The 227,470-nt window shown below is 60.5% G+C and carries 220 protein-coding genes, 2 tRNA genes and 1 pseudogene (2 of these 223 running past the window's edge); 96 read left to right on the forward strand and 127 right to left on the reverse strand.

Annotated elements, in window-relative coordinates; genetic code table 11:
• Positions 1-21 (forward strand) — tRNA-Met (locus CAK95_RS15390) (it extends 56 nt beyond the left edge of the window).
• 59 nt (positions 22-80) lie between these two features.
• On the opposite strand, the gene CAK95_RS15395 is transcribed toward CAK95_RS15390, so the two are convergent.
• Positions 81-335, reverse strand: a complete 255-nt coding sequence (locus CAK95_RS15395; protein WP_086088696.1) for a hypothetical protein — start codon at positions 333-335, stop codon at positions 81-83.
• Between the two features lie 546 nt (positions 336-881).
• Between CAK95_RS15395 and CAK95_RS15400 the strand changes: the two genes are divergently transcribed.
• Positions 882-1,559 carry an RNA polymerase sigma factor gene (locus CAK95_RS15400; RefSeq protein ID WP_086088697.1) on the forward strand — a complete coding sequence of 226 codons (678 nt, stop codon included), beginning with the start codon at positions 882-884 and terminating at the stop codon, positions 1,557-1,559.
• A 23-nt stretch (positions 1,560-1,582) separates the two neighbouring features.
• Here CAK95_RS15400 and CAK95_RS15405 read toward each other — a convergent pair whose 3' ends face one another.
• Positions 1,583-3,184: a DHA2 family efflux MFS transporter permease subunit gene (locus tag CAK95_RS15405; protein WP_086088698.1), complete on the reverse strand. Its 1,602-nt coding sequence runs from the start codon at positions 3,182-3,184 to the stop codon at positions 1,583-1,585.
• A 137-nt stretch (positions 3,185-3,321) separates the two neighbouring features.
• Between CAK95_RS15405 and CAK95_RS15410 the strand changes: the two genes are divergently transcribed.
• Positions 3,322-4,374, forward strand: coding sequence for a type III polyketide synthase (locus tag CAK95_RS15410; RefSeq protein WP_086088699.1), 1,053 nt, complete (start codon positions 3,322-3,324; stop codon positions 4,372-4,374).
• Positions 4,374-4,913, forward strand: coding sequence for an isoprenylcysteine carboxyl methyltransferase family protein (locus CAK95_RS15415; protein WP_086088700.1), 540 nt, complete (start codon positions 4,374-4,376; stop codon positions 4,911-4,913). The genes CAK95_RS15410 and CAK95_RS15415 overlap by 1 nt, the downstream gene beginning before the upstream one ends.
• Positions 4,914-4,949: 36 nt before the next feature.
• Here CAK95_RS15415 and CAK95_RS15420 read toward each other — a convergent pair whose 3' ends face one another.
• Positions 4,950-5,180 carry a hypothetical protein gene (locus CAK95_RS15420; RefSeq protein WP_086088701.1) on the reverse strand — a complete coding sequence of 77 codons (231 nt, stop codon included), beginning with the start codon at positions 5,178-5,180 and terminating at the stop codon, positions 4,950-4,952.
• A 611-nt stretch (positions 5,181-5,791) separates the two neighbouring features.
• Here CAK95_RS15420 and CAK95_RS29240 point away from each other — a divergent pair.
• The 4 genes from CAK95_RS29240 (at position 5,792) to CAK95_RS15440 (ending at position 10,581) form a co-directional block, all read left to right on the forward strand.
• On the forward strand, positions 5,792-6,016 hold the full coding sequence (locus tag CAK95_RS29240; RefSeq protein WP_120265446.1) for a hypothetical protein: 225 nt from the start codon (positions 5,792-5,794) through the stop codon (positions 6,014-6,016).
• 22 nt (positions 6,017-6,038) lie between these two features.
• Positions 6,039-7,340, forward strand: coding sequence for an HlyD family secretion protein (locus CAK95_RS15430; protein ID WP_086088703.1), 1,302 nt, complete (start codon positions 6,039-6,041; stop codon positions 7,338-7,340).
• Entirely contained in the window at positions 7,337-8,941 is a 1,605-nt protein-coding gene (locus CAK95_RS15435) for a DHA2 family efflux MFS transporter permease subunit (protein ID WP_086088704.1), read from the forward strand. Before CAK95_RS15430 ends, CAK95_RS15435 begins: the two co-directional genes overlap by 4 nt.
• A gap of 182 nt (positions 8,942-9,123) precedes the next feature.
• Positions 9,124-10,581 (forward strand): sensor histidine kinase, encoded by a 1,458-nt coding sequence (locus CAK95_RS15440; protein WP_086088705.1) that lies wholly within the window; start codon positions 9,124-9,126, stop codon positions 10,579-10,581.
• A 19-nt stretch (positions 10,582-10,600) separates the two neighbouring features.
• On the opposite strand, the gene CAK95_RS15445 is transcribed toward CAK95_RS15440, so the two are convergent.
• The 6 genes from CAK95_RS15445 to CAK95_RS29245 form a co-directional block, all read right to left on the reverse strand.
• A complete protein-coding gene (locus CAK95_RS15445; RefSeq protein ID WP_086088706.1) occupies positions 10,601-12,064 on the reverse strand; it encodes a YncE family protein in 1,464 nt (487 codons plus the stop codon).
• Positions 12,061-12,525: a DUF305 domain-containing protein gene (locus CAK95_RS15450; RefSeq protein WP_086091446.1), complete on the reverse strand. Its 465-nt coding sequence runs from the start codon at positions 12,523-12,525 to the stop codon at positions 12,061-12,063. Before CAK95_RS15450 ends, CAK95_RS15445 begins: the two co-directional genes overlap by 4 nt.
• 138 nt (positions 12,526-12,663) lie before the next feature.
• Entirely contained in the window at positions 12,664-13,890 is a 1,227-nt protein-coding gene (locus tag CAK95_RS15455; RefSeq protein ID WP_086088707.1) for an oxalate decarboxylase family bicupin, read from the reverse strand.
• Positions 13,891-13,912: 22 nt separating this feature from the next.
• Positions 13,913-14,368, reverse strand: a complete 456-nt coding sequence (locus CAK95_RS15460; RefSeq protein WP_147413725.1) for a hypothetical protein — start codon at positions 14,366-14,368, stop codon at positions 13,913-13,915.
• 326 nt (positions 14,369-14,694) lie between these two features.
• Entirely contained in the window at positions 14,695-15,102 is a 408-nt protein-coding gene (locus CAK95_RS15465; RefSeq protein ID WP_147413724.1) for a hypothetical protein, read from the reverse strand.
• Positions 15,103-15,258: 156 nt separating this feature from the next.
• On the reverse strand, positions 15,259-15,561 hold the full coding sequence (locus CAK95_RS29245; protein ID WP_147413723.1) for a hypothetical protein: 303 nt from the start codon (positions 15,559-15,561) through the stop codon (positions 15,259-15,261).
• Between the two features lie 273 nt (positions 15,562-15,834).
• On the opposite strand from CAK95_RS29245, the gene CAK95_RS15470 reads away from it, so the two are divergent.
• The 3 genes from CAK95_RS15470 to CAK95_RS15480 all read left to right on the forward strand — a co-directional run bounded on the left by CAK95_RS15470 (position 15,835) and on the right by CAK95_RS15480 (position 18,218).
• Entirely contained in the window at positions 15,835-16,491 is a 657-nt protein-coding gene (locus CAK95_RS15470) for a response regulator transcription factor (RefSeq protein ID WP_086088710.1), read from the forward strand.
• A 130-nt stretch (positions 16,492-16,621) separates the two neighbouring features.
• Entirely contained in the window at positions 16,622-16,990 is a 369-nt protein-coding gene (locus CAK95_RS15475) for a response regulator transcription factor (RefSeq protein ID WP_086088711.1), read from the forward strand.
• A 430-nt stretch (positions 16,991-17,420) separates the two neighbouring features.
• Positions 17,421-18,218: a helix-turn-helix transcriptional regulator gene (locus CAK95_RS15480; protein ID WP_157699637.1), complete on the forward strand. Its 798-nt coding sequence runs from the start codon at positions 17,421-17,423 to the stop codon at positions 18,216-18,218.
• On the opposite strand, the gene CAK95_RS15485 is transcribed toward CAK95_RS15480, so the two are convergent.
• The gene (locus CAK95_RS15485; RefSeq protein ID WP_147413722.1) at positions 18,184-18,924 is read right to left on the reverse strand and encodes a hypothetical protein; all 741 of its coding nucleotides are present in this window, start codon (positions 18,922-18,924) and stop codon (positions 18,184-18,186) included. The two genes, CAK95_RS15480 and CAK95_RS15485, sit on opposite strands and share 35 nt — an antisense overlap.
• A 131-nt stretch (positions 18,925-19,055) precedes the next feature.
• On the opposite strand from CAK95_RS15485, the gene CAK95_RS15490 reads away from it, so the two are divergent.
• The gene (locus CAK95_RS15490) at positions 19,056-20,234 is read left to right on the forward strand and encodes an efflux RND transporter periplasmic adaptor subunit (protein ID WP_245303419.1); all 1,179 of its coding nucleotides are present in this window, start codon (positions 19,056-19,058) and stop codon (positions 20,232-20,234) included.
• Positions 20,231-23,335 (forward strand): efflux RND transporter permease subunit, encoded by a 3,105-nt coding sequence (locus CAK95_RS15495; RefSeq protein ID WP_086088714.1) that lies wholly within the window; start codon positions 20,231-20,233, stop codon positions 23,333-23,335. The genes CAK95_RS15490 and CAK95_RS15495 overlap by 4 nt, the downstream gene beginning before the upstream one ends.
• 460 nt (positions 23,336-23,795) lie before the next feature.
• On the opposite strand, the gene CAK95_RS15500 is transcribed toward CAK95_RS15495, so the two are convergent.
• Both CAK95_RS15500 and CAK95_RS15505 read right to left on the reverse strand, forming a co-directional pair.
• Positions 23,796-24,593: an alpha/beta hydrolase gene (locus tag CAK95_RS15500; protein WP_086088715.1), complete on the reverse strand. Its 798-nt coding sequence runs from the start codon at positions 24,591-24,593 to the stop codon at positions 23,796-23,798.
• 412 nt (positions 24,594-25,005) lie between these two features.
• Complete coding sequence (locus CAK95_RS15505; RefSeq protein WP_086088716.1) at positions 25,006-25,377, reverse strand: hypothetical protein; 372 nt, start codon at positions 25,375-25,377, stop codon at positions 25,006-25,008.
• A 432-nt stretch (positions 25,378-25,809) separates the two neighbouring features.
• Between CAK95_RS15505 and CAK95_RS15510 the strand changes: the two genes are divergently transcribed.
• Entirely contained in the window at positions 25,810-26,097 is a 288-nt protein-coding gene (locus CAK95_RS15510) for a hypothetical protein (RefSeq protein WP_086088717.1), read from the forward strand.
• 389 nt (positions 26,098-26,486) lie between these two features.
• Here CAK95_RS15510 and CAK95_RS15515 read toward each other — a convergent pair whose 3' ends face one another.
• Positions 26,487-26,684 carry a hypothetical protein gene (locus CAK95_RS15515; protein WP_086088718.1) on the reverse strand — a complete coding sequence of 66 codons (198 nt, stop codon included), beginning with the start codon at positions 26,682-26,684 and terminating at the stop codon, positions 26,487-26,489.
• Positions 26,685-26,853: 169 nt separating this feature from the next.
• Between CAK95_RS15515 and CAK95_RS15520 the strand changes: the two genes are divergently transcribed.
• Positions 26,854-27,105, forward strand: coding sequence for a hypothetical protein (locus CAK95_RS15520; RefSeq protein ID WP_086088719.1), 252 nt, complete (start codon positions 26,854-26,856; stop codon positions 27,103-27,105).
• Between the two features lie 41 nt (positions 27,106-27,146).
• Positions 27,147-27,344: a hypothetical protein gene (locus tag CAK95_RS15525; protein WP_086088720.1), complete on the forward strand. Its 198-nt coding sequence runs from the start codon at positions 27,147-27,149 to the stop codon at positions 27,342-27,344.
• Between the two features lie 223 nt (positions 27,345-27,567).
• Here the strand turns inward: CAK95_RS15525 and CAK95_RS29250 are convergent, their stop codons facing one another.
• Together CAK95_RS29250 and CAK95_RS15530 are read right to left on the reverse strand one after the other, a co-directional pair.
• Complete coding sequence (locus CAK95_RS29250; RefSeq protein ID WP_157699638.1) at positions 27,568-27,735, reverse strand: hypothetical protein; 168 nt, start codon at positions 27,733-27,735, stop codon at positions 27,568-27,570.
• Positions 27,736-27,894: 159 nt separating this feature from the next.
• Positions 27,895-28,167: a hypothetical protein gene (locus CAK95_RS15530; RefSeq protein ID WP_086088721.1), complete on the reverse strand. Its 273-nt coding sequence runs from the start codon at positions 28,165-28,167 to the stop codon at positions 27,895-27,897.
• Positions 28,168-28,528: 361 nt separating this feature from the next.
• Between CAK95_RS15530 and CAK95_RS15535 the strand changes: the two genes are divergently transcribed.
• Entirely contained in the window at positions 28,529-29,440 is a 912-nt protein-coding gene (locus CAK95_RS15535) for a LysR family transcriptional regulator (protein WP_086088722.1), read from the forward strand.
• A 107-nt stretch (positions 29,441-29,547) separates the two neighbouring features.
• Here CAK95_RS15535 and cnbZ read toward each other — a convergent pair whose 3' ends face one another.
• The 11 genes from cnbZ to CAK95_RS15590 form a co-directional block, all read right to left on the reverse strand.
• A complete protein-coding gene (gene cnbZ, locus CAK95_RS15540) occupies positions 29,548-30,294 on the reverse strand; it encodes a 2-amino-5-chloromuconate deaminase CnbZ (RefSeq protein ID WP_086088723.1) in 747 nt (248 codons plus the stop codon).
• A 40-nt stretch (positions 30,295-30,334) separates the two neighbouring features.
• The gene (locus tag CAK95_RS15545; protein WP_086088724.1) at positions 30,335-31,813 is read right to left on the reverse strand and encodes an aldehyde dehydrogenase family protein; all 1,479 of its coding nucleotides are present in this window, start codon (positions 31,811-31,813) and stop codon (positions 30,335-30,337) included.
• A 21-nt stretch (positions 31,814-31,834) separates the two neighbouring features.
• A complete protein-coding gene (locus tag CAK95_RS15550; RefSeq protein ID WP_086088725.1) occupies positions 31,835-32,551 on the reverse strand; it encodes an ABC transporter ATP-binding protein in 717 nt (238 codons plus the stop codon).
• The gene (locus CAK95_RS15555; RefSeq protein ID WP_086088726.1) at positions 32,548-33,300 is read right to left on the reverse strand and encodes an ABC transporter ATP-binding protein; all 753 of its coding nucleotides are present in this window, start codon (positions 33,298-33,300) and stop codon (positions 32,548-32,550) included. The genes CAK95_RS15550 and CAK95_RS15555 overlap by 4 nt, the downstream gene beginning before the upstream one ends.
• Positions 33,297-34,241: a branched-chain amino acid ABC transporter permease gene (locus tag CAK95_RS15560; RefSeq protein WP_086088727.1), complete on the reverse strand. Its 945-nt coding sequence runs from the start codon at positions 34,239-34,241 to the stop codon at positions 33,297-33,299. Before CAK95_RS15560 ends, CAK95_RS15555 begins: the two co-directional genes overlap by 4 nt.
• The gene (locus CAK95_RS15565) at positions 34,241-35,113 is read right to left on the reverse strand and encodes a branched-chain amino acid ABC transporter permease (RefSeq protein WP_086088728.1); all 873 of its coding nucleotides are present in this window, start codon (positions 35,111-35,113) and stop codon (positions 34,241-34,243) included. The genes CAK95_RS15560 and CAK95_RS15565 overlap by 1 nt, the downstream gene beginning before the upstream one ends.
• A 10-nt stretch (positions 35,114-35,123) precedes the next feature.
• Entirely contained in the window at positions 35,124-36,323 is a 1,200-nt protein-coding gene (locus CAK95_RS15570; protein ID WP_086088729.1) for an amino acid ABC transporter substrate-binding protein, read from the reverse strand.
• Positions 36,324-36,768: 445 nt separating this feature from the next.
• Positions 36,769-37,755: a Bug family tripartite tricarboxylate transporter substrate binding protein gene (locus CAK95_RS15575; protein ID WP_086088730.1), complete on the reverse strand. Its 987-nt coding sequence runs from the start codon at positions 37,753-37,755 to the stop codon at positions 36,769-36,771.
• A gap of 37 nt (positions 37,756-37,792) precedes the next feature.
• Positions 37,793-38,527, reverse strand: coding sequence for an NAD(P)H-dependent oxidoreductase (locus tag CAK95_RS15580; protein WP_157699639.1), 735 nt, complete (start codon positions 38,525-38,527; stop codon positions 37,793-37,795).
• A 39-nt stretch (positions 38,528-38,566) separates the two neighbouring features.
• The gene (locus CAK95_RS15585; RefSeq protein ID WP_086088732.1) at positions 38,567-39,613 is read right to left on the reverse strand and encodes a beta/alpha barrel domain-containing protein; all 1,047 of its coding nucleotides are present in this window, start codon (positions 39,611-39,613) and stop codon (positions 38,567-38,569) included.
• Positions 39,610-40,461, reverse strand: coding sequence for an IclR family transcriptional regulator (locus tag CAK95_RS15590; RefSeq protein ID WP_086088733.1), 852 nt, complete (start codon positions 40,459-40,461; stop codon positions 39,610-39,612). The genes CAK95_RS15585 and CAK95_RS15590 overlap by 4 nt, the downstream gene beginning before the upstream one ends.
• Positions 40,462-40,647: 186 nt before the next feature.
• Here CAK95_RS15590 and CAK95_RS15595 point away from each other — a divergent pair, with 186 nt between their 5' ends.
• The 8 genes from CAK95_RS15595 to CAK95_RS15630 are packed head-to-tail and all read left to right on the forward strand — an operon-like array spanning position 40,648 to position 47,801.
• Positions 40,648-41,778, forward strand: a complete 1,131-nt coding sequence (locus CAK95_RS15595; RefSeq protein WP_086088734.1) for an ABC transporter substrate-binding protein — start codon at positions 40,648-40,650, stop codon at positions 41,776-41,778.
• Complete coding sequence (locus tag CAK95_RS15600; RefSeq protein WP_086091448.1) at positions 41,778-42,530, forward strand: ABC transporter ATP-binding protein; 753 nt, start codon at positions 41,778-41,780, stop codon at positions 42,528-42,530. Before CAK95_RS15595 ends, CAK95_RS15600 begins: the two co-directional genes overlap by 1 nt.
• A gap of 31 nt (positions 42,531-42,561) precedes the next feature.
• Positions 42,562-43,509: a branched-chain amino acid ABC transporter permease gene (locus CAK95_RS15605; RefSeq protein ID WP_157699640.1), complete on the forward strand. Its 948-nt coding sequence runs from the start codon at positions 42,562-42,564 to the stop codon at positions 43,507-43,509.
• The gene (locus CAK95_RS15610) at positions 43,506-44,279 is read left to right on the forward strand and encodes an ABC transporter ATP-binding protein (protein ID WP_086088736.1); all 774 of its coding nucleotides are present in this window, start codon (positions 43,506-43,508) and stop codon (positions 44,277-44,279) included. Before CAK95_RS15605 ends, CAK95_RS15610 begins: the two co-directional genes overlap by 4 nt.
• A complete protein-coding gene (locus CAK95_RS15615) occupies positions 44,272-45,150 on the forward strand; it encodes a branched-chain amino acid ABC transporter permease (RefSeq protein WP_086088737.1) in 879 nt (292 codons plus the stop codon). The genes CAK95_RS15610 and CAK95_RS15615 overlap by 8 nt, the downstream gene beginning before the upstream one ends.
• Positions 45,151-45,930, forward strand: coding sequence for an HpcH/HpaI aldolase family protein (locus tag CAK95_RS15620; protein WP_245303420.1), 780 nt, complete (start codon positions 45,151-45,153; stop codon positions 45,928-45,930).
• 13 nt (positions 45,931-45,943) lie between these two features.
• Positions 45,944-46,834, forward strand: coding sequence for a cupin domain-containing protein (locus CAK95_RS15625; protein WP_147413721.1), 891 nt, complete (start codon positions 45,944-45,946; stop codon positions 46,832-46,834).
• 49 nt (positions 46,835-46,883) lie between these two features.
• The gene (locus CAK95_RS15630; RefSeq protein WP_086088739.1) at positions 46,884-47,801 is read left to right on the forward strand and encodes a DUF6282 family protein; all 918 of its coding nucleotides are present in this window, start codon (positions 46,884-46,886) and stop codon (positions 47,799-47,801) included.
• Between the two features lie 28 nt (positions 47,802-47,829).
• Here CAK95_RS15630 and CAK95_RS15635 read toward each other — a convergent pair whose 3' ends face one another.
• Positions 47,830-49,071 carry a LysR family transcriptional regulator gene (locus CAK95_RS15635; RefSeq protein ID WP_086088740.1) on the reverse strand — a complete coding sequence of 414 codons (1,242 nt, stop codon included), beginning with the start codon at positions 49,069-49,071 and terminating at the stop codon, positions 47,830-47,832.
• Positions 49,072-49,232: 161 nt separating this feature from the next.
• On the opposite strand from CAK95_RS15635, the gene CAK95_RS15640 reads away from it, so the two are divergent.
• The 3 genes from CAK95_RS15640 (at position 49,233) to CAK95_RS15650 (ending at position 52,095) form a co-directional block, all read left to right on the forward strand.
• Positions 49,233-50,108, forward strand: coding sequence for an amidohydrolase family protein (locus tag CAK95_RS15640; protein WP_086088741.1), 876 nt, complete (start codon positions 49,233-49,235; stop codon positions 50,106-50,108).
• Positions 50,101-50,997 (forward strand): substrate-binding domain-containing protein, encoded by an 897-nt coding sequence (locus CAK95_RS15645; protein ID WP_086088742.1) that lies wholly within the window; start codon positions 50,101-50,103, stop codon positions 50,995-50,997. The genes CAK95_RS15640 and CAK95_RS15645 overlap by 8 nt, the downstream gene beginning before the upstream one ends.
• A gap of 87 nt (positions 50,998-51,084) precedes the next feature.
• The gene (locus tag CAK95_RS15650) at positions 51,085-52,095 is read left to right on the forward strand and encodes a Bug family tripartite tricarboxylate transporter substrate binding protein (RefSeq protein ID WP_086088743.1); all 1,011 of its coding nucleotides are present in this window, start codon (positions 51,085-51,087) and stop codon (positions 52,093-52,095) included.
• Positions 52,096-52,122: 27 nt separating this feature from the next.
• On the opposite strand, the gene CAK95_RS15655 is transcribed toward CAK95_RS15650, so the two are convergent.
• The 9 genes from CAK95_RS15655 to ygfZ all read right to left on the reverse strand — a co-directional run bounded on the left by CAK95_RS15655 (position 52,123) and on the right by ygfZ (position 61,318).
• Positions 52,123-52,599: a PaaI family thioesterase gene (locus tag CAK95_RS15655; protein WP_086088744.1), complete on the reverse strand. Its 477-nt coding sequence runs from the start codon at positions 52,597-52,599 to the stop codon at positions 52,123-52,125.
• Between the two features lie 10 nt (positions 52,600-52,609).
• On the reverse strand, positions 52,610-55,405 hold the full coding sequence (locus CAK95_RS15660) for a DUF2339 domain-containing protein (protein ID WP_086088745.1): 2,796 nt from the start codon (positions 55,403-55,405) through the stop codon (positions 52,610-52,612).
• A gap of 191 nt (positions 55,406-55,596) precedes the next feature.
• Positions 55,597-56,562 (reverse strand): NUDIX hydrolase, encoded by a 966-nt coding sequence (locus tag CAK95_RS15665; protein WP_086088746.1) that lies wholly within the window; start codon positions 56,560-56,562, stop codon positions 55,597-55,599.
• Positions 56,563-56,565: 3 nt separating this feature from the next.
• Entirely contained in the window at positions 56,566-57,072 is a 507-nt protein-coding gene (locus CAK95_RS15670) for a tyrosine phosphatase family protein (protein ID WP_086091450.1), read from the reverse strand.
• Between the two features lie 61 nt (positions 57,073-57,133).
• Positions 57,134-57,766 carry a YfbR-like 5'-deoxynucleotidase gene (locus tag CAK95_RS15675; protein WP_086088747.1) on the reverse strand — a complete coding sequence of 211 codons (633 nt, stop codon included), beginning with the start codon at positions 57,764-57,766 and terminating at the stop codon, positions 57,134-57,136.
• A gap of 501 nt (positions 57,767-58,267) precedes the next feature.
• Positions 58,268-59,077, reverse strand: coding sequence for a TIR domain-containing protein (locus CAK95_RS15680; protein WP_086088748.1), 810 nt, complete (start codon positions 59,075-59,077; stop codon positions 58,268-58,270).
• Complete coding sequence (locus CAK95_RS15685) at positions 59,074-59,316, reverse strand: hypothetical protein (protein ID WP_147413720.1); 243 nt, start codon at positions 59,314-59,316, stop codon at positions 59,074-59,076. The genes CAK95_RS15680 and CAK95_RS15685 overlap by 4 nt, the downstream gene beginning before the upstream one ends.
• A 494-nt stretch (positions 59,317-59,810) precedes the next feature.
• Positions 59,811-60,434 carry a DNA-3-methyladenine glycosylase I gene (locus tag CAK95_RS15695; protein ID WP_086088751.1) on the reverse strand — a complete coding sequence of 208 codons (624 nt, stop codon included), beginning with the start codon at positions 60,432-60,434 and terminating at the stop codon, positions 59,811-59,813.
• Entirely contained in the window at positions 60,431-61,318 is an 888-nt protein-coding gene (ygfZ, locus tag CAK95_RS15700; protein WP_086088752.1) for a CAF17-like 4Fe-4S cluster assembly/insertion protein YgfZ, read from the reverse strand. Before ygfZ ends, CAK95_RS15695 begins: the two co-directional genes overlap by 4 nt.
• Before the next feature lie 171 nt (positions 61,319-61,489).
• Between ygfZ and CAK95_RS15705 the strand changes: the two genes are divergently transcribed.
• On the forward strand, positions 61,490-62,824 hold the full coding sequence (locus tag CAK95_RS15705) for a dihydroorotase (protein WP_086088753.1): 1,335 nt from the start codon (positions 61,490-61,492) through the stop codon (positions 62,822-62,824).
• An 8-nt stretch (positions 62,825-62,832) separates the two neighbouring features.
• Here the strand turns inward: CAK95_RS15705 and CAK95_RS15710 are convergent, their stop codons facing one another.
• The 3 genes from CAK95_RS15710 to CAK95_RS15720 form a co-directional block, all read right to left on the reverse strand.
• A complete protein-coding gene (locus tag CAK95_RS15710) occupies positions 62,833-63,099 on the reverse strand; it encodes a hypothetical protein (RefSeq protein WP_086088754.1) in 267 nt (88 codons plus the stop codon).
• Between the two features lie 122 nt (positions 63,100-63,221).
• On the reverse strand, positions 63,222-63,596 hold the full coding sequence (locus CAK95_RS15715; protein WP_086088755.1) for a TIGR02301 family protein: 375 nt from the start codon (positions 63,594-63,596) through the stop codon (positions 63,222-63,224).
• A gap of 53 nt (positions 63,597-63,649) precedes the next feature.
• Positions 63,650-64,108, reverse strand: a complete 459-nt coding sequence (locus CAK95_RS15720) for an NUDIX hydrolase (protein ID WP_086088756.1) — start codon at positions 64,106-64,108, stop codon at positions 63,650-63,652.
• 147 nt (positions 64,109-64,255) lie between these two features.
• Here CAK95_RS15720 and CAK95_RS15725 point away from each other — a divergent pair, with 147 nt between their 5' ends.
• From CAK95_RS15725 to CAK95_RS15740, 4 genes are all read left to right on the forward strand, one after another.
• On the forward strand, positions 64,256-64,957 hold the full coding sequence (locus CAK95_RS15725) for an SOS response-associated peptidase (RefSeq protein WP_086088757.1): 702 nt from the start codon (positions 64,256-64,258) through the stop codon (positions 64,955-64,957).
• Positions 64,958-65,177: 220 nt separating this feature from the next.
• A complete protein-coding gene (locus CAK95_RS15730) occupies positions 65,178-66,155 on the forward strand; it encodes a VOC family protein (protein WP_086088758.1) in 978 nt (325 codons plus the stop codon).
• A 3-nt stretch (positions 66,156-66,158) separates the two neighbouring features.
• Positions 66,159-67,139, forward strand: a complete 981-nt coding sequence (locus CAK95_RS15735; protein ID WP_086088759.1) for a Bug family tripartite tricarboxylate transporter substrate binding protein — start codon at positions 66,159-66,161, stop codon at positions 67,137-67,139.
• 88 nt (positions 67,140-67,227) lie between these two features.
• Entirely contained in the window at positions 67,228-68,175 is a 948-nt protein-coding gene (locus CAK95_RS15740; RefSeq protein WP_086088760.1) for a Bug family tripartite tricarboxylate transporter substrate binding protein, read from the forward strand.
• A 106-nt stretch (positions 68,176-68,281) separates the two neighbouring features.
• Here the strand turns inward: CAK95_RS15740 and CAK95_RS15745 are convergent.
• Positions 68,282-68,358: transfer RNA gene (locus CAK95_RS15745), tRNA-Pro, on the reverse strand.
• 102 nt (positions 68,359-68,460) lie between these two features.
• Between CAK95_RS15745 and CAK95_RS15750 the strand changes: the two genes are divergently transcribed.
• From CAK95_RS15750 to CAK95_RS15760, 3 genes are all read left to right on the forward strand, one after another.
• Positions 68,461-69,462 (forward strand): L-threonylcarbamoyladenylate synthase, encoded by a 1,002-nt coding sequence (locus tag CAK95_RS15750; RefSeq protein ID WP_086088761.1) that lies wholly within the window; start codon positions 68,461-68,463, stop codon positions 69,460-69,462.
• A gap of 11 nt (positions 69,463-69,473) precedes the next feature.
• The gene (locus CAK95_RS15755; RefSeq protein ID WP_086088762.1) at positions 69,474-70,040 is read left to right on the forward strand and encodes a hypothetical protein; all 567 of its coding nucleotides are present in this window, start codon (positions 69,474-69,476) and stop codon (positions 70,038-70,040) included.
• Positions 70,041-70,340: 300 nt separating this feature from the next.
• On the forward strand, positions 70,341-71,747 hold the full coding sequence (locus tag CAK95_RS15760; protein ID WP_086088763.1) for an FAD-binding oxidoreductase: 1,407 nt from the start codon (positions 70,341-70,343) through the stop codon (positions 71,745-71,747).
• 11 nt (positions 71,748-71,758) lie between these two features.
• Here the strand turns inward: CAK95_RS15760 and CAK95_RS15765 are convergent, their stop codons facing one another.
• Positions 71,759-72,040 (reverse strand): DUF3551 domain-containing protein, encoded by a 282-nt coding sequence (locus tag CAK95_RS15765; RefSeq protein WP_086088764.1) that lies wholly within the window; start codon positions 72,038-72,040, stop codon positions 71,759-71,761.
• A 155-nt stretch (positions 72,041-72,195) separates the two neighbouring features.
• Between CAK95_RS15765 and CAK95_RS15770 the strand changes: the two genes are divergently transcribed.
• The 3 genes from CAK95_RS15770 (at position 72,196) to araD (ending at position 76,822) form a co-directional block, all read left to right on the forward strand.
• Positions 72,196-73,863: an FAD-dependent oxidoreductase gene (locus tag CAK95_RS15770; RefSeq protein ID WP_157699641.1), complete on the forward strand. Its 1,668-nt coding sequence runs from the start codon at positions 72,196-72,198 to the stop codon at positions 73,861-73,863.
• 277 nt (positions 73,864-74,140) lie between these two features.
• Positions 74,141-75,064 (forward strand): Bug family tripartite tricarboxylate transporter substrate binding protein, encoded by a 924-nt coding sequence (locus CAK95_RS15775; RefSeq protein ID WP_183044356.1) that lies wholly within the window; start codon positions 74,141-74,143, stop codon positions 75,062-75,064.
• Between the two features lie 30 nt (positions 75,065-75,094).
• On the forward strand, positions 75,095-76,822 hold the full coding sequence (araD, locus tag CAK95_RS15780; RefSeq protein WP_086088767.1) for an L-arabinonate dehydratase: 1,728 nt from the start codon (positions 75,095-75,097) through the stop codon (positions 76,820-76,822).
• A 13-nt stretch (positions 76,823-76,835) separates the two neighbouring features.
• On the opposite strand, the gene CAK95_RS15785 is transcribed toward araD, so the two are convergent.
• Positions 76,836-77,990 carry a DUF2336 domain-containing protein gene (locus CAK95_RS15785; protein WP_157699642.1) on the reverse strand — a complete coding sequence of 385 codons (1,155 nt, stop codon included), beginning with the start codon at positions 77,988-77,990 and terminating at the stop codon, positions 76,836-76,838.
• Between the two features lie 135 nt (positions 77,991-78,125).
• Here CAK95_RS15785 and CAK95_RS15790 point away from each other — a divergent pair, with 135 nt between their 5' ends.
• Positions 78,126-79,043, forward strand: coding sequence for an MBL fold metallo-hydrolase (locus CAK95_RS15790; RefSeq protein ID WP_086088769.1), 918 nt, complete (start codon positions 78,126-78,128; stop codon positions 79,041-79,043).
• On the opposite strand, the gene CAK95_RS15795 is transcribed toward CAK95_RS15790, so the two are convergent.
• The 5 genes from CAK95_RS15795 to solA form a co-directional block, all read right to left on the reverse strand.
• On the reverse strand, positions 79,022-79,894 hold the full coding sequence (locus CAK95_RS15795) for a DUF1499 domain-containing protein (protein ID WP_086088770.1): 873 nt from the start codon (positions 79,892-79,894) through the stop codon (positions 79,022-79,024). The genes CAK95_RS15790 and CAK95_RS15795 overlap by 22 nt on opposite strands.
• Positions 79,895-79,922: 28 nt before the next feature.
• Complete coding sequence (locus tag CAK95_RS15800; RefSeq protein ID WP_086088771.1) at positions 79,923-81,047, reverse strand: M48 family metallopeptidase; 1,125 nt, start codon at positions 81,045-81,047, stop codon at positions 79,923-79,925.
• Positions 81,044-82,312: a DUF898 family protein gene (locus tag CAK95_RS15805; RefSeq protein WP_086088772.1), complete on the reverse strand. Its 1,269-nt coding sequence runs from the start codon at positions 82,310-82,312 to the stop codon at positions 81,044-81,046. The genes CAK95_RS15800 and CAK95_RS15805 overlap by 4 nt, the downstream gene beginning before the upstream one ends.
• 3 nt (positions 82,313-82,315) lie before the next feature.
• Complete coding sequence (locus CAK95_RS15810) at positions 82,316-83,956, reverse strand: fatty-acid--CoA ligase (RefSeq protein ID WP_086088773.1); 1,641 nt, start codon at positions 83,954-83,956, stop codon at positions 82,316-82,318.
• A gap of 163 nt (positions 83,957-84,119) precedes the next feature.
• Complete coding sequence (gene solA, locus CAK95_RS15815; RefSeq protein WP_245303422.1) at positions 84,120-85,259, reverse strand: N-methyl-L-tryptophan oxidase; 1,140 nt, start codon at positions 85,257-85,259, stop codon at positions 84,120-84,122.
• A 517-nt stretch (positions 85,260-85,776) separates the two neighbouring features.
• Here solA and CAK95_RS15820 point away from each other — a divergent pair.
• Together CAK95_RS15820 and CAK95_RS15825 are read left to right on the forward strand one after the other, a co-directional pair.
• Positions 85,777-86,655 carry an extensin-like domain-containing protein gene (locus CAK95_RS15820; protein ID WP_157699643.1) on the forward strand — a complete coding sequence of 293 codons (879 nt, stop codon included), beginning with the start codon at positions 85,777-85,779 and terminating at the stop codon, positions 86,653-86,655.
• Between the two features lie 94 nt (positions 86,656-86,749).
• Positions 86,750-87,676, forward strand: a complete 927-nt coding sequence (locus tag CAK95_RS15825; protein ID WP_086088775.1) for a metallophosphoesterase — start codon at positions 86,750-86,752, stop codon at positions 87,674-87,676.
• An 80-nt stretch (positions 87,677-87,756) separates the two neighbouring features.
• Here CAK95_RS15825 and CAK95_RS15830 read toward each other — a convergent pair whose 3' ends face one another.
• Positions 87,757-88,440, reverse strand: coding sequence for a L,D-transpeptidase (locus tag CAK95_RS15830; protein ID WP_086088776.1), 684 nt, complete (start codon positions 88,438-88,440; stop codon positions 87,757-87,759).
• A 391-nt stretch (positions 88,441-88,831) separates the two neighbouring features.
• Between CAK95_RS15830 and CAK95_RS29255 the strand changes: the two genes are divergently transcribed.
• Both CAK95_RS29255 and CAK95_RS15835 read left to right on the forward strand, forming a co-directional pair.
• Positions 88,832-89,008 (forward strand): hypothetical protein, encoded by a 177-nt coding sequence (locus tag CAK95_RS29255; RefSeq protein ID WP_157699644.1) that lies wholly within the window; start codon positions 88,832-88,834, stop codon positions 89,006-89,008.
• 110 nt (positions 89,009-89,118) lie between these two features.
• Complete coding sequence (locus CAK95_RS15835; RefSeq protein WP_086088777.1) at positions 89,119-90,108, forward strand: magnesium transporter CorA family protein; 990 nt, start codon at positions 89,119-89,121, stop codon at positions 90,106-90,108.
• Here the strand turns inward: CAK95_RS15835 and CAK95_RS15840 are convergent.
• A complete protein-coding gene (locus tag CAK95_RS15840) occupies positions 90,105-90,911 on the reverse strand; it encodes an AraC family transcriptional regulator (protein ID WP_086088778.1) in 807 nt (268 codons plus the stop codon). The genes CAK95_RS15835 and CAK95_RS15840 overlap by 4 nt on opposite strands.
• 144 nt (positions 90,912-91,055) lie before the next feature.
• Here CAK95_RS15840 and CAK95_RS15845 point away from each other — a divergent pair, with 144 nt between their 5' ends.
• Positions 91,056-91,685 (forward strand): MSMEG_1061 family FMN-dependent PPOX-type flavoprotein, encoded by a 630-nt coding sequence (locus CAK95_RS15845; RefSeq protein ID WP_086088779.1) that lies wholly within the window; start codon positions 91,056-91,058, stop codon positions 91,683-91,685.
• A 5-nt stretch (positions 91,686-91,690) separates the two neighbouring features.
• Here CAK95_RS15845 and CAK95_RS15850 read toward each other — a convergent pair whose 3' ends face one another.
• Positions 91,691-92,446 carry an SDR family NAD(P)-dependent oxidoreductase gene (locus CAK95_RS15850; RefSeq protein WP_086088780.1) on the reverse strand — a complete coding sequence of 252 codons (756 nt, stop codon included), beginning with the start codon at positions 92,444-92,446 and terminating at the stop codon, positions 91,691-91,693.
• Positions 92,447-92,504: 58 nt separating this feature from the next.
• Positions 92,505-93,146, reverse strand: coding sequence for a pyridoxamine 5'-phosphate oxidase (gene pdxH / locus CAK95_RS15855; RefSeq protein WP_086088781.1), 642 nt, complete (start codon positions 93,144-93,146; stop codon positions 92,505-92,507).
• Between the two features lie 16 nt (positions 93,147-93,162).
• Here pdxH and CAK95_RS15860 point away from each other — a divergent pair, with 16 nt between their 5' ends.
• Positions 93,163-93,675 carry an RT0821/Lpp0805 family surface protein gene (locus CAK95_RS15860; protein WP_245303423.1) on the forward strand — a complete coding sequence of 171 codons (513 nt, stop codon included), beginning with the start codon at positions 93,163-93,165 and terminating at the stop codon, positions 93,673-93,675.
• A gap of 95 nt (positions 93,676-93,770) precedes the next feature.
• Positions 93,771-94,745 carry a DnaJ C-terminal domain-containing protein gene (locus CAK95_RS15865; protein WP_086088782.1) on the forward strand — a complete coding sequence of 325 codons (975 nt, stop codon included), beginning with the start codon at positions 93,771-93,773 and terminating at the stop codon, positions 94,743-94,745.
• 44 nt (positions 94,746-94,789) lie between these two features.
• Here CAK95_RS15865 and CAK95_RS15870 read toward each other — a convergent pair whose 3' ends face one another.
• Both CAK95_RS15870 and CAK95_RS15875 read right to left on the reverse strand, forming a co-directional pair.
• A complete protein-coding gene (locus CAK95_RS15870; protein ID WP_086088783.1) occupies positions 94,790-95,623 on the reverse strand; it encodes an anti-sigma factor family protein in 834 nt (277 codons plus the stop codon).
• Positions 95,624-95,639: 16 nt separating this feature from the next.
• Positions 95,640-96,131 (reverse strand): RNA polymerase sigma factor, encoded by a 492-nt coding sequence (locus CAK95_RS15875; RefSeq protein ID WP_086088784.1) that lies wholly within the window; start codon positions 96,129-96,131, stop codon positions 95,640-95,642.
• Between the two features lie 247 nt (positions 96,132-96,378).
• On the opposite strand from CAK95_RS15875, the gene fabI reads away from it, so the two are divergent.
• Positions 96,379-97,197, forward strand: a complete 819-nt coding sequence (gene fabI / locus CAK95_RS15880; RefSeq protein ID WP_086088785.1) for an enoyl-ACP reductase FabI — start codon at positions 96,379-96,381, stop codon at positions 97,195-97,197.
• Between the two features lie 74 nt (positions 97,198-97,271).
• On the opposite strand, the gene CAK95_RS29260 is transcribed toward fabI, so the two are convergent.
• Entirely contained in the window at positions 97,272-97,790 is a 519-nt protein-coding gene (locus tag CAK95_RS29260) for a hypothetical protein (protein WP_157699645.1), read from the reverse strand.
• Positions 97,791-98,098: 308 nt separating this feature from the next.
• Between CAK95_RS29260 and aroC the strand changes: the two genes are divergently transcribed.
• From aroC to CAK95_RS15900, 3 genes are all read left to right on the forward strand, one after another.
• Positions 98,099-99,223 carry a chorismate synthase gene (aroC, locus tag CAK95_RS15890; RefSeq protein ID WP_086088787.1) on the forward strand — a complete coding sequence of 375 codons (1,125 nt, stop codon included), beginning with the start codon at positions 98,099-98,101 and terminating at the stop codon, positions 99,221-99,223.
• A 41-nt stretch (positions 99,224-99,264) separates the two neighbouring features.
• Entirely contained in the window at positions 99,265-100,356 is a 1,092-nt protein-coding gene (gene ribB, locus CAK95_RS15895) for a 3,4-dihydroxy-2-butanone-4-phosphate synthase (protein ID WP_183044346.1), read from the forward strand.
• Between the two features lie 231 nt (positions 100,357-100,587).
• Complete coding sequence (locus CAK95_RS15900) at positions 100,588-101,424, forward strand: DUF1194 domain-containing protein (RefSeq protein ID WP_086088789.1); 837 nt, start codon at positions 100,588-100,590, stop codon at positions 101,422-101,424.
• A gap of 100 nt (positions 101,425-101,524) precedes the next feature.
• Here CAK95_RS15900 and CAK95_RS15905 read toward each other — a convergent pair whose 3' ends face one another.
• The gene (locus CAK95_RS15905; protein WP_086088790.1) at positions 101,525-102,757 is read right to left on the reverse strand and encodes a class I SAM-dependent RNA methyltransferase; all 1,233 of its coding nucleotides are present in this window, start codon (positions 102,755-102,757) and stop codon (positions 101,525-101,527) included.
• A gap of 43 nt (positions 102,758-102,800) precedes the next feature.
• Positions 102,801-104,213 (reverse strand): MATE family efflux transporter, encoded by a 1,413-nt coding sequence (locus CAK95_RS15910; RefSeq protein ID WP_183044355.1) that lies wholly within the window; start codon positions 104,211-104,213, stop codon positions 102,801-102,803.
• Positions 104,214-104,492: 279 nt separating this feature from the next.
• Between CAK95_RS15910 and CAK95_RS30210 the strand changes: the two genes are divergently transcribed.
• Together CAK95_RS30210 and CAK95_RS15920 are read left to right on the forward strand one after the other, a co-directional pair.
• Positions 104,493-106,247 (forward strand): ABC transporter ATP-binding protein/permease, encoded by a 1,755-nt coding sequence (locus CAK95_RS30210; RefSeq protein ID WP_086088792.1) that lies wholly within the window; start codon positions 104,493-104,495, stop codon positions 106,245-106,247.
• Between the two features lie 38 nt (positions 106,248-106,285).
• Positions 106,286-106,858 (forward strand): hypothetical protein, encoded by a 573-nt coding sequence (locus CAK95_RS15920; RefSeq protein ID WP_086088793.1) that lies wholly within the window; start codon positions 106,286-106,288, stop codon positions 106,856-106,858.
• A 126-nt stretch (positions 106,859-106,984) separates the two neighbouring features.
• Here the strand turns inward: CAK95_RS15920 and CAK95_RS15925 are convergent, their stop codons facing one another.
• The 5 genes from CAK95_RS15925 to CAK95_RS15945 all read right to left on the reverse strand — a co-directional run bounded on the left by CAK95_RS15925 (position 106,985) and on the right by CAK95_RS15945 (position 110,192).
• Positions 106,985-107,236 carry an exodeoxyribonuclease VII small subunit gene (locus tag CAK95_RS15925; protein WP_086088794.1) on the reverse strand — a complete coding sequence of 84 codons (252 nt, stop codon included), beginning with the start codon at positions 107,234-107,236 and terminating at the stop codon, positions 106,985-106,987.
• Between the two features lie 75 nt (positions 107,237-107,311).
• On the reverse strand, positions 107,312-108,241 hold the full coding sequence (locus CAK95_RS15930; protein WP_086088795.1) for a histone deacetylase family protein: 930 nt from the start codon (positions 108,239-108,241) through the stop codon (positions 107,312-107,314).
• Between the two features lie 34 nt (positions 108,242-108,275).
• Positions 108,276-109,178: an SDR family oxidoreductase gene (locus tag CAK95_RS15935; RefSeq protein ID WP_086088796.1), complete on the reverse strand. Its 903-nt coding sequence runs from the start codon at positions 109,176-109,178 to the stop codon at positions 108,276-108,278.
• A 74-nt stretch (positions 109,179-109,252) separates the two neighbouring features.
• Positions 109,253-109,675, reverse strand: coding sequence for a hypothetical protein (locus tag CAK95_RS15940; protein WP_086088797.1), 423 nt, complete (start codon positions 109,673-109,675; stop codon positions 109,253-109,255).
• 70 nt (positions 109,676-109,745) lie between these two features.
• Positions 109,746-110,192: an NUDIX domain-containing protein gene (locus tag CAK95_RS15945; protein WP_086088798.1), complete on the reverse strand. Its 447-nt coding sequence runs from the start codon at positions 110,190-110,192 to the stop codon at positions 109,746-109,748.
• Between the two features lie 109 nt (positions 110,193-110,301).
• Between CAK95_RS15945 and CAK95_RS15950 the strand changes: the two genes are divergently transcribed.
• On the forward strand, positions 110,302-111,189 hold the full coding sequence (locus CAK95_RS15950) for a metallophosphoesterase family protein (protein WP_086088799.1): 888 nt from the start codon (positions 110,302-110,304) through the stop codon (positions 111,187-111,189).
• A 21-nt stretch (positions 111,190-111,210) separates the two neighbouring features.
• Here the strand turns inward: CAK95_RS15950 and CAK95_RS15955 are convergent, their stop codons facing one another.
• Together CAK95_RS15955 and CAK95_RS15960 are read right to left on the reverse strand one after the other, a co-directional pair.
• Positions 111,211-111,699 carry a hypothetical protein gene (locus CAK95_RS15955; protein WP_245303425.1) on the reverse strand — a complete coding sequence of 163 codons (489 nt, stop codon included), beginning with the start codon at positions 111,697-111,699 and terminating at the stop codon, positions 111,211-111,213.
• A 126-nt stretch (positions 111,700-111,825) separates the two neighbouring features.
• Entirely contained in the window at positions 111,826-112,599 is a 774-nt protein-coding gene (locus CAK95_RS15960; protein WP_086088801.1) for a hydroxypyruvate isomerase family protein, read from the reverse strand.
• 330 nt (positions 112,600-112,929) lie between these two features.
• On the opposite strand from CAK95_RS15960, the gene CAK95_RS15965 reads away from it, so the two are divergent.
• Entirely contained in the window at positions 112,930-114,339 is a 1,410-nt protein-coding gene (locus CAK95_RS15965) for a hypothetical protein (protein ID WP_086088802.1), read from the forward strand.
• Positions 114,336-115,280 carry a methylenetetrahydrofolate reductase gene (locus CAK95_RS15970; RefSeq protein WP_086088803.1) on the forward strand — a complete coding sequence of 315 codons (945 nt, stop codon included), beginning with the start codon at positions 114,336-114,338 and terminating at the stop codon, positions 115,278-115,280. The genes CAK95_RS15965 and CAK95_RS15970 overlap by 4 nt, the downstream gene beginning before the upstream one ends.
• Positions 115,281-115,348: 68 nt before the next feature.
• Here CAK95_RS15970 and gtdA read toward each other — a convergent pair whose 3' ends face one another.
• A complete protein-coding gene (gtdA, locus tag CAK95_RS15975; protein ID WP_086088804.1) occupies positions 115,349-116,419 on the reverse strand; it encodes a gentisate 1,2-dioxygenase in 1,071 nt (356 codons plus the stop codon).
• 179 nt (positions 116,420-116,598) lie between these two features.
• Positions 116,599-117,363, reverse strand: a complete 765-nt coding sequence (locus CAK95_RS15980; RefSeq protein ID WP_086088805.1) for an SDR family NAD(P)-dependent oxidoreductase — start codon at positions 117,361-117,363, stop codon at positions 116,599-116,601.
• Positions 117,364-117,431: 68 nt separating this feature from the next.
• Here CAK95_RS15980 and CAK95_RS15985 point away from each other — a divergent pair, with 68 nt between their 5' ends.
• Together CAK95_RS15985 and CAK95_RS29265 are read left to right on the forward strand one after the other, a co-directional pair.
• Positions 117,432-118,034 carry a nuclear transport factor 2 family protein gene (locus CAK95_RS15985; RefSeq protein ID WP_086088806.1) on the forward strand — a complete coding sequence of 201 codons (603 nt, stop codon included), beginning with the start codon at positions 117,432-117,434 and terminating at the stop codon, positions 118,032-118,034.
• A 735-nt stretch (positions 118,035-118,769) separates the two neighbouring features.
• Complete coding sequence (locus tag CAK95_RS29265; protein WP_147413718.1) at positions 118,770-120,161, forward strand: hypothetical protein; 1,392 nt, start codon at positions 118,770-118,772, stop codon at positions 120,159-120,161.
• Between the two features lie 84 nt (positions 120,162-120,245).
• Here the strand turns inward: CAK95_RS29265 and CAK95_RS15995 are convergent, their stop codons facing one another.
• The 8 genes from CAK95_RS15995 to CAK95_RS16030 all read right to left on the reverse strand — a co-directional run bounded on the left by CAK95_RS15995 (position 120,246) and on the right by CAK95_RS16030 (position 129,333).
• On the reverse strand, positions 120,246-121,439 hold the full coding sequence (locus tag CAK95_RS15995) for a lytic murein transglycosylase (protein WP_183044345.1): 1,194 nt from the start codon (positions 121,437-121,439) through the stop codon (positions 120,246-120,248).
• A gap of 235 nt (positions 121,440-121,674) precedes the next feature.
• Positions 121,675-122,442, reverse strand: coding sequence for an ABC transporter ATP-binding protein (locus CAK95_RS16000; protein WP_086088809.1), 768 nt, complete (start codon positions 122,440-122,442; stop codon positions 121,675-121,677).
• Positions 122,435-123,241, reverse strand: coding sequence for an ABC transporter ATP-binding protein (locus CAK95_RS16005; RefSeq protein WP_157699646.1), 807 nt, complete (start codon positions 123,239-123,241; stop codon positions 122,435-122,437). Before CAK95_RS16005 ends, CAK95_RS16000 begins: the two co-directional genes overlap by 8 nt.
• On the reverse strand, positions 123,238-124,317 hold the full coding sequence (locus CAK95_RS16010; RefSeq protein WP_157699647.1) for a branched-chain amino acid ABC transporter permease: 1,080 nt from the start codon (positions 124,315-124,317) through the stop codon (positions 123,238-123,240). Before CAK95_RS16010 ends, CAK95_RS16005 begins: the two co-directional genes overlap by 4 nt.
• Positions 124,310-125,182 carry a branched-chain amino acid ABC transporter permease gene (locus tag CAK95_RS16015; RefSeq protein WP_086088812.1) on the reverse strand — a complete coding sequence of 291 codons (873 nt, stop codon included), beginning with the start codon at positions 125,180-125,182 and terminating at the stop codon, positions 124,310-124,312. The genes CAK95_RS16010 and CAK95_RS16015 overlap by 8 nt, the downstream gene beginning before the upstream one ends.
• 147 nt (positions 125,183-125,329) lie before the next feature.
• The gene (locus CAK95_RS16020; protein ID WP_086088813.1) at positions 125,330-126,493 is read right to left on the reverse strand and encodes an ABC transporter substrate-binding protein; all 1,164 of its coding nucleotides are present in this window, start codon (positions 126,491-126,493) and stop codon (positions 125,330-125,332) included.
• 72 nt (positions 126,494-126,565) lie between these two features.
• Positions 126,566-128,467, reverse strand: coding sequence for an AMP-dependent synthetase/ligase (locus CAK95_RS16025; protein WP_086088814.1), 1,902 nt, complete (start codon positions 128,465-128,467; stop codon positions 126,566-126,568).
• Positions 128,468-128,637: 170 nt separating this feature from the next.
• Positions 128,638-129,333 carry a TetR/AcrR family transcriptional regulator gene (locus CAK95_RS16030; protein WP_183044344.1) on the reverse strand — a complete coding sequence of 232 codons (696 nt, stop codon included), beginning with the start codon at positions 129,331-129,333 and terminating at the stop codon, positions 128,638-128,640.
• 78 nt (positions 129,334-129,411) lie between these two features.
• Between CAK95_RS16030 and CAK95_RS16035 the strand changes: the two genes are divergently transcribed.
• The 3 genes from CAK95_RS16035 to CAK95_RS16045 all read left to right on the forward strand — a co-directional run bounded on the left by CAK95_RS16035 (position 129,412) and on the right by CAK95_RS16045 (position 135,110).
• Positions 129,412-130,521, forward strand: coding sequence for a 5-methyltetrahydropteroyltriglutamate--homocysteine S-methyltransferase (locus CAK95_RS16035; RefSeq protein ID WP_086088816.1), 1,110 nt, complete (start codon positions 129,412-129,414; stop codon positions 130,519-130,521).
• A gap of 231 nt (positions 130,522-130,752) precedes the next feature.
• Positions 130,753-131,979, forward strand: coding sequence for an efflux RND transporter periplasmic adaptor subunit (locus CAK95_RS16040; protein WP_086088817.1), 1,227 nt, complete (start codon positions 130,753-130,755; stop codon positions 131,977-131,979).
• Positions 131,976-135,110, forward strand: a complete 3,135-nt coding sequence (locus CAK95_RS16045; protein WP_086088818.1) for an efflux RND transporter permease subunit — start codon at positions 131,976-131,978, stop codon at positions 135,108-135,110. The genes CAK95_RS16040 and CAK95_RS16045 overlap by 4 nt, the downstream gene beginning before the upstream one ends.
• 145 nt (positions 135,111-135,255) lie before the next feature.
• Here the strand turns inward: CAK95_RS16045 and CAK95_RS16050 are convergent, their stop codons facing one another.
• A complete protein-coding gene (locus CAK95_RS16050) occupies positions 135,256-136,134 on the reverse strand; it encodes a dioxygenase family protein (protein WP_086088819.1) in 879 nt (292 codons plus the stop codon).
• A gap of 197 nt (positions 136,135-136,331) precedes the next feature.
• On the opposite strand from CAK95_RS16050, the gene pqqA reads away from it, so the two are divergent.
• From pqqA to CAK95_RS16085, 6 genes and pseudogenes are all read left to right on the forward strand, one after another.
• On the forward strand, positions 136,332-136,409 hold the full coding sequence (gene pqqA / locus CAK95_RS30500) for a pyrroloquinoline quinone precursor peptide PqqA (protein WP_120265452.1): 78 nt from the start codon (positions 136,332-136,334) through the stop codon (positions 136,407-136,409).
• Between the two features lie 42 nt (positions 136,410-136,451).
• Positions 136,452-137,345 carry a pyrroloquinoline quinone biosynthesis protein PqqB gene (gene pqqB, locus CAK95_RS16060; RefSeq protein WP_086091453.1) on the forward strand — a complete coding sequence of 298 codons (894 nt, stop codon included), beginning with the start codon at positions 136,452-136,454 and terminating at the stop codon, positions 137,343-137,345.
• Positions 137,346-137,350: 5 nt separating this feature from the next.
• A pseudogene (pqqC, locus tag CAK95_RS16065) lies at positions 137,351-138,369 on the forward strand (pyrroloquinoline-quinone synthase PqqC).
• A 209-nt stretch (positions 138,370-138,578) separates the two neighbouring features.
• The gene (pqqE, locus tag CAK95_RS16075; RefSeq protein WP_086088822.1) at positions 138,579-139,685 is read left to right on the forward strand and encodes a pyrroloquinoline quinone biosynthesis protein PqqE; all 1,107 of its coding nucleotides are present in this window, start codon (positions 138,579-138,581) and stop codon (positions 139,683-139,685) included.
• 99 nt (positions 139,686-139,784) lie between these two features.
• Positions 139,785-141,062: a PQQ-dependent sugar dehydrogenase gene (locus tag CAK95_RS16080; protein ID WP_183044343.1), complete on the forward strand. Its 1,278-nt coding sequence runs from the start codon at positions 139,785-139,787 to the stop codon at positions 141,060-141,062.
• Positions 141,063-141,209: 147 nt separating this feature from the next.
• Positions 141,210-141,803 (forward strand): c-type cytochrome, encoded by a 594-nt coding sequence (locus CAK95_RS16085; RefSeq protein ID WP_086088823.1) that lies wholly within the window; start codon positions 141,210-141,212, stop codon positions 141,801-141,803.
• Positions 141,804-141,995: 192 nt separating this feature from the next.
• On the opposite strand, the gene CAK95_RS16090 is transcribed toward CAK95_RS16085, so the two are convergent.
• The 4 genes from CAK95_RS16090 to CAK95_RS16105 form a co-directional block, all read right to left on the reverse strand.
• Complete coding sequence (locus CAK95_RS16090; RefSeq protein ID WP_086088824.1) at positions 141,996-143,519, reverse strand: tripartite tricarboxylate transporter permease; 1,524 nt, start codon at positions 143,517-143,519, stop codon at positions 141,996-141,998.
• 3 nt (positions 143,520-143,522) lie between these two features.
• Positions 143,523-143,969 carry a tripartite tricarboxylate transporter TctB family protein gene (locus CAK95_RS16095; protein WP_157699648.1) on the reverse strand — a complete coding sequence of 149 codons (447 nt, stop codon included), beginning with the start codon at positions 143,967-143,969 and terminating at the stop codon, positions 143,523-143,525.
• Between the two features lie 153 nt (positions 143,970-144,122).
• Positions 144,123-145,109, reverse strand: a complete 987-nt coding sequence (locus CAK95_RS16100; RefSeq protein ID WP_157699649.1) for a Bug family tripartite tricarboxylate transporter substrate binding protein — start codon at positions 145,107-145,109, stop codon at positions 144,123-144,125.
• A gap of 119 nt (positions 145,110-145,228) precedes the next feature.
• Positions 145,229-146,002: a cyclase family protein gene (locus tag CAK95_RS16105; RefSeq protein WP_086088827.1), complete on the reverse strand. Its 774-nt coding sequence runs from the start codon at positions 146,000-146,002 to the stop codon at positions 145,229-145,231.
• 119 nt (positions 146,003-146,121) lie between these two features.
• Between CAK95_RS16105 and CAK95_RS16110 the strand changes: the two genes are divergently transcribed.
• On the forward strand, positions 146,122-146,511 hold the full coding sequence (locus tag CAK95_RS16110; protein WP_198343726.1) for a DUF1330 domain-containing protein: 390 nt from the start codon (positions 146,122-146,124) through the stop codon (positions 146,509-146,511).
• Between the two features lie 96 nt (positions 146,512-146,607).
• On the opposite strand, the gene CAK95_RS16115 is transcribed toward CAK95_RS16110, so the two are convergent.
• The 7 genes from CAK95_RS16115 to CAK95_RS16145 form a co-directional block, all read right to left on the reverse strand.
• Entirely contained in the window at positions 146,608-147,339 is a 732-nt protein-coding gene (locus tag CAK95_RS16115) for an ABC transporter ATP-binding protein (RefSeq protein WP_086088828.1), read from the reverse strand.
• Positions 147,329-148,066: an ABC transporter ATP-binding protein gene (locus CAK95_RS16120; RefSeq protein ID WP_086088829.1), complete on the reverse strand. Its 738-nt coding sequence runs from the start codon at positions 148,064-148,066 to the stop codon at positions 147,329-147,331. The genes CAK95_RS16115 and CAK95_RS16120 overlap by 11 nt, the downstream gene beginning before the upstream one ends.
• Positions 148,063-149,106, reverse strand: coding sequence for a branched-chain amino acid ABC transporter permease (locus CAK95_RS16125; protein WP_086088830.1), 1,044 nt, complete (start codon positions 149,104-149,106; stop codon positions 148,063-148,065). The genes CAK95_RS16120 and CAK95_RS16125 overlap by 4 nt, the downstream gene beginning before the upstream one ends.
• Entirely contained in the window at positions 149,106-149,981 is an 876-nt protein-coding gene (locus CAK95_RS16130) for a branched-chain amino acid ABC transporter permease (protein WP_086088831.1), read from the reverse strand. The genes CAK95_RS16125 and CAK95_RS16130 overlap by 1 nt, the downstream gene beginning before the upstream one ends.
• 265 nt (positions 149,982-150,246) lie before the next feature.
• On the reverse strand, positions 150,247-151,497 hold the full coding sequence (locus tag CAK95_RS16135) for an amino acid ABC transporter substrate-binding protein (protein WP_198343727.1): 1,251 nt from the start codon (positions 151,495-151,497) through the stop codon (positions 150,247-150,249).
• A 38-nt stretch (positions 151,498-151,535) separates the two neighbouring features.
• On the reverse strand, positions 151,536-152,342 hold the full coding sequence (locus tag CAK95_RS16140; protein WP_086088832.1) for an alpha/beta fold hydrolase: 807 nt from the start codon (positions 152,340-152,342) through the stop codon (positions 151,536-151,538).
• Positions 152,343-152,374: 32 nt separating this feature from the next.
• Positions 152,375-152,938, reverse strand: a complete 564-nt coding sequence (locus tag CAK95_RS16145; RefSeq protein WP_086091458.1) for a cupin domain-containing protein — start codon at positions 152,936-152,938, stop codon at positions 152,375-152,377.
• 187 nt (positions 152,939-153,125) lie between these two features.
• Here CAK95_RS16145 and CAK95_RS16150 point away from each other — a divergent pair, with 187 nt between their 5' ends.
• Complete coding sequence (locus CAK95_RS16150) at positions 153,126-153,899, forward strand: TetR/AcrR family transcriptional regulator (RefSeq protein ID WP_086088833.1); 774 nt, start codon at positions 153,126-153,128, stop codon at positions 153,897-153,899.
• Between the two features lie 14 nt (positions 153,900-153,913).
• Here CAK95_RS16150 and CAK95_RS16155 read toward each other — a convergent pair whose 3' ends face one another.
• Positions 153,914-154,360 (reverse strand): cupin domain-containing protein, encoded by a 447-nt coding sequence (locus CAK95_RS16155; protein WP_245303426.1) that lies wholly within the window; start codon positions 154,358-154,360, stop codon positions 153,914-153,916.
• Positions 154,361-154,416: 56 nt separating this feature from the next.
• On the opposite strand from CAK95_RS16155, the gene CAK95_RS16160 reads away from it, so the two are divergent.
• Together CAK95_RS16160 and CAK95_RS16165 are read left to right on the forward strand one after the other, a co-directional pair.
• Complete coding sequence (locus tag CAK95_RS16160; RefSeq protein ID WP_086088834.1) at positions 154,417-155,652, forward strand: FAD binding domain-containing protein; 1,236 nt, start codon at positions 154,417-154,419, stop codon at positions 155,650-155,652.
• Positions 155,653-155,830: 178 nt separating this feature from the next.
• Positions 155,831-157,099 carry a TadE/TadG family type IV pilus assembly protein gene (locus CAK95_RS16165; RefSeq protein WP_086088835.1) on the forward strand — a complete coding sequence of 423 codons (1,269 nt, stop codon included), beginning with the start codon at positions 155,831-155,833 and terminating at the stop codon, positions 157,097-157,099.
• Positions 157,100-157,196: 97 nt separating this feature from the next.
• Here CAK95_RS16165 and CAK95_RS16170 read toward each other — a convergent pair whose 3' ends face one another.
• Positions 157,197-158,135: an NAD(P)-dependent oxidoreductase gene (locus tag CAK95_RS16170; RefSeq protein WP_086088836.1), complete on the reverse strand. Its 939-nt coding sequence runs from the start codon at positions 158,133-158,135 to the stop codon at positions 157,197-157,199.
• Positions 158,136-158,247: 112 nt separating this feature from the next.
• Between CAK95_RS16170 and CAK95_RS16175 the strand changes: the two genes are divergently transcribed.
• Positions 158,248-159,231 carry a 2-hydroxyacid dehydrogenase gene (locus tag CAK95_RS16175; RefSeq protein WP_086088837.1) on the forward strand — a complete coding sequence of 328 codons (984 nt, stop codon included), beginning with the start codon at positions 158,248-158,250 and terminating at the stop codon, positions 159,229-159,231.
• A gap of 9 nt (positions 159,232-159,240) precedes the next feature.
• Here the strand turns inward: CAK95_RS16175 and CAK95_RS16180 are convergent, their stop codons facing one another.
• The 5 genes from CAK95_RS16180 to CAK95_RS16200 form a co-directional block, all read right to left on the reverse strand.
• Complete coding sequence (locus CAK95_RS16180) at positions 159,241-159,828, reverse strand: carboxymuconolactone decarboxylase family protein (RefSeq protein ID WP_086088838.1); 588 nt, start codon at positions 159,826-159,828, stop codon at positions 159,241-159,243.
• 66 nt (positions 159,829-159,894) lie between these two features.
• On the reverse strand, positions 159,895-160,665 hold the full coding sequence (locus CAK95_RS16185) for an SDR family NAD(P)-dependent oxidoreductase (protein ID WP_086088839.1): 771 nt from the start codon (positions 160,663-160,665) through the stop codon (positions 159,895-159,897).
• A complete protein-coding gene (gene hisD / locus CAK95_RS16190) occupies positions 160,666-161,973 on the reverse strand; it encodes a histidinol dehydrogenase (protein WP_086088840.1) in 1,308 nt (435 codons plus the stop codon).
• 37 nt (positions 161,974-162,010) lie between these two features.
• A complete protein-coding gene (locus tag CAK95_RS16195) occupies positions 162,011-162,385 on the reverse strand; it encodes an HIT family protein (protein ID WP_086088841.1) in 375 nt (124 codons plus the stop codon).
• 10 nt (positions 162,386-162,395) lie between these two features.
• Complete coding sequence (locus CAK95_RS16200) at positions 162,396-163,349, reverse strand: cyclase family protein (RefSeq protein ID WP_183044342.1); 954 nt, start codon at positions 163,347-163,349, stop codon at positions 162,396-162,398.
• 205 nt (positions 163,350-163,554) lie between these two features.
• On the opposite strand from CAK95_RS16200, the gene CAK95_RS16205 reads away from it, so the two are divergent.
• Both CAK95_RS16205 and CAK95_RS16210 read left to right on the forward strand, forming a co-directional pair.
• Positions 163,555-164,181, forward strand: coding sequence for a cysteine hydrolase family protein (locus CAK95_RS16205; RefSeq protein WP_086088842.1), 627 nt, complete (start codon positions 163,555-163,557; stop codon positions 164,179-164,181).
• A 285-nt stretch (positions 164,182-164,466) separates the two neighbouring features.
• Complete coding sequence (locus tag CAK95_RS16210) at positions 164,467-164,901, forward strand: hypothetical protein (protein ID WP_086088843.1); 435 nt, start codon at positions 164,467-164,469, stop codon at positions 164,899-164,901.
• Between the two features lie 14 nt (positions 164,902-164,915).
• Here the strand turns inward: CAK95_RS16210 and CAK95_RS16215 are convergent, their stop codons facing one another.
• The 6 genes from CAK95_RS16215 to CAK95_RS16240 all read right to left on the reverse strand — a co-directional run bounded on the left by CAK95_RS16215 (position 164,916) and on the right by CAK95_RS16240 (position 172,229).
• The gene (locus tag CAK95_RS16215) at positions 164,916-167,312 is read right to left on the reverse strand and encodes a xanthine dehydrogenase family protein molybdopterin-binding subunit (RefSeq protein ID WP_086088844.1); all 2,397 of its coding nucleotides are present in this window, start codon (positions 167,310-167,312) and stop codon (positions 164,916-164,918) included.
• 175 nt (positions 167,313-167,487) lie between these two features.
• Complete coding sequence (locus CAK95_RS16220; protein ID WP_086088845.1) at positions 167,488-167,985, reverse strand: (2Fe-2S)-binding protein; 498 nt, start codon at positions 167,983-167,985, stop codon at positions 167,488-167,490.
• On the reverse strand, positions 167,982-168,830 hold the full coding sequence (locus CAK95_RS16225) for an FAD binding domain-containing protein (RefSeq protein ID WP_086088846.1): 849 nt from the start codon (positions 168,828-168,830) through the stop codon (positions 167,982-167,984). Before CAK95_RS16225 ends, CAK95_RS16220 begins: the two co-directional genes overlap by 4 nt.
• A gap of 64 nt (positions 168,831-168,894) precedes the next feature.
• Positions 168,895-169,959, reverse strand: coding sequence for an ROK family protein (locus CAK95_RS16230; RefSeq protein ID WP_086088847.1), 1,065 nt, complete (start codon positions 169,957-169,959; stop codon positions 168,895-168,897).
• Positions 169,960-170,136: 177 nt separating this feature from the next.
• Positions 170,137-171,042, reverse strand: coding sequence for an NAD(P)-dependent oxidoreductase (locus CAK95_RS16235; RefSeq protein WP_086088848.1), 906 nt, complete (start codon positions 171,040-171,042; stop codon positions 170,137-170,139).
• Complete coding sequence (locus CAK95_RS16240) at positions 171,039-172,229, reverse strand: MFS transporter (RefSeq protein ID WP_086088849.1); 1,191 nt, start codon at positions 172,227-172,229, stop codon at positions 171,039-171,041. The genes CAK95_RS16235 and CAK95_RS16240 overlap by 4 nt, the downstream gene beginning before the upstream one ends.
• A gap of 55 nt (positions 172,230-172,284) precedes the next feature.
• On the opposite strand from CAK95_RS16240, the gene CAK95_RS16245 reads away from it, so the two are divergent.
• Entirely contained in the window at positions 172,285-173,082 is a 798-nt protein-coding gene (locus CAK95_RS16245) for an alpha/beta hydrolase (RefSeq protein WP_086088850.1), read from the forward strand.
• Between the two features lie 126 nt (positions 173,083-173,208).
• On the opposite strand, the gene CAK95_RS16250 is transcribed toward CAK95_RS16245, so the two are convergent.
• Complete coding sequence (locus tag CAK95_RS16250; protein WP_086088851.1) at positions 173,209-173,649, reverse strand: thiol-disulfide oxidoreductase DCC family protein; 441 nt, start codon at positions 173,647-173,649, stop codon at positions 173,209-173,211.
• Between the two features lie 139 nt (positions 173,650-173,788).
• Between CAK95_RS16250 and CAK95_RS16255 the strand changes: the two genes are divergently transcribed.
• Together CAK95_RS16255 and CAK95_RS16260 are read left to right on the forward strand one after the other, a co-directional pair.
• Positions 173,789-175,435 (forward strand): FAD-dependent oxidoreductase, encoded by a 1,647-nt coding sequence (locus CAK95_RS16255; protein ID WP_086088852.1) that lies wholly within the window; start codon positions 173,789-173,791, stop codon positions 175,433-175,435.
• Between the two features lie 62 nt (positions 175,436-175,497).
• On the forward strand, positions 175,498-175,806 hold the full coding sequence (locus CAK95_RS16260; protein ID WP_086088853.1) for a UBP-type zinc finger domain-containing protein: 309 nt from the start codon (positions 175,498-175,500) through the stop codon (positions 175,804-175,806).
• Between the two features lie 56 nt (positions 175,807-175,862).
• Here CAK95_RS16260 and CAK95_RS16265 read toward each other — a convergent pair whose 3' ends face one another.
• The 3 genes from CAK95_RS16265 to CAK95_RS16275 form a co-directional block, all read right to left on the reverse strand.
• Positions 175,863-177,383 (reverse strand): sensor domain-containing diguanylate cyclase, encoded by a 1,521-nt coding sequence (locus CAK95_RS16265; protein ID WP_086088854.1) that lies wholly within the window; start codon positions 177,381-177,383, stop codon positions 175,863-175,865.
• Positions 177,384-177,544: 161 nt separating this feature from the next.
• Complete coding sequence (locus CAK95_RS16270) at positions 177,545-178,276, reverse strand: SDR family oxidoreductase (RefSeq protein ID WP_086088855.1); 732 nt, start codon at positions 178,274-178,276, stop codon at positions 177,545-177,547.
• Positions 178,277-178,303: 27 nt separating this feature from the next.
• Positions 178,304-178,792 carry a carboxymuconolactone decarboxylase family protein gene (locus CAK95_RS16275; protein WP_245303427.1) on the reverse strand — a complete coding sequence of 163 codons (489 nt, stop codon included), beginning with the start codon at positions 178,790-178,792 and terminating at the stop codon, positions 178,304-178,306.
• A 170-nt stretch (positions 178,793-178,962) separates the two neighbouring features.
• On the opposite strand from CAK95_RS16275, the gene CAK95_RS16280 reads away from it, so the two are divergent.
• On the forward strand, positions 178,963-179,904 hold the full coding sequence (locus tag CAK95_RS16280; RefSeq protein WP_245303428.1) for an AraC family transcriptional regulator: 942 nt from the start codon (positions 178,963-178,965) through the stop codon (positions 179,902-179,904).
• Between the two features lie 118 nt (positions 179,905-180,022).
• On the opposite strand, the gene CAK95_RS16285 is transcribed toward CAK95_RS16280, so the two are convergent.
• Positions 180,023-180,907 carry an NAD(P)-dependent oxidoreductase gene (locus CAK95_RS16285; RefSeq protein WP_086088856.1) on the reverse strand — a complete coding sequence of 295 codons (885 nt, stop codon included), beginning with the start codon at positions 180,905-180,907 and terminating at the stop codon, positions 180,023-180,025.
• 128 nt (positions 180,908-181,035) lie between these two features.
• Between CAK95_RS16285 and CAK95_RS16290 the strand changes: the two genes are divergently transcribed.
• From CAK95_RS16290 to CAK95_RS16305, 4 genes are all read left to right on the forward strand, one after another.
• On the forward strand, positions 181,036-181,404 hold the full coding sequence (locus CAK95_RS16290) for a winged helix-turn-helix transcriptional regulator (RefSeq protein WP_086088857.1): 369 nt from the start codon (positions 181,036-181,038) through the stop codon (positions 181,402-181,404).
• Positions 181,405-181,474: 70 nt separating this feature from the next.
• A complete protein-coding gene (locus CAK95_RS16295; RefSeq protein ID WP_086088858.1) occupies positions 181,475-182,221 on the forward strand; it encodes an acetyltransferase domain-containing protein in 747 nt (248 codons plus the stop codon).
• 43 nt (positions 182,222-182,264) lie between these two features.
• A complete protein-coding gene (gene uvrB, locus CAK95_RS16300; RefSeq protein WP_086088859.1) occupies positions 182,265-185,189 on the forward strand; it encodes an excinuclease ABC subunit UvrB in 2,925 nt (974 codons plus the stop codon).
• Positions 185,190-185,393: 204 nt separating this feature from the next.
• On the forward strand, positions 185,394-185,933 hold the full coding sequence (locus tag CAK95_RS16305; RefSeq protein WP_086088860.1) for a hypothetical protein: 540 nt from the start codon (positions 185,394-185,396) through the stop codon (positions 185,931-185,933).
• A 63-nt stretch (positions 185,934-185,996) separates the two neighbouring features.
• On the opposite strand, the gene CAK95_RS16310 is transcribed toward CAK95_RS16305, so the two are convergent.
• From CAK95_RS16310 to CAK95_RS16335, 6 genes are all read right to left on the reverse strand, one after another.
• On the reverse strand, positions 185,997-186,287 hold the full coding sequence (locus tag CAK95_RS16310) for a hypothetical protein (RefSeq protein WP_086088861.1): 291 nt from the start codon (positions 186,285-186,287) through the stop codon (positions 185,997-185,999).
• A 166-nt stretch (positions 186,288-186,453) separates the two neighbouring features.
• Positions 186,454-187,200, reverse strand: a complete 747-nt coding sequence (locus CAK95_RS16315) for an ABC transporter substrate-binding protein (RefSeq protein WP_245303429.1) — start codon at positions 187,198-187,200, stop codon at positions 186,454-186,456.
• Positions 187,201-187,293: 93 nt separating this feature from the next.
• The gene (locus tag CAK95_RS16320) at positions 187,294-188,298 is read right to left on the reverse strand and encodes a CorA family divalent cation transporter (protein ID WP_086088862.1); all 1,005 of its coding nucleotides are present in this window, start codon (positions 188,296-188,298) and stop codon (positions 187,294-187,296) included.
• Between the two features lie 93 nt (positions 188,299-188,391).
• Positions 188,392-188,643, reverse strand: a complete 252-nt coding sequence (locus CAK95_RS16325; RefSeq protein WP_086088863.1) for a hypothetical protein — start codon at positions 188,641-188,643, stop codon at positions 188,392-188,394.
• Positions 188,644-188,930: 287 nt separating this feature from the next.
• Positions 188,931-189,743 (reverse strand): alpha/beta fold hydrolase, encoded by an 813-nt coding sequence (locus tag CAK95_RS16330; RefSeq protein ID WP_157699650.1) that lies wholly within the window; start codon positions 189,741-189,743, stop codon positions 188,931-188,933.
• Between the two features lie 131 nt (positions 189,744-189,874).
• A complete protein-coding gene (locus CAK95_RS16335; RefSeq protein WP_086088865.1) occupies positions 189,875-191,722 on the reverse strand; it encodes an ABC transporter ATP-binding protein in 1,848 nt (615 codons plus the stop codon).
• A gap of 219 nt (positions 191,723-191,941) precedes the next feature.
• Between CAK95_RS16335 and CAK95_RS16340 the strand changes: the two genes are divergently transcribed.
• Together CAK95_RS16340 and CAK95_RS16345 are read left to right on the forward strand one after the other, a co-directional pair.
• On the forward strand, positions 191,942-192,730 hold the full coding sequence (locus CAK95_RS16340; RefSeq protein ID WP_086091464.1) for an SDR family oxidoreductase: 789 nt from the start codon (positions 191,942-191,944) through the stop codon (positions 192,728-192,730).
• A gap of 121 nt (positions 192,731-192,851) precedes the next feature.
• Positions 192,852-193,658: an alpha/beta fold hydrolase gene (locus CAK95_RS16345; RefSeq protein WP_086088866.1), complete on the forward strand. Its 807-nt coding sequence runs from the start codon at positions 192,852-192,854 to the stop codon at positions 193,656-193,658.
• 4 nt (positions 193,659-193,662) lie between these two features.
• Here the strand turns inward: CAK95_RS16345 and CAK95_RS16350 are convergent, their stop codons facing one another.
• The 5 genes from CAK95_RS16350 to CAK95_RS16370 form a co-directional block, all read right to left on the reverse strand.
• Positions 193,663-194,637: a Bug family tripartite tricarboxylate transporter substrate binding protein gene (locus CAK95_RS16350; protein ID WP_245303430.1), complete on the reverse strand. Its 975-nt coding sequence runs from the start codon at positions 194,635-194,637 to the stop codon at positions 193,663-193,665.
• A gap of 43 nt (positions 194,638-194,680) precedes the next feature.
• Positions 194,681-195,202, reverse strand: coding sequence for a GlcG/HbpS family heme-binding protein (locus CAK95_RS16355; protein ID WP_086088868.1), 522 nt, complete (start codon positions 195,200-195,202; stop codon positions 194,681-194,683).
• Positions 195,203-195,215: 13 nt separating this feature from the next.
• Complete coding sequence (locus CAK95_RS16360) at positions 195,216-196,193, reverse strand: Bug family tripartite tricarboxylate transporter substrate binding protein (RefSeq protein WP_086088869.1); 978 nt, start codon at positions 196,191-196,193, stop codon at positions 195,216-195,218.
• Between the two features lie 190 nt (positions 196,194-196,383).
• Complete coding sequence (locus CAK95_RS16365; RefSeq protein WP_086088870.1) at positions 196,384-196,977, reverse strand: L,D-transpeptidase; 594 nt, start codon at positions 196,975-196,977, stop codon at positions 196,384-196,386.
• A gap of 193 nt (positions 196,978-197,170) precedes the next feature.
• Complete coding sequence (locus CAK95_RS16370; RefSeq protein WP_086088871.1) at positions 197,171-197,968, reverse strand: hypothetical protein; 798 nt, start codon at positions 197,966-197,968, stop codon at positions 197,171-197,173.
• A gap of 186 nt (positions 197,969-198,154) precedes the next feature.
• Here CAK95_RS16370 and CAK95_RS16375 point away from each other — a divergent pair, with 186 nt between their 5' ends.
• Positions 198,155-198,505: a DMT family protein gene (locus CAK95_RS16375; protein WP_086088872.1), complete on the forward strand. Its 351-nt coding sequence runs from the start codon at positions 198,155-198,157 to the stop codon at positions 198,503-198,505.
• A 19-nt stretch (positions 198,506-198,524) separates the two neighbouring features.
• Here the strand turns inward: CAK95_RS16375 and CAK95_RS16380 are convergent, their stop codons facing one another.
• From CAK95_RS16380 to CAK95_RS16390, 3 genes are all read right to left on the reverse strand, one after another.
• Positions 198,525-199,652 carry a PQQ-dependent sugar dehydrogenase gene (locus tag CAK95_RS16380; RefSeq protein ID WP_086088873.1) on the reverse strand — a complete coding sequence of 376 codons (1,128 nt, stop codon included), beginning with the start codon at positions 199,650-199,652 and terminating at the stop codon, positions 198,525-198,527.
• A gap of 125 nt (positions 199,653-199,777) precedes the next feature.
• On the reverse strand, positions 199,778-199,999 hold the full coding sequence (locus tag CAK95_RS16385) for a hypothetical protein (RefSeq protein ID WP_086088874.1): 222 nt from the start codon (positions 199,997-199,999) through the stop codon (positions 199,778-199,780).
• A gap of 148 nt (positions 200,000-200,147) precedes the next feature.
• Positions 200,148-200,783: a glutathione S-transferase family protein gene (locus CAK95_RS16390; protein ID WP_086091465.1), complete on the reverse strand. Its 636-nt coding sequence runs from the start codon at positions 200,781-200,783 to the stop codon at positions 200,148-200,150.
• Positions 200,784-201,092: 309 nt separating this feature from the next.
• Between CAK95_RS16390 and CAK95_RS16395 the strand changes: the two genes are divergently transcribed.
• Complete coding sequence (locus CAK95_RS16395; RefSeq protein WP_086088875.1) at positions 201,093-202,298, forward strand: pyridoxal phosphate-dependent aminotransferase; 1,206 nt, start codon at positions 201,093-201,095, stop codon at positions 202,296-202,298.
• Between the two features lie 159 nt (positions 202,299-202,457).
• Positions 202,458-202,925, forward strand: a complete 468-nt coding sequence (locus tag CAK95_RS16400; RefSeq protein WP_086088876.1) for a DUF992 domain-containing protein — start codon at positions 202,458-202,460, stop codon at positions 202,923-202,925.
• A 133-nt stretch (positions 202,926-203,058) separates the two neighbouring features.
• On the opposite strand, the gene CAK95_RS16405 is transcribed toward CAK95_RS16400, so the two are convergent.
• The gene (locus tag CAK95_RS16405; protein ID WP_086088877.1) at positions 203,059-204,588 is read right to left on the reverse strand and encodes a bifunctional metallophosphatase/5'-nucleotidase; all 1,530 of its coding nucleotides are present in this window, start codon (positions 204,586-204,588) and stop codon (positions 203,059-203,061) included.
• A 46-nt stretch (positions 204,589-204,634) separates the two neighbouring features.
• Between CAK95_RS16405 and hemH the strand changes: the two genes are divergently transcribed.
• Entirely contained in the window at positions 204,635-205,693 is a 1,059-nt protein-coding gene (gene hemH, locus CAK95_RS16410) for a ferrochelatase (RefSeq protein ID WP_086088878.1), read from the forward strand.
• Positions 205,694-205,813: 120 nt separating this feature from the next.
• Positions 205,814-207,427, forward strand: coding sequence for an outer membrane beta-barrel protein (locus CAK95_RS16415; protein ID WP_147413716.1), 1,614 nt, complete (start codon positions 205,814-205,816; stop codon positions 207,425-207,427).
• 85 nt (positions 207,428-207,512) lie between these two features.
• Here the strand turns inward: CAK95_RS16415 and galU are convergent, their stop codons facing one another.
• Complete coding sequence (gene galU, locus CAK95_RS16420) at positions 207,513-208,388, reverse strand: UTP--glucose-1-phosphate uridylyltransferase GalU (RefSeq protein ID WP_086091466.1); 876 nt, start codon at positions 208,386-208,388, stop codon at positions 207,513-207,515.
• A gap of 192 nt (positions 208,389-208,580) precedes the next feature.
• Between galU and CAK95_RS16425 the strand changes: the two genes are divergently transcribed.
• Positions 208,581-209,948, forward strand: a complete 1,368-nt coding sequence (locus tag CAK95_RS16425) for a lytic murein transglycosylase (RefSeq protein ID WP_086088880.1) — start codon at positions 208,581-208,583, stop codon at positions 209,946-209,948.
• Between the two features lie 152 nt (positions 209,949-210,100).
• Positions 210,101-211,594: an SGNH/GDSL hydrolase family protein gene (locus CAK95_RS16430; protein WP_483434310.1), complete on the forward strand. Its 1,494-nt coding sequence runs from the start codon at positions 210,101-210,103 to the stop codon at positions 211,592-211,594.
• A gap of 12 nt (positions 211,595-211,606) precedes the next feature.
• On the opposite strand, the gene CAK95_RS16435 is transcribed toward CAK95_RS16430, so the two are convergent.
• Together CAK95_RS16435 and gltB are read right to left on the reverse strand one after the other, a co-directional pair.
• Positions 211,607-213,025: a glutamate synthase subunit beta gene (locus tag CAK95_RS16435; protein WP_086088882.1), complete on the reverse strand. Its 1,419-nt coding sequence runs from the start codon at positions 213,023-213,025 to the stop codon at positions 211,607-211,609.
• 5 nt (positions 213,026-213,030) lie between these two features.
• Complete coding sequence (gene gltB, locus CAK95_RS16440) at positions 213,031-217,749, reverse strand: glutamate synthase large subunit (protein WP_086088883.1); 4,719 nt, start codon at positions 217,747-217,749, stop codon at positions 213,031-213,033.
• 534 nt (positions 217,750-218,283) lie between these two features.
• Between gltB and CAK95_RS16445 the strand changes: the two genes are divergently transcribed.
• A complete protein-coding gene (locus CAK95_RS16445; RefSeq protein ID WP_086088884.1) occupies positions 218,284-219,339 on the forward strand; it encodes a threonine aldolase family protein in 1,056 nt (351 codons plus the stop codon).
• A gap of 3 nt (positions 219,340-219,342) precedes the next feature.
• Here the strand turns inward: CAK95_RS16445 and CAK95_RS16450 are convergent, their stop codons facing one another.
• Positions 219,343-219,741 carry a winged helix-turn-helix transcriptional regulator gene (locus tag CAK95_RS16450; protein WP_086088885.1) on the reverse strand — a complete coding sequence of 133 codons (399 nt, stop codon included), beginning with the start codon at positions 219,739-219,741 and terminating at the stop codon, positions 219,343-219,345.
• 137 nt (positions 219,742-219,878) lie between these two features.
• Between CAK95_RS16450 and CAK95_RS16455 the strand changes: the two genes are divergently transcribed.
• Together CAK95_RS16455 and CAK95_RS16460 are read left to right on the forward strand one after the other, a co-directional pair.
• Complete coding sequence (locus tag CAK95_RS16455) at positions 219,879-220,487, forward strand: NAD(P)-dependent oxidoreductase (RefSeq protein WP_086088886.1); 609 nt, start codon at positions 219,879-219,881, stop codon at positions 220,485-220,487.
• Positions 220,488-220,672: 185 nt separating this feature from the next.
• Complete coding sequence (locus tag CAK95_RS16460; RefSeq protein ID WP_086088887.1) at positions 220,673-221,617, forward strand: prolipoprotein diacylglyceryl transferase; 945 nt, start codon at positions 220,673-220,675, stop codon at positions 221,615-221,617.
• Between the two features lie 266 nt (positions 221,618-221,883).
• On the opposite strand, the gene CAK95_RS16465 is transcribed toward CAK95_RS16460, so the two are convergent.
• Positions 221,884-222,165, reverse strand: coding sequence for a hypothetical protein (locus tag CAK95_RS16465; protein ID WP_086088888.1), 282 nt, complete (start codon positions 222,163-222,165; stop codon positions 221,884-221,886).
• 636 nt (positions 222,166-222,801) lie between these two features.
• Positions 222,802-223,263, reverse strand: coding sequence for an Hsp20 family protein (locus tag CAK95_RS16470; protein WP_086088889.1), 462 nt, complete (start codon positions 223,261-223,263; stop codon positions 222,802-222,804).
• Positions 223,264-223,598: 335 nt separating this feature from the next.
• Here CAK95_RS16470 and CAK95_RS16475 point away from each other — a divergent pair, with 335 nt between their 5' ends.
• Positions 223,599-224,546 carry an alpha/beta hydrolase gene (locus CAK95_RS16475; protein ID WP_086091467.1) on the forward strand — a complete coding sequence of 316 codons (948 nt, stop codon included), beginning with the start codon at positions 223,599-223,601 and terminating at the stop codon, positions 224,544-224,546.
• Between the two features lies 1 nt (position 224,547).
• On the opposite strand, the gene CAK95_RS16480 is transcribed toward CAK95_RS16475, so the two are convergent.
• The 3 genes from CAK95_RS16480 to hisN all read right to left on the reverse strand — a co-directional run bounded on the left by CAK95_RS16480 (position 224,548) and on the right by hisN (position 227,173).
• Positions 224,548-225,273, reverse strand: a complete 726-nt coding sequence (locus CAK95_RS16480; RefSeq protein WP_086088890.1) for an alpha/beta fold hydrolase — start codon at positions 225,271-225,273, stop codon at positions 224,548-224,550.
• A 79-nt stretch (positions 225,274-225,352) separates the two neighbouring features.
• Positions 225,353-226,300, reverse strand: coding sequence for a helix-turn-helix domain-containing protein (locus tag CAK95_RS16485; protein WP_086088891.1), 948 nt, complete (start codon positions 226,298-226,300; stop codon positions 225,353-225,355).
• A gap of 90 nt (positions 226,301-226,390) precedes the next feature.
• Positions 226,391-227,173 (reverse strand): histidinol-phosphatase, encoded by a 783-nt coding sequence (gene hisN / locus CAK95_RS16490; RefSeq protein WP_086088892.1) that lies wholly within the window; start codon positions 227,171-227,173, stop codon positions 226,391-226,393.
• Positions 227,174-227,313: 140 nt separating this feature from the next.
• Here hisN and CAK95_RS16495 point away from each other — a divergent pair, with 140 nt between their 5' ends.
• Positions 227,314-227,470, forward strand: partial view of an MFS transporter gene (locus CAK95_RS16495; protein WP_157699651.1) — the 5' portion only. Its footprint extends 1,103 nt past the window's final position; 157 of the gene's 1,260 nt are visible here — the first part of the coding sequence; its start codon is at positions 227,314-227,316; its stop codon lies off the right edge, out of view.

Below are 227,470 nucleotides of genomic sequence, written 5' to 3' on the forward strand. Positions count from 1 at the left end.
CGAGTCCCTCCCTCGCTACCACCATTCCCCCGACAACTCATCAACTGTTCCCGATCAGTTTGGCAAGCCGTCCCCGGATTTCAGCCTAACCCCTTCTGACCGGCCACCGCACGAACCGTCACGCTACCTGATAGGCGACGGACGGCGGTGATCAGCCTCTCATTTTTCCCGTCCGTGTCGTCAGCCAGCACCGCCTTGAGGTCGGCTAGGTCGCGGCGGTACTGCTCACAGAAGCTGGATGTACCGAAAACTGTGGGTGTCGCGATATCCAGTGCAGCCGTCTTGGCGGCTACTTCGTCGCGTTCGGTCTGAAGCCTCTTGATTGGCTCCGCCATGGCGACGCGATCAAAGGTTCCTTTCAGTGCCAGTTCTGCTGCCCGCTCCAGCTCCCGCTGATTTCGCTGCTGGGACGTTCGAATCGGATGCGTTCTCACTGCCTGCGGAAGCGATTAGGCGCTGCCTCGCAGCGTTGTAGGCGCGAATAGAGTGATTGATCCAATCCGGCTCCGCCAGCGTCCCATTGATCGTGAATGCGTTCCAGCGCAGGCCCGCGGCGGCGTGATACCGCATTTATTTATACAAGCGTGCGCGCGTCCTGTCGTGCTCCTGTACCGATGTCATCGCTTTTTCTGGCCGTGTGAAATCGATGTCGTCACCCACGAGGCTATAAGCAGCGCGTGTGCAGCGATCGATGAACATTGCTGCGACCCGGCCACTTTTGCGCATAAGCCACTGCCGCCGCTCGATGGACTATTGATGCTGCGATTTGCAGCATCCAGATGGCACTCAAGTGACCGAAAGTAATGCCGGCGCGGAGACCGCCGAAATGCCGCGAAGCGCCGGCTATTTTTCACTCCTACGAGATAGACATCATTCGCCCCATGCAAGCCAGCGCACCAAGCCTCGCAACAGCTGCAGCAGATACTCGATGCATTCTGACGCCTGCATTGTCACCGAGCGTTTCGCGAACTTCCAACCGTCGCCGCGACCGTGCCGTCGATCCAGGTAGCATTTCCGCCGGTGAGCGCGAGGTCAGGGCTGGACTTAGCACCTGTCTTACGCGGCTTTGGCGTTATGGTGTTCTGCTCTCGCGTCGGCGCGATGTCGCTGACGATCTCGTACAGGCGACCTTTGTCCGCGCACTCGAACGCGCCAACCAGTTCCAGGCGGGCACACAGCTCGATCGCTGGCTGTTCGCGATCCTGCATTCGATCTGGCTCAATGAGGTCCGCTCGCGCCGGGTGCGGACAGGACAAGGTCAGGTGGACGCCGACCGTGTTCTGATGGTCGATGGCGGCCGCCAGACGGAAGCGCATGTCTTGGCCAACCAGATCCTGTTGCTTGCGGACAGATTGCCATTGGCGCAGAAAACGGCGCTGTGGCTTGCGTATGTCGAGGGGTTGTCATACGGCGAGATCGCCGAGGTAACGCAAGTGCCAATCGGCACGGTGATGAGTCGCCTTGCTGCAGCCCGCGCAAGAATTACCGATAGCACGGTTTTGGATCCCGCTCGGGACGGTGTGCCAAGCCTGTATTTTACTCCCTTGCAGCGCGCATGACGATCGTCTGTATCCGGCCATCCTCATGCCTTCTCGTGCGACATGTGCCGCCGTGCGGGGATGCTGGGCGCTTCTTCTGACATCGCTGTCGCGCTGCGAATGAAAGGCAAGACTGCGAGTGTAACGATGGAAACCGTGGCGATCGATGCCCAAGCGAGGTTGGATGTTTCCACAAAGGCTGCCTTATCGATCAGGGGGGCCACAAGCGCTCGCACGGATGGGTCACCGAGTGCAGCTGGACCGGCGGTCATCATGGAAGGCGGAATGCCGATTGCAATTGCTGTTGCCACGTCCCCAGTCTGTAGATGCGCTAGAATCGCATTGCCGTGCGCCGGTGCGAGGCCATAGATAATCGTATCAATCAGGGCGAGTCCAATAGCTCCACCAAGATTGCGCATCAGATTGAAGAGTGCGCTGGCATCAGGCACCCGCTCAGCCGGGAGATGCCCAAGTGCCAATCGCGTTGGCGGCAGCAGGCAGAACATGATTGCAATTCCACGGAATACCTGCGGCCAGAACATCCCTTGAAAATCTGTGTTGATCGTCTGATGGGCACTTAGGCCGAGTCCGACGGCCAGGAGCGTGAAGCCAAAGGCCGTCAATAGTCGAGCGTCGAACCTGCGCTCCAGCGCGACCGCGACAGGCGCCGTCACAAGCTGCGCAATGCCCGTAACCAGCATGATTTCGCCTATGGCCAGCGCACTATGTCCGCGCACATAGGCGAGGAAGAGCGGCATGAGATAGACCGAACCATAAAGTCCAATGCCAAGAATGAAACTCAACACCGATCCTATCGCAAAGTTACGATCGGACAGCAGCGTCAAATCGATCAGCCGCCGCTCTGCGGAAAGAGTTCGCCGCACGAGGATCATCCCGGCCAAAGCGGTCCAGGTCAAAAGCGTGATGATGAGTGGCGAAACCCAGCCATCGTGCGGTGCCTGCTTGAGTGCGATTTCGAGCGTCGCAAGACCGGTGGCAAGAAGGATGAGCGACGACGAATCGAACTGTTTCAGGAGGCGCCAGTCTGCTGGCTCGCGTGGAAGCCATGCGAGCCCAAGAATCGCTGCAATCAACCCCGGTCCGACATTGATCATGAACAACCAGTGCCAGGAATAAGTCTCAGTGATCCAGCCGCCGGCGATAGGCCCGACTGTCGGGGCAAGGACGGCGAGCGCGCCGGCTATCGTCGTCGCGGTGCCCTGCAGCCGAACAGGAAAGAGCAGAAAGACAGATGCGAAAACGGCGGGAATGAGCGTGCCGCCGGAAAAGCCTTGAAGGACTCGCCAGATGATCAACTCGGTGAAGCCAGTGCTCGCTGCGCATCCAAGAGAGGCGAGCGAGAATGCTAGTATGGCTCCACTGAACAACCAGCGCATGCCGAGCAGGCGCGTGAGAAAGCCGGTCAGTGGAATGGCCACGACCTCGGCGATCAGATAGCCGGTCTGCACCCAGCTCATATCGTCGGGCGCAATGCCTACCGCTTTCTGGATCGTCGGCAGCGACGTCGCAACGATCTGCACATCGAGGATCGCCATGAACATGCCGAAGCACATGATGCCAAAGCCAGCAAATACGTGCGGGCTTGCGGTGACTTCGGCTGATGGCAGAGCAGATCGTTTGATCATGACAGTTTCGCAATGTTTCGCTGTATTGCGCGGTTAACACGCCGGGAATGCATTTATTCATCCGAAGAGCGATCGAATAAATTCAGACATGGCGTGTTTTCGGGTGCCCGTTCAACAAACGAACCAGGAGCACGACCGTGTCTGTTACGATCAAACTTTCCGGCGTCGCCGTCGCTGTGCCGGAGCATGTCATTCGGCAGTCTGATGCTGCAGCGGTGGCAACCCATCTCTTCTCCGAAAAATTGCGAGGCTTTCGGCGGCTTGCGCCTATTTTTGAGAACGCCGGTATCCGAACGCGATATTCAGTGCGGCCACTGTCGTGGTTCTACGAACCGCATGGCTGGGCGGATCGTATGGAGGCTTATATCGATGGAGCGAGCCGGCTGTTCGTCAGGGTTGCAACACGCGCGATTCAACAATCGGGATTGACGGCGAAGGAGATCGACAGCGTTGTTGTGGTGTCCACGACAGGCTTCGCTGCGCCCAGCATTGAGGCTTTGGTTTCAAGCGAGATGGGATTTCGGCCAGATATTGAACGTGTTCCGATTTTCGGGCTTGGCTGTGCAGCCGGTGTCTCTGGCCTGTCGGTCGCGTCGCGGCTGGCTACAGCGCGGCCTGGCACAAAGGTCCTTTTTGTGGCGATCGAGCTTTGCTCTCTTGCGTTTCGCCTCGATGAACCCACGCCGGTGAATGTCGTCGCCTCCGCGTTGTTTGGTGACGGCGCCGCAGCCTGTATCCTGAGTGCTGACGGCGACGGCGTTGCGACTGTAGAATCGACGGGCGAACATCTTTTTGCCGATACTCTCGACATCATGGGATGGCGGGTCGATGACCCTGGACTTGGCATCGTGTTGGCCCAATCGCTGCCGCCTTTTGTCACCTCGCGTATCCGGCCGGCACTCGCCGGAATACTTGCGCGTCATATGCTGCAACTGGGCGATATTGATCGCTTTGTCTGCCATCCCGGCGGAGCCAAAGTGCTCGATGCCTTGGAAAGCGCTTTATCGATAGGGCAGGGCGCCTTGAACGATGAACGCGAAATTCTCGCGGATTATGGCAACATGTCCTCCCCCACGGTGTTGTTTGTCCTCGATCGGGCTATCCGGACCGGCCTGCCGGAGCGTTCGGCGATGGTGGCGATGGGACCCGGCTTTTCGACAAGCTGCGTGACATTGAGGAGGGCAGCGTGATGGTCTGGATTTCGGTTGCGCTTCTCGGCGCGGTTACGCTGCAGCGGCTTGCGGAGCTCATCTATTCAAGACGAAATACAGCACGGCTTCTGGCGCAAGGTGCATATGAGGTCGCGCCGGAACATTATCCCTTTATGGTCCTGCTGCATGCCGCCTGGCTTTCCGGCTTGTGGTTGCTCGCTCCGGCGCGGCCAATCAACTTGTTCTGGTTCGCACTCTTCGCCATAGCGCAGGTGATGCGGGTATGGGTGCTGACCACGTTGAAAACGCGCTGGACGACGAGAATTATCGTTTTGCCGGGAGCGCCACTTGTAGGCAAGGGTCCCTACCGCTTTTTGCGCCATCCGAATTATGCAGTCGTTGTCGTAGAGATCGCTGCGCTTCCGCTCGCATTCGGTTTGCCGCTCTATGCCTTTGTTTTCTCTGTCTTGAATGCAATCATTCTGTTCGTTCGCATCAGGGCAGAGAATGCCGCGCTTGGGATCAATGCGAGGACATCTAGGCCGGCAGGGGATCCGAACGAGGTTGCGACTTTGTAACCCGGTGCAGCAATTATCTCATTTGAGGCGCAAGAATCAGTGAATGATAATGTTCGGTACGCCACGATCAAAGGGTGCTGACGGCTCTTCATGCCGCGGGTGATGGTCCTCAAGATTGTTGATCGTCTCGACGATCGATGCTTTCAAGACGGGCGTCGGAGCCGCTTCATTCGAGTTGCCCGACATGAAAAGCGCGTGGGTTTGTGCGCCGATCAATATCAAAGCCAGCATCAGCATACTGGTCATGATCGCGTAATTCTGTTTCATCGCGTGCCTTCGATAGTGCTTGGTGGAAAGATCTCCCCCAATTGAAAGATGCCGGCGAGCATGTCTTGTCGGCATCCGTGTTTAACGCTGGGCACCCAAGTCGGTTACCAGGCTCCTTCGTCCAACGCTTCGCGCGTTGTCGGATCACGATACGTTGAATCAAAACTCGACGTATGGACGTGTCGCTCATACGAGGCACGATGGTGATAATGATGCCGCGGTGCTGCCTGGGCTTGTGATGAGGCGGCGAGTAGTACGAATGCTAAAGCCGCAAATGGGCTAATTCTAACGATGGACATGATCGATCTCCTTTGATTTTGAGGAATGCGGCCCTTCTGAACGGAAGCCATGCGACCCGTAGATGGATTAATCAAAGCATTTTCTCTTTAAGTTTATTGCCGTCGATTGCACGCTCTTGCTTGAAGATAAGGCGTCATCGCCTTCCTGATTTGCTGCCTCCCGCGCAGGGGCAGGCACCGCTGAGCGTCGGCTTTTTTCACCAGCAACAACACGCAAAACACGGCAAGGCAGGGCAAGCCCGGCGCCGTGGAACGCGTATTTACGTGACCATGGGCGACGACGCCCAAGGCACACATACAAGGAGATCGAACATGACTATCAGGAAACAGATCGCCGTAGTTGCGATGCTGGGTGCGATTTCGGCCGCAGCAATGACGACGCAGGCATCGGCGCAGGTCAGCGCCACACGCGCTCATGCCATTATGGTGTGTAACCAGCGCGCGCATGCCGCTTATCCAGTCGACGTTGAGGGTGGACATCACGGCCGTAGCGAAGTCTATGCGGCCTGCATGACAGAAGCTGGCCAGTTGCCGTAAGACGTTGGAAGGGGCGGCTGAGATGGACTCCGATACCAGGCAGCCATCCGAGCTGCTGAAGGAAAATGTAGTCGCCTTGAAGGGAGCCGCGGGCTCTCCGGTTCAATCGCAATCGCCGGTCAGCGACCGGCGATTGCGATCTGATGATGTCTCTCCTGAACCTCCTAGGGTGATCGGTGAAGAGGCGAAACGGCTCCAGGCGAACGAGGTCGGCAAGCATTTTGAACAGCGTGTCAGACCGGCAGCGAGCCAAAAGCGCGGCAGCTTCCTTCGCCGTCAGCTGGGCTTATCTGCAGTTGGCCTTCTTGCTGCGCTGCTTCTTGGAGGGGCAGGGTACATCTACTGGGATTATGCCGACCACTTCGAAACGACCGATGATGCCTTTGTCGAAGCGCGCAATTTCTCAATCGCGCCGAAAGTGGCGGGCTACATCACCCAAATTGCCGTTACCGACAATCAGCATGTAAAGACAGGTGATTTGATCGCGCGTATCGATGACCGCGATTTTCGCGTTGCGCTTGAGCAGGCGGAAGCACAGGTGGCGGCTGCTGCGGCCAACATTCAGAACATTGATGCACAAACAGCCATACAGCAGGCACAGATCACCGCGAGTCAGGCGCAGGTCGAACAAGCGCAGGCGGCGCTGACTTTCGCCGGGCAGGAGGCCACGCGTTTCCATGACCTGGCTGTCAGTCAGGCTGGCACAGTCCAGATGGAGCAGCAGACAGCTTCAACACTTCGTCAGGACCAGGCGGCTCTCCGAAACGCACAAGCTGCTCTTGTGGTCGCCCAGCGCCAGATAGAATCACTGAAGGCGCAGCGCAGCGCCGCAGAGGCCTCCCTTGCACAAGCAAAAGCGCAGCGTGATCAAGCGAAACTAAATCTCTCTTACACCACCATCACCGCGGCACAGGCCGGGCGCATTGTCAATCTCTCCGGCGCCGTCGGCCAATATGCGCAAGCTGGCACGAGCTTCAGCATGTTTGTGCCGGACGAACTTTGGGTTATTGCCAATTACAAAGAAACGCAGCTCGACGAGATGCGCCCCGGTCAGCATGTGACCATGCGCATCGATGCCTACCCAAATCGCGTGATCGAAGGTCATGTCGACAGCGTGCAGCCCGGGTCCGGCACGGCCTTCTCGTTGCTCCCCGTGCAGAATGCGACCGGAAATTTCGTCAAGATCGTGCAGCGCGTGCCGGTCAAGCTCGCCATGGACAATCCGCCGGCCGATGTCGCGCTCGGTCCGGGCATGTCAGTTGTGCCATCCGTCCGCGTGAATACTGCACCATCGCTCTTTGAGCGGCTGAGGGAGCGTCTATGAGCGCCGCTTCAGCCACCGTGGACGGCTTCGGTCCGTCGGGAAACGCGAGCCGCGCCGTTAACCCCTGGCTTATCGTGGTCGTGGTGTCCATGGCCGCCTTCATGGAAGTGCTGGACACGACCATCGCCAACGTCGCATTGCCCTATATCGGAGGCGGACTGGCGATCAGCACCGACGACGCCTCCTGGGTGATTACGACCTATCTGGTCGCCAATGCGATCATCCTGACGGCAAGCAGCTTTCTTGCCAAGAGACTTGGCCGCAAACGATTCTATATGATCTGCGTGGTACTTTTCACCGTAAGTTCGGTGCTCTGCGGCTTGGCCTGGAACCTTGAGTCGCTTCTTTTCTTCCGTATCCTGCAAGGCTTGGGCGGCGGCGGCATGGTGCCAGTCTCGCAGTCGATCCTCGCCGATACGTTTCCGCCAGAGAAGCGTGGTCAGGCCTTTGCTGCGTTCGGAGTCGCAGTGGTCGTCGCCCCGGTTGTCGGTCCGACCCTCGGCGGCTTCCTCGCTGACAATGCTGGATGGGAATGGTGTTTTCTGGTCAACGGCCCCATCGGGATCCTGTCGGTTGTGCTCGTTTGGCTTGTACTTCCGAAGCCGAAGCTGGCGGAACGCGAGAGACTGGAGCAAGAGGGCATACGCTTTGATGTGATCGGATTCCTGCTCGTTGCAACATTTCTCGGATCTCTCGAAGTCATTCTCGATCGGGGTCAGGAGGACGACTGGTTCGGATCAAACTTTATCATCGCCTTCACGGTCATCTGCATACTGGCATTCGTTTTGATGATTCCCTGGGGGCTTACTCGTAAGAGTCCTCTCGTCGATTTCCGAATGCTGGCAACCCGCCAGTTTGGATCCTGCTTTATTGTCATGCTGATGGCCGGCGCGATTCTGCTTGCGACCACGCAGTTTCTGCCGCTGCTGGTGCAGCAGAGCTTCGGTTACACGGCGACCTGGGCCGGTCTCGTGCTGTCGCCCGGCGGAGTGGTCACCATGATCATGATGTTCGCCAATGGTCGCCTGCTGACCTTCGTCCAGCCGAAATATTTGATAGCGACCGGTGCGCTCATCGTCGCGGCTTCCATGTACGGTTTGACGAATATTTATGCCGACATCGACTTTTCCTATTTTGCCTGGTCCCGCATTTATATCGGCATAGGCTTGCCGCTGATCTTCGTCCCGGTCCTGACGGCTTCATATGCCGGCGTTCCGCCGGACATGACCGATCAGGCTTCGGCTCTCATGAATGCAGCCCGCAATATTGGCGGCTCGATCGGCGTGTCGCTGGGCATGAATGTGCTGGCGTTTCGTGGGCAGTTTCATCAGAGCCGGCTCGTCGAAAGCGTGTATCCCTCAAATCCGGCGTATCAGGACACACTTCAGAAAGTGACTGATTATTTCGTCAATCAGGGCAGCTCGGTATTGCAAGCCCAGCAACAGGCTATTGCGTGGATCGGCCAACAGGTGCAAATTCAGGTTGCATTTCTGGCCTATGTTGACGTTTTTTGGACCCTGATGTTACTTGCGCTGGCTGCTGTGCCGCTTGCGCTTATCCTGCGAAACATCAAGTTGGGCGCTCCGGCCGCCGCGGAATAATGACCATTTTGTAGGGTTAGGTACTGGGCAGCGCCCTGTTGCAGCCGTGCTTCTTTTCGTTAAGTCTCTGGCGGTTCCATAAACCTATGCACTGACAGCGGGTACTCCGACCACTGCCGCAATTGAGGGTGCTGTCCGCTGGCAAGACTTTTGGGGGCTCCAAATTAGAAGAGGGCATTTTGATGGCAAATTCATTCTCCGTGCCCGCAAAGGCGTCACCCATACTTGGGATCGCGACTCTCTTGTTTGCGGTCGCCATATTCATTGTCGACACATTCACGCCTTTCGATATGGCGATTGCCGTTCTCTACGTCGTTGTCGTGTTGATGGCGGCCAATTTATTCGACCGGACCGGCCTTCTGCTTGTCGCTTTTGCATGCATGGCGTTGACCATAACGAGCTATTTTCTGTCGCATAGCCTGCATGTCGATACCGCACTTGTTCGATTCCTCGTGAGTCTGACAGCCATCATCATCACGTCCATTCTGGTTCTTGCCAATCAGACGGCGACGAAGACTCTGCGTGAGAAAGCCGAACTTCTGGATCTGACTCACGACAGCGTACTGGTTCGCCATATGAGTGATGACATTATCACCTACTGGAATCGCGGCGCGGAAGAGCTTTACGGCTGGCCAAGCGAGGAAGCCATCGGCAAGCCGTCGCATGAGTTGTTGCGGACAGTTTTCCCGGAGCCGATCGAGACGATCAATGCCGAAATCGTCCGCTCAGGACGATGGGAAGGGGACCTCGTTCACCGCAAGCGGGATGGCTCGCAGGTGACGGTGTCAAGCCGATGGTCGTTGTTACGCAATGAACGCGGGCAGCCGATGTCAGTTCTGGAGACAAATACCGATATTACCGAGCGGATGCAGGCCGAGGAGGCCATGAATCAGGTGCAGGCCCAGCTTGCGCATGTCACGCGTGTAGCAACTCTCGGAGAGCTGACGGCTTCGATTGCACATGAAGTCAATCAGCCGCTCGCCGCCGTCGTCACGAATGGCGAAGCCTCCCTGCGTTGGATTAACCGTGACGTTCCTGACATGGAAGAGGCGCGAAGCGCCATAGCGCGCATGATCAGCGAGGCGAAGCGTGCGAGCGAGGTGATCGCAAAAACCCGTGCGATGTCGCGAAAGACAAAGCCGGAGAAGGTCGGGGTCGACATCAAGGACCTTGTCGACGAAATTGCGCTCCTGATCCAGCGCGAGCTGATCAATCATCGGGTCTTGCTGCGATTGGATATTCCTCAGTCTGTTCCCGCTGTGGCGGGAGACCGGATTCAATTACAGCAGGTGATCATGAATCTGCTGATGAACGGAGTTCAGGCCATGACGACCGTCACCGGGCGCGAACGAGAGCTGGTCGTCGGCGCGCATAACCATGAAGCCGACCAGGTTCTCGTCAGTGTCAGAGATACGGGCGTGGGATTTACGCCGGACGACGAGACGCGGTTGTTTCAGGCGTTTTATACGACCAAGAACGAAGGAATGGGTATGGGGCTTTCGATCAGCCGCACGATCATCGAGGCGCATGGAGGTCGGATATGGGCTTCCCGCAACCCCGATGCCGGTGTGACATTTCAGTTCATGCTGCCGGCGATGCCGAGCAGCGAAGTAGCGGCCCCAGCCGCGAAGGCGGGCTGAGAGAAGGCCTGCGACGACTTCAGTTCAGTATTTGGCGCTGCACGATCCTTCCGGGCTGAGCCGGCGTGCCCTCCGCAATGACGAGATAGCGCCGTTCAGCCCTCGCATCGTTCTGGACGATCTGGCGGATCGGACCGGTTGTATTGACGATAGCCGAACCGGCCGGATTGGTCGTGAATGCGGAGAGCAACTCAAGCGTGCCCGTGCCGTCCGGATGGCTCGACAGGGCGAGCACATGGGGCTTCTTCGGCTCGAGACCGGTGACCGAAGCCTGCAAGATCTGGATCAGCCCCTGATCGAACAGCGAAATGCTTGTTGGCGGTGTCCCGCCCGCCTTGGTCTCATTGATGGACGCAAGGGTGAGATGCGCCGCCTGTCCGGCGACACCAAGCGGCTCAAGGCCTGCCGTGCCGTCGCCTGCGGGTACCGCGTCAGGCACGTAGTTTACGGCCTGCGGAGCCTGCCCGATCGGGATGGTGGCGATCACCTTGTTGCTCAAAGTGTCGATCGCAGCGAGCGCGTCGGCATTCTCAAGTCCGACGTAGACGCGAGAGCCATCGCCCGAGGGCCAGACGCCATGCGGCAGCTTGCCGACCGCAATGGTCGCGACCTGGGAAAAATCGTCAATGCGGAACACCTTCACCTCGTTGAGGCCGCCGATTGTGACATAGGCGAAGGTGCCGTTGGCGTTATGCGCAAAGTTGACGTGGTTGGTAATCGGGCCGGTGTCGATCGTCTTGAGGAGATTAAACGGTGGCTGCGCATTGAAGACCTGAGTCTTGCCGACGTCTTTCAAAGTGAACCACACCTGCTTTCCGTCCGGCGTCGCCGCGATATTCGGGCAGAATGGACTTTCTTGCGCCACACGACCAACGATTTGATGATCGGCGACCGAGATCACCAGCGTCTCGGGCGTGAATGACGAGCAGACATAGCCGTACTTGCCGTCCGGCGAGAAGATTTGCATGCCAGGGCCGTTCGGCACCTTGATCCGCGTTTTTTCTTCATAGGTTTTACCATCAAGCACGGCGACATAATCTTCACCGCGCACTGTCACCCACACTTCCTTGCCGTCCGGGGTGAAGAAAGCCTCGTGCGGCGAGCGGCCGACATAGGTCGTGTGCTTTACCAGATTGGTAGTGGTGTCGATAAAGGTGACCGAGTTCGAGCCAATTGAAACCACGGCGATGGTCCTGTGGTCGGGCGAAAAGCCCATGCCGTGGACGAGCACCTGTCCCTTGTAGAGCGGACTGAAATTGCCAGGCTGCGGATCACCGAGGCGGATCACGCCGACAAGCCGGTTGGTGGCTGGATCGGTCACGGACACGGTGTTGGAGAATTGCTCGGCGGCATAAACCCGATCGCGGCTGCTCAGCGCAATGTCGGGAGCGGATGCAGCAAATGGCGCCTGTCCCGCGAAGACGGGAGCAGAGCAGGCGAGGATGGTGCTTGCCAGCAGACTGACGACGATATGGCTCTTCATTGTTGTGGTTCCTGTTTCATCGGCGTCGCAGGCGGTGTCGACATAGAGCTGTGCGACAGGGCGGGGTGATCATGGTTGGGCGCTCCGGCTTGCGCCGGGTTCATGACTGTCGGTATTTCTGGTTGTGTCGGTGCCGGAGCAGAGGGCGGCAGCGGCTGACCCATCGCCAGACGCATCGCGGCGATCTCCTGCTGCTGTTCGACGATGATTTCCTGCGCGATGCGGCGGATTTGCTCGTTCTTGCCGTATCGCAGTACGGCGAGTGCCATGTCGATGGCGCCCTGATGATGAGGGATCATCATCGCGACAAAATCAGCATCGACATCGCCGGTCGGCTTCACGTCCATGTCCGTCATCATTTTGTTCATTGCTGCTGTGTTCTCCGCCAGGAAGGGGGCCTCTTGCGGGAAGGCATTCGCGTCAGCGTGGTGATGGGTTTGATTGATTTGCTGCGCCGCCATGGCAGAAAGATCATGCGGCCAGGCGGCGGGCGTCGTCGCAGTGAAAATCACGGCAGCGAGAAAGGCACCGCCAAAACCATGTTTTGCACGCATGCACGTGTGCTCCTCTATGCTAGTCGTTCGCCTAATGAGGTTGGCTTAAGCTGGCACGACCGGCGCGACCTTCTTGCGCAAGGCATTCATGACTTGGGGATCCAGCTTGAGATGCGCCTGGACCAATTCCGGTGGCGTCAATGCCATCCAGGTGTCGAGAGACAGATCGGCGTAATAGCTGCTCTTGAAGATCTCGAGAAAGCGCAGCGGCGTGTTGCCGGTGTTCTCGATGTAATGTCCCATTGCGAACGGCACATAGCCGACATCGCCCGCGCGGAAATCGAACGTCCTCGCCTGACCGGATGCCGCGAACACGCCCATGCGGGCCTGGCCTTCGATGTAATATTGCCATTCGTTGGTGTTTGGATGCCAATGGAGCTCACGCATTCCGCCCGGCTGGACCTCCACCAGGGCGGAGGCGATTGTCTTTGCGACAGGGAAGACGCTGGAATCGGTGATCCAGACCGAACCGCTCTTGGTCGTGATCGGTGTCTGCGCCATGATGCGATGGCTGAAGATCTGCGGTGACGCCGTCGCACCGGCGACCGTGTCCGAGCTTAACGGTCCCGGGACTGGCGCCGGAAACATATATCGCTCGCTAGGATCTGGTGTGTGGCCAAACAGCGAAGCCGGCACGCCGAAATTCTTGCCCAGGACCTCATTCGGTGTGTGCTTGAACCAGTCGGTGATGAGGAACGTATTGTCCTCGTCGAAATCGCCGTCATCGAAGACGAGGAGAAATTCGCAGCCGTCGGGGTTCAATCCCTGAATGGAGTGAGGAACGCCGGCCGGAAAATACCAAAGGTCGCCGACACCCACGTCATTGACGAAGCTGCGGCCCTGCGGATCGACGGCGGTGATCCGTGCTGAGCCATACAGCATATACGCCCATTCGGCGGCCTTGTGCCAATGCAGCTCACGGACGCCGCCGGCATTGAGGCGCATATCCACGCCGGCAATGTCTTTTGACACGCCTAATTCGCGCGAGGTGATCTGGCGCGTCCAGCCACCGGGCTCAAGCCGCATGTGCGCATCTGCGAATGAGAAGCGCAAATTCGGCAGCGTTCCGTGATCCGTCGAAGGAGGAACCAGAATGTCGGGATTCTGGCTGTCACGCACAACATCGCGTGGGCCAGGATCGGTGCCTCCAACGCCGGGACGTCGGGGTTGTGGGCCTGTATTGCCAGATTGTGCGTCCGCTGCCGAAGCGGCCATCAGTAAACCTCCGGCCGCAGTTGTTGTCAGCATGTGGCGACGAGAAATCTTTTCCATCGAGGTCCTCCGAAATTTCTGGTTACGGCGTAACGGTGCCGCCTGGTCTGGTGGTTGGATCAGTGGTGGCGCTTGCGATGCTGAATGTGCCGATCCACAAATTGCGCACGTTGGCGTCGCGGGCCGCATCGGGCCAAATCAAAAGCTGATTGCTATCCTGAGCGACGCGGTAACGGTGGCCGGTCAGATCGGGTTCCGTAGGATGAATGCAATCTTGCAGCGGTGTTCCCAGCTCCGGCGGCATATGCCGAAAATGGGACATTGCGTTTCCGCTGCGATAGTCATTGGAAAAATCTTGCGCGGCTGCGGGGATCGGATTCGAGAGCTGTGCGCTCAGAACGATCAATTTTGCGACGAGTTTTGTTCTATATCGCCCTTTGCTTAGTAGGATATTCCTGACACGCCGCTTTACGGTGCCAAGCTTGGGCTCTTTCTGAATCTTTGTGCCGGTGGCGTTGAACAAGTGAGGAATTGGCATGACGAAGGCCCAGCCGCTTGAAGCGTTGTGTGGTTAATGGCCCTTTCAAAGTAGATGTCGGCAAGAAAGAAGACATGGCGAAGATTGCCGCCATTGACGATGTGTTGCTTATTTAATGACAGCGATGGCGCCGCAGCGAGGCGCGCGGTTGTCAGAACCGAGATCACTCAAAAGCCATCACATGATGAGAGCCATGCGAGGAATGATTGATCATAAATTTCGGTCGGGACATACAAACATACAAACAACAGCCCGCTCCACATCAGGGTGATAAGGAGCGGGCTGATCTGAAATGTCGTGCGGCAATCCAGGAGGATGGCCCATCGTCAGACTTCGATTTCATCGACCTTGAACAGGGAATAGTAGACCGCCGGTTTGGTCGCCTCGAGCCCGGATTCGGTGACGACGCCGAAAACGACGATCTTCGCGATCCGATAGGTCAAACCTTTACTCCTGGCCGTCGCCAAATCCGGTCCTCGCATATAAGCCGTGGTGGCGACGACACAGGCCGTCGGATTCGCTGCTTCCTGGTTGACTTCATTGATGGCGGTCTGCGCATCGCCATCATAGTGCGTGACGAACATTTCGACCTGAGATTCGGTGTCGCACACAAGATTGGTGCCGACCTCGATATCTTCTTCCGAGACCTGCGCTTGTGCCGTTTGGCTCAGCGGTAGAAATAATGGAAGAGCAATCATTGCGGCTCGCATTGCAGCTTTCATGGCAACCTCCAATGTGCAACTCGCCACGCCGAGAGCACAGAAATGTTGTCTCTCTGTCTGCTATATCGAGCCATGGGCCTGCGTGGATGGTGGCTGCGACGTCGCGCAATGTAGCGGCGCTACGAAAAGGGGCTTTTTGGCTCTTGCCGTGGCAGGTCGGTTCTTGCGCTAATGGGGGTTGACGCCCGACAGGAAGGGTTCTGTCGGAAACGGCAAATCCGCGTCATTCACCGCAAGGCCGGGAAAGAAGCCGTGGCGAGAGCGGCCTAAGTTTGGGGTGACGTAAAACAGACCAAAGGACGAAGACACATTGCTGTCTGTACCCACATCGGCCGGTTGAATGCGCGCGTCCTCCCCGCCTGCTTTCCCGTCGATGATTAGCGAGATCCGGACCCCAAGGCTTTCGCTCGGGTGCAGACATTGGGCCGGCGGTGCAGTGCCGCCGGCCCATTTCTTGCGTGCCGTCTCCAATGCTCAGTTACCCAATTGTCACGCCGAAACCAAAGAACATTGTTATTTCAACAAATGCGGACTGACGCCGGAATCGAATTAGGAGCGGCCTCAAGGCATAAGCAGCGAAGATGTGGCATATTCAGATCGATAGACATGATTACGGGGGATCAAAGGTTCGGGTTTCTGCCTCGGACCAGATCGCCTTGAAAGATTGTGCGGGATTTGGAGGGTGCCGAATATGTCCTGTATAAATGTTCTTCAATTTCTAGATCTGTACGGGGAGAGCGGAGTGTGAGCCAGGCGAAACCGGTATCGGCAAGCGGACGCAAGGACGAGCCAACCGTCATTATCGTTGACGACGAGCAGTCGGTTCGCGATGCGCTTTCAAGTCTCTTTCGGTCCGTGGGACTGCGATGTGAGCTTTTTTCATCCACAGCGGAGTTGTTGGAAAAAAAGCTTCCAGACGTTCCGAGTTGCCTGGTGCTCGATGTCCGGCTGCCCGGCGTGAGCGGTCTCGATTTCCAGAACGAGCTTTCCAAGGCTAATATCCGGATCCCGATCATCTTTATCTCGGGGCACGGCGATATTCCGATGACGGTCAAGGCCATGAAAGCGGGCGCCGTCGACTTTCTCACCAAACCATTCCGCGATCAGGACATGCTGGATGCCGTGGCAACGGCGCTCGACCGGGATCGGAAGAGACGCGAAAATGAATTGGCGGTCGGGGATTTACAGCGCCGGTTTGAGTCATTGACGCCGCGCGAACGCGAGGTCATGTCGCTTGTTACCGCGGGCCTGATGAACAAGCAGGTCGCCGCCGAGTTGGGCGTTAGTGAAATCACCGTTAAGATTCACCGTGGCCACGCGATGAGAAAAATGGATGCACGATCGCTTGCCGATCTTGTGCGAAAAGCGGAACTATTGGGTGTGCGGCGCACAAAATCATAGCACCTGTAAACGTATGTATGATTTTCTTCACATTCTCAGCGTGACACCTTTCCTTCTGTATGGTTGCCGTTGCTTCCGCTAATCCCCATTCAAGGGCATGTGAAGGACAGGTTACTTGCAGAAGGTTCCAGTGATTGCAATCGTTGACGACGACGAGTCGGTTCGCATAGCCACACGAAGCCTCGTGAGGTCGCTCGGTTTGACCGCTCACACATTTGCGTCGGCTGAGGAGTTTTTACAGTCGCAGCACGTGAATGAGTGCTCCTGCGTAATTACCGATGTCCAGATGCCGGGGCTGAGTGGCGTCGATCTGCAAAGCCGGCTGGCAGCCGAGGGACGAGACACGCCGGTCATTTTGATGACGGCGTTCGCCGACCAGGCGGTTGAGGCGCGAGCGATGAAAGCTGGCGCCGTTTGTTTCCTGAGAAAGCCATTCGAAGGCCAGACGCTGGTGAAATGTCTCGAAGAGGCATTGAGCCCGAGCAAGCCAGCGCAGTAGTCGCTGCGTTGGCCATGATTAAGGCAAATCGCGGCCCAGTCGCGCCGGGATTGAATGCTTATTCGCACACTTCCCCCCTATACGTCGGTATAACCCCATCAAACCAAGTCGGCATCCCGCGACACCCTAGGTAGAATGGAGCGATCGCCCCTTCGTTCTCTACCTTCACGTTCGAAGTTGAAATCCCTGCCGGGACCAACCGCTCAAACGTCAAAGGTGGAAGCCAATGCAGACGCATTCGTTAGTTTCGAATAATACCTCCCGTTTCAATCACACCGTATTTCGCGGTTCAAATGAAGCGGAACTCTCTTCGGACTTCAGAACGCGTCGTCTCGATCAAAAGATCGATTACAAGATCAGGGCAACATCGCCGGGCGTTCAGGTTTCGCCGTCTAACGTCGTCAAGCGCCAAGCCATCGCCTGGGATGGAATGGCTGCCGAGATCGTTCAGGCGACGCAGAATGAAAAACTTGAGCTCCGCTTCCGCTCGTCATTCCATCTGCTAGCTGTCTACGAACAAGGGGCACGCACCGAAGGTGACACTTTCGTTGAAGGATTGCCCCGGTCAGCGCTGCGGGACTTCAAGCGCAAACTGACCTTCGTTCCCGCCGGCCACGAGTTTCGCGAATGCCATGACCCGCGCATCCTGACGCGCGTGGCTTTCTTTTATTTCGACCCCAAGGCGATGCCTCTGCTTGCAGATGCAGAGGTGACGCCTCTGGCTCCCAAGCTGTTTTTTGAGAACACGGCTTTGCGAGAGACAGCTCTCAAGCTCATGACGCTGATCGAAAGTGGATCGCAGGACAATCTGCCCTATGTCGAAGCGCTCGGTGCCGTTCTGGCGCATGAGCTCGTTCGCCTCGATCAGGGGGTGTCTCTCAAGGAAGCGCCGGTTCGCGGTGGGCTTGCCGCTTGGCAGCAGCGAGTCGTCACGACCTATATCGAAGAGCACCTCTCCGAAACCATTCCGCTCGCCAAGCTCGCCGAACTGGTTCGTTTGAGTCCCTATTACTTCTGCCGGGCGTTCAAGCAGTCATTCGGTTTGCCCCCACACAAATATCATAACAGCCGCCGCATCGAGCACGCCAAGATGCTGCTGGCAAAATCGTCACCGTCCGTGACGGAGATCGGGCTTACGATCGGCTTCAGCGAGACGAGTTCGTTCACGGCGGCCTTCCGCAAGGCGACCGGCCTCACGCCGACCGCCTATCATCGATCGCTCTCGTAATGGCAGCCGCATCGGCAACGAACGGAGCGGCTGTCATGAATCGCTGGTTGTTGATGGGTGTCATGGGGCTTGTGCTGCCATGTGGTCCCGCCCTCGCACAGATCAGCCCAATTGGCGCTCCGACGCCTCCATTGCTGGGCACCACGTCCCCGCTTGGGATCGGGCCGGCTGCGCCTGTGCCGGCGACAGGCATTCCGCTCGGCGCGACGGAGCTGACAAACCTTGGTGTCAGCCCGACCGCGTCCGGTGTGCCGTCGACGGGGCCTTCGACCAGCAGCGTGTCGATATGTTCCGGTTTCGGGAGTTCGATTCCGCAAGCCTCGCTCGGTTCGTCGATCGCCGTGTCGGGCATGCCCGGTTTGCAAATGATGCCGACGATGTCCGGAATGCAGGGATCAATCGTGCCAACGGTGCCCACGACCTTTGATGGTGGCGGCACACTAGGAAATGCATCGGGCACCTGCGCGCCGGGCGCCAGCGCTGACTTTGCACGCCCGGCGGCATCGGCCTCGTCACCCACCGGAATAGCAGCAGCGACCCGAGTTGGACCGGTCGGAATTCCAATGGGGTCGACCGAACTGGGTGCTGGCGGTCTGAGTCCGCCGCCGGTCGATCCGACGCAGAATCTCTCGGCTCCGGTCACAACCATCATCCCGCCAATCGTCGGCGCCGGACCGTCAATAACGAGCACAGGACCGTCCGTCATGGGCATGGGATCACCGACGATGAACATGGGACAGCCAAGCGCGAGGACGAGACCGTCAGTGAGCACGAGTACCAGTTGTCAGTCCGATACGACCAGTGGCTGCTGAGTTCATCGAGTGAGGGAGAGCGACAATGCGTCGTCGGACTGCGGTACTCATTGTTCTGGCAATGGCTGCCGCGATTGGCGGCGGGGCCTCGATATTCCTACGCTGGGTTGATCCCGAGACGGCTCAAGCGATCGCGCTGCCGGCGCCGAAGGTTCCGGTGGTCGCTGAAAAAATCAGCAAGAGCAATGTGCCGATCTATCTGCGCGGCGTGGGTACGGTCATCGCGTATAACACCGTCGTTGTCCGCAGCCAGATTCAGGGTCAGATCACGCGGATCGCCTTTACCGAGGGACAGCCAGTCAGGGCCGGCGATCTGCTCGCGCAGATCGACCCGCGCCCCTACCAGGCGCAGCTTGATCAGACGATTGCCACGCGCAACCGTGACCAGGCGCAGTTGACCAACGCGCAGGCCAATCTCGGCCGCTATACCGAGCTGGGAAATAAAGGATTTGCGACCCCGCAGTTGCTCGACACGCAAAAGGCGCAGGTCGCTCAGCTGGAAAGCGCCATCAAGGCGGACGAGGCGCTCATCGAAGCGTCGCAGATTCAGCTCGAATATACGCGACTGACATCGCCGATCAGCGGCATCACCGGCATTCGTCAGATCGATGTCGGCAACATCATCCATCCGACCGATCCGAACGGCCTCGTCGTCGTGACACAGATCGAGCCGATCTCGGTGATCTTCACGTTGCCCGAAGGGGATCTGCCGAAAATTCAGGAGCAGATGGCAAAGGGACACCTGAAGGTTCTTGCCTATAGTCAGGACGACAAGATCAAGCTCGATGAGGGCACGCTGGCGCTGGTCGACAATGAAATCCTGCAGACGACAGGCACGATCAGACTGCGGGCGAACTTCCCAAATCGCGGCCATCGTTTGTGGCCGGGCGAGCTCGTCAATGCCCATTTGCTTCTGGAAACCAGGTCGGGCGGCGTGACGGTTGCGTCATCCGCCGTCCAGCAGGGGCCCAATGGTCCTTATGTCTATGTCGTCGGTCAGGACGGAACGGTGCAGATGCGCTCTGTGACCGTCGAACAGAGCAACGACGGCCGTGATCTGATCGATTCAGGACTCCAGGCTGAAGAAACGGTGGTGGTCGACGGCCAGTATCGGCTGCAGCCTGGTTCGGCCGTGCAGCTTCTTGAGGGCACGGCAGCCCGCGCGGATGAACTTGAAAGCTCAGTGCAGCGAGCTATTCCGTGAACATCTCCGCGCCGTTCATCTCTCGGCCCATCGCGACATCTCTGTTGATGGTCGGTCTGCTCTTATGCGGGCTTGCAGCCTATCGGCTGCTGCCGGTCAGCGCGCTGCCCAATGTCAATTACCCGACGATCCAGGTGTCAGCCCAGCTTCCGGGTGCCGACCCGCAGACCATGGCTTCGTCGGTTGCGACGCCGCTCGAGCAGCAATTCAGCCAGATCCCCGGCGTCACGCAATTGACTTCAGCGAGTGCGCTCGGCATTTCGCAGATCACGGTTCAATTCGAATTGAGCCGCAATGTCGATACCGCGGCTGAGGACGTCCTCGCGGCGATCAACGCCGCCAGTCCCAATCTCCCGCAGAATATTCCGTATCCGCCGACGATCCGGAAAGTGAATCCGGCCGATACGCCAATCCTGGTGTTCGGACTGACCTCCGATTCGCTTCCTCTGACGACCGTCGATGCCTACGCAGAAAATATCCTTCTGCCGAAGATTTCCCAGCTTCCGGGCGTCGGTCTCGTCGGTATCGGTGGACAGCAAAAGCCGGCGATCCGCGTTCAGGTCGACCCTCAGGCGCTCGCCAATCGCGGCGTCGGCCTCGAAGATGTCCGCAATGTTCTGAGCCAGGCCAATGTGGACCTCCCGAAAGGCACGCTCAACAGCCCGCACCAGACCTTCACGCTCAACACCAACGATCAATTGCTGAAGCCGCAGGCTTATGAAGATCTGATCGTCGCCTATCGCAATGGCTCGCCCGTGCGCATCCGCGATATCGGCCGGGCAATTGAAGCGCCTGAAAATAACCTGGTCGCCGGCTGGTACAACAATCAGCGTGCCATCATCCTGGCGATCCAGCGCGAACCGAACGCCAACGTGATCGAGACGGTCGATCGCATCAAGTCCTTGTTGCCGCAATTGCAAGCGTCGCTGCCTCCGGCCATCAAGATCAATCTGATATCCGACCGCACGGAGACCATTCGCGCCTCTGTTTCGGATGTGCAGTTCACCTTGATGCTCACGGTCGCCCTGGTGGTGATGGTGATCTTTCTCTTTCTACGCAATTTCTGGGCGACCGTGATTCCGGCCGTCACCGTGCCGTTGTCGCTGATTGGCGTGTTCGCGGTGCTTTATCTTTTCGGTTTCAGCCTCGACAATTTGTCGCTCATGGCGCTGTCGATATCCGTCGGCTTCGTCGTCGATGACGCTGTGGTGGTGATCGAGAATATCGTCCGCCACCTCGAGGAGGGCCTCAGCCCGATGGAGGCTGCTCTGAGAGGCTCGAAGGAGATCGGCTTTACGATCGTTTCGATTACGCTGTCGCTGATTGCGGTCTTCATTCCGCTGTTCCTGATGGGCGGCTATGTCGGCAAGCTGTTCCAGGAATTTGCGGTGACCGTGAGTGTGTCGCTGATCCTCTCACTTCTGATTTCGCTGACGCTCACGCCGATGCTCTGCGCGCGCCTGCTCAAGACCGAAGCAGGAAGGCAGCATGGACGGCTTTATCGTCTGTCAGAGCGCGGCTTCGATATCCTTCTTGGTGCATATGAGCGAAGCCTCAAAGTCGCTTTGCGCCATCGCTTTATCACGCTGATGGTGATGCTGGGCACGATCGGTGTCACGGGCTATCTTTTTGTCGTCATTCCCAAGGGCTTCTTCCCGCAACAGGATACGGGCCTGATCGTCGGCATTGCGGAAGCGGCGCAGGACATCTCCTATGATGCGATGACCGACCGCATGCGCGCGGTAATCAATACGGTGCTCAAAGACCCGGCGGTTTCGACGGTGGGGGCGAATGTCGGCGCTGGCGGCCAGACCGTGACGCTAAATCAGGGCCGCATGTTCATTGCACTGAAGCCGCAACGTGACCTGAGTGCCGACCAGGTGATCCGCCGGCTGCAGACTTCGCTCGCGGCTATTCCAGGTATCACGCTCTACATGCAGGCGGCGCAGGACATCACCATCGGTGCGCGCTTGTCCAAAACTCAGTATCAGTTCACCCTGAGCGATGCCGATTCGAATGAGCTCGACCGCTGGTCGGCCTATTTTCTCGAGAAGCTGAAACAGATCCCTGAGATCACGGATGTCGCGACCGACCAGGAAAATTCCGGGCCGCGTCTCAACGCGACGGTAAAGCGCGATATTGCCTCGACCTTCGGCATCCTCCCGTCGACGATCGATAACACGCTCGACGACGCTTTCGGCCAACGTATCGTCTCCACCATATTCACGTCGCTCAATCAGTATCACGTCGTGCTCGAAGTCAATCCGCGATTTCAGACCGGTCCGGAGGCGCTACGGGGCATCTACGTGAATTCGTCAACCGGACAGCAGGTGCCGTTGAGCACGCTGGTCGATGCTTCGATCACGACGGCGCCCATTGTAATCAATCATCAGGGCCTGTTCCCTTCCGCCACCATCTCGTTCAACCTGAAGCCCGGCGCAGCGTTAGGGGACGCCGTTACCGCGATCAACAAGGTGGAGCGGGAAAGCGGCAAGCCCATATCGCTCGCCACCAGCTTCCAGGGTAATGCCAACGGCTTTCTGGATGCGCTCGCCGGCGCGCCGCTGCTCATCCTGGCGGCGCTCGTCACGATCTACATCATTCTCGGTGTGCTTTATGAAAGCGTCGTGCATCCCGTCACCATCCTGTCGACGCTGCCGTCCGCTGGCATCGGTGCGTTGATCTTGCTGATGCTTGTGGGGATGGATTTCAGCGTCATCGCCCTGATCGGCGTGATCTTGCTAATTGGCATCGTAAAAAAGAATGGCATCATGCTGGTCGATTTCGCGCTCGAAGCGGAGCGGAACGAAGGCTTGACGTCGGAAGAGTCGATCTATCGCGCGTGCGTGCTGCGCTTCCGGCCGATCCTGATGACCACGATGGCGGCGCTTCTCGGCGGTGTGCCGCTGATGCTGGGTGTAGGGGCAGGATCGGAGCTGCGGCAACCGCTCGGCTATACGATCGTTGGCGGCCTTATCGTGAGCCAGATGCTCACGCTGTACACGACTCCTGTCGTCTACCTCTATCTCGACCGGATCCAGACGTGGCTGAACAGGAGGCCGCAACGGGCGCAGGACGCGCCGCAGGAAGGCGCCGAATAGGAATAAACATCAGCGCCGATTACTGCTGCGATGTCTAGAATGCAGACGCCCTTCGCACAAATCCGCTGCGCTGCGCTCTATTGCCTGCGTCGAGGGTGGTTAGTTATCGACACAATTCAGGAGGCGGCGCATGCCACCTTTATCGATCCTTGAACTCGTCCGGGTCATGGAGGCGGTTGATGCGCATGGCCCGCTTAACAATGCGCGCGACGTTGCCGCCCTTGCCGTGCGCCTCGGGTGTAATTGCGTGTGGGTGGCCGAACATCACACAATATGCGTGGCATTGTCAGTGCCGCAACCACGGTTGTACTGGTTCGCATTGCCGAGGGTAGGAAGAGATAAAGGGTAGGAAGAGATAATCGCGCGGTCATGAGGCCGGATGGCACCTGCCTTAAGTCTCTCAGCAACATAAAGCACCAGCCTCGGGCGTGAGGCTGGTGCGGGATGCAACGCAACGAACTTATTTTTTGGCTTTACCGATGGCATCTTGCTGAAGATGCCGAGCCGCGTCGGCAATTACCGCCGCCACCTCACGCGGATGCGATTCATACACGGAATGGCTCGCGCCCTTGATCTCCGTTGTGTGGCTCTTGGCGCGGGCATAATACCAGCGTTCGAGATCGGGATTGATGATCTGATCGCCGCCAGCCACAATTCCCCAGCTTGGTTTCGTCTTCCAGGCGGCGACAGTCAAAGGCGTCGTGAACACACTGGCTGCGGCCAGCACCTGCGAGCGCGCAACGAATTCCGACCGTTCATGCGGAAGATCGGGCGCGAACAGTTTCGGAAAATCCGCCGGATTGAGATAGGTATATCCATCCGGCGTCTTCTGAATCGCACCGGCTGTCTTGGCGAGAACGCTCGGCGTCTTTTTACCGAGCGAGCCTTCGTCCTCTCCGACATCAGGCGCATGCGCTGCGACATAGACAAGCCCGACAACATTGGGATGTACACCGGCCTCGGTAATGAGTGAGCCGCCATAGCTGTGCCCGACGAGAAGCGTTGGCCCCTTTTGCATGTCGAGCACGCGCTTGACCGCCGCAACATCGTCGGCAAACGAGGTTTCCGGCTCCTGTGCCATGGTGACGTTGAACCCTTGGCGCTTGAGAATGTCGTAAACCGGCTTCCAGCCAGAGGCATCCACCCAGGCGCCGTGAACCAGAACGATATTCTTTACCGGCTCGGCTTTGGCCGGGACGGCTGCGGATACGAGCGAGAGCGTGGCCATTGCGGCCAGGCAGGTTTTCCAGACTGTCATTGGCGTGGCTCCTCTGATATTGCGGTGTAAATTCTGCGGGGTTCACCGATGCGTGCACGGACCGGCATCGGGACGAACTGCCTTCTTTGTTGCGGCTGCAGCGTGAATATAAAGGCGATCAATGCGTTAAGCTGTGATCGCACGACGTCTGTGATCATTTTCGTCAGCATGGCACTCACCTCAAGCTTTGACTTAGGTTGATTGCTGACGCGCAGATTAAGGATGGCATGCGGGGGCCACTACTTTACTTAGGACTCGGATTGTCATCCGATGGCTTAGGCAGGCACATCCTTAAGTATGCGTCTGGCTCAAATATTCGCCCGAACCTCACAAGCCGACGCAATCGCCGGACACCTGCGCCCTGACAACACGCCGATGTCTTTTTGCAACGCCCTAACGCGGCTTTGTCTGCCTAGTTAGCCTCTCGAATGACCGAGCGCGCCGATTCAAGCGCTTCGAGACAACTGCGCTGATCTCCGCGGGCTCTGGCATCACGTGCATTCTGGAGCGCCGCCACAGCCTTCGGCGCACCTTGCCAACTCCCTGTTTCGGCTTCTGCGCGGGCCACGGTTTCCGGCGTCGGCTGCCTGCGCATGGTCGCGAAATCGCTCTGTTTCGCCGTCGGTCCGGCCGCCGCGCGGCGTGCGAGGACGGCGTCCAGTTGCGCCTGAACGCGATCGATACCCGTGCTGCAGTCATCTGCAGCGGCCGGATCAGCCAAGCTCACCAGAAATATGACGGGCACCGAATAGACCAGCGCCTTGCTCATCAAATTCAATGTCATGACTCGTCTCCTCGACGTTTGAGACAATCCAAACAACCACCTGCCAATGGACCGATTGCCGCTCAAGCATTGCTGCGAATGTCATGAAACGCGGATCTGCTGCTCCAAAGGCGTGAAGCGAATGTTTGGCGCGCCGGGCGCGAAATCCATAACCCAGAGTGATGGGCGTCCTATACGGATATTTTAGATTCCGGCCTCTGATCATCCCTTAATGCAACCGATCAAAGGCATGACTTTCTGTAAATAGCGTCCCATCAGATTTCATCGGCTTATTCCAGCGCGCCCATGCTCGTACCGCCAAGGCTTAAGGCCGCTATACGATCCGATAGGGTACCCGCCCGCACGTATAGCTAACCCATAAAAGGGCGCTGCGTTACTTCTGGCGCATCGCTAACGGCACATCGTCGTTAGACACACGCAGAGGAGATGACTATGTTGAAATCACTGCAGACCCTTGCTGTTGTTGCTCTCGTTGCCACCACTACAACCGCTGCTTTCGCCGACGGCCGTGGCGGCCTGGAGGACGGCTTCCATGGCAACACCGCCTATGAAGCCACCCTTCCGAACTTCCCCGACACCGCTCGCGGCGCTTTCGCATCGGCGCATAAGGTTGTGAACAGCCGCGCCGTGTATGCGCCGAACGGCACTTATCTCGGCTCGGATCCGGATGCGAATGTTCGCCTGGAGCTGCGTCGCGACGAATGCCGCTGGGGCTGCTGATCTGCCCATGATCTCGGTTGCAAGGGTCTCGGGGGCTATGACCCCCGAGAGCTTTGTGCCGGCTTCCCGGTCCGTCGAGGCGAAAGGGAAATTTTCTCCAGCTCCTGACACCATTCCACTAGGCTGGCCGCGCAAATTCCGGTGAGCAGTGAAGCGCCGCTGCGCTCGACTCGCCTGACGACGATCATCTCGCGGCGGACTTCAGTCGAAGCCATTAGCGCCATAGCTTTGATGGAATCAAAGCCATGGCTCTAGCTTTTCTATTTTGACGCGTTTTCTTCACGCGAACTGGCCGTTGCCGGACGAAGCCGGCTATGGCCGGCGAAGGCCGGTACCCACTTCGCCCGAAAACGCTGTTAAAAAGAAGCTTGGCACTGAGGCCCACGTTGTCAGGAATCGGCCTCGCAGCTTTGGCTGGATTTCTCCAGGCGCGCGACCAGACGCGACCGGTCCCAGACTTCGATGGGCTTCTCGTTCAAAATTGCCTTCGTCTGGGCGATGGCGGCTCGATCATCTTCCGCTGTAATGACGGTCGGAGGCAAAACGTGTCCATCATTGCCAATGGGATAGGCGCGATAATCTCGCATGAGATTTCTCCTTCGCCACTTTGTAGCACGGCAAGGATCGTCTTGAAAGTTGTTAAGTTGTTGAAAACAAAAAGCTATTTTACTCATTGCGCTGCTAAGTCGCAAACGTGGGAACCAGTGGGCGATGAGTATGTTGAGTGAAATGAGTAAGCTTTTTCAGGAGGATTAGATGGCTCCTCTCACGCGCGGTGAGCGGCTGCAGATCATGCTGTCGCCAGAAGAATTGGCATTGGTCGATGACTTCCGGTTCGAGCACCGCATGCCCAGCCGGGCGGCCGCAGTTCGCGAGCTGCTTCAGATCGGTCTTGTGGCCGCGGGAGGCGCAGCCCATGGGACCGGCGTAAAATCAGCCAATTTCGGACTGTTCGGCCGGGGTGTTCACAGCCACGATGGCAAAAGCGAAAAAAGTGGAGAGGAATAAATCGGACCAGTTTGTTGAGACTGCTGTGAGAGGGCGTGACAATGAGCAAGGTAGACACACTTGCCACTCTCGACCGCCGTATCGCGGTCGCTCGGGCAAACCTCAACCTGTTGATCGAGCAAGCGGCGGCAGCGACGGGATCGACCAATGAGGAGCGATTGGCCGATCGCATTGCTCAGGAGACTGAGGCCATCGAGCGCTTGGAGAAAGAGCGCGAGGCGTTCGAAAAAAGCTCCTGAATTTCCGACGGGTGATTGCGCCGGCAAGGATGGCACTTGACGATGGCAAAGAGCTCACGCCTGACGCGGCAACAGTGGGATCGAGCCGGTAACAGCCGCGATCTCAATCGGGCCGATCCTATCGGGACAATTTCGCTGTTCTCGCAGCGGCGATTAGGGCGACCGTCTCACATTTCCCGCGATGGCGCGGCTGAATTCCCGGCGGGCCGCCCATTGCGCCCGTTTATCTCAAAAGGGCGAGAGCCTCTTTCAATTGATGTAATTGCCGCTCGGCATCGGGGCAGGCGTGGCCTGCTGCCTTTAGCTTATCGATGGTTTGCTGTTGCCGCGCGATCTCGCTGAGCAGCCTCGCAAGTGACCGTTCTTCGTCGGTTTTCGCTGGAATTGCCATAACCACTCTCCGTACGTTGCAGACGGGAGCGCAGTTCGTCTCTCAGTCGCAGGGCCCAATGGGCCGGTGACCGCTGATATTAACAGTGTGTTGAGGCCTCCCGCGATCACGACAGCGGCATCAGGCTCGTCGGTTTGGCTGCTGCCTTTGTCTTTTGAATCACGAGGCCTTTCGACGCGAATACGGAGAGCGATTGGTCGGGCGAAGCGAGATGCCTTCACGTTGTGCCTTGCTGCGAATAGCGCCTTCCGGCCGCTGAAGCTTGAGACTGATGACGCCGGTCGGGGTGTTTTGCTTTGCGAGCGCTTTCAATTCCTTCACTTCGTTCCGCTCCCAAGCTTCGCCGGAGCGTGTGCGATATTTCGGGTTCGCTTTTCGGGCCCCTTTCCGGCCGATGGGCGAGCCCGGCCGCTGCCAACTTTTCTTCGCCATTGGTTTCTCCCGGAATTGGAATGGGTGTGCTGATTTAAATAATTTGCCAGGCGTAAGTTCCAAGCTCATCCGGGCACATGTCCAGGTGGCGAGGTAAACTCGCTCACCGATATCGCCGCAGCTTTGAGAGGCAGCGTGTGGTGCTGAGCACCAAGCCTTGCGCGACAGCAGCTTCGGCGAGGCGGCCGGCCTTTCTCGACAGGAAAATCGAAGTCATCGTGAATGTAAGCACAACGGGCGCATTTGTGCCCACGGCCCGGCTCCCCTTGCACTCTGCGCGATGAGGTGCTGAATAACCGGCGAGGGTCGAAGGACGCGTCGCCCATTTTGAAAAAATACGCGACTTTGTGCACGGGGTTTCATGGACTTCACTCAACTGCGCTATTTTCATGAGGTCGCGCGCGCGGGCACCATCCGAAAGGCTTCGGAGCGATTGAATGTCGCGGCATCCGCGCTCAGCCGTCAGATCCAGCAGCTTGAACATCAGGTCGGAATGGCCCTGTTCGATCGGAACAGCCAGGGCATGCGGCTGACGCCCGCAGGCGAGATTTATGCGCGGCACGCCAAGCTCGTCATGCTGGACGAAGAGCGGGCCCGGAACGAACTGGCCGAACTGAAAGGGCTGAAGCGCGGCATCGTGCGGGTGGTGTCCGCAGAAGGCGTGGTCAGCGACTATCTGATGCAAACGATCGCTGCTTTCCGGGCCAGCTCTCCCGGCGTGAGTTTCCAGCTCGGCGTGATCGGGACCGACGACATTATCAAGGCGGTGAAAAACGGCGATGCCGACATCGGTCTTGCGTTCAATGGCCGCCTGGAGGCGGAAATCGAATTTCGCCTGCAGATCTTCGATCGTCTCTGTGTGGTCTGCGCGCCATCGCATCCCCTCGCAAAAAAGAAATCGATCAATCTTCGCGAGGTGCTGGGCTATCCGCTTGCCATTCCGGTCACTGGTTTCGGCATTCGCACGTTGATCGACGAGGCGTGCCGGATTTCCAGGCTTCGACTGAATGCCGCGCTGATGACGAACTGCATCGATGCCTTGCGGGCCTTTGCATTCAACGGCATTGGCGTGTCGGTGATCACCCAGCTTTCCGTGCGCCGGGAATTGGCCAGCGGTCAGCTGATCGCCGTGCCGCTGACAAATCCGACACTGCGCCATTCGTCCATTGACGTTATGGTGCTTGGCGCGCGCCGCCAGCCGCAGGCCGTGGAGGCTTTCCTCAAACAGCTTCGCGACGAGGCGGTCGCGCGGAAGACACAGATCCTCGTGTAAGAGCGTTTTCGAGCGAAGTGGATACCGGTTCGCGTGAAGAAAACGCGTCAACACAAGAAGCTAGAACTCCGGCTTTGATTTTATCAAAGCCGGAAACGCTCTGGCGTTCAGACCGTCCGCTCGATGGCGACGCCGCGGCAATCCATCTCGTATTCCAGTTCGCGGACCGGCGGCCGGTTGAAATGCCATGTCAGGCCGGCGCGCATGGCGCCGCGCTTTGCGATCTCGTCGGCAACGAACGGGTGAATGTCATGCACTGTGTAGAGCTGCACGCCCGTCGTCTGTCCCCATCCGAAACCGAGCGCGCCCATGCGCCGCTCCATTTCGCCGAGGACCCATTGCGCTTTCTGGCGCAGTCCGGATGGGCTGACATCGCCGCGGGCAATAAGGTGATCGGCGTAATTGCCAAGTCCCTCCGGCGCTTCGCCGCTGCCGGCGACAACGAAACTTGGGGCGGCATTCGCATCCTCAACCGTATAGGAGAACGCGTAGAAGCTGGGCTCTGCAGGCGGCGAGACTTCGGGACAGACATTGCTGCGCGCGACCGGATTGTTGTCGCCAAAGATCCCCCAGTCCTTCAGCGTGCCGACATAGATCTTGTTGAAGGCTGTGAAGCCTTCCTCCGTAAACGGCGCGGGCGAGCGCAGTTCGCACGCGGCGAATGACGAAAGCGGACGCCCGGCATCTTTGATGATCTGTTCGATCCGGCGGAAGCCTTCCTGCAGGGGAACGGGATTGGCAAACCGAACGCGCTCGAGCCGGTAACCGGGCTCGGCGGCAACGCCCGCCGAATACTGGAAGACGCCCTTGATATAGCGATAGCCGCCAGGCGCGAAAGAAATGACGTCAGCCATTTTTATCTCCGAAAGTGTTCTTGAAGAGTGCTGTTGTTGATCAGGCGTAGTTGATGACGAGATGCTTGATGTCCGTCATCTCTTCCATGGCGTAGACCGTGCCTTCGCGGCCCAGTCCCGATTGTTTCCAGCCGCCGAATGGCATGTTGTCGAGCCGGTAGATCGGCACATCGTTCACCATCAGTCCGCCGACATCCCAGTCCTCGATTGCAGAGAATGCGCGGGTGATGTCGCGTGTGAACAGGCCGCCCTGCAGGCCGTATTTGCTGTCATTCGCCCGGGTGACGGCTTGTTCGAATGTGTCGAACGGATTGACCGTGACGACGGGTCCGAAGATCTCTTCGTCTTCGACCTTCATGCCCGGCTTCGTATCGGCGAGCACTGTGGGCTGAATGACTGCGCGCTCGCGCGTGCCGCCGACCAGCACCTTCGCTCCCGCCGCCTCCGCTTCGCGGATCCAGCTTTCGATGCGGATGGCCGAGCCTTCGTCGATCACCGGACCGACGTCGATGCCTTCCTGCATCGGATTGCCGACCTTGCAGGCACGGACCTTCTCGAGCAGTTTGGCGACGAACGGCTCGTGCACTGCGCGCTCGACCAGAATGCGCTGCACGCCGATGCAATATTGTCCGCCATAGACAACGCCACCGCGGACACAACGCGCCGCCGCATAATCGAGATCGGCATCGGCGCAGACAATGACGGCGCCGTTGCCGCCAAGTTCAAGCGCAACCTTCTTGTGGCCGGCGAGCGCCTTGATATGCCAGCCGACCTTTGCCGAACCGGTGAAGGTCACCATCGCAAAGCGGTCGTCCTTGACCATCTTTTCCGCGAGAGGAACCGGACAATGCACGATCTGCAGGGCATCATCGGGCAAGCCGGCCTCGGCAAGGATTTCGCCCAGCAGAAGCGAGGTGAGGGGCGTTTGCGGTGCCGGCTTCAATACGACCGAATTGCCGACCGCAAGCGCGGGAGCAACCTTGTGCAGCACGAGATTGAGCGGAAAATTGAAAGGTGCGATCGCCAGGATCGGCCCGATCGGAAAACGCCGCGCAATGCCGACGCGCCTTCGGACCGAGGCCAGTGCGTCGAGGTCCGCCTTGGCGAGATCGAGAGGCGCCCCCGATGCCGTCGTGGTCTGGTATTCATAGACACCGGCATCCATGTCGAGCGGCACTTCGTGGCCGCCGAAGCGGCGTGCCTCCGCTGCGGCGTTCGTCAGATTGAACAGCGAGCGCGCCACTTCTCCGCGCGCATCATAGAGCGGCTTGCCGGCTTCGGCAGCGATCGTGCGCACGGCTTCGTCGCGGCGCTTGCGGAGGATCTCGGCCGCGCGAACCAGAATGTCGGCGCGGGCAAAGCGTGGCAGACGGCGCATGATCGCAAAGCCGCGCTGGGCTGCGACGATTGCCTTTTCGACGGCGGCTTCATCGGCCACCGGCATCTCGCCGACCGGCGAGCCGTCGTAGGGCGAACGAATGGTTTCAAAGGCAGCAGCGCGCCTTTCTTGCACGTTCATTTTTGCGTCCAGCTTTGGGGTTTAGATTTCGCCGAGATAGGCGTTGCGAATGGCAGGATCGGCGGCAACCTCTTGACTTGTGCCAGCTCTGGTCACCCGGCCGCGATCGACGATGACGACCTGGTCGGCAAGATCGAAAGCGACCGCAACATCCTGTTCGACGACCAACAGACCAAGACCGTTGCCGGCAAGCTGCTTCAGCGCGGCGATCAGAACGTCCACCATCACCGGCGCGAGACCAAGCGAGAGTTCGTCGATCATCATGACGCGCGGCTTGGCCATCATGCCGCGGCCGATGGCGCACATCTGCTGTTCGCCGCCGGACATCGAGATGGCGTCCTGGCGGCGCCGCTCGTGAAGCTTGGGGAACAGGCTGTAGACCGCCTCGAGATCGCGGGAAATTTCTGCTTTCGGGGCCTGTCTGGAAAACGCGCCGATCAGCAGATTGTCCTCCACGGTCATGCCCGCGAACAGGCGGCGTCCTTCCGGCACATGTGCGATGCCAGCTGTGACGAAGCCGTCCGGCTCGAGACCATGGAGCCGTGTCCCGCCCAGTTGAATCTCGCCTTTCGTCGGCCGGATCAGGCCGGACAAAGTGCGCAGCAATGTTGTCTTGCCGGCGCCGTTCGAGCCGATGACCGCGGTAATGCCGGGAATGGGAACGTCGAAGGAGACGTCGTAGAGAACGCGCACGTCGCCATATCCTGCGGAGAGATTCTGAATCGACAGATGCGTCATGACGGCCTCGTCTCCAGCATCGCCGCGCCGCGCGTGCCGAGATAGGCCTGGATCACGGCCGGGTCGCGGGCCACATCGTCGGTCGGGCCGTCGGCAAGCAGCGCGCCCTGATGCAGCACCACCAACCGGCGGCAGAGGCCGCGCACGACTTTCATCAGATGCTCGATGATGACAATCGTGACGCCCTCCGCGGCAATCGCACGGATCATGGTCAGGACGCCGTCGATTTCGGCGGAGTTCAGCCCGGCATTGACTTCGTCGAGGAACAGCAGCTTCGGTTTTGCGGCCAGCGCCTTGGCAAGTTCAAGCCGTTTGCGCTGGGCGAGCGTGATATGCGGCGGCAGCCGATGCGCAAGTTCACCAATGCCGAGCCGCTCCAGCGCCGCTGCGGCAACTTGCCTTGCGGCAGCCATGTCGGCAGCGCCGCCGGCAAACAACGCGACAGCCGCGACATTGTCCAGCGCGGTCAGTTGCATGAAGGGTTGCACCACCTGAAAGGTGCGGACGAGACCAAGACGCGCGAGATGATAGGGGGCCTTGCCGGTCACATCGTGTCCGGCAAAGACAATGCGGCCGGCGGTCGGCTGGAGATGACCGGTGACGAGATTGACGAGGGTGGTCTTGCCTGCGCCATTCGATCCGATCAGGCCGACAATCTCACCCTCATTCAATGAGAAGGAGACTTTGTCGACGGCCGTCAATCCGCCGAACCGGCGTGTCAGGCCTTGCAGTTCCAGCAAAGCGGTCATGACACCTTTCCTTTTCTGAGAGAAGGCAGCACACCGCCCGGCATGACGAGCACAAGGATGGCGATCAGAATGCCGAGTGCGCCCGTGCCGAATGTCAGCAAATTACGCCACATCAATTCTTCGAAGACGAGATAGATCACCGATCCGACCACAGGACCGAACACCGTGCCGACACCGCCGATGAGCGCTGCAATGATCGGTCGCACCGACCACATGATGTCGTAGACGTCGGAAGGATCGATGTAACCGATCCATCCCGCATAAGCCGCGCCGGCGACGCCGCAGATGGCGGACGAAATCGTGAAGGCGATGGTCTTGAGCCGTGGCGCATCGATGCCCGCGCTGACAGCCGCGGTTTCGTTCATGCGGATGCAGGACAACCCGAAACCGAGCCAACCTTTCGCGATCACCAATGACAGCGCGACCGAAAACGCCGCAAGCATCACCATGATTTCCAGCGAGATGCGTGCGATCGCGAGCGGGTCTCCGCCGGCACCGGGTAGATTGATGCCCATGCCACCGCCCGTCACATCGGCCCAGCCGGTGGTGATTTCCCGCAGAATGGAGACGAGCATCAGGCTGGCGATCGCGAAGTAATGTCCCTTCAGGCGCAGGATTGCGAAACCGAACGGCGCCGAGAGGAGGGCGGCGCAGAGTGCAGCCATGGCGTAGCCCGCAAAGACGGACCAGCCGAATTGCTGCATGACCGCCGATGCGTAGGCACCCAGACCGAAAAAAGCAGCAGTCGCGAATGACGGATAGCCCGTGAAGCCGCCGACCTGATTCCAGGCGGACGCAAGTGTGATCAGGAGCGCAAGCGATGTGGCCAGCCGCAGCAGATAGGTTTCGTTGGAGAGAACCAGCGGCAGGCCAAAGGCGATGACTGCGCCGATAACCATGATGATGAGCGGCAAAAACCAGCGAGACAGAGCGGATTGCATCAATCGTACCCCGCCCGGCCGAGCAGTCCCTGCGGACGCCACAGCAACATCAGAATGAGCAGAACGGATGCGACGGTGACGCCGTATTCGGCACCGACCAGCATCGACCCGAGGCTCTCGACAACACCCAGAACAAGACCGCCGATAATGGCTCCGTTCACGCTGCCAAGACCACCCAGCACACAGGCGACAAACGCCACGCCGAGATAACTGCCGCTATTGAGCGGCGAGATCGGAAACACCGCTGCGATAAGACAGCCGGCAACACCCGCAAGCGCCAGACCGAGGCCGAAGGTGAGGGCATAGATATGTTCGACCTTCACCCCCATCAGCCGCGCCGTCTCCTGATCCATGCGGACGGCAACAATGGCGCGGCCCAGCCGCGACCGCGTGAGATAAAGGTGCACCGCGAATGTCGCGGCAATGCCGAGCACGGCTGCGATCAGCCGGTCTGCGGAAATCGCAACCGAACCGACAATCAGCGGCGGCAGGCCGGTAATCGACCCGATCTTGCGGTAGTCTGCGGTGAAGGCCGCGAGCATGGCGTTGTTGAGGATCAGGTCGAGTGCAAAGGTCAGCACCAATGTGATCAGCACCGGTGCCGCGATCACCCGTTGCACAATGAAGCGCTGGACGACCCAGCCCAGCAGTCCGATCGCCGGTCCGACGAGCAGGGCGGCCAGGAACGGATTGATGCCGAGCTGCCAGCCGAAGAACGCGGCATAGGCTCCCAGCACCACGGCCGAGCCGTGCAGCATGTTGACGACATTGAGCACGCCCCAGACGAGAGAAAATCCGGCGGCGATCGCAGCATAGAGGCCACCGAGCAAAAGCCCGTTGACCACGACCTGCGCGAGGATCGCAGCATTCATGGTGTTTGCTTTAGCTGATGCCGAGCTTCAGATCGCCTTGCTTGACTTCGTCAGGCAGCAGCACGACGGTTTTGCCGCCCTGGATCTGAAAGACCGGTGGCGTCAGGCTGTCGATCTGGCCGCTCGGCCCGAAATGCACCGGCCCCCAGAATGTTTTGACATTCATCGCCGCGAGCGCGTCGCGTACCGCCGGGCCGTCGGTCGTGCCGGTCTTCTTCAAGGCCAGTTGAAGAATGGCGCCGATCGCCGAAGCTGATGCTTCGGCATAGTCCGGGACATCGCCGTTATAGGCGGCCTTGAAGGTCTCCACGTATTTCTGCGTCGAGCCAAACATGTCCTCGCCTTCGTAGCGGACCGAAGGATGCCACCACGATGCGCTTGATACATTCTCGGCCGCGCCCTTGAGCGCCTGGATATATTCTTCATAGGCGGGCCCTGCGATCATCGTCAGGACCTGCGACTTGAGGCCGAGTTCGCGCATCTGCGTGCGGACCTGGATCAGATCGTTGATGTAACCGCCGACAAAAATCCAGTCGGGTGCCGCCGCGCGCATCTGTGTCAGCGGCGCTGCGAAATCGAGCGCACCGATCGCGAATTTTTCGTCGAAGACGAGATCCAGCTTGTGCCGCTTGACGCCTTCGCGGAGCGCGGTTGCCAGCGACAGCGGCAAAAGGTCGTTGCGCGAGAAGATTGCGACCTTCTTCACCGCCGGTGCCTTGGCCACAACAAGAGCTGCGAGCGGATCGGTCAGCGTTTCATTCGGCGTGAAGGTGCCGAACAGATACTTGAAGCCCTGATCGTAGACTTCGCGGGAGGAGGCGGTCGCCGCCAGCATGGGGATTTTGTATCGCTCGGCAATGGCGCTGCCAGCTTTCGCCGCGCCCGAACCGAACGGGGCGAACAGGAATTGGGCTTTCTCCTGGTTCACCAGGAATTCGCAGGCCTGAACGCCCCTCGGGGTTGCCGATTGATAATCGGAATAGATGATCCGGACCGGGAGCTTCTTGTTGCCGACTTCGACGCCACCGCGTTTCATGACTTCGGCGGCCCAGAGATCATAACCTCGCTTCTGCTTCCGGCCCTCCGGCGCCAGGGGCCCGGTCAGCGGCAACGGCGCTCCAATGCGGATTTCGTCAGCGCTCTGTGCGGTGGCAAAGCTGGATGCCGCAACGGTGGCAACTGACCCAGCAAGGAATGACCGTCGATCCATATCGTGACCCTCTCTGACTTCCCCGAACCGGTGCGACGACCGGAACATAATGACGGGATCAAGTGTGACAGGGGAGGCCGTGCTGCCAAAGCAGAATTCCGGCTATAAGGTGTTGCCGATTTGAGAACGCCCTCACGAGATTGTCGCGCCCGCCCATATTCTCACCACCGGCGCTTCAAATCGGCTCGCGCAGCCGAGGGGCCGAGCGGTCAGAAATATCGCTGATTTGCGGGCCAAGATCGCATTTGGGAGCCGCAAGCATATCCCAAGATGAATTCACAGATGCTGGGCGGAATGGAGGCGTGCTGCGGAGAACGGCATGTTGTCCTGCCATCTGCATCATTTTAGCGCGCGTCTTGGGCCGCGTCTTTTCGTCTTGATCGAAACCATTGGCCCGCCGGCCGCCGACACTTGAGTGGTGTGGCGGCCGGGAACGCTCCAAACGTCAGAACTGGATGTTGGCCTGCTTGATGATCGGGCTCCATTTCTTGATCTCGGCAGCAGTGAAGGCCTTGAGATCGTCGGGGGTGCCGCCTGCGATTTCGACGCCGAGAGTATCCAATGCGGTCTTCGCCTTCTCCGACGCGAGATATTGATTGGTCGCGGTGTTGAGTTTGGCGATGATCTCGGGAGCCGTTCCTTTCGGCGCCAGCAAGGCATACCAGACGCTGGCTTCAAAGCCGGGCAGGCCCGATTCCGATGCCGTCGGCACATTCGGAAGCTTGGACCAGCGCTTGTTGCCGGCGATCGCCAGCGCCTTGATCTTTCCTTCCTGCACATTGGTGACGTAAGCCGCCATCGAGTCCATGCCGATATCGATATGCTTGCCGATCAGATCGGTAATGATCGGCGGGCTGCCGCGATATTGCGTATGGCCGAACTTGATGCCGGTCGTGCTTTGGAGGAGTTCGCCGGTGATGTGCCCCAGTGTGCCATTGCCCGGATAACCGGCCGTCAGCTTGCTCGGATTGGCCTTGCCATATTCGATCAGCTCTTTCAGCGTCGAGAACGGCGCATCCGGGCGGGCGACAATGATGATCGCGGATTTGCCGACCAGCGCCACCGGAACGAAATCGCGCTGCGGATCGAACGGCATATCCTTGTACATCAGCTTGTTGGTGGCGGCGGGGCCGGTCGTCGCGAATAGCAGCGTGTACCCATCGGCCGGCGCTTTCGCTACAGCCGCGCCGCCGATATTGCCGCCGGCGCCGCCGCGATTATCGATCACGACCGGCTGGCCGAGCGCGGTGGCCAGATGCTCGACCAGGCCGCGCGCAACGACGTCGGATGTCGTGCCGGCCGTGAATGGCACGACCAGAGTGACAGCGCGGTTTGGCCACGCCGATTGCGCGATCGTCGGCGATACGGCGAAAATGGAGATGGCGGTTGCAACAATGGCTGTCGCAACACGTGGCAAGGTGAAATGGATCATGGATGGCGTCTCCCGGCTTTTGTAAGATCGTTAACGTTCAGCGTTTGGCCGCCCAGGCGGCTCCTTCGAGTGGCGTGCGATTGTTTGCGGCATCTTCGGCGAGTGTGTGCAGGCGCTGTTGCCATGCAGGGTCGTTGACGGCGTTCAGCAGGCGGCCCTGCCAGGCCACGAGATACCTTTTGCGTGTCTCGTCATCGACGCGCGGCGCGGCATAAGCGACGAACGGCTCCAGAACCTCGAGCCCGAGATATTCAAGCATGCAGCGCTTGACCGGATGAAGAACGCGTTCGATGTCGCCATAGGCATCGCCGTCGCTAAAGCGTTCGCGCGTTCCGCCGCTGGACAGGCCGAGCAACGCGCGGCGACCCAGATAAAACCCCTTGTCGAAGCGCCGTCCGTCGGCATAGGCGACGCCATAAGCGCACACGCGATCGAACCAGCCTTTCACGATGGCCGGCATCCCGCCCCACCAGATTGGGAAGATCATCGCGATGAAGTCGGCGCGCTGCAGGCGTTCCTGTTCGCGAATGAGATCGGCACTAAAGCCAGCCGTCTTGCTCGCGTGCAATTGTTCGGATTGATAATGGAAACGATCGGCATCGGCGACGGATGTGAAATCATGCCGTCCGGCAACAGGATTGAAGTCTTCGCCGTAAAGGTCCGACACTTCGACAGTGTGACCTGCGGCTTCCAACGTCTTCACGGCCGTGTCTTTCAGCGCCGCCGTAAAGGATGTCGGCTCGGGATGAGCGTAGATGATGAGACTATTCATTGAACGCATGAACCTCGAAAAATAAATGCCTGCGATCCATCAGGCTGGCGTGTATCTTCTCCAGTTGTCTGTCCGTAACGGCATCTGCGGAAAGGCTTTGCGCTGATCGGCGGCGCGGCCAATCAGGCTGGCGGCCGTGACATCCTTGCGCTGCAGGTAAGCTGAGAACTCGGCCAGGGCATCTGACAGCAAGCCGAAGCCGCGCAGCATGATGGGCGACGACATTTCGACAGCCGACGCGCCGGCCAGCATCATCCGTGCGATATCGAGTCCGGATTGCGCGCCATTGGTTGCAATCAGCGGCTTGTCGGGACCAAGCTTGGCACGGGACAGCGCCAGCCATTGACAGGTGAGGGGCAGATTCCAGTAGCCGCCGACGCCGAGCGTGGTACCGAGCATCGGCTCGAATGTTTCAATGTCGGGAATAAGGCCGAGTGAGCGGCCCGCCATGACGACCGCTTCGCCACCTTCCTCGAAAGCGGCAGCGGCGAGATCGGGCACGCGTTCGCTTTGGCCGGTGATTTTCACCCAGAGCGGAATGGCAATCGCAGCACGGACGGCCGAGACAATGGTCGTGATCCGTGCCGGGTCGAGCTCGGTTGAAACGGCGCCTTTCGCCTGGCTGGCATAGGGCGTGCCGATATTGAGTTCGAGCACACGGATGCCGGCCTGTTCGATTTGTCTTGCCATCGCGACGGTGTTGTCGAGATTAGCGAGGATCACACTGGCAACCGCATAGGACTCGTAAGTGCGAGCCTCGCGATCCAGCGTCGCGGTTTGTTCGAGCCACGCATCGAAGGATTGCGGTGTCAGGCCGGAGCGGCAGGCGACATAGGCATGCGCGGGCGCATCAAGCCGCCAGGGGATTGGCTCCCACCGCTCATTCAGCACCATGTATTCGGCGCGCTGCAATTGGTCGCGCGCAGCCTCCGATTCATTGACCGATTTGACGACGACCGCACCAGCGCCCGCCTTCAAGGCGCGCCGCACGCCATCGGCTTCGATCATGTGCTCGGCGGAACCGGCGATCAGCGGATTTTTCAGCGCTACGCGGCCGATCGTTGTGTTCAGTGTTTCCGATGTCATCCCGCAATCCGCTTCTTCGCTGTGCGTGGTGCCGGACGCGCCCGGCTCTCGGCGGGCTCGGGTGCGAGTTCCGAACTGCCGCCATAGCCAAGCTGCCGCGAAATCTCATGCGCGCATGATTTCAGGTTTTTCAAAAGTGAAGCGGACGGGTTCGCCGGAAGAAACTGGATCGAACCGACCAGCGCCACGCTCGCGACACAAGCCCCTGCGGCATCGAAGATGGGAGCGGCGAGCGCGTTGATGCCAAGCATGGCCTCTTCGGGTGCCGAGCAATAGCCACGCCGAACGACACGCGCGAGATCTTCCTCGATGGCCGCAATGTCGGTCGTTGTGTGAGGCGTGAGACGCGGACGTGGTCCCGAGAGCAAGCGCTGCTGCACAGGACGCGGTGCAAAGGCGAGCATGACCTTTCCCTGCGCCGATGCGTGATAATGCAATTCGCTGCCGGGCCGCACACCGATTTCGATCGCTGCTGACGTTCCGGCAATGGTCAGCATGACGAGCGCGCCACGCGGTGTCATGGACGACAAAACAACGCTGTGGCCGCATCGGTCACGAAGCTCGCGCATCGGACCTTCGGCAAGCCGGGCAAGATCCGCTTCGGGTGCAAGACGGGCAAGCAGGCGGCCCTTCGCGCCGATCGCATAACGCGATGTCGCTTGGTTCTGCGTCAGATAGCCACGTTCCACCAAAGTCAACAGATGACGGTGAACCGATCCCTTCGTCAGTTTCAGACGCTCCGCAATTTGCGTGACGCCCATTTCTTCGGCGGAAAACGCAACCGCTTCCAGCACATCGAGTGCGATGCGCACGGAACGAACGCCACTTTCATCTGCTGACCGAGCCATTCGAAGCCAGTTTCATCCTGTTTGTGAAACGAAACAGCACAACCAGACACCCTGATTTTTCGCACTGCAACAGAGCTTTTCGTGTCTTCGGCTAGAGCAATATTGACCTGCGCGTCTCTTCGCAATAAAAAAATAGAAACGCTGTTTCACGCTCGCGAACAGCAGAAAAATAGACAGGGAGGGGTCATGAAGCAAATTTCAGCCATCGCCATCGCTGCATGTGTTGCAGCGAGTGTTGTCCCTGCCGCTGCGCAGGAGACGTACAAGATCGGCTCATCGCTCGGGTTGACGGGCTATGCCGCAGCGATCGACCGCGCGTGGCGCGATGGTCTCGAAGTCGCAGTCGATCACGTGAACAAGAATGGCGGCATCATGGGCCGCAAGATCCAGCTCTTTGTCGAGGACAACAAATCCGAGCCGCAGGAGGCGGTGACGGTCTATCGAAAGATGATCAGCTCGGACAAGGTCGAGAGCTTCATCAGTGGCTGCGTGTCGGCGGGGACATTTGCAGCGGCGCCGTTTGTGGTGCGCGCGCAGGTGCCGATGGTGTTGTGCTCGATCCTGCCGCCGCAGGCGGAGCAGGCGAAATGGGCCTACAGCTTCCTTGCGCCGCCGCGGTTCGAAGTGGAAACGCGCTATCAATACCTCAAGGACAAAACGCAGATCCGCAAGATCGGCATCCTGCACGATCCCAGCCCCTATGCCACGTTGCAGAAAAACATTGCCGTCAAGATCGCCGGAGACTTTGGCATCGAGGTGCCGGTCGTTGAGCAATACAGGCCTGACGATGCCGACTACAGCGCGCAGATCAGCAAGATGGTGGCCGCCGGCGCGAAAGCCATCCTCAAGATCGGCCAGGGCGGCTCGACACTGACGACAGCGAGGAACATCAAGCAGCTTGGGCAGGACATCCTGTTGCTCGGCAGCGTCGACGATTTTGCGGTGCTGAAGCCCGCCGGCGAGACGCTTGGCGAGCAGTTCATGTTCGTCGCTGCGCCGTCGCAAGTCTATGACGTGTTGCCGGCCGGTCCTCTGAAAGAAGAGATTGGGCGCTTCCTGCCGCTGTGGCGCGCCAAGCATGGCGACCGCGACGCGTTCTGGGCCGGCAAAGCCTGGGATGCGCTGATGGTCGTCAAGGCCGCGGCCGAGAAAGGCAAGAGTCTCGAAGGACCGAAGATGCGCGACGCGATCGAGACCATCACTGGTTTCCAGGGCACCGGAGGCATCTACAACTTCTCGCCGACCGTGCATCAGGGCATCACCGAAAACCCGTTCTTCCTGGCCTCCATCGTCGGTGGAAAGCTCCAGGTGAAATGATGGCGCAGGCCACGGTGCAAGCCCGGACGGTGACCGGAGCGCAGCCGAAGATCCTCGACGTGGAGAACCTGTCTGCGCGCTACGGGCAGGTGGTCGCGCTCCACGGCGTGAGCATCAACATTCGTGCAGGCGAGCTGGTGGCTGTGCTCGGTCCCAATGGTGCCGGCAAATCGACGCTGCTGCGTTCGGTGATGGGACTGACGACATCGACAGGATCGGTGCGCTTTGACGATCAATCGTTGCCGCGCCGCGGCACATCGAGGATCGCGCGTGCCGGCGTCGTGCTGGTGCCGGAAGGACGCGGCATCTTCGCGCCGATGAGCGTCGCCGAGAACCTGCAGCTTGGCGCTTACATGATCGGCGGACGCGGAACGGAGTTCGAGCGCAGGCGGGACCGCGTGCTGACGCTATTTCCGCGCCTGAGGGAACGCCTCAATCAGACTTCAGGGTCGCTGTCGGGTGGCGAGCAACAGATGCTGGCTGTCGGTCGCGCGATGATGGCTGAACCACGCCTGCTTCTGCTCGACGAACCGTCGCTTGGTCTTGCACCGAAGGTGACGGCGGAAATCCTGGAGACACTCGGACAGCTCAATCGCAGCGGCCTGCCGATCCTTCTCGTGGAGCAGAAGGCGCCGCTCGCGCTCAAACTCGCCAATCGCGCCTATGTCATGTCGAACGGCCGCATCTCGGCGGAAGTCGACCCTCGTGAGATCAACTCCCATGCCGACCTCGCGCAATTCTACTTCAACTAGTTTGGGCCGCATCCTCTCCTGGGTGCCGGCTGTGCTTGCCGTCGCGCTTGTTGGCTACGCCATTGTCGCTGGCGGTTACATCGTGACGGTGGCAGGCTTTGCGCTGATCTATGCGGTGTTTGTCACCGGCCTCAATATCTTCATGGGTTATGCGGGACAGGCGTCTTTCGGTCAGAACGCATTCGCTGCGATTGGTGGCTATACCTCGGCGGTGCTGACCGCGACCTATGGCTGGGCGCCGGTGCCGGCGATGCTGGCCGGTATTGCCGGTGCCATCGTTTGCGCCGTGGTGATCGGCTATCCGACATTGCGGCTGAAAGGTCATTACCTGGCGATGGCGACGCTGGCCATCGGGCTGATCGTTTATGAGACGACGGTGCATTGGCAGGCGGTCACGCAAGGCTATATGGGCATTTCCGGCATTCCGCCGCTCGGCATCGGCGATTTCGAAATCGTTTCCGATCGCGCGCAGCTCATCTTCCTGAGCATCGTTGTCGCGATCAGCATGGGCAGCGCCTGGCTCATCCGCAATTCGCGCTTTGGCCGTGCGCTGGTCGCTCTCTCCGGCAGTGAGGATGCGGCGCGCGCACTCGGAATCGACGTTGCGCGTTACAAGCTCGCGGCCTTCATCGTGTCGGCCACCTATGCATCGATCGCCGGCTCGCTGTTCGTGCATATTGTCGGCTTTGTTAGCCCGGAAGTTTTCGGCATGAATATGGTGATCCTTGGCTTCACCATGCTTTATGTCGGCGGCATCGGCACCGTGATCGGCCCGCTGGTTGGCGCGATCGTCATCAATCTGTTGCCGGAAACGTTCCGCGTGCTGAAGGACTATCAGGATCTCGTCTACGGCGTCGCTTTGATCCTCCTTTTGATCTACGCGCCCGGCGGCCTCGCGGCATTGACCCGTCCCTTCAAACGCAAGCAAACGGCGCCCGTGCCCGCCGTGAGGCTGGCCAGTGAGGGAGCGAAATCATGAACCGGCTGAGCGTCAAAGGACTCACGAAGCGATTCGGCGGTCTTATCGCCAACGATGCCGTGAGCTTCGATGTGCCGGCCGAAGGTGTCTTCGCGATCATCGGCCCGAATGGTGCAGGCAAGACGACGCTGTTCAACATGATTTCCGGCTTTCATGAGCCGACCGAAGGCCGCGTGATGTTCGAAGGCGAGGACATCACGGCCATGCCGCCTGAACTCATTGCCGCTCGTGGTCTCGTTCGCACATTTCAGCTCGCGCAGCTCTTCCAGGATCTCACCGTCCTCGAGAATGTGAAGGTCGGGCGGCATGTGCGCACGCGTGCAGGCCTCTTTGCCGCTTTGCTGCGTCCGGCCTGGGCACGACAGGAAGAGACGAATACCGATCGCGTCGCGCGCGAACTGATCGATTTCGTCGGCCTCGGATCGCAGGCCGAGGTGCGGGCATCAGCGTTACCCTACGGCCAGCAGCGCCTTCTGGAGATCGCGCGCGCCCTGGCGGCCGAACCGACATTGCTGCTGCTGGATGAGCCGGCCGCGGGTCTCAATCACGACGAGACATCGCGGCTCTCCGAGATCATCCGCCGGGTCTCGGCCCGTGGCACGACCGTGCTGTTGATCGAGCACGATATGCAGCTTGTGATGAAAACGGCGGACTGGATCGTCGTGCTCAATTTCGGCCGCAAGATCGCCGAAGGCACACCGGACGAGGTGCAGCGCAACCCCGGTGTGATCGAGGCCTATCTCGGCGGCGCGGAGATGCTGCATGACTGACTTCGCCTATTTCGGACAGACGATCGTTAACGGGCTCAGCGTCGGCTGTATCTACGGGCTGATCGGCATCGGCTTCTGCGTGATCTACAATGCCAGCGGCATCGTCAATTTTGCGCAAGGCGCGTTTGTGATGCTGGGCGGCATGCTGACCTATCTGTTTTTCAGTGTGTGGCATGTGCCGCTCTTCCTCGCAGCGCTGGCCGCGATTGCCGTGGTCGCTGTCACCGGCATCGTTATCGAACGCCTCGTCGTACGGCCCTTGTGGGATCGCAAGGCGACGATGTTCGTCATGATCCTTGCGACACTCGCCGTCCAGATCGTGATCGATCGCTCCACATTGCTGATTGCCGGAGACCAGCCGAAAAGCCTGCCGGTCTTTACCGATCTGCCGCCATTGCGATTTGGCGGCATTACGATCGGCTTTCAGACGCTGTGGATCATTGGCGGGTCGCTGATCCTGATTGCGGCACTGGCGTTCTTCTTCAGCAAGACATTGGTCGGCCGGGCCATGCGCGCCTGCTCGATCAATCGCGAAGCGGCGGCGCTGCAAGGCATTCCTGTCTCGCACATGCTGGCTGCATCCTTCGCACTGAGCGCTGCCCTCGGCGCCATTGCCGGCATCCTGGTCACGCCGACGCAGTTCACGGCCTACAATGTCGGCACTCCCTTTGCGATCAGCGGCTTTATTGCGGCCATTGTTGGCGGTTTCGGTCGGCCATTTGGCGCATTTCTCGGTGGGTTGGCTCTTGGCGTGGCGCAGGCGCTTGCTGTGTACAGCCTCGGGTCCGGCCTCAAGAACGTTGCGGCGCTTTCGGTGCTGCTGATCTTCCTGTTCCTGCGTCCCAATGGAATTCTCGGAGCGGCCAAGTAAATGACGAATATGCGTTACGACCCGACCACCTTCCGCGCGCGGCTTGGCCGCGGCGATATTCTCGCCGGCACCTTCATCAAGACGCCGGGCGGACATGCGGTGGAGATCATGGGCGACCTTGGCCTCGACTTCGTGGTGATCGACGAGGAGCACGCGCCATTCGACCGGCAGGCGATTGATCAGGCGCTGGTTGCGGCACGCGCAGGGCAGATCGCCGCTCTTGTGCGCGTTGCTTCGGCGGCACCGTCCAATCTTCTGTCGGTACTAGATAGTGGCGCAACCGGCGTTCTCGTTCCCCATGTCGCGTCGGTCGAAAAGGCACGCGATGTCGTCACGAGCTGCCGCTATGTGAACGGCAAGCGCGGTTTCTCCAACTCGCCGCGTGCGGGGCGCTATGGCGGCTTGTCGCTTGGCGAACACGTCAAGCTCGGCGATGCGATCACGACCATCGTCGCCCAGATCGAGGATCCCGAAGCGATCGAACATGCCGAGGCGATCGGCCGGCTTGACGGCATCGATGCGTTGTTCATCGGTCGCGGCGATCTTGCCGTGGCAATGGGAGAGAACTCACCGGACGCGCCATCAGTTCGCAAGGCGGCGGAGCAGGTCTGCGCAGCCGGCAAGGCGGCGGGGAAGCCGGTGATGGTCTTCGTCGGCAACGCTGCGGACGCACAGGCGATGCGTTCGATCGGCGCGACCGCCTTCATCTATTCGTCCGATCAGGGCCTGATGCGTCAGGCGGCGGCACGGGCGAAATCTGAAATCACCGCATTAACATAAAGTGGGTGCAAAGATGCGTGGTAAGAATGGAGAGATCGCGACGGGTGTGGCGATGCGCAAGGCAACGCATGCCCGGCATTATGCGCAGGATCCGCAGATCACCGATTCGGACGGGAGCAGACATTGGATCACACGTGCGGCGAATTTTCTGACCGTCGTGTCGGATGCGAAGAAGGGGGCTGTACTGGAACGGCATGGCCATCCCGACGAGTACATGCTGTTGCTGCCGCCCGGTACAGGCGCGACGATCGAAGCAAAAGGGGAAACGATCGACGCCAAGGGCGACAGCCTGACGATCCTGCCGCCTGGCGACAGCCGCATTGTCGTGACGTCGCCTGGCACGGTGGCGCGCATCTTTTCCAGCAAGGCGGCCGACCTTGCCGCCAAGGCGGTGAACGCCGCAACCTATGCCGATGGCGCACCGGAAGTGACACCGATCGTGCCATGGCCCGATCCGGTTGGCGGCTACAAGATCCGCCATTACGATCTCACCGGCATTGCAAGCCCCGATCCAAGCCCGCTGAAGATGCGGCTATTCCGATCGACTAATCTGATGGTCAATGTGTTCGAGCGCTGGACCAAGCGGCGTGACGAAAGCAAGCTGAGCCCGCATTCGCACGAGGATTTCGAGCAGATTTCGCTCGGCTTGCAGGGCGGGTTTGAACATCACCTGCGCTATCCATGGGGCTCGAACAAGGGTAGTTGGCAGGCGGACGAGCACGAACGTTATGACCAGAGCCCGTCGGTTCTCGTGATCCCGCCGCGCGTGATCCATACATCGCAGGATGTCGGGGAAGGCACGACCTGGCTGATTGACGTGTTCGGGCCGCCGCGCATGGATTTCTCGTCGCGGCCCGGCTTTGTGCTCAATGCCGCCGACTATCCGATGCCGGCCCAAAGCTGAAGTCTCAAGGCTGAAGCATCTTTTTTTGCTAGTAGTAAGGACGTGATTCGTGGCGCAGACCGCAGCAGACCAGACCATAGAAAAGCGGATCGACGCGTTGCTTGTCGGCGCCATCGATCCGCATGTGCATAGCGGTCCGTCGATCGCCCCGCGCGGCATCGATCATCTCGAATTGCTCCGCGAAACATCGGCGGCAGGATTTGCAGCAATTGTCACCAAGGATCATGACTATAGCGGTGTCATGACCGCGGCGCTGATCGCCAAACATTATCCCGAGCTGAAGACAAAAATCTTTTCCAGCATCGTGCTCAACAATGTGGTTGGCGGCTTCAATCCTTATGCCGTCGAACATACGGCGGCGATGGGCGGCAAGATCGTCTGGTTTCCAACGCTGGCGGCAGAAAACCATCTGCGTTGGGAAAAAACGTCGAACTGGGTTCACCCGGCATCAACGCAGAAGATGCGCCCCGCGACCGGCATTCCGGTTCTCAATCCGGACAAGACGGTCCGTGATGACGTGAAAGAAGTGATCGACGTCATTGCCAAGAACGACATGGTGCTGGCCAGCGGCCACCTGCATATCAGCGAGACTTGGCTGGTATTCGAAGAGGCTCAGCGCCGCGGCGTGAAACGGATCGTGCTGACGCATCCGGAAGACATTGTCGACGCATCGATGAATGACGTGTCCGGTATTGCCAAGATGGGTGCCTATGTCGAGCACTCGTTGTGCATGTTCATCGAAGGCTCCAAATTCAAGACCTGCGAAAGCGCGGATTTGCGCAAGCATATCGATGCCGCCGGTGTCGATCAGACGATTTTGTGCTCGGATCTTGGCCAGACCGGCACGATTGGCCCAATCGAGGGCATTCGCCGCGGCATCAGGCTATGCATGGATCTTGGCTACAGCGACGACCAGATCAGAAAAATGATATCGTCGAACACGGCCAGAATGCTGGGATTGTCGTAGGGACCCCTCGTTGCTGTTCCGCATCACTTTACTGCGGACGGCTTTTTTGCACCGCGGATTGTTTTCTCATGACAGTCAGAAAGTCCGACTGAAAGCTGGTCGGCAGCCAGTCCAGTCGCGTCGTGAGACCGACAATCCTTGGCGCATGCGGGACGCGAAGATTCAGCGCGGCAAGATCGGAGCGATCGTCGATGTCGATATATTCGCGCGGCAGCAGGCCGAGATGGTCGCTGACCATGAGATCGGCGATAAGCGCGCCAAGCGAATTCGTCTCGATCTGAACGCGCGGTGAGAGACGCCATTCGGCAATGATGGTGTCAAGCACAGCGCGCCGCGGCAATGCGGCGGTCGGGAAGACCCAATTGTATTTACGAAGATCGGAGGTTTTCGGGCTTGGAATTTGCGCGATCGGATGGTCTCGCCGGCAGACGATGCGGTAGGGATCATCGAACAGGTTTTCCTCGCAAAGATCATCGAATGGCGGCGGCGCACGAAGTGCGCCAAAAATCAGATCGCTGGCGCCGCTGCGAAGGCTGACCACCAGTTCGTCATAGCTGCCTTCCTGAATGACGAGCCGGGACTTGGGATGAACTCGCAGAAGTTCCTCTGCAACAATGGCAAGCAACCGCTTTGGCGCAAGCGGCAGCACGCCGATCGTCGTCTTAACCTGCGCTGAGCCTTGATGCGCCGCGAGTTCTTCGAACCCGACCGCAATTTCGACCACACTCAGGGCGAACCGCCGTGCGAGCTCCGATCCGGCCGGTGACAGGCCGATGCCGTCAAGCGTTCGGCGGTAGAGAGGCGTTTTCACCAGCCTTTCAAGATCGCGGGCCGGCCGATGCAGCGTTGGCTCGGCGACATCGAGGGCTTTTGCGGCACCGCGGAAGCTTCGGCTTTTCCAGATTGCGATCAGGCTGCGGATATGGACGTCGCTGATCTTGCGGCTCAGCCGGGTGACGGCATCGCTCTGGGCATCGGCGCCGATGGTTGCGGCGAGCGCCGCGCTCAGTTGCTGAAAGAAGCGCTGCGTCCGCCGCGCGAAGATGAGACCGTCCTGCGTTAGGAAGCTGCCGCCGGGGCGGCGTTCTAGCAGCGGCGTTCCGACCTCATCTTCAAGCGAGCGTATCGCCCGGGTCACGGCCGGCTGCGTGACATGAAGAAAATGCGCCGCCGTGCTCATGGCCCCGGACCTGGCTACATGATCGAACGCACGCAGGCGGGCGAGGCGCGGCAGAGCGGGTTGATCCGACGGATAAGGGTTCGAACGCATAGGACCGACTTAGCAAATAATTATGGCCCACGCAGCGGTTGGAATGCCCCCTCCGCCGCAAAAAATGTTTGATGTTTTGGCAGCCCCGACCTGGGCCGGTCGCCAGGATTTCGACAGTTGCGACTTCGGCCTCGGAACGTGATGGCCAGGAGAGGGAAGCCGTGAGCGACGTCATCGACATCCATACGCACGTCATTTCTTCGGATTCGGAGCGATATCCGTTCGCGCCGCTTGGTGGCAAGCAGTCCGACTGGTCGCGCGCGCGCCCGACCAGTGCCGCGGCGCTGCTCGCGGCGATGGATGAAGCGGGGGTGGCAAAGTCCGCCGTCGTGCAGGCGTCGACCGCTTACGGTTTCGACAATTCCTATCTCGCCGATTGCGTCGCCGCCCATCCCGAGCGCTTTACCGGTGTCTTTTGCATCGACATGTTCGCTCCCGATGCCGGTGCGGAGTTCAAGCGATGGACGCAGGCGGGCCTGACAGGCATGCGTCTGTTCACCACGGGCAGCACCAGCCCGGGCCAGGCCGACTGGCTGGCCGATGAACGGACTTTCCCCGTATGGGAGCTGGCGGAAGCGGCCAGCCTGCCGGTCTGTCTGCAGATGCGCCCCGAAGGCGTTCCGGACTTGCTCAAACTGCTGGCGCGCTTTCGAAAGGTGCCGATCGTCCTCGATCACATGGCGCGTCCGGCCTTGTCTGACGGTCCGCCATATCGGGCTGCACAATGGCTCTTCGATCTCGCGGCTCATCCCAATGTCTTTCTCAAACTGACCAGCCGCACGATCGAGCAGGCCGGCACGGGCTCCTCGACCCCCGAAGCTTTCTTCCCAAAGCTGGTGGCGACATTCGGGGCCGATCGGATTGCCTGGGGGTCCAATTTTCCGGCTCATGCCGGTCCGATGTCGCATCTCCTGGAGGACGCGCAGAAATCGCTTTCGTCTCTCAGCGAAGCCGATCGCGCTCATATTTTTTCGGGCACGGCGCGCCGTCTTTATCCCGCTCTGGTGAGCCGGCGCATGGAGAAAGCCGATGCTTGATCAGAAGCTGACGCTGACCGCGGCGATCGGATCCCGCGCCTGGCGCAAGACCCTGGAAACTGCGCAAGCCGAGGCGGAGACATTTCAACTTTCATTTGCCGACGTATCGCCCATTCACCGCGCTTTTGCTCCGATGGCGCGCGAGCAAAAATTCGATGTGAGCGAGATGGCCATCGTCACGGCGTTGCAGGCGATTGCCTATGGCAAGCCGTTGCTGATCCTGCCCGTCACACTGGCAGCGCGATTCCAACACGGCTGTCTCATCGCCCGCAAGTCAGATGCCCCATTGAGGCCGGAGAATCTTCGCGGACGGCGTATCGGTGTGCGCGCTTACACGCAGACGACCGGGGTATGGCTTCGCGGCATTCTTCAAAACGATTATGGTGTGGCGCCCGACTCGATCCGCTGGGTGACGCAGGAGGGCGCGCATCTTGCTGAATATCGCGATCCGTCATGGGTCGAGAGGGCGCCATCCGGCCGCACCCTTGCGGAGCTTTTGCGGTCTGGCGACATCGATGCTGCGATTTTCGGGAATGATTTGCCGGACGACCCTGATTTCGCACCGGTGATCGCAGCCCCGCGCGAGGCTGCGCGCGCCTGGTACGACAAGCACGATGTGGTCCCGATCAATCACATGATGGTGGTGCGCAAGGATGTCGCCGCAGCACATCCGGCGGCCATGCGCGATCTTTGGCAGACGATTCATCGCGCGAAGCCTGTCGCGGCGGAGCGCCCCGATATGGCGGCGATCGGCATCGCTGCAAACCGCCGTTCTCTGGCGATGATCCTGCACTATTGCGAGCAGCAGACCCTTCTGCCATGCGCGATGATGGTGGATGACATATTCGACGAGACGACCGCCATGCTCGGTGAAACGCTGGCGGACTGAGGCGACCAAAATGACAGAAGCAAGCGCGCAACGATCAAACGTCGCTCGTGCGCCGCTTGCCGATCAAATAACGAGAGGGAGGAAACAATGTTGCGGTTGCATATTGGTATGACGAGTCATGTCCGGCGCGGCGTTTATCTTGCGGTTGGCGCGCTCGCCGCATTCTTCACGGCATTGTCGCTGGATGTCACGCAGGCTGCGTCCTATCCCACCCGTCCTGTCCGTATCATCGTGCCCTATGGCGCCGGCGGCATTGCCGATGTGACGATGCGGATGGTCGCGGAAAAGCTCTCAGACAAACTGGGCCAGCCGTTCATCATTGAAAATCGTCCCGGGGCGGCCGGCATCATCGGCATCAAGGCTGTCGTCGGCTCGGCGCCTGACGGATATACATTGGCCATGATCGGCGGAGGCCTCACCGCTGCCAAGTCGCTGTTCAAATCGCTGCCCTACGATCTCGAACGCGATCTCATTCCGATTTCGACAACGGCGTTTTACGGACTTGTCGTTGCCACCAAGGCAGGATCGCCATTCACATCCATTAAAGACGTGATCGGTGCCGCGAAAGCCAAGCCTGGAACGTTGAATTTCGGGACGATCAATCCCGGCAGCAACCAGCATCTCTCCGGAGAGCTATTCAAGTCGATGGCCGGAATTTCCGTGGCGGCGATCCCCTTCAAGACGACCCCGGAACTGGTGACGGCGATGATCCGTGGAGATATCGACATTCTCTTCGAGTATCAGGCTGGGTTGCAGGGCAGCCTCAACGATCGTCAGATTGTCGCCATCGCAACCACAGGACGCGAACGTTCGCCAGCGCTGCCGGATGTTCCCACAGTCTCTGAAATTGGCCTGGCAGACTATGAGGTCACGAGCTGGAATGCTCTTGCGGCGCCGGCGGGTACGCCGGCAGAGATCGTTGCGATCCTCAATAAAGCGGTCAACGATGTTCTGAGCTTGCCAGACGTGAAAGCGGCGGCTGTCAGCTTTGGCATGGAGGCGCGCGGCAGCTCGGTTGAGGACCTGCGTGAGCGGATTGCGCGTGAAGTCGCCAAGTGGGGGAAGGTGGTCGAGGCCGCCGGCATTGAGAAGAAATAACTCCGCGCCGGTCTGCGCGGTAGCCGGTTATTTCTTCGCCGGGAAAATCATGCAGGTCGTTGAGGCGTGCGCATAAAGCCTGCCGCTTGCATCCTTGATGTCGCCTTCGGACGTGCCGAGGGTGCGACCGCGATGGATGAGGCGGCCTTCCGCGCGGACAGGGCCGGTGTCCTTGGTCAATGGCCGCACGAGGTTCACCTTGATCTCCAGTGTCGTGTAAGTCTCGCCTTTCAACAGCGTCGAATGCACGGCGCAGGCGAGTGCGGAATCCAGCAGCGTCATGGCGAAGCCGCCATGCACTGTCCCGATTGGATTGTAGTGGCGCATCTGCGGCGTGCCTGAGAAGACGACGCGGCCGTGCTCGGCTTCGCTGAGCGTGAAGCCGAGCGTCTGCGTGATCGGCGGTGCTGGAAACCTGCCGTCGATCAGCCCGCGCAGGAAACTGAGGCCGTCATGTTGCAGCAGCGTTTCGACAGGCACGACGCCATACACGATTTCATTCATGGCTATGGTCTCACGCTGGCCTTGTTTCGTCTGCCCGCTGCGGCGTGAACAACAGCCGCTGATACAGCCAGCCGATCCCCATCAGCACGAGGCCGAGGCAGATGAAGGAGAGGGCGCGGTACACGCCCTGCACGCCGGCGAGGTCATAGAGGAAGACCTTGCCGATGGTGAGGATCACGACCGCCGCCGAGGCAAAGCGCGCCGGCTGCGATTTCAAGGCGATGCCGGCGAGCAGCAGCAAGACGCCGAAGGCGAGCCACACCGCCGAATAGGTATATTGCTCGGCGTCGGTGGTCGGCTGGCCGATCAGCACCGGCCCGTGGAAGATCGTGCGCACTTCCAGCGAGAGATAGACCAGCGCCAGCACGATCGCCGTCACGGCGGCGATGCGATAGACGAGGGCAGGCCGCGTGTCGCGAATCTGGCGTGCGAGGATTGCCATCAGGATGGCCGGGATGCCGTAGCCGAGCAGGATGGTGTTGAACACCATGCCGCCGACCGGCTCGCCGGTGAACATCGGGTTCGTGTAAACGCCGAAGCTGATCAGGATGCCGATAAAGGACAGCGTGCCGATGATGCGCGCGCCGATATCATGCACGATGCTGTGCGTACGTGCCCGCACATGTTCGAGCCCGATGGTCATGGCAAGGCCGGTCGAAATCTGCAATCCGGTTTCGCCGAGGCCCGCCGACGGATGATAAATATCGCCGTCATTCATCAGGTGACGGATTTCCAGCATTGCCGTCAGCGCCGTGAAGGTGATGGCTGCGGCATCGACGCTGCGCGAGGCATAATCGTCGCCGCGCTTGCGCAGGATGATGCCGGCGATCCAGAACGACAGTGCCGGAACGCCATAGCCCCAGAGCAGCCAGTTGAAGATCGGCGTTGTGCCGACATCGTTGCCGACGATGCGCGGATCGATGGCGATGCGCGCCATCACCAGGATCGTCAGCACGATGCAGAGCTGTCGCAGCATCGGCAGCGGCCGCTTGTCGGCAATGTACGCAATGCCCGGCACCATCAGCGCGAGCGCCACCGTGAGCCAGCCGCGTTCCAGCGCGAAGGTCAGGGCCAGTGCCAGCGAGGCGACGGCACCGCAGGCAAAGATCGCCGCGGCCGCAGCACTGCCGGGTGCGAAGCTGCGGCGGCTCAAGGTCTCGGTGGCGATACCGAACAACGCCGCGAGCAGCAGCGCCAGTGCGGCAAACGGGATCGAGCGCTCGAACAGGGTGACGCCGTAATTCAGCGCCACCAGCGTGACGATCGGCGTCAGCACGCCGGTCGCCGCCCAGATGATCGCCGCATAGGGATGCACGACGCGCCCCTGCGCCAGATATCCGGCGGCGCCGAACATTGCGGCGATGGCCGCGCCGAAGAGAAGATGCAGCCGCATCCCGTCGAGCCGCGGCACCGCAGGCAATCCTGACAGCACGCCGCCCGGTTGATGCAATACGATGAAATAATCCGACGTCGACCAATGTCCGATGATGAGCAAGGCCAGCAATGCGGCGGCAGCGATCGCGGGCGTTGCCGCCTCGCTGCGCCAGGCGACCGCGATCGTCGCCGCGCACAGCGCCAGCAGCGTCATGACCGCGATGGAGTCATGCTTGTTAGCGAGCACGAGCAGGAACGTGCCGAACAGATATCCGGCCAGTACGCCGCACGAGACGAGATCGAAGCGTCCGCGCTCGGCCGGCGGTCCATAAAGGAAACCGGCGACGATGAAAGCGGATGCGAGCGCGAAACCGACAAGGGCATGGAAGGCATGCGCGGTGATCGCATTCGCATCGAACAATCCGGCCAGCATCCAGAACAGCGCGAAGGAGGCCGCGGTGATCGCCAGCCAGCGCCACAGCCGCATGCGCGCCAGCGCATAGGCTGCGGCGGTGACGACCGCGAGATAGATATACAGCGCCCAGTAATTTGGCTGCGTGCCGCCGACCAGGGCCGGCGTCACATAGGCGCCGATCAGGCCAAGGCCGGCGAGAGCCGGGCCGTGCACCAGTGCTGCTGCGAGCGTCGCCAATGCAACGAGCCCGAGCAGCACGAACGCGGCGGCCGGCGACAGAAATTCATACAGCGCATAAGCCGCATAGATATCGGCGTAAGCGACGGTGGTGCCCGCCGCGGTGAGAATGCTCGGGATATGCGCGGTCTTGACCTGCGCGATGCCGCTCGTGATTTCGCGGCGGCGGGCGAGTTCGCCAAGGCCGACGAGTACGAGCGCCAGCAAAGCGCCGAACAAGACGCGCAGGCCCGGCCCGAACAATCCGGCCTCGATCGAATAGCGCACGAGGAAAATGCCGCCGAGCGCCAGCGCCAGGCCGCCGATCCACACCACCCATTGCGTGCCGAAGCGGCGTTCGAAATCGGCATAGTCGCGCGGCTTGTCCGCGGGCGGTTCTTCACCGCCGCCGGTGGCAACGGGCTCCGGCTCCGGCATGACGGGCGGCTCTGGCGTCGCCGGAATTTCAGGCGCGGGCTCGTCCGCGGTGGGCGGTGACGCCGCGATATCGTCCTGCTGTTGCCGCGCGAAGGCGGCCTGCATCGTGTCGGGTTCGGGAGCGGGCGGCGTTATATCAACGGCCGGTGCAGGTGCGGCCGGTTCAGGATCGAGAACATTCGCCGCTGCTCCGGCGGCCTCCGTCGCAGCCTCTGGCGGCGTCGGAAGGCCCGCGCTGCGCACAAACTCGGCCAGCCTGTCGTCCAGCGACCGTAATGTGACGTCGAGTTCGCGCAGACGCCCGCGCAGGCCATGCACCATCAACAGCAGCGCGATCAGCGCAACGAGAACAAGGAATTCCATGGAAAAGGGATCCTGAAGGAGAACGAAATACAGACTAGTCGTTATTGGTGAAGCCGAAACCAGCTCAACACACCGCTCGTCCCCGCGAAGGCGGGGGACCCAGAATGACTATGCTGGATTCCCGCCGGAGTTTACACTCGGGCTGCGCGAAGCGTAGACCCGGGTGCGGGAATGAGCGGCATCAATGCCTTTTACCGCCGCACGCCCAGCCGCAGGCCCGGTGCATGCCGCTCCTGCATCACTTCCCGCCGGAAGCGGAAAAGCGCTGCGGGGCGTCCGCCGGTTGTGGTGGACATCTCGCCGGTCGGCTCCACCAGCTCGGTGCTTTCCACCAGCCTGCGGAAATTCTGTTTGTGCAAATGCCGTCCTGAAATCGCCTCCACGGTGTGCTGCAATTCAGTTAGTGTGAATTCGGCCGGCATCAGTTCAAACACCACCGGGCGATATTTCAATTTGCCGCGCAGCCGCGCGATCGCGGTGGCGAGGATACGGCGGTGGTCGAACCGCATCGACAGGCCAAGATGCCCGCGCACGGCGGCCACGCGCCCGTCGCGCTGCGCTTCCTCGATCAGCCCGGCTTCATAAAGCAGCTCGTAGCGTTCGAGGACCTTCTCTTCGTCCCAGTTTGTGTGTTTGTCCGAAGCCGCGTCACCGCCGCCAAAACACAGCCGCAGCCGTTCGTTGCGCCCGGCCGCCCCGCGCGCCCATTTCGTCAAGGACGGCAGGATCGCGTCATCGATGATCGGTGGGCGTCCCTCGCGCCAGTCCTCCCACGGGAAGAAGTGATACCAGGGCCGGAAGCGCGCGCCCGCCGCCTGCAGGCCCGAGACATTCTCCGGCACGCGCGTCAGCGCCAGATAGCCGACCGATACGACATGCGGATCGGTATCGCCGATACGCGCATGCCGGCCGCGATCGCCGAAGGTATAAAGCTGCTCGACATAGACGACGTCGAGCGCGGTCTGCGCCGCCACCCATTCGCGCAGACCGATCTCGAAGGTGCGATGCGACAGCGGATCGAATGCGCCGGAGGGCAAACCGGCCGGCCCGTCTTTCCTGCCGCTTTCGCCGGCGACCAGGACCTGCGGTTCTTCATTGGTGACGGCGACGATCGCCGTGGTCAGTCCGATCTCGATGGGCGTCAGACCAACCGGCATCGCTCACTCGAGTTCGAGGCGGAACGGATGCCCTTCATACGACGCAAGGCCCGGGCCAATGGCGCGCACGGCATCGACCATGCGGCCCTTCCGGCCAAGGATGACGTCGGCCAGCGCCACCAGCCGGCTGTTGGGCTGGGCGGTCGGCGAGAACGAGCGAATCGCGCGGGCGATCGTCAGTTCGTCGCGCTTCGGATTGAGCGCACAGGCGGTAATGAAGGCGCCCGCCGTCGAGCGGCTGATGCCGGCATAGCAATGCACGACGATCGGCGCGGCGCGATCCCACGCGGTCACGAAATCGATCAGCTTTTTCACATGCGCTTCGTTCGGCGGCACATAGCCGTCCATCACGGCGGTAATGTCGTCCATGTCGAGCAGCAGGTGATTGGCTTCGACGATCGAAGCCGGCCGCCGCACCATCGCGACGTCCTTCATCAGGGTAACGACGTGTTTTGCACCGGTTTCGGTTACCGTGTCATGCAGGCGGGCGAGGGAGCAGACGTGAATCATCATCAATTATGCCGTATCGAATCCGCCCGAGTCTTAGCACGCGCCTTCGGACGGAAAAGTGTCAGCCGCAGAGCTTCGCAAAACGCTCCAGAAACCGCGCTTCCGCCGTCTCGGCGGGCCATGGTGTGAGATAGTCACGCTCCACCGACGGGGAAAGTCTCGGCGGGTTGCCGAAAAAACGCCGCGCTTCCGCCTCGCTGAAGCCGGCAAGCCGCGTGGCCTCGAGGTATGCTGCAGCGCGGTCGGCCTGCTTGATCAGCTTTTCCTGCGCCGCGGCCAGTTTCGGCGGCAGGCCGAACCGGACATGGATGGCCGCGAGCAGCCGCAATTCGACCGCCTTGTAGGAATCGCCGATCACCGCCTTGAACGGCGTGATCATGTCGCCGACCACATATTCGGGCGCGTCGTGCAGCATGATCGCCAGCCGCAGCTTGTCGTCGATCGGCCCCTGCTGCCGCGCAATGGTATCGACCAGCAAGGTGTGCTGCGCGACCGAGAAGATATGCGCGCCGATGGTCTGGCCGTTCCAGCGCGGCACGCGCGCAATGCCGTGCGCAATATCCTCGATCTCGACATCGAGCGGCGAGGGGTCGAGCAGATCCAGCCTGCGCCCGGACAGCATGCGCTGCCAGGCGCGGGTCGCTTTCGTGCGGGCAGGAGCTTTGACGATTTTTTTGCTCGCGGATTTGGTCATTGGTCTCCGCGCTTTCTTCTCCCACGAGCGAAGCGAATGGTGAGGCGGGGGGTGATGGTGGGCATATGCTGGCGAGTCGGGATTTGGTCAATGCAACGTAGCGCAACAGATTGCGCCTGCACCAGCCGCAAGCAACAGGATGTATCCGTAGAGCCGGACCGATCGGGTTTCGCGAAAGAAGAATGGCCGCTTGGTCGGGGGGAAACCAAGCGGCCGATCCAAACCTGAAATTGGGGGAAGGGGCCGGTTTGGACGTGAGGTTAAAACCTGCCGAATACCATCGTTCCCGATAAAGCGGCCGCCCAAGCATGAAACTTCAGCGGCCTTGCCACGCTATCCAAATGTGTCTCTAGGCGCTGTTCCGGCCGGGAGCTTCACGCGCGCGCAGCTCTTTGATGCTTCAGCTTTCCGAGCGTTTCCCTTGCGAGGGACCTGTCGTCATCTCCGCCAATGTCGTGTGATAGGTGGGCGCAGCGAGCGGAGACCGGTTAATCTGGAACACTAGCGATTGAAGTCGCCTTCAGTCAGCCAAGAGGTACCAGACAGATCGACTTTAAATCCTAGTTTCTTTAGCCGCTGGCCAAGCTCCTTGCGACTGGTCGCGGAGTTAGACAATCGGAGCATGTGCATTCCCGCAATGTCACTTATGGGTCGAGTATCGCCGACCTGAACGAGCAGCGTTTTTTTAGGGTGGCCGCCGAGAGCCAAGCCGGATTCAAAAATCACGTTCGGTCGAGCTTGGCCTTCAAGCTTCGCGGAGTCGCCTTTAGCTCTGTACTTTGTTTTGAGGCGCGCTTCCTCGTCCGGTGAAAACATCACAACGACGCCTTGAACCAGCCTCATCGCATTGTTTATAACTTTACGAACGTCGGGATTGGCTCCCTTCGCCTTTGCAATCGCCTGGCTCCACTCCAACGGGTTTAGGCCCATTGCGCGAAGAAGCGCAAACATCGCTTCATTAAGCTTGCTGTCTCGGCCATGAACGACGAAAAGGCTGTTGTTTTTTGCAGGCTTAACTTTCAGAGTCGGCAAAACTTTAGAAACAGGCGGGGCCGCACTAATCGCATTGTCTTCCGGCTCGGTCGAGATGGCAGAAACTGCGTGACCTCGCATCTCAGCACGGTCTTCCGCAGTGGCGTAGCGCGTAATGGCGATACCTAGCTTACGGGCTAACATCATCGAAGCCGCTCGCCGGGAGATGAGTTGATCGTTGGCGATTTGCGCGATCAGGCGATTAACGTGACGATCAGAAACATTTCCGAGCTTTTTCTTGATCGCTGTACGTAACGGCTGAGGTATCGCGTTGCTCATCCGCGCTTACTCTTCTTTCTCTTTGGTTTGTTATTGCGGAAGCGGATGCCTCGAACGGTGCTTTCGGTAATACCAAGCATTTGCGCCACGTCACTGTCGTCAAACCCAGCCCCGGAAAGGACCAGCGCGGCTTCGTTAGTTTCGGTCTCTTTCGTGACATGAACCGCGAGAAGACGTGCGATCAACATCAACGCGTCGGGCTTCTCAACTTGTGCGACGCTTTTTCTTTTTTTTGCCACTCGAGCTCCTCTTGCGGATCTTCATAACCCTAACCGATTGAGCCGTGCTGCCTGCCGCCGCTGCTGCATCATCTTGTGATAGGCCTAAACCCATCAGAAACTTCACTTTTGCGAGGACACCAGACATCCTATCTGGATCGGCTTGCTCCGCCTGTTTAAGGCACAAGTAGGCAAGCGATTTTCCAATAACTGAAAGCCAAACATCGTTCGCTTCTTCTGGCACGTAAGCCTCTCCGCGAATCATCCCACAAAGGTATTATCGCGATTCGCAATGGGGTCGTTCAACTCAAAGATGATTCGGGGTGCTTATCCACGAGCCAATTTCAAAGTGTTCGTCGTAAAACACGGTTCGCTTGCGGTGCAGTGCGGTCATTGCGAGGCTCACATCGCCTTCCGCAGCGCTTGGTTCTCGGCTGCGCGCAGAAATGCACGTTATTGCAAGCGTTTCTTTGTTGCTTCATCCATGTCTTCAAACGCGGGAGTCTGTAGCGGAGTTAGAGTGCCTTATCTCGCTTATCGGCTTGCCACTTGCTAGCCAACTCCGCATGCCGATAACACGTCACCAGATGATCGTTCACCATCCCCACCGCCTGCATGAACGCATAGACGATGGTCGGGCCGACGAACTTGAATCCGCGGCTGGCAAGATCTTTCGATATCGCGCGTGAGAGCGGCGTTTCGGCCGGGACCGACTTGATCGTCTTGAAGGTGTTGACCTTCGGCCGGCCGTCCATGTGGCTCCACAACAGATCGGAAAAGCCGTCCGACTTTTCCATGATGTCGAGCCAGGAGCGCGCCGATAAAATCGTGCCTTCGATCTTCAGCCGGTTGCGGACGATGCCCGCATCCTGCATCAGCTTTTCGACCTTGCGCGGCGTGTAACGCGCGATCTTTTCCGGCTGGAAATCGTCGAAGGCTTTGCGGAAATTGTCGCGCTTGCGCAGGATCGTGATCCACGACAGGCCGGCCTGGAAGCCGTCGAGGATCAGCTTTTCGAACAGCGCGCGGTCGTCATATTCCGGCACGCCCCATTCGGTGTCATGATAGCTGACATAGAGCGGGTCTTCCTTCGGCCACGGGCAGCGATGCAGGCCGTCGACATGCGCAATCGCTTTCATCCGGCGGTCTTCACTCTGGCAGCTGCGAGAAAATCGGCCACGGCGCTGTCGCGCAATGTCAGTGTGATGCCGCCGGCACTGAGCGGCGTGCCGGCATCGATCGCTTCCGCGACGCGGTCGACGCGCAGCATGGCAAGCCCCTGCTTGCCGGCGGATGAGCCCATGGTGCCGACGGTCTTGTCGCCGGCCATCACCGCAATGCCGTCCTGAGCCGGATGTTCGTCGAACGCAACGGCAACGACGCGGTTGCGCGCGGTGCCGCGATGCTCGACCCGCGACACCACTTCCTGACCGACATAGCAGCCCTTCTTGAAGTCGACGCCATTCAGCTTGTCGAGATCGGCATCGTGCGGAAACGTATCGCCATAGATGAAATCGACGCCGCCGCGCGGCACGCCCAGCGCAATGCGATGCGCGTCATAGTCCGATGCATCGACCAGCGTCGCGCCGAGGTCGGCGACGGCTTCCGATGCGAGATCCGTCGGCACGATGGCGCGGAGGCCAAGCGCGGCGAGACGCGGGTCATGATAGACGAGGCCGTAGTCGGTCGATCCGTCGCCGTCCCATGCCGCGAGAACAGAGAGGGTGTCGATGCTCTGGATCGTCACCTTGGCGCGCAGCTTGTAGAAATTGAGCTTCTGCGCCAGCTCGTCGGCCAGGGCTTTGGGGCAATCGATGAAGAAGCCACCGCCTTCGTTGGCGCCGGCTTCGATCACGAAGAAGTCGGCGATGATCTTGCCTTGCGGCGTCAACAGCGCGGCGTAGCGCGCATCGCCTGGCGCCAGCGTCTCAATATCGCCGGTCACAAGGTTGTGGAGAAACCCGCGCGCGGGTTCGCCCGTGACACGCAACACGCTGCGATCTGTGAGCAAAGCGGCTTTCATGGTGCTCTGAAACGGTTCCAAATATGATGTTCGCAGCGAACAGCCCTGCAAACGACGTTGTAAACGGCTCTTGCCAGAATTCCCGGTGAAACGTAAGGCGCTGACAGCACGGCCTCAAGGGCCGCAGACCGGGCATGACTTCGCGGCGGTAATTCCAGGATTTGGACGATCATGGCACAGACCTTCGACACGATTTTCAAGGGCGGCATCGTCGTCAATCAGGATGGCGAGGGTGCGCGCGATATCGGCGTCAGGGATGGGCGTATCGCCGGGATCGGCGATCTGTCGAAAGCCTCCGCCGGCGAGACGGTCGATTGCCGGGGCCTGCATGTGTTGCCGGGCGTGATCGATACGCAGGTGCATTTCCGCGAGCCGGGCGGCACCCACAAGGAAGATCTCGAATCGGGCTCGCGCAGTGCGGTGATGGGCGGCGTCACGGCGGTGTTCGAAATGCCCAATACCGATCCACTGACCATCACGCCCGAGGCTCTGGCCGACAAGGTGAAGCGCGGGCATCATCGCATGCATTGCGACTATGCCTTCTTCATCGGCGGCACCTACGACAACTACAAGCACCTGCCGGAATGGGAGCGCCTGCCGGGCTGCGCCGGGGTGAAGGTGTTCATGGGCTCGTCCACCGGATCGCTGCTGGTCGAGAACGAGGAGGGGCTGCGCAACATCCTGAAAGTGATCCGCCGCCGTGCCTCATTCCATGCTGAGGACGAGGCGCGGCTGAACGAGCGCAAGAGTCTGCGGGTCGAGGGCGACCCGACGACGCACCCCATTTGGCGCGATCCGGTCGCGGCGATGATCGCGACCGAGCGGCTGGTCCGTACAGCGCGGGAAACAGGGGCGAGGGTGCATGTTCTCCACGTCTCTACCGCCGAGGAAATGGACTTCTTGGAGCATTACAAGGACGTCGCCTCGGTCGAGGTGACGCCGCACCATCTCACCATGGCGGCGCCGGAATGCTACCAAGTGCTTGGAACCAAAGCACAAATGAACCCGCCGGTGCGCGATGCGCAGCATCGGGCCGGGATCTGGCGGGGCCTGCAGCAGGGGGTGGTCGATATCCTCGGCTCCGATCATGCGCCGCATACTCTGGAAGAAAAATCAAAGGCTTATCCGGCAACGCCGTCGGGCATGACCGGCGTCCAGACGCTGGTGCCGCTGATGCTGGACCACGTCAATGCCGGCCGTTTATCCCTCGCCCGATTCGTTGATTTATCCAGCGCCGGCCCGGCCCGGTTATTCAACATTGCCCGCAAGGGCCGCATTGCCGTGGGGTATGATGCCGACCTGACGGTGGTCGATCTGAAGCGACGGGAAACCATCACCGATCAATGGGTTGCCTCGAAGGCGGGCTGGACGCCCTATGACGGCATGACGGTGATTGGCTGGCCGGTCGGCACAGTTGTCCGCGGTCGCCGGGTGATGTGGGAGAACGAACTTATCACCCCGTCGCAGGGTGAGCGTGTGCGCTTTCTGGAAACGCTGTCGGCCTGATCGCGCCGTTACTGGCGCGACAGATCCAGGGAAAATTCGCCGTTGCGGATGCGGTCGGAGAGCCCTTCCGCGAACACCGCGGCGGCATCCTCGCCATAGGTCGAGACGAATTCGATCAGCGCCGCGAACAGGCAGGCCTGCGCCATGCAGTCGCCATCGATGCCGTCAAGACGCGCTTCCGCCCAGGCCTCGTGCACGTAGCCGAGCGCGACCTTTTTCTGCTCGTGATCCGCAATCGGCTCACGGGCCGAGTTCATGCGCGACAGACTGTTCATGCTGAATTATTTCCCGCGCGTTTCCGCGCCCCAGGCGAGAAGAGCCCCGACGTTAGCATGGGAGGCGGCGCAGCAAACCCCCGTCTTTAGGAAAGGTTAATGCGGGCCAAGAGAAGCCACTACTAATTAGTATAGCGGGCGGTAATTTCGCGGGAGATCTTGGCGCCTTCGTCGAGATAGCGGCGGATGGCGATATCGGCAGCGTCCGTGCAGGTCCGGTAGGACTGCTGAAAACCGCTATAGCCGCGATTGAAGCTGGCCATCAGCTTGGTCTTACGCTCGGGCGCCGGGGCCTCGGCCTCGATCAGCGCCCGCATCTCATTTCGCCATTTCTGGCCGTCCTTCGCGCCGCAGAGCCCCCGAAGATAGTGCAGGGCGCCCAGGATCTCGGAGAGCCGCTGCAATTCAGCCTCGAACGCCGCCCCGCTATCGATCGCGCGGGCCGGCACGGCGAGGGTGGTCGCCATCAGCAGGATCAGGAGGAAGCGGCGCATCATAGTGGCCAAGGTATGCGCCGGTCATTTGGCGTCCGCAAGGCCTGGATTGTCGATCAGCGGTGCAAGGCTGACGCGGGCTCAAACTGTTCCATCGCCTTGTCAATGATCTCCCGCAGACCGTCCGTGGTCTTCAGCCCGTCCAGTTCATGTGGAAACCGCCATTCCGCTTCCGCAATCTCCGTCGGGTCGGGAGTGGGTTCGCCGGCGATCCAGCGCGCGGCAAAGCAGAGGATGACGAAATGCCGCTTCACCCGGCCATCGGCAGCACGGGCGATCATTTCGCGGTAGCCAGCAGGCTCGAGCGGCTCGACCGTCATGCCGATCTCTTCACGCACCTCGCGGACGACCGCCTCGCGGACAGTCTCGCCCGTTTCGACCACGCCGCCTGGAAGGGTGTAGACGCCGGTGGCGACGCCCCCTCCACGCCGCACGATCATCACCTTACCGTCACGAATGATTGCGGCGCTGACCGCAAGAAAAGGTCGCGTTGGATAAGTGCGGTCTTCTGACATGTCGCCGTCCCAATTTGCGCTAGAGCATGATGCCGAAAAGTGCGAAGCGGTTTTCGGACGACATCATGCTCTAAAATATTAGAATCGATCACGTTTATGATTTTGGATCGCTTCGATCCAAAATCATCGTGATCTATGAGGTAACGCATGTGTGGACGCTACTTCATTGTCATGACTCCCGCCACGATGCGGAAGCACTTCGGCTATCCTGAAATGCCGAACTTCCCGCCGCGCTACAATGTGGCGCCGACGCAACCGATTCCACTGGTGCGGATGTGGGAGGGACAGCGGCAATTCGTGCTGATGCGCTGGGGCCTGCTGCCGTCCTGGGTGAAAGACCCGAAGACATTCACGCTGTTGATCAACGCGCGCGGCGATACCGTCAATGAAAAGCCGGCTTTCAAAAATGCCATGAAGTATCGCCGGTGTCTGATACCGGCCGACGGGTTTTATGAGTGGAAACGCGATGGGGCGACCAAGCGACCCTATCTGATCCGCATGAAGGGTGGCGCGCCGTTCGTCTTTGCCGGCCTGTGGGAAACCTGGGTTGGACCGAACGGGGAGGAGCTTGATACGGCGGCGATGATCACCACGGATGCCAATGCCGTGCTGGCACCGATCCACCATCGTATGCCGGTGATCCTGCCGCCGGACAAATTCGAGATGTGGCTCGACTGCGCGAATGTCAGTCCAGCGGCCGCGGCCGCCCTGCTGGTGCCTGCGCCTGCTGCCGCGATGGAAGCATTCGAGATATCGCCGGCGGTCAATCGTGTTGCCAATGACGGGCCCGAAATTCAGCAGCCATACACGGCGCCGCAGAGCGCCGTACTGACATTGCCTTTCGGCTAATCTTCTACAACGCCGCGATGAAGGGCATTGCATCGTGCCCACGGTGAATTGCGAATGCGCTCGATGAGGCGCGTATTCATAGGCTTATCGACTTAATCAATAACGACTTACAATTTGTTCTATCCAAGCTCTCCCTCTTACAGTGAGCGCAAGAGAGCATATTGGTAGCAATTTCTCCCGTTGTCCTAAACGCTGCCCTGCGTAGTTCATATTGATGTGAATGAGCGGTCAGTATGATTCGGACGACGAACCGGAGATCCAGCAGCCATATGCTGCGGCGCAGAGTGTCGAACTGGCATCGCTGAAGCTTTCATCATTTTGGGTGCCAATGACGAGTCCCGACATCGATAATATCAATCACGTTGGTATGGCGGTTCGTGATCTGAATGACACTGTCCGCCGTTTCGAGGCCATGGGCTTCCAGCTCACGCCCTATTCGCCGCATTCCGCGGCGTGGAAGCCGGGCGAAAGCGTCAAGCCGCTGGGTTCCGGCAACCGTTGCATCATGTTCGCCAACGATTATCTCGAAATCCTGGCGAGCGAAGATCCGAGACAGCCGGCCGCGCGCATCGCCAATTTCCTGAAACGGCATCAGGGTGCGCATATCATCTGCTTCAACACCGAAAACCCTCAGTCAGTCGATCAGCGTTTGCATCAAGCCGGTATGGCGACGTCGGGCGTGATCCCGCTTCAGCGCGAGATCGACACGCCGGACGGTGTGCAGACAGCGAAATTCGAGCGCGTGCAATTTGCACCGGAGCATTCGCCTGAGGGTTACATCCAGGCCGCGCGCCATCTCACGCCGCAATACATCTATCAGCCGCGCTATATCACGCATCCCAATGGATGCACGCAATTGTCGCACACGTTCATCGTGACAGATGCGCTCGATGATTTCGCCCGGAAGTATGAGCTTTACACGGGGCTGACGACGAACCGGCAGGACCATGCCTGCGTCTTCCGCTTTGCCTTGGGCACGCAATTGATCATCATCGATGCCAAGCATGCGTCTGAATGGTTGCCGGGCACGCTGTTTCCACCACTTCCTGCCATCGCCGGAGTGGCGTTCCGCTGTCCTAATCTTGCGGAGCAGCGAGTACGGCTGGCGGACAACGGGTTTGCCTTTGCCGAAGCGCAAGGCCGTCTTGTCGTTCCGGCGGAGCAGGCAAGTGGTGTGGCCGTTCTATTCGAGGAATAAGCGATGAAAAGCCTGAAACATGTGATTGCTGCGTTGATGCTCGCCACCGCGATACTCATGCCCGCGATCGCATCAGCGCAAAACTTTCCTGACCGACTGGTGCGGATTGTCGTTCCCTATCCTGCCGGCGGTGGTGTCGATGGCTTGGCGCGTGCGCTCGGCGAAGGTTTGTCCCAAATCTGGAAGCAACCGGTCATCGTCGAAAACAAGCCCGGCGCCAGCACGATGATCGGCGGTGAAACGGTCGCGCGTGCGCCGGCGGATGGCTACACGCTGCTGCTGACGAGTGATTCGTCGATCACCAGCAATCCGTTCCTGTTTCCCAAGGCGAATTTCGATCCGGTAAAGGATCTGGCGCCGATCACGCAACTGATCGAGCTCAATCAGATCGTTGTCGTGCATCCATCGGTTCCGGCTAATACGATGGCCGAACTCGTTGCACTCTCCAAGCAGAAGAAGGGCGCCCTGAATTACGGCTCCTATGGCACCGGCAGTCAGCCGCATTTGCTGTTTGAAATGCTGCGCGCACAGGCCGGCGCCGACATCATGCAGATCCCCTATCGCGGCATCGCACCAGCAATCACCGCCACCATCGCCAATGACGTACAGATGACACTCGGTGGTTGGTCGGTGACCGCAGGGCACATTCAGGCCGGCAAGCTCAAGCCGATCGCAATCAGCCGCAAGGAACGGCTGAAGGAACTGCCCAGTATACCAACTCTTAAAGAAGCCGGATTTGCGGATGTTGATCCACAGTCCTGGTTTGGATTATTCGCTCCGGCAAATACACCAAAGGCGATTATCGACAAGATTCAGAAGGATGTGACGACGGTCTTTTCAGATAAGGCCTTCCTTGACCGGAGCATTCATGCGCTGGCGTTCGGTGCGGTTGTGTCGACGCCGGAGGAATTCGCAAAATTCATCGCGCAAGACTTTGCTTACAAAGGCCGACTGATCTCGGTAACGGGAATTAAAGCTGAATAAGAGTTCGCCCTCCGGACGGGCAACGTAACGCATTGACAGTGGTATTGGATGGGCGATAGCGGAGGGAGCCTAAAGAGAGGAAAAGCCCATGCGTCGTCTGTTTTTGGCCCTTGGCCTACTCACATGTTCGCTTGTTTCGGCCCATGCCCAGACTTGGCCGCAGCGCAACGTCACTTTCATCCTGCCGCTCGGCGCCGGTAGCGGCGTCGACATCACCTCGCGCCTGATCGCCGACAAGCTGTCCGCGAAATGGGGCAAGCCGGTCGTCATCGAAAATCGTCCGGGTGGAGACGCAATCGTTGCAATCAACGCTTTCGTGGGTGCCGCCGACGATCACACGCTCTTGATGGCGCCGACCTCGACCTTCACCGCGCATCCGCTCTTGCACGCCAAGCTGCCCTATCAGCAGGACGACTTGGTTCCGATTGCGCGTGCCACCAATACGCTGATTGCGATCGGCGTGCCGGCATCCCTCAATGTCAACACCTTGGCCGACTTCGTGAAGCTGGCGAAAGAGAAGCCGGGCAGCCTTAACTATGCCGGCACCACCGGCGCGGTCGATTTCGTCTTCTCGGGTTTCCTGAAGGATGCCGGTATCGACGTGACCAAGGTCCCGTACAAGGATGGCGTGCAGGCATTGAACGATCTCGCCGAGGGCCGCATCCAGATCTACGGCGCGGCTTACGCCATCATGCGGCCGCAGATCGAAGCCGGAAAGGTGAAGGTGCTCGCGCTCATGAACAAGGAGCGTGCGCCGGCATTGCCGAATGTTCCGACGGCGGCCGAGGCCGGATACCCGTCGCTGACACTGGATGGCCTGGTCGGCCTGTTCGGACCGCGCAAAATGTCGCCGGAGCTGCGCGATCGGATCTCGGCCGATGTGGTCGAAGCCGCGGGTGACCCCTCCATCGCGTCGAAGCTGACAGCAACCGGTCAGGTGGTTCGTCCGGGCAAGGCCGCCGAGTTTGCGGCTGAAATCGATGACCAGCGCAAACGGGTCAACGCCGCCGCCAAAGCGATCGGCGCAACGAAATAAAAAATTGCGGGCCCTAGCCCCAAAAGCAAAGCCGGCGCGGATCACCCGTGCCGGCTTTTTGCGTTATCGAGGCACAATGAGGCTCGAAGGGAGCTCACAGAAAGAATGGTCGGAGTGATAGGATTCGAACCTACGACCCCCTCGTCCCGAACGAGGTGCGCTACCAGGCTGCGCTACACTCCGACTTGAAGGCAGGCTTATAACGGCGGGTTCTTCCAGCCGCAAGCGAGCCGCCGACTGAATTTTCCACTGGCTCGGGCGCAAAAAAGGATATGAAAGCGCCCCATGACCATATTGCTTGATACTCGGGTCTTGCAGGCCGGCCCCGAGGCGCAGCGCGCGGCCGCTGACTGCCTTGCGCAGGGCGGCCTCGTGGCCTTTCCCACGGAGACTGTGTATGGCCTCGGCGCCGATGCGACGAATGGCGAGGCTGTGGCCCGCCTGTACGCCGCCAAGGGCCGGCCCTCGTTCAATCCCCTGATCGCTCATGTGGCGGATATCGAGGCCGCCCGCGCCCTCGCGGCCTTCACGGGCGATGCCGAGCGGCTGGCCAAGGCGTTCTGGCCGGGGCCTCTGACTTTGGTTCTCCGCCGATTGCCGAATTGTCCAGTCTCGGAACTGGCGACCTCAGGGCTCGATACCATCGCCCTGCGAGTCCCCGACCACCCGGTGGCCAACGGCATTCTCCGTGCCTTTGGTAAGCCGGTTGTGGCGCCGTCCGCCAACCGGTCCGGCCATGTTTCACCGACCTCGGCGGGGCATGTGGCCAGCGATCTCGACCGCCGGGTCGACCTGATTATCGACGGCGGGCCGACCAGCGTGGGTGTTGAATCCACTATCGTTGCCTGTCTGGACCGGCTGGTTCTGATGCGGCCAGGCGGGGTGCCGCGCGAGGCCATCGAGACCGTCCTTGGCCATCCCGTCGCAATCGAAGATCATGGCGGCGATAGCGAAGCCCCGTTGGCCCCCGGCATGCTGACATCGCATTATGCGCCTCAAGCGAGATTGCGACTCAACGCAAATGACGTAGCTTCCGACGAAGCCCTGCTTGCCTTTGGTCCTTTATTCAAAGGGGCCCGGGATGCAAGAATGATCCGGAATTTGTCGTCGCAAGGCGATCTGGTCGAAGCGGCGGCCAATCTGTTTGCCGATCTGCGTGCGCTTGATGCATCTGGTGCGAGCAGGATTGCCGTTATGCCGGTACCGGAGACCGGGCTGGGCGAAGCTATCAACGATCGTTTGCGGCGCGCTGCTGCGCCGCGCCCTCTGTCAGGGGACGCAAAGTGAATATTATGGGAATGCTCGCCAAATTTGTTGCGTCTTTCATTGGCGTGGTTGCGATCGGCGGTCTTGTTTCGACCGCAGTGAATGCCGAAGTGCAGAAGCACACGCAAATCTGTAACGGCAAGCTTTGTCCGTCATTCACGCTTGTGCTCACGCCGCCTCTGGATTGGGATGTGGACAAGGCCGCAAGTGAAGAGAACCGGGTGCAGATGCTGATCCCGCGCGGCCTGAATTTCCATGATGCCCGTGCGGTCATCTACATCCGGGTGTCGGCGAAGGAGAAGGACCAGCAGTTATCCGACTTCATTCGTGTGAGCCAGGAACGGTGGCGTCAATCCGTCGCAGATTCCAAGATTTCGAAATTGCCACCCGTCGAGCGTGGTAACGGCAAGGCGGCGTTCGAACCTTTCCGCTATGAAAACCCGAGCCGCCCACAACAGCCGTTTGAACTCGTCGCGTTCGGCACCGATACCGATAAAGATGGCAATGACTTCATTCTTACGGTCGTCATGTCGGGCAAGGATCAGAAGGCGATCGAGCAGGCGCAGGATTCCTATCTGGAATTGCTTCGCCGTCACTAGTGGAGCGGATTTGACATTCGCTACCCGCCCAGCCGCGGGCTCGTCAGCAAATGTCAAATCCAAAGCTCCACTAGAATCCAATATTGCTAGTGGTCCTTTGATTCTAACATTCGCAAAGAGCCTGCCGAGAAGAGATGCGAATGTTAGAATCGGACCACTAGATCACGATGATTTTGGATCGAGCGGATCCAAAATCATAAACGTGATCGATTCTCATAAGTTAGAGCATGATGTCATCCGAAAACCGCTTCGCACTTTTCGGCATCACGCTCGAATCCGGGCTGAAGAGTTGGTGACAGCATGACATTACCGGCAGATATGATCGAGCGCTTCAAGGCGATCGTTGGCGAAAAATATGCGCTGACCGATCCGGATGTGCAGGCCGCTTACCTCCACGAGATGCGGGACCGCTGGATCGGCCATACGCAGCTGGTGTTGCGACCCGAATCGGTGGATGAGGTTGCGGCGATCCTGAAACTGGCCAACGAAACGCGGACTGCCATCGTGCCGCAGGGCGGCAACACCGGCCTGGTCGGTGGACAAATCCCGCATCACGGCGAGATTGTGCTGTCGCTGAACCGGATGACAAACATTCGCGAGATCGATCCGGTGTCGAATACGATTACGGTCGAAGCCGGCGTCACCTTGCAGCGGACGCGTGAAGCCGCCGCCGAAGCCGACCGGCTCTATCCGCAACTGCTACCGTCGGAGGGATCCTGTACCATCGGAGGCAATCTTTCGACCAATGCCGGTGGGGTTGCCGCGATCGCACATGGGATTGCGCGCTCGCATGTGCTCGGCCTGGAGGTCGTGCTGGCCGACGGCCGCGTGCTCAATAATCTCAACAAGCTGAAGAAAGACAATACCGGCTACGACCTGAAGAACCTGTTCATCGGTGCCGAAGGGACGCTCGGCATCATCACCGCTGCGGTGCTGCGCCTCGTGCCGCAGCCGCGTGCGGTGGAGGTCGCATTTCTTGGCGTTCCCTCGGCGCAGGCTGCGGTCGATTTGCTTGGCATCGCACAGGGGCGCGCCGGCAGCGATGTGACCAGTTTCGAGTTGCTCACGCGGTTTGGAATGGAATGCGTCCTGCAGCATGTTGCGGGCACGCGTGACCCTCTCGACGCGTCGCACCCCTGGTACGTTCTCATGGAAATCTCATCGCAGATGAGTGCCGGCCTGCGCGATGTCGTCGAAGATATCTTTGAAACCGGTGTGGAGCGCGGTCTGGTTGAGGACGGCGCCATTGCCGAGACGCTGGAGCAGAGCAAGGCCTTCTGGCGCATCCGCGAAGAGGTCGGTGAAGTTCAAAAGAAGCTCGGTGGCTCGATCAAGCATGACGTGTCGGTGCCGGTCGCGGCGATCCCCGCCTTCATCGAAGAGGCGAACGCCGCTGTGATCGCGGCAGTCCCCGGCGCGCGGCCGTTTCCCTTCGGACATGTCGGTGACGGCAATATTCATTACAATGTCTCGCAGCCCGAGGGAGCCGACAAGGCGGCCTTCATGGCGCAGGAAGACACAGTGCAGGACGCGGTGTTCGGTATCGTGCTGAAACACGGCGGTTCGATTTCCGCCGAGCATGGCATCGGCATTGCCAAGCGCGACCGGCTGCCGAAAGTGAAGGATCCTGTCGCGATCGAATTGATGCGGACGCTCAAGGCAGCACTCGATCCGAACGGGATTCTCAATCCAGGGAAAGTGCTTTAGGCGCTTGATACCTAATTCCCCGGCGGCGGAGGAACGTCGTCGAGGCTGGGGGACGATGGTTTCGTGTCGGGCTGGGCCTCGATCCATCGCTGGATGGGCCCCGGACGAGGCGCGACGTCACCCGTATCGTCGATGATGCAGTCGCCGCCGACGCCCGAAACCGTCTGCTCGCAATCGCGCAAGGACGGGATGCCGCAGGTCTGGGTATCGTCATAAAACCGGGCGCAATATTTTTGCGCATTCGCGGCCTGTGAAAAGGCCAGCAGAGCGGACAGGAAAATCAGAGCGCGCAATGTGACCGCCAATTCATGAATGCAACCCAACGGTGCGCGAAAGCTTTAAACCAGCGACGAAAATAGTCTAGCTATCAATGCCAAAAATAGGCAATGCTTCGTGAAAAGACGTCCAAGAAACGTCAGAGCAAATGCCCCAAGCAAGTACCGCGTTCATGACAATGTCGGATACCAAGAAAACGCCCGTCGCTATTGTCGGCGGTGGTCCTGTCGGCCTCGCGCTGGCGCTTTTCCTCGATCGTTACGACGTGCCGTCGGTTGTGTTCAACACCGATACGGAAACGCGCTGGCATCCCAAGGGCTCGACGCAAAATGCGCGCACGATGGAGCATTACCGGCGGCTCGGTATCGCATCGGAGCTGCGGCTGCTCGGATTGCCTGCGGATTATCCCGGCGATGTCGCCTATTTCACACGCTTCAACAGCTACGAGCTGGCGCGACTGAAAATGCCGTCGGCCGCGCAAAAGGCGCACATGGTCGCGACAGCGGGCAAGCTCGATCAATATCCCGAGCCGCTGCTGCGCGCCAACCAGATGTATGTCGAAGCGTTCCTACTCGATTACGTCCGCGGGCGCCCCAACATCACGTTGCGTTTCGGCTGGGAAGTAAAATCCTACATGCAGCACAAAGATGGCGTGTCGCTGCTGGCCGAAAGCATCGCCGACGGCCGCAGCGAAAGCTGGCGCGCGCAATATCTTGTTGGCTGCGATGGCGGTCGCTCATTCGTGCGCCGTCAGCTCGGCATCCGCTATGAGGGCGAGGACACGCTGCAGCAGGCTTATTTCGGCGGGCGGATGTTTGCGAGCCATATCCGCGCGCCCACATTCTATCGCGACATCTTGGGCAATCGCCGGGCGTTCCAGCACTGGGCGGTTAACCCGCAGTCGCGCACCACGATGATTGCGCTCGACGGTCAAGAAGAATTTCTGTTCTGGATGCGTCCAAACGATTCCTCCGTTGCGCCTGATGGCGACGCGGTACAGCACGCCATGACACTCAGTTGCGGCGCGGATGTTCCGGTCGAGGTCATCGGGACGCAGCCATGGACGGCGGGTATCGCACTGGTCGCGGAAACGTTCGCCGATAATCGGGTTCTGCTTGCGGGCGATGCCGCGCATCTGTTCACGCCGACAGGCGGTTTCGGCATGAATACCGGCATCGATGACGCCGCGAACCTGTCGTGGAAATTGGCGGCGATGGTGCAGGGATGGGGCGGCCCCAACCTGCTGGAAAGCTATGAAGCCGAACGCCTGCCGATTGCGGTCCGCAACACCGGTGCTGCACGCGAGCTTGCCAAAAACATCGGCGATGTCAGCGTTTCTCCCGATATGGAAGATGATTCCGAAGCGGGCGCCAAGGCGCGTCGCGAAATCGGGGCCTATCTATCGACCTTCGGCGAGGAGTTCAGCTCGATCGGCGTCCAGCTCGGCGCACGCTATGACGGATCCATCATTATCGAGGGCGACGCGCCGCCACCGGCCGATGACTTTGCGCATTACACGCCCTCGGCTGTGCCGGGCGGGCGAGCGCCGCATGCCTGGCTTGGCTTAGGTCGCGGTGAAGGAGATTCGCTTTTCGACAAGCTCGGCCTTGGTTTCACATTGTTGCGGCTCGGAACGAATGCCCCGGATCCGACGGCTTTCGCCAATGCAGCACAGTCTCTCGGTGTTCCGCTGACAACGCTCGACATCCCGGATAATGACATCCGCGATCTTTACGAACGCGACCTCGTCCTGATCCGCCCTGATCAGCATGTTGCGTGGCGCGGCAACACGGCGGACGACGCCGATGCGGTGATGAAGACTGTGGTCGGGAACGACTAGAATTCCCTTCAGCCCAGAATGCGGCCGACGCAGAGGCTCAGGGCACTTTTTGCAACTGGCACCTTGTGCAACAGACAGCTTGTGCAACGCGAGGTCGCAGCATAACATTTTGCTCAATCAGAAAGATGTTCCGCCAGGAAATCTCCCTGCGGAAACATCTCAATAAGCTGTAACGCCCGCCGACACGCATCCGCGGGCATCTAGGGAAGGGCTCACGGAAATGTCTTTGCAGCTTCGGGTCTGCCGTCGCATTGCATTTGTTGCGATCGGTTTTCTGATGTTCTCCACGATACAGTCTTACGCCGCTGATTATCCCAACCGTAATCCACGCATTATTGTCCCCTATCCGCCGGGCGGGGCGACCGACATCGTGGCGCGACTGTTCGGTGACTGGTTGTCGAAGCGGCTCGGCCAGCAATTCATCATCGAAAACCGTCCGGGCGGCGGCAACAATATCGGCACCGAAGCGGCGCTCAAATCGCCGCCCGACGGCTATACTTTCGTGCTCACCAATCCGGCCAATACGGTCAATGCATCGCTCTACAAGAAACTGAATTTCAATTTTATTCGCGACACCGATCCGGTCGTCGGCTTCATCCGCGTACCGAATGTGATGGAGGTGCATCCGTCGGTTCCGGCAAAGACGGTCGCCGAATTCATTGCTTACGTGAAAGCCAATCCAGGCAAGGTCAACATGGCCTCATCCGGCAACGGCACATCGATCCATTTGTCGGGCATGTTGTTCATGTCGATGACCGGTGCGCAGATGACACATGTGCCATATCGCGGTTCCGCGCCGGCCCTGACCGATCTGCTCGCGGGCCAGGTGCATGTCATGTTCGACAATCTTCCGCCGTCGATGCAGCACATCAAGGCGGGCACGCTGCGTCCCCTCGGCGTGACGACCGCAACGCGCTCAGCCGAATTGCCCGACCTGCCGACAGTCGCCGAAACCGTGCCGGGCTATGAAGCAAGTGCGTTCTTCGGGTTGAGCGTGCCAAAGGGAACGCCACGCGATATCATCGAGCTGATCAACAAAGAAGTGAATCTCGCGCTCAAGGATCCCGATATCCAGGCGAAGCTGAAAACACTGGGCGGTATTCCGATCCCCGGCGCGCCCGAAGATTTCGGAAAAATCGTAGCGTCCGAGACCAGCAAATGGGAAAAGGTGGTTCGGGACGCAAACCTCTCTGTTGAATGACCTTGGCAATGATATCCATTTCGGGCGCGCATGACCGATCGTAAGCGACCCGAGCAGCTTCGCAGCCACCGGTGGCTCGGCGTCAACGACCTGCGCTCGTTTGGGCACAGGTCGCGCCTGCGTCAATTCGGCTATGACAAGCCGGATTGGGATGGCAAGCCGGTCATCGGCATCATCAATACGTGGAGCGATCTCAACGCCTGTCACGCGCATCTGCGCTCGCGCGCAGAAGACGTAAAACGCGGCGTGTGGCAGGCGGGCGGTTTCCCGGTCGAATTGCCGGCGATGTCGCTGTCCGAGCCCTTCATCAAGCCGACGACGATGCTCTATCGCAATTTCCTGGCGATGGAGACGGAGGAATTGCTGCGCTCGCACCCGATCGACGGCGCCGTGCTGCTCGGTGGTTGCGACAAGACAACGCCAGCCTTGATCATGGGTGCGATCTCGATGGGCATTCCCGCCATCTACGTTCCGGCGGGGCCGATGCTGCGCGGCAACTGGGCGGGGCGTAGGCTCGGTTCGGGCTCGGACGTCTGGAAATACTGGGACGAGAAGCGCGCCGGCAATATCTCGGACGCTGATTGGAACGAGATGGAAGGCGGCATCGCGCGTTCGTTCGGCACTTGCATGGTGATGGGCACGGCCGCAACGATGATGGCGATTGCGGAAGCGATGGGGCTTTCCCTGCCGGGAGCCTCATCGATCCCCGCCGCTGACTCCAGCCATCCGCGCATGTGTTCGAATGCCGGCCGGCGCATCGTTGATATGGTGTGGGACGACCTGACGCCGGACAAAATTCTGAGCGCGGCCGCATTCGACAACGCCATTCGCGTTCATATGGCGCTCGGTGGTTCGACCAATGCGATCGTGCATGTGATTGCGATGGCGCGGCGGGCCGGAATCACGCTCGACATGGATCGTTTCGACGAGATTTCCCGTCAAGTGCCGGTGATCGCCAATATCACGCCGTCAGGCAATTACCTGATGGAGGATTTCTATTACGCCGGCGGTATTCGCGCGTTGATGACGGAATTGCGTGATCTGCTCGACCTGTCCTGCATGACCGTGACCGGCAAGACCGTCGGTGAAAATATTTCCGGCAGCAAGGTGCATCTGCCGGATGTGATCCACTCGCTGGCCGATCCGATCTATGCCGGCGGTGCGACCGCAGTGTTGAAGGGCAATCTCGCGCCACGCGGCTGCGTGATGAAGCCATCTGCCGCGGAGCAGCGGCTGTGCCAGCATCGCGGCAAGGTCATCGCCTTCGACGATTACAATCACATGGCACGGGAGATTGAGCGAGACGACCTCGATGTCACGCCCGATCATATCCTTGTGCTGAAGAATGCCGGGCCGCAAGGCGGGCCGGGTATGCCGGAATGGGGCATGTTGCCGATCCCGAAGAAACTGGTGAAAGCCGGCGTGCGCGACATGCTGCGCATTTCTGACGCGCGCATGAGCGGCACGAGCTACGGCGCCTGCATCCTGCACGTCGCGCCGGAAAGCTTCATTGGCGGACCGCTGGCCTTTGTGCAGACCGGTGACGAGATCGAGGTGGACGTCGCCAACCGGCGCATCCACCTGCATGTCAGCGATGAGGAGTTAGCGCGCCGCCGTGCGGCCTGGACGCCGCCAAAGCCGCATTACCAGCGCGGCTATGGCGCGATGTTCGCGCAGCATATCGGACAGGCCGACGACGGCTGCGATTTCGATTTCCTGCAGGCCGGCGCAGCGACGCCGGAGCCGGAAATCCACTGACGCCTGGAAACGATTATAGCGTCGCGTGGATCGCCTCGGCGTACCACGCCAGCGCAAGTTTTGACGGTGCATTCGAATTGTCGTCGACGCCGAGGCGCAGGCGATAGAATTCCAGTGCGCTCCGCGCCGTCTTCACCTTCAGCCGCTCAAAATGAATCAACGTTTCGTCGAGGTCCATCGCCGACATGCAGCGGCCGGCCGATTTCATCAGCAGCATCGAGCGGACCGTCGCGCGGCAGCATTGTGCGGCCTTGCCGAGGATCAGGATCAGATCGGGAGATTTGTCGAGCAGGGCTCGCTCTACGAGTTCGATCGGGAAGTCCCCGAGTGCTGCGAAGGCAATGGCGACACGCTCGAAATCCTGCGCGTTGGCGAAGGCGTGAAGATCGGCCTCGCTGAACTGGCCGGTGCGGCGAAGCCGCTTGATGCGCGCGCGCGCCTTGGCATGGTCGCGCGAGGAATTTCGCACATCGACACTGATGTCGGCAGCGATCCCCGAAACGGTCTCTCTGACAGCATCCGCGAGCGTCGGATTGGAGGCAATCAGTTTCGCCCGTACTTTTGCGGAGGCTGTTTCCAGAAGCTTCAGGAAAAAGTCGCGTGGAATATCGCGGCGGGCACCGATATAGCGGGCCAGCCCTTCGTCGTTGGCGGCTTTGCCGACCAGTTTGCCGAACCCTTTGTGGGAGATGCGCGCACCGGCATTCTTCACCACCAGCCGCACAACGCGATCGTTGCCGCGCTCGATGAGCGCGTCGGTAACTGGCTCGCTCAGGCTCTGGCGCTGGGTGATGGCCTCGATATGGCCTTGGCTCTTGGTATTGACATTGTCGATGAGATCTTTGTCGGTGAGCTGGGACGAATTGGTCAGCACTGGCCCGGCAACGGCAACGGAATCGTCGAAAGCCAGCGAGCGCAGGACTTTCGGCGGAGAGTCGGTGCAGCGGGCGAGACGGCGCGACAATTGTGCGCGCGCATTCACTTCGATGGTGGCGATCAGGGCCGACAAGACGTCGTCGAACAGGTCGATCACGCCTTGTGAATGATGACCCGTCCCGGCAATGAAAAGGTCAGTAATCCGCGTTAGGGCGTTCAGGCGTTTATCCGGGGTACCCGCGGCAATCGCGGATTCCAGTTCCTCAATCAGAGAAGCGCTATCCTGCATCATCGTTGTGTCTACTTGCATTTGCTCGAAAAACGCGGCAACCCGCTGTCATTTAAGTTCAATAAGCGAAATAATTGAATGCTTTTGGCTTCAAATGTTTCGTGTGTGATTAAAATCTGAACGGATCTGGAAAGTTCAATGAACGACGACATTCCCTTCGACAAAAGCTTCGATCTTGAGCCGGGAGTCCTGAAGGATATTGCCCCGAAAGTGCGTGCCTTGTGCGCCGGCAATGCCGGGCCATTCACGTTCAAGGGAACGGTCAGCTACATCGTCGGGCGCGGAAATGTCGCGATTATCGATCCGGGTCCGGACGATCCGGTTCACATCGGCGCGCTGCTGAAGGCCGTACGCGACGAGACCGTCACCCACATCATCCTCACGCATACGCATCGCGACCATTCCCCTGCCGCAGCCGCAATCCGGGCGGCAACCGGCGCCAAAACCTATGGCGAAGGACCACATCGCGCGTCACGGCCGCTGCATATCGGCGAGATCAACCCGCTCGATGCGGCCGGCGATACGGACTTCCACCCCGACCACAAGTTGGCGGATGGGGAAATCATCGAGGGCGAGGGCTGGACACTGGAGGCGGTCACCACGCCCGGCCATTGTGCCAACCACATGGCTTATGCGCTGAAGGAAACCAATGCGTTGTTTTCCGGCGATCACGTCATGGGCTGGTCGACGTCCATTGTCGCGCCGCCGGACGGTGCGATGAGCGACTATATGGCTTCGCTCTATAAACTCGCCAAGCGGAGCGAAGAAGTCTACTTTCCCGGGCATGGCAACATGATCCGCGAAGCGCCGCGCTTTGTGCAAAGCTACATCCGCCACCGTCTGGGACGGGAGGAATCGATCCTGCATCGGCTTGGAAAGGGTGCGACGGATATCCCGACGCTGGTGCGCGCAATCTATATCGGCATCGATCCGCGATTGATCGGAGCTGCGGGACTATCCGTACTGGCGCATCTTGAGGATCTTGTTGCGCGCGGTGTGGTGCAGACAGAAGGCGTGCCGTCGATCGCCGGTGTCTACCGTTTGGCAGGCGTCTGAGCCTGTTGTCCCTTGGTGGCCTTGGTCGGGAGCGGTGCTTTCTTCGGTATTGGCCGGCGCCGCTCTTCACGCTCCAGCGCCACGTTGATATTCTCTTCGAGATTATCGAGGAACGTGCTGATCCGCGAGGCATTGCTGCCGATGTCATGGAAGCCGTAGCGAGACGATGAACGCACATCGACGCGTGCTTCCTCGTCATTGCCGCGGATACGGATGACCACGTCATCGCGGAAGCCCATGATCGGCGTGCGGGCCACCGCCTCGATTCGGCCCTCACGCTGATTGGGCCGGGGCTCACGCGAATCGATCACCAGCCAGCGCCGCTTGTTCACCAGCGCGAGGGCGTGGTCATAGGCGATTTTCGGCGACACGCTCAGTTCGAGCGGTACGATGTCCGGATAGGCCTCCCGCTGCTGCTCGGCGGCATAGAGGCCGGCATATTGCACAGGATTGGTGGTGCGTGAGCGCAGCCGCCGGATGGCGTCAAACGCAGGCGGGTCCAGCACATCGGTGGTGATATCGGCGATGGCCGGCAGCTTATAGGCCTTGTAGCCAAGGTAGACGGGGTAGGCGAGCAAAGCGCCGCCGATCAGGATGGCGAGCACCGCATAGCCGAGCCCGCGCAGGCCCTGGCGCCAGATCGTCACGAACGACATCAGCGCCAGCAGCATGCCAACCGCCGCGACGGCGAGGGCGCCGCCAAAGGTCACAAGACCGGGAACGACTTCGATGATTCCGGACCGGACGATGATGATCGCCAGCAGCGCCGCCACGATCGCGAACAGCGCGAACCGGCGCGACCAGATCGCGAGCTTCGAATAGGGTTCATCCGGGAGGCGGCGGCGAGCCATCGTCTTGTCCTGCGGGTTCTTGTGAGTGTCAGCGATAACCCGCGCAGATGCGTTTCAAGGCCGCCCATTCGGCCGCGTCAAGTAATGTTGCGCCACCTTTTTGCGGCGGCGCCATGGCGTTGATCCGCGCTACGCGGTCCTGTGTGGCCGGGTGATCGAGGAAAATCGAGCCTTTTCCGTTTGTTCCGGCGATCCGGGCGAGAAATCCACCGAGCGCGCGGGCATCGGCACCGAGGGACAGCATGGTCTTGACCGCATAATCGTCGGCGGCGGCCTCCTTGTCCCGGGAATAGGCCGATTTGAGCAGCGATTCGGCTGCGATGACCACGGCGCCACCCCCGACAAAGTCTCCCAGCAGCATGCCGAAGATCAGCGACAGGCCGGTCGTCTGCAGAATGGCGCGGGTACCGTCCCGATGTGCCACATGGCCGAGCTCGTGGGCGATGACGCCGGCCACCTCGTCGACATTGCGGGCCTGGTCGATCAGTCCCCGGAACACATAGATATGGCCGCCGGGCAGGGCGATGGCATTGGCCTCGTCCCGGCGGATCACGGCTGCCTGTAGGGGGATCCTGATGCCGGCGGCGGTCCGCAGCCGGTCCATCAGCTTTTCAAAAGCGGCTTCTCCGGCTTTTTCGACACTGGCGCCCCCACATTCGAAGGGCCGGCCCTCCGGGCCCTTGTCGAGCATCGCCCGGACCTGGGTGTCGGCAGCAGCTCCGAGCCGCCGTTCGATCCCCTGGGGAACAATCGGAGCAAGCCGGTCGGCAATCGCCGGAACGCCATAGGCGCCAACGAGGAGCAGCGAAATCGCGGCAAGAAAGCTCCATGCAATCACTTGCCGCCGCTGGGCGCGGGCGTTGGCGCCGGTGCGGTCGATATCCGGACAGGCGAGATCGATTTGGTGGGCGACATCCTGATCGGTGACTTCGAGACGCGCGAGGCTCGATGTGCCGCGCAAACCGATGCGGAAGATATGCTCCGGTGCGGACATGTGTTTCATCCGCGGATAGGACCATTCGTCGACGACTGCGCCATCGGCGCTGCGGATGATGACCGCTTCGGCCGCAAGCGCGATCGTCACATGGTGACGGGCTGACGTGACACCATCGTAATAGACGGCTGGGCAGGAGCGTGGTGCGGTGCCGGTCATATGCCGCCCAAATTCAAAATATCGGCGATGCCTTCGCCGAGCGGTGAACTCGCTTCACCCGCTGCCTGAACATGTGCCAGCCTTTCCGTGTTCGATAGTTCTGTCGATTCCGCCGCGAGCCGCCAGACCGATAACGATACGACGGCTTGATACAGCGTCGACAGGCCAAGAGCGGTTACGACGTAGATGCCGACCATCATCAAGACAGAGATAATTTCGGCTATCTCTGACGATGCCGTGTGGGCGCTCAACCCGATCAGGAACAATGCAACGAAAATGCCGACGACGAGAAGTAGCGCAAAGAGCAGCACGTAGCCGACGAAGCGAAGATAGGCGAAATACACGTCGCGCGTCCGCAAATGCGATACGGCCACGATCTCGCCGAAGCGCATGCCAGACACCCACCAGCGTGTCACGATCGCATGAAAGACAGGCAGCAACAGCAGCGCCAGGATAAAACTCGCAACGATGGCGATAATGCCGAAGCCGACAGCATCCACGAATCCCGGGCTTGCGCGTTCCATGCGCCCCAGCACATCGCCGCCGCCGCGCATCGCGCCCGTGGCCGCGACCCAATCGACGAGCGCGAACGACGACAATGCGGCAAGGACCGGCGCCATGACGAGCAGCCATAGCAGGAAGCCGCGAGCAAAGAGGCGCCAGCCCGAACCTTCGAATCGCCCTTGCAGATCGCCGTAATAGGTGTTGCGCATCTTGAAGCGCTCGAGTGCCGCGCGATTGAATGGATAGGCGAGGCCGAAGGTCATGATCGTCAGCGACCACCACCAGATCGCGCAGACGGCATAGCGGATGGCCGAGCCGGTCTGATGCAGCCGCAGACCACGAAACACGGTGCGGGTGAGACGATAGCGGCGGGCGAGATAGATACCGTATTGGCTGAGAAAAACGAGCAGCAGCACTGCGAATCCGCTGAGCAGATTTCCAATAAGGCCAAGATCGAGCACGGTGATCAGGAAGACCGTATAAATCGGCAAAAGCAGCGCGATCGCGACCAGAAAGCCCTGCAGCAATTCGATCGCCGTGCCTGAATATTCCAGTGGCTCGCCGTCGATCGCGGTATGCGCCCACAGGAAGCGGCGGATATCGGTGGCGAGCCAGAAACGGTACAGCCCGAGGGTGACCATGAGCAGAAAGGCGCCGCGGACCAGAATGCGCCAATAATCCTTATCGGCGCCGATAAAGCGGATCGGCCGCGATGGCGCGCCGCTGACCATGCCGGCAACGGCCGCCTCTGTCACCGACATGTTTCACTCCGCAGCGGTCGTTTCCGGCAAGATGTAGTCCTTGAAGCGTTCACGCAATGCCGTTTTCTGAATTTTTCCGGTGGCGGTGTGAGGGATTTCATCGACAAAGGCAACGTCGTCGGGCAGCCACCACTTGGCGACCTTGCCGCGCATGAAATTCAGGATTTCGGTCTTGCCGGCTGTCTCGCCTTTTTTCAGCACGACGATCAGGAGCGGCCGCTCGTCCCATTTTGGGTGACGAAGGCCGATGACAGCCGCTTCCGAAACCTTGGGATGGCCGACTGCAAGATTTTCCAGATCGATCGAGGAAATCCACTCGCCGCCGGACTTGATGATGTCTTTCGAGCGGTCGGTGATCTGCATATAGCCATTCCGGTCGATGGTCGCGACATCGCCGGTATCGAAGAAGCCTTCGTCGTCGAGAATGTCCTCATCATCCGCCTTGAAATACGAGCGGGCCACCGCCGGGCCGCGGACCTTCAGCCGGCCGAATGTCTTTCCGTCCCAGGGCTGCTTGCGTCCAAGATCGTCGGTAATCTTCATCTCGACGCCGAACGGTGAATGACCCTGCTTGATCTTGATATCGAGCAAGGCGTCGCCGCCCAGATCCGCATATTCAGGCTTGATCGTGCAGAGCGAGCCGAGCGGCGACATTTCAGTCATGCCCCAGGCGTGAATGACTTCAACGTCATAATTCTTCTCGAATTTCTCCGTCATTGCGCGCGGGCAGGCGGAACCACCAATGATCACGCGCTTCAGATATGGCAGTTTGGCGTTGGTTGCTTCGAGATGCTGCAACAGCATCAGCCAGATCGTGGGCACCGCCGCCGTGAAGGTGACGCGATAATCATCAAGCATCTGGTAGATCGATGCGCCATCCATCTTGTGCCCCGGCATGATCAGCGTGGCGCCATTCATCGGTGCAGTCAGTGCGATGCCCCAGCAATTGGCGTGAAACATCGGCACCACCGGCATTACCACGTCGCGCGAACTGATTCCCATCGCATCGCCGGCGGTCGCGATCATCGAGTGCAAAACATTCGAGCGGTGAGAATAAAGAACGCCTTTGGGGTGGCCGGTGGTGCCGGAGGTGTAGCACATGCCGGCCGCGGTATTTTCATCGAACGTCTTCCATGCGAAATCGCCATCGGATTCTGCAATCCAGGCTTCATAGGAGACGGCATTCTTCAATGACGTTTCGGGCATGTGCGCCGGGTCGGTCAGAACGATATAGCGTTCGACTGTCGGCAATCGAGCGGCGAGCTTTTCAAGCAGCGGCACAAACGTCAGGTCCGTCATGACCACACGGTCTTCGGCGTGATTGATGATCCAGACAATCTGATCGGGAAACAGGCGCGGATTGATCGTGTGATAGACCGCGCCGATGCCCATGATTCCGTACCAGGCTTCGAAATGGCGCCATGTATTCCAGGCCAAGGTTGCGACGCGGTCGCCGAGTTGCGCACCGTCGCGTTCAAGCCGCTGCGAGACCTTGAGTGCACGGTGTCGCGCTTCGCTGTAGGTCGTTTTGTGGATCGGGCCCTCGATCGAACGCGAAATAATGAGGCGCTCGGCATGCATCGTCGCGGCATGATCGAGGATGCGGTGGCAGAGCAGGGGCCAGTCTTGCATCAGACCGCGCATGGAGATCTCCCTAGACATTTTGTTTTTGTCCTTGGAGAGAGACTAGAGCTTTTCCGGCGTTGATGGAATCAAAGCCGGGGCTCTAGCTTATTGTTTTGACGCGTTTTCTTCACGCGAACTGGTATCCACTTCGCTCGAAAACGCTCTAAAGGCGCGGAAGCGGCTAGGTAAAGCGGCCGATGCGAAACCTGCTGAGATCGAACGAAGTCTTTCCCCTCAGCGCCAGTTCCGCCAGCGCCTGGCCGATGGCCGGCGCGAACTTGAAGCCATGTCCGGAACAGGGCGACGCAACGATGATGCGCTCCTGGCCCGGGGCGCGGTCGATCACGAAATCTTCGTCAGGCGCCATGGTGTAGAGGCAGGTCCTTGCCGACACGATTGGACCGGCGCTTGCCGGCAGGAAGCGATGGATCGGTTTCATGATGGACGCTTCATCGGCAGGCGAGACGGTGCGATCATAGCTGTCCGGGTCAACAATTTCTCCGGCATGATGATGCTTGGCGATTTTCAATCCGTCTTCGGCATGCAGCGGAAATCCGTAATGAATGCCGTCTTCGCTTTCGATCATGAAGACTGGGAACCAGCCGACCCTGAACAGATCGGGTTGCGCCGGCTTGACCCAGAGCAGCACCTGCCGGGTCGCCTGAAGCGGCAAGTTGAGACCCGGCAGCAGCGACTTTGTCCACGCGCCGGCGCTGACGATCACAGAGCCCGCTTCGAATGTGCCGCGCTCCGTTGTGACCCGGACGTTGGTGCTGAACTGTTCAATGGCAACGACACGCTCACCCGTATGAATTTCCGCCCCGGCTGCAGCGGCAAGTCTCAGATGCGCGCGGATGCCGGCTTCGGCCTGGACGAAACCGCCGTCCGGCTGAAGAACGGCAACGAAATCCTCTGGAATGCGAAAGGCCGGATAGAGCTTCATCAATTCGCGCGCAGTTAGGATTTCATGCGGAAGCTCATGCTCACGCGAGGCGGCCAATGTTCCTTTGATCAATTCCGAATCCGGGTTGCCGATTTCAGCGATGCCGGTGACAGTCATCAGGCTTTGGCCAGATTGCTGCTCGAGCTCGCGCCACATCGCCGCGGCACGACGGACAAGCGGCACATAGGACGGATGTTCGAAATAGCCGTGACGGATGATCCGTGTCCGGCCATGTGACGATCCGCGCTCATGCCCAGGTTCGAAACGCTCAAGGCCGAGGACGCGGATATTTTGCCGGGCCAAGTTTTGTCGGGTCAGGTGGTAAAGCGCCGCGCTTCCCATCGCGCCGAGGCCAACCACGATTACGTCATGGGTCACGTTCTGAATTTTCCATATGTCTATTGCGACAAACGCTAGCATGAGGGCAGCGGCGAGATCAGCCGCAGGGCTATGGCGGTTGTGGATTGTAGTGCGACCGTTCCCGCGAGCAGTGCAGATCAGTTTATGCAATCTGCATCCGGGGCAGACAGAGGCGCAGAACAGCCGCGATGCATTTTGCCGTACTTGCGGGCCTTCAAACGCTCGCAGTGCCCGCTCCGGCTCGAACAACCGGACTTCTAGGAGCATGAACACGGCGCCAAGACGGGCCCCGGCCGCCCCGAAAAAGCCCACTCCGCGATGACTCTTGCCGTTAATAGGAATATTTTCACGTGAAACATCGCCGCCGCTCTTCTCGGGTGGGCGCGCATATTCCTCTGCCGGTGCTCTGTGGCTCGCTTTCAGGAATGGATGGGAACTTTAAGGGAGAGATGAGGCCGCAGCCGTTTCGCTCCAACAATTGCCAATGCCGCGGCCTTCCAGCACAAATATAATTCCGATGGGGGCAATAACGCGCGTGCGACGTCTGTTCTTTCAACACCTGTTTGTCCAACACCTGTTTGTCGTTGTGACGGTTCTGACATGCGCGGCGGCTCCCGCGTTCGCGCGAGAGAAAGCCCTGCCGAAATCCAAGCCTGCAGCAGCGCCGCCGACTGCGCCCGCGCAACTGTCACCGGCCGCTGCCGCGTCGGCGACAGAACGCAAACACGGTCCCGTCGTCCCGATGGAAGAATTCGCGGCGGAGTCTGATCCGAGCACGACGTCCAGGGTAGCGGACAGCAAACCGGAAGAGCCTTCGGCCTGCTATACGCGCATCGCCGATCGTATCGCGGTGATCCAGTCACTGGCGGAACTGGCCGGGCCGGGGGATTGTGGCGCGACCGATGTGGTGAAGCTCGAAGCCGTCATCATGCCGGACAAGTCCAGGGTGACGCTCACGCCGCCTGCGACGCTTCGCTGCACGATGGCGGAAGTGGTGGCAACCTGGGTCCGAGAAGACCTGACGGCTTCTGTCGCGGCGCTCGGTTCGGCCATTCGCAATCTCGACAATTATGCGTCCTACGATTGCCGCGGCCGGAACCGCATTGCTGGCGCCAAAATCAGCGAGCATGGCATGGCCAATGCGATCGATGTCCGCGGTATTCACCTCGCCAACGGGAAATTCGCCGGGTTCACGGATCGCAATTTCGCCTTTGATTTCCGCGAGACCGTCCGCAAGCAGACCTGTGCCCGTTTTACGACGGTTCTTGGCCCAGGCTCCGATGGCCATCATGAAACCCATATTCACGTCGATCTGGCAGAGCGGCGCGGCGGTTACCGGCTGTGCCAGTGGAATGTGTTGGCTGCGGTTGACGAGGTTCCACTGCCGCGTCCGCGGCCCCAGGAAGCCCCGTGAAAATGCTTGGTAAGCATAGAGTTTTTGCGCGATGTCCCGGACTTTTGATGATCGTGTGAACCGTCCCTTCATCGCGATGGTGTAAACGCCCCCCATGAAGCCCGTCCGTCCTGCCGACCTATTGCCGGCCGAGGAGCCGCCTGCGCGCACCGGTATCAGCCGGCGGTCGCTGCTGCTGGGCGGCGTCGGACTTGTCACTGTGTCAGGATCTGCGGTTGCGGGCTATTCAGGCGCCGAGGCGGCGATGATGCTGGGGGTGACCCGTTATCGGCTCACCCCCCGTGGCTGGCCCGCCGGCTTGAAACTCAGTGTGACTGTCATTGCCGATATCCATGCCGGCGGACCGAATATGGGCGCTGCGCGCATCAACGAAATCGTCGAGGTCGCCAACAATCTGAATTCGGACATTGTCCTGTTGCTTGGCGATTACATCGCGACACACCGGTTCGTGACGGAGGTGGTGCCTGCCGCTGTGTGGTCGGCGGAGCTGGCGCGGCTCAAGGCACCGCTTGGTGTGCACGCGATCCTCGGCAATCACGACTGGTGGTTTCACCTGTCGCAGATCCGGCAGGCCCTGGCGCAAGCCAAGATCCCTGTCATGGAAAACACCGCCGTCCTGCTGGGCGAAGGGCAGTCACGCTTCTGGCTGGCCGGGCTGGGCGATCAGATCGCGCATTACATTTCGCCGGGTCGATTCAGGGGCGTCGACGATCTGCCAAAAACCATGGCGCAAATCAAAACCGACGATCCGGTTCTGTTGATGGTCCACGAGCCGGATATCTTCGTGGATGTACCTGATCGTGTGTCGCTGACGCTGGCCGGACACACGCATGGCGGCCAGGTCCGTGTGCCGTTCATCTGGCCGCGCTTTGTCCCGTCCATGTATGGCGCCCGTTTCGCCTACGGGCATATCTCGGAAGGTGGCCGCGACATGATCGTCTCAGGCGGCCTTGGCACTAGCGGTCTACCGATCCGGCTCGGCGTGCCGCCGGAAATCGTGCGCGTCGATCTGGGTGGGTAGATCGGCTTTCGTCGCCAGTTAGCGCCCAAATAAAAACGGCGCCAAAAAATGGCGCCGTTTGCCAAACTTGGAACTCGACTTTACTGGATCGAAAAGCGATCCGGCATGCCGAAGGCCACCTGAGGATTGGTCGGGGAATCGCCCTGTTTCGGCGCCAGCACCACAACCACCGTGTTTTCCTTCACCCGCCCATAGAGGTCGATAACATCCTCGTTGGTCATGCGGATGCAGCCGGACGACACCGAGGCGCCGATATATTCAGGCTGGTTGGTGCCATGGATCCGGTACAACGTGTCCTTGCCGCCTGTGTAAAGGTAGAGCGCGCGTGCGCCGAGCGGGTTATGCGGGCCGGGGCCGACGACGTTCGGGATACTTGGCCCAAGCCGTTCCTTGATCGCTGCGGTCGGCACCCAGGTCGGCCATTCGGCCTTGCGGCCGACCTTGGCGATGCCCGAGAAGGCAAGCGCCTCTTCACCAACGGTAATGCCGTAACGGATCGCCTTACCTTCCGGGAGCACGTAGTAAAGGAAGCGGGAGTCGCTATCGACCACGATCGAACCCGGAGATTCCTTGCGATGATAGGTGACGATGTGCCGCCGATACGGCTCCGGAATCGTCGCCTTGGCGTAAGGCACTTTGGACAGCAGTTCGCGATCGCGCGGCTTGAAGTTCGCCTCTGAGGCAGGTTCCAGCGTCGCCGTCGAGAGCGTGCCGACGCAGCCCGAAACGCTAAGCCCGACCAAGAGAAGCGCTAACAGGCGCATCGCCTAAATTCCCTATTTTTGCGCCGCACCGGGCGAAGATTCTTAAGGACCATATCCGAAAGAATTGCGAATCATCCAGCGGGTAAGCCCGTCCTCGCGATTGGTCCTGTGAAGGTGTTGCCTGAAAGCCGCAACTCTTCCGAGTGCCAAAGACCGTGATGCCGATTGGGCTTGTGCGAATAATCTCACCAACCCGTTAAACGACGGTTTACCGTATCCGGTGGAGACGTACCGGCAAAGCGCAATGAACGTCCGCGCGCGCCCGATCACTAAAGTTTGTGGCGGATGCCATCAAGTCTCACGATTGAAGCCCAATTCCGCCTCACTGGAACCCAATCTCGGAGTCACATTCCACGCGTGGGATGAAATGCCGTCCAATAAGGAGGATACGATGAATACCGCCAAGGCTTCTGGCCAGTCGCCTGAAAGCCGGCAAACCGAGGCCAGCCTCGACCGCCGATACGGCCGAATTGCAATTTCAGCCGTCGTCGCAACGTTACCTTATCGCAATCGCAGCGAAGCGAAAAAACAGGCCTATGTGCCGGTAGAGGCTCGCGAGACTGATTGAGCCGCGCCCCGCAGCGCTGTGTGCGGGGGCTAATAATGACTTGAAGTCAGCACGGTACCTCGCCATGACTTCCGCCGCGCTGCGGTCGCTCCGCAGACGGCGGAGGCAGCATGCTGACTGTTTACGTTCTGCGAGGCACGGCTCTCGAGCCACGGATTCTGGAAGGCGAGAAGGGCCTGCCTGCAGGGCTGCCAGAGGCAGCCATCTGGCTCGATCTCCTCAACCCGACCCTTGAAGAAGACCGCTTGGTGGAAAAACTGGTTGGGGCTGCAATCCCGACCCGCGAGGAAATGCAGGAAATCGAGATTTCCAGCCGTCTCTATATCGAGAATGGTGCGCGCTACATGACTGCGACGTTGATGTCGCAATCGGATACGCCGTCTCCCGTCACCACGCCGGTTTCGTTTATTCTGGCAGGGCAGCGCCTGGTCACGGTGCGCTATGACGAGCCACGCCCATTCGCGATGACGCGCCATAAGCTTGGCCGCGCCTGTCCGTCCAATGTCACCGGGCAGACGGTGCTGATGGATTTGCTGGATGCCGTCATCGATCGCAACGCCGATATTCTTGAGCGCATCGGCATGGAGGTCGATCAGGTCTCGCAGAAGGTGTTCGAGACGCGCCGCAGCCGCGGTGGTTCGTCCCGCGTTTATCAGGGCATTTTGTACACGATCGGCCGAAAGGGCGATCTCACATCCAAAGTTCGTGAGAGCCTCGTCTCGATCGGCCGTCTGGTGCTGTTTCTCGCCCAAGAGGGAGAGGACATGCGCTGGTCGAAGGAAATGCGCGCGCAACTCAAGACGATGCAGCGAGATACCCAGTCGCTGTCGGACCATACGACTTATCTGACCAACAGCATCACCTTCTTGCTTGACGCTATGCTGGGTCTCGTCAGCATTGAACAGAACAATATCATCAAGCTGTTTTCGGTTGTCGCAGTCGTGATGATGCCGCCGACTCTTGTGGCCTCGATCTACGGCATGAACTTCGAGTTCATGCCGGAGCTGAAATGGGCGGCCGGCTATCCGCTCGCGCTGATCGCGATGGTTATATCGTCCGTGGTGCCTTATCTCTATTTCAAGTGGAAGAAGTGGCTTTAAAAGAGCTGCTTGTTTCCTACCCTCGTTGCATTCCGCACATACTCGCCTGGTGTCACGCCAAATGTTCGTCGGAACAGCGCGATGAACGCGCTGATGCTGTCATAGCCAAGATCGAGCGCGACGCTCGTCACCGGCGTGTTTTCCGTCAGCATCTCGAGCGATCGCAACAAGCGCGCGCGTTGACGCCATGCGGTGAAGGTGAAGCCGGTCTCCGATACGAAACGGCGGCTGAGGGTTCGCGTGGCGACACCCGCCCATGATGCCCACGCGTGGAGATCGCGATCGTCTTCTGGGTGTTCGGCTAAGGCGTTTGCAATTCGTAATAAACGCGGATCGCGCGGCATCGGCAGACCCAAGCTCTCCGCGGGAAGCGTCCGGATCTCGTTGAGGATGACCTGTGCGAGAGGCAGACGTATGTCGTCCAGCGGCTGGCCTTTCCACTGCGCCATGCGCAATACCGCTTCTCGCAGCAGGCCGGATGTTCGCATGGTCACAGGCCGATCGGGCAGGTCCCGGCAAATCGACGGCCGGATATAGACACACCAGCCGTCAAAGGGACCGTGCGACCGGCCCGAATGGACCTGATGCGGCGGGATCCAGACAGCGTGCACGGCTGGCACAACCCACTGCCCTGTCTCGGTGCCAAGCGTGAGCAGGCCGCGCCACGCGCCGGCCAATTGCCCGTAAGCATGGCTGTGGCTTTCGGCGACCAGAGAGTCGGGCTCGCCATGTGCCACCGCGATCAGCAGGGGCCGTTCTTCTTCTGTATCTGCATCAAACGGGCTTTCGGGCGGACCAGCCATGGCATCTTCGCGTTATCGAATGGCATTGTTAGCTTAGCAGCGCCAATAGATCCCCGCTACGTGTGACACCGCCGTATCGCCCTGCTGACGCTTGGTCGTTGTCGAAATCAGGCCCGACGCTCCGGGCCGTTGTGGAGTCCCATCATGAGCCAAGCTCAGCCAGATATCCTTTCCGATCCCGCCGAACTGGATCGGCTCTATGCACCGCCGTCCCCGATGATCCAGAAAGCGGTGACGCGGGAACTTTTGGATTTTCACCGGGCCTATTTGCGTGTTGCGTCGTTCTTCTGCTTGGCGACTGGCAGCGACCGCGGACTGGATGCAACGCCGCGCGGCGGCCAGGCGGGCTTTGTGCGTGTACTCGACGAACGAACCGTGGCTTTTGCCGACTGGCCCGGAAATAACCGCATCGAGTCGCTCCGCAACCTGCTCAAGGACGACCACGCCGGTTTGTTGTTCCTGTTTCCGGGGCTGGACGTCTTTCTGCGCATCAATGGTCGTGCGCATATATCCACCACGCCCGGTCTCCTTGCCGATCTGGCGGAAGGGCAGCGCCAGCCCAAATGCGCAATCGTCGTCGTGGTGGAGGAGGTGCTGTTTCATTGCGGCAAGGCCATCAACCGCGCCAAGCTTTGGGATCCGGCGAGCCGGATCGACCGAAAGACGTTGCCTAGTGTCGGAACGATGTTGGCCGCGCTCGCGGAGCTGAAGGATGTATCGCCGGACGCGCTGGACGCGCATTACGACCATTCAGTCAAGACTGAGCTCTATTGATCTAATCAGACGTGCTGGCCGCCGTTGATGTGAATCTCGGCACCATGCACGTATGACGACGTCTCCGTGCACAGCACGTAAATGATCTTCGCGACTTCGTCCGGGGTACCAAGGCGGTGCATCGGGATCTGCTGTTCGACAATCTTTTCCGTTCCCGGCGACAGGATCGCCGTGTCAATTTCTCCCGGTGCGATGGCATTCACCCGAATGCCGAGCGGGCCGAAATCGGCAGCCATTTCCCGCGTGAGCGATGCCAGGGCGGCCTTGGAAGTTGCGTAAGCCGCGCCGGCGAAAGGATGCACACGCGAGCCGGCAATCGAGGTCACATTCACCACCGAGCCATGCCCGACTTTCAACTGATCAATCAGGCCGCGCGCCAGCATGATCGGTGCGAAGAAATTCACCTGAAAGACATGCTGCCAGACCTTGATATCGGTGCCGATTGCGCTCAGCCGCTTGCCGCCCTCGGCCTTCGGCGAAATCGCGGCGTTGTTCACCAGCGCATTCAGTTGCCCGTCGGGCAGCCGCCGTTTGATCTCTTCAATTGCTTCGGCGGTATTTTCAGGGCTGCTGAGGTCGACCTGGATGTGATCTTCGGGACCTGCTTCCCACGGACAGTTTTCTGGAAACGGATGACGCGAGCAGGTGATCACCCGCCAGCCCGCGGCCGAAAAGCGTTTCACCGTCGCATGCCCAATGCCACGGCTGGCGCCGGTCAGTAGCAGCGTGCGGCGTGGGCCGTTATCGGACGACGGGGGCATTCGTTGATCCTGCTGGGGCACTCAAAAGCGTCTGCAAATTAGCTCAAGGCAAATAAGCTCACGGATAGAGGCGCGTCTTTGTCCACGTTTTATTGTCTCCGGATTGCGCGAAGACAATGCGATCGTGCAGCCGGAACGGGCGATCGTGCCAAAACTCGAGTGATATAGGAACGACGCGAAACCCGGACCAGAAAGGCGGTCTTGGAATTGTTCCAAGCGGATAGCGCGCAGTGACTTGCGCAACGGCTTTTTCGAATGCGAGCCGGCTTTCAAGCGGCGCCGATTGCTTGCTGGCCCAGGCACCGATCTGCGCAAGGCGTGGGCGCGTCGCGAAGTAGGCGTCGGCCTCTGCGTCGGTCACAGGCTCGACATGGCCGCGGATGCGAACCTGACGGCGGAGTGATTTCCAGTGGAAAAGAAGGGCGGCCTCCGGCCGTTCCTTCAGTTCGCGTGCCTTGGCGCTGTCCAGGTTTGTGTAAAACACGAAGCCCTGGCTATCGAAGCCCTTGAGCAGCACCATGCGCACGTCCGGAAATCCGTCGGAGCCCGCGGTCGCGATCGCCATGGCATTGGGATCATTGGGTTCGGATTGCGTTGCTTCTTTCAGCCATGCCGCGAACAGCGCCAAAGGCTCAGAGCTTTCTGTGAAATCACCGTTCCTTAACGGTTCTGACTGTTGAATGGCTGGTGTATCTGTCATGTGTCTGGGGAGCCGAGTGACCGGCCTGTTCTCGCGTTTTACCGTCGGGCAGATCGTATATAGGCGAATGCGCCCGGCGCGCCTATGCCGGCCGCTGGCATGCGCGGGCGCGATGATGATCGCCAGCCTAGCGGCCGGTTGCAGCACCAGTTACCAGCTCGGATCGATGTTCGGAAAGGACGAGGATAAACCTGTCCAGACGGGCTCGGTCCCGGTTGTGGCGCGCGCTGACGAGCAGGCGCCGCATATGCCGCCGGCCTCCGATCTGGCCTATGCGAAGATGGCTGCGGCGGAAATCCTCAGCCGAGGAGCCAAGGATTCGAGCCAGCCCTGGGAAAATCCGCAATCGGGGGCGAGGGGCACGGTGACACCCTTGGCCGCTTCCTATCGAATGGAAGGTGCTTTGTGCCGCGATTTCCTCGCAAGCTATGTGGCCGAGGGGGAGGAATCCTGGATGCAGGGGGAGGCCTGCCGGGGTGGTAAGGGGAAATGGGAGATACGCCGTCTCAAACCATGGCGGCGAACGTGAGCGCCTCGACGTTGCGAAAGCCGGATTACAATCCCAAATAACCGGGACTGACAAGTCGGCCGGGAGCCGGCCTCTGTTTTCAAGGAGTTTATTGAATGCGCGACCCCTACGACGTTCTGGGGGTGCCGCGGGGGGCTGCGGCTGGCCAGATCAAGTCAGCCTTTCGAAAGCTTGCCAAGAAGCACCATCCCGACGCCAACAAGGATGACCCGAAAGCCTCTGCGCGTTTCGCTGAGGCCAATGCCGCCTATGAAATTCTCGGCGACGAGAAGAAGCGCAAGCAGTTCGACGCTGGTGAGATCGATGCCGAGGGTAAGCCGCGCTTTACTGGCTTTGAAGGCGTGCATCCCGGCGGTTTCGGTGGCGGCTCTGCTGGTCCCGACATGCATTTCGAAACATTCTCCTGGGGACCGCAAGGCGGCCAGCAGCGCAGCGCCCGTGGTGGCTTTGGCGGCATTGACGAAATTCTTAAGGAGATGATGGGGGGCCGCGCACGTGGCCGCGCCGGCGGTACGCCGTTCGAACCAGAGGAGTTTGCACCGGCGCCGGGTCAGGATGTGACCGCCTCCGTCACCATCTCGCTGTCCGACCTTGCGCATGGCGGTTCGCGCCGCGTCTATCTGCCGACCGGCAAGGAAGTGGATGTCAAAATTCCGGTTGGTCTTTCCGACGGACAACAGATCCGGCTCAAGGGCCAAGGCTTCGTCGGTGCCGGCGGCATGCCAGGCGATGCGATCATCACCGTGAATATCGCCAAACATCCGTATTTCGAGCGTGACGGTTCAAATGTGCGTCTTGAACTGCCGATTACGCTTTACGAAGCGGTGCTTGGCGGCAAGGTGCGCGTGCCGACACTCGATGGTGCCGTGGAGCTGGCGATTCCGGCCAACACCAATAGCGGCCGGACGTTCCGTCTCAAAGGCAAAGGCCTGCCGGACAAAACCGGCAAGGGCGATCTGTTTGCGACCGTGCGGATCGTGTTGCCTGACCAGAGCGATGGTGAGCTTGAAGAGCTGATGCGCAAGTGGCGGGACGAGAAGCCCTACGATCCGCGCAAGAATCTTGGCTAAGTTAGTCGCTGGCGGCGCCTGCTGGTCCTTGTCAGCTCTGTCGCTTACGTGCCGCGCCGGCTGATCACAGGCTCAGTGGATGAGCGGTTGGCCGGCGGCGGCGGAGCCCGGTTTTCGAGCTGCTCGAATGCAGCCCTCGCAAATTCCTTGAGTCGCATCTTGTTGGCCGGGCCACTGACGACATAGCCGTAATCGCCGACCACCCAGCGGATCGCGGCGACATTATCCGATTGATAATAACGAAATGACATTTGCTGGGCCGGCAGCTTGGTGCAATAGAAGGTAATCCGGTCTCCGTTGCCGTTCTCGTACATGAACAGGGCGGCCGGGCCGTTTTCTCCGGGCAGCAGACGGCCGCCAAGCAGCTTCATGTCGAAGGCCGAAAAGTCCGGGAGGCGCAGCGATGTGCCAAGACGGCGCGACAGCCATGGCGTCAGATGCGATTCGGTTGCGCCGACCTCCACGGGATGGCGGATTTCGCCGATATATAATTTGTGTGCGGCCAAGGCGTATTGCGCGATCTGATCGGTCGGATCGCCAGGCGCCGCGGTGACCTCGGTCGTGTCGCGGGCCATCCAGCCGGCGACACCGCCGATCAGAAACGCAGCAGCGGCAATGGCCGCCGCGATAGCGCGCCAGTTGCGGCCCGAGCGCAGCAACGACTCGATTTTCAAATGCGACGGCACGGCTTCATGCGCGGTGCTGCCGAAGCGCGTCCGGATCGCATCGGCCTGTACTTTCCAGGCGGCCACGCGCGCCGCGTCATCGGGATGCGATGCAAGCCATGCTTCGACTGCGGCATTGCGGTCGGCTGGCAATTCACCGTCAACGAAGGCGTGCAGTTCGTCTTCCGTCACGGGTGATTCACGATCGGTCATCGGTCACCTCTTACTTTCATTTCACGCGGCGCAGCACCGGGCGCTCGCCGTCGAGATAGGCTTTAATTTGCGCGCGCGCCCGTGCCAGCCGCGACATCACCGTGCCGATCGGTACCCCCTGAACCTCGGCGACTTCGCGATAGGACAGTCCCTCCAGCACCACCAGCAGCAGTGCCTGCTTTTGATCGTCAACCAGAAGATCGAGCGCCCGCTCGATGTCGCGGCCGCCGGCTTCGGGACCGGCAGAATCCGGTGCGTCATTATCTTCCAGCGTTGAGGTCGAGGGCCGGCGTGCCAGCGAACGCAGGCGATTGCGATTGAGATTGGTTAGGATGGTGAACAGCCATGACCGGATCTCCCCGCCGTGGAACAGATGTTCCGAGCGCAAGGCGCGGACCAGTGTGTCCTGCACGAGATCGTCCGCCAGTTCACCGTCACGCGTCAGCGCCCGCGCATAGCGCCGCAACGCTGGAACGTTGGTCTCCACATCCTGCCGAAAGCTGCTCATCAATCGGGTCCCTGGAAATCTGTATCTCGAACCACTATCCGGCATAGTGGATGTTCGGCCGCTGGGCAAAAACAGCTGTCGGCAGTTGTGGTGTCCATGCCCGGACTAACACCCGGGGCATATTCACTATTCCGAAATTGATAGCCGGAGCGATCGCCCACAGGCCGCCTGCGGGCCTGTTCTTGATGGTCCCGATACCCTGTGCCACAAGATGACCGCTCAAAAGCGCCTCAAAAAAGGAACATCAATGCCGGACGCACCTGGCCTCATGCGCGGAAAACGCGGGCTGATCATGGGGGTCGCGAATAACCGTTCGATCGCCTGGGGTATCGCCAAGGCCTGCCACAATCATGGGGCGGACCTGGCCTTCACCTACCAGGGCGACGCGCTGAAAAAGCGGGTCGAGCCGCTGGCCGAGGAGGTCGACGGCATCGTGGTCGGCCATTGCGACGTGTCCGAACCGGCCACCATCGATGCGGCGTTTCAGGCGGTGGAAGCAGCCTGGGGTTCGCTCGATTTTGTGGTGCACGCCATCGCCTTCTCCGACAAGGATCAACTCGACGGGCGTTATATCGATACGACCGAAGACAACTTCGTGAAGACGATGTTGATCTCCTGCTATTCGTTCACCGCGATCGCTCAGCGGGCCGAGAAGCTGATGACGAATGGCGGATCGATGCTGACGCTGACCTATTACGGCGCCGAGAAATGGATGCCACATTACAATGTCATGGGTCTGGCGAAGGCTGCGCTCGAATCCTCGGTGCGTTATCTCGCCGCCGATCTCGGTCAAAAGAACATCCGCGTGAATGCGATCTCCGCCGGCCCGATCAAGACGCTGGCTGCGTCGGGGATCGGCGATTTCCGGTATATCCTGAAATGGAACGAATATAATACACCGCTGCGCCGCAATGTTTCGCTCGATGAGGTCGGCGATTCCGCCGCCTATTTCCTGTCGGATCTTTCGCGCGGCGTGACCGGAGAGATCCATCATGTCGATGCCGGTTACCATGTTGTCGGCATCAAGCATCCTGATGCGCCGGATTTGACCGTCGGCGAACCCTGATCGGATTTTGACAGCTCTAAAAAAACGGCCGGACCTTGAGGTCCGGCCGTTTTCGCGCCAGGCGCTTAATTCAATTAGGCGGCGATCCGGTATTCAATCACGTTTTCGGCCTTCTTCTTGGCCTTCTTCTTGGCTTTTTTCTTCGCAGCCGAGACGTCGGTGGCGACGGTCAGCTCAGCCTTCTTGGCCTTCTTCTTGGCTTTCTTCTTGGCAGCCGAGACGTCGGTAGCGACGGTCAGCTCAGCCTTCTTGGCCTTCTTCTTGGCTTTCTTCTTGGCAGCCGAGACGTCGGTAGCGACGGTCAGCTCAGCCTTCTTGGCCTTCTTCTTGGCTTTCTTCTTGGCAGCCGAGACGTCGGTGGCGACGGTCAGCTCAGCCTTCTTGGCCTTCTTCTTGGCTTTCTTCTTGGCAGCCGAGACGTCGGTGGCGACGGTCAGTTCAGCCTTCTTGGCCTTCTTCTTCGCTTTCTTCTTGGCGGCCGAGAAATCGGCGCTCTTCGCAACGCCTGGGGTTGCCTGAGCCGCGAGCACCGGCGACATCGTGGTCGTGCCGATGAAGCCGATCGCGGCAAGGACGGCGATCAATTTACGCATGGGGTTTGTCCTCGTGAGTGGGTCGATAATTCCTGGCGAAAGTGTTCGGGTGCGATTGAGGTCCCGGAACGGGTCTTTCCCAGCCAATTCATTTGCAGATTTCATTTCCTCCGGCAAATGAAAAAATCAAAAAAACCCTTATTTTTCAAAAGCTTAACGAGCGTTCAGGTTCTCATTAATTCGCGTTCAGCCCCATGAATGCGCATTCAGAGCAGACAAGAAAAATGCTGCACAGCAGTAATGAAATCGCCCGATTTGACCCTGCGGTTCACGCGGGCTACCAAGCCGCCTTACCCGAAAAAAGCATCATGTCGTTCAACACCTTCGGCCATCTGTTCCGCGTGACCTCGTTTGGCGAAAGCCACGGGCCCGCGCTTGGCTGTGTCGTCGACGGGTGCCCGCCGCGCATTCCACTCACGGCTGCAGAGATCCAGAACGATCTTGATAAACGCCGTCCTGGTCAGTCGCGATACACGACTCAGCGCCAGGAGCCGGATGCGGTCCGCATTCTGTCTGGTGTGTTTACTGATGAAGCGACCGGTCAGGACATGACGACCGGTACGCCGATCGCGCTGCTCATCGAAAATGTCGACCAGCGCTCGAAGGATTATTCCGATATCAAGGACAAGTATCGTCCTGGACATGCCGGTTACACCTACGACGTCAAGTACGGCTTCTACGATTATCGCGGTGGCGGTCGTGCCTCGGCGCGCGAGACCGCGGCGCGTGTGGCGGCCGGTGCCATCGCGCGCAAGATCGTGCCGGGCGTGACAGTGCGCGGAGCGTTGGTGCGGATGGGACCGCATGCGGTCGACCGCTCGCGTTGGGACTGGGATGAGGTCTCGCGCAATCCTTTCTTCTGTCCTGACGCCAAGATGGCGGAAATCTGGGCCGATTATCTCGATGGCGTCCGCAAGGCCGGCTCTTCGATCGGAGCGGTTGTCGAGATCGTGGCTGACGGTGTCCCGCCGGGCCTTGGCGCACCGGTCTATGGCAAACTCGATGCCGAGTTGGCGGCGGGCCTCATGAGCATCAATGCGGTGAAAGGCGTCGAAATCGGCGACGGCTTTGCGGCCGCGGATCTGTCCGGTGCGGACAATGCTGACGAGATGCGCATGGGCAACGATGGCAAGCCGCTGTTTCTGTCGAACCATGCGGGCGGCATCCTGGGTGGCATCTCGACCGGTCAACCGGTGGTTGCGCGATTCGCCGTGAAGCCGACGTCCTCGATCCTGCAGCCCCGGAAGACGGTCGATCGCTACGGCCGCGACGCCGAGATCGTGACCAAAGGCCGCCACGACCCATGCGTAGGCATCAGAGGGGTCCCCGTCGGCGAGGCGATGGTGGCATGTGTCATCGCCGATCATTATCTCCGTCATCGCGGGCAGGTGGGTGAAGGGCCGTCATGGCCATTTCCCATGACCGACCGGTGATTGCCGAACCCACCAACTGCCGAACGCGGAACAGGACTTCAATGCTTGACACTCAGAACCGCATCGATCAGGCGATTGCCGCCTTTGCTCGTGGCGAACTCGTTGTCGTCACCGACGACGACGACCGTGAGAATGAGGGCGATCTCTTCGTCGCCGCGTCGCTTTGCACGCCGGAGAAGATGGGCTTCATCATCCGGCACACGTCAGGCATCGTCTGTGCGCCGTTGTCGATTGAAGAAGCAAAGCGTCTGCACCTAGACCCGATGGTATCGCGCAACGACGCGCCGCTCGGCACGGCCTTTACCGTCACCGTCGATGTGAAGCACGGCTTGACCACGGGTATCTCGGCCGAAGAACGCACCAACACCGTCCGCGCGCTGGCCAACGGCAATAGCGGCGCTGCCGATTTTGTGCGGCCCGGCCACGTATTTCCGCTGGTTGCTAAGGAAGGCGGCGTACTGATGCGCTCCGGCCATACCGAGGCCTGCGTCGATCTCTGCAAGCTGGCACACCTGCCGCCGGTCGGGGTGCTCGCTGAATTGATGAATGACGATGGCAGCGTCATGCGCGGCCGCCAGGTTGCTGAATTCGCCGAAAAGCATGGCCTGAAGCGCGTCTCGATTGCCGATCTGATTGCCTATCGGCAGGTGCGCGAAAAACTGGTCGAGCGCGTCGGCGAATTCCCGGTGGCATCGCCGATTGGCACGTTACAAGGCTACGCCTATGTCACACCGTTCGACCCTCAGCATCACATGGCCTTTGTGTATGGCCGGATTGGCGATGGCGAAGGCGTGCCGACGCGCTTGCACCGGGCGGACATCATTGGCGATGTGTTCGGTGGCGCGAAGACGATCAATGCCGTCCTGTCGCGTTTCAAGGACGAGGGCCGGGGCGTTATCGTCTATCTGCGTGACGGCACCGCCGGCGTGCCGGTGACGGCCATTCCGCGTGACGGCGAAACCGATTCTGAGGCCGCCCGCATCCGGCAATGGCGCGAAATCGGGCTGGGTGCGCAGATCCTGAAGGATCTCGGCATTTCCTCGATCCGGCTGATTACCTCCAAGAAGCTCACCTATGTGGGCCTGGGTGGCTTCGGTATCGAGATTGTGTCCACCGAGTCAGTGGACGGCTGATCTCCCCAGAGCATGATGCCGAAAAGTGCGAAGCGGTTTTCGGACGACATCATGCTCTAACGTATTAGAATCGACCACGTTTTATGTTTTTGGATCGCTTCGATCCAAAAACATCGTGATCTAGTGCGCCGTTTCCGAAGTTATGGCAGCATAATTGCTAGCATCATAGTTGCTTAAGCCTGTTTCGATCTTTTAGTCCGCCCGACAGGGAAACAGGACGGAGGCATTCGGATGTTCAGGCGTTGGTCTGTGCTGGCGGCTGTGTTGCTGTTCGCCGGCTTGGTCTTCACAGCGTGGCATCTGGATGCCGCGCCGGCACGGCGCGACCTGTCCGAGAGCAGGCAAACATCCGTCGATATCGAGTTGATACTGGCGGTCGATATCTCCTACTCGATGGACCCGGATGAACTGGCGCTGCAGCGAGAAGGGTATTCTCGGGCGCTGACCTCTGCTGAATTCCTGAATGCTCTTAAGCAAGGCATCCACGGCAAGATTGCCATCACTTATTTTGAATGGGCCGGTGTACAGGACCAGAAGGTGGTTGTGCCGTGGCGCCTGATCGACGGGCCGGAAAGTGCCGGTTCGGTCGCCAATGAGATTTCCCAGGCTCCGTTGCGCCGTGCGGCGCGCACCTCGATTTCCGGTGCGCTGTTGTTCGGCATGAAGCTGTTCGAATCGAGCGGCCAGCGCGGCATCCGCCGCGTAATCGATATCTCCGGCGACGGCGCCAATAACAGCGGACCTCTGGTTGTGGTCGCGCGCGATGAGGTGCTGTCCCATGGCATCACCATCAACGGACTTCCGGTGATGCTGAAACGGCCGAGTTATTCGACCATGGATATCGAACAACTCGACGAATATTACGAGGATTGCGTGATCGGCGGTCCTGCCGCTTTTGTGGTGCCGGTCAAGGATCGCGAGAAATTCGTCGAAGCCATCCGTACCAAGCTGGTGCTCGAAATCGCAAGCCTTTCGCCAGACGCGAAAGTGACGAAGGCTTCAGCGGCCAATCCGCGTGTGCCCTGCACGATCGGCGAGCGCATCTGGCAGGAGCGCTGGGGGAATTAGCTGAACTCGCTCACGCTTCAATCGGCCTCATCCTGAGGACTTTCGAGACGCGCAGCGCTGCTGCGCTCCTCAGGATGAGGGCGGGGTTAGTGCGGAGAAACTATCGCGTAAATTGCCCAACAATCTCGACATGCGCCGTGTATTTGAACTGATCGACAGGCGTGACGCTACGGAGCGTATAGCCGCCTTCGATCAGGATCGCCGCATCGCGCGCGAAGGTCGCGGCGTTGCAGGACACGGCGATGACATTGCGTACCTTGCTGCGCGCAATCTCGCGGGCTTGCGCTTCCGCGCCTTGCCGTGGCGGATCGAACACGATCGCGTCGAATCCGGATAATTCCTGAAACGTCATCGGCCGGCGAAACAGATCGCGTTTCGATGCAGCAACGGGCTTGAGGCCCGGTGTCGCTTGCGCGGCTTTCGCCAGCGCATCCACGGCGTTCTGGTCGCTATCCATCGCCGTGACGCGACCGCGTTCGGCAAGACGTAGGGCGAAAGGGCCGATCCCGCAAAACAGATCGAGTGTGTTTTTTGCCGAGCCTGAGTATTGCAGAACAAGCTCGGCCAGCACGTGTTCGCCACGCTCGGTCGACTGCAGGAACGATCCCGGTGGCAATGTAACGCGCGCCTTCCCGACCTGCAGGAGCGGTGGGGCATTCAGAGCAATGAGTTCGCCATGCCGCGTGAGGCGAGCGATGCCGCCGGTTGCCGCAATCGACGTCAGGGCAGTCACACGCTTGCTATCGATCGGTCCGGAGCCGCGGATATCGATATCGAGGCCATTGATCGTTGCCGTGACATGGATGTCGAGCGGCTTTGCCAAAAGGCTGAGCGCTTCGGCGATTTTCCATGCGATTTCAATGGTGCCTTTCATCGATGGTGCGAGCACCGGACAGCGATCGATCGGTACGATCAGATGCGCGCGGGGGGCGGAGAATCCGACTTCGACAATGTCCTTGGTGCCACGCCGCGCATGCAACACGGCTCTGCGGCGGCCATCGCCATGCGCATCGATGAGTTGTCCGACCGTCGTTTCGAGACCCGCTTGTTCCAGCGCGGAGACGACGAGACCGCGTTTCCAGACCCGGTAAGCGGGTTCGCTCCAATGCTGGATCGCGCAGCCGCCGCAAACGCCAAAATGCGGACAGAACGGTTCGATGCGATCCGGCGATGCTTCGACGATTCGCAAGAGGTGTGAGCGGTCCGGGTGGAAACGCTCGGCATCGATGGTTTCGCCTGGCAGTGTGTAGGGCACGAAGACCGGACCGTCAGGCGTGCGCGCTACGCCGTCGCCGCGATGCCCAACCTCGATGATATGCAGCCGTTCGACCATGACTATGTCATGCCCGGCTTTCGTGCCGGACCGCAAGCTTCCGTCACAAAGCCGCGGGTATATCCGGCAGATATCTCCGCTTTGTCAGGATGTGGAAGCGGATGACAAGTAGTACGGCATAGATGAGGACCGACAGCGACAGGCCGATCCAGACACCGAACGCGCCAAAGCCAAGCGTGAAGCCGAGGCCATAGCAGGCGGTGAAACCGATCAGCCAAAAGCAGATCGCCGAGAACAGCAGTGGCACTCGTGTGTCGTTCAGGCCGCGCAGTGCGCCTGCGGCGACAGTCTGGACGCCGTCGGCGATGAAGAAGCTCGCGCCAACCACAAGCAACGTCGCTGCGAGCGCCGCCGTCGGTGCGTTTTCTTGCGTGATCGTTCCGAGGAACAGGATGGGCAGGAATTCGCGCGTTACGATCACGATCAGCGTCATGGTTGTCATGAAGGCAATCCCAAGCCCGATCGCAGTGAAACCGGCGCTGCGCGTGCCGGGGCTGTCACGCCGTCCGACCGCATGACCGACCCGCACGGTCGCGGCCATGGAGATGCCGAACGGCACCATGAACATGATCGATGCGATGGTCAGTGCGATCTGATGCGCGGCGAGTGCGGTGGTGCCGATCCAGCCCATGAGCACGCCGGCGGCGGCAAACACGCCATATTCAAGTGCAAAGGTGCCGGCGATCGGTGCGCCGATAATCACCAGCCGCCGGAACAGCGGCCAGTCCGGCCGCCAGAAGCGTCCGAGCACACGGAATTTTCTGAATGGCCGCTGGGCGTAGCAGACCCAGATCGCAGCGGCGCACATGCCGATATTGACAGTGGTGGTCGCTAGGCCGGCGCCGAGCAGGTCCAGTTTGGGCATGCCGAAATGACCATAGATCAGCGTGTAGGCTAAAAGCGCATTGGCCGGAATGGCGGCCAGCGTGATCCACAGGCCGGGCTCCGGCCGGTTCACGGCACCCATGAAGCCGCGCAGGGCGATGAACCACCAGGCCGGGATCAGGCTCCAGGCAAGTCCGTAGAGATACCGTGCGGCCAATGTGGCGGCCTGTTCGGTCTGTCCGAGCGCCAGCAGAATATCGTGGCCGAAAAGCTGGACCGCGCTGAGCGGGATGCCGAGCATCGTTGCGGCCCATAAACCCACACGCAGCGCACGGCGCACCATGCGCGGATTGCGTGCCCCGAAGGCTTGGGCCGCAAGGGGAGCGACGGCAGACACGAGCCCCATGCCGAGCACGAACGCGCCGAACAGAACCATGTGTGCGAGCGCCGAGGCCGCCACGACGTGATCGCCGAGCCGGCCGAGCAGGGCCAGATCGGTGGTCATCATCGCGATCTGGCCAAGCTGGGTCAGCGCGATCGGCAGGGCCAGCCGGATCGTCTCGGTCAGTTCGACGCGCCAGTGCGGCGCTGCGGCCGGGGACGGAACCCCAGCAGTCAGGGTCGTGTGCATAGTCATTGGTTTGTTCGTTCAGAGCGGCTGCGGCATCGACGGCTTGACGCCACGGCCGACGAGGGCAAGCAAGCCCTGCCGGACGCTTGTGAAGCGCACGTGACGGTCCGTTTAGCGTCAAAAAGTGTTGGAAATCAGCCCTGTTCCATTCTTTGGGGTGATGGATGGGCCAGCGTCGGCGTGATCGAATCGGCTGGCTGCGCTGTGCATGATACAAGTTTAGCATCATACACGTTGGACGCCCGGTCCGCATTGCGGACGCCTCGAAAAGGATCGCCGATGGACCGTATCGTCCTCGCTCTGCGCACCTTCCTGCGGCTGGCTCTGCCTTACTTCCGCTCAGAGGAGAGATGGACCGCGCGGGGCTTGCTGGCCGCCGTGATCGGGGCGGAACTGGCGCTGGTTTATGTGGCGGTCTCGGTGATCAACTGGAATGCCCGGTTCTTCAATGCGCTGGAGGGGCGCGATTGGGACGCCTTCCATGCCGAGCTGATCGTGTTCGGCTTCATCATCGTCGGTGCTATCCTTTCAGGTGCGGCGCAATATTTTTTCGGGCAAACGTTGCAGATCCGCTGGCGGCGCTGGCTGACGGCCAATTACGTCTCGCAGTGGATGGCGCAGGGGCGGCATTACCGCGTGCGGGTCGTCGCACCGAATGTCGACAATATCCATCTGCGCATCGCCAATGACGTGTATCTCTTCATCCAGCGCACGCACGAACTGACGACGGGGCTGCTTGGCAGCATCGTGGCGCTGTTTTCGTTCGCCTATATCCTTTGGGGCCTGTCGGCGACGACACCGATACCCGGCTTTGCCGATCTCAAAATTCCGGGTTGGCTGATCTGGGCAGCGCTGACCTATGCCGGTATCGGCACATTGATCGCCCACATGATCGGCTGGCGGCTGATCCCGCTGAATTTCAATCAGCAGCGTTACGAATCCGATTTTCGTTTCGCGATCGTGCGTGCCGCCGATCACTCCGAGCCGATTGCGCTGATGAAGGGCGAGCCTGTCGAGCGCGAAGAGCTGAGGCATCGATTTTCAAATCTTGTCGGCAACTGGACGCGCCTGGTCGCGACGCAGACACGGCTTGTCGGGTTCATCGGGGGCTACGCGCAAGCTTCGACGGTCGTGCCAATTCTGATTGTCAGTCCGGCCTACCTGACTGGTGCGATCCCGCTCGGGTCGCTGATGCAGGCGGCGCTGGCTTTTCCGAAGGTCGAAGGCGCATTCGCCTTCTGCATCAGCTCCTATGGCAAGATCGCCGAATGGAAAGCGATGGTCGATCGTCTCTGGCAATTCGAGGAGGCGATGCGTGCGGTCGACGCCAGTCGCGCCCACACGACCGGTGCCATCGCCGTAGCGCGCCAACCGCAGGAGAGTGTCGATGTATCCGGCATTTCTATCCGCTTGCCGGATGGTTCGGTGATCGCCGGCCTGCCGTCGTTGTCGCTGCGACCGGGTGACCGTGTGATGATCACGGGACCATCTGGTTCCGGCAAATCGACGCTGTTCCGCGCGCTGACCGGATTGTGGCCTGCCGGGTCTGGCCGTGTGGTCTTTCCTGTCGACGGCGATGTGCTGGTCATGCCGCAGCGTCCCTATTTCCCGCTCGGCACGCTCAGGACCGCGATTACCTATCCGCAACCGGATGAAGAACTCACCGATGACGGCATCGTCACGGCACTGGAAGATGTCGGCCTGCCGCATCTGGCATCGCGGCTCGACGAGGAGGCGGACTGGAGTGTCCTCCTCTCAGGGGGTGAGCAGCAGCGAGTCGGTATCGCCCGCGCCCTGCTGCGAAAGCCCAATGTGCTGCTGTTCGACGAGCCGGTGGCCACGCTGGGCGACGCATCGGGCCGCGATCTCTATAAGATGCTGCTGGATCGCCTGCCGGATGCGGTGGTGATGACGATCGACCGGCGCGAGGTGCTGCGCGAATTCCACCACAAGGTGGTCGAACTCGAGGTGGAGGGTACCGGTTTGCCGCATTCGCGCCCCGATATACGCCCCTTGGCAATCCAGCCGGCATAAACTAGCCATTGAAGAGGAACGTCGTGAGGAAAAATACCATGCTTCAGATGAACTACTGGACCGACAAATGGGATTTGCACGAGGATGTCTGTCCTTGCGACGTGCACGTTAATGAGTGGATCAAGGACCAGGGCCTGAAGAACAAGGATATTTTTCACTTCGGCACCGGCACGCATCATGTCGTCGGCATTGAGCAGGCGCGCAACGGCACCAACAACGCCGTGATGGGGATCACGGCCTCGATCGAGGAATACGATGCCTATATCAAACTGGTCTCGACCGATTCAGCGATCGCCAAAAGCTACATCGCCTATTTCGGCGATATCTATCTGACCAATCCGCGGCTGCTGCCGAGCTTTGACATCGTCACGATGGTGCATCTGTGCGAATTCTTCTTCCCGAACACGGCGAGCCCTGAATATGGCGGCATGACCGATCGCGGCGTGCTGGACCTGTTCACCGACAAGACACGCTCCGGCGGTTATCTGTTGTTCTACACGAACTCGATGGGCAAGGAGCGGACCGCCGAAATCCTTCCCGTGTGGGAAAAGGAAAAGCCGGTCGAGCGTGTTGCCGATTTCAAGACGCTGATTGTGTATCGGAAGAAGTAAGCTTTCCGAAGAAAGAGCTTTCGCTCTCATCCGCTCGTCTCCGCGCAGGCGGGGACCCAAGGCATTGCGCTGGATTCCCGCTTTCGCGGGAATGAGCGGGGAGAGGTTCGTGAGTTCCTTACAATCTCACTTTACATCCAGCGGTGCGGTGCCTTTGGCCTTGCCGCCGGCATCGGTGGTAATCTTCTCCACTCGCATCTCGGCCGCCTTCAGCAATTCCTCGCAGCGCTGCTTCAGCGCTTCGCCACGCTCATAGATCTCGACCGATTCCGCGAGCGGCACCTTGCCTTCCTCGAGCCGCTTGATGATCGATTCCAGTTCCTCGATCGCGCGCTCGAAGGGGAGTGTGTTGACGTCAGCGTGGTTTTTCTCGGTCATGTCTATCCTGAATGCGAGATCGGTCGTGAGTACGAATCTGCCAGCAATATAGTGATTTCCGGCGTCGAGTCAGGCCTAGCCCCGCATCAGTGCCGTGACGTGCGCGGCGACGGAGCCGGCCAGGCCCTGCAGGTCATAGCCGCCTTCCAGCACAGACACCACGCGGCCGCCGGATTTCTTGTCCGCGAGGTCCATCAGTTTCCTGGTCGCCCAGGCGAAATCGTCCTCGGTGAAATTCAGGCTGCCCAGAGGATCGCGGATATGCGCGTCAAAGCCGGCCGAGACAAGGATAAGATCGGGACCAAAGGCCTCCAGTCGTGGTAAGATTGTGGTCTCCATCGCCTCGCGGAATTGTTCGCCACCGTCGCCCGCGCGCAGCGGCGCATTGACGATATTGTCGTGATCGCCGCGTTCCGATTTGGCCCCGGTGCCGGGGTAAAGCGGCATCTGATGGGTGGAGCAGTACATCACGGCTGGATCGCTCCAGAAAATCTCCTGCGTTCCATTGCCGTGATGCACGTCGAAATCGACAATGCCGACGCGCGCAAGGCCATGTTTCTTCAGCGCATGCCGTGCCGCGACGGCGACGCTGTTAAAGATGCAGAAGCCCATTGGCCGAACGGTCTCGGCATGATGGCCCGGCGGCCGTGTGGCAACGAAAGCATTGTCTGCCTTCTTCGCGATCACCTCATCGACCGCCATCACCGCACCGCCGGCGGCCCGTAACGCTGCTTCCAAGGTGCCGGGTGACATCGACGTATCGCCGTCGAGCCCGATCATGCCTTCGCGCGGCGACGCCTCGCGGATCGCTTCGACGTAGTCTCGTGGATGTGCCAACGCGACCGTCTCGATATCCGCCATCGGCGCCTGCTCGCGGATGAGACCGGCAAACTTCTCAGCCTCCAGCGCACTTTCGATCGCGCGCAGGCGATCGGGCCGCTCCGGATGGCCGGGGGGAGTCAGATGATTGAGGCAGGCAGAATGAGAGAGAAGGAGAGTTGCCATTGAATGAAAGTATCCGGGAGCGATTGGGCGATATCTATGATCTCGTGCGCGCGGCCGGAAGCTCCCGGATATCGCGATACCCGTCAATTACAACGCCAGGTGGCGGCGGCGGTTCATCCGGCGTGAAGAAAACCGGCGCAAGCGGCTGGGTCGGATCGACACGATAAGGCTCGAAATCGCGGACGCCTTCCCCGTAAAGGAAGCTGTCATCGATCAGGAAATGACCGGTAAAGCCCGCCGCCCTCTTGTTGAAGATCGCATAGGCTGCATCGGCCATGATGTCAGGCTTGCGTGACATGCGCATGATCGCATCGCCACCAAGCAAGTTCTGGATTGCGCTGGTGGCAATCGTCGCGCGTGGCCAGAGCGCGTTGACGGCGATACCCTTGCTGCGCAATTCGCCGGCAAGGCCGAGGACCACCATGCTCATGCCGAATTTCGCCATCGAGTAAGCGGTGTGCGGCGCGAACCACTTCTCCTTCATTTCGAGCGGCGGCGAGTTCATCAGGATGTGCGGGTTCTCCGCCTTTTCCAAATAGGGAATGGCATATTTCGAGACCATGAAGGTGCCGCGCGCATTGACGCCGTTCATCAGATCGAAGCGGCGCATGTCGGTATTGGCAACGGGCGTCACCTGAACCGCGCTGGCATTGTTGACCACGATATCAATGCCACCGAATGTCTCCACGGTGCGGGCGAGGCCGGATTTGACCTGTTCCTCGTCACGGATGTCGACCACCAGAGGCAGTGCGCGGCCACCGGCCTCTTCCACCTCCTTCGCGGCGGTGTGAATGGTGCCCGGGAGCTTTGGATGTGGCGTATCGGTCTTGGCGGCAATGGCGATATTGGCGCCGTCACGGGCGGCGCGCAAAGCGATCGCAAGTCCGATCCCGCGCGATGCGCCGGTGATGAAAAGTGTCTTGCCATTCAGCGACATAGCCTCTCTCCCATAAGAGGTGATGGGACATGGGCAGGGGGCTCAAGTCAATGCAAGATCGGCAACTCAGTTTGTCACGTTGTAACGAATGTACCTCCGATGGCCTTCTGCAAGGCCTTGAGGAAATTCCGCTTTGAGCGCTGGAATGCCGGACCCCATTGATAGCCTTTGCCGACAATGGCGACATGAACCGAAGATTTGTCCGGACCATCGGGCATCACTACGATCTGGAAGAGACTGCCATAGTTGAAAAACGAAAATCCCTCCTGAAGCACGATCCTTTTGTTGGCGTCGTCGCGGACCCCCAGCGTGTATTCCGAATTCCTGGCCAGAGCGCACACGGCATTGAGGACATCATTCGGATCGCCATTGGCGATCATCGCCACGCGGTTGCGTGGCGCGACGGCGTCAAAGCTTATCGGTTTTCGGCGAACGAAATAGAGGAGCAGCAGGGCGGCAATGGCGAGCCCGATCGTCGCTGAAATCCAATACTGCATGTCCTTGGTCCTTCGCGGCCAACGGCTGGCCGGAGAGGTCGATACCGTATGATGCCCCGGATTTTCTTAATCACCACTTTTCGCGGCGGGTGGTTCCGTCCAGCACTTCGGCAATCCTTACGCGCGTCGCAGGCGTCGTGTCATCCGGCAATCGATCGCGGGCGAAAAAGCCGTGTGCCACGATCTCGGCGTTGGGTTTGGGCAGCGACGATTGCGTGAATTGGCGGATGACGTACAGCGCCACATGGTCGCGGTTGGAATCCCTTGGATTGAAATACATCGAAAAGAAAGTCGGCTCGGTGCCGATCTCGATATTGCCTTCCTCCATCATTTCGCGGCGGAGTGCATCCAGCATCGTCTCGCCGGGCTCGACGCCCCCACCGGGCAGATGCCAGCCCGGCACGTAGGAATGCCTGATCAGGAAGATCCGGCCCTCCGGGTCGATCGCCATGCCGCGAACGCCGAGCGTCAGCCCCCGCGAGAAGCGCCAGTACAGATGGAAGAGACGGTTGATCATTGCGTCATTTACTGGCTTCTTAAATGGGTGATGGGGCGGCGCCCTTCTTTGACCATTGCCTTATAGTCTCTAATCGATTCACCCTGCGAAAGCGTCAACATACGGTCCCATGTTTCTTCTTGGCCACATCTCCGACCCGCATCTCGGCCCCATGCCCAGTGCCAAAATCCGCGAACTCGCGGGCAAACGCGTGCTGGGCTATATGAACTGGCACCGGCGCCGAAAGACCTTTCATCGCGGCGAGGTGCTCTCGCGCATCGTTTCGGACCTCAAGGCGCATCACCCGAGTCACATCGCTGTCACAGGAGACATCCTCAATCTGGCATTGCCGGGCGAATTCGCCCCCTCACGCGTATGGCTCGATACGGTCGGTCCGGCACATGACGTCACCTTCGTTCCTGGCAACCACGATGCCTATGTGCGCAAGGCCGCGCGCGAGTGGCATTCGCACTGGGGCGACTTCATGAAGGGCGACACCACGGGGCCGGATCAGTTTCCGTTCGTGCGACGGCGCGGCGATGTGGCTCTGATTGGTCTATCGAGCGCTGTGGCGACTGCGCCGTTCATGGCGACCGGCAAGATCGGTGCGCCGCAGCTTCATGCGCTGCCGGATATTCTCGACAAGCTGGCTGCCGCCGGTCTCTTCCGCGTGATACTGATCCATCATCCGCCGATCACCAAGCCGCAGCACCGTTTCAAGCGGCTGATCGATGCCGCGAAATTCCGGGAGGTGCTGCAAAAACATGGCACCGAACTTGTGCTGCACGGTCATGACCACATCAATTCGGTGGTCTATCTGGAGGGACCGTCGGCGAAAATTCCTGCTGTCGGCGTGCCGTCGGCATCGGCTTTCGGGGGCGAGGGTGATCTTGCAGCCTACAATCTCTACACCATCGCCAAGCAGGGGAATGCCTGGAGCTGCAAGGCGCTCACCCGCGGCTTCCATCAGGGCAGCGATCTCATTGAGGAGATGGGGCGGCGCGAGTTGATGATTTGACAGCGTAGGAAGACGACGGGACTAACCGCCGTTTTGTAACAGCGCGACAATGATCAGCGCCGCGATGCCCCCAACAAAGCCGAGCAGGAACGCGGCGATGGCCCGCCAGAACCAGCCGCCTCGCCGCGGCTTGCGGGGTGGCTGAGACGCATCCTCGGACAGCGCCCGTTCACGCTCGATCAGACGGCCGGCGATGTAACGGGTAATCGCCTTCGCCGTCGGCGGAATATCGCTGGATTCGAACAGGATTTTGCGGCCATAGCGGGTGTCCTGCACGAAGCGATAGGTGCGCTTATCGCGCCCCATGAGCACATAGCTGATCACGTCGATCCAAAGCCGGGGCACATCGCCACGGCTGACTCCGCGATCGAAAATCTCGACATTGGACGGGATTTCTTCAAAGACGGGATTCAGCGCGTCATTGAGCAATTCAAGGCGTACCGCCTCGGCGTCACGCATCTCGACGACGATGCCGGTGCGTTCGGCCGCCTCGATGCGGACCTCTCGCAATGCCTCTTTCAAAGGCTGCGAACTTGCGTTTTCGCTCGCTTCCGCGGAGGCGGCGTGTGATTTGCTTTTTCGTCCCCACATGAGGAAAATTTTAGCAATCGGCGGCAGGGAAGGAAAGCTCAGAAATTAGCGGGTTTTCGCAGCTTTGAGCCATTCCAGGCCATCCTCGGTGCGGCCTCGCGGGAAATATTCGCCCGCCACCCAGCCGCGATATCCGAGGGCGTCGAGCGCCTTGTAGATTTCCCGATAACAAACCTCGCCTTCGTCCGGCTCATGTCGCGAGGGCACCGCGGCGATCTGCACATGGCCGATCAGCGGCAAGTGCTTTTCGAAGCGTCGGATCAGATCGCCGCCCATGATCTGCGCGTGATAGAAATCGAACTGGATCCTGATATTCGGCTTGCCGATCTTTGCGATGATGTCGGCGGCGTGTTCGCAGCGATTGAGAAAGTATCCGGGCCGGTCGATATTGTTAATCGGTTCGATTAGCAGCGTGATATTTTTCTCCGCTGCGAGATCGGCCACGCGTGTCAGATTAGCAATGAACGTACGCTCAGCGGCAGGCCGCTGGTCGACGGGCACGATGCCGGCGAGACAATGGATCGCCGAGCCGCCGACAGCGACAATGTAATCCAGCGCTTGTTTGAAGAGCGTGTCGAACTCGCGTTCGCGGTTCGGCACCGCAGCCATCCCGAACTGGCCGTTGCCGCCACGTTCGGTGTTGATGCCAAGCATCGTCAGCTTGTGTTGCTCAATTTGCGCCCGCAAGGCACTGGCCGGCGTGTCGTAAGGGAACTGCCCTTCGACGGCAGCGAAGCCACCCGCAGCCGCCGCAGTTGGCCTTTCGATGAGCGGCCGTTCTGAAAACAAGTAGGCGATGTTGGCAGCGAAACGGGGCATGCGGCCTCGCGATTCGGGGGATGGAACAGTGCTTCCTAACCGATGTGAGCAACGCTTGGAACGCGGTTCCATCCCTGCCGCGGCGGAGTGGGCAGAAACCGGCCGTTCCAGTGGTTGCTCGTCCTCCCCGCCGTCGCAGGGCACAATTTGTTTGAGTCAAAACTAATTTTATACAGCAATATCAAATGGATATTGATTATGGGCAATTGCCCACTACATCACCCAAATATGGAGTGGGCAATTTTATGGTTGACCGGACGTAATGCGAAGGGTTCGATCCGCCGCAAAACAACAATGTCTATGTCGAGGAAATGATCGAGGGCCCCTGCGATGAATGCGCATGAATTGCTGCAGGAAATCTCTGACTATTGCCGCCAGGCCGGCCTTGCCGAATCCACATTCGGGCGGCGCGCGGTCAATGACGGCAAACTGACGAGCAGGCTGCGTAATGGCGGCCGCATTACGACCGAGACGCTCGATCGTATCCGCACCTTCATGACCATTCACAACGGAAGAGAGAATGCGCGTCCCATGATCATTGAGCGCAGCGGCCGCCCAGCGACTGTCCCGTCCACGTCTGTGGAAATGCCGCCCGCCAATGCCAATACGACCGATGATGGCAAGCGCGAATTCCGCTTCTTCGACAACCGGCAGAAATATCTGCTGTTCGTGAATACGTGCAGCGAGAAGTGGGTCGTCGCCAACAAGGTGGCGCAGGAACTCACCAACATTCATCCGAAACCGCCGGCCGTGCGCTTGTTCGACGCTGGTCTTGGTGATGGCACGGTGCTGACACGCGTGATGCGGGCGATGCACCACCGCTATCCGAACATGCCATTCTATATTTCTGGCAAGGAAATCAGCCTCGAGGATATCCGGCTGACGCTGGAGAAGATGCCGGACCGCCTTTACGAGCATCCGTCAACGGTGCTCGTCCTCACCAATATGTATTACGCCGAAGCACCGTGGCTGACGGTGAAGTCCACCGCCGCGGCCAACAGCCTGGTCTGGAACGAGGTCGCGCTGACCGGCAATACCTCGCACGACTTCGAAGAGCAGATCACCAATCTGCAGGGCTTTCTGGACGAAAACTGGAAGGCCGGCGTCAGCGCCAAGACCGGCAATCCGATCTATGAACGGCCCGTTGTGCTCGTGATCTACAGGCAGGACCACAAATTTCTGCTCGATCCGATCATCCCCAAGCGTGGCGCAGCGAAAGCCGATTTCGATCTTGTCATTGCCTCACAGCCCTACCGCGCCCGCGCGTCGGCCGAATTCAAGGCGCAGAAGGTGATTGCGCCACTCGCCCGGGCGCTTGGACCGGGTGGCCGGCTGATTGCGATCCATTCTTACGGCAACGATCCTGCATCGGAGATCGTCCAGCAGGTCTGGCCAGGTGACAATCCGTTCCAGACGGACCGTCATGCGATCCTGCGCGAAGTGAAGAAGGCGCTCGGTCCTGCTGCGCGCGATCTCAATTTCAACACCTACGCGGATAATCGCGCGATCTTCAAATACGACATGCATACGCTGCCGAGCGAAGTCACCGGCTCGATCGGCACTTCAACGGTGCTCGCGGCCTGGAATGCCGCGATTTACGTCTCGCAGGTGGAAGATGAGCGCCTCAACGAGGCTGTGAAAGATAGCCGTTATCTCGATGCCACGAGAGAAGTGCTGCGCAGGCACAACGGTCTTTGGTTCAACGACGAATCCTACGTCATCTCCCGCAGACGCGAATGAACATTCCAGTGGTCAATCTTTTCAAGACCAAAACCGCTGCGGACAGTGAAGTATCCGCGACCATTGGTCATATTACCGGCTTTCTGTCGGGTTTCTCGGTTGAGGCGACGCGGCCGAAGCCGGGCGATGTCGAGGCCGTCGCACAGAATGCGCCCGGGGGCACGCATCTTTATCTCAGTGCGATCCCGACGCGGCCATCGACCGAACTGGTCGAACAGGCGGTGTTGACGCGCAAGGCCGGCATCGAGCCGGTACCGCATATCGCTGTTCGCAATTATGCAAGTAAGGACGAGTTGTCGTCGTTGCTGCAGCGTCTGTCGGAAGAAGCCGGTGTGCGCCGCATATTGGTGATTTCCGGTGACCGTCCTGACTCGGCTGGTGCATTCACCGCATCGATCGAAGTGATCGAAAGCGGCGTGTTGCAAAAATACGGAATCGAGGAGATCGGCATTGCCGGTCATCCGGACGGTCACCCGGTGGTGGCCGACGGTGTCATGCAGCGGGCGCTGCTCGCCAAGATCGAGGCCGCGGAGCAGGGCGGTCTGAAGGCTGATATCGTCACGCAATTTGGCTTCGACGCGATGGCGATGATCCGCTGGGTGAAGAAGCTGCGCGATCTCGGTGTCGAGGCGCCGGTGCGGATCGGCATGGCCGGTCCGACCAATCTGACGACGCTCCTCAAATACGCACAGCGCTGCGGTGTGAAAGCGTCAGTCGGCGGCGTCGCCAAGCATGCCGGCCTTGTGAAGCATCTGTTTGGCGTCAGTGCGCCGGATGGCATTGTGCGTGCGCTGGCTGATGCGAATGCGACTGGATCGCTCGGTCCGGTGTCAGCGCATTTCTTCTCGTTCGGGGGCATTGGTGCAACGACGCGATGGGCGTCACATGCGCAGAAGGGCCGGATGACGCTGGACAGCGAAGGCTTCACCGTCGAAGCCTGAGGCTGACAAGCGAAAGCCGTCAACGATGTCATCGTTGACGGCTTTCCGACCTCAAACCTGACGCGCGATCAATTCACTTCGCGCCAGATGTTCAGCGATTCCTGCATCGGCCGATCGGAGATCGAGAACAGCACGCTCTGTTCGTCGGCCTTGTGCGAATATTGCTTCCAGGACGGGATCACGAACACATCGCGCGGTCCCCATTCGAACACTTCGCCGTCGATCGTCGTCTGGCCCTTGCCTTCGAGGCACGCGAAGATGGTGCCGTCGGTCGAGCGATAGGGCTGGCCCTTGAAGCCCTTCGGCAAGAGCGACAGATGCGCGCCCATGGTCGGGGTCGACCAGCCGCCGTTGAATGGATTGGCGTAGCGCAGACGGAAGCCATGATACTTGTTGATTTCGTCGGTCTTGGCCATGCGATCGAGGATCGGCCGCACCCGCTCATAGGCATAGTTGATGATCGGCGAGGTCTTCTCGGTGTTGGTGCCGTCCGGCAGCACACCCGAGCCGTAGCGCCACAATGAATCGTTGTCGGTGAATTTGGTGTTCTGCACCGTGTCGTCGAGATGCTCGGCAAAGGCCGTCTCGAAGAAATTGATGGTCGGCACGTCGAGCACATCGAGCCAGATCATCGGCTTCTTGGATTCATTGCCGTGGTCGTGTGCGGTCCAGCTCGGGGTCAGAACGAAGTCGCCGTATTTCATGACGGTCTTTTCACCGTCGACCTGCGTATAGGCGCCTTCGCCGTCGAGGATCAGGCGGATCGCGCCGGCGGTGTGGCGATGCGCGCCGGCGATCTCGCCCGGCAGGATGAGCTGCAAGCCGGCATAGAGCGAAGTGGTGATGCGCGACTGGCCGCGCAAAGCCGGGTTCTCAAGCACCAGCACGCGGCGCTCGGCTTCCTCGGCGGTGAGCAGGCCGCCGGCCTCTTCCACCATCGGCTTCACCTGATCGAAATGCCAGATGGCGGGCGCGGCGATCGACTTCGGGCTCTTGGCGACAAGGTCCTTCAGCACCTCCCACAGCGGCGCCATGTCACGCTGCGAAATCTTTTCGTAGAAGGCGGCGCGCTTGGGGTCCTTGCTGCCCTCGTAGACTTTCGCGGTCTTGTCGCTTTTGACGGCGGTCGCGGTGGCCATGAATTCCTCCTGCCGAATTCTTGAAGATCGTTGCGCTGACACTAATCGCAGAAAGGCCGCCATAACAGGGTTCTGCGGCATATCTGCCTTTCGTCAACAGAGATACGGAGCTTCCGCCGCGCCAGCAAGGCGGCGGGGTGTTTTTCTCACATTGTGCGAAAATAGGTATCGGGTAAAAATCAGGTATTCACTGACCCTCCATCCACCGCGATGGTTTGGCCGGTCACGAAATCGCTGTCGGCCGAGGACAGGAAGATCAGCGCGCCGAGCAAATCCGGCGGCAATTGCTCGCGCTTGAAGGCTCTGGAGGCCACCACACGGGCTTTCAGCGCCTCGTCATGCGAGCCGGAGGCGACCAGCGTCTCGCTCATGACAAGGCCCGGCGCCAGCGTATTGACGCAGATCTTGTGCTCGCCGAGTTCGCGCGACAGCGTGCGGGTGAAGGTCGCGATCGCGCCCTTGGATGCGGTATAATGCAGCATCCCCGGCAGGCCCTTGTACACCGTGCCGGAGCCGATATTGATGATCTTGCCGTAGTTCCGGGCGATCATGTGCGGTGCAACATGCTTGGCCAAAAGGAACGAGCCGCGGACATTCACCGCGAACACCTTGTCCCACAGATCGACATCGATGTCCTGAACCTTGGTGGGCTGCAGCGGCGCGAACAAAGCGGCGTTATTCACCAGAATGTCGATCTTGCCGAAGCGCTCGATGGCCTTCGCCACGAGGTTTTTCACCTGGCTTTCGTCGCTGACATCGCAGGGCACGCTGAGGGCGGAATTGGCGCCGTATGTCGCGGCGATCTCCTCGGCCGCTTCCGCGCCGCCCGAAATATCGGCGATCACCACACCGGCGCCTTCCGCCGCCAGGGCCTCCGAATAATGCCGGCCGATTCCTTTTGCCCCACCCGTAACAATCGCTGTCCGCCCTGCCAGTCTTGCCATGTTGTTTCCAGTCTCTAAAAGGACGGCCGGATATATGCACGGACCGCAAAAGGAAGAAAGCGCAGCCCATGAATGCCAGTGAAACACAAGACCGTCTTGCCATCCGCGATCTGATCGAGGACTGGGCCGTGCTGCGCGATGCGCGGCTGTGGGACCGCTTCCGCAAGGTCTGGCACGACGACGGCGTGATGCAGGCGACCTGGTTTCAGGGCACGGCCGACGAATTCATCAAGGTGAGCGAGGAGGGTTATGCCAAGGGCGTGCGCATCCTGCATTTCCTCGGCGGCATGAATATCGAACTCGAAGGCCCACGCGCGATCGCGCAGACCAAGATGACGATCTCGCAGCGCGGGCCGTTCGACGGCGTCATTGCCGATGTGGTGTGCACCGGCCGCTTCTACGATTTTCTGGAAAAGCGCGACGGCAAATGGGGCCTCGTGCTGCGCCAGCCGATCTATGAGAAGGACAGAGTCGATCCTGTCGATCCGTCGAAGACGATCTCGCTCGATCAGGACATTCTGATGATGTATCCGGAGGGCTATCGTCATCTCGCCTATCTGCAGCACAAGATCGGCTACAAGGTGAAGAAGGATATGCCCGGCCTCGATGGCCCCGAGGTCGAAGCGCTCTATGCGCGCGGCAAGGCGTGGCTTGAGGGGAAGGGGCTGTAAGCTCAGCTTTCTTTCACCCTCCCCTGGAGGGGGAGGGTCGTTGTAAGCGAAGCGAGCAGCGGGGTGGGGTGAGTTGTTCGAAGACATTCACTCACCCCGTCTTGCATCTCAAATTCACCCCACCCCGTCACGCATCTCACATGCGTTCGATGCGTGCCGACCCTCCCCCTCCAGGGGAGGGTAAAAACAGACACGCGAAAGCCGCCCTATTGTTTAGCCGGCGCGGGCGCGCCCGTCGTCCAGACCGCCGCAACTTGCCCTTGAAACCCAAGGGCGCGCGGAACGCCGGGCTCTCAGCCTGCCCGCGGCCCCATGCGCAAGTGTGGTAAGCGCATGAGATTGGTCGCACCACGAACCGCCGAAAAGCTTCGGCGTTCCGCGCGCGGTGTTTGAGGCTTGCTCTGCGACAACCCCGGAGGACAGACACCGTGGACCGGACGACACCGGGCGGCTCTTCTTGTTATCCTCCGCTGGTGACCCACGGCCGGTGAGCCGGATCATCGCAGCTTGGGCCTCCGCTGAAGAACGCTACGTCCAGCGCTCCTCAACGGCCACCGCATCCCGCCCCACGTCTCACGACGCTGATCAGACGCCCCTTGGATGGGACGGGATATAGGAAAAAAATCATATAATGGGGAGGATGTCAAGCGATAAGTTCAATTCCGGACGATTGAACCTTACACTTCAGCCAGCTCACACTGTTGATTCCCGAACCCACTAAACAAAGCTGTTCCCATGAAAATTCTTAAATACACGTTTGAAGTGGAAATTAATGATGAAATATTTCGAGATCTTGTGAAACCTCTTGTTGAGAGACTTGAAGCGACAGCAGTATCTCTTTTTTTAAGCGAAAACCTGTCGACAAAACTTGCCACTCCGTTTGTCTATCGACCAACAGTGCCTTCAAGCGGTTTGTGGAGTCTTTACGGTAAAACCGCAACAGCGGCGGAAGTTATCTGCAATGAGGATAACATTCTAATTTTGCAAAACTCTCGGGCGGGCGGCCGAGTGAGAGGATTGTTTGGAGGTCTGGAACCCGAGAAGTCTTCTTTTGAGGCTACAGCGATTAGTAGGACGTTGATTGATGCTAATCACGTCCTCTCACTTGTTTCTGATGCTGTCTATAGTTCGCTTTCAAAAGCGCCACCAAGTGATGAGATTGTGAACCCTGATTCGTTTTTCTTTATAAAAGAAAGTTGCAAAACGCATGCAGCCTATCTTCGGCGACTGAAGGATACTTCGGAATACAAGATGCCGAGTTATGATGATGAGGATTTGAAACTCTCAAAGCTTCTGTGCAAGAAAGAAGTTCAAGAATTCATATTTAGAATTGTGCAGTCGCGGACATTGACCGAGGCTAATTTTACACAGGAAGTTTCTGCAATTGATCCGGCCGAATCTCTAAGCAATTTTCTTCTTGCTAGCGGATTTGTAATTCGAGAGGCTTTTGTTGAATGTCGGCAGAATAGCCAGCGTATCGCGCGTTTCAATAGTGATGACGTCACTTTAGATTCTTTGATGATAAAGTGCGCGACCTGCGGTCGTTATTATCGTGATGAGCGAATATACTCCGCATTTGTTGCAAGCGAAAAATTGAAAAACCTTATTACCTCAAGTCGCTGGATGAACGTGCTTGTAACAGATAGCCTTATTCAATCAGGTATTCCAAGAGAATTTATCTATTGGAATTTTTCTTTTGGAGCAGACGAGATCGATATTGTAGCGTTTATTGATACGCTTCCTTGGGTATTTGAGTTGAAAGATCGTGAATTCAGTGTAACCGACGCACATCATTTCAATTACCGTAGATCCGTAATTGAACCATCCCAAGCATTTATTGTTACTTCAAGAAGCGTGTCGCCAGATGCAAAGCGGGTATTTGAAGAGATAAGTGGGCGTGGCGACGTTGGTACGATATTGGGTTCTAGCCCCACTTTGCCCTACCCCAATCTGATCGAGGGGCTACAAGATTTAGGAGGCGTTCTTGAAAAGATGGTAGATAGCCATTTTCAGACCAAAGTCGGCGCCGAGATCAAAAGTGCACTAGGCGGAATCGATAGAATAATTTCCAATGTTGTCTTGGCTTCTGTCGCTTCCGAACAAAAGCAACGAAGCGTAGGTGAGTGAGGCGGGTCAGAAGATTGGAGAGGCGGAGTTTTAGTCCTTATCCCGGTCGTGTGCTTTCGTCATGAATCACACAAAATGACAGACCTACCTCCCCACCAGCCTCCCCATAAACTCCATCCCCGGATGCCCGTCGGGCACCATGCCGAACTTGATCTGCATGTCGCGGATGTTGTCGCGCAGGTCGAAGTCCATCATGCCCTGAAAGTCGTTGACCTTGTAGCCGAGGTCGGCGAGGCGGCGCTGAATGCGCATGCGATCCTCACGCGTGAGCTGGCGATCGTCCTGCGGCCAGCGGCCTGCGAAGGCCGGCGCGCCGCGAAAGCGATCGGCGAGGTGCAGCACCGCGAGCGCATACACGTCCGAGATATTGTAGGTCTTGATGACGTTGAAATTGTCGGTGACGAGGAAGGCCGGGCCGCGCGCGCCGCTCGGGAAGAACAGGATCGCTTCCTTGCCGCCATTCGCATCGCGCCGGTCCGTCAGTTTGCCGCCGTCGGCGCGGCGCACGCCAAGCGCCGCCCATTCGCGAAAGCTTGCTCTGCTCCGGCGCATATCGAAATTCTCCGGCAGCGTCACCTCGTAGCCCCAGGGCAGGCCGGGCTTCCAGCCATGTTCGCGCAAGTAATTGGCGATCGAGGCGAGCACATCGGGCACGCTGGTCCATAAGTCGCGCTTGCCGTCGCCGGTGAAATCCACCGCCCAGCGCATGAAGCTCGAGGGAATGAATTGCGGCTGCCCCATCGCGCCGGCCCATGAGCCGATCATGCGGTCGGGCGGAATGTGTCCCTGCTGCAGCACGAGCAGGGCGGTGAGCAATTCGTTTTTCGCGAAGTCGCCCTTGTAGCCGAGGAAGGCGAGCGTTGCGAGCGAGCGGATCACGCCCTTGCCGCCGGTGTTGGCGCCAAAGCCCGTTTCGATGCCCCAGATCGCCACGAGTATTTCGCCGGGAACCCCAAACGTGTGTTCGATGGAATCGATGAGGCCGCGCCATTCGCCCAGGCGCCGGATGCCGCCATTGATACGCGCCGGCGACACCATGCCGTTCAGATAATCGCCGACCGCGCGGCCATATTCCGGCTGGCGGCGCGACAGCGCGGCGACTTCGGCATCGTATTGCACATCGCCGAGCGCGCGGTCGAAGGTCGCGCGCGTGATGCCGCGCTGCTGCGCTTCGGGCCAGAGGGACTGGATGAAGGCGTTGAAGGAGCGGGCTTCAGCTGCGGGGGCTTGGGCGAAGAGAGGCGTGATTGAAATCAGCTGTGTCGCGATGATGGACATTGCGACCATCAATGTACGAAGCGCTTTTCTTATCCCTCCCACGCGTAGCGGGGGAGGGTGGCCGCAGGCGCGAAGCGAGTGCGGTCGGGTGGTGGGAGTTTGTGTGCTGAATAGACCCCACCCCGGTGCCACGCAGCCAAGTTTACGCTGGCTGCGTAAACTTGCCAGCGACGGCACCGACCCTCCCCTTTCAGGGGAGGGATAAGAAGCGTGTGCCGCGGAGCGACGGGCAGCCTCAATGCTGCTTGCTTGTCCCGAGATACGCGGCAATGACACGCTCATCCTTCAGCACCACATCCGCCGGTCCGCTCGCCAGCGTGCGCCCGTAATCGAGCACGTGGATCCGGTCGGCGAGGTCCGCGACCATCTGCATATCATGCTCGATCCAGATCATGCCAATACCGAGCTGGTGCTTGATGCGCAGGATGAAACGGGCGAGGTCCTCGCGCTCCTCGCGGTTGAGGCCGGCCGAGGGCTCGTCGAGCAGGAGGAGCGCGGGCTCGAGCGCCAGCGCCCGCGCAAAGCCGATGATCTTCTGGGTGCCGAAGGGCAGGCCGCCAACCGGCGTGTGGCGGTAGCGCTCCAGCTCGACGAATTCGATGATCTTCTCCACCGCTTCGCGCTGGCGGATTTCCTCACGCCGCACGCCCGGCAGAAACAGCATCTCGGCCAGCGGATTGCCCTTGATGCGCGGATGGCGGCCGGTGAGCAGATTGTCGATCACGCTCATCTGCGGGAAGAGTTCGCCGTGCTGGAAGGTGCGGGCGATGCCGAGGGCGGCGATGTCATGCGGCTTGCGCCCGGCGATGTCCTCGCCGCGAAAGCGGATGGCGCCGCCGCCGGGATAGATGCCGCTGATGCAGTTGAACACGCTCGTCTTGCCGGCGCCATTGGGCCCAATGAGCGCAAGAAGTTCGCCGCGCTCGACCTTCAGCGAGACGCCATCCAGGACCACGAGACCGCCGAAGCGCAAGGTCAGCTTGTCGATTTCGAGTTCAGCCATACCATCTCCGGCTGCGGCGATATTGCTTCACGTTGCGATAATTCCGGCGCTCGGCGCCGCCGGATTGTCCGAGATAGAATTCCTGGATGTCGCCATGCTCTTTCAGCTTGGCGCTCGCGCCATCCAGCACGACGCGGCCATTCTCCAGCACATAGCCATAGTCAGCGATCTCCAGCGCCACCGCCGCGCTCTGCTCGACGATGACGATGGTGATGCCGAGGTCGCCCCGGATCTGCACGAGGCGCTGCATCAGGTCTTCGACGATCACCGGCGCCAGGCCGAGCGAGAGTTCGTCGACCAGCAGCAGTTGCGGCTTGCACATCAACGCGCTGGCCAGCGCCAGCATCTGCCGCTCGCCGCCGGAGAGAAGGCCGCCGATGCGCGCGCGCAGATCGCCAAGGCGCGGGAAGAAGGAATAGACCTGCTCCTCGCGCGCTTTGCGATCGGCCTTGCTCATCGCCGGCGCGAACGGCGCCGAGAGATTGTCGGCGACGGTGAGATTGGGAAACACCTTCTCGCGTTCAGGCACCAGCACGATGCCGAGCCGCGTGACTTCGTTCGGCGGCCGGTTCTCGATGTGCTGGCCCTTGAAGACGATGTGGCCTTCGGTGACGCGCGCATTGTCGATGCCAAGAAAGCCGGACAGCGCGCGCAGCGTGGTCGATTTGCCGGCGCCGTTGGTGCCGAGGATGGCGACGATCTGGCCGCTCTCGATGGTCAGCGAGATGCCCTGAATGGCGGTGATGGCGTGGTGATACACCACTTCCAGCTTTTCGGCGGTGAGCAAGGTCTCGCTCATTTGCGCGCTCCCGCCATCGGCCGGTGCTTGAACGGCCATAACAGGAAATAGCTCTGGATGCGGTGCCAGATGCCGACCAGGCCGAGCGGCTCGTAGACGAGGAACAGGATCATCACGAAGCCGAAGGCGGCGTAGTTCACCGCGAAGAGCTGGCCGGCATAAGCCTGCGCGTTCGGCAAGGCCAGGATGATCGCCTCGATCGCATAAGGAAAGATGGTGACGAAGATCGCGCCGAGAATGGCGCCGAGCAGCGAGCCCATGCCGCCGATGATCACCATCGCCACATATTGGATGGTGAGGAACAGCGAGAAGGCCTCGACCGACACGAAGCTGCGGTAATAGGCGAACAACGCGCCGGCGACTGCGGCGATGGCCGAGGAGATGACGAAGGCAAGGAGTTTGTAGGCGGCGACATTGATGCCGAGCGCTTCGGCCACCGTTTCGTGCGCCTTGATGGCGCGAAAGGCGCGGCCGGTGCGGGTGCGCAGGAGATTGATGCAGAGAAGGAGCGTCAGCGCCGCGAAGGCGAGCAGGATATAGTACCAGACCTTGCCGCCATAGAGCGTGTAGCCGAACACTTCCGGCGCATCGATGGAAATGCCGGTGGAATAGCCGCGCTTGGTTTCGTATTCGCCGCCGAGATAGACGACGACGAAATGCAAGGCGAGGGTCGAGACAGCGAGATAAAGCCCGCGCAGCCGCAGCGACGGCAGGCCGAAGATGACGCCGAGCAATGCGCCGACGATTGCGGCGGCGGGCAGCGTCAGCCAGATCGGCGTGTTGAATTCCTTGAACAGGATGCCGGCGGTGAAGGCGCCGGCGCAGAGCAGGCCCGCATGGCCGAGCGAGATCAAGCCCGCATAGCCTGTGAGCAGCATCAGCGATAGCGCGCCGATGGAGGCCAAAAAAACTTGCGTCACGAGATCGAGATAGAAATTCGAGGCGATGAACGGAAAGCCGATCAGCGCGATGATGAACACCACGGCGCTGATGCGCTGCAGCCTGGTCTGGGTGAGGGCGATATCCTGCCCGTAGCTGGTGCGGAAATAACCCGAGGCGTAAGGCTGGCTAGACACGGTCGAGCTCCTCGCGCGTGCCGAACAGGCCCCAGGGGCGAACGGCCAGCATCGCAATCAACACGATGAAGGGAATGACGTCGGAGAGGAGCGGATCGATATACTGGATCGACAGCACCTCGCAGGCGCCGATGATCAGCGCGCCGACGATCGCGCCGACAAGCGAGTCGAGCCCGCCGACGAGCGCGGCCGGAAAGGCTTTCAAGCCGATGATCGCCATCGACGAGGTGAGACCGGAATCGAGCGAGATCAGCATGCCGGCGAGCGCGCCGGTGAGTGTCGAAAGGCCCCAGGCCAGCGCGTAGATCGCATTCAGGTTGATGCCGCGCTGCGCGGCGAGCAGCGGATTTTGTCCGGCCGCGCGCATGCGCACGCCCCAGGCCCCGAAGCGCAGGAACGTGAACAATGCCGCATAGACGAAAGCGGTGGTGCCGACGAGGATCGCCGCGAACAGCGAAATGCGCGCGCCGCCGGGCAGCGCCAGTGCCGGATTGGAAAAGCCGAGCGCCTGTCCCGGATATTGCTGCTGCGCCGACCAGATCAGCACCATCAGTCCGCGCAGGAGAATGCCGAGCGCGACCGTGGTGAGCACGGCGGCGAGCACCATCTCGCCGGTCATCTTGCGCATCAGGAAGACATAGACCATCACGCCGACGACAAGGCTCAACACGATGGCGGCGACGATCGCGGTGAACGGCGAACTTGAAAACATCCAGGCGGTGGTCAGCAACAGATAGGAGCCGACCATCATTAACTCGCCATGCGCGAGATTGAGCACGCGGCTGACGCGATAGACCAGCACATAGCCGCAGGCGATCAGCGCGTAGATCGAGGACAGGACGATGATGTTGACGGTGAGTTGCAAAGGCTATTGGACTTTCTTCATTCAGTGATTTCCGTTCGTCCCCGCGAAAGCGGGGACCCAGAGTCACGGCGTAAAGTCTTCGTTTGTCCCTGGGTCCCCGCTTTCGCGGGGACGAACGGTGTGTGGTGTCGGCGTTGCCAAAAAACGCTATTTCACGTCGTAGCTGTACCAATCCTTCGCGATGGCGATCCTGGATGCCGCGGGGTCCCACTTGTAGACGCGATAGAATTGCTTGGTGCGGAAGTGGTTGTCCTTGGTCCACTCGATCGGACCGCCGCGCAAGCCTTTCAGATCGACCTTCAGGTTGGACATCGACTGGAGCAGCGATTCCGTCGTCGCCTTTGCGCCGGCGCCCTTCAGCGCCGCTTCGATCACCATGCCGGCGATCCAGCCCTCAACCATCTGCTCGGGTGGATATTTGCTGCCGGCTTTTTTCGCGGCTTCGGCGATGACCTTCTGCTCCGGCAAGGCGTCATCGAACAATGCATTGGCGCCGATGACGAACAGCTTCGGGTCCTTGATGCGTTTGAGCTCACCCTCGGCCTCGAGATGCGCCCAGGTGATGTAATCGCCCTGCCAGCCGAGGCGGCGCAAAGCTTCGAAGGTGCGCACCTGCGTCACCCACGGCGCCCAGGAGAATACCCAGTTGGCGCCGGCATCCTTCAGTTTGGTGGCGAACGGCGTGTAATCCGGCGTCGGCGGCGGAATGACTTCGATGCCGAGCGCAGTCATGCCCATTTCCGGCGCAAGCTTGGCAGCGACTTCCATCTCGCCGCGCGACAGCGGAATGGCCATGGCCGAGAAGCCGATCTTCACCGGCGCTCCCTTGGCCTGATCCTTGACGAACGTCAGCGCCGCGCGGCTGTCATAGCTCGAGGCATAGGCCGTGGTGCAGAATTGCAGCGGATTGGCCGGTGGATAAACGTCTTTCGGGCAGACGCCGCTCGCAAACAACAGCGGTGTCTTCGAGTTGCGCGATTCCGCAACAACCGGCGCATAGGTGGAGGAGAGGCTGGCATTGACCAGAAGGATCGCATTGTCCTGCGAGACCAGCTTCTTGGCATTGGCTACGGCTTTCGACGGCTCAGCGGAATCGTCCTGGATCACCAGCTTGATCTGCTTGCCGTTGACGCCGCCGCGCGCATTGACGCCATCGAGATAGATGCGCAGCGCGTCCATCGCCGGCGCATAGGTCGAGGCCGGCGGTCCGGTGAGCGCTGCCGTCACACCAATGACGTAAGCATCCTGCGCCGATGCAGAACCGGCCAGGCCGACAATGCTGGCCGCAGCCAGCGCGATCTTCAGTCGCATCAATAATCCTCCCTTGATTGCTGTTGTCGCAATTCATTCAGTTTCTTATTCGCAGACTTTTATTCGCAGACGTCACACCCGCAGCGTATCTCCGACCTCCGCCGCGAGCACACGACTCTCGCTTTCATCATACATGTCTTCGACCAGCGCCTTGAAGCGGTCGTACATCAGGTTACGCTTCACCTTGCGGGTCGGCGTGACAGGCTCGCCATCCTGCTCAGGATCGAGTTCTTTCGGCAGGATGCGGAAAGTCTTGATCTGTTCGACGCGCGCGAATTCGGTGTTGGCCTTGTCGATCTCGGCCTTGATGAGATTGGTGACGGCGGCGTTCTGCACGAGGCTGGTGAAGCCGGTATAGTTCACGTTGTTGGCGCGAGCCCAGTCGGCGACCGAATCGAAATCGATCTCGATCAGCGCGGTGAGATATTTGCGCCCCTGTCCGAACACGATCGCTTCGCCGATATAGGGGCTGGCGCGCAAAGTGTTCTCGATCGAAGACGGCGAGATGGTCTTGCCCCCGGCGGTGACGATGAAGTCGCGGGCGCGGTCGATCAGGCGGAGATTGCCGTCCTTCCATTCGCCGACATCGCCGGTATGCAGCCAGTCATCGCTATCGACGATCTCGCGGGTGGCGTCCGGCTTTTGCCAATAGCCTTCGAACTGATCCGGTCCCTTGACGAGAATCTGTCCGTCTTTGTCGAGCCGCACCTGCCATCCCTTGACCACGGTGCCGACATTGCCGGGCCGCGCGAAGCTTTGCGCCTGACCGCTGATGAAGGAGCCGCCGGTTTCGGTCTGGCCATAGGCTTCGACCAGATTGACGCCCCAGATCTGCCAGAGCGCCGCGGTCTCCTGCGGCAGCGGTGCCGCGCCGGAAATGGCCAGCTCCAGCTTGTCGAGGCCGAGCTTGTTGAGCACGCGGCCGAACGCGATCGTGCGCGCCACGCCATTCATGAGATCGGTGGCAGCGCCGGTCTTGCCGGCCCAGCGGCGGCGGGCCGACGCACGGCCGATCTTCATCGCGGTGCTGTAGACGGCGCGCTTGACCGGCGATGTGGTGCTGAGGCCGACGAGAATCTGCGAGGCAAATTTCTGCATGTAGCGTGGCACGGTGAAGAGTGCGGTCGGCGCCACTTCGAACATCGTCTGCATCAGGTCGTCGACGTCTTCGCCGAAATGCGGGACGAGGCGCGAGACCAGCGGCAAGGTGGTCGCGACATCGCGGCCGAAGATGTGGCACATCGGCAGGAACACGACCGTGCGGTGATCCTTCTCCAGTAATGTCGGATAGTGATCGACAATGGCATAGACACCCGCGAGGTGCTTGCCGTGCGAGACGAGCGCGCCTTTCGGATTGCCGGTGGTGCCGGAGGTGTAGACGATGAAAGCCGGGTCGCTGCCTTTCAGCGATGCCGTCATTGTTTCCAGCGCCGCGATACAGGCCTGATCGTCCTGCTTCACGCCGGCAAGAATGTCCGACAGCGATTTCAGCTTCGGATTGCTGTAATCGAACATTGCCGAATCGTCGATGACGACGATCCATTTCAGCGCCGGCAGCTTGTCGGCGACCTGCAGGATCTTGTCGACATATTCCTGATCCTCGGCAATGAAGATCGAGGCGCCACCGTCGCTCATCTGGTATTCGACTTCCGACACCGAGGCGGTCGGATAGATGCCATAGACGATGGCGCCGGCCGCCTGCGCGGCCATGTCGCAGATCATCCACTCTTCACAAGCGTCGCCCATGATCGCGACGCGATCACCCTTTACGACACCGAGCAATTGCAAGGCGAGGGCGTGACGGCCGACCGTTGCGGCATAATCGCGCCAGTTGCGTTCGCGATAGAGGCCAAGTTTCTTGGCGCGATAGGCCACAGCCTCCGGCTTTTGCCGCGCATGCTCGGCGATCAGCCCCGGCGCGGTCTTGCCGCGCAGGTTCGCAAAGATCGCAGGTTGCGCTGCAGTCTCTCTCATGGCGCCTTATGCCATCACTGAAAGACGCAATTCGCCGGCTGTATCTGTCATATCGCAGCATCCTCCCGAATGAGCGGGGCAGTTTGCGAAGCATCCCGCCGCAGGCCGGTTGTCCGGCTCGTTGTGCGTTCATTTCAACGCCGGAAATTCTATAGGTCAATCAAATTTTTTTAGCGGCTCTGGCGCGTTTGCCGCGGCTTTGTGCCCGGCCCACCCATAGGTTGCGCGATCCCGCCGAGAATGAAGCGGATGAATTCGCCGCCGATGCGCTCGATCGACACCTGTTCGCGCTCGTACCAGGCGGCGCAGCCGTTCACCACGGAGAGAATGGACAATGTTGTCAGGCGCGTATCCATGTCGCTGCGGAATTCGCCGCTGCGCTGCCCGTCCCTGAGGACGCCTTCGAAAATCGCCTCGACGCCGCGCGAACCCTTGCCCACCTTGCGGCGGCTATGGGCAGGCAGGAATTGCCGCTGGGTGAGGAACACCTTGACGAAATTTCGGCGATCCAGAAGCGGCGAAATATGCGCGCGGATCAGGCCTGACAGCCTTTCGGTGGCCGTGCCGGGACCGCCGGCGATGGCCTTGGCGGTTTCGAAAAAGCCTTCGACGCCGCGCATGCAGACGAGTTCCAGCGCCACTTCCTTGGACGGGAAATAATAATACAGGCTGGCCTGGCGGATATTCAGGACGTCGGCGATGTCCTGTGTGGTGGCGCCATGATAGCCGCGCTCGGCAAAAATCTGCGCCGCCGCCTCGATGATCTCGGCGGAGCGCCGGTGCGTGCTGCGTTTCTTCGCCTCATTGCCGGGAGCGGGCGGCAGCGGCCGGGCCGGCGGCGTGAGCCGTGACGGGCTCCGGCGCACCGGGCTTGCATCCTGGGAGGCAGTCGATCTAGATTTCATCTATAGACCTATAGAAAACAACTTCGGGAGAACGCCAAGATGATCGAGAAGCCGCAAGGCCGTCCCCCTTTCCGCGCCGACCATGTCGGGAGCCTGTTGCGTCCGCCGGTGTTGCGGCAGGCGTTCAAGGATCACATGGCGGGGCGCATCGATGACGCGCAATTCACGGCGATACAGGATCAATGTATCCGCGACGTCGTCAAGATGCAGGAAGAGGTTGGCCTGAAAGTCGTCAATGACGGCGAATTCCGCCGCGGCTCCTATTGGAGCCGGTTTGTCGAGCGGGTCGAAGGCTTTGGCATCAAGACGGCGGTGTTCAAGTTCCGCGACGATCACGGCCATGAGGTCGAGTTCACCGCACCCTATGCGCATGGCAAGCTGCGCCGCACAAAGCCGCTGGCGCTGGACGAATACGAATTCCTTGCCGGCATCACCACGCTGACCGGCAAGATCACGCTGCCGGCACCCTCGACGATGCATTTCTATCGGGCGACCGATTTCGCCGACAGGTCAGCCTATGCGGATGTGAAGAGCTTCTTTGCCGATCTGACGCGGGTGTTTCGTGAGGAGATCGCCGATCTGGTGAAGGCCGGCTGCAAATATATCCAGCTCGATGAAGTGGCGATCGCGCTCCTTTGCGATCCGGCGATCCGCCAGCAGGTCGAAGCCGCCGGCATGAAGCCGGACGAACTGGTCGATCTCTATATCGAGAGCATCAACGAGTCCGTCGCCGGCGCGCCGGACGATGTGGTGTTCGGCGTGCATATGTGCCGCGGCAATTTCAAGGGGCATTACCTTGCCTCGGGCGGCTACGAGTCCGTCGCCGAGAGGTTCTTCACAAACACCAAGGTCAATCACTTCCTGCTGGAATACGACACGCAGCGCGCCGGCGATTTCAAGCCGCTGCGGTTCGTCAAAGGCAAGGGCGTGGTGCTCGGCCTGATCAGCAGCAAGACGCCGGTGCTGGAATCTCTGGACGACCTCAAGCGCCGGACCGAGGAGGCGACGCAGTATATCGATCTCGATCGCCTCGCGATCTCGCCGCAATGCGGCTTTGCCTCGACCGTTGCCGGCAATCCGGTAACGGAAGCCGATCAGCGCAAGAAGCTCGAACTCGAAGTGCGCGCAGCGCAGGCGATTTGGGGCTAAGCGGAAAATTGGGGCTAGGCGGAAAAAGCAAACGAACCCTTAACGCGCGAATATGACAGGAATTTAACCCGACTTTACATAGCTTTACACTCCACCGCCCGAATTCTGCCGCTTGTGGAACCTCTGGTGCGAGATCATCTGACTGTGCCGTGCTGATTGGCAGGCGGCGGTTGAGACATCTCAAAACGGAGGGCGCACAAGTCTGTGGCCCTTGAGCAAGGCGGCCACGACATGCGGCGACAGATCGTCGTTACCAGCACACTTCTTCTCGTTCTCGCGGCGGGGTTTTACGGGGTCCGGACCTACGCGCCGGCGCTGTTCAATCGCGCCCAAGCGCAGGACAACGGGCAGAAGCGGGCGCAGGCGGTGATTCCCGTCGTCACCGCGCCGGTCGAGCAGGGCGCGTTTCCGGTGCGGCGGCGAAGCATCGGTCTTCTCGAATCGCCGGCCATCGTTGTGGTGCGCTCGCGCATCGACAGCCAGATGACCGAGAAGCACGTCAATGACGGGCAGCTCGTGCGCAAGGGCGATCTCCTCTTCACGCTGGACGATCGCGAACTGAAAGCGGTGATTGCTCGCAACGAGGCGACGCTGGCGAAGGACGAGGCTGCGCGCGATCGGGCCAAGGCCGATCTGCAGCGCACCGAAGAATTGCTGTCCAGGAATGTCGCCGCGCGCCAGCAGCTCGATGAGAAGACCGCGGATTTCAAGGCGGCCGAGGCCACGGTCGAAGCCGACAAGGCGCAACTGGATAACGACAGGATCCGCCTTGGCTATACCAGGATCACCGCGCCGATCACCGGCCGTCTCGGTGTCATCCGCACAACACCGGGCAACCTTGTCTCCTCGTCCGACGCCAACGGTCTTGTCACCATCACGCAGATCAAGCCGATCCGCGTCTCGTTCACATTGCCGGAACGCGACCTCGCGGCCCTGCGCGCCGGCGCGCGAAGGACGCCGCCGCCAACGGTGCGCGTCTTTGCCGCCGGCAACACGGAGCCGCTCGCCAGCGGACAGCTGAACTTCGTCGATTCCTCGGTCGATACGACGACCGGCACGATCATGGCGAAGGCAACCTTCGCCAACGACAATCTCAGTCTCTGGCCGGGCCAGTATGTGGATGTCGAGATCGATCTCGATTCGCGTCCCGATGTCCTCAGCATTCCGACCGTGGCTTTGCAGACCGGCCAGAAAGGCCCGTTCGTGTTTGTGGTGAAGCCGGACGGCACGGCTGACCTGCGCAATGTCGAAATCGGCAGCGCGGTCGGCGACCGCACCGCGATTCGCTCCGGTCTGAAGGCGGGCGAGCGCGTGGTCGTCGAAGGCCAGCTTCGTCTGGCCAACGGCGCGCGGGTGCGTGACCAGGCGGAGAAGCCGGATGAGAAAGGTGCGCCCAAGCCGGCGCCCCATGCCAAGAGCAGCCGCAGCGACGCGCCGCAGAAGGAAGCGGCGCGATGAATATTTCCGAGTTCTGCATCCGCCATCCCGTCACCACGACGCTGATGTCGCTCGCCATCATCATCGGTGGCATCTTTGCGTATACCTATCTGCCGGTCGCGGCGCTGCCGCGCACCGAATTCCCGACCATCAACGTGTCGGCCAATTTGTCGGGCGCGTCGCCCGATACGATGGCCAATTCGGTGGCGACGCCGCTGATCAAGCAATTCACCACCATCAGCGGCATCGACTCGATCAGCGCAACCTCGTCGCAAGGATCGACCTCGATCGTGATCCAGTTCAATCTCGATCGTGACATCGACAGCGCCGCCGCCGACGTGCAGTCAGCCATCGCGCGCACCCAGCGGCGTCTGCCGCCGGAAATGACCGAGTTGCCGAGCTACCGCAAAGTCAATCCGGCCGACGCGCCGGTCCTGCTGCTGGCGATCACCAGCGATACGACGCCATTGCCCGACCTCGATGCCTTCGCCCAGCAGGTGATCTCGCCAGCGTTGTCGACGATCCAGGGCGTCGCGCAGGTGCTGGTCTATGGCAGCCAGAAATTTGCCGTCCGCATCCAGCTCGATCCGAATGCGCTGGCGGCGCGCGGCATCGGCGTCAACGAGGTGCAGGAGGCGGTGGCGGCGGCCAACGCCAATACGCCGGTCGGCACATTGCGCAACAAGCAGCAGCAACTGACGATCCAGGCCGATACCGAACTCGGCGATGCCGCGCATTTCCGCGAGATCATCGTGACCACCCGCGGCGGGCGCCCGGTGCGGCTCGGCGATGTCGCGACGGTGACGGATTCGGTGGAGGACAATCAGGCGGCGAGCTGGTTCGGTGGCACCCGCGCCATCATTCTGGCGATCCAGCGGCAGCCGGAAGCGAACACGGTCGATGTGGTGGACCGCGTCAAGGCGATGCTGCCAAGTTTCGAGGACGACCTGCCGCGCGATTCCAAGATCGAGATTCTCAACGATCGCTCGAGCTCGATCCGCGAAGCGGTCGAGGATGTTCAGTTCACGCTCATGCTGGTGATCGCGCTGGTGATCATGGTCATCTTCGTCTTCCTGCGAAGGTTCACCGCGACGCTGATCCCGGCGCTGGCGGTGCCGATTTCGCTGATCGGCACGCTGGGAGCGATGTATCTGTTCGATTTCAGTATCGACAACATCTCGCTGCTGGCGCTGACGCTCGCGGTCGGCCTCGTCGTCGACGACGCCATCGTGATGTTCGAAAATATCTATCGGTATATGGAAGAGGAGGGACTTGGCGCCTTCGAGGCGGCGATCAAGGGCAGCCGCGAGATCGGCTTCACCATCATCTCCATCACTGTGTCGCTGGTGGCGGTGTTCATCCCGGTGCTGCTGATGGGCGGCATCGTCGGCCGCATCTTCCACGAATTCGCGGTTGTGGTGACGGTGGCGCTAGCCGTGTCGGCTTTTGTGTCGCTGACGCTGACGCCGATGCTGTGCTCGAAAATGCTGGTGCCGCCGGAGCGTGATGAGAACGGTCACGTCCCGCCCGAAACCGGCTGGCGCGCCGCGCTGGAGAGCGGGCTCAACGCCATGACCCGTGCCTATGACAAGGGCGTGCAATGGAGCCTGCGGCATCAGCGTTTCATGCTCGGCGTGTTCTTTGCCACGCTGATCGGCACCGTGTATTTCTTCTATGTCACGCCCAAAGGCTTCTTCCCGCAGGAGGATATCGGCCAGATCTCGGTTTCGACCGAAGCGCGGCCGGATATCTCCTATGATGCGATGGTGGCGCTGCAGAAGCAGGTCGAGGATGCGCTGCTGAAATCGCCTTACGTGAAGAGTGTCGCATCGATCGTTGGCGCCGGTGGCAGCTCGACCGGGCTCAATCGCGGCCGCATGTTCGTCGAGTTGAAGCCACGCTCGGAGCGGCCGGCGATGCCGGAATTGCTGCGCATCTTCCGCCGGGACTTGTCATTCCCCGGCATCAATGTGGTGATGTCGCCAGTGCAGAACCTGCGCATCGGAGGCCGTTCGAGCCGCAGCGAATATCAGTTCGTGATGCAGAGCGTACGCAAGGACGAGATGCGCGACTGGGCGCGCAAGATGACGACGGCGATGGCGGCCGATCCGCATTTCACCGACGTCAATAACGACCTTGAGGACGGCGCGATCCAGGTCACGGTCAATGTCGACAAGGACAAGGCCGCCTCGCTCGGCATCAATGCCGATCAGATCCGCTCGACGCTGTATTCGGGCTTCGGCCAGCGTCAGGTTTCGACCATCTATGGCAGCGGCGACACTTTCAGCGTGCTGATGGAATTCGATCCGCGCATTAACTGGAATACCGACGATCTCGGCAATATCCGCATCCGCACGCCGAACGGGCAGCTCGTGCCCTTAAGTTCGATTGCGACGGTGGAGCGCACGCCGGGCGATCTGACCGTCAACCAACTCGGCCAGCTCCCGGCGGTGACGATCTCGTTCAACCTGCCGCAGGGCGTGGCGCTGGGCGACGCCGTTGCGCAGACCGAAGTGCTGAAAGACCAGATCGGCGTGCCGAGCACGATCAGCACCACTTTTTCCGGCACCGCGCAGACCTTCCAGCAATCGCTCGCCAATCAGGGCATCCTGCTCGCGGCGGCGGTGATCACCATCTACATGGTGCTGGGGATGCTGTATGAGAGCTACATTCATCCGCTCACCATCCTCACCGGTCTGCCGTCCGCTGTGGTCGGTGCGCTCGGCGGTCTCGTGCTGTTCGGCATGGATCTCAGCGTCATCGCGATCATCGGTCTTCTGATGCTGATCGGCATCGTCAAGAAGAACGCGATCATGATGATCGACGTTGCGCTCGATCTTCAGCGCAACAAGAACATGCCACCGGCGGAGGCGATCTATCAGGCCTGTATCCTGCGCTTCCGTCCGATCATGATGACGACCTTCGCGGCGATCCTCGGCACGCTGCCGATCGCGATCGGGCATGGCGCGAGTTCTGAGTTGCGCCAGCCGCTCGGCATCGCCGTGGTCGGCGGCCTCATCGTGTCGCAATTTCTGACGCTGTTCATCACGCCGGTTCTCTATCTCTACATGGACCGGCTCGGCGATGCGATGAATCGCGGCCGTCTGCGCGTGATGCAGGCGTTTCGTGGCAAACCGGCGGCGACGGGGTGATGCGGGCCAGATGTGGCGCCCCAACGCGTCGTCCCCGCGAATGCGGGGACCCATACGCGTGACGTTTCGGCTACGCGGCAATCTCAGGTGATAATCACATCAACTTGTGAGTATGGGCCCCCGCCTGCGCGGGGGCGACCTCGTCCTAAGCCGCTTTCTGCGCGGCGGCGGCCTTGGCCAGCTTGAAGTCGTATTTCACTTCGTAGAACGGACGGTCGACGATATCGCCATTCGGCGCCTTGCCGGCGGGATGTTCGATGAACTCGACGATCAACGGCTCCTTCACGCCGAACACCACGTCGGTGTCGATGAATTGGCAGCCCTTCTGGAACAGATGCGTGGTCAGGCTCTTATAGCCGGGCGCGGCGATATGGAAATGCACGTGCGCCGGCCGCATGTGGCTGATCTTGGTCTTGCGCATCAATTCGCCGACCGGACCGTCCATCGGAATGGTGTAACCGATCGGCGCGACGGTGCGGACCGAATAGCTGCCATCCGGATTGGAATGATAGATGCCGCGCATATAGCCTTCGGCACCTTCGATCTGCGCTTCGTACAGACCATCACCGTCGGTCTGCCACATGTCGAGCATGGCGCCGGCGATCGGCTTGCCGTCGATATCGGTGATCTTGCCGGTGATGAAGCAGGGGATGCCGGGGGCGCCGTCCGCCATGTTGCCGCCATCGGCGACTTCCGGCGAATTGGCGATATGGAACGGGCCTTCCACAGTCGAAGGCGTGGCAGCGCCGGGCGCGCGATTGTTGATGGAATCGACCAGCATGGAGATGCCGAGGACGTCGGACGACAGGATGAATTCCTGGCGCTTGGCGTCGCAGATCTGGCCGGTGCGGGTCAGCCAGTCGATGGCGGCGAACCATTCCTGCTGCGTCGGTTCGATATCGCGCACGAAGCCGTGCAGGTGCTTCACCAGCGACGTCATGATCTGGCGCAGGCGCGGATCGGGAATGTTGCTCCAGCGCTCGACAGCGAGGTCGGTCAGGTTCTCTTCAGTCACGTAAGTCATGGGCTTCTCCCGATAGATTTGGCACCGAATTTTCAGGCGCTCGAATTTCGTGTCGTCGCCGGACTTTAACCGGCGGGCGTGGTTCAGCGTCAAGCTGGAATTGGCCCAATCTGCCTTATTGTCGCTGGTGACTTTTTTCCGGTTCCAGAGTTATATAGCATTGTTGGCGCCCGTTTTTGATGGAAAGGACGCGTAAAATGGCTTGGACGACCCCGACGCTTGTCGAGATCTGCATCGGCCTTGAGATCAACGGCTATTTGCCCCCGGAATTCTGATTTCGCTCTGATCCACGTCAAAGAGCAGCCTCAATGGGCCGCCTGACGGCGCTCGTTCTCGGAGCGGCCGCCGGAGGCGGCTTTCCGCAATGGAATTGCCGTTGTCCTGTCTGCGCCCTGGCGTGGGATGGCGATCCGCGCGTGCAGCCGCGGACGCAAGCCAGCATCGCTGTATCGGTAGACGGGCAGCGCTGGCTGCTCTGCAATGCCTCGCCCGATCTGCGTGCACAGATTCTCGCCAATGCTGCGTTGCAACCAAAAGCCCCTCTCAGGCATTCACCCATTGCCGCTGTTCTGTTGACCGGCGCGGAAATCGATCAGTGCAGCGGATTGCTGACGCTGCGCGAGCGCCAGACGTTCCTGCTTTACGCAACGGTGGCGACGCATTCCGCCGTTCTCGACAATCCGATGTTTTCCGTCCTGCATCAGGATGATGTGTTGCGCCGCGTTGTTTCACCCGGTGAAAGCTTCGCGCCATTGGGCGACATGGCAGTGGAAATCTTCACCGTGCCCGGCAAGATGCCGCTCTATCTGGAAGGCAAGAATCCGCAGATTGAGGAGAGCGCCGTGAATATCGGCGTCGAGATCGAAAGCGGCGGCAAGCGCCTCATCTTCATTCCCGGTGCGGCGGCGCTGACACCTTCCATTCGCGAGCGACTGTCGCGCGCCGATGCGGTGTTGTTCGACGGTACGCTGTTCACCGACGACGAGATGATCATGACCGGTACCGGGACGAAGACCGGCATGCGCATGGGCCACATGCCGATCGATGGCGAGAATGGATCGCTTGCGGCATTGTCGCCTCTCGCCGCGCGCCGCATCTTCATCCATATCAACAACACAAATCCGGTTCTGATCGAAGGCTCGCCGGAACGCCGCCGGGTTGAAGATGCGGGTTTCGAAATTGCCTATGACGGCATGGAGATCGAGTTGTGAAGCTGATGCAACCCGACGAACTCGAAGCCGCCCTGCGCGACATTGGGGCGCGCCGCTATCATCGGCTGCATCCGTTTCATCACCTGTTGCATTCGGGCAAATGCACGAAAGGCCAGGTTCAGGCCTGGGCCCTGAACCGCTACTATTATCAGGCGATGATCCCGATCAAGGATGCATCGCTGATCGCGCGCTGCGAGGATTCCGCGATCCGGCGCGAATGGCGTTCGCGCCTTGTCGATCACGATGGCGATATGGACGGCGAGGGCGGCATTGCCCGCTGGCTGAAGCTGACCGACGGTCTTGGCCTCGACCGCGATGAGGTTACTTCGCTAAAGGGGCTCTTGCCGGGCACGCGCTTTGCGGTCGACGCCTATGTGCGTTTCGTGCGCGAGAAGACGTTGCTGGAGGCGATCGCCTCGTCGCTCACGGAATTGTTCTCGCCGGTGATCATCTCCGAGCGGATGGACGGGATGCTGTCGAATTACGACTTCGTCACACGCGAAACACTCTCTTATTTCGACAAACGGCCGCCGCAGGCCGCGCGCGACTCCGACTTCGCGCTGGATTATGTGAAGCGCCACGCGCGAACACCGGATGCACAAGGCTTGGTGCTGGCGGCGCTGGAATTCAAATGCAGCGTGCTCTGGTCGATGCTCGACGCGCTGCATCATGCCTATGTCGATCCGAAGCATGTGCCGCCGGGCGCTTTCGTGCCGAAGGACCAATAACGATGTCCGATGCTCAGGCCGCAACCATTCCCGCCGACGCGAAGCCGAAGCTGCCGCGCGGCGTTCGCCTGACGCATAACGAAGCGCAGGGCGGTTGGGTGCTGCTCGCGCCGGAACGGATCTTCAAGGCCGATGCGATTGCGGTCGAAATTCTCAAACGCTGCACCGGTGAAGCGACCTTCGCCGCCATCATCGACGACCTTGTCGCGAATTTTAAGGCGCCGCGCGAACGCATCGAAGCCGATGTCGCCGCGATGATGCGCTCGCTCGCCGACAAGAAGCTGCTGGAGCTTTAGGTCATGCTGCGTTGTGATCATCTTGTAGCAAGCGGCAAACTCCGTCGGTTCCCTCCCCCCTTGTGGGGGAGGGTTAGGGAGGGGGGTGATGCGAGCAGGCAATCTCTCTCGAATGACCCCCACCCCCAACCCCTCCCCACAAGGGGGAGGGGAGCAGATAGAGTTCGTCGTTCGCATATTCGCAAATTCGCGAAGAATGGGTTCTGACTGTGGACCGGGCCGCACCGCAATTGCCTGCGCCTCTCGGTCTCCTCGCCGAGTTGACGCATCGCTGTCCGCTCGGCTGTCCCTATTGCTCCAATCCGCTGGCGCTGGACGCACCGAAGGATGAACTCGATACGCAGACCTGGGCGCGGGTGTTCCGCGAGGCGGCGTCGCTCGGCGTGTTGCAGGTGCATCTGTCCGGCGGTGAGCCGGCCTCGCGGCGCGACCTGCCGGAGATCGCCAAATCCGCGAGCGAGGCGGGCCTCTATACCAACCTCATCACCTCCGGCATTGGCCTGACTGACAAGACGCTTGATGCGCTCGCGTCCGGCGGCCTCGATCACGTGCAGGTGTCCATCCAGGACAGCGAGCCATCATCCGCCGATACCATTGCCGGCTATGACGGCGCCTTCGCGCGCAAGCATGCGCTGGCCGGGCAGGTTGTCGCGCATGGCATACCGCTAACGGTGAATATCGTTGTGCACCGGCGCAACATCGAGCGCATCGACGATATGGTAGCGATGGCGCTGGCGATGAAAGCGGCCCGGGTCGAGATCGCGCATGTGCAGTATTACGGCTGGGCGCTGAAGAACCGCGCCGCATTGATGCCAACGCCCGAGCAGGCAATGCACGCGGTGTCCGTCGTCGAGGCGCTGCGCAAACAGCATCACGGCAAGATCGTCATCGATTCCGCACTGCCGGATTATTATGCGCGCTACCCGAAGCCGTGCATGGGCGGCTGGGGACGGCGCTCTCTCAATGTCACACCCTCCGGTAAAGTCTTGCCGTGCCATGCGGCGGAAGTGATCCCCGGCCTCGAATTCTGGAATGTGCGTGAGCATTCGCTCGCCGATATCTGGAGATTATCGCCGGCGTTTAACGCCTTCCGCGGCACCGACTGGATGGCCGAGCCCTGCCGCTCCTGTCCGAAGCAGCGCGAGGATTTCGGCGGCTGCCGCTGCCAGGCATTCCTTCTGACCGGCGACGCACATGCTACAGATCCGGTCTGTCATTTGTCTCCGCTGCATGACGATGTCGCGCGCATCGCAAAAGTTCACGATGAGAAATTTGAATATCGCCGCTACCAGCGCGAGTCCGTGACCGCATCCTGATTGCCAACGGGGTGCAGAATGTTGGAGACTTTGTTTAACGCATAACGCAGGGCCGCGAGCTTTCGCTCAACAAGACGGCCGATCATAGGGAGGACCTCAATGAACCTGCATCGACTGACCCGCGCCGTTCTCCTCGCCGGTGGTATCGCCGGCACATTTGCGCTGACCGTGGCACCAGCCATCTCGCAAGCGCCTCCCGGCATGAGCACGATGGACAAATCCGATCCCGCAGCCAGCAAGCAGGATGCGAATCTGAAGCCGCATGCGACGCCACCACTGGTGACGCCGGTGGACAAGCTGCCGATTGACAAGATCAAGCTGCCGTCCGGTTTCAAGGCCGAGGTGTGGTCCAGCGGCCACCCCGGTGCGCGCACCATGGTGCAGGGACCGAAGGGCACGATCTTCATGGGCACGCGCCAGCTCGGCCGCGTCTATGCGATCACCGAGAAGGACGGCAAGCGCGAGGTGAAGACGCTGCTGCAGGGGCTGACGCAACCGAACGGCCTCGCCATCAAGGACGGCGCGCTTTATGTGCTCGCCATCAACAAGGTGCTGCGCTTCGACGATATCGAGAACAAGCTCGACAATCCGGGCGAGGGCGTGGACCTGACGGAGAAGTTCGGCTTGCCGCCGGAAATCCATCACAACTGGAAATACGCCGCCTTCGGTCCGGACGGGAAACTCTACATCCAGGTCGGCGCCAATTGTAACATCTGCGAAATCAATCCCGGCATTCATGGCCAGATCCGCCGCTACAATCCCGACGGCAGCGGCATGGAGATCGTGGCGCGCGGCGTGCGCAACACGGTCGGCTTCGACTGGCATCCGGTGACCAAGGAATTGTGGTTCACCGACAATGGCCGCGACTGGGCCGGCGATGCCGGACCGGAAGACGAACTGAACCGCGTGGCCAAGGGGCAGGAGGGCGCCTTCTACGGCTTTCCCTATTGTCATGCCAACGGCATTCCCGATCCCGACATCAAGAAGCCGAATCCTTGCGCGGGCGTGGTAATGCCGGCGGCGCTGACCGGGCCGCATTCGGCCGGGCTCGGCCTCATCTTCTATACCGGCGAGATGTTCCCCAAGACCTATCAGAATGTCGGCCTGATCGCGCGGCGCGGTTCGTGGAACAAGGCGCAGAAATTCGGCTATGACGTCGTGGTGGCGCGCACCACGCCGGACGGCAAGGCGAAGATCGAGCCGTTCATGACCGGTTTCCTCGACGAGAAGGCCAATGCCTTCCATGGACGGCCGGTTTATCTGTTGCAGATGAAGGACGGGTCGCTGCTCGTCTCCGACGAACAGAATGGTGCGATCTATCGCATTTCCTACGATGGCAAGATGGCGACGGGATCGACGCCGAAGAAGAAGCGGTAGGTCACGATGCACTCAGGCACGCACCTCTCCGTTCATTCCCGCACTCGGGTCTGCGCGTTGCGCAGCCCGAGCACAGGCTCCAGCGGGAATCCAGAAGGCCTGGGTCCCCGCTTTCGCGGGGACGAACGGAAATGAGTGACGTGCCTGATGCTTCGTAGTTTGATGCCGAATGTCTATCGTTGTGTGCTGACCGTCGTCGCTGTTGCATGCGTGGCATTTGCGGCGTCGGCGCAAACACTGTCCCTTGAAGAGCGCATCCAGCAATGCGGCGGTTGCCATGGCGAGGACGGCAATTCGAAGCTCGAGAATATTCCTTCACTCGCAGGACAGCCGGCTTTCTTCACGCTGAACCAGCTCGTGTTGATGCGCGAGGGCGTGCGCAGGGTCGAGCCGATGATGCCGTTCGTGAAGGATTTAAAGGACAGCGACATCCAGGCCTTGGCCGCGCATTTCGAAAAGCTGACGCCGCAGGCGAGCGATGAAAAGATCGATCCGGCGCTGGTCGAGCGTGGCGCGAAGATCGCGGCACAGCGCCGCTGTGCGTCCTGTCATCTGCCGACACTCGCCGGCCAGGAGCAGATGCCGCGTCTCGCGAAACAGCGCGTCGATTACATGATCATGGCGATGAATGCCTATCTGAAGGACCAGCGCCAAGGTGCGGATACAAACATGACCGCTGCGATCTTCGGGCTTTCGCCGAACGATATCACAGCGCTCGCGCATTACGCCGCGTCGCGATAGGCAGTTTTCCTGTCTTTACCTCCCCCTTGTGGGGAGGGTCGCGAGCATAGCGAGCGGGGTGGGGGGCCAGATTAATTCAGCAATGTGATTCCGTGGCCATAGCTATTACCCCCACCCCGATCACCGTCGCTACGCTCCGATAATCGACCCTCCCCACAAGGGGGAGGGTAAGAAATCGCGGGGGCCACGCGTTTACTCCCCCGCTTCCGCCGCGGCGAGTTTCGCGCGCCAGTCGCGGTGTGCGGCGATGGCGCCCCAGGCGGCGAGGCCGAGGAGGATCGCGCTGATCACCAGCAGCACCAGCGCGATCGGCCGCTGCAGGAAGATCTGCCACGAGCCGCCCGACATGATCAGCGATTGCCGCAGTGACAATTCGAAGATCGGCGCGATCACGAGCCCGAGCACCAGCGGCGCCGGATCGAACGCGAATTTCTTCAACAGATAACCGACCGCGCCAAAGATCAGCATGATCCAGACATCGACGACCGAGTTGTTCACCTCGTATACGCCGATGATGCAGAACATGATGATCATCGGATAGAGATAGGCGTAGGGAATGCGCAGGATGCTGACGAACAGGCTGACCAGCGGCAGGTTCAGCGCCAGCAGCATCAGGTTGCCGACATACATCGAGGCGACGAAGCCCCAGAACAGTTTCGGCTGCTCGTTGACGAGCGAGGGACCCGGCGGAATGCCGTGGATGAGCAAGGCCGCCATCAGCACGGCGATCACCGGCCCGGTCGGAATGCCGAGCGCCAGCATCGGCACGAAGGCGCCGGTGGAGGCGGCATTGTTGGCCGATTCCGGTCCGGCGACGCCGGCAACCGCGCCCTTGCCGAATTCCTCGGGATGTTTCGAGAGCCGCCGCTCCAGCGCATAGGAGACGAAGCTCGAGATAATGTGCGCAGAACCGGGAATGACGCCGACGAAAAAGCCGAGCAGCGATCCGCGCGCGATCGGGAAGGCGGACTGGCGCAGTTCATCGCGTGTCGGCAACAGCTCGCGGAATTTCGGCGCGGTCACATTGTTCTGCACATCGCGGCTGGGGGTCGAGAGGATTTCGCCAAGGCCGAACAGGCCAACCGCGACCGGAACGATGCCGATGCCGTCGCCAAGCTCGGGGATATCGAACGAGAAGCGGAAATGGCCGGAGATGACGTCGATGCCGATGGTGCCGAGGAGGAGGCCGAAAGCTGCCATCAACAATGTGCGCGGCAGCGATGACGTGGACATATAGGCAAGGAAGATCAGCCCGAGCACCAGCAGGGCGGTATATTCCGGCGGGCCGAAACGGAGCGCGAAAGTTGCAAGGGGCGGCGCAATGAGCGTCAGCATGATGACGCCGAAAGTGCCGGCGATGAACGAGCCGATCGCGGCGATGCAGAGCGCGGCACCGGCTCTACCTTTCTTCGCCATCGCATTGCCGTCGATGCAGGTCATCACCGATGCGGCTTCGCCGGGAATGCGCAACAGGATCGAGGTGGTCGAACCGCCATATTGCGAGCCGTAATAGATGCCGGCCAGCATGATGATCGCCTTGGTCGGATCGAGGCTGAAGGTGAGCGGCAACAGGATGGATATGCCGGCGAGCGGGCCGATGCCGGGCAGCATGCCGACCAGCGTGCCGACGACGCAGCCGATCAGCGCATAGAGCAGCATGTCCGGCTGCAGTGCGACCGAGAAGCCGAGAGCGAGGCTTTCAAACACCTGTTGCATATTTCAGAACCACAACAAGCCGCGTTCGAGCGGCGCTTTCAGCGCAGTGCCGAACAGGACATAGGCGAACAGTGTCAGCAGCACCGCATAGGTCGCGGCTGCCCACAGGCGTCTGCGTTCGACGATCACCAGCAGTGAGAACACCAGCAGCGTCATGGTGATGATGAAGCCAAGCGTGGTGTAGAGCACGGTGGCGATGCCGCTGATCAGGATAATCAGCGCGGCATGCGGCCAGTCGCTCCACGGAATCTCGGACAGTTTTTCGCCGCGCTGACCGTTGATGGCGATGCCGGCCGCAAGGGCGATCATCAGTCCGGCCATCAGCTTCGGCAGCATGCCGGCGCCAGGCGCGCTGAGGCGGCCGAAGGGCAGGTCCCAGCCGATGATGAAGACGAGAATGCCGAGAAGGATGAAGGCTCCCCCGGCCACCTGATCGGCGCGAATGTTCATGTGACGCCCACCGTGCATCATTGCATAACGGTGATCCGGCCGGACTCACCATCGTCCGCTCATTCCCGCGAAAGCGGGAATCCAGTGTGTCAGGTCTGGGTCCGCGCTTTCGCGGGGACGAGCGGAGCAGGAAGCGTCGGCCGGATCACCGGCTCACCCCTCAACCTTGCCGATGGACTGCACGGCGGCTTCGACGCGCTTGGCGTCCTCGTCCCAGAATTTCGAAAAGTCCGGCTGATCCATGTAGCGGACCGTGTCGCCGACATTGCTGATGGCTGTCGCGAACTTGTCCGACGCCACGGCAGCCTTGGCGGCTTCGCGAATGGACTTCACGACAGCCTCCGGCGTGCCTTTCGGCGCGAACAGCCCGACCCAGAGATAGAACTCGACGTCGAGACCTTGCTCCTTCATCGTCGGCACGTCCGGCAGCGATGCCGCGCGCTTGTCCGAATAGCTGGCGAGCGCCCGCAATTTGCCGCTCTTGATATGCGCATTGGCGGCGGCGATCGACGACGCCAGCACCTGCGAATTGTTGCCGAGAATGGCGGTGAGGGCTGGCCCTCCACCATTGGTCGGCAGATGTCGCATCTTGATGCCGGCGGCGTTCATGAAAAGCTGCGTTGGCAGATGCAGCGCGCCATAAAGACCGGATGACGAGAACACAATCTGGTCGGGACGCTTCTTGGCGTCGTCGATCAGCTCCTTCAGCGTCTTGTACGGGGTCTCCGCATTCACCACGAGCACCATCGGCCCTTCGGTGAAGCGCGCAATCGGAATGAAATCGGCGCGCGTGAATTTGGGCTGGCGTCCGAACAATTTGTCGACTTCGGCAAAGCCCGAGATCGACACAATGTGCAACAGCAATGTGTAGCCGTCCGGCCTTGCATTGGCGGCAAATTGCGCGCCAACGGCGCCAGCCGCTCCCGCCTTGGTTTCGATCACGACCGGCTGCTTGACGATCGGCTCCAGCACCGCCGCGAATGGCCGGCCGACAACATCGGCCGCGCCGCCGGGCGGAAACGGATTGATCAAGGTGATTGGACGCGATGGATAAGTGTCTTGCGCAAACGACGGCAGCGTCGCCGTCGTCAGCGTCGTAAGGGCCGCGGTCGAGCCCGCGACGAATTGACGTCGATCCATGAGCTTCTCCCTAGAGGCGCCCGGCATTCGAGTGCCGGATATTTTCTCCGTTCATTTCTCCGAACGAAGTGAGAGAAGCCTAGCTGCTGGATTTGGCGTGGTCGAGCCTCAATCGGAAATCAATCCAGGATCGCGACAGCGCGCGTCCAGCCGGCAGAGCCGCCGCGCACCTTCACCGGGAAGCAGGAAATCGAGAAACCGGTCGCAGGAAGGGCTTCGAGATTGTGCAGTTTCTCAATGTGACAATAACCGATGTCGCGCCCGGCCTTGTGACCTTCCCAGATCAGACGCGCATTGCCCGTGGCAGCGTATTTCTCTTTGGTGTGCACGAAAGGCGCGTCCCAGCTCCAGCCATCGGTGCCGGTCACGCGCACACCGCGCTCAAGGAGATACAGTGTCGCTTCGCGTCCCATGCCGCAGCCTTTCGACACATAATCGGGCTGGCCATAGGCTGTGCCGGCAGATGTGTTCACGACCACGATTTCAAATGGTGAAAGCGCGTGACCGATGCGGTTCAATTCGGCTTCGACATCATTGGCGGTGGCGACATAGCCATCCGGGAAATGGCGGAAGTCCAGCTTCACGCCGGGATTGAAGCACCATTCGAGCGGCACTTCGTCGATGGTGATGGCGCGCTTGCCGCCATCCATGGTCGAGGCGAAATGCCAGGGTGCATCGAGATGGGTGGTGCAATGTGTGGAGAGCCGCACCCATTCGATCGCCCAGCCCTCGGAATCGGGCAGGTCGCTTTCTTTCAGGCCGGGAAAGAATTTGCAGATGTCGGACGCCGTGTTCTTGTGCGTCTGGTATTCGATCGACGGACCATAGCCGGGCGGATCGGCGGGCACATCGTTTTCGAGCGGAACGGAAATGTCGATCATCTTGCGGGGCATTGCATTCTCTCTCCGTCATGCCCGGGCTTAAGCCGTCAAGACGGCGTCTTAATGCCTTGTGTCTCGGGCATCCATGTCTTTAAGAATGCATCATTGTAGCCCGCATGGAGTGAAACGGAATGCGGGACAGTCATGCGATCGTCGTCGAAGGCCCGGATTTCGCTTCACTCCATCCGGGCTGCGAAACGGTGATACTGGAGGAAAAAATGCCCGCCTATTGGATCGCGCGTTCGAAGATCAACGATCCGGTCGAATACAAGAAGTATACGGATCAGGTTCCCGGCATCATCGCCAAATACGGCGGCAAGGTGCTGGCGCGCGGCGGCAAGTTTCAGATCATGGAAGGACCGGACAAGTTTCACCGCTTCGTGGTGATCGAGTTTCCGACCTTCGAGCAGGGCGTCGCCTGCTTCACGTCGAAGGAATATGACGATGCTGCCGCCTTCCGCCGCAACGGTGCGGGCGAAGTCGAGACCATCATGCTCGAGGCGGGCGAATTTACGAAGTAGACCACGCGAAACACACAACGTAGTCGCCCCCGCGAAAGCGGGGCCATATTTCAGAGCGATGGTTATGGGTCCCCGCTTTCGCGGGGACGACCGCCGCTAAACACCCAGATAGAACTTCCGGATCAGGTCGTTGTTATTGAGCTCATCGGCGGACTTGCCGCTGAAGGCGATCTTGCCGTGCACGATCACATAGCCGGAATCGGCAATGCGGATCGCCTGCGTGAAGTTCTGCTCGGCCATCAGCACCGTGAGCTGATATTGATCCTTCAATTCGCGGATCGTGTCGATGGTGCGGCTGACCAGCACCGGCGCAAGTCCGACCGACGGCTCATCGACCAGAAGGATCTTCGGCGCCAGCATCAGCGCGCGGCCGAGCGCCAGCATCTGCTGCTCGCCGCCGCTCATCGAACCGGCGAGCTGGTTCTTGCGCTCGGCAAGGCGCGGAAAGGCGGTGAGGCAGAAATCGAGATTCTTCTTCAGGTCCTGCCGCGCCTTCTTGCGGAAAGCGCCGAGCAGGAGATTTTCTTCCACGGTCAGACGCGGAAACAGACGCCGGCCTTCCGGCACGAGGGCAATGCCGAGATCGACGATATCCTCGGTGCTCATGCCGACGAGATTGTGCTTCACGCCGTCGATTTCGGCGATGATCGAGCCTTCGCTCGGCCGGCAAAGGCCCATCAGGCATTTGATCAAAGTCGACTTGCCGTTGCCGTTGGTGCCGAGCAGCACGACGGTCTTGCCGGAATCGATATCGAGCGAGACGTCGTGAATGACACGCACGGCGCCATAGCCGGCATGGATGTTCTTGATGGTGAGGCTATTGGCCAAGATACGCCCTCTCCACCTCGGGATTGCTCAGCACGTCCTGCGGGTCGCCGTCGGCGATCTTCTTGCCGCTGACAAGCACGGCAAGCCGCTGCGAGAAGCTCTTCACCGCGGTCATGATGTGTTCGATGAGGATAATGGTGATGCCGCGTTCGTTGAGCCGGATCAGCAGCGCGACGATGTCTTTGACTTCGGATTCGGACAGGCCCGCCATGGCCTCGTCGGCGATGAGCAGCTTCGGCTCCGCCGCCATGGCGCGGGCCAGTTCGAGCTTGCGCATCTCGACCTGGGTCAGGTCCTTCGGCAGTCTGTTCGCCTTGTGCTTCAACGACACGAGATCGAGAACTTCGTGGCAGCGATCGTCCAGCTCGGATTTCGTGTGCGCGATATCGCGCCGCAGCCGCACCGTATAAAGCAGCGGCACCCGGATATTTTCCGCGACGGTGAGCGTGTGGAACGGCCGCGGCAACTGGAACGATCGCGCAATGCCCAGATGCGTGCGCTGATGCGGCGCGAGGCCGTTCATCGGCTTGCCGTCGAAAGTGACGGTGCCGGTCTCGTTCTGCAGCGTGCCAGACATGCAATTGACCAGCGTCGACTTGCCGGAGCCGTTCGGTCCGATCAGGCCGAGGCGTTCGCCCGGCGCAATCTCGAGATTGACGTTGTCGAGCGCGACGAAGCCGCCGAACCGCTTGCCGACATTTTCAATTTTGAGAAGGGGGGCGGTCATGACGGTTTCACCACGGCGCCGCGCGCTTCATCGGCTTCCGGCTTCTTGCGGCGGAAGAAATCGTTGAACAGGCCGATCAGTCCATTCGGCGCGATGATGACGAAGAACACCAGCAAGAGGCCCACGATGAGCAGGCTGACCGCCGACGAGATCGTCACGGTCGCCAGTTGCTGCAGCGTGCCGAGCAGCACGGCACCGACCAGCGGGCCGACCCAGCTTGTCGTGCCGCCGATCATCGGCATGGCGATGGCGTTGACGGCATAGGCAAGCCCGAAGGCCGAGGATGGTTCCAGATAGCCGATGTAATAGGGGAAAGGCGCGCCGGCCATGCCCATGAAGGCGCCGCTGAGTGTCGTTGCCACCAGCTTCAGCCGCAACGTCGGCACGCCGCAGGCTTCGGCGGCCATTTCGTCGTCGCGAATGGTGGCAAAGCCATAGCCGAGCCGCGACCGTTCGATCGCCCGCGCCGTCGTCAGCGCAACCACGACGAGGATCAGCATCACCAGGAACAGGTATTCGATGTAGTTGATATTGAGCCATGCAGTGGTGGCCGGGCGGATCACATAGGCGCCGCGCGAACCGCCGACGAAATCCCAGTTCACGATCAGCGTTTGCAGCACGACCGCAAGCGCCAGTGTGGCGATGGCAAAGAATACACCGCGCAGCCGCAGCGTCAGATATCCGGTGCCAAGCCCGACCAGGCCGGCGACAACGCCACCGAGGATGATCAGCACCGGCATCGAGGGCGGCGTGATCGCGGTGACGATTTCAGCAAGACCTTCCGGCAGATGGCGGTTGGCGAAAGCCGGCAGCTTGGTCATCACCACGGTGGTGTAGGCGCCCATGGCGAAGAAGGCGGCGGAACCGAAATTCACATAGCCGCAATAGCCGCCAAGAATGTTCCAGGCGGTCGCCATCACGATGAATTGCAGCACCACGTAGCCCGCGAAGAACAAATAGTCGTTCTGGTACAGTCTCGCTGCGAAGAAACCCGCGAGGGCGATAGCGAGTGAGATCAGGAAAAATTGCCAGGTGCGCATTATCGTCCCAGAAGTCCGGCCGGCCGCACGGCCAGCGTGATCAGGAGGAAGCCGAACGCAACCGCCGGCGCCCATGACGGGCCATAGAAGGTCGAGGTGATGCTTTCGACGATGCCAAGCAGCATGGCGGCGATGATCATGCCGGGAATGCTGCCCATGCCGCCGAGCACGCAGATTGCGAACACGCGGCCGATATATTCGCGTCCGACCGACGGTTCGACCGGCTGGATGATGATCAGCAGCGCGCCGGCGATGGCGGCGGTGGCGATCGAGATCGCAAAGGCGATGCGCTTGATGCGGATCGGATCGGCGGCCATCAGCGACAGCGCCAGTTGATCCTGCGCCACTGCCATGATCGCGCGGCCGGTAAAGGTTTTCGACAGAAACCACTGCAAGCCGGCCAGCAGCACCATCGAGATGATGAACGGCACCACCATGCGCATCGGCAGATCGAAGAAGGCGAAGCGGAGCGTGGTGTCGATATAGCCCGCCTGCACGTAGCGATAGTCGACGCCGAAGACGAGGATCAGGAGCACTTCGGTGACGAACAGAAGGCCGAAAAAGAAGGCGAGGCCGCGCAGCGCTTCCTGTCCGCGCTTCTCGAACGACAGATAATAGACCTGATAAATCAGCGAGCCGAGATAATAGAACAACGGCAAGACCAGGATGCTGGTCAGGATCGGATCGAGGCCCAGCCGCTGATTGGCGATATAGGCGATATACGAGCCGAGGATAATAAAGGCCGGATGCGCGATATTGACGATATCGAGGATACCGAACGAGATCGAAATGCCGACCGTCACGGCGGCATAGAAACCGCCCAGCAGGATGCCGGCGATCAGCGCATTGATAAACAGCTCGACGGGAAATTCCATTCCGTAGGCCCTGTTAAAAACTCAACAAGAAGGCCCGTTACGCCGGATACGTGACGTCATGATCCTTCCCCGCTCGCGCTTGTTTGATTGTGGCGGCCTGTAAAGGTTCCCGCCCGTGTGCGCTTGGATCGATTATTGCCGCAAGCTGAGAGACTTGGCTAGTCTCTTTGATCCAGCTCAACGATTTTCTGGTGAACGCGCCGGGGCGTGATTGATCGCCCGGCGCGTACCATGATGGGGCCTGCGACAATTGGCTCCCAACTGCTCACCGATAGGGCACAATCACGTCGCCGGATTTGAACGCCGGCGGATAAAGCACGGTGTAGCGGGCCGGATCGCGGAACTGGTCGACGCCGTTCCCCTCGATGCCCTTGTATTGGACCATCAGCATGCGCGGCTGCGTCCATTCGCCGTTCTTGGCGAAGCGGATGTCGCCCACGATGGTAGGGAAGGAATTCTCGTGCATGGTCTTGGCGAGCGCCTTCTGATCGAGCGATTTTGTTTTCTCAACCGCCTGGCCGACGATCTCCATCGCTGCATAGATGAACGGCGGCACATAGAAACCGAGCGGGTCGATGCCCTGTGCGGCCGCCTTGTCTTGATAGCGCTTCAGGAAGTCCTGAATGCCGGGGAAGTTCATCTTCTCGGATGGCACATAGGTTTCGTAGCCCAGCGCGTTGTTCAGCATCGGACCAAGCTGCGCCTTCACGGCTGCGAATTGTGGGCCGGCCGATCCTCCGCCCACCAGCTTGGCTTTGAGGCCGACTTCGTTGATCGCCCGGAACAGCCCAACGCTGTCGATCGGATAGCCGGCAATGAACACAACCTCCGGATTGGCCGACTGGATGGCCCGCGCGATGGGTGCAAAATCCACGCTGGCCGGCGGGTAGGACCGGTCATAGACGATCTTCAGGCCCATTTTTTTGGCGATGTCGCGGGCCGCATCGGTGGAGATCTTGCCGAATTCCGCATCCGCACCGGTGATGGCGACGGTCTTCGGCATCGGATTCATCGCTTTCACGACTTCGAAAAACGCATTCGGGATTGCGTAGCCGGAATCGACGCCGAGCGGCATGATCTGGAAATAACGGTCGTAGTCGAACTGCTTGTTCACGCCGACGCCGAACAAGCTCATCATCGTCATGCCCTTCTGCATGACGACCGGCATGGCCGGTGCGATCAGGTTGGTGCCATAGGGCGACACCACGAGATCGACTTTGTCGAGATCAATCAGCTTGGTGTAGAGGCTCGGCACCGTCGAGGGATTGCTCTGGTCGTCGTAGTGAACGATCTGCACCTTGCGGCCCAGAAGGCCGCCTTTGGCATTCACGTCATCCGCCCACATCTGGATCGCGAGCAGGGCCGCCTTGCCGTTACCGGCGAGTCCACCGGTCAAGGCCATGCTGAGGCCGATCTTGATCGGGTCGGCCGCCATCGCGGAGCCAGCGGTAAACATGGCGGCCAAAAATGCCAGTGCGAATGTCATTTGGCGGAAAAGCACAGTCAATGTGGACATGATGTCCTCCCTCAATCGCCGTGTTGGTCCGGCGTTGTTCAACTGGACAGGCGTTCGGTGATGATGGTGTCGTAAGCCTCTGGGTTGAGAATGTGCGGATAATGTCCGCCCGATGAGAGCGTGCGGATCGCTGCGCCCGGATAGCGGTCGCGGACGGCCTGCCGTGATTGCGGCGGGATGATTGGATCGTCGTCGCAATCGATGACGGTGATGCTCTGGGCGGGGAGCGGCAGCGGCGGACATAGTGTGGCCCGCGCAACACCGACGAAGCGCGCTTTCAGATTGTCCGCGCTCTGGCGCCCCGACAGCATGTCGCGCTGGATGGCTTTCAGTTCGCTGTCCGGCGCCTTTTCTACGCGCTCCAGCCAGAAGGCTTGCAGGTCTGCCGGCGCGGTCTTGGCGATCCAGGCCGGATCGAACAGCGGATTGGAGAACAATTCGTTTGGCGTGATGAAAATGTTGCCGAGAAACAGATGCTCGACGCGTCCAGCGTGGCGCAGCGCGAAGAACTGAGCCCAATAGCCGCCGAAGGATGAGCCGAGCACGCTCGCGCGATCGAGTTGCAGATGGTCCATCAGTCCGGCGAGACCGTCGGCGAGGCGCGTAGGATCGGGCTCAGCCGGATAGCTCACCGAAATGAGACGGTATGTGTCGCCGAGCGCGCGGATCTGCCTGAAGAACATCTCGCAGGTGCCGACCGAGCCGGGCAGCATGATCAGCGCCGGACCCTTCGCGCTCGTATCGACATAAGACCATGCGACGCCCGCAACCGTGGCGGTCGTAAGCGCATTGGTCATATCCCACGGCGTCCTGGCAGGCCTGGCAGCGAGTCCGGCTGATGACATGCTGTTGTCCGCTCTGTGTGCGGTGGACGGCGTTACGTCGTTGCCGGCCAGACGCCGGCGTCTTCGAGTTCCTTCATCGATTCGTCGGTGAATTCTGCGCGCGGCCCGTCGCCGCCAATGACGAACATCAGGATCGATTCCGCGTCCGGATCGCCGTCGGTGATGTTCTCGAATCTCCGTGCGCAGCCGGCCGGGAAGGAGACGACATCGAACGGGCCGGCATCGACATAATCGACTTCGCCCTTTTCGTTGATCCACGAGCAGCGCCATTTGCCGGTCATGGGAATGAAGGTCTCGTTGGTGTCGTGGTTGTGCATCATCGGGCCCTTGCCGGGCTTGGCGCGGCAATAGCCGAGATTGAAGCCCTCCGAGATCTTGATCGCCGCCATGCGCGCGGCGTCGGCGCCGACCGGAGAGGTGACGGCGCCACTTTCGCCCTCGGGCGGCTGGAAGCCGATCACGTTGTAAAGCTTGCGGATGGCGCTCTCATAATTGCTGTCGGGCAGGCCGCCGTCATAGCCCTTCAGATCCTTGAAGAAGGCGACACGCTTCATCATGTCTTCGCGGCGAAGGCCGAACCGGGGCAAGGTTTCCATCATCCATCTCCCTGATGCGCCGATTTTTTCATCGGTATTATTATAATTGAGCATTTGGTCATTATTATTGACCAGATGCTCAATATGTCAAGCTGCGCGGGACACGTTTTCCGCGGGCGATTTTGCTGCTACAGGTTGCATCGCGATCGCGTGAAACGCCGGTCCGCAGATTTCCGATGGCTCGACGATGAAGAAAACCGCGATTGTCCGCACCGGGCGCAAACCGAAGTCCGTGGTGCAAAGCAAAAAGCTGCGCAGCGGCGGCAGCAAGCGCGTGCGGCTCAGCCCGGAAGCGCGCAGCGATCAGATCCTGCGCGGCGCGATTCGCTTCTTCGCCGATCGCGGCTTTCGCGGACAGACGCGCGATCTCGCCAAGCAGCTCGGAATATCGACCGGGTTATTGTTCCGCTATTTCCCGACCAAGGATGCGCTGATTGATCGCATCTACGAGACGCTGTTCGAGGGCCGCTGGAATCCGGAATGGGACGAGATCCTGGGCGACAGATCGCGACCGCTCCTCGATCGCCTCACCGAGTTCTATCGCGATTATGCGAAGATGCTGCACGAATACGAATGGGGCCGCATCTATCTCTATTCAGGTCTGGAAGGGGCGGGCATCGCCCAGCGCTTTGCGCGCCTCGCCACCGATCGCGCTTATGCGCGTGTGGTCGGCGAACTGCGTCACGAATACGGACGCCCGGACTTGGCGGCGTTGCCGATGAGCGAGCCGGAAATCGAATTGATGTGGGCGCTGCACGGCAGCATTTTCTACATCGGCATGCGCAAGTGGGTCTACAATGTCGGCGGCCCGAGCGATGTCCCCGGCACGGTGACGCAGATCGTCGAGCGCTTTCACGTCAACGCGCGCGATCTGATGCTGCAATTGGCGGCGCAGGATCGTGAAACAATCGAGGCACAGACGAAAAAGCCGCCGGCGAAGCGGCGGCTTTCTGTATCCTGAAAGGGCGGCTGCGTTTACGCCGCCACCTTGCGCATATGCTCCGGCAGCGCCATCGGCTTGTTGGCCGAATTCAGGAACTCGATGGTCATGAACACCATCTCCTGGTCCCCGAGATTTTCCAGATCGTGCACCTTGAACTCGCCGGCGCCATAGACCTCGTGCCGCGTCTCGCCCGGCTGATAGGTATATTCGACCGTCGTGCCGTCATGCACGTGCTGGCGCCCGCGGCCGCCGGATACCGAGGTCCAGAAATAATCGAGCACATGGCGGTGGAAACCAATGCGTTCGCCGGGCTGCAGGCGGATTTCCCACACCCGCACTCTTTCATTCTCTGAAAGAAGACGGGAACCGACACAGGGATTGGGATTGTCGCGCTCGCGTTCGAATTCCCTGGCGATATCCTCCGGCCAGGCGGAGTGGTCGGTCTTGAGCGCCGCTTTTTCCATCATGGACAATGCCATCGCGGTTCCTCCTCTATATTGTGTCAGCAAATATAACAGGTTTGAGGATATCGCCAATGCCAACGGCCGAACCGAAAAAAGGAGAGCAGCGCCGCGCCATTGTCATAGGTGGCTCGATGAGCGGGCTGTTTGCCGGGCTGATGTTGCGGTCCGCGGGCTGGCAGGTCGATATTTACGAAAAGGTGGAAGGCGAATTGTCGGGCCGCGGCGCCGGCATCGTGGCGCAGCCGGAAATCCTTGCGGCTTTGGATGCGCTTGGTCTCGAGACGCGCGATCTCGGTGTTGCGGTTGAGAAGCGCCGGCTGTTCGATGCATCCGGCCGCATGGTGCTGGAAACCGATTGCCGGCAGGTGATGACAGCCTGGGAGCGCGTGTATCGCATTCTGCGCGATGGATTTCCCGCCGCGCATTATCATCAGGGGCAATCGCTGCGTGCGATCGAGCAATTCCCGGATAAGGTTGCAGCCATCTTTGCAAATGGTGAAACGGTCACCGCCGATATTTTGATCGGCGCCGATGGCATCCGTTCGACCGTGCGCGGCCTGTGTGCATCGGATGCGCAGCCGCTTTACGCCGGCTATGTGGCGTGGCGCGCACTGATTGCGGAAAGCGCGATGCCGCGCGACATCCATCGCGATATCTTTCCGGTGATGGCCTTCTGCCTGCCGCCGGGCGAGCAGATGCTCGGCTATCCTGTTGCCGGTGCCGACAACGATCTGCGGCCGGGCCATCTGCGCTACAATATGATCTGGTACCGGCCGGCGGATGAAGAGACCGAACTCGTCTCGCTGCTCACCGACGAGAATGGCGTTGCGCATTCCATGTCGATCCCGCCGCCCTTGATCGGCCGTGCCTCGATCGCCGCCATGCGCGCGGCGGCCCATCGCGTGCTGGCGCCGCAATTCGTGAAGGCGGTGGACGTCGTCGATCAGCCCTTGTTGCAGCCGATCTTCGATCTGGAATCGACGCGCATCGCCTTCGGCAGGATTGCCATCATCGGCGATGCCGCTTTCGTGGCGCGGCCGCATGTCGGCGGCGGTGTCGCCAAGGCGGCTGGCGATGCCGATGCCTTGACTATTGCGCTGCAAGAAAATTCGGATGTGTCCTCGGCTTTATTGCAATTCGAATCGGCGCGGCTGCCGGTCGGGCGGCAGATGATTGAGCGCGCGCGTCACCTCGGCGCTTATCTGCAGGCGCAACGGACGTCGGAGGAGGCGGCGCATTCGGCGAGGCATTCCATTCCGGAAGCGGTGCTGGCGGAAACGGCGACGCTGGATTTTCTCTATGCATAGCAGCCCAGCATCGACAGGGTGAGGGAGCCTCGCGCCGCGAAAAGCGCCTGAAATGGTGGTCTCATGCGTATGGTGAATCGATCCTTGCCAGGATCGCTGGCATTTTCGCGGTCGATCATAGAATTGAGTAACCGGTCGGACTCTAAGCCGCTCGTGGCGACGCTGAGCGAGCGGGCCGATGAACAGGCGTTTTCCATTTGATATTGCACGACAGGAGTTTGGTCGTGCCAGCCGCGGCAATGTTGCGGTCATCTTCGCCTTGGCAGCTTTGCCGCTACTCGTCGGTGTCGGGGTTGCGATTGACTATGCGAAGAGCGCCAATGTCCGCACGCATTTGCAATCGACACTGGATGCGGCGGTGTTGGCCGGGGCACGAGAATCCAGTCCCTCGGCACAGATCGCCAAAGCGCAATCGTTCTTTGATGCTCAACGGCCGGAACAGTTCTCAGCCAAGACGAGCGCGAGCTTTTCTGTCGCCGATCATGTGTTGAATGGAACCGCGCAGGCCGAGGTGCCGACATCGATCATGGCTATGTTTGGCCGTGAGACGCTCGATGTCTCGGCCAAGGCCGCGGCAGCATCTTCCAGCGGCGGCAAGGTTTGCATTTTGTTGGTCGATCAGTCGCGTTCGCAGACCCTTCTCGCCAACTCCGGTGCGAAGCTGATTGCGCCTGATTGCGAAATTCACGTCCGTACAAACGTATCGCCTGGCGCCATTATCAATGCCGGTGTCAACTTGGACGTGAAACGCACCTGCGTGAAGGCCAGCACGGTCATCAACAACGGAGGCAGCGTCGGCAATCTGGAGAAGAGCTGCGACGCGATCAGCGATCCCTACGCCGGCAAGATGCCGAGCGTGTCGATCCCCGGCGCTTCCTGCAAAAGTGAAAACTACAATCCCGATGTGTCCACCGTGGTTTTGCCGGCAGGCAACTATTGCAATGTCAATTTCAGCAACCAGACGAGCGTCACACTGAATCCGGGCATGTATGGCGGCATGAACTTCAACCAGGCCAGGACGGTGAAGCTCAATCCCGGGCTCTATATCGTCAAGGGCGGAAACTGGAATGTGAATTCCGGTATGACTTTCACCGGGACCGGCGTCACCATCTATTATGCCGACAACAGCATCATACAATTCAATGGCAACGTGAATGTGCAGCTCAGCGCGCCGACATCAGGCAGTTATGACGATATCCTTTTCTACGAGGCACCGGGCCTCTCGCAGAGCAACTGGGTCATCAATGGCACCAGCAGCTCGACACTGAGGGGACTGATCTATCTGCCGAGCAAGGCCGTCACCATCAATTCGGTGTCGAATGTGTCGGCCGACAAAGCGACGATGGTGTTTGCCAGCCTGATCCTGAACAACACGAACTGGACGATCACACCCGGCAACAAGGCGATGGCCTCGTCGTCGGGCGGGGCGGTCCGGCTGCTGTATTGAGAACGTGCCACTCTTTCCGGTCGTCCCCGCGAAAGCGGGGACCTCGTGTAATGGCAAGTGTGGGTTCCCGCTGCGCGGGAACGAACGGAGTTTGCCGCTAGCGCTTCTTTCCTTTCCCCTTGCCCTTCTTCCTTTTCACGCCGGCCATTTTTTCCAGCACGCCGCAGACGGCGCCGGTGTCCTGCTCGGCATAGCCAGTCGAGAGGGTCGAGGCGTAGATCGGCAGTGTCGCGCTGAACAGCGGTGTCGGCACGCCGAGCTTGTTGGCGTATTCGCCGATCACGCTCATGTCCTTTTGCCAGACATAGTTCTTCATCGTCGCTTCCGAATAATCGCCCTTGGCCATCATCGGCCCGCGGATTTCCAGCATGCGCGAATTGCCGGCGCCGACGCTGGCGAATTTCAGGATCTGCTCCGGATCGAGTCCGGCTTTCATGCCGAGCACCATGGCTTCGGCGGCGGCGACGTTATGAATCGCGACCAGGAGGTTCGCGACATATTTCATCTTGCTGCCATTGCCGAACGCGCCGAGGTCGTAGGTCTGGCGCGAGAAGCCGTTGAAGATCGGTTGCACCTTCTTGATCGCCTTGGTATCGCCGCTGGCATAGACGACGAGATCCTTCACCGCCGCCTGTGCGCCGGTGCCGCTCATCGGGCAATCCAGCGTCGTGTGGCCGGCCTTGCGCAGAGCCTTCTCGGCCGCAAGCTTGTCGTCCAGCGTAAAGGTCGAGGCCTCGACAATGATGCGCGAGGGGGCTTTGGCATCGACGATGTCCTGTACCACAGCGTGCAGCGCCTTTGCGCTCGGCAAACTGGTGATGACCACAGGAGCATCCGCCAGCAGCTCTTTCACATCGTGATAGATATCGACGCCGGCTTTCTTCATCGCCTTTTGCCGGGCTGGATCGGTATCGATGCCGAGGACGGTCCAGCCGTCGGCCACGAGGTTGCGCGCAAATGCGCCGCCCATGATACCGAGGCCGATGATTCCGACCTTGCCCTTGATCCCGACCTTGCCTTTGGATTTCTTCGCCACGATGCTTCTCCGTTCTATGCCCGACTTGATGATGCTCAGCTTGGCCGCGGGGCTTCGTTATTATATGGCTTTGCTTGCGGGCAATAGTCCCGTTCTGAGATGGGGGAATTGAATGCGGCCGCGCGTCTATGTCACTCAGCCGATCGCCGAAAGCGCCTTGCTGCGGCTGCGAGAAGTTGCCGACGTCGAGATCAATCATGACTCCAGCCGCATCATTTCCAGATCCAAGCTGATCGAGGCGGCGAAAAGCAGCGATATCATTCTGGCGCTGTTGCACGATACCATCGACCGCGATGTACTGGCCGCCAATCCCGATCTCAAGGCGATCGCCTCGATGACCATCACGCCGGATCGCATCGATGTGGCGGAGGCGACCAAACGCAAGATCATGGTTACCAATATTCCGGCGGTGGTGACCGACGCCACCGCCGATATGGCTTTCGGCCTGTTGCTCGCGGTGGCGCGGCGGATTGCCGAGGGCGATCGCGTCGTCCGCTCCGGTGTGTTTCCCGGCTCGCAATCCAATCATCTCGCCGGCACCGGCGTGACCAGCAAGACGCTGGGGCTGGTCGGTTTCGGCCGCATCGGCCAGGCGATGGCGCGGCGTGCGCGCGGTTTCGACATGCGGGTGATCTATGCCGACCCGCGCGGCTTTGCCGATCCGGAGATTCAGGCGCTCGGCACGCAGGTCAGTCTGGAGGAAGTGCTGGGGCAGGCGGATTTCATCTCGCTGCATCCGCAACTCACCGACGAGACCCGTCACATGATCAGCACGCGGCAATTCGCGCTGATGAAGCGCAGCGCGTTCCTGATCAACACCTCGCGCGGTCCGATCATCGATGACGAGGCATTGATCAAGGCTTTGACGGAAGGCCGCATCGCCGGCGCCGGGCTCGATGTCTATACCAACGAACCGAAAATCGAGCGCGCATTGCTGACCATGGATAACGTCGTGCTGACGCCGCATCTCGGCAGCGCGGTGCGTGAACTGCGCGAGAACATGGCGCATATCGTGGTCGACAATATCGCAGCGATTGCCGAAGGCCGCGTGCCGCCGAACATCATCAATAAAGAGGTGGTGGAGGCGGCGGCGTAACCCGCCGGATCAGTATTCGATCCCGTCCTTGTCGCCCGAGCGCGGATGTTTCCGGCGCTGCTCATGTGCTTTGCCGGCATGCTTTCCGAGCGTCCAGCCCACAGCCTTGAGATTGTCTTGCGCCCAATCGACCGACTCCTGGTCTGTAACCGTGGCGATCGCGTTATTCCAGCGGTTGAACCAGCCAGCCAGGCTGATGACCGCGAGCATCTCCACGATCTGCCTGTCGGAATAATTTTTTCGGAGAGCCGCGAAATGCATCGGCTCGACCATGCTGGGCACGCTTGCGCCATCGCGCGCGAGGCGTAGCGCCGCCTTCTCGGCCTCGCTGAAAGCCTGAGAATGCTCGAAGGTCCAGATGTCACGGATGCGTTCCGGGTCGACGCCCAGCAGATTCAGCGTATAGGCGCCATGCGCCTGGCAATGCTGACAGCCGCCGGCGATGCTCGCCATCGTGAAGATTTCACCGCGCAACTGTTTCGGCAGGTTGTTCGGCGACACCATGACGAGTTCGGCAAGCTGTTGAAACGCCTTGGCAAGTTCCGGCCACTGGAAGAATTCAAGGTTCTGCCGGTCTTGATATGTGTCGTCAGACATTTTCCGCTTTCGCTCCGCTCATGTCCGTCCGGCAGGCATGAAGCATGCCGTGCTGCCGGCAATGTGTCATTCCGCCGTCCAGCCGCCATCGATCACGAGCGATGACCCCGTCATCAAGGCGGATGCATCGGACGCGAGAAACACGACTGCACCCATCAGATCCTCGACCTGGCCGAGCCGGCCGAGCTTGATCTTGTCCAGCACCGAACGCTTGAACGTCGCGTCCTCGAAGAATGGCCGCGTCATCGGCGTTTCGATGAAGGTCGGCGCCAGCGCATTGACGCGGATGCCATGCGGTCCGAGTTCGATCGCCATGGTCTTGTTGAGCCCTTCGATCGCGGCCTTGCTGGCGCAATAGACGCTGCGCCGCGCGCCGCCGACATGGCCCATCTGCGATGACATGTGGATGATCGAGCCTTGCGTTTTCGTCTCGATCATTTTCCGCGCCACGGCCTGCGCGACAAAAAAGGCCGAGCGCACATTCAGATTCATGACGACATCGAAATCCTCGATCTTCACATCGATGAAGGGCGCAGGACGGTTGGTGCCGGCATTGTTGATCAGGATGTCGAACGCGGTCTCGCGCGCGATGAAACCCCGCACGGCCTCGATGTCGGTCACGTCGAGCGTGGTCGCATGCGCCTTGCCGCCCTTGAAGCGAATATCATTGGCCAGCGTTTCGATCTCGTTTGCCGTGCGCGAGATGAGCGTGACGGCGGCACCGGCATCGGCGAGTGCAACGGCACAGGCGGCGCCGATGCCGCGACCGGCGCCGGTCACCAGCGCACGTTTGCCATCGAGGCGGAAGGAGGGGGTGGTGGGGAGAGACGCGTTCATTCACTCCGCTGCCGTCGCATAAGCGATATTTCGGCCGCCATAGCGGCGCACGCGGATATTCGCCTGTTCGGCGTGACCCAAAAATCCCTCCAGCACGCAGAGCCGCGAGCAATATTCACCGATCATCGCACTCGCTTCATCGGTCAGCACCTTCTGGTAGGTGCAGGTCTTGATGAACTTGCCGACCCACAGGCCGCCGGTGAAGCGCGCATTCTTCTTGGTCGGCAAGGTGTGATTGGTGCCGATCACCTTGTCGCCATAGGCGACATTGGTGCGCGGGCCCAGGAACAGCGCGCCGTAATTGGTCATATGCTTGAGGAAATAATCCGGGTCGCGCGTCATCACCTGCACATGCTCGGAGGCAACGCGGTCGGCTTCCGACACCATCTCGTCGACGGAGTCACAAACGATCACCTCGCCGTAGTCCTTCCAGGCCTGTCCCGCCGCGTCGGCGGTCGGCAGAATGGTGAGCAGGCGCTCGACTTCTGCAATCGTGTCCTTCGCCAGTTTCTCGGAATTGGTGATCAGCACCGCCGGAGAGGTGGGGCCGTGTTCCGCCTGGCCGAGCAGGTCGGTCGCGCAGATTTCCGCATCAACGCTGTCGTCGGCGATGATCAGCGTTTCGGTCGGGCCGGCGAGGAGATCGATGCCGATGCGGCCGAACAATTGCCGCTTGGCTTCGGCGACATAGGCGTTGCCGGGGCCGACGATCATATCCACGGGCTTGATCGTGTCGGTGCCGAGCGACATCGCCGCAACAGCCTGCACGCCGCCCAGCACATAGATTTCGTCGGCGCCGCCGAAATGCATCGCCGCAACGATCGCCGGATGCGGTCCGCCATGATGCGGCGGCGCGCAGGCGATGATGCGCTTCACGCCGGCGACGCGCGCGGTGACGATCGACATATGCGCCGAGGCCACCATCGGATAGCGGCCGCCCGGCACGTAGCAGCCGACCGCATTCACCGGGATGTGGCGATGGCCGAGAATGACGCCGGGCAGGGTCTCGACTTCGAGATCCTGCATCGTGTCGCGCTGCTTCTGCGCGAAGTTGCGGACCTGCGCCTGCGCGAATTTGATGTCCTCGAGATCGCGTTTCGACACTTGCGAGATCGCACGCTCGATCTCCTGGTCGTTCAGCCGGAAATTCGCCGGCTCCCAATTGTCGAATTTTTTCGACAGGTTGCGGATGGCGGCATCGCCGCGGGCTTTCACATCGGCCAGAATGGCTTCGACGGTCGCTCGCACCTTCGCGTCGGCGGCTTCGACGGCATCGGCGGACAGACCGCGTTTGAGGAAGCGTGCCATGGATTTTTCCTTTGTCTGCGGCAGCTCAACGCCGCCGTTATTGCGACGATGCCTTGCGGTTGGCTAGAACGCAGCGGATGCCGCCACGCGGGTCGGCCACATCGCCGGTATAGCGCGGGATCAGGTGGACGTGAACGTGCATGCGCGACTGGCCGCCAGCACGGCCGACATTCACGCCGATGTTGTAGCCATCAGGGCTGTGTTCCTCGGCGATGAACGCTTTAGCCCTGTCGAGCAGTTCGATGACTCTCGCCTTCTCCGTTGCGGTCATTTCAAAGAAATCGGCGACGTGCCGGCGCGGCACCACCAGGACGTGGCCCCTGGACAATGCGTTGTTGTCATACCGCACATAGGCTTCGTTGGCTTCGAAGAGCACTTGGTCGAGTCGGCATAGCTCGCAATCGTCAGCCATCGGCTTGCTGCTACTTGATCGCCTGCGGATTGATCGGCGATCCGGTCCCGCCGGTGATGATCAGCGGCGGGCCGGAGAAGAAGAATTCATAGACGCCGTCATTCTCGCAGTCCTCGGCGAGTTCTTTCAGATAGAAGATCTCGCCCATGCAGAGCCCCATGGCCGGGATCACCACCCAGTGCCACGGCTGGTTGGCTTCGTCGGTTTCATTCGGCCGCACTTCGCAGCCCCAGGTGTCCATGCAGAGCGCGGCGATCTGCTTGTCCTGGCACCAATAGCAGTTCTCGAACATCACGCCCGGCGCATCGCCACCGGCATAGCCGCCCCACACGCCTTCCGACAGGCAGCGCTCCATCTGGCCGGTACGCACATGCACGAAATCGCCCTTGCGGATTTCAACATTCTGCGCCCGTGCGCATTTGTTGAGCTCTTCGTTGGAGATGCCTTCGCCGTCCTTCAGCCACGGCACGCCACGAAAGCGCGCGATGTCGAGAAGGACGCCTCTGCCGACCATCTTGTTCTTGGAATGCTCGATGCCGAGCACGGCGAGCCCGCGCGAGTCGATCAGCTTCGCATCGTGGCCATTATAGGCCTTGTCCTCGTAGAAGATGTGACCGAGCGCATCCCAATGCGTTGCGCCCTGCACGCACAGGTTCAGCGTGTCGTCGGCATAGCGGATCTTGTTCCAGTCCTGCTGCCCGGCGATCGCGTCTGTGCCGGTCGCCAGCATCTGGTGAATCGGATTGAATCGTCCGCCGAACAGTCCGGTCTGCGGACCTTCGCGGTCGAGCGGAATGCCGAGTGCGAACACTTTGCCGGCGCGAATCAACTTTGAGGCGTTGACGATGTCTTCCGGCGTCACATGGTTGAGTGTGCCGATCTGATCGTCCTTGCCCCAGCGGCCCCAGTTCGAGAGCTTTTTCGAAGCTTCTTCGATCGCTTCCCGGCCTACCTTGATGTTCATCGACACGTTGTCCTCCACGGCATTTTCGTTACGGCTCTTCCCGCATGCGGGCGGCCGAAGCGATTGTGGAACAACCAAGACCGATCCGTCTACCGGTCAATTGAAGAAGCGCAAAAATGGGTCACGAGGTTTTTGACGATGTGGAATACCGCCGCATGCTGCGGGTTTGCCGTTTGTCAGGCTGGAATCATTTCAGGAGGTATCGATGCGTTTGCGTATGAAAGCGATGATCGGTGCTGCAATGACCGTCGGCATTCTGGCAGCGGCACCCGTTCAGGCCACATCGGTGATCGAGGAATGGGACAGTGTGAAGGTGCCGCCCGCACCGGCGCTGAAAGCCGTGACGGTCGATCCGAAGACCACGGCACTGCTGATGCTGGATTTCATGAACCAGAATTGCGGCAAACGGCCGCGCTGCGTCGAATCCTTGCCGGCGATGAAAAATCTGCTCGATGCCGCGCGCGGCGCAAAAGTGCCGGTGGTCTACAGTTTCATCGCCAACACCACGGCTGCCGATGTGATGAAGGACGTGGCGCCGATCGACGGCGAGGCGTCGGTGACATCGGGTCCTAATAAATTCCTGCGCACTGATCTCGAGAAAATCTTGAAGGACAAGGGCATCCAGACCGTGATCGTGGTCGGCACCGCCGCCAATGGCGCCGTGCTGCAGACGGCGTCGCACGCGGCGCTCACGGGCTACAATGTCATCATCCCGGTCGATGGTATCAGCGGCGATCCGTATGCCGAGCAATATACCGCGTGGAACATGGTCAACGCGCCCGGCGTGTCGGCGAAGTCGACGCTGACGAAGAGTGGGATGATCAAGTTTTGACGGACGCTCGTTCGCGGGAGGGAACAGGTTTGTTGTATCATCCCGCGAATGCTTCGCATCATTGTGATTGATGTCGATCAATGACTGTCCGCAACATTGCCTCATTGATTGAGTTTACTCGTGACTTCGGCGCAGGAGTGTGCCGCCACGTCCCTCAATTCTGGCCTTACGGCTCGTAACCGAGCGGCTGCGCACACAACCGAAGTGCCGCAGACGGAACAATGTCGATTCCCGAACGCGGGTGAGAGGGGAGGTTGGTAGCGTTTGTAACCAGGGAGAAACGTCATGGCGTATCAACAGGGTATCACCGGGGGCGATCCATTGCAGCAGGCCTTTGACGCTTGTGAACCGTACCGGGCCGCTTTCAGCGAAAACTGTGCGACCTTCTGGCGCGGTCAGGACAAGATCTTGGACAGCATGCAGGAATTCGCGTCCGGCTGGTTTACGCGTCGGCACGAGGCCGCGAGATCGGCCATCGAGACGGCTCAGCGTGCGGGAGCCGTGCATTCGCCGGCTGATGCCATGCGGGAATTGCAAAACTGGATGACGGGTTCGATGCAACGCATGACGGCGGATGGCGTGGCGTGCCAGAAACATCTCATGACTGTAGCGGAATGCACCTTATCAGCGGCAGCGACCGCGTCGCACGCGCCGGATTTTACATCGCCACCGCGTCCTGCTCCTGACAGCGGCCCATACCAGCATGCCAGGGCGGCCTAAGCGAGACGTCCGTTTTACACGCGGCCGAGCGCCCGCAACACCCGCCCCGGCGTGAAAGGCATTTCCGTCATCGGCGTTGCACCGAGCGGGCGCAGCGCATCGTTGATCGCATTCATCACACAGGCCGGTGCACCGGCAGTGCCGGCTTCGCCTGCGCCTTTCGCGCCCAGTTCTGAGTCGGCAGTCGGCGAGACGACATGGCCGATCTCCATGTCCGGCATTTCCATCGCCATCGGCACGAGATAATCGGCCATGTTGCCGTTCAGCATCTGGCCGCGCTCGTCATAGAGGCAATTCTCGAACAACGCGCCGCCGAGGCCCTGCACGATGCCGCCGCGGATCTGCTCATCCACGAGCTGCGGATTGATGACCGTGCCGCAATCCTCCACGCACCAGTGCTTCAACAGCTTGATGAAGCCGGTGTCGACATCGACTTCGAGATAGGACGCCTGAATGCCGTTGGTGAAGGAGAACGGCCAGTTGCGTGGCACATAATGGCGCGTCGCCACGAGCTCCGCCTGGAAGCCCGGCGGCAAGGTGTCGGGCCGGAAATAGCAGATGCGCGCGACCTCGCTGAGGGTGATGCGCTCCTTGGCCGTGCCCTTGTCGACGACCACACCGTTGTTGATGTCGAGATCGTCCGGCTTGGCCTGCAGGATGGATGCGGCGGCGGCGAGAACATTCTCGCGCAGCGCCTTACCCGCTTGCCACGCCGCTTCGCCGCCGATGCCGGCGGCGCGCGAGGCCCAGGTGCCGCCGCCATACGGCGTGTTGTCGGTGTCGCCCATGATCACGCGCACCTTGTCGAGCGACACGCCGAAGGATGACGCGACGCATTGCGCGATCACCGCTTCCGCGCCCTGGCCCTGTTCCGACACGCCGGTATGGCAGAAGATCGCGCCGGTGGCGTCGAGCTTTACCGTCGCGCCGTCCTGCGCCGAAATGCGCGCGCCGCCGACGCCATAAAACGCCGCGCTCGGATTCGTCACTTCGATGAAGGACGCAAAGCCGATGCCGCGATGGATGCCGTTGGCCCGCGCCGCCGCCTGGTTCGCGCGCAGCGCCTTGTAATCCATCATCCTGAGCAGCTTGTCGGTGGCGGCGTGATGCGACAGCTTCTCGAACTTGATACCGGACGCCGCCGTCACCGGATAGGCATCGTCGGCATAGAGGTTTTTCTTGCGCACCTCGATCGGGTCCATGCCGATCTTCGCCGCGGCGAGATCGACAAGACCTTCGGTCACCGCGGTTGCGATCGGATGGCCGACCGCGCGGTACTGGCACATCACATTTTTATTCTGGAACACCACGCGCGCGCGGGCGCGATAGTTCGGACAAGCATAGGGGCCGCCGACCAGATTGACCACCTGATTGGCCTCGATGCCGCTGGTGCGTGGATAGACCGAATAGGGGCCGATGCCGGTGAGATCGTCGATCTCGAAAGCGGTGATGGTGCCGTCCTTGTTGATGCCGATCTTGCCTTTCACGCGATGATCGCGCGCATGGATGTCGGTGACGAAGCTTTCCAGCCGGTCGGCGACGAACTTGATCGGCCGCTTGAGCAGCTTCGATAAAGCGACGACGGCCATTTCGTCGGCATAGGTGTGCACCTTGACGCCGAAGGAGCCGCCGACATCCTTGGTGATGACGCGGACCTGATGCTCCTCAAGGCCAAGATGCTTGGCGAACAGGTTCTGCATCATGTGCGGCGCCTGCGTGCCCTGATACACCGTGAGCCGCTGATCGCCGGTGTTCCAGTCGGCGACGATGGAGCGCGGCTCGTTGGTGACGCCGGTATGGCGGCCGAAGATGAAGGTCGTTTCCACCACCGCGTCGGATTGCGCGAAGGCCTTGTCGACCTCGCCGGCATCGAGGCTGCGCTCGAAGGTCAGATTGTCGCCGAGATCGGGATGGATCACCGGCGTTGACGCATCGAGCGCGGTTTCCGGGTCGGTGACCGGCGTCAGCTCCTCGTAATCGACCTGGATCAATTCGCAGGCGTCTTCTGCTTCGGCCCGCGTGCGCGCGACCACGGCACAGACCGCTTCGCCCTGCCAGCAGGCGCGATCGACCGCCATCGCATATTGCGGCGCCGACTTGATGCCTTTGAGATGCGTGAGAACACCGACCCACGGCGTGATGACTTTCGCAAGCTCAGGTCCGGTGACCACGGCGATCACGCCGCGCGCTTTTTCCGCTTCGCTCTTGTCGATGTGTTTGATGCGCGCATGCGCGAACGGCGAGCGCAGATAGGCGACATGCGCCATCCGCGGCAGCACGAGGTCGCTGACATATTGTGCGCGGCCTTGCGTCAGGCGCTTGAGATTGGGGCGCGGCACCGCGCGGCCGATATAGGAATTGGGCCGGTCGAGTGCGGTGAGCGGCGAGGGGAGATCAGAGACGATTTTCATGCTGTTCGTTCCATCGCCGGTGTTTTCCTTACCTCCCCCTGAAAGGGGGAGGTCGACTGCCGGAGCGATAGTGAAGGCAGTCGGGTGGGGGTCTTGTTCGCCGACCCCCACCCCAACCCTCCCCCTTTCAGGGAGAGGGAGCACACCTGAATCCGCCGCGAGCTGACCACTTTATTCATGACGATCTTCCCGCGCGCGCCACAGCAACCGCTTCCACCGCATCGACGATGGCGTGATAGCCGGTGCAGCGGCAGTAATTGCCGGAAATATGTTCGCGGATGTCGTCGCGGCTTGGCACTTTGCCGCCATTTTTCGTTTGTGAAAGCAATTCCTGCGCTGTCAGCAGCATGCCGGGCGTGCAGAAGCCGCATTGCAGCGCGTTGCGCCTCTCGAACGCATCCTGCAGATCGGCGATCTCGCCGGTGTCCGACACGCCTTCGATCGTCTCCACAATGGCGCCGTCGCATTGCACGGCCAGCATCAGGCAGCCGCGCACGACCTCGCCATTCACGCGCACGGTACAGGCGCCGCAGACGCCGTGTTCGCAGCCGACATGACTGCCGGTCAGCGTCAGGTCATCGCGCAGGAAATCGACCAGCGACTTGCGCCCCTCGACATGGCCGTCGATGCGCTCTCCATTGACGGTGAGGGTGATGTCGTAATGATGCGTCATGCGCGCGCTCCGCTCATTTGCGCGGCAACACGGCGCAGCAGCACGCCAGCGAGATGTTTCTTCACGGCGCCGGTTTCCTGGATGTCGTCGGAGGGATCGAGATCTGTGGCGAGCGCTTTGACCGCTTCGTCGAGATTGCCGGAGGCCAATGCCGCTTCCGCGGCTTTTGCGCGAACAGGTGTCAGCCCCACGCCGAAATAGGCGAGCCGCACATCCTTCAGCGACGCACCGTCCGCGCGCGCCGAGGCGGCGAGCCCGACGATGGCGTAATCGCCGTGCCGGCGCGACAGTTCGGCAAAGCCGTAACGCATGTCCGGTGTTGCAGCCGGCAGGCGGATCGCCGTCAGCATGTCGTTTGGGCCGATCGCGGTTTCGTACAGCCCCTGGAAAAAGTCGTCCGCCCCCACAACGCGTTTGCCGCCGGGGCCTGCAATCTCGGCCTCGCCGTTCAGCGCCAGGAAGCAGGCCGGCAATTCGGCGGCCGGATCGGCGAATGCGACGGAGCCGCCGATGGTGCCGCGGTTGCGGATGGCGGGGTGAGCGATATGCGGCATCGCCATCGCGATCAGCGGCGCGTGTTGGGCGATGGTATCGGACCCCATCACCGCGGCATGCCGCGCCAAGGCGCCGATGTCGACCATGCCGTCTTTCACGGCGATGGTATCGAGACCGGCAATGCCATTGAGATCGATCAGCACGCTCGGCGCCGACAGCCGCATATTGAGCGTTGCCATCAGGCTCTGCCCACCGGCCAGCAACTTGGCGCCATCGCCATGCTTGCCCAACAACTTGACCGCGTCCTCGACGGAACGCGCCTTCGCATACGCAAACGGCGCCGGTTTCACGCATCCTCCCAAGATTTTGTTTTTTCTTATTCTGGCTGGGAAAAGGCGCGCGTCAACTACGGTGTCATTCCGAATGCCGGTTGGTGAACCGCGCATTGCCGAGGCCGGTGCCGATGGTCAGCACGCCCCAGTGATCGACGTCCTGCATGAACGGCACTTCGCTCAGGCCCTGCACGACCGCGTCGTTGTGCAGCACGATGGCGGTATCGTCGTCGCCGATCTTCGGAATCGCCTCATGCAGCCGCAACGGCAGATTGAAACGGCTCGATTCCCAGTTGCCGCCCGGCAGGTTCTGACCGCCCCGGTCGATCGAGCCATCAGCCTCGATCCGGCCGGGACAGCCGATACCGATGAAAGGGGCGAGCTGGACCTTCTCCTTCTGCGCCTTCGCGATCAAACGCTTCAGCATGCCGGCGAGACTGTCCACGGCATCCTCTCGCTTGATGTCGTTCTCGTCGGCATGGCGCCAGAGTTCGTATTTCCACACCGCGGCCTTCGACAGGTCGCTCTTCTTCTTGATGTTCAGATCGACAATGCCGGCGCGGATATTCGAGCCGCCGATATCCACGCCGAGGATGGCATCATGCGCCTTGAACATCCAGCCAGGAGCCAGATGCGCCGCGCCGAGAAGGCCGGCTTCATCCGGATCGTTGCGGATCGGGACCACGTCCACCTTGATCTTGTCGGCTTTCAGGATCACCGAGGACCGCCCAATTACCAGTTCGCCGATGCGGCTGTTGCGAAAGCCGCCGCCGACCACGATCCGTTCGGTCTTGGCCCAGGCTTTCAGCTTCATGAATCTGCGGATGACGAGCGCGAGTTCCTGCGAGAAATCCTCGATCGCGCCTTGCAGCACGCCGGCGGCTTCCGCATCGCCCTTGCTCAGCAATTCGTCGAGCTGCTTCTTGCTCAGTTTCTCGGTCGCAATGTCGCCAAACGGATCGTCGCCGCTTTTGCGCAACGCCTTGCGCCAGTTGTCGATCAGGTCGCCGAACGCGCCCTTGCTGGCGCGATCGCCGATGAAACCTTCGTCGTCCTTGATTTCGACATTGTAGCTGTCGACCTCGACGGAGGGCAGTCGCGCCGCGCCATGCGCCGCCACGGCGGCCAGTGCCTTTGGTTCTGCCATCGATCTACCCTCCAACGCGGACTAACGCGAAAGGGCGGGAAAGTTTCCGCTTGCAGGGAGTGGGATTGTATCCGTTCGTCCCCGCGAAAGCGGGGACCCAGACTCTGGATTCCCGCTGGAGCCTGTCATCGGGCCGCGCTTTGTGCGGACCCGTTGGCGGGAATGAGCGGCTAGAAGTTAGAGTTTCAATCCCTTCACAATATCGATCGCACGCCGCAGCAACGTTTCCGATGCCTCCACCGTGCGGAACGCCGCATGCGCGGAAAGCGTCACATTCTCCATCCGGTTCAGCGGGTGATCGGGCTTCAGCGGCTCGGCATGATAGACGTCGAGCCCGGCATGGCCGATATGACCGGAGCGCAAGGCCGCCAGAATCGCCTCTTCGTCGACCAGCGCGCCGCGTGCGGTATTGACCAGGATCGCGCCCGGCTTCATGCGGGCGATGCGGTCGGCATTGAGGAAATTCCGCGTCTCGTCGTTCAACACGAGGTTGAGCGACACGACATCGGATTGCGCCAGCAAGTCGTCGATCCCGACCAGCGGCACTGGCGCATCGGCATGTTTGGTGCGGTTATAGGCGACGACATTCATGCCGATGCCTTTGGCGATGCGCGCGGTCTCCGCGCCGATGCCGCCTAGTCCGATGATGCCGAGCGTCTTGCCGAGAAGCTGCATGCCCTCCAGCGGCTTCCAGGTGCCGGCGCGGAGCGTGCGGTCCATTTTCGCAATGTCGCGCGCGCAGGCGAACATCAGCGCGATCGTGTGCTCGGCGACGGCGGTATCGCCGTAACCCTTGATGATGTGGACGGTGACGCCAAGCTCCTTCAACTCGGCGATATTCATGTAGCTCGCAGCGCCGGTGCCGAGGAACACGATGTGCTTCAGCGATTTGCACTGTGCGATGTATTCCGTCGGCATGTAGGAATGATCGTCGAGCGCGACGTCATAGCCGTCGAGCAGCTTCGGCAGATCCTCGACCTTGTAAGGCGTGGTATTGACCGTGACCTGTGGATCGCCGGCGCCATGGACTCTGTGCCAGACCGGTTCAAGCTGATGATTGCAGTCGATGAAGATGGATTTCATGGTCTCGTTTTGGCGTGTTTCATCGCCTGCCGCAACAGCAGGGATATCGTCAGACCTGCAATCGTCACGCCAACGAACAGCATCGGCGCCCGCACCCAGCCGAAATGCTGGACGATGAAGGCCATCACTGCAGGACCTGTCAGATTGCCGAGATTGGTGGCCTGATTGACGAGCCCCAGCACGATAGCGAGCAGCGCCGAACTCGCCGCAAAGCGCGGCGCGGCGGCAAAGATCGATGCCGGGATGACGCCGGTCACGGCGAGGCTCGCCGACGCCATCACCGCAATGACCGCGACCGGCAGCCCTTCGGAGAAAACGCCGAAACTGGCGAGGCCGACGAAACTGAAGCCGAAGGCGGTAATGCCCCACAGCGGCGCGCCGAAACGGACCAGCGCGCCGGCGAACATGTTGCCGACGGCATTGGCGGCGACCGTCGCTGCGGTGATGGCGCCGGCGGTGGAGATCGACAGGCCCATGCGGTCCACCAGCAATGTCGGGAGCAAACCGGCCATTGCCGCGTATTGAAAGGTGTAGATGCCGAATGCGAGCGCCAGCAGGATCGGGCCCGGTGCGCCGAGCACCTGTTTGATATTCGGCAGCACGGCCCGACCCGGATTGGCGGGCGGTGCTTCTTCGTGCAGCGGAAGGAATGCGACGAGCGCGGCGTAGACCAGCACCACCACGCCATTGACGATCCACAGCGTTTGCCAGCCATAGGCGACGAGATGCGGCCCGGCCACCATCATGATCACCGAGCCGATCGGCATATAGGCGCCAAACACCGCCAGTACCGTCTCGCGGTCTCTTGGTGCGGTGACGGTGCGCAGGAGGCGCGGCAGCGCCAGCACGGCAGCGAGAAACCCGCAGCCTTCGACCACCCGCGTCGCGATCAGAAATCCGCCATTCGTCGCCAATGCGCCGGCCAGGCTGCCAAGCCCGGCCGCCACCAGTCCGGCGATCAAGGTGCGCTTGGCGCTGAACAGCGACGCGACGATGCCGGACGGCAGTCCGGCCGCTGCGCCGAGCGCTCCATAGGCACCCAGGACCCAGGACGCCACGACCAGCGACAGCGACAATTCACGCTGCAGTACCGGGACTGCGATCGCGGCCTTTCCAATTTGCAGCGCGACCACAACGCCCGCGATGAGAAGGGCGGCGACCGCGCCCCAGCGTGTCGGTACTTGCATTCAAAAATCCGGCAGATGTCACGAAGCGGGCAAGGGGGCGTGTTATAACGGCTCGATGACCGCACTCAAATCGATCCTGATCGTTGCGCTGGCCGGGTATCTCGGCCTGCTCGCCATCATGTATGTGTTGCAGCGCACGCTGATGTATTTCCCCGACAAGGTGCATACCGCGCCCGCCGATGCGGAATTCCCCCAGGCGCGCGAAGTCAAGCTGACGTCCGTGGACGGCACGCAGGTCCTGGCCTGGACGGTGCCGCCACAGCCCGGCAAGCCGGTCGTGGTCTATTTTCACGGCAATGGTGGTTCGCTGCAGCATCGCGTGCCGCGCTTCAAGCCGCTGGTGTCGGACGGAACCGGCCTCGTCGCACTATCCTATCGCGGTTATGGCGGATCGCATGGCAGTCCGAACGAGGAGGGACTGATTGCCGACGGCCGGGCCGCTTATGACTTCGCGCGCAAGACCTATCCCGATGCGAAGATCGTGCTGTGGGGCGAATCGCTCGGCACCGGGATCGCGACGGCGATCGCGGCTGAGAATGCTATTGCGGCTCTGGTGCTCGAGGCCCCTTACACATCGACGCTCGAGATCGCGCAGGCGCATTATCCCTTCATCCCGGTGCGCTGGCTGATGAAGGACCAGTTTCATTCGAGCGAGCGCATCGGCAAGGTGAAGGCGCCGGTCCTGATCCTGCATGGGGACCGTGACACGGTGATCCCGATCGCGCATGGCGAGCGTCTCTATGCGCTCGCGCCGGAGCCGAAAAAGCTTGTGCGTTTTGCCGGCGGCGATCACGAAGGCCTCGACCGGTTCGGTGCGCTGCAGGCGGCGCGTGATTTCATGGCGAAGCTGTAGCTGGCAATATCAACCGGCATCATTGCCGCCGGCAACTCTCGCCGTTCATTCCCGCGCAAGCGGGAATCCGGAATCTTGACTCTGGGTCCCCGTTGTCGCGGGTCCGAACGGATGGAGATGGACCAATCACTCGATCACCCGGTCCGCATAAGCCATGCCGCCAAGGTCGCAGCTTTCGTTCTTGCCGAACCAGCGATAGCGGTTGCGTGCGACGAAGGCATAGAAGCGGTCGCGCAACGGCTTCGGGATGATGCGAAAGCTGCGCACCCAACCATAGCCGGGCAGGGCCGATAACGCGGCGATGGCCGAATCCGAATTCAGATGCACATCGCCGTCGATCAGCACCGCATTGCTCTGCGGATTGTCGGGATCGATCCCGTATTTGAGCGCCAGCGCGCGGCCATAGGGTGACTGGATGGCGGTGAAAAGAAACTTGCGCGCGGTGTCGCGCTTCGCCACGAAGCGAAACCATCCCGAACAGATCACGCAATCGCCGTCATAGAGGATGAGTGCGCGCTCGCCCTTCTCGCCGATGTTGCGAATGGAAGGATCGTCTCTGGCGATCATTTTACGCAAATTAGCATGCGATCACCAATTGCGAAATATCTCGGCAAGGATGACCGCGGCGTCGTGATATAAGCCGTCAAATCAGCGTCTCACCGGATGTCGTGCATTGTCGAACAGTCACATTCCCCCTGCCTATACCATGACGCCTGCCACCTTTGCGCGTTACGATCAGGCGTTCCCCGAACTGACCGAAGCGGAAATCCAACGCATCCGCCGCTTCGGCGATATTCATCGCTATATCGATGGCGAAGCCTTGTTCGAGACCGGCAAGCCCGGCCGCGGCATGTATGTCGTTTTGTCCGGTCATGTGGCCATCTGCCAGCGCGACGGGCTTGGCCATATCACGCCGATCATCGATCAGGGGCCCGGCCAGTTTTTGGCCGAGATCGCCGCTCTGTCCGGCCGCCCGTCCTTGGTCGATGGCCGCGCCGAGGGCGATGTCGAGGCGCTGGTGATTGCGCCGGAAGGCGTGCGCCGTCTCCTGATCGCCGAGGCCGAGCTCGGTGAACGGATCATGCGCGCATTGATCCTGCGCCGCGTCGCCTTGATCGACAGCGAGGCAGGCGGCGTCGTGCTGATCGGCTCGCCGATGTCGGGCGATGTCGCGCGCATCGAGAGTTTCCTGACCCGCAACGCCATCCCGCATCACCTGCTCGATCCGCAATCCGATCTCGAGGCGCGTGAGCTGATCGCGCGCTATGCGCCGGCGCCCACCGACCTGCCGCTGGTGGTTGCGCCGAATGGCGATGTGCTGCGCAATCCGAACGAGAATGCCATCGCGCGCGCCCTGTCGATGGTGACAACGGCGCAGAGCGAAAAACTTTATGACGTCGCCATTGTCGGCTCAGGTCCCGCGGGCCTTTCGACGGCAGTCTATGCGGCCTCCGAAGGCCTGTCGGTGATCGTGCTGGATAAACGCGCCTTTGGCGGGCAAGCGGGCGCCAGCGCCCGCATCGAAAACTACCTCGGCTTTCCGACCGGCATTACCGGCATGGCGCTGGCCGGCCGCGCCTTCGTGCAGGCGCAGAAATTCGGCAGCGAGATCATGATTCCGGTCTACGTGACGTCGCTCGATTGCGCGCGCAAGGACGGCACCTTCGGCATTCATCTGGACGACGGTACGGTGATCAATGCCCGTTCGGTCGTGATCGCAAGTGGGGCGCGCTATCGCCAGCTTGCGGTCGATAGCCTTGGTGAATTTGAAGGACGTGGCATCTGGTACTGGGCCTCGCCGATCGAAGCGCGGCTTTGCACGAATGAGGAGGTCGTCCTTGTCGGCGGCGGCAATTCAGCCGGGCAGGCGGCGGTGTTTCTTTCCGGTTACGCCTCGAAAGTGCGGGTCATGGTGCGCGGCGAAGGACTGGCGGCGACCATGTCGCGCTATCTTGTCGACCGCATTGAATCGGCGCCGAATATCGAGGTCATGCCGCATACCGAAGTCGTCGGCCTGACGGGTGATCGCAGCTTGCAACAGGTCCGCTGGCGCAACCGCAAGAGCGGCGAGGAAACCGAAGGCGCGATCCGCAACCTGTTCCTGTTCATTGGTGCCGATCCGGCAACGGCGTGGCTGAAGGATTGCGGCGTCGAACTGGATCGCACCGGTTTTGTCATCACCGGCAAGCATTGCAGCAACGGCGATGCTGAAATGCCGCTGCAGTCCTGTGTGCCCGGCGTGTTTGCCGTCGGCGATGTGCGGGCCGGGTCGGTCAAGCGCGTCGGTGGCGCGATCGGCGAGGGTGCGCAGGTGGTGGCGGCATTGCACCGGTATCTGGCGGGGCAGGGCTAGGAATTTCCCTCGAGGTCATGCGCCGACGAAAACAGGCGACAGTTGAATAGAGGACAGTGGAAATGGCCGACGAATGCACGCATGGCAGCTTCATCCACAAGGTCACGCCGAGCGCATTGGGATGCGAGGAATGCCTGAAGATCGGCAGTCCCTGGGTGCATCTGCGCCTCTGCCGCACATGCGGCCATGTCGGCTGCTGCGATGACTCGCCCAACAAGCACGCGACCAGGCATTTTCATGCCACGCAACATCCGGTGATCGAGGGGTACGACCCGCCGGAAGGCTGGGGCTGGTGCTATGTCGATGAGGTCTTTCTCGATCTTGGCGATGACACGACACCGCAGAACGGACCGATCCCGCGATTTATTTAAAGTCGTACGGCGTATTTGGGCGACTCCCTCTCCCTTTCAGGGAGAGGTTAAGAAAACTACGACGCCACTGAAATCGGCGGCGCAGCATCCACCCTTCGCCGGCGATCATGCTGCATGTCCATGTAATGCTGGCGCTTGGCGGCCAGCATCACCAGATCGGCGCGCTTGACGACGGACTCCATGCGCTCGCCCTGCTCCGCGGTTGCGGCACCCATGGAGAGACTCAGCGTCAGGTCGGGATAGAAGGTGTTGTTGATCGCGATCAGATCGCAGATCGACTGGATCATCGCCGCGCCGCCTTCCTCGTCGGTTTCCGGCAACAGGATCGCGAATTCGTCGCCGCCGATGCGGGCGGCATGCGCCGGCCTTTCGATGGCGGAATTCAACACTTCGCCGGCCCGCCGCAACAACTGATCGCCGGCGGCATGACCGAGTTCGTCATTGGCGGCCTTCAGGCCGTTCAGGTCCGCCATGATGATGGTGATCGGATGCGGTCCCTTGCGCTCCAGCCGGTTCAGTTCGTCGACATAGAAGGAGCGGTTGAACAGCTTGGTCAGCACGTCATGCGTGCCGAGATATTCGAGATAGGCCTCCGCCTTCTTGCGCGCTGTGATGTCGGTCAGCGCCACCTGGACCAGCGACCAGTCTTTCTCGCGGCCCGGCAGCACCGAGAATTGCAGCAGGAGATTCAGCTTGGTGCCGTCGAGCGCGTAATTCACCACTTCGCGCAACTGGAACAGCTTGCCGTCCCACAGATCGATGAGCTGTTCGCGGAAGTGATGCTCCATGTCGTCGCGGAACACATCGCGTAACGCCCGCAGCAAGGCCGCCTTGTTGGCGGCGCCGAACAGGTCCAGCGTGCGCTGGTTGACATCCAGCACCTTGATCTCGCTCATGCAGCGGACGACGAATTCCGGATGCACGTCGGTGAAAACCCGGAAATCGGTAATGCCGCGTTCGCGGATCTCATCGAGCAGCTTCTTGACCTGGCTGAAATCCTCGACCCAGAGCGAGACCGGCGAATGGGCGAACAGACCGAGCGCATAGCCTTCGCTCACGCTCAGCCTGCGCCGGGCATTCTCGCGTTCCGTGACATCCTCGATCGAGACCAGCACGCGCTCCCAATTTTCCTCGTAACCGGGGAGCACCTGGCCATGGAGCTGAATGTCGAGCCGCTGGCCGGACAGCGTATAATTGACGGTGTTGCTGGAGAAGGCGCTCTTGCCTTCCCAAAGCTGCACCAGTTCCTCGATATGCGTGGCCAGCATGTCGTCGCGAAACACGGAGCCGAGATGGGCGACGAGGTGATCGAGGTCGTTTGCGCCGTACAGGGTCAGCGTCTTGCGATTGATCTTCAGCACGCGGATGCAGGCCGAACACTCCTTCACTCGGGCTGGGTCGGCTGCGAAATACGCCCGCAGATTGGTCACGCCATCCGCCCGCCATTGTGCGAACAGGGCTTTGAGTGCGCTGTAATCCTCCAGCCAGAGTGAGACCGGAGCCAGGTCGAACATCTCGGCGTCATTGTTGAGGGCGCCGCTAAATGCGGCAGCATCGTTAGAATCGGAATGTGTCATAGAAGCCGCGCGGTGAAAGAGCGCTAATAACGGCCACTATAGGTGATTCCCGTTATCAAAGGGTGATATTGCACCTCCCCGAACAGCTTTTTATGGGCGGGACCGGCCCGGACCCCGCCCACAAGCGAAATTTTTGGAAGGGAATGGAAGCGTTCCAGCCTTTAATTCGGGCTCGCCGTCGGGCGCACGACGATCTCGTTCACGTCGACATCGTCCGGCTGTTCCACCGCAAAGGCGACCGCCCGGGCGATGGCGTCAGGACCGATCGCGATCTTGCGATAGTCGTCCATCATCGCGCGCGCCGAGGCGTCGGTGATGTCGGTGCCGAGTTCGGATTCCGTGACGCCGGGGGAGATGACGGCGACGCGGATATCGCGGTTTTCCTGCCGCAGGCCATCCGAGATCGCTCGCACCGCGAATTTGGTGGCGCAATAGACGGCCGCGGTCGGGACCACATAGTGACCGCCGATAGAGGACACATTGACGAACTGTCCGGCGCCTTGCCGCTTGAAGCGCGGCAGGCCTGCGGCGATGCCGTAGAGAACGCCGCGGATATTGACGTCGAGCATGCGTTCCCACTCCTCGACCTTTAGCGCATCCATGGGTGATAGCGGCATCACGCCGGCATTGTTCACCACCACGTCGATGCGGCCGAACTCTTTCTCGGCAAAGGCGATGAAGGCTTCCATGTCGTCGCGCGATATCACGTCGAGCGCTTGGCTGCGGGCCGATCCGCCGGCGGCTTTGATCTCTTTCGCAAGCGCATTGAGCCGGTCCGTGCGGCGCGCACCCATGACGACATGGGCGCCTTTCTGAGCCAATAGTCGTGCGGTTGCTTCACCAATGCCGCTGCTGGCGCCGGTGATGGCGATGACTTTTCCTGTGATAGACATGTTGAGAGTCCTTTTTTGAGCGGGATGTCAGTTCTTGGCGAGGGGCAGGGCGATGCCGCGCTGTGCGAACACCTCGCGCAGCGCCTGTGCGGCATCGATGGCGCGTGGAAAGCCGGCGGTGACGGTGGTCACCAGCGCAATGTCGAGCAGCTCCTGCGGCTTCACCCCGTTGTTGAGCGCGTAACCGGCATGGATCTTCAGGTAGGGCAGGTTGCCTTGCGCGGCGAAGGCGGCGACCACGGCAAGCTGACGCGTGCGGATGTCGAGTGCATCGCTGCCGAAGACATCGCCCAATGCATATGTCAGAACCGCATCGCCGAAAGCCGGCATGTCGCGCCTGAGGGCGTCGAGAACCGGCTGGCCGGCTCCGTCGCTGAGTGTCGTGATGACCTGCAGGCCACGCTCTGCGCGCGGATCAGCCGGCTGGCCGATGGCCGCTGGAACGATCGCCAGCGCTGAGAGCAGCCCAAAACCTGTGCGGGCGGCTATCGTCATCATCAAGGGGATTGCTTTCATGTCGTCGTCCTCGAACGGGAGCATCGATGGACGGACGATGGGCGATGAGGCGCCCGAGGCGGTAGACCATTGCTCGCCGTTTATTGCCTGATCCTCCAGAAGATAGCCGCCGGGGTTTCAGACCTCAACAATCCGGTCTATTCTTGCCGCAGGAATTCCGGAGAAGTTTCATGGGTTTGGCGCACAATTCGCACGATCGCGATATGGCGGAGGCCGGAGAGCTCGCGGCGCTGATTGATCGATTCTCCGGCGCTGACGGGATTCAGCCGACCGCCATTCCGCGTCTCGTGCTGATCCGCTGCTCGCAGCCGACCGAGCCGCTGCATGCGCTGCACGAGCCGGCTTTGTGCATCGTCGCCCAAGGCCGCAAGCAGGTGATGCTCGGCGACACGATCTACGACTACGACCCGGCACACTATCTCGTCGTGTCTGTGGATGTGCCGATCATCGGCCAGGTGATTGAGGCGTCCCCGTCACGGCCCTATCTGTGTCTTCGGCTCGATCTCGATCCGGTGGTGCTGAGCGCCTTGATCCTCGATGCCGGCGCGGACGATGCCACCGATCAGCTGCCGCAATCGAGCCTGCAGCTCGATGTGGTGACGCTGGAATTGCTCGATGCCGCCATCCGTCTGGTGCGCTTGCTGGCGACGCCCCGCGATATTGGTATGCTTGCGCCACTGGCAGAGCGCGAAATCCTTTATCGCCTGCTGCACACGCCGCAGGGCGCGCGTCTGCGTCAGATCGCACGCGCCGACGGCAAGCTGCAGCAGATCAATCGCGCCATTGATTGGATCAAAAAGAACTTCCGCGAGTCTTTCAGCATCGAGCAGATCGCTGCCGAGGCACGCATGAGTGCATCGGCATTGCACGATCACTTCAAGACCGTGACGGCCATGACTCCGTTGCAATATCAAAAGCAGTTGCGTCTGCAGGAAGCGCGCCGCCTGATGGTCGGCCTGTCGCTCGATGCTGCCGCGGCCGGGCATGAGGTCGGCTATGACAGCCCTTCACAATTCAGCCGCGAGTACCGGCGGCTGTTCGGCGCGCCGCCGGCGCGTGATGTGGCGCGGTTGCGTGAAACACCGGGGATGCTGGCGGGAACGCTGCTTTAGAGCGTTTTCGAGCGAAGTGGATATCGGTTCGCGTAAAGAAAACGCGTTAAAACAATAAGCTAGAGTCCCGGCTTTGATTCCGTCAAAGCCGGAAAGGCTCAAGAGGCTACGGCGCGCGTCAGCGCATGAGTGGCACCAGCGCTGCAAAATCGTCGTGGAGATGTCCCTTGGCGATGGCGGCCTTGAACAGGCCGTCGAGGGCATGCGGCAAAGCCGGATTCAGGCCGCGATCCCGCGTCACGTCGAGCAGATGCTGGAATGCGCCGTGATGCGCGGCCAGTGATGCCAGCGTATTCTCGTCGCCTCGATAACGGCCGTCTCGCGCGCGGGCCAGGAGGTCATCCACCGCACCCTCGACGGTTGGTCTGAAGGTCGGCCGATATTTGTCATAGGTTTTCAGGTCTATGCCTTCCGCCACGCTCACCGCGATCGCTTGCAGCGTGCCGAACAACGTGCCCCACATTTGCGTCAGCAGCGCAACATCGAGAGCCGAAGCATGACCGAAATCTTCGCCGACATGCAAGGCGTTGCCGCCAAGCGCAAGAAAGAGCTCCTTGTTCTGATCAAAGTTCGCGTGCGGACCTGAATACAGGACCGTGCCTTCGGGTTCGCCAATGAAGTTGGGTGTCGCCATGATCGCGCCATCGAGATAGCCGATGCCGTGCCGGCCAGCCCATGCTCCGCTGTCGCGCGCCTGTTGCGGCGAGCCCGAGGTGAGCTGCACGATGAGTTTCGACTTCAGCGCGGCTTCGATCGAGGGCGACCGCAGGAGTTCATCGGCTGCCGCATAGTCGATGACGTTGACAACGATGATATCGCATGGCGCGATGGCGGTTTCGAGCGAGCCGGACGTTCTTGCTCCCAACGCAACGAGAGGCTCGGATTTCGCCGCCGTCCGGTTCCAAACCGATGTTGGATATCCCCGTTTCAGAAAGGCCCGCACAAGGGCCGACCCCATGCGGCCAGCGCCGACGACACAAATCTCTTTACGGGTCTCTTGCATTGTTGCAACTCCGATTGCGGCGCTCGACGCGCACTTCCGATTGAGTTGCCGGCTGATATATTAGGAGTGAAAGGGCGTAAATTACGCACTCTGTTGTAACCACGCACCTGCAGGTAAGGAGCGCCGGAATGAAAAAGCTTCAGCACGACGAGTGCGGATTTGCCGCCGCACTCAACGCCATTGGCGGCAAGTGGAAGACGATGATTCTCTGGGAGGTAAATCTCGCGCCGCGCCGTTTCGGCGAATTACGGCGGCTGCTGCCGGGCGTCAGCGAAAAAGTTCTGACGCAACAATTGCGCGAGATGGAAACCGACGACCTGATCGAGCGCACGGTCTTTCCGGGCGCCGTGCAGCGGGTCGAATATTCCGTGACGGCGTTCGGCAAGACCTTGAATGATGCTGTGTGTGTTCTCTCAAAGTGGGGCAAGGAACACGAGCGTCATATGGCGCAACGGCAACAAGCGGTCCAGGCCGACCTAAGCCGGCCAGCCGCCTGACGGTGTCCTGTGGCGGCGACACGGGCCGCTTTCAGTGTTAGAGTTGGGCGTTTCTTTTGCCCGGTCCGGCATGCTCATTCATCCCGCCACATCGCATTTGCGCATTGCCTTGCTCGACGTCCTGCGTGGCGTCGCGATCGCGGCAATGGTCGTCTATCATTCCTTCTTCGATCTGGAATTGTTCGGGCTTGCCTATGTCGCAGTGTCGGAACACTGGGGCTGGATCGCCTTCGTGCGCACCATTCCGGCGAGCTTTCTCGCCGTTGCTGGCATCAGCCTTTATCTGGCGCATCACAACGGCATGCATTGGCGCAATTTCTGGTGGCGTATCGGCTACCTCGTTGCGGCCGCGATGCTGGTCACGATCATTTCGTATTTCGTCGATCCGGACGCTATCATCTGGTTCGGCATTCTGCATTGCATCGCGCTGTCGAGCGTGATCGGGCTCGCCTTCCTGCGTGCACCGCTGCCTGTGATTATTCTCGCAGCGATCGTCGTGCTGATCGGTCCGCTCTTTGCGACGCCGCTATTGAATGCGCCGATCCTCCTATGGCTCGGTCTTGGTACCGAGGCGCCGCCGTCGAACGACTATAATCCGCTGTTTCCGTGGTTCGGCTTCATGCTGATCGGCATCGCCGTCGCGCGCATCCTTGCGCCTTATGCGACGAAGGCGGTCTGGGCGCACTGGCAGCCTGTCGATGTTGCGGGGCGCGTGCTCGCCCTGGCCGGCCGGCACAGTTTGCTGATCTATCTGCTGCATCAGCCGATCCTGATGGGGGTCTTGTTTGGTGTGTCGCAATTGGCAGCAGCGGGCTGAACGGCCCTTTTCTCGCCACGCGACTCCACCCATATTGCGGGGCATGCCGAAATCGCCCGACAAGCCGAAAAAGCCCAAGGATTACGCGCGCCCGACCCGTTCCAAGGCGCACCGGCCGGACGCGCCGAAACATGATCCCGCGCTCGATGACCTGCTGAATCCGGCCATTTCCAAAGGCCGCGCCGGCATGGGGTCCGGCACCGGCAAGAGCCTGAATTTGCAGCCGCCGCCGGACAATTCCTTCGAGCGCCGCGCCGACCGCGCCGCGGAGCACACGGCGCGCACCTCGGCGCCGGGCGGGTTCAAGGAGAAGCCGCAATCCGGCTATGTCGCGCGCGCGCCCTATGACGCGCCGCCGGTCGCGGGCATCGATCCGGTGCTGGCGCGGGAACTCGGTCTCGAAACCGACGATGACGCGCCGCTGCCCGGCTCCAGCGTCGGCCAGCGGCGCGAGAAAAATGACGATGTTGTGGATCTCGGCCGCGGTGTCACCGGCGCCGCCGCCAGCAATGAGGCGCTGGAACATCTGCTGCGCGAGGGCCGCGCAGAATTCAACGCGCAGACCTGGACGCCGCATCGTCCGCCGCGGCCGGAAAAGTCGGAAGGCGGCCTGCGGCTCGAGATCAAAAGCGAGATGGAGCCGAAGGGCGACCAGCCGACCGCGATCAAGGAACTGGTCGAGGGCGCGAACCGCCATGAGCGCACGCAGGTGCTGCTCGGCGTCACCGGCTCCGGCAAGACCTATACGATGGCCAAGGTGATCGAGGCGACGCAGCGCCCGGCGCTGATCCTGGCGCCGAACAAGACGCTGGCGGCCCAGCTCTATGGCGAGTTCAAGAGCTTCTTTCCGGACAATGCCGTCGAGTATTTCGTTTCCTATTACGATTACTATCAGCCGGAAGCCTATATCCCGCGCACAGACACTTACATCGAGAAAGACTCGTCGATCAACGAGCAGATCGACCGTATGCGCCACTCGGCGACGCGCGCCTTGCTCGAACGCGATGACGTGATCATCGTCGCATCGGTGTCGTGCATCTACGGTATCGGTTCGGTGGAAACCTATTCGGCGATGACCTTCTCGCTGAAAAAGGGCGGCCGCATCGAACAGCGCCAGCTGATCGCCGATCTCGTCGCTCTGCAATACAAGCGCACGCCCGATTTCTCGCGCGGCACCTTCCGCGTGCGCGGCGACACCATCGAAATTTTCCCGGCGCATTATGAAGACCGCGCCTGGCGTGTGTCGCTGTTTGGCGACGAGATCGAGAAGATCGCCGAATTCGATCCGCTCACCGGCCGCGAGAGCGATGAGCTGAAATTCGTCAAGATCTACGCCAACTCGCACTATGTCACGCCGCGGCCGACGCTGATCCAGGCGATGAATTCGATTAAGGCGGAACTGAAATGGCGGCTCGATCAGCTCACCTCCGCCGGGCGTCTTCTTGAAGCGCAGCGGCTGGAGCAGCGCACCATCTTCGATCTGGAGATGATGGAAGCGACCGGCTCCTGTGCCGGCATCGAGAATTACTCGCGCTATCTCACCGGGCGTAAACCCGGCGAGCCGCCGCCCACGCTGTTCGAATATGTGCCGGACAATGCGCTGGTCTTCCTCGATGAAAGCCATGTCACGGTGCCGCAGATCGGCGCCATGTTCCGCGGCGACTTCCGCCGTAAGGCAACACTGGCCGAATATGGCTTCCGCTTGCCATCCTGCATGGACAACCGGCCGCTGCGGTTCGAGGAATGGGATGCGATGCGGCCGCAGACGGTCGCGGTGTCGGCGACGCCGGCGGGATGGGAGCTGGAGCAATCCGGCGGCGTATTCGCCGAGCAGGTCATTCGTCCGACCGGCCTGATCGATCCGCCGGTCGACATTCGTCCCGCGCGCACGCAGGTCGACGATCTCGTCGGCGAAGTGCGCGCCGTTGCCGCCAAGGGCTATCGCTCGCTGATCACCGTGCTGACCAAGCGCATGGCCGAGGACCTGACCGAATATCTGCACGAGCAGGGCATCCGCGTGCGCTACATGCATTCGGACATCGACACCATCGAGCGCATCGAGATCATCCGCGACCTGCGGCTCGGCGCGTTCGATGCGCTGGTCGGCATCAACCTGTTGCGCGAGGGTCTCGACATTCCCGAATGCGCGCTGGTGGCGATCCTCGATGCCGACAAGGAAGGTTTCCTGCGCAGTGAAACGTCGCTGATCCAGACCATCGGCCGTGCTGCGCGCAACGTCGACGGCCGCGTGATCCTCTATGCCGATCACGTCACCGGCTCGATGGAGCGAGCGATGGCGGAGACCAGCCGCCGGAGAGAGAAGCAGCAGGCCTACAATGCCGAGCACGGCATCACGCCGGCCTCGGTAAAGCGCAACATCGCCGACATTCTCGACAGCGTATACGAGCGCGATCACGTGCTGGTGGAAACCGGCGCCACGGGCATGACCGGCGAGGCGGCGACCATCGGCCACAATTTCGAAGCGGTGCTGGCCGATCTCGAGCATCGCATGCGCGAGGCAGCGAGCGATCTCGATTTCGAAGAGGCCGCGCGCCTGCGCGACGAGATCAAGCGTTTGCGCGCCACCGAGCTTGCGGTGACCGACAATCCGACGACGAAACGCTTACCCTCCCCTGGAGGGGGAGGGTCGTCCGCCAAAGCCCGCAAGGGCGACGGTGGACGGGGTGGGGTGAACGTGAGCCGCCCCCACAAACCCACCCTCGATGAAATGGGCGTCGCCTCCTATCACGAGGTGCTGCCGGATCGCTCGGGCAAGAAAGGCCAGCGCCCGATGCGCGAGGCGCCGCATTTCCCCGATCTCGACACCATGGGGCCGGGGACCGAATCCATTCCATTCCGCGAGGGCTCGTCCGACGATGCGCGCCGCGACAAGACGGGCCGGCGCTCATCACTCGGCAAGCCGGGTCAGCGCGGCGGGTGGACGAGCAAGAAGTTCAAGAAGAAATAAGCGGCAACGCGCTTCAGCGAAACGCAATATCTCCACCGTCATGCCCGGGTATTGCCGATCACAGCAGATCGTTTATGGGTAAGATCAACAGGCGAATATTCCCCTTGCGTCACGCGTAAAGTCGCAACCCGCACAGTGAGGGGGCAATGATGCATGGCTTTTTGGATTTTGGCTGTTCGTGATTTTTAGCCGTTTGAGATTTGAATGATGTCATCCATGATTCAACACATGGCCTTGCGAACCGCATTCTCATTCCTTCTGCTGCTCGGGATCGCCGCTCCGGCGCACGCGCAATCCGGCGACACCGCCATCATCGACCGGAAAGACATTCCGCCCGCCGTCACCGCGCAGGTGACGTGTGGCACGGAGCCGGAGAGCATCACGCGCCGGCCGTTTGCCGGCGGCTTCGTCTTTGCGTGGGTCTGTCCCGGCAACAATGCCAACTATATTCAGGCGCTTGTGTTTGCGAGGAACGAAAGCGGTGAGGGGGCAACGCTGCTGCGCTTTCCGCAGCCGCCGCGCAAGGGCGAGGCGGCCGAGGAATTGTCCAACATCCGCTGGGATGCGAAGGCGCGCATCGTCAGCCAGCTTTTCGTCGATCCGGAAAGCCGGATCTGCCGCAGCGAGGCGCGCTGGCATCTCAACGGCACGCCGCCGAACCCGTCACTGATGTATTGGCGCGAGACGCGGGATTGTGCCGGAAAGGGCGGATGGAAAGTTTTGGTGAACAACGGCGGGCGTTAATGTGCGAACAGCTTGCGGCCCCGCTTGCGCGAGGCCGCTTTATGTCAAGAATAGTCGTTACGCTTAGTCACACACGCGCCGTGTCTTAACGATCACGCGGCCGCCCGGCGTCGTGGTGCGCGAGCGGATGGTGCGGCAATCGCCGCCATAGGCGTAAGAGTCCCGATAGGCTCTGCGGTAAGGCCCATCGCGATAACGCCAGTCGTCCCAATATCGCGGGCCGACACCGGCACCGATCGGGCCAACCTGCACGCCGACGCCGCCGGGGTCAGCACCGAAATAAACCTGCGCGCTCGCCGGCGCCGCCACCAACAGAGCACCAGCCGCCGCAACACCAAACAGAAGTGTCTTCATCACGATCCTCCTTGCTGTCCTGGGGGGCCAACGCAGGGCGGGCTGGGGAGGTTCGCACCTGCCTTCACGAATTATGTCATTGGTTTTGAACGACTATTCATTGTTGCGGCGAGACATGGGCGGCAGGAAGCGTGTACGCGACTTCAGTGGGGAGGGTGAAGAAAGGTTACTCCTCCGCCGGAGCCACTGTCGCCTTCTGGCCGCTGCGCGCTAACGCATCGGCGACAAAGCCCGCTGCTTTCATCTCCTCGACAAAGGCTTTGATGTAAGCTGCGCCGGCATCGCGTCCCTGATGCGTGCCCATGGCCTGGCGGATTTCCATGAAGCGGTCGTTCATCACCCGCACATTCGGATCGGTCTTGGCATAGGCCTCCAGCGGCTGGCGCACGCCCGCGGCGGCATCGAGATTGTGTTTCAGGAAAAGCTGCACCATCGCTTCGCCGCCGCCGACATCGGCGCGCACGAGCTCGGCGTGTTTCAGCGTGCGGGTCAGAAACAAATCGTAGGCGGATTTCGGCCCGACCGAGATGCGATGGCCGGGGCGATCGACATCGCCAACAGTCTTCAGCGGCGAATCCTTCATCACCATGTAGGTGCCTTCGATCAGCACATAGGGCGCAGTGAAGGCGATCTCGGCGGCGCGCACCGGCTCGATGGCGAGGAACGCGACATCCCAGGCCTTCGGATCGTCGGACGGCACGTTCAAAGCGTCGAACACCGCGCCGGCGCCATCGAAGCCGACAAAGGTGACCGGCACATTGAGACGCTTGCCGAGTTCGCGTGCGAGATCGGGTGCGACGCCTTTCGGGTCCTGATCGGTCGTGCCGCGCTGGACCAGCACGCCATTGCCGTAATTCATGGCGGCGCGCAGCTTGCCGGTGGGAGCGAGATCTTTGAGCACATCAGCGGACACGGGGAGGCCTCTTCAGGTTGCGCGAAAGCGGATTTGGCGGAGCTACCTATGGCAAGCGTCGCGCAAAGCAGCAACTGTCCCATGTCGATGCGATCAGAACGCCCGTAGCCGCTGCAGCGCCCAATAGGTGAAAGCGCCGGCCGCAGCCGCAATGGCGAAGGCATACCAGGTACCCCCGGGCGTCTCCAAGAATGGTAGATCCTTGGTATTCATGCCGAAGAAACCGGTGACCAATGTCGGCGGCAGAATCGCCGCGGTGAGCAGCGACAAGGTGAGCAGGCGGCGGTTGGTCAGCTCGGCCATGCGGCCGGCCATCTCTTCCTGCAGCAGTCGCGCGCGATCGTGAATATCCGCGACCGCGTGGTCGAAGGCATCGATCTTCTGCGCCAGCGACTGCACCGGCGCAGACAATTCCGGCAAGGGACCGGCGACGCGATGTTCGAGCCGGTGAAACAATCCGCGCATCTGCGACAATTGCCGGTGAATGCGCACGGACTGATTGCGGGCGCGGGCGATGCGCTGGGTCTCGTCACCGCGCGTGCCGTGCCACATCCGCTCTTCGACGATATCGAGATCGTTGCCGATGCGTTCGGACAATTGGCCGATGACATCGGCGAAATGGTCGACGATGGAATCGATCAATTCGATCGGGGCGGTGAACATCGTGCCGGCGCTGATCGCGTGGCGGACGTTTTCGACGGAACGTAGCGGCACGCGGCGCATGGTCACCAGCAGACGATCGGTCATGCCGAACCGCAACCGGCTCAGTTCTTCGGTGGGGTGGTCGAATTCCAGTTGCAGGTCGGGAATGACGCCGACGATCTCGCGGCCGTAAACTTCGAGGCGCTGATGCTCCTCATCGCCCAGAAGGATTTCACAGACGATTTCGCTGAGAGGGGCGTGGTTCTCGACCCAGTTCCGGCAACGATTGTCGGCGCGTGCGAGATGGATCCAGAACCAGCCATCACGTGTGGCGATGGCGCTGTCGACGTCCTCCGGCGCAATCCGCTTGGCCTCACCGTCGGCATTGAAATGATAGGCGGCAAGGATGCCGGCTGCGGGTGCGCCTTCTGTCAGGGCTGTTTCGAGCCGGTTCATGCGCAGCGCTCCGCGGGTATCGTTTCGTGGGGTGGGCGCTGGCTAGATTTTTCATATGACAGTTTTGCGACAGGGCGGGACAGTTGCGCCGTATTAGCGCCGCTTCCACTCTTTTTCGGGGACTTTTGCGCCGGCACGCTGGATGGACTTGATCTGGAGCGGGATCTGCCCGGACTTTTCCGCGATCTCGCGGTCCTGCTGTTCAATAATGGCGCGAGCGGGTTCGTCGCCGTCGAGACCTCCAAGGGCATCGCCCGGCACACGGCGATTGGAACGCTGGCTGCCGTCCTCATAGATCACGTCGAACAGCACGAATTCGGTGCGCTTGGTCGGTTTTCTCGCCATTCTTGTTCTCCGTTCCTGCGCAGGGCGCGTTGGCCTGAAAACAGGGGCCTCTGCAATAGCGGTACACGCGCCCTGAAGGCGGTCCGCGTGACGTCCGGTTTGTGTCTGGATTGCCCGAGGGCGGCAGTCGCGAAACTCGAACAGCCTATATATGCGCAAAGGAACAGATTGTCGCAACCCCGCCGGGGTGCGGTTCATGCGGGGCATTCGCCCCTGTCATAAGTGCGTTAACGCCCAACCCAGCGATTGTCGATCGCCTGCCAGGAGCCGTCGGTGAGATCGGCCGACTATGCCACTTCAAGCAGAATGTCGGTCAAACGATCAGGCATGTCCACCATCGCGTCGTGTCCGCAGGGCATCTCATAGACACGAAATCCAGATGCCGCCTGTGCCTTGGCCTGCGCGCGATCGAAACCCGGAGACGCGTAGCCCTTAGCGCGAACATAAGCGCGCTTGGCAATGCGATCGCGCGCTCCAGTCAAGGCAACCTTTTCGGACAAAGTTGCCGTCGGCTGCGGCGTGCATTTCTCGTCGACCCAGGCTCGGTCCTTTTCATTGACCTGGAACAGTGCCGCTTTCGGTGCGGCCATTGTGAGATCGCCTTTCTGAATAGTGCCTTGAATAACATCATAGAGTTTTGAGCCCCGGACGACATCGATCAGCGCTTCGCCGTTATCGGGCAGGAAAGCGTCCAGATACACGATGGAGGAAATCGCCGGCTGGGCTTTCTCAGCGACGCCGGAGATCACAAAGCCGCCGTAGGAATGTCCGACGAGGACGACATCTTTCAGGCCTTCCCAGGCGATCAGATTGGCAACATCGGTGATATGCGTGCTGAGATTGGTCTTGCTGTCCAGAAGGTGAGAACGATCGCACAGCCCAGTGAGCGTCGGAGCGTAAACTTTATGGCCCTTCTTCTCGAGAAGATCAGCGACGCGTCGCCAGCACCAGCCGCCATGCCAGGCGCCGTGCACGAGGACGAACGTCTTGCCTGTGGTCTGCGCTTGAGCCGTTGTTGCGCCCGTCACGATGCCGGCAGCGGCAACTCCTGCGCCGGCGATGATGTTGCGTCGTGTTGCTTCGCGCTTGGATGTTGTCACGTTTCTCCCCCGATCGTTTTTTGGTCGCAACAGTGATTATTCAGGACACTACTGCATCTTGAGTCGAGGGGCGAGCAGGCATCTTCGGGGATGCAAGCTGTGGGTCAGCTCGCATCAAAGAAAGCGGTATCTTATTCCGCTGCCTGCAGGCCCGGTGCGTCGATGAACCCGCCGGATTGCCGCCGCCACAGCGCGGCGTAATGGCCGTCGGCCGCGAGCAATTCGTCATGGGTGCCTTGCTCGACGACGCGGCCCTTGTCGAGGATGACGAGCCGGTCCATGCGGGCAATGGTGGAGAGCCGGTGCGCGATGGCGATCACCGTCTTGCCTTTCATCAACTCGTCGAGACTCGACTGGATCGCAGCTTCCACCTCGGAATCGAGCGCGGAGGTTGCCTCATCCAGCACGAGAATCGGTGCATTCTTCAGGATGACGCGAGCAATGGCGATGCGCTGGCGCTGCCCGCCCGACAGCTTCACGCCGCGTTCGCCAACCTGTGCGTCATAGCCGCGCCGGTTTTTCCAATCTTCGAGATTGGCGATGAAGTCATGCGCGTGCGCGAGCTTCGCCGCCTCGACCACGGCGTCGTCGCTGGCGGATGGCAGACCGTAACGAATATTGTCGCGGATCGAGCGATGCAGCAGCGAGGTGTCCTGCGTCACCACTGAGATCTGCGTGCGCAGCGATTCCTGCGTCACTTGCGAAATATCCTGCCCGTCGATCAGGATGCGGCCGCTCTCCAGTTCGAAGAAGCGCAGCAGCAGATTGACCAGCGTCGATTTGCCGGCGCCGGAGCGTCCGACCAGTCCGATCTTCTCACCGGGCTTCACGTCGAGCGAGAGATTGTCGATCAGGCCCTTTTCGCTGCCATAGCCGAAGCGGATCTCGTCGAACTTGATTTCGCCGCGCGTGACCTTCAATTCCGCAGCGCCCGGCTTGTCAGGCAGACCGAGCGGCCTCGCAATGGCTCGCATGCCTTCCTGCACGACACCGATATTCTCGAAGATGTCGGTGATCTGGTAGGCGACCCAGCCGGCCATGTTGACGATCTGCCAGGCGAGCGGCAAAGCCATCGCAACAGTGCCGATCTGCACCGAGCCTTTCGTCCACAGATAGATCGAAAGACCTGCGACCGCCGTCACCATCATGGCGTTGAGCGTCGACAGGCAGAAGCTGAAGATCGTGTTCAGCCGCAGCGATGCATGAAAGAGGCCGGTATGCGTTTCGACCGAGTTGCGCACATAGGCGTCTTCCTCGCGCGCGCGAGCAAACAGCTTCAGCGTCAGGATGTTGGTATAGGTATCGACGATGCGGCCGGTCATGATCGAACGCGCTTCGGAAACCTCCACCGAACGGTCGCGCATGCGCGGCACGAAGATGCGCAGCAACACACCGTAGGCGGCAAACCAGACCAGGATCGGCAGCGCCAGCCAGCCGTCGGCCGATGCGAGCAGGATCACGGCGCTGGTGCCATAGACCATGATGTACCAGACCGCGGTAATCATCGCGACCAGGCTCTCGCGCAGAGCGGGACCGGTCTGCATCACCTTGTTGGCGATACGTCCGGCGAAGTCGTTCTGAAAGAAGGCCCAGCTCTGACGCACCACATGCCAGTGGTTCTGCCAGCGAATCATGTTGGCGACGTTGGCGGCGATCGCCTGATTGGCGACGATGTTTTGCGCGGTGATTGCGAGCGGGCGCAGCAACAGCAATACGACTGCCATGCCGGCGAGGAGGTGCCAGGAGTCGGCGAACAGCCTGTCCGGCTGGCTCGATGTAACAAGCGTCACGACCCGGCCGATGAAGACCGGAATGGTGGCGTCAAGCAGGGCGACGATGAAGCCCGTAACGAACAGCGCAACGAACAAACCCTTCGCCTGCCGGGCGAAGTGCCAGTAGAAGCCGGCCAGCGTTGCAGGCGGCTCCGGCTTTTCAGGCAGAACCGTCGGCTTCAGCTTTTTTTCGAACCACGAGAGCATTGCATTTCCAGACAGCAAAAGGCGGCACCACTGAGTATGGGCCGCCTGCCGGTCGTATCGAATTTGGATGCATTTCTCTAAACCGCCATCATGTCGAGAGAATGGCGCCGCGGGCTGTGCGGTCAAAAATCCGGCTACCGTTTGGTGGCTGACGTGCTAGTTGCAGCCGGCAGATAAAACATGGCGGCGACAAGGCCGGGCGCGATACGGGATGGATCGATGGATTTGAAGTTGGGCGGCAAGACCGCATTGATTACGGGATCCAGTGCAGGGATCGGCCGCGCCATTGCACACGAACTGGCGCTGGAAGGGGTTCGGGTGGGGCTGATTGCACGTAACCGCGAGACCCTGGAGCAGGCGGCGGCCGAGATCGAAGCTGCCGGTGGTGCCAAGCCCGTGGTGCTTCCGGGAGACCTGGCTCTGCCGGACGATATTGTGCGCGTGGTTGCCGAAGCCAAAGCGGCATTGGGGCCGATCGACATCTTGGTCAACAATGCCGGATCCTCACCCTCTGGGCGTATCCAGGACACGGAGGATGCGACGTGGCTGAAATCGATCAATCTGAAGCTCATGGGTTACGCACGCTGCGCCCGCGCCGTCATTCCGGACATGCGGCAGCGGCGCTGGGGACGTGTCATCAACATCATCGGCCGCAGCGGACATCAGCCGCGCGCAGAATACATTGCGGGTGGAGCGGTGAACGCATCGCTGCTCAATTTCACCAAGGCACTGGCCGATGAAGTCGCGTCCGACAATGTGCTGGTGATAGGGGTCAATCCCGGTCCGATCCAGACCGAGCGCTGGGATACCATCGTTGCGCAGGCCGGCAAAAGTCTCGGCAAGAGTGCGGATGCGTTCAATGCGTCACAGATCGCAACCGTCCCGCTGGGCCGCATCGGCCGTGTCGACGAAGTGTCGGGATTGGTCGCGTTCCTCTGTTCGGATCGCGCGTCTTTTATCACCGGCACCTGCATCGATGTCGATGGCGGCGGTACCCGCTGTATCTAGAGCGTTTTCGAGCGACGTGGGCACCGGTTCGCGTGAAGAAAACGCGTCAAAACAAAAAGCTAGAGTTCCGGCTTTGATTCCATCAAAGCCGGAGCTCTGGCGCTCGTTGGAAGGACCAAGAATGAATTTCGCCGATATCGAATCCGGGCTGAAGCTGGCTTACCGCATTGACGACCACACCGATCCATGGCGTCCAGCCGACACCGTGTTGATGGTGCATGGCCTCGCGGAGTCGGGTGAAAGCTGGCGTGCCTGGGTGCCGCATTTGTCGCGGCATCACCGCCTCTTGCGCCCGGACTTGCGCGGATACGGCCAGTCGACACCAATGCCAGGCGATTATCAGTGGCGGCTCGATCGCCTGGTGCAGGATTTGATTACGCTCATCGACCGCCTTGAGCTTGAGCGCGTGCATGTGGTCGGTGCGAAAATCGGCGGGACCATCGGCCTGCGGCTGGCCGCCATGCATCCGGATCGCGTGATCTCGCTCTCGGCGATCGGAGCGCCGGTTTCGCTCACAAGCTTCGCAGAACGCGCGCCAGCGTGGCGCAAGCAGATCCGCGAGCATGGCGTGAAGCCTTGGGCGGAAGCAACGATGAATGGCCGGCTCGGCAGTGGGCTGCCGGACGCGGCGGTTGCATGGTGGGTCGATCTGATGGCGAAGACCGCGCCATCGACGTTAGAAGGTTTTCTCCAGATGGTGCCGACCGTCGATGTCACGCCATGTCTCGATGCCATCCGGGCGCCGACCCTGGTCGTGACCACGACGGGCAGCCAGCTCGGCTCAGCCAACGAGGTCGAGCAATGGCAACGCAAAATCGCAGGATCGAAGCTCGAAATCCTGCCCGGCGATTCCTATCACGTCGCGGCGTCCGATCCGGACGCCTGCGCCACGCTGGTGGCTGCGTTTCTCGCGCAGCACCCGGCCTGAGGATTTATTCCGCCTTCGCACCCGATGCGCGGATCACCTCAGCCCATTTCTTGGATTCGGCCTGGAGAAATGTCCCATAGGCCGAACCAAAATATGTGCCTGGTTCGGCCCCGAGCTCCTGGAAGCGTTTGGCCACGTCCGGGGATTTCAGAGCCTTTGCGACTGCATCGGTGAGCTTGGCGAGGACGGGCGCGGGCGTCTTGGCCGGGGCAACCAGACCGAACCAGGCGGACGCCTCAAAGCCCGGCAGGCCTGCTTCAGCGACCGTCGGGACGTCCGGCAACGACCCGGCCCGTTTGCTGCCGGCGACTGCGATCGCGCGCACCTTGTTGCCCGCAACCTGCGGCAGCACGGCAGGCATGTTGTCGAACATCATCGGGATATGGCCGCCGAGCAGATCGTTCATTGCCGGCGCGGCGCCTTTATAGGCGACGTGGACGATGTCGATCTTGGCCATGCTCTTGAGCAATTCGCCGGCCAGATGATTGGTCGAGCCGACACCGGATGAGCCGAAATTCAGTTTACCGGGCTGCGTCTGGGCCAGTGCGATCAGATCCTTCACGCTGTTGGCCTTCACTTCGGGATGCACCATCAGCACGATCGGCACCGAAGCCACGAGAGCGACCGGCGCGAAATCCTTCGCCGGATCGAAGGGAAGCTTGCCGTAGAGGGCCGCATTGATGGTGAGCGGTCCGGGCGCGGTCAGAAGCAGCGAGTAGCCGTCGGGTTCACTGCCTGCGACCGCGACTGCACCGATATTGCCATTGGCGCCGGCGCGGTTCTCGACGATGAATTGCTGCTTGGTATCCTCCGACAGGCGCTGCGCGAGAATGCGCGCGATCACGTCGTTGGAACCACCGGCCGGATATGGCACGACGATCTTGACGGGGCGGTTGGGGTAATCCTGTGCCGGTGCGATGGTCGCGAATGGAAGGAGTAGCGCAAATCCCAGCGCCACGCGGCAGATCATGTGAAGCATTGTTTCATTCCCGTGAAAGTCGTGATGTCTGGCCAGGCGTCATTCAGAGCTTGCGGTCGCCAAGCCCCATTTTCGAATAGATGTCGTTGATGTGCTGCTTGACGCCTTCGGTCACAGTGTCGTCGGCAGCCGCCTTATCCCAGCCGACTTTCTTGCGCGCATATTCGGCAATCTCTTCGTCCTGCCCAGAGGTGGCGCCGCTGATCGCATAGGCGCCGATCATCTCATTGCCGTGGAAGACGGGATGCGAGCCGCCGGATGCCGCGATCTTGCCGTTGGAGAATACCGATGCATTGGCCATCAGTTGCGGATTGCGCTCCTTGAACCATTGCTGGATCACGAGGCCGTCCGGGAAACGGGGGCTCATCGAGCGGAAGGCGGCAACCGTATAGGCCTTGGCAATAGCGGTGTCGGGTGTGATGAAGCCGGCGTCGTCCATGCGCTCAAGCGCAATCAGGTTGCCCTCCGGCCCAACGACAGCCGTGGTCACCGCGACACCCATTTCCTTGGCTTTCTCGTCCACGGCATCGAAAAATGGACGGCAGTCTCTTGCCCGCAGTTTCATTCGTCGCTCCAATCTAGTTTGTTTTTTGCAAGCCGGAGGCTTTCACGACCTTCGCCCATTTCTCGGTCTCGCTGGCGATGGTTTTGCCCAGCTCTTCCGGCGTGCCGCCGATGATGTCCATGCCTTGTTTCGACAGCGCCTCGACAACCTCCGGCGACTTCAGCGCTTCGTTGGTGGCCTTCGATAATTTGTCGACGATGTCGCGCGGTGTGCCGGCCGGCGCGAGCAGGCCGAACCACAAACCGGTGTCGAAGCCGGCGAGGCCAGCTTCGTCCATGGTCGGCAATTGCGGTGCGACATTTGTCCGCTTCAGTTGCGTGGAGGCGATTGCGCGCAACGCGCCTTTCTCGACATGCTGAAGCACGGTTGGCGCCGGCGAGAACATCACCTGCACGCGATTGGCAAGGAGATCGGTCACCGCCTGGCCGCTGCCGGGATAGGGCACGTGAACGAGCTTCACTCCAGCCATCTGGTTGAACAATTCGCCGGAGAGGTGCGGCGAGGTGCCGACGCCGGAGGAGGCGAAGGACAGGGACGCGGGCTTCGACTTGGCGAGCGCGATCAGGTCATTCAGGTTCTTCACGCCTATGTCAGGATGCACGACCAGCAGGTTGGGCAGTACGACCAATGCTGTGACGGGCGCAAAGTCGCGAGCGAAGTCGAAGCGGGTCTGCGGTGCCAGTGTGGTGTTGATGGTGTTGGCGACCGTGCCGAGCAGCAGCGTGTAACCATCCTTCGGCGCCTGCGACACGAATTCGGTGGCGATATTGCTGCCAGCGCCGGGCTTGTTCTCGACCACGAATTGCTGCCCGAGGATCTGTCCGAGCTTCTGTGCAACCACACGGGCGGCAGTGTCGGCGGATGCGCCGGCGCCGAAACCGACAATGATGCGGACCGGGCGGGACGGATAAGTGTCCTGAGCGTTTGCTGGCGCCGCCATCGCAAACACCGCAACAATGGCCGCAATAATCCTGGCGTGAACAGGTGGCATTGGCGTTCCTCCAATCGGCCGTCTGATGCGGCCGTGTTGGCGACTGTCTTAACGCCTGCCGTGCAAAGTCCCAAGCGCGATGCGATATGAAGATACATAGCGCGATATGAAAAAGGCTGCGGGGAGCCGCAGCCTTTTTCGGAATCTTGCGTTGAATTGCGCCCGTTCGCGGGGCGGACGCTGGCTTGGTTCAGCGATGCTGAACGACGATCTTGGTGCCGACCGGGACCCGCTCATACAGATCCTCGATTTCGGAATTCACCAGCCGGAAGCAGCCCGACGACACTGAATGTCCGATCGTCTCTGGCGCATTGGTGCCGTGCACGCGATAGACTGTGGTGCCGATATACATGGCGCGCGCCCCCATGGGGTTGCCCGGGCCGCCGGCCATGAAGCGCGGCAGGTAGGGCTGGCGTGCGATCATTTCCGACGGAGGGGTCCAGTCCGGCCATTCGGCCTTGCGCGAGATGCGGTGGACGCCGCCCCACTGGAAGCCGTCGCGGCCGACGCCGACGCCGTAGCGGATGGCGCGGTTGTTGCCTTGGACGAGGTAGAGGAAGCGGTCATGCGTATTGACGATGATCGTGCCAGGTTCTTCATTGGTGCGATAGAACACGGCCTGACGGCGGTATTCATATGGCAACTCGAAACCCTTATTGGTGTCCACACCAGGAGGCGGTTCGTTTACGGTCGGCGCGTAGGCGCTAACTTGGGCCACTACGGCGACCGGCAGGGCGCACAACACAACCGCCCCGGCAATCGCCAGACTTCGCATCCAGTTCATTTTTAAAAACCCAGCTCCCCTTCGAAGCAATTCGCAGCGATCCTGACCGGAATATGCGGCAGGATTCAATACACGATTGCCTGAATAATTCGCGAGCCGTGATCGGCAGGGTGCAATATTACTTGCGAGGACACGACCGGCCTTGGCAGTGAGCCAAGGCCGGTGTCAGCAAAAAGGCAGAATCCGGGCGGCGTTATTGGGGGCCGGCACCGACGTAACCGGTAATTTTCCAGCTATTGCCGTCTTTAACGTAGCAGACTTGATCGTTGCCCAAAGGCGACAGCACGTCCGCGGAGATGTAACCGATCTTGCCGGACGGAGGCACGACCTTGACCAGCGGCACCTGGTTTTGCGCCGGCGGCTGGGTGTCCTGATCCGGCAGGATACGGATCAGGACCATGCCGATTTTCTCGGCGACCGGCGCATCGGGCTTGCCGGCGGAGCGTACTTCCACGCCGTCGCCGAGCGGATAGGCCCAATCTCCGGGATCGGTCTGGGTGGTCTTGGCCAGGTCTTCGAGCGCCTTCTCGTCGAATTCCGGATCGGCCGGTGCGCAGACGACGCCCTGCTTGCCGGGATAGGCCGATGCCGTCGGGTCCTGCGCATAAGCCTGCAGCATGTCCCAGCCGGCCGGCTGCTTGCCGGCAAGGCCGATGGCCGCGGTGAGATTGTCGATGCCGGATTTCTTCTTGTCGGCCTGATCGCCTTTTTCGCCGTCCCAGAAAAAGCCCTGCGTCACGACCATCTTGGCAAGACCCGCGCGATCCTTCTTGGCGGCCAATTCGCCCATCTGCTTGCGGAACGCGTCAAAGCTCGGATCGCTGAGCGGCGCCGGTAGCTTGATGGTGACCGGGGTGTACGGCTTGGCCGCAGCGACTGGCGGTGGCGCCGGCTGCTTGGCCGGCGGCTGCTGTTTCTGCTGGGCCTGCGCGGCGGTGCCGAGCAAAGCTGCAAAAGCAAAGGCGGTGGCAAGGGATATCGCGTGACGCATCTTGATCCTCCCGAAGACATGCGAGCCTAAAGCCTTGGGGACCGAAATGCGACGGATATGCGGCCGTCTGGACGATCATTTTCGCGTCAGTTCGGTAACGGCACTTCGCACGGCACACTTTTCAGACAACGCATTTCCTTTTTGTCGTGATAGGCAATCGTCACATTCAATTTGTTCGGAAGCAACATGACGTTCACATCGCCCCATCTCCTGCCAATTCTTCTTTTGCTTGGTTCCAACGTGTTCATGACGATAGCCTGGTACGGGCATCTGAAGTTCAAAGAACAACCTTTGCTCGTTGTTATCTTCGTGGCCTGGGGTATCGCATTCGTTGAATATTGCATGGCGGTGCCGGCCAACCGCTGGGGCAGCGCGGTCTATACGACGGCGCAGCTCAAGACGATTCAGGAGGTGATCACGCTGGTAGTGTTCGCCGGGTTCTCGGTGTTCTATCTGAATGAGCCGTTCACCTGGAATTACGCGCTCGGCTTTGCCTTTATCGCCCTTGGCGCGTTCTTCATTTTCCGGACATGGTGATCACATAAGCAGCGGGGGATCACTTGGCCGGCGTGACGCGTAGGATGCGTCCGGCGGAATTGTCGGTGACAAGATACAAGGCACCGTCGGGCCCGGTACGCACATCACGGATGCGCTCGCGCAACTCGCCAAGCAGGCGCTCTTCTTTCGTGACTTTCTCACCGTCGAGTTCGAGTCGAACGAGATTGCGGGTGCGAAGGCCGCCGATAAACGCATTGCCTTTCCAGCGCGGAAACAGATCGCCTGTATAGATCGTAAAGCCCGACGGCGCGATCACCGGCGTCCATTGCCGGATCGGCTGCTCCATACCCTCTTTGTGCGTGCTTTGGTGAATCTTGGCGCCACTATAGTCGATGCCATAGCCGATCACCGGCCAGCCGTAATTCTTGCCGGCGTTGGGAATATTGATCTCGTCGCCACCACGCGGGCCATGTTCGTGCATCCACAGCTTGCCGGTGACCGGATGCAACACGGCACCTTGGCTGTTGCGATGTCCATAGCTCCAGATTTCAGGTTTTGCGTCTTGCTTGCCAGCGAAGGGATTATCCTTCGGTACTGAGCCATCCGGCGCGATGCGTATGACCTTGCCGAGATGGTTGTCGAGCGTCTGCGCACTATTGCGCGAGCTGAAATGATCGCCGGTGGTGAGAAACAGATTGCCGTCGCGCGCTTGCACGATGCGGCAGCCGAAATGCAGGCCGTTCGACGGCGGACCTTCTTGTTGGAAGATGCGTCGCACATCGACGAGTTGCGGTTTTTCGCCGGCATCGAGCCTCGCGCGCGCCAGCGATGTTTGCGCGCCCCCGCTCACCGGATCGGAATAGCAGAAATAGATCGTGTTATTTTTTTCAAAGTCGCGGTCGAGGATGACATCGAGCAGGCCGCCCTGATTTTGCGCCACGACCTTCGGTACGCCTCCGACTGGAGGCGACAGCTTTCCGTCGCGCGTCGCGATGCGCATCCGGCCGGGCTTTTCGGTGATCAGCATGTGGCCATCGGGAAGGAAAGCGAGCGCCCATGGGTTCGATAATCCGCTGACGATTGTGTCGACCCGGACATCGCCGGTTTCGGTCTTGAAGGCCTGCTGCGCATGAGCCGGTAAGGCGGCCGCCAACAATAATGACCCGGCGATCCAATGCGCTTTCATGGTCCCTCATCTCCGATGCGTGCGGCTGAACGGTAGGCACGAAGAATGAGTTTCGAAAGGGCGCCGTAACGCCGCATGCGCATCATCACGCCATTGCGATCAAATGCTGCCGAACCGCGATCGCGTCAGCGGTGGATCAGGAGCAATGAGACAAGAGCAACATTCTTGGAGATCGGCGTGCCGGCACGCGCCATACCGAAGGTCACGGCGGTGACGGCGACCACAATGCAAATGACCAGTACGGCGGTCATCAGAAGATGCGCCAGCGCAATCTTGCGTGTCGTCAACGGCCGGGCGTTGCGATGAGGGTGATGGAATCCGATCCCGGCGACCCGATCCCTGGACATGACGGTCAGCTCCAACGCTGCGAATCAGCACTGATGGCACCATCGTATGGAATGCGGGCTCTGCTCCGGCTGGAACGCGGCGCAATGCGTCAGGTCTTGTGGCAATTTGGTGACAAAGCGTTAAAGCAGCTTGTCAGCCAGAGCGGTCTCACTCGGCGGCGATGTCCATCGATGCCGGCCCTTCGTCCATTGTAACATGGCCTGGCCTCGCCTCCAGGCGGGCGTGCCAATCGCGCAAGGCCGAAAACGGCCGCAGGTCGAATTCGCTTTGCTCGGCGAGATGCGTATACGAATAGAGCGCGACGTCGGCGATGGTGAAATTGTCGCCGGCAAAGTAGCGATGTTTGCCGATATGTTTGTCCAGCACGTTCAGCGACCGCGTGCCTTCTTCCATCCAGTCATCCAGCGCGTGGCGTTGTAGGTCGCGGCCGCCCTTGACGAGGCAGAGCCAGAAATAGGCCGCGCCGATACTCGGTACGATGGCGTGCTGCTCGAAAAACATCCATTGCAGGACGCGGGCATGATCAATCGGGCTTTCGCCGGCGAGAGGTGTACCCTCGGCCAGGAACCACAGGATGGCATTCGATTCGGCCAGATACCGGCCCGGTTCGATCTCCAGAAGCGGGATCTGACCGTTCGGATTCTTGGCCAGGAAATCCGGCGTATGGGTCTCGCCCTTGAGGACATCGATCTCGACCAGGTTATGCGGGATCTCGAGCTGCGCCAGTGCCAGCCGCACCTTGTAGCAATTGCCGGAGCGCTGCATCGAGTAGAGCGTGTACATGCGCAAAGGCTCCAAAAAAGGCTGCGACCCGGCTTCATTGCCGAACCGGTCTGAGATCGTGGGACAAGAGAAGAAAAGGTCGGCCAATGCAAGGCGGCCGAACGGCACAGATCAGAAAAACACGTTCATTGCGTGACTTAGCTGCATTGCGGCATGAAACTTCTTCGTGATTGGTTCAAAGAGATCTAAACGATCTCCGCCACGGTCTGGCTGCTATGAGCGTCGCTGATGGACCCATCAGCGAATGTCGCTTGCCGGGGCGGGCGCGGGGCATTACCAAGCCCGCAAATCCACCGGAGAAACGACACAATGGCCTTCCTCGCCGACGCGCTGCAGCGCATCAAGCCGTCTGCCACCATCGCGGTGACCGACAAGGCGCGCGCGCTGAAAGCCGCCGGCCGTAACGTCATTGGGCTGGGCGCCGGCGAGCCGGATTTCGACACGCCGGAGAATATCAAGCAGGCGGCGATCAAGGCGATCGAGAGCGGCAAGGCGGCAAAGTATACGGCCGTGGACGGCATCCCGGAACTGAAGGCTGCCATCGCGGCGAAATTCAAGCGCGAGAACGGGCTAGACTACAAGCCGTCGCAGATCATTGTCGGTACCGGCGGCAAGCAGGTGCTGTTCAACGCCCTGATGGCCTCGCTTAATCCCGGCGACGAGGTGATCATCCCGGCGCCTTACTGGGTCAGCTATCCGGAGATCGTGGCATTGCTGGGGGCGACGCCGGTTTCGATCGTAACCACGATGGAAAACGGCTTCAAGCTGACCGCCGAACAGCTCGAAAAGGCGATTACGCCGAAGACCAAGTGGCTGATCTTCAATTCGCCGTCGAATCCGACTGGAGCGGCCTATACCCGCGAGGAAGTGAAGGCGCTGACCGATGTTCTCATGAAGCATCCGCATGTGTGGATGCTGACGGACGATATGTACGAACACCTTGTTTATGACAATTTTACTTTCACGACGCCGGCGCAGGTCGAACCGAAGCTCTATGAGCGCACGTTGACGCTGAATGGCGTCTCGAAAGCCTACTGCATGACCGGCTGGCGTATCGGGTACGCCGGTGGTCCGGAGCCGCTGATCAAGGCGATGGCGATGTTGCAATCTCAGTCGACCTCGAACCCTTCGGCGGTGGCGCAATGGGCCTCGGTCGAGGCGCTGAACGGACCGCAGGATTTCATCGAAAAGCACAACAAGATCTTCAAGGAGCGCCGCGATCTCATCGTCTCGATGCTCAATCAGGCCAACGGCATTCAATGCCCGAAGCCGGAAGGCGCTTTTTACGTTTATCCGTCCTGCGCCGGCACCATCGGCAAGACCGCGCCATCAGGCAAGAAGCTTGCGAACGACGAGGATTTTGTCAGTGAGCTGTTGGAAGCGGAGGGTGTCGCTGTGGTGCATGGCTCTGCCTTTGGGGCAGGCCCGGCCTTCCGCATTTCCTATGCGACCAAGACCGAGGACCTCGAAGAGGCCGGTCGGCGGATCCAGCGCTTCTGCGGCAACCTGAAATAAGGTTGCCGCAGCATGGCTTGGGCGTGCCTGATTTTCCGAAATTTAGGTCGAGCAGTTTAATCGTCTTTGAGGCAGAGTTGGGCTAATTTCCGCCGGACTTCCGGCGCGTGATCGCCTCTGTCTATCCATGATCTTTTCCAATCACGAGGAAACACTCAAATGCTTCGTTCATCGGTCTTTGCCGCCCTTGCGCTGCTGGCGGCGTCCGCAATGCCTGCTTCTGCCCAGCAGGTTCAGGCCGGCATGCTGGAATGCCGCGGCGGTGGATCGGTCAGCTTTGTCATTGGTTCGGTCACAGAACTGAGCTGCATCTATCGTCCGGATCTTGGTCCCCGTCAGGCTTATCGCGCGACGATCCGCCGGGCCGGTGTCGACCTTGGTGCGACTGCAGTATCTGGTCTCGCATGGGCCGTCTTTGCTCCGACCGCGCAGCTTGGACTTGGCGATCTGTCGGGCAATTATGGTGGTGTGAGCGCCGGCGGCGCTGTCGGCGTCGGTCTTGGCGCCAACGTGTTGTATGGCGGGTCGAACAATTCGATCGCGCTGCAGCCGCTCAGCGTTGAAGGCCAGATTGGCCTCAACGTCTTCGCCGGCCTTGCCGGCATGGAATTGCGCTTCGACAATTAATCGCACAGGTGCTTGTTCATGCGCCCTCTCCCGTGTCGGAGGCGGATGTTTCCGACTTCGGCCAATAAAAAATTTCCGAACTTGGGTAAGCCCAAGTTCGGATGGGCGAGGGCGCAAATATCGGCATCGCGCCTTATTTGATGACGATGCGGCCTTCGACGCCGGTCCTTACCGTCTTGATTTTTTCGAGATATTTGATGACTTCGTTGATCATCAGCGGGCCGTCGTGGCCGGGCAAGAGCTCGCGCACATTGTCGAAGGCTTCATAGCCGTCGCCGCCATTGGCCATGAAGTCATTGGTGGCAAGCTTGTAGATTTTTGTATCGTCCAGCGGCGCGCCGTTAGCATCGATTGATACGATGCGCTGACCGACCGGCCGCGATGGATCGACGACGATCTTGAGACCGGACACTTGCGGGAAGCGACCGGCTGGGCGCGGCAGGAAACTGAAGCCGTTTTCAAGCCCCGCGCGAACCGCCTTGCCGGTGATTTCCAGAACCGCGACATGATTGCGGAACACCAGCTCCGACATCATGTCGCGCCGTGTGATGGCGCTGCCCGGCGGATAGATCTTGCCGCCGCGGATGCCGCCGCCGTTGGTGATGGCGATCTCCGCACCGGTATCGGCGCGCATGGCGTCCGCAATCAAATCACCGATCGCCGCTTCCTGCGTGCGCACGACCGGATTGCGGCTGTCGAGTTCGACGGCCGTGGTGGCGATGACGGTGCCGAGTGCGCCGGACAATTTGCTCTCATAGTCCTTGACAGCTGCATGCACTTCGGGATCGGGCGTCACGTGCCGTGTGTCGATGACACGAAACTCCGGATGCCACAACACTTCGCGGCGGCCTTCGTTGGTGCGCACCGTAAAGGTGACGTCCATGCAAGTCACGAAATGCGCATCATAGCTCGACTCGATAGCGGCGGTTCGGCCATCGTAATTCAGCCAGAGATCGTGATCGTGACCGCTGAGAATGATATCGGCCGCCTGCATGCGATACATCTCTTCGTCCTTGGCGCGGTCGGTATGGACAACGGCGACAACCACATCTGCGCCTTCCTTGCGCAACGCGATCGCTTGCTTCTCCACCGTTGCAACCGACGGAGGAAATTTCAGATCGCCAGGGCTGGACAAAATCACCGCGTCTTCATCGGTGGCGCCGGTCAGGCCAATGCGGACGCCATCGATGTCGATGATCGAGCGTTCGAAAAAGCCCGGGATTAGCTTGCCGTCGGGATTGAGGATGTTGGCGGCATAGAGCGGAAATTTCGCCTGCCTCATCCGGTCGAAAAAGACATCCTTGCCGAAATCGAATTCGTGATTGCCCGGCACGAACACGTCCGGCGCGATCATGTTGGTGAGCATCATGATGTGCTCGCCGCGATCGAGTCCGGACATCAGCGATGGTGACAGCGTGTCGCCGGCATGGACGAAGAGGACCTTTCCCTTGGCGCGTTCGGCCTTCACCACGGCCGCCAGCCGTGCGAAGCCGCCGCGCGGCTGGCCGTCCGGCGCCGCCTGTTCGCTCATCTGGTAAATGTCGTTGACGAGGACGAAGGTGACCTTGGACCGGGACGCCTGTGCGGCCCCCAATCGCGGCAGGCCCGCAATCAGGGCGATACAGGATGAGCCAAGGAGGAGGAGACGGCGGGTGATGGTCATTTTACCGATTGATTTCACGGGCGGTTGCGTGGATTAGCATGGCTCTATGAATAATGATGCATCGTCAGCCGGGGGCACAGGGTCACCACGCCCGAACAGCCATCCGCCGATCAAGTCGGGACGGGTCGGCGTGTTGATCGCCAACCTCGGAACGCCGGATGCCACCGATTTCTGGTCGATGCGGCGATACCTCAAGGAGTTTTTGTCTGACAAAAGGGTCATCGAGGACAATTCGCTGACCTGGAAGCTGGTATTTAATGGCATCATTCTGACATTCCGCCCACGCGCCAAAGGCCGCGATTACGCTTCGATCTGGAACCGGGAGCGGAACGAGTCGCAGCTGAAAACGATCACCCGTTCTCAAAGCGAGAAGCTCGCGGCTTCGCTCGTTGGCGTCGATGACAGGATCGATGTGGCTTGGGGCATGCGCTATGGCAATCCGTCGGTTGGTTCAGCCATCGATGAATTGGTGGCCAAGGGCTGCGATCGCCTTCTATTTGTGCCGCTCTACCCGCAATATGCGGCGGCAACGTCGGCGACGGCATGTGATGCGGCTTTCAGACATCTGATGACGATGCGCTGGCAGCCAACGTTACGCGTGGCGCCACCCTATTATGATGACCCTGTCTATATCGATGCCGTTGCAACGTCGCTCCGCGACGCACTCGGCACACTGTCCTTCAAGCCGGATGTGATCCTTGCGTCCTTTCACGGGATTCCGCAGGATTATTTCGATAAGGGCGATCCTTATTACTGCCAATGCGCCAAAACCGTCCGGCTTCTGCGGGCCGCGCTGGGTCTCGATGAGGCCCAATTCCGCCTGACATTCCAGTCGCGGTTCGGTCCGGCGGAATGGCTCCAGCCCTATACGGACAAAACCGTGGAGGCTTTGGCAAAGAGCGGGGTGAAGAATCTCGCCATTGTCACGCCGGGCTTTTCCGCTGATTGCCTGGAGACGCTGGAGGAGATCGCGGTCGAAAATGGCGATATTTTCAAACGCAATGGCGGGGACAACTTCGCCGCTATCCCGTGTCTGAACGACAGCGATCAGGGCATGCGCGTGATCCGTGAGGTTGTACTGCGCGAACTCAAGGGGTGGGTCTGAAACCCTAACCTGCTGTTAACCATAACCCTTTTAACTCCGTTAACCATTTCCGCCGGCCGCGAGGCCGGCTGCAGCCGTTCGCTTGTCCTGAAAGGGATGGTGCGCGGCGGGAGTTAACGGGTGTCGCGTCATCGCCGAGACCTTGCGGTTACGAGTGTTCTGGGCGTCGCAGGTGTAGTCTGCGCGGCCGGTGCCGCATGGGTGCAGCCGGTGTGGGCGCAGGTCCAGCCGCAGGACCCGTCAGTGCCGAGCCTGTTCGAGCCGCATTTCGACAGCGGCTTGCAGCGCCCGCAACAATTCCGCAAGCCGGGGTCGCCGGACTTGCCGCTATCCAACGCCGCGGGCACGACCGGTTTCGATGCCACCAACGCCAATGCCAAGCGCAAGGCGAAGGAAGAGGCGCGCAAACGCGCCATTACCGATGCCGAAAATCTTCCGCCCGTCGTGTCATCGGGGACCGATCGCACCGTGCAGGCTGTCTTTCAGCGGCAGGAAAGCGCCGCTGCGATGCGTCGACGCGCGATCAATACAGCAGCGGCACCGCTTGATGCCACAGGCGCCATCGCGGCACGCCCGATCCGCCGTCGCTTTGTCGAGGACGATCCATTCGGCCCGACCGGTTTCCGGCGCGGCGCGTTCATTTTCAAACCGGCGATCGACGTGTCGGGCGGCTACAATTCCAATCCGGGGCAGCGCCAGAATTTTCCGGGATCGAGTTTCGAGCAAGTCGCGGCAGAGATGAACATCAAGTCCGACTGGGTGAGGCACGAATGGAATACCGACCTGCGCGGCAGCTACATCTGGTACAACGACCTCGAGCAATACAACAAACCCGATATCAACCTGCGCACCAATGCGCGCATCGATATCTCGAAACAGACGAGAGCGAACGTCGAGGGCTATTTCGCACTTGCCGCCGACGATCCCGGCGACCCCAACCTGCCGACCGATGTGGCCAAGCCTCCACTCTTCATTTCAACCGGCGGCACCGCCGGCATCACGCATACGTTCAACAGGCTCGAAGTCACGTTGAAGGGCAGCATCGACCGTACGGCCTATGGCGATGCGGTATTGAATAACGGATCGCTGCTCGATCTGCGTGACCGCAATTACAATCAATATGGCTTACGCTTGCGCGTGGGCTACGAGACGTTGCCGGGTATTATTCCATTTGTGGAAGGGGGCATCGATCACCGCCAGCACGACCGCACGACGGACGAAGACGGGATCAATCGCGATTCCAACGGCCAGTTCGTCAAAGTTGGCACGACATTCGAATTGAGCCGCTATCTCGTCGGTGAAGCTTCTGTGGGCCTGCTGGAACGGGAATACGCGGATCCGGCCTTCCAGAAACTGCACAGTCCATTGTTCGACGCATCGCTAATTTATTACGCGACGCCTCTGACCACCTTGAAACTCAATGCGGCGACGACGGTCTCTGAATCGATCATTGCCGGTGTGTCCGGTGCATTGTCGAACGATTTCACATTCCAGATCGATCACGCCTTCCGGCGTTGGTTGATCGGCACAGTGAAGCTCGGCTATGGCACCGATAATTACGAAGGGTCGGCGCGCGACGACAAGCGCTACATCGTTTCCGGTGGTCTAATCTACAAAGCGACGCGCGATGTGCATTTCCGTGCGGAATATCGCCGCGAGTGGTTGAACTCGACCTTCCCGAGTCAGGATTATGTTGCGAATATCTTCACGGTAGGCTTGCGACTGATGCGATAGTTTCCGTCATGACCGACCACAGGGCGTTAAGATGCATCTTGACGACTTAACGCCCGCCTGTGACGAATGCTTGGTGTGGAAAGCCCTACCCCAACAATGCTTTCAGCTCTTCACGCAATTCCGGGGCGAGGTCTTTCCGATTCAGCGCATAGGCGACGTTGGCAGTCAGGAAGCCAAGCTTCGAACCGCAATCATAGGAGCGGCCTTCGAACTTCACCGCGTAGAACGGCTGCTCCTTCGACAGCCGGATCATCGCATCGGTGAGCTGGATTTCTCCGCCGGCGCCCGTCTGCTGGTTCTCGAGAATGTCAAAGATCTCAGGCTGCAGGATATAGCGTCCGGTGATTGAGAGATTCGACGGCGCATCCTCGCGCTTGGGCTTCTCGACCATCTGCGTAATCGGCATTGCTTTGGCCGAACCTTTCTCGACACCGACGATGCCATACATGTGCACGCGGTCCATCGGGACTTCCTCGACGGCAATCAGGTTGGCCTTCTCCTTCTGCGTGGCATAGGCATCGACCATCTGTTTCAGGCAGCCCGGCTCGTTCTGCACCAGCACGTCCGGGAGCACGACCGCGAAAGGTTCATTGCCGACAATATCGCGTGCGCACCACACGGCGTGACCGAGGCCAAGCGGCGATTGCTGGCGCGTGAAGCTGGTTGAGCCGGCGGCGGGCGTATCTTCGGCGAGCAATGTCAGCTCGTTTTTCTTGTTGCGTTCCTTGAGCGTCACTTCGAGTTCGAACTGGCGATCGAAATGGTCCTCGATCACCGACTTGTTGCGGCCGGTGACGAAGATCAGATGCTCGATACCGGCTTCGCGAGCCTCATCCACGACATGCTGGATCAGCGGCCGGTCGACCACGGTCAACATTTCTTTCGGCATGGCTTTGGTCGCGGGAAGGAACCGGGTGCCAAGGCCGGCAACCGGGAAAATCGCTTTTCGAACGGGCTTCATGATGAGATCGGACCGAATGATGAGAGGTGGCGAAGGCTGCGGGAAAATGTCGCTGCTGTTATCACGCAGAAGTTGGAAAATACCGGCTTCATGTCTCCTGATGTCCACGCTTTTGTGAGTGTCGTTAATCGTCTTGCAACCATATCCGTTCCCCATTGGGTTTTATTATGTCGCGGGTTGCGTGAGGCCGGAATGGCGCGTCGAAACGGAAAATCACGGGTTTGGCCGGGGGTCGCGCTTGCGGTGGCTCTGAGCGGATGTGCCGGCGGTCCGGGGGATGAACCCGTGGGTACCGTTACAACGGCGTCGCCTCCGCGCGCCCAAGCGAGCAGCCCGGTTCGCCGGTCTCATGCACAGGCGACAGGTCCTCAGTGGAGCGGCGAGTCGGGTGCGTCCGGCCATCCACTGATGACGTCGAATGCGATCCGTTCGTCGGCGGCCAATTTCCAGCAATGTCTGCAAAGTCTGGCGCCAGCGGCTGCCAGGCGCGGTATTCCGAAGGCGGAATATGATGCCTATACGCGCGATCTCACGCCCGACCTCAAGATCATGGATCTGATCGATGCGCAGCCGGAATTCACCCGCAGCTTCTGGGACTATCTCGATGCGCTTGTCAGCGAGGATCGCATCCAGCGCGGCCGCGCTGTGCTGGCGGAGAACCGCGCCGCCTTCGATGCTATGGAAAAGGCTTATGGGATCGACCGGCACATCATCGCCGCGATCTGGGGCATCGAGTCCAAATATTCGACGATGATGGGCGACCGCTACGTGGTGCGCTCCACGGCGACGCTCGCTTGTATCGGCCGCCGGCAAGAGTATTTCCGTAACGAGTTTCTGGCCGCGCTCGAATTGCTGCATCGGGGCGACGTAAAGCCCGATCACATGAAAGGCTCATGGGCCGGTGCGTTCGGGCCGACTCAGTTCATGCCAACTGTCTACAAGAACTACGCCGTCGATGCGGATGGCGATGGTCATCGCGACGTCACCACGTCGGTGCCGGACTTGCTGTTTTCGACCGCGAATTACTTCCGCAAGCATGGGTGGGAGACAGGTCAGACCTGGGGTTACGAAGTGGTCGTGCCGCAAAATTTCAATTTCATGCTGGCGGACCGTTCGAAAGTCATGACCATTCGCGAATGGGAACGTCTCGGCATCACCCGCGCGGGCGGCAAGCCATTCCCGCGCTCATCCGACCGCGCCTTCCTGGTGGTGCCAGCCGGTTCGCAGGGGCCAGCCTTCCTGATGCTCAATAATTTTCGCGTGATCATGCGTTACAATCCGGCTGAGGCTTACGCGCTGGCGATCGGCCATCTGGCCGACCGGTTGCGCGGTGGCGAGCCCTTCGTACAAGCTTGGCCGCGGCATGAGCGGGTCCTCAGTCGCGACGAGCGCGCGGAAATGCAGCAATTGCTGGTCCGGCGCGGTTTCAACATCGGCGAAGCGGACGGTCGCTTCGGGCCCAAGACCCGGGCGGCGATCCGTAACTTCCAGGCGCGGGCAGGGCTGGTCCCGGACGGTTTCCCGACCGCGACCGTGCTGGCGCGGCTGCGGGGTAGTTAGCACCTTCGACTCGCCACGTTCTCCTGCTATGCGGTAGAGGTAACGGTAACGAGCCGGTATCATCGCACGGACCATTGAGAATGGCATCGAACAGCCAACATTGTCGGCGGCGCCGCAGGCTCTTTGGGGCCAAGACCGTCTGTGCGGTGGCTATGATTGTTGGTGCGGGTATTTATGTTCTGCCGGCCAGCGCTCAGTTTTTTCCGTTCGATGATCGCTTCTTCAGCCCGCAGCCGCATCGCCCTGTTCGTCCACCGGTGCAGGAGGATTTCAGCCGGGCGCCAGCTGCGAAACAGCCCGAAGTTGCGCCGACGATCCGAATCCTTGTCCTCGGCGACTCGATGGCCGACTGGCTAGCCTATGGTCTCGAGGAGCAACTTGCAGAGACGCCGGAGATCGGCATCGTGCGCAAGCATCGTGCGTTCTCTGGTCTTATCCGCTACGAGCAGCGCAGCGATGCCGAGTGGCCGAAGGTCGCCCGTGATCTGATCGCACAGGAAAAGCCGCAAGCGATCATCATGCTGGTCGGTCTGCAGGACCGCCAGGCGATCCGTGAGAAGGTGCAGCCCGCGCCGGCGAAACCGGCGGCGTCACAGAAGCCGGGCACGCCTGCCGCAGCCGGACAGACCCAACAGCAGCCAGCAGCCAGTCAGCAGGGCGCGCAGCATGGCGCCGCGCAACCAAAGTCGGCCGAGCCCACCGATGACGAGACGCCTGCAACTGCCGCAAACGAGCAGCAGCGTGTCAAGGTGAGCGGACCCGCCGAATTTCGCTCTGAAAAATGGGAAGAACTCTACGGCGCCCGTGTCGACGAGATGATCTCGGTGCTGAAGACAGCGAATGTGCCGGTGCTGTGGGTTGGTGTCCCCGCCGTGCGCGGAACGAAGTCGACCTCAGACCTGCAATATCTCAATGAGATCGTGCGGCCTCATGTCGAGAAAGCCGGAGTCATCTACGTGAATGTGTGGGATGGCTTTGTCGACGAGCGCAACAACTTCATGCAGCGCGGTCCCGACGTTGAAGGCCAGATCCGTCAGTTGCGGACGTCCGACGGAGTTCACTTCACGCGCTTTGGTGCGCGCAAGCTTGCGCATTATGTCGAGCGCGATCTGCGCCGTGTGCTGCGTGAGCCAATCCCGGCGGCGCTGACCACGCCGTCCGAGCCTGCCCAGGCCGTTGCAGCGCCGGCAAAGCCTACAGGTCCGGCCGCGCGTCCGCTCGCCGGGCCGGTGATTCTGCTGGATACGCCATTGCGGGAACCGGATGATCTTCTTGGCGGCGATACCGGCAAGAATGATGCACTGGATCCGCAGGCGAGCCGCATGCTGGTCAAGGGCGAGCCGATACGTGCCGAAGCAGGTCGCGCCGACGATTTCTCCTGGCCTCCGCGCATGCTTGTTCTTGCAGTGAGCGAGCCATTGCCGCCGACCGGTCCACCGCTGGCGATCGTGCGTGCAAACCAGCCAACCCCAACACAACAGGCGGCTCTCGCCAAGCGCGGCGCGCCGGCTCCCGGCGCGCGCGTTGCCGGGCAACCGGTGCTGCAAGGACAGGCACGCCCGCAGGCGCAGCAAGCGCCGACCTTCTGGCGCCGGATCATACCGGATTCCGGGCCGCGTTTCTTCTTCGGATTGTTCGGGCGGTAAGTCCTGCCGCGCTTAACGCGGCAGGTTGGTCATTCCCATCAGGAACTTGTCGATCGCATGGGCGCATTGGCGTCCTTCGCGGATCGCCCAGACCACAAGCGACTGGCCACGCCGCATATCGCCGGCAGCAAACACCTTCGGCAGCGAGGTCTTGTAATCGTCGGTATTGGCACGGGCATTGCCGCGCTGATCGAGGGCAACGCCAAGCGACTTCAGCATGCCGTCCTGCACTGGATGGACGAAGCCCATCGCCAGCAACACGAGATCAGCCTTGATCGTAAACTCGCTGCCGGGGATTGGCTTGATCTTGTCGTCAGCGCGAACGCAATGAATAGCCTTCACCTTGCCATTCTCGCCTTCGAATTTTTGGGTCAGCACCGAGAATTCACGCTCGGCACCTTCCTCGTGACTCGATGATGTACGCAACTTGTAGGGCCAATCCGGCCAGGTCAGCGCCTTGTTCTCGCGCTTCGGTGGCATTGGCATGATTTCGAAATTGGTCACCGACAGCGCGCCTTGGCGGATCGATGTGCCGATGCAGTCCGAGCCGGTATCGCCGCCGCCGATCACGACGACATGTTTGCCGGTTGCAAGAATGTCTTTCACGCCGGTCAGCGGTTCGCCGGAGACGCGACGGTTCTGCTGCGGCAGGAAGTCCATCGCGAAGTGGATGCCGTCGAGGTCCCGGCCGGGGATCGGCAGATCGCGCGGAAATTCCGAACCGCCAGTCAGCGCCACGGCATCATACTCGCCCAGCAGTTTCTCCGCCGGCACATTGACGCCGACATGCGCACCATAATGGAAGGTGACGCCTTCGCCTTGCATCTGCTCCACACGCAGATCGACGATTCCCTTTTCCATCTTGAAATCGGGAATGCCGTAGCGGAGAAGGCCTCCAGCTTTGGCGTGCTTTTCAAAAACATGCACGTCGTGACCAGCACGCGCAAGCTGCTGTGCGCAGGCCATGCCGGCCGGACCGGAGCCGACAACCGCGACTTTCTTGCCGGTTTTGATCGATGCAGGTTCGGGCTTGATCCAGCCGCTCTCAATCGCACGATCGGCAATCGCGCACTCGATCGTCTTGATACTGACCGGCGTATCTTCGATGTTGAGCGTGCAGGATGCCTCGCACGGCGCCGGGCAGACGCGGCCGGTGACTTCCGGGAAGTTGTTGGTCGAGAGGAGGTTGCGGGCCGCTTCCTCCCAGTTGCCGCGATAAACCAGATCGTTCCAGTCCGGAATCTGGTTATTGACCGGGCAGCCGTTGTGACAATACGGGATGCCGCAATCCATGCAGCGCGCGGCCTGATCGCGCGTGTCCTTCTCGGACAGCGGCAGGACGAACTCGCGATAGTTCTTCACCCGCTCTTCAACGGGAGCGTAATCGCGATCTTCGCGGTCGATTTCGAGGAAGCCGGTGATCTTACCCATGACTCTCAGGCACCGACCGCGAGTTTGGGCTGCTGTTGCTGCATCGCCGCCATTTCCTTTAAAGCGCGGCGATATTCGACCGGCATGACTTTCCGGAATTTACCGCAATAATTTTTCCAGTCGGCCAGGATCTGCTGTGCGCGCACCGATCCGGTATGGCGGGCATGCTGGCCGATATAATAGCGCAGACGTTCGGCATCGAAGCGCGTCATGTCGGTCAGGATTTCGACGCGTCCCGCCGTCTCGAGGTCATTGCGGCTATGATAGAAGCGCTCGTTAGCCTCTTCCTCGGCGAGAACGGGTTCGAGATCAACCATCGACATGTTGCAGAGCTTGTCAAAGCCGCCGCTTTCATCCAGCACATAGGCGATGCCGCCCGACATGCCGGCCGCGAAGTTGCGCCCGGTCTGACCAAGAACAATGACGATGCCGCCGGTCATGTATTCGCAGCCATGATCGCCGGTGCCTTCGACAACGGCAACAGCACCGGAGTTGCGAACGGCGAACCGCTCGCCGGCAATGCCGCGGAAATAGCATTCCCCCGAGATTGCGCCATACATCACGGTGTTGCCGACGATGATCGACTCTTCCGGCACGATACCGGAATCGGCGGCCGGCTTCACGATGATGCGGCCGCCGGACAATCCCTTGCCGACATAGTCGTTGCCTTCGCCTTCGAGTTCGAAGGTGACGCCCTTGGCCAACCACGCGCCGAAGCTCTGACCGGATGTGCCCTTCAGCGACACATGGATCGTGTCGTCCGGCAGGCCTTCATGGCCGTAACGCTTGGCGACTTCGCCCGACAGCATCGCGCCGGCGCTGCGGTCGATATTCTGGATCTCGTCGGAAATCCGCACGGGCGCACCACGATCGAGTGCAGGGGCGGCCTGCGCAATCAACCTGCGATCGAGCACGTTCTCGAGCTTGTGGTTCTGCCGTTCGGAATTGTAGATCGCAACGCCCTGCGGCGCGACCGGCTTCGTAAACAGCTTGGAGAAGTCGAGACCGCGCGCTTTCCAGTGTTCGATGACGGCGCGCTGATCGAGCATCTGCATCTGGCCGATCATTTCGTCGAACGTACGATAGCCCATCTCGGCCATCAGCTCGCGCACCTCCTCAGCGACGAAGAAGAAATAGTTAATGACGTGTTCCGGCTGGCCGGTGAAGCGCTTGCGCAGGACCGGGTCCTGCGTCGCAACGCCGACCGGGCAGGTGTTGAGATGACACTTGCGCATCATGATGCAGCCGGCCGCGATCAGCGGCGCGGTCGCAAAGCCCATCTCGTCCGCACCAAGCAGGGCACCAATGATCACGTCGCGTCCGGTGCGGATACCGCCGTCGACCTGCACGGTGATGCGGCCGCGCAGACGATTGCCGACCAGTGTCTGGTGGGTTTCGGCAAGGCCGATTTCCCATGGGCTGCCAGCATGCTTGATCGAGGTGAGGGGGCTTGCGCCGGTGCCGCCTTCATAGCCGGCGATCGTCACATGGTCCGATCGCGCCTTCGATACGCCCGCCGCGACAGTGCCGACACCGACTTCGGAGACGAGCTTGACCGACACATCACCCGAAGGATTGACGTTCTTCAGGTCGTAGATGAGCTGCGCCAGATCTTCGATCGAATAGATGTCGTGATGCGGTGGCGGCGAGATCAGGCCGACGCCCGGCGTCGAATGGCGGACCTTGGCGATCACCTTGTCGACCTTGTGGCCGGGCAACTGTCCGCCTTCGCCGGGCTTTGCGCCTTGCGCCATCTTGATCTGCATCACGTCGGAATTGACGAGATATTCAGTGGTGACGCCAAAGCGGCCCGAGGCGACCTGCTTGATCGCCGAGCGCATGGAATCGCCATTCGGCATCGGCTTGAAACGATCGGCCTCTTCACCGCCCTCGCCGGTATTCGACTTGCCGCCGATCCGGTTCATGGCGACCGCGAGCGTCGTATGCGCCTCGCGGGAGATCGAGCCGAACGACATCGCGCCGGTGGCAAAGCGCTTGACGATATCCTTCGCCGGCTCGACTTCGTCGATCGGCACGGCTTTCCGGCCATCTTCTTCCGCGCTCTTGATGCGGAACAGGCCGCGGATCGTCAGCAGCTTTTCGGATTGTTCGTTCAGCGTGCGTGCGAAAGCGCGGTATTGCTCATAGGAGTTGCCACGCACCGCATGCTGCAGATTGGCGACCGTCTGAGCCGTCCACACATGATCTTCGCCGCGCATGCGGAAGGCATATTCGCCGCCGACATCCAGTGCCGTGCGATACACCGGTGCATCGCCGAAGGCGTCGCGATGGCGCCGCACGGTCTCTTCCGCGATTTCAGCGAGGCCAACACCTTCGATGCGCGTGTGCGTGCCGGTGAAGTATTTCGCGACGAAATCCGACCGGAGACCGATCGCGTCGAAAATCTGCGCGCCACAATAGGACTGATAGGTCGAGATGCCCATCTTGGACATCACCTTCATCAGGCCTTTGCCGACCGACTTGATGAAACGCTTGATCGTTTCCTTGTCGTCCAGCTTCTCCGGTAGCGCTCCCTTCATTGCGATCAGTGTTTCGAACGCGAGATAGGGATTGATCGCTTCGGCGCCGTAACCGGCAAGGCAGGCGAAGTGATGCACTTCGCGCGGCTCGCCGGATTCGACGACAAGACCAACCGAGGTGCGCAGACCTTCACGAATCAGGTGATGATGCACCGCCGCGCAGGCGAGCAAAGCCGGGATCGGCACGCGATCCGCGCTGACCTTGCGATCGGACAGGATGATGATGTTGAAGCCGTCGCGCACCGCAACTTCCGCGTCAGCTTTCAATTGCTTCAGCGCCGGCTCGAGGCCGGCCACGCCTTGTTCTGCCGCAAAGGTGGTGTCGAGCGTGCAGGATTTGAAATGATTGTCCTCGATTTCGCCGATTGAGCGGATCTTTTCCAGATCGGCATCGGTCAGGATCGGTTGACGGACTTCGAGGCGTTTGGTCGTCGATGTGCCTTCGATGTCGAACAGGTTCGGCCGCGGACCGATGATCGAGACGAGGCTCATCACGATCTCTTCGCGGATCGGGTCGATCGGCGGGTTCGTGACCTGCGCAAAATTCTGCTTGAAATAGGTGTAGAGCAGCTTGGACTTGTCCGACAATGCCGAGATCGGCGTGTCATTGCCCATCGAGCCGGTGGCTTCCTCACCGATGGTGCCCATCGGCGCCATCAGGATTTTGATATCTTCCTGGGTGTAGCCGAAGGCCTGCTGGCGATCGAGCAGCGGCATGTTGGAGATCGCGGCCTTGCTGCCGGTTTCCGGCAGTTCTTCGAGCACGATCTGCGTATGATGCAGCCAGTCCTTATAGGGATGCGACTTGGCGATCTCGGCTTTCAATTCCTCGTCGGGAATGAGGCGGCCTTCGTCGAGATCGACCAGCAGCATCTTGCCCGGCTGCAGACGCCATTTCTTGACGATGTCCTTTTCCGGAATCGCCAGCACGCCCATTTCGGACGCCATCATGATGCGGTCGTCCTTCGTCAGGCAGTAACGCGCCGGACGCAGGCCATTGCGATCGAGAGTCGCGCCAATCTGATGGCCGTTGGTGAAAACGATCGCGGCCGGGCCGTCCCACGGCTCCATCAGTGCAGCGTTATACTCGTAGAAGGCGCGACGTTCCTCATCCATGAGCGGATTGCCCGCCCAGGCTTCCGGAATCATCATCATCATGGCGTGCGACAGCGGGTAGCCGCCCATCACCAGGAATTCGAGCGCGTTGTCGAAACAGGCGGTGTCGCTCTGGCCTTCGTAGGAGATCGGCCACAGCTTGTTGATGTCGTCGCCAAACAGCGGCGAGGATACCGACGCCTGACGAGCGGCCATCCAGTTGACGTTGCCGCGCAGCGTGTTGATTTCGCCGTTATGCGCGATCATCCGGTAAGGATGCGACAGCGACCAGGTCGGGAAAGTGTTGGTCGAGAAGCGCTGATGCACGAGAGCCAGCGCGCTGATGAAGTCCGGATCGTGCAGGTCGGGATAATAGGTGCCGAGCTGATCGGCGAGGAACATGCCCTTGTAAATGATCGTGCGGCACGACAGCGATACCGGATAGTAACCCGAGAGCCGACGCTCGCGGCGCTGGTAGATCGCGTTCGAGATCGCCTTGCGCATGATGTACAGGCGGCGTTCGAATTCTTCCTCGGTCTTGATCTTGGCCGGACGCTCGACGAACACCTGCATATGCACCGGTTCGGTCGGTTTGACCGATTCACCGAGTGTCGAATTATCGGTCGGCACCTCGCGCCAGCCGAGAATCGTCATGCCTTCCTGGACAGCGACTTCGGCATAGGTCTCACGAATGACGTCGCGCCACTCCTTGTCGCGCGGCAGAAACAGAAAGCCGACAGCATATTGGCCGGGCTCGGGTAGGCTGAAGCCGAGTTCTTTCGTCTTCTTGGCGAAGAAGGCATGCGGGATCTGGGTCAGGATGCCGGCGCCGTCACCGGCGCGTGGGTCGGCACCGACCGCGCCGCGATGCTCGAGATTGACCAGGATTGTCAGAGCATCTTCGACGATCTGATGCGACTTGCGGCCCTTGATGTTGGCGATGAAACCGACACCGCAGGAATCCTTATCGAGCGCCGGATTATACAGACCCGTCGCGGCCGGGACGCCGGGGTCGGCGGAATCGGCAAAATCGGAGGCGCGCAGCGCAATCCGCTTCTGCTCGTTCATCCGGTCCTTCGTGCGGCTCATTTCGACATCTTCCTCGCGATTGGTTTCTTGCAGTCCAAACCCCAGTCTTTCGGCGTACCCGCTGCCTTCGCCGCCGCCGAGTTCCGGCGCCTGCGTCGGGCGGGACAGTTGTGCTCGGAGCGGCAGCCGCGTCCGGCGGCCTCAGCGGCACGCCCTCAGGGCTGCTTTAAAGTCGGGGCTTCGATGCCGAGCCGCACCGCACGCCCCTGGCCGACGGAGTGGCTCGACTGACCCGTCGCCTCGACTTTACAAACAGGACAGCATTGCTGTCCTATCATGAACTTGCCAAAATTTCAGGCCGCCGACAAGAGGCCGGGGGGCCGGTCCTTGGCATTCTTCCAACATTTATTCTTTCCGCGACTGGTCGCGCAAACAAGCGAATTCTTCAGCCCGGCTTGATTTCAATTTTATAACGCCTGAGATGGGCAGAATTTGCATCCAACCGCTATAAAATTGGGCCAATTTGGCTATTGGTGATCCAGGCGGTTGGCAGTTCTGCTATCGCTGCCGTCTGGTCGGGGCATAGGAACAGCCGTGAATTTTGCGAGCGACAATACGGCGGGCATGGCCCCCGAACTCATGGCTGCGCTGTCACAGGCGAATGTGGGCTTCGCGATCGGCTACGGCAACGACGCACTGACACGGGACGTCGAGCGGCGGATCGGGGAATTCTTCGATCACGAGGTCGCTGTATTCCTGGTGCCGACCGGAACGGCCGCCAATGCGCTATCTCTCGCCCATCTGACACCACCCTGGGGCGCGGTTCTCTGCCACGAGAATGCGCATATCATGACCGATGAATGCGGGGCGCCGGAATTCTTCGGCGCCGGGCTCAAGCTGATCGGACTGCGCGGCGAGAACGGCAAGCTGACGCCGGACACCGTGAAAAATGCGGTCGCGCGCTATTCCGGTCACGTTCCGCATCAGGTCAATGCTGCCTCGCTGTCGATCACTCAAGCGACGGAAGCTGGCACGATCTATCGCGTCGATGAAATCGCGGCCTTGGCGAAGGTCGCGCATGTGCAGGGTCTTCCGGTGCATATGGATGGTGCGCGCCTCGGCAATGCGCTCGCGCGCATGAATGTGACGCCTGCTGAAGCGACATGGAAAGCCGGCGTGGACGTGCTGTCATTCGGTGCCACGAAAGGCGGGGCAATGGCAGCGGAGGCGGTGGTGTTCTTCGATCCGGCGCGCGCTGCTGGAATGGCGGAACGCCGCAAGCGGGCCGGGCATCTTCTCTCGAAGCATCGCTTTATTGCCGCGCAATTTGAGGCTTATCTGAAAGACGATTACTGGCTGACCCTTGCGCGCCACGCCAATGCGAAAGCAGATGCATTGACGGAGGGTTTGCGCGCTGTCGACGCCAAGATCGTCTGGCCGGTCGAGGCTAATATCGTCTTTGCGCTATTGCCGACAGTGCTGGACGCAAAGCTGAAAGCCGCTGGCGCAGCTTATTATGTCCGCAGCAATGCGATGGCCGGCGACGATGTTGCGATCGAGCCCGATCATGTGCTGGTGCGTCTCGTCACGTCATTCGCGACGCAGGATTCCGAAATTGAGAAGTTTATCGGCCTCGTCCAGCGGGGCTGATCGTCAACTCGCTTTGGCCTTGTCGTAACGCTGCTGCGCGCGCTCCACATCGGCGATGTGCTGTTCGGCCCACTCTGTCAGCGCTTTGACTGTATCGCTGAGCGTCAGCCCGAGCGGCGTGATCGCATACTCCACCGTCACCGGGACGGTGGCGATGGCGGTGCGTGTCACAAGGCCATCACGTTCGAGCTGCCGCAGCGTCTGCGCCAGCATCTTCTGCGAAATGCCATTAATCTTGCGGCGCAATTCATTGAAGCGAACCGGCTCCTGCTCAAGGAAGCCAAGAACCAGCACGGTCCATTTGTCGGCGATCCGGTCGAGGATCAGCCGGGTCGGGCAATTGGCATCGTAAACATTGGGTTGGAGAGGACTGGTGGCGACTGCTCCGTTCCTGATGGCCATAACGTGGAAGTGTCCTTCTACCGAGGCGGCGGTGAGTGCCGGGTAACCTGCTAACAGATAGGTGCGTTCTTTATACCTGCAAGCCATGTCGCTATCTAGTCTCTGTTGGTAACTTACGACCCAAAGAGGAGACCATTATGAAGATCGCTGTTATCGGAGCGTCCGGCCGGGGCGGTTCGCGGATTGTCGAGGAATTGTCACGCCGCGGGCATGATGTGACGGCCATCGCGCGTCATCCGGAGAAAATCGCCAAGCTCCCCAACGTCACCGCCAAACAAGGCGATCTCTACGACGCCGGCTTCTCGGACCTGCTGAAAGGCCACGATGCCGTCGTCAGCGCCGTTCATTTCATGGCAAGCGACCCTGAAACTTTGATCGAAGCGGTGCGCAAGGCCGGTGTGAAACGCTACGCGGTTATGGGCGGTGCCGGCAGCCTAGAAGTTGCGCCGGGTGTGCAACTCGTGGATACGCCCAACTTCCCTGCGGCGTACAAAAACGAGGCCCTGAAGGGCGGCGAATTCCTGAAACGGCTTCGCGAAGAAAAAGATCTCGATTGGACCTTTGTATCACCGGCCGCGCTGATCGATTTCGGACAGCGCACCGGTAAGTTCCGTATCGGCGGCGATCAATTGCTGGTCGACGACAAAGGTAACAGCACGATCTCGTTCGAGGACTTTGCCGTCGCAATGGCCGATGAACTCGAACAGCACAAGCATTCGCGTCAGCGTTTTACCGTCGCTTATTGAGCGAGTGTTGCATGAGATGCGGCCACGTTGTGACGTGGCCGCAAACATCGAAACAAAATATCATCGCTCTGGTGCAAAGCCGCTGAATTTCCGCCGTAGCTGCGCCCCAATCGCCCAGCAGCATTTCACGACATTCGCGATGCCATCCGGTATCGGTGTGAACCTGCCTCGTTGGGAGGGGCGACGTGAAACAACCATTCATCTTTGCGATATTTGCGGCAACATTGGCGGGCGCTGCGCCGGCCCAGGCGCAGCATATCGCTGCCGATCTGCTGCCGCCTTATGAAGTGTCGACCATCGTTGCGTCGATGGGAATGCGGCCGCTGGATCGCCCGATCTGGCGCAATGGGCGCTATGTCATCAATGCGATCGATCGCAATGGACGCGAAGTCCGTGTCGTTCTTGATGCGCATGACGGGCAGGTTATCGCCGTGCGGCCGCGCATGCGCGATTACGTTTACGAGCCGCGTTACGGTGCGCCGCCGCCGCCTCCTGAATATCCACGCGGCGCGCCTTACGAGCCACGCTATGACCAGCGTTACGGCGCCCCGCCGCCGCCCGCTGCGATTCCTGGCCGTCCGCCGGCTGACGATGATGACGAATATTTCGATGATGACCGTCTGCAGGGTTCATTGATGCCGCCAGCGGCTCCGCGTGGTGCATCGCCGGCGCCGCGGGAAGCGACGACGGGCAGCGTGCCGCGTCGTGTCACATCGGTCGGGCCGACGGATCGTAAGGCCGATCCTGCCAAACCTGCGAATAGCAAAGCGGCGGTCAACAAGGACAATAAAGGCGCTGCTCCAGTGCCACGTCCGCGTCCGGCTGTTGCAAATGCCAAGCCCGATGAGCCCAGAATAGAGAGGCCCAAGACAATCGGCAGCACGGATGCGGCCGCTGATAAACCGCAGACGTCGGACCACAACACAACCGACAAGAACGCTGCTAAACCAGACAGTGCCAAGCCTGACGCCAAGGAAGCCTCAAATGCCAAGGCGGCGAACCCAGACGCCGCCAAGCCTGAAGTAACGAAGACGGAAGAACCGAAAACGGACATCCGCGTCATCGACATGAGCAAACCGAAGACAGAGGAAAAGCCGGAAGACAAGCCCGGCGAGGCGATCCGGTATTGATTGAACCGGCGTGAACTTGCGCCCCCGGCACGGGGGCGTTTTTTTTGGCCTGGCTAGATCACCATGATTTTGGATCGAAGCGATCCAAAATCATAAACGTGATCGATTCTCATAAGTGAGAGCATGATGTCGTCCGAAAACCGCTTTGCACTTTTCGGCATCATGCTCTGGTGCGAAAGAAAAATGACCGGCCAGTTGGACTGGACCGGTCATTTTCGTTCCGTATCGACATGCGTTACCGTGCATGTCGTGTCGGCTGCTTTGCCCTACTGATGGGCGAAGTCCTTCTGCATCAGCATGCGCACATTCGGGTCAGGATCCTGACCGATATATTTGCCGTTCCCATAGACCGCGTAAGGATTGCGCGGAGTGACCGCAGCGCCATACGACGCGCGGGCTTGCGGTGTAAGGATGATGCGCTGAGCCGGACGAGCGAAGGAGTGCACGGGCTGCGATTCCGGGCCCCCTTCATATGCTTGCGCAAACGCGCTGGTCACAGAGCCCGCGACAAACAGAGCCACGGCCGCGATTTTGAGCGAGGTTTTCATGATGAATCTCCGTATTTGGCGCGACAAACTGTGCCGCTCCACTGCAGCTAATACGGGCCCAAGATATTGCATGTGCGAAAAAGCACAGATCGATAAGGGATGAGGGCGCATGGCCCCGCTATTCGCGCGTCGGATAAATCCAAAAACAAATACGCCCCGGATTGCCCGGGGCGCATTGATTACGCGTACGTGGTTTTCTGGCGCATCAGTTGGGCTTGCGGGACGGCGTTTGTTTCGCACGCTGCTTCGCATATGATTGTCGCGAGCTGGCATCACGAGTTGCTGGCGTAGATGCACCAGACGGGTTGCCCCAAAGGGCCTGGAAGTTGCCTGTCGGCTCGTAACTTCTATTAGTCGTTGCAGGCCCGCCGGATGTCTGGGCGGAGGCTGTGGTTATCAATCCTGCCAGCAGGACACCGGCCACAATGGTTGCTTTGGCCAACATGATAAGGATCTCCCTATAAAACGACATCCAATCTGTCGTTTGAACCCGGAAGATGGCGCGCCGTGAATCACATGCCTGTGCGAAAACGCACATGACGAACGTGGCCTTCCTTCTGGCCCCGCTTTGGAGGACTCCGAGATAGAAACGCCCCGGATCGTCCCGGGGCGCTCCCTTTCTTCAAGCTGCTGGGATTAGGCCGCGGCTTTGGTCTCCACCTGAGCCTCGATCGACTTGCCGTTGATCGGGATCTGGCGCGGCTTCTTCGCCTCCGGAATCTCGCGGACGAGATCGACGTGAAGGAGACCATTCTCAAGCTTGGCGCCCTTCACCTGGACGAAGTCGGCAAGCTGGAATACGCGCTCAAACGCGCGCGCGGCGATACCCTGATAGAGAACCTCGCCGCCCTTCTCCTCAGACTTGGCCTGCTTCTCGCCCTTGATGGTGAGGGTGTTTTCCTTCAACTCGATATGGAGATCGTTCTCGCCGAAGCCCGCAACCGCAACGCTCACGCGATATGCGTTGTCGCCGGTTCGCTCAATGTTGTAGGGCGGATAGCCTGGAGCGGCGTCCGAGCCTGCCTGATCGAGCAGATTGAACAGGCGATCGAAGCCGACGGTGGAACGGTAAAAGGGCGTAAGATCGAAGTGACGCATCGTATGTCCTCCTTTGAAGCAACATCGAATACGGTCCTCCCGTATGGGCAGAACCTTTGGATTGTGCGCCGCCTGATGGCCGGTGCATCCTTGATCTAGGGAGCTTCTTTTTCCAGTCAAGGGGGCAGATTGGTTGCGATTTCAATAGCTTACGGATTTTAGCCGGATGCGGGAACCACCTCGCCGGAGGCCTCAGCCCTGGGGGCGGGCTTTTTTGCGTCGGATCGCGCGCTAACGTATTGATACAGCGTATGATCTTCGGTGACGATTCTGCGCTACCGGATCATGCGCCAACGCGGCCAGCCATCAAGCCGCATTTGCGGTTGTCATCTTCCATGAAGCTCATTTCAATCCCCGCCAATCCCGTCCCGGATGACGCGATCGTCGGAGCCATCAAAACGCCCGATCAGGTGGAGTTGCGCTTTGTGCGCTTTGCACCGCCGGCCGGACGCAAAGGCACGGTCTGTCTCTTTCAGGGCCGCGCGGAATTCATCGAGAAATATTTCGAAACGGTACGCGACCTGCGGGCGCGAGGTTTTGCGGTCGCGACTTTCGACTGGCGCGGGCAAGGATTGTCACAGCATATGCTCAGTGATCGTCGCAAAGGCCATGTCAAAAGCTTTCGTGAATACGAGATCGATCTCGAAACCTTCATGCGCGAAGTTGTGTTGCCCGATTGCCCGCCGCCTTTCTATGCGCTCGGGCATTCGATGGGGGCATCCGTCCTTATTCGTATCGCCAATCGAGGCCTTCGCTGGTTCGACCGCATGGTGCTGTGCGCGCCGCTGATCGATCTGGGACCCAAAAATGCCACGCCATTCGCCCGGCCTGTCGTTCGATGGCTGAATGTCTTCGGCGCGGGCACATCCTATGTGCCGGGCGGATCGTCGACGGTGGTCGCTTCACAGCCCTTCATCGGCAATGTGCTGACATCGGACCCGGTGCGCCACGCGCGGACAGCCGCGATTCTGGAAGCCGAGCCGGAACTGGGCTTGGGATCTCCGACGAACGCCTGGGCGGCGGCCGCTTTCTCGATGATGCGCGATTTCGAGAACGGGTCCTATACGAAGAGCATCCGCCAGCCGATCCTGATGATCGGCGCCAGCCGCGACGAAACGGTGTCAACGCCGGCAATCGAAGCCTTCGGCGGACGGCTGCGGGCAGGCTCGCATCTCATCATTGGCGGTGCACGGCACGAGATGATGATGGAAACCGACCGCTATCGCGGCCAATTGCTGGCGGCCTTTGATGCCTTCGTGCCCGGCACGCCAGCTTATGCATAGGCTAGTCTCGTCCCGCTTCGACCAGTTTATCCGCGAGCAAATGCGGGTTGGTAAAGATCACCTCATGGCTGCCCGGCATCTGCACGAGGCGATAGAGGCCCAGCCGCGACGACATGCGCGGATGCCAGCCCCATTCTGGCCCGGGCGGCAGGGCGATATCCTCGGTACAGTTGAGATAGCTCTTCGGGATTGGCAACGAATAGAATGTTTTTAGCGGCACCTTGTCATTGTGGCTGCGCGAGGGCGTCGGCGACAGCGTGCTGTAGGCCTCGCGAGCGAGCACATCGTCGGCATCGCCGATAAAGGCATCGCGCCATACAGGATAGGGCAACATCACGCCACCGTCCGGTTGCTTCAATTGTGCGAACAATTCGCGGTAGTGCGGCGGGATGTTGTCTTCGAGGCTTTGCCCGTCGAGCAAAACAAATGCATTCCAGAAAACGAGCCGGCGGATGCGATCTGGCACATGCTCTGCGACGGCCTGGATAACGGTGCCGCCGAAGGAGTGCCCAACCAGCACGAAATCATGAAGGTCCGAGGTCTTGATGAAATCGACAACCGACTGGACGCATTCGGCGTGTGAGATGTCTTTTTTGTCGGTGGCCGTATGGCCGGCGACGGTCGGCGCATATGCGCGATGTCCGTTTTGCTCGAGCCGGTCAATGACAGGTTTCCACGCCCGGTTGTCGTGCCAGGAGCCGTGGATGAGAACGAATGTGTAAGCCATGGCGTTTCCCCTCGTTGTTATGGGGCAATGATGCATAACGGCAAAGAGAAGGCGCAACTTTGCGTGCAGTCATCCGCGCCTAAGAGTGCAATGCCTTGCGATAGTCGGCGGGCGCAGTGCCGAACCGCTGCCGGAACCGGCGGGCGAAATGGCTGGGGTTCGAAAAGCCGCAACGCCACGCGATGTCGGTGATCGGGAGTCGGGCAAAGCGCGCATCGTCCAGCAGCGTTTTCGCGCGCTTCAGACGCGCCTCAATCAGTGCTGCGCCGAAGCTCGTGCCGCCTTGAGACAGCACCAGATGCAAATAGCGTTTCGAGATGCCGTGTTCGGAAGCGACCATGGCCGGATCGGTGTTGGGGTCGCAACTCCGTTCCTCGATCGAACGGACAAGACGGCGCAACAGCGAGGCGTTGTGTCGCGGCAGCGGCTCGATGCTTTCGCCATGCGCCAGCGCGATCAAGGCTCCGATCTGGTCGGCCACAATGCCGAATGGAAGAGTAATATGGTCGAGGTTATCTCGCCGAAGATTGCCAAGAGCACTCGCCAATGTGGCGCCCCAGGGTGAATGGGTTGCCAGCGGTGTAACCGTCGAGTCTTCCGGGTGCGGCATCCAGGTGCGCAGCCATTGCTGCGGGATTTGTACCGACAGGCAATCATTCCTGACCGGCAATGAAAAGCGGTAAGGCTCAAGGCTATTCACCAGAAGGCAATGACCAGGTGTGATGACCGCCTCGCGGCCGCATTGTGAAACGCTCATGCGGCCTTCACGCATATAAAGCAGGTAGAAAAAATTCTGCCGGCTTCGTGCAATGGCCGTGCGCGTGCGCCACACCTCTTGCGGATCGGTATCGACGAAATTCAGGTCGATCGGCCCGAACTGGAATTTTGTGAGCTGCGCTGAGAAGCTTTCACACTCGGCGTCAGCCTTCATTTCCAGAAAGGCCTCGCAGATCGCTTCGATCCAGTAGCTCAATGCCATGCCTGGCCTGGCATTGTTCGTCGACCAGAATCCTTCCGGTGCGGCCATAGCGCGCTGGCTCCGTGGGTGAACATTACGCCACGTCGTCGCGCTGTTGACAATGGTTCGCGGCGGCCTCGGCTTCTGCTGGATGGACGGCTATACGCTGAGCCGCTTCATCGCCGCTTCATGCACGCGCTTGTCGCCCGCAGCGATGACGCGTCCGCCGTTCGCGGCCGGTCCGCCATCCCATGACGTCACGATGCCGCCCGCGCCGGTAATGATCGGGATCAGCGGCAGGATATCGTATGGCTTCAGCTCGGTCTCGATCACCAGATCGATGTGCCCCGCCGCCAGCATGCAATAGGCGTAACAATCGCCGCCATAGCGCGAGAGCTTTACGGATTTCTCGACGCTCATGAATGTCGCGCGATCGGTCTCGTTCATCAGCAATGGGCTGGTGGTGAACAGGATCGCATCGGCAAGAGAAGCGCAAGGCCGCACACGTAAGTTGCGGCGTCCGCCCGGACCACGATAGCGCGCGGCGCCGCCATCGCCGGAGAACATCTCCTGCATGAAAGGTTGATGCATCATGCCGAAGACCGGCTCACCAAACCGCGTCAGGGCAACCAGCGTGCCCCAGACCGGCATGCCGGAAATGAAAGATTTTGTGCCGTCGATCGGATCGAGAACCCAAACATATTCGGCATCGGCGCGTTCGTTGCCAAATTCCTCACCGATGATGCCGTGTTCAGGAAAGCTGCGCTTGATCAAAGACCGCATCGCCTGTTCGGCCGCGCGGTCGGCTGCGGTTACCGGATCGAAGTGTCCATGCTCCCCCTTGTCGTCGATGCCCAGCGAAGTGCGGAAAAACGGCAAGATGGTTTCGCCGGAGACCGAAGCCAATTGCTCGACGAATGTCGTGAAATCGATTGTCGTCATGTGTGCCGCCCGTTTGCGTCACACCTAGCCGAGACTTGCAGGACGGGCAACCAATGGCGCTGAGCCATGCGCCACTCATCCTTGTCGTAGGATGCCCGCCATGTCACCAGTTGACTTGCTTTATCGGAGGCCGGGAACCAATGACGACCGAGGCTGCGCATACGCGCCTGTCCACGCATCGGATGCGCGGTGTGGTGGTGCTCGTCGGTATTCTCGGCTGCATCTACAGTATCAGCCAGTTCCTGCGGAATTCCGTCGGAGTCATTGCGCCCAATCTTGCGAGCGAGCTTGATCTCT

Origin of the sequence: Pseudorhodoplanes sinuspersici (assembly GCF_002119765.1) — a bacterium.
Taxonomy (GTDB): Bacteria; Pseudomonadota; Alphaproteobacteria; order Rhizobiales; family Xanthobacteraceae; genus Pseudorhodoplanes; species Pseudorhodoplanes sinuspersici.

Bases quoted from the DNA above. Each gene is read 5' to 3' on its own strand.
- CAK95_RS15395 (WP_086088696.1), bottom strand. From the start codon at position 335: ATGGCGGAGCCAATCAAGAGGCTTCAGACCGAACGCGACGAAGTAGCC.
- CAK95_RS15400 (WP_086088697.1), top strand. From the start codon at position 882: ATGCAAGCCAGCGCACCAAGCCTCGCAACAGCTGCAGCAGATACTCGA.
- CAK95_RS15405 (WP_086088698.1), bottom strand. From the start codon at position 3,184: ATGATCAAACGATCTGCTCTGCCATCAGCCGAAGTCACCGCAAGCCCG.
- CAK95_RS15415 (WP_086088700.1), top strand. From the start codon at position 4,374: ATGGTCTGGATTTCGGTTGCGCTTCTCGGCGCGGTTACGCTGCAGCGG.
- CAK95_RS15420 (WP_086088701.1), bottom strand. From the start codon at position 5,180: ATGAAACAGAATTACGCGATCATGACCAGTATGCTGATGCTGGCTTTG.
- CAK95_RS29240 (WP_120265446.1), top strand. From the start codon at position 5,792: ATGACTATCAGGAAACAGATCGCCGTAGTTGCGATGCTGGGTGCGATT.
- CAK95_RS15430 (WP_086088703.1), top strand. From the start codon at position 6,039: ATGGACTCCGATACCAGGCAGCCATCCGAGCTGCTGAAGGAAAATGTA.
- CAK95_RS15435 (WP_086088704.1), top strand. From the start codon at position 7,337: ATGAGCGCCGCTTCAGCCACCGTGGACGGCTTCGGTCCGTCGGGAAAC.
- CAK95_RS15440 (WP_086088705.1), top strand. From the start codon at position 9,124: ATGGCAAATTCATTCTCCGTGCCCGCAAAGGCGTCACCCATACTTGGG.
- CAK95_RS15445 (WP_086088706.1), bottom strand. From the start codon at position 12,064: ATGAAGAGCCATATCGTCGTCAGTCTGCTGGCAAGCACCATCCTCGCC.
- CAK95_RS15450 (WP_086091446.1), bottom strand. From the start codon at position 12,525: ATGGCGGCGCAGCAAATCAATCAAACCCATCACCACGCTGACGCGAAT.
- CAK95_RS15455 (WP_086088707.1), bottom strand. From the start codon at position 13,890: ATGGAAAAGATTTCTCGTCGCCACATGCTGACAACAACTGCGGCCGGA.
- CAK95_RS15460 (WP_147413725.1), bottom strand. From the start codon at position 14,368: ATGCCAATTCCTCACTTGTTCAACGCCACCGGCACAAAGATTCAGAAA.
- CAK95_RS15480 (WP_157699637.1), top strand. From the start codon at position 17,421: ATGGCTGCCGAGATCGTTCAGGCGACGCAGAATGAAAAACTTGAGCTC.
- CAK95_RS15485 (WP_147413722.1), bottom strand. From the start codon at position 18,924: ATGACGGACGGTCCTGTGCTCGTTATTGACGGTCCGGCGCCGACGATT.
- CAK95_RS15490 (WP_245303419.1), top strand. From the start codon at position 19,056: ATGCGTCGTCGGACTGCGGTACTCATTGTTCTGGCAATGGCTGCCGCG.
- CAK95_RS15500 (WP_086088715.1), bottom strand. From the start codon at position 24,593: ATGACAGTCTGGAAAACCTGCCTGGCCGCAATGGCCACGCTCTCGCTC.
- CAK95_RS15505 (WP_086088716.1), bottom strand. From the start codon at position 25,377: ATGACATTGAATTTGATGAGCAAGGCGCTGGTCTATTCGGTGCCCGTC.
- CAK95_RS15510 (WP_086088717.1), top strand. From the start codon at position 25,810: ATGTTGAAATCACTGCAGACCCTTGCTGTTGTTGCTCTCGTTGCCACC.
- CAK95_RS15515 (WP_086088718.1), bottom strand. From the start codon at position 26,684: ATGCGAGATTATCGCGCCTATCCCATTGGCAATGATGGACACGTTTTG.
- CAK95_RS15520 (WP_086088719.1), top strand. From the start codon at position 26,854: ATGGCTCCTCTCACGCGCGGTGAGCGGCTGCAGATCATGCTGTCGCCA.
- CAK95_RS15525 (WP_086088720.1), top strand. From the start codon at position 27,147: ATGAGCAAGGTAGACACACTTGCCACTCTCGACCGCCGTATCGCGGTC.
- CAK95_RS29250 (WP_157699638.1), bottom strand. From the start codon at position 27,735: ATGGCAATTCCAGCGAAAACCGACGAAGAACGGTCACTTGCGAGGCTG.
- CAK95_RS15530 (WP_086088721.1), bottom strand. From the start codon at position 28,167: ATGGCGAAGAAAAGTTGGCAGCGGCCGGGCTCGCCCATCGGCCGGAAA.
- CAK95_RS15535 (WP_086088722.1), top strand. From the start codon at position 28,529: ATGGACTTCACTCAACTGCGCTATTTTCATGAGGTCGCGCGCGCGGGC.
- cnbZ (WP_086088723.1), bottom strand. From the start codon at position 30,294: ATGGCTGACGTCATTTCTTTCGCGCCTGGCGGCTATCGCTATATCAAG.
- CAK95_RS15545 (WP_086088724.1), bottom strand. From the start codon at position 31,813: ATGAACGTGCAAGAAAGGCGCGCTGCTGCCTTTGAAACCATTCGTTCG.
- CAK95_RS15550 (WP_086088725.1), bottom strand. From the start codon at position 32,551: ATGACGCATCTGTCGATTCAGAATCTCTCCGCAGGATATGGCGACGTG.
- CAK95_RS15555 (WP_086088726.1), bottom strand. From the start codon at position 33,300: ATGACCGCTTTGCTGGAACTGCAAGGCCTGACACGCCGGTTCGGCGGA.
- CAK95_RS15560 (WP_086088727.1), bottom strand. From the start codon at position 34,241: ATGCAATCCGCTCTGTCTCGCTGGTTTTTGCCGCTCATCATCATGGTT.
- CAK95_RS15565 (WP_086088728.1), bottom strand. From the start codon at position 35,113: ATGAATGCTGCGATCCTCGCGCAGGTCGTGGTCAACGGGCTTTTGCTC.
- CAK95_RS15570 (WP_086088729.1), bottom strand. From the start codon at position 36,323: ATGGATCGACGGTCATTCCTTGCTGGGTCAGTTGCCACCGTTGCGGCA.
- CAK95_RS15575 (WP_086088730.1), bottom strand. From the start codon at position 37,755: ATGATCCATTTCACCTTGCCACGTGTTGCGACAGCCATTGTTGCAACC.
- CAK95_RS15580 (WP_157699639.1), bottom strand. From the start codon at position 38,527: ATGAATAGTCTCATCATCTACGCTCATCCCGAGCCGACATCCTTTACG.
- CAK95_RS15585 (WP_086088732.1), bottom strand. From the start codon at position 39,613: ATGACATCGGAAACACTGAACACAACGATCGGCCGCGTAGCGCTGAAA.
- CAK95_RS15590 (WP_086088733.1), bottom strand. From the start codon at position 40,461: ATGGCTCGGTCAGCAGATGAAAGTGGCGTTCGTTCCGTGCGCATCGCA.
- CAK95_RS15595 (WP_086088734.1), top strand. From the start codon at position 40,648: ATGAAGCAAATTTCAGCCATCGCCATCGCTGCATGTGTTGCAGCGAGT.
- CAK95_RS15600 (WP_086091448.1), top strand. From the start codon at position 41,778: ATGGCGCAGGCCACGGTGCAAGCCCGGACGGTGACCGGAGCGCAGCCG.
- CAK95_RS15610 (WP_086088736.1), top strand. From the start codon at position 43,506: ATGAACCGGCTGAGCGTCAAAGGACTCACGAAGCGATTCGGCGGTCTT.
- CAK95_RS15615 (WP_086088737.1), top strand. From the start codon at position 44,272: ATGACTGACTTCGCCTATTTCGGACAGACGATCGTTAACGGGCTCAGC.
- CAK95_RS15620 (WP_245303420.1), top strand. From the start codon at position 45,151: ATGACGAATATGCGTTACGACCCGACCACCTTCCGCGCGCGGCTTGGC.
- CAK95_RS15625 (WP_147413721.1), top strand. From the start codon at position 45,944: ATGCGTGGTAAGAATGGAGAGATCGCGACGGGTGTGGCGATGCGCAAG.
- CAK95_RS15635 (WP_086088740.1), bottom strand. From the start codon at position 49,071: ATGCGTTCGAACCCTTATCCGTCGGATCAACCCGCTCTGCCGCGCCTC.
- CAK95_RS15645 (WP_086088742.1), top strand. From the start codon at position 50,101: ATGCTTGATCAGAAGCTGACGCTGACCGCGGCGATCGGATCCCGCGCC.
- CAK95_RS15650 (WP_086088743.1), top strand. From the start codon at position 51,085: ATGTTGCGGTTGCATATTGGTATGACGAGTCATGTCCGGCGCGGCGTT.
- CAK95_RS15655 (WP_086088744.1), bottom strand. From the start codon at position 52,599: ATGAATGAAATCGTGTATGGCGTCGTGCCTGTCGAAACGCTGCTGCAA.
- CAK95_RS15660 (WP_086088745.1), bottom strand. From the start codon at position 55,405: ATGGAATTCCTTGTTCTCGTTGCGCTGATCGCGCTGCTGTTGATGGTG.
- CAK95_RS15665 (WP_086088746.1), bottom strand. From the start codon at position 56,562: ATGCCGGTTGGTCTGACGCCCATCGAGATCGGACTGACCACGGCGATC.
- CAK95_RS15670 (WP_086091450.1), bottom strand. From the start codon at position 57,072: ATGATTCACGTCTGCTCCCTCGCCCGCCTGCATGACACGGTAACCGAA.
- CAK95_RS15675 (WP_086088747.1), bottom strand. From the start codon at position 57,766: ATGACCAAATCCGCGAGCAAAAAAATCGTCAAAGCTCCTGCCCGCACG.
- CAK95_RS15680 (WP_086088748.1), bottom strand. From the start codon at position 59,077: ATGAGCAACGCGATACCTCAGCCGTTACGTACAGCGATCAAGAAAAAG.
- CAK95_RS15695 (WP_086088751.1), bottom strand. From the start codon at position 60,434: ATGAAAGCGATTGCGCATGTCGACGGCCTGCATCGCTGCCCGTGGCCG.
- ygfZ (WP_086088752.1), bottom strand. From the start codon at position 61,318: ATGAAAGCCGCTTTGCTCACAGATCGCAGCGTGTTGCGTGTCACGGGC.
- CAK95_RS15705 (WP_086088753.1), top strand. From the start codon at position 61,490: ATGGCACAGACCTTCGACACGATTTTCAAGGGCGGCATCGTCGTCAAT.
- CAK95_RS15710 (WP_086088754.1), bottom strand. From the start codon at position 63,099: ATGAACAGTCTGTCGCGCATGAACTCGGCCCGTGAGCCGATTGCGGAT.
- CAK95_RS15715 (WP_086088755.1), bottom strand. From the start codon at position 63,596: ATGATGCGCCGCTTCCTCCTGATCCTGCTGATGGCGACCACCCTCGCC.
- CAK95_RS15720 (WP_086088756.1), bottom strand. From the start codon at position 64,108: ATGTCAGAAGACCGCACTTATCCAACGCGACCTTTTCTTGCGGTCAGC.
- CAK95_RS15725 (WP_086088757.1), top strand. From the start codon at position 64,256: ATGTGTGGACGCTACTTCATTGTCATGACTCCCGCCACGATGCGGAAG.
- CAK95_RS15730 (WP_086088758.1), top strand. From the start codon at position 65,178: ATGAGCGGTCAGTATGATTCGGACGACGAACCGGAGATCCAGCAGCCA.
- CAK95_RS15735 (WP_086088759.1), top strand. From the start codon at position 66,159: ATGAAAAGCCTGAAACATGTGATTGCTGCGTTGATGCTCGCCACCGCG.
- CAK95_RS15740 (WP_086088760.1), top strand. From the start codon at position 67,228: ATGCGTCGTCTGTTTTTGGCCCTTGGCCTACTCACATGTTCGCTTGTT.
- CAK95_RS15750 (WP_086088761.1), top strand. From the start codon at position 68,461: ATGACCATATTGCTTGATACTCGGGTCTTGCAGGCCGGCCCCGAGGCG.
- CAK95_RS15755 (WP_086088762.1), top strand. From the start codon at position 69,474: ATGCTCGCCAAATTTGTTGCGTCTTTCATTGGCGTGGTTGCGATCGGC.
- CAK95_RS15760 (WP_086088763.1), top strand. From the start codon at position 70,341: ATGACATTACCGGCAGATATGATCGAGCGCTTCAAGGCGATCGTTGGC.
- CAK95_RS15770 (WP_157699641.1), top strand. From the start codon at position 72,196: ATGACAATGTCGGATACCAAGAAAACGCCCGTCGCTATTGTCGGCGGT.
- CAK95_RS15775 (WP_183044356.1), top strand. From the start codon at position 74,141: ATGTTCTCCACGATACAGTCTTACGCCGCTGATTATCCCAACCGTAAT.
- araD (WP_086088767.1), top strand. From the start codon at position 75,095: ATGACCGATCGTAAGCGACCCGAGCAGCTTCGCAGCCACCGGTGGCTC.
- CAK95_RS15785 (WP_157699642.1), bottom strand. From the start codon at position 77,990: ATGATGCAGGATAGCGCTTCTCTGATTGAGGAACTGGAATCCGCGATT.
- CAK95_RS15790 (WP_086088769.1), top strand. From the start codon at position 78,126: ATGAACGACGACATTCCCTTCGACAAAAGCTTCGATCTTGAGCCGGGA.
- CAK95_RS15795 (WP_086088770.1), bottom strand. From the start codon at position 79,894: ATGGCTCGCCGCCGCCTCCCGGATGAACCCTATTCGAAGCTCGCGATC.
- CAK95_RS15800 (WP_086088771.1), bottom strand. From the start codon at position 81,047: ATGACCGGCACCGCACCACGCTCCTGCCCAGCCGTCTATTACGATGGT.
- CAK95_RS15805 (WP_086088772.1), bottom strand. From the start codon at position 82,312: ATGTCGGTGACAGAGGCGGCCGTTGCCGGCATGGTCAGCGGCGCGCCA.
- CAK95_RS15810 (WP_086088773.1), bottom strand. From the start codon at position 83,956: ATGCGCGGTCTGATGCAAGACTGGCCCCTGCTCTGCCACCGCATCCTC.
- CAK95_RS15825 (WP_086088775.1), top strand. From the start codon at position 86,750: ATGAAGCCCGTCCGTCCTGCCGACCTATTGCCGGCCGAGGAGCCGCCT.
- CAK95_RS15830 (WP_086088776.1), bottom strand. From the start codon at position 88,440: ATGCGCCTGTTAGCGCTTCTCTTGGTCGGGCTTAGCGTTTCGGGCTGC.
- CAK95_RS29255 (WP_157699644.1), top strand. From the start codon at position 88,832: ATGAATACCGCCAAGGCTTCTGGCCAGTCGCCTGAAAGCCGGCAAACC.
- CAK95_RS15835 (WP_086088777.1), top strand. From the start codon at position 89,119: ATGCTGACTGTTTACGTTCTGCGAGGCACGGCTCTCGAGCCACGGATT.
- CAK95_RS15840 (WP_086088778.1), bottom strand. From the start codon at position 90,911: ATGGCTGGTCCGCCCGAAAGCCCGTTTGATGCAGATACAGAAGAAGAA.
- CAK95_RS15845 (WP_086088779.1), top strand. From the start codon at position 91,056: ATGAGCCAAGCTCAGCCAGATATCCTTTCCGATCCCGCCGAACTGGAT.
- CAK95_RS15850 (WP_086088780.1), bottom strand. From the start codon at position 92,446: ATGCCCCCGTCGTCCGATAACGGCCCACGCCGCACGCTGCTACTGACC.
- pdxH (WP_086088781.1), bottom strand. From the start codon at position 93,146: ATGACAGATACACCAGCCATTCAACAGTCAGAACCGTTAAGGAACGGT.
- CAK95_RS15865 (WP_086088782.1), top strand. From the start codon at position 93,771: ATGCGCGACCCCTACGACGTTCTGGGGGTGCCGCGGGGGGCTGCGGCT.
- CAK95_RS15870 (WP_086088783.1), bottom strand. From the start codon at position 95,623: ATGACCGATCGTGAATCACCCGTGACGGAAGACGAACTGCACGCCTTC.
- CAK95_RS15875 (WP_086088784.1), bottom strand. From the start codon at position 96,131: ATGAGCAGCTTTCGGCAGGATGTGGAGACCAACGTTCCAGCGTTGCGG.
- fabI (WP_086088785.1), top strand. From the start codon at position 96,379: ATGCCGGACGCACCTGGCCTCATGCGCGGAAAACGCGGGCTGATCATG.
- CAK95_RS29260 (WP_157699645.1), bottom strand. From the start codon at position 97,790: ATGCGTAAATTGATCGCCGTCCTTGCCGCGATCGGCTTCATCGGCACG.
- aroC (WP_086088787.1), top strand. From the start codon at position 98,099: ATGTCGTTCAACACCTTCGGCCATCTGTTCCGCGTGACCTCGTTTGGC.
- ribB (WP_183044346.1), top strand. From the start codon at position 99,265: ATGCTTGACACTCAGAACCGCATCGATCAGGCGATTGCCGCCTTTGCT.
- CAK95_RS15900 (WP_086088789.1), top strand. From the start codon at position 100,588: ATGTTCAGGCGTTGGTCTGTGCTGGCGGCTGTGTTGCTGTTCGCCGGC.
- CAK95_RS15905 (WP_086088790.1), bottom strand. From the start codon at position 102,757: ATGGTCGAACGGCTGCATATCATCGAGGTTGGGCATCGCGGCGACGGC.
- CAK95_RS15910 (WP_183044355.1), bottom strand. From the start codon at position 104,213: ATGCACACGACCCTGACTGCTGGGGTTCCGTCCCCGGCCGCAGCGCCG.
- CAK95_RS30210 (WP_086088792.1), top strand. From the start codon at position 104,493: ATGGACCGTATCGTCCTCGCTCTGCGCACCTTCCTGCGGCTGGCTCTG.
- CAK95_RS15920 (WP_086088793.1), top strand. From the start codon at position 106,286: ATGCTTCAGATGAACTACTGGACCGACAAATGGGATTTGCACGAGGAT.
- CAK95_RS15925 (WP_086088794.1), bottom strand. From the start codon at position 107,236: ATGACCGAGAAAAACCACGCTGACGTCAACACACTCCCCTTCGAGCGC.
- CAK95_RS15930 (WP_086088795.1), bottom strand. From the start codon at position 108,241: ATGGCAACTCTCCTTCTCTCTCATTCTGCCTGCCTCAATCATCTGACT.
- CAK95_RS15935 (WP_086088796.1), bottom strand. From the start codon at position 109,178: ATGTCGCTGAATGGCAAGACACTTTTCATCACCGGCGCATCGCGCGGG.
- CAK95_RS15940 (WP_086088797.1), bottom strand. From the start codon at position 109,675: ATGCAGTATTGGATTTCAGCGACGATCGGGCTCGCCATTGCCGCCCTG.
- CAK95_RS15945 (WP_086088798.1), bottom strand. From the start codon at position 110,192: ATGATCAACCGTCTCTTCCATCTGTACTGGCGCTTCTCGCGGGGGCTG.
- CAK95_RS15950 (WP_086088799.1), top strand. From the start codon at position 110,302: ATGTTTCTTCTTGGCCACATCTCCGACCCGCATCTCGGCCCCATGCCC.
- CAK95_RS15960 (WP_086088801.1), bottom strand. From the start codon at position 112,599: ATGCCCCGTTTCGCTGCCAACATCGCCTACTTGTTTTCAGAACGGCCG.
- CAK95_RS15965 (WP_086088802.1), top strand. From the start codon at position 112,930: ATGAATGCGCATGAATTGCTGCAGGAAATCTCTGACTATTGCCGCCAG.
- CAK95_RS15970 (WP_086088803.1), top strand. From the start codon at position 114,336: ATGAACATTCCAGTGGTCAATCTTTTCAAGACCAAAACCGCTGCGGAC.
- gtdA (WP_086088804.1), bottom strand. From the start codon at position 116,419: ATGGCCACCGCGACCGCCGTCAAAAGCGACAAGACCGCGAAAGTCTAC.
- CAK95_RS15980 (WP_086088805.1), bottom strand. From the start codon at position 117,363: ATGGCAAGACTGGCAGGGCGGACAGCGATTGTTACGGGTGGGGCAAAA.
- CAK95_RS15985 (WP_086088806.1), top strand. From the start codon at position 117,432: ATGAATGCCAGTGAAACACAAGACCGTCTTGCCATCCGCGATCTGATC.
- CAK95_RS29265 (WP_147413718.1), top strand. From the start codon at position 118,770: ATGAAAATTCTTAAATACACGTTTGAAGTGGAAATTAATGATGAAATA.
- CAK95_RS15995 (WP_183044345.1), bottom strand. From the start codon at position 121,439: ATGTCCATCATCGCGACACAGCTGATTTCAATCACGCCTCTCTTCGCC.
- CAK95_RS16000 (WP_086088809.1), bottom strand. From the start codon at position 122,442: ATGGCTGAACTCGAAATCGACAAGCTGACCTTGCGCTTCGGCGGTCTC.
- CAK95_RS16005 (WP_157699646.1), bottom strand. From the start codon at position 123,241: ATGAGCGAGACCTTGCTCACCGCCGAAAAGCTGGAAGTGGTGTATCAC.
- CAK95_RS16020 (WP_086088813.1), bottom strand. From the start codon at position 126,493: ATGCGACTGAAGATCGCGCTGGCTGCGGCCAGCATTGTCGGCCTGGCC.
- CAK95_RS16025 (WP_086088814.1), bottom strand. From the start codon at position 128,467: ATGAGAGAGACTGCAGCGCAACCTGCGATCTTTGCGAACCTGCGCGGC.
- CAK95_RS16035 (WP_086088816.1), top strand. From the start codon at position 129,412: ATGATCGAGAAGCCGCAAGGCCGTCCCCCTTTCCGCGCCGACCATGTC.
- CAK95_RS16040 (WP_086088817.1), top strand. From the start codon at position 130,753: ATGCGGCGACAGATCGTCGTTACCAGCACACTTCTTCTCGTTCTCGCG.
- CAK95_RS16045 (WP_086088818.1), top strand. From the start codon at position 131,976: ATGAATATTTCCGAGTTCTGCATCCGCCATCCCGTCACCACGACGCTG.
- CAK95_RS16050 (WP_086088819.1), bottom strand. From the start codon at position 136,134: ATGACTTACGTGACTGAAGAGAACCTGACCGACCTCGCTGTCGAGCGC.
- pqqA (WP_120265452.1), top strand. From the start codon at position 136,332: ATGGCTTGGACGACCCCGACGCTTGTCGAGATCTGCATCGGCCTTGAG.
- CAK95_RS16080 (WP_183044343.1), top strand. From the start codon at position 139,785: ATGAACCTGCATCGACTGACCCGCGCCGTTCTCCTCGCCGGTGGTATC.
- CAK95_RS16085 (WP_086088823.1), top strand. From the start codon at position 141,210: ATGCTTCGTAGTTTGATGCCGAATGTCTATCGTTGTGTGCTGACCGTC.
- CAK95_RS16090 (WP_086088824.1), bottom strand. From the start codon at position 143,519: ATGCAACAGGTGTTTGAAAGCCTCGCTCTCGGCTTCTCGGTCGCACTG.
- CAK95_RS16095 (WP_157699648.1), bottom strand. From the start codon at position 143,969: ATGAACATTCGCGCCGATCAGGTGGCCGGGGGAGCCTTCATCCTTCTC.
- CAK95_RS16100 (WP_157699649.1), bottom strand. From the start codon at position 145,109: ATGGATCGACGTCAATTCGTCGCGGGCTCGACCGCGGCCCTTACGACG.
- CAK95_RS16105 (WP_086088827.1), bottom strand. From the start codon at position 146,002: ATGCCCCGCAAGATGATCGACATTTCCGTTCCGCTCGAAAACGATGTG.
- CAK95_RS16110 (WP_198343726.1), top strand. From the start codon at position 146,122: ATGCGGGACAGTCATGCGATCGTCGTCGAAGGCCCGGATTTCGCTTCA.
- CAK95_RS16120 (WP_086088829.1), bottom strand. From the start codon at position 148,066: ATGACCGCCCCCCTTCTCAAAATTGAAAATGTCGGCAAGCGGTTCGGC.
- CAK95_RS16125 (WP_086088830.1), bottom strand. From the start codon at position 149,106: ATGCGCACCTGGCAATTTTTCCTGATCTCACTCGCTATCGCCCTCGCG.
- CAK95_RS16130 (WP_086088831.1), bottom strand. From the start codon at position 149,981: ATGGAATTTCCCGTCGAGCTGTTTATCAATGCGCTGATCGCCGGCATC.
- CAK95_RS16135 (WP_198343727.1), bottom strand. From the start codon at position 151,497: ATGTCCACATTGACTGTGCTTTTCCGCCAAATGACATTCGCACTGGCA.
- CAK95_RS16140 (WP_086088832.1), bottom strand. From the start codon at position 152,342: ATGTCATCAGCCGGACTCGCTGCCAGGCCTGCCAGGACGCCGTGGGAT.
- CAK95_RS16145 (WP_086091458.1), bottom strand. From the start codon at position 152,938: ATGGAAACCTTGCCCCGGTTCGGCCTTCGCCGCGAAGACATGATGAAG.
- CAK95_RS16150 (WP_086088833.1), top strand. From the start codon at position 153,126: ATGAAGAAAACCGCGATTGTCCGCACCGGGCGCAAACCGAAGTCCGTG.
- CAK95_RS16155 (WP_245303426.1), bottom strand. From the start codon at position 154,360: ATGGCATTGTCCATGATGGAAAAAGCGGCGCTCAAGACCGACCACTCC.
- CAK95_RS16160 (WP_086088834.1), top strand. From the start codon at position 154,417: ATGCCAACGGCCGAACCGAAAAAAGGAGAGCAGCGCCGCGCCATTGTC.
- CAK95_RS16165 (WP_086088835.1), top strand. From the start codon at position 155,831: ATGAACAGGCGTTTTCCATTTGATATTGCACGACAGGAGTTTGGTCGT.
- CAK95_RS16175 (WP_086088837.1), top strand. From the start codon at position 158,248: ATGCGGCCGCGCGTCTATGTCACTCAGCCGATCGCCGAAAGCGCCTTG.
- CAK95_RS16180 (WP_086088838.1), bottom strand. From the start codon at position 159,828: ATGTCTGACGACACATATCAAGACCGGCAGAACCTTGAATTCTTCCAG.
- CAK95_RS16185 (WP_086088839.1), bottom strand. From the start codon at position 160,665: ATGAACGCGTCTCTCCCCACCACCCCCTCCTTCCGCCTCGATGGCAAA.
- hisD (WP_086088840.1), bottom strand. From the start codon at position 161,973: ATGGCACGCTTCCTCAAACGCGGTCTGTCCGCCGATGCCGTCGAAGCC.
- CAK95_RS16195 (WP_086088841.1), bottom strand. From the start codon at position 162,385: ATGGCTGACGATTGCGAGCTATGCCGACTCGACCAAGTGCTCTTCGAA.
- CAK95_RS16200 (WP_183044342.1), bottom strand. From the start codon at position 163,349: ATGAACATCAAGGTAGGCCGGGAAGCGATCGAAGAAGCTTCGAAAAAG.
- CAK95_RS16205 (WP_086088842.1), top strand. From the start codon at position 163,555: ATGCGTTTGCGTATGAAAGCGATGATCGGTGCTGCAATGACCGTCGGC.
- CAK95_RS16210 (WP_086088843.1), top strand. From the start codon at position 164,467: ATGGCGTATCAACAGGGTATCACCGGGGGCGATCCATTGCAGCAGGCC.
- CAK95_RS16215 (WP_086088844.1), bottom strand. From the start codon at position 167,312: ATGAAAATCGTCTCTGATCTCCCCTCGCCGCTCACCGCACTCGACCGG.
- CAK95_RS16220 (WP_086088845.1), bottom strand. From the start codon at position 167,985: ATGACGCATCATTACGACATCACCCTCACCGTCAATGGAGAGCGCATC.
- CAK95_RS16230 (WP_086088847.1), bottom strand. From the start codon at position 169,959: ATGGCAGAACCAAAGGCACTGGCCGCCGTGGCGGCGCATGGCGCGGCG.
- CAK95_RS16235 (WP_086088848.1), bottom strand. From the start codon at position 171,042: ATGAAATCCATCTTCATCGACTGCAATCATCAGCTTGAACCGGTCTGG.
- CAK95_RS16240 (WP_086088849.1), bottom strand. From the start codon at position 172,229: ATGCAAGTACCGACACGCTGGGGCGCGGTCGCCGCCCTTCTCATCGCG.
- CAK95_RS16245 (WP_086088850.1), top strand. From the start codon at position 172,285: ATGACCGCACTCAAATCGATCCTGATCGTTGCGCTGGCCGGGTATCTC.
- CAK95_RS16250 (WP_086088851.1), bottom strand. From the start codon at position 173,649: ATGATCGCCAGAGACGATCCTTCCATTCGCAACATCGGCGAGAAGGGC.
- CAK95_RS16255 (WP_086088852.1), top strand. From the start codon at position 173,789: ATGACGCCTGCCACCTTTGCGCGTTACGATCAGGCGTTCCCCGAACTG.
- CAK95_RS16260 (WP_086088853.1), top strand. From the start codon at position 175,498: ATGGCCGACGAATGCACGCATGGCAGCTTCATCCACAAGGTCACGCCG.
- CAK95_RS16265 (WP_086088854.1), bottom strand. From the start codon at position 177,383: ATGACACATTCCGATTCTAACGATGCTGCCGCATTTAGCGGCGCCCTC.
- CAK95_RS16270 (WP_086088855.1), bottom strand. From the start codon at position 178,276: ATGTCTATCACAGGAAAAGTCATCGCCATCACCGGCGCCAGCAGCGGC.
- CAK95_RS16275 (WP_245303427.1), bottom strand. From the start codon at position 178,792: ATGAAAGCAATCCCCTTGATGATGACGATAGCCGCCCGCACAGGTTTT.
- CAK95_RS16280 (WP_245303428.1), top strand. From the start codon at position 178,963: ATGGGTTTGGCGCACAATTCGCACGATCGCGATATGGCGGAGGCCGGA.
- CAK95_RS16285 (WP_086088856.1), bottom strand. From the start codon at position 180,907: ATGCAAGAGACCCGTAAAGAGATTTGTGTCGTCGGCGCTGGCCGCATG.
- CAK95_RS16290 (WP_086088857.1), top strand. From the start codon at position 181,036: ATGAAAAAGCTTCAGCACGACGAGTGCGGATTTGCCGCCGCACTCAAC.
- CAK95_RS16295 (WP_086088858.1), top strand. From the start codon at position 181,475: ATGCTCATTCATCCCGCCACATCGCATTTGCGCATTGCCTTGCTCGAC.
- uvrB (WP_086088859.1), top strand. From the start codon at position 182,265: ATGCCGAAATCGCCCGACAAGCCGAAAAAGCCCAAGGATTACGCGCGC.
- CAK95_RS16305 (WP_086088860.1), top strand. From the start codon at position 185,394: ATGATGTCATCCATGATTCAACACATGGCCTTGCGAACCGCATTCTCA.
- CAK95_RS16310 (WP_086088861.1), bottom strand. From the start codon at position 186,287: ATGAAGACACTTCTGTTTGGTGTTGCGGCGGCTGGTGCTCTGTTGGTG.
- CAK95_RS16320 (WP_086088862.1), bottom strand. From the start codon at position 188,298: ATGAACCGGCTCGAAACAGCCCTGACAGAAGGCGCACCCGCAGCCGGC.
- CAK95_RS16325 (WP_086088863.1), bottom strand. From the start codon at position 188,643: ATGGCGAGAAAACCGACCAAGCGCACCGAATTCGTGCTGTTCGACGTG.
- CAK95_RS16335 (WP_086088865.1), bottom strand. From the start codon at position 191,722: ATGCTCTCGTGGTTCGAAAAAAAGCTGAAGCCGACGGTTCTGCCTGAA.
- CAK95_RS16340 (WP_086091464.1), top strand. From the start codon at position 191,942: ATGGATTTGAAGTTGGGCGGCAAGACCGCATTGATTACGGGATCCAGT.
- CAK95_RS16345 (WP_086088866.1), top strand. From the start codon at position 192,852: ATGAATTTCGCCGATATCGAATCCGGGCTGAAGCTGGCTTACCGCATT.
- CAK95_RS16350 (WP_245303430.1), bottom strand. From the start codon at position 194,637: ATGCTTCACATGATCTGCCGCGTGGCGCTGGGATTTGCGCTACTCCTT.
- CAK95_RS16355 (WP_086088868.1), bottom strand. From the start codon at position 195,202: ATGAAACTGCGGGCAAGAGACTGCCGTCCATTTTTCGATGCCGTGGAC.
- CAK95_RS16360 (WP_086088869.1), bottom strand. From the start codon at position 196,193: ATGCCACCTGTTCACGCCAGGATTATTGCGGCCATTGTTGCGGTGTTT.
- CAK95_RS16365 (WP_086088870.1), bottom strand. From the start codon at position 196,977: ATGAACTGGATGCGAAGTCTGGCGATTGCCGGGGCGGTTGTGTTGTGC.
- CAK95_RS16370 (WP_086088871.1), bottom strand. From the start codon at position 197,968: ATGCGTCACGCGATATCCCTTGCCACCGCCTTTGCTTTTGCAGCTTTG.
- CAK95_RS16375 (WP_086088872.1), top strand. From the start codon at position 198,155: ATGACGTTCACATCGCCCCATCTCCTGCCAATTCTTCTTTTGCTTGGT.
- CAK95_RS16380 (WP_086088873.1), bottom strand. From the start codon at position 199,652: ATGAAAGCGCATTGGATCGCCGGGTCATTATTGTTGGCGGCCGCCTTA.
- CAK95_RS16385 (WP_086088874.1), bottom strand. From the start codon at position 199,999: ATGTCCAGGGATCGGGTCGCCGGGATCGGATTCCATCACCCTCATCGC.
- CAK95_RS16390 (WP_086091465.1), bottom strand. From the start codon at position 200,783: ATGTACACGCTCTACTCGATGCAGCGCTCCGGCAATTGCTACAAGGTG.
- CAK95_RS16395 (WP_086088875.1), top strand. From the start codon at position 201,093: ATGGCCTTCCTCGCCGACGCGCTGCAGCGCATCAAGCCGTCTGCCACC.
- CAK95_RS16400 (WP_086088876.1), top strand. From the start codon at position 202,458: ATGCTTCGTTCATCGGTCTTTGCCGCCCTTGCGCTGCTGGCGGCGTCC.
- CAK95_RS16405 (WP_086088877.1), bottom strand. From the start codon at position 204,588: ATGACCATCACCCGCCGTCTCCTCCTCCTTGGCTCATCCTGTATCGCC.
- hemH (WP_086088878.1), top strand. From the start codon at position 204,635: ATGAATAATGATGCATCGTCAGCCGGGGGCACAGGGTCACCACGCCCG.
- galU (WP_086091466.1), bottom strand. From the start codon at position 208,388: ATGAAGCCCGTTCGAAAAGCGATTTTCCCGGTTGCCGGCCTTGGCACC.
- CAK95_RS16425 (WP_086088880.1), top strand. From the start codon at position 208,581: ATGGCGCGTCGAAACGGAAAATCACGGGTTTGGCCGGGGGTCGCGCTT.
- CAK95_RS16430 (WP_483434310.1), top strand. From the start codon at position 210,101: ATGATTGTTGGTGCGGGTATTTATGTTCTGCCGGCCAGCGCTCAGTTT.
- CAK95_RS16435 (WP_086088882.1), bottom strand. From the start codon at position 213,025: ATGGGTAAGATCACCGGCTTCCTCGAAATCGACCGCGAAGATCGCGAT.
- gltB (WP_086088883.1), bottom strand. From the start codon at position 217,749: ATGAGCCGCACGAAGGACCGGATGAACGAGCAGAAGCGGATTGCGCTG.
- CAK95_RS16450 (WP_086088885.1), bottom strand. From the start codon at position 219,741: ATGGCCATCAGGAACGGAGCAGTCGCCACCAGTCCTCTCCAACCCAAT.
- CAK95_RS16455 (WP_086088886.1), top strand. From the start codon at position 219,879: ATGAAGATCGCTGTTATCGGAGCGTCCGGCCGGGGCGGTTCGCGGATT.
- CAK95_RS16465 (WP_086088888.1), bottom strand. From the start codon at position 222,165: ATGAAAACCTCGCTCAAAATCGCGGCCGTGGCTCTGTTTGTCGCGGGC.
- CAK95_RS16470 (WP_086088889.1), bottom strand. From the start codon at position 223,263: ATGCGTCACTTCGATCTTACGCCCTTTTACCGTTCCACCGTCGGCTTC.
- CAK95_RS16475 (WP_086091467.1), top strand. From the start codon at position 223,599: ATGAAGCTCATTTCAATCCCCGCCAATCCCGTCCCGGATGACGCGATC.
- CAK95_RS16480 (WP_086088890.1), bottom strand. From the start codon at position 225,273: ATGGCTTACACATTCGTTCTCATCCACGGCTCCTGGCACGACAACCGG.
- CAK95_RS16485 (WP_086088891.1), bottom strand. From the start codon at position 226,300: ATGGCCGCACCGGAAGGATTCTGGTCGACGAACAATGCCAGGCCAGGC.
- hisN (WP_086088892.1), bottom strand. From the start codon at position 227,173: ATGACGACAATCGATTTCACGACATTCGTCGAGCAATTGGCTTCGGTC.